Source organism: Aliiroseovarius sp. Z3 (assembly GCF_029105185.1).
Taxonomy (GTDB): domain Bacteria; phylum Pseudomonadota; class Alphaproteobacteria; order Rhodobacterales; family Rhodobacteraceae; genus Aliiroseovarius.
On record NZ_JAFMZK010000001.1, the window covers coordinates 114,258 to 339,448 of the forward strand.

At 58.7% G+C, this 225,191-nt stretch carries 233 protein-coding genes and 4 tRNA genes (2 of these 237 cut by a window edge); 97 read left to right on the forward strand and 140 right to left on the reverse strand.

Features of this window, described 5'->3' with window-relative positions:
- The 3 genes from ligA to J3R80_RS00555 form a co-directional block, all read left to right on the forward strand.
- Window positions 1–1,454, forward strand: the 3' portion of a protein-coding gene (gene ligA / locus J3R80_RS00545; RefSeq protein ID WP_275391803.1) for an NAD-dependent DNA ligase LigA. It extends 676 nt beyond the left edge of the window; the window shows 1,454 of its 2,130 coding nt (coding positions 677–2,130); the start codon falls outside the window, past its left edge; its stop codon occupies window positions 1,452–1,454.
- 3 nt (window positions 1,455–1,457) lie between these two features.
- Complete coding sequence (recG, locus tag J3R80_RS00550) at window positions 1,458–3,548, forward strand: ATP-dependent DNA helicase RecG (RefSeq protein WP_275391804.1); 2,091 nt, start codon at window positions 1,458–1,460, stop codon at window positions 3,546–3,548.
- A 134-nt stretch (window positions 3,549–3,682) separates the two neighbouring features.
- Window positions 3,683–3,805 carry a hypothetical protein gene (locus J3R80_RS00555; protein WP_275391805.1) on the forward strand — a complete coding sequence of 41 codons (123 nt, stop codon included), beginning with the start codon at window positions 3,683–3,685 and terminating at the stop codon, window positions 3,803–3,805.
- A gap of 186 nt (window positions 3,806–3,991) precedes the next feature.
- Here J3R80_RS00555 and J3R80_RS00560 read toward each other — a convergent pair whose 3' ends face one another.
- Window positions 3,992–4,423 (reverse strand): iron-sulfur cluster assembly scaffold protein, encoded by a 432-nt coding sequence (locus tag J3R80_RS00560; RefSeq protein WP_275391806.1) that lies wholly within the window; start codon window positions 4,421–4,423, stop codon window positions 3,992–3,994.
- 71 nt (window positions 4,424–4,494) lie between these two features.
- Here J3R80_RS00560 and hisI point away from each other — a divergent pair, with 71 nt between their 5' ends.
- Window positions 4,495–4,854, forward strand: a complete 360-nt coding sequence (gene hisI / locus J3R80_RS00565; protein WP_275391807.1) for a phosphoribosyl-AMP cyclohydrolase — start codon at window positions 4,495–4,497, stop codon at window positions 4,852–4,854.
- A 67-nt stretch (window positions 4,855–4,921) separates the two neighbouring features.
- Here the strand turns inward: hisI and gluQRS are convergent, their stop codons facing one another.
- The 4 genes from gluQRS to gyrA are packed head-to-tail and all read right to left on the reverse strand — an operon-like array spanning window position 4,922 to window position 10,313.
- Window positions 4,922–5,764, reverse strand: coding sequence for a tRNA glutamyl-Q(34) synthetase GluQRS (gene gluQRS, locus J3R80_RS00570; RefSeq protein ID WP_275391808.1), 843 nt, complete (start codon window positions 5,762–5,764; stop codon window positions 4,922–4,924).
- Between the two features lie 14 nt (window positions 5,765–5,778).
- A complete protein-coding gene (gene trmFO, locus J3R80_RS00575) occupies window positions 5,779–7,125 on the reverse strand; it encodes a methylenetetrahydrofolate--tRNA-(uracil(54)-C(5))-methyltransferase (FADH(2)-oxidizing) TrmFO (RefSeq protein WP_275391809.1) in 1,347 nt (448 codons plus the stop codon).
- A gap of 43 nt (window positions 7,126–7,168) precedes the next feature.
- Window positions 7,169–7,612 carry a VOC family protein gene (locus J3R80_RS00580; RefSeq protein WP_275391810.1) on the reverse strand — a complete coding sequence of 148 codons (444 nt, stop codon included), beginning with the start codon at window positions 7,610–7,612 and terminating at the stop codon, window positions 7,169–7,171.
- Window positions 7,563–10,313 carry a DNA gyrase subunit A gene (gene gyrA / locus J3R80_RS00585; protein ID WP_275391811.1) on the reverse strand — a complete coding sequence of 917 codons (2,751 nt, stop codon included), beginning with the start codon at window positions 10,311–10,313 and terminating at the stop codon, window positions 7,563–7,565. Before gyrA ends, J3R80_RS00580 begins: the two co-directional genes overlap by 50 nt.
- A 196-nt stretch (window positions 10,314–10,509) precedes the next feature.
- On the opposite strand from gyrA, the gene ctaA reads away from it, so the two are divergent.
- Both ctaA and J3R80_RS00595 read left to right on the forward strand, forming a co-directional pair.
- Complete coding sequence (ctaA, locus tag J3R80_RS00590; RefSeq protein WP_275391812.1) at window positions 10,510–11,658, forward strand: heme A synthase; 1,149 nt, start codon at window positions 10,510–10,512, stop codon at window positions 11,656–11,658.
- A 12-nt stretch (window positions 11,659–11,670) separates the two neighbouring features.
- A complete protein-coding gene (locus J3R80_RS00595) occupies window positions 11,671–13,149 on the forward strand; it encodes a carboxypeptidase M32 (RefSeq protein WP_275391813.1) in 1,479 nt (492 codons plus the stop codon).
- Window positions 13,150–13,293: 144 nt separating this feature from the next.
- Here the strand turns inward: J3R80_RS00595 and J3R80_RS00600 are convergent, their stop codons facing one another.
- Complete coding sequence (locus J3R80_RS00600) at window positions 13,294–14,418, reverse strand: P1 family peptidase (RefSeq protein ID WP_275391814.1); 1,125 nt, start codon at window positions 14,416–14,418, stop codon at window positions 13,294–13,296.
- Window positions 14,419–14,650: 232 nt separating this feature from the next.
- Here J3R80_RS00600 and J3R80_RS00605 point away from each other — a divergent pair, with 232 nt between their 5' ends.
- Entirely contained in the window at window positions 14,651–15,067 is a 417-nt protein-coding gene (locus J3R80_RS00605; protein WP_275391815.1) for a VOC family protein, read from the forward strand.
- Between the two features lie 6 nt (window positions 15,068–15,073).
- Here the strand turns inward: J3R80_RS00605 and J3R80_RS00610 are convergent, their stop codons facing one another.
- Both J3R80_RS00610 and J3R80_RS00615 read right to left on the reverse strand, forming a co-directional pair.
- Window positions 15,074–15,289, reverse strand: a complete 216-nt coding sequence (locus tag J3R80_RS00610) for a hypothetical protein (RefSeq protein ID WP_275391816.1) — start codon at window positions 15,287–15,289, stop codon at window positions 15,074–15,076.
- A gap of 11 nt (window positions 15,290–15,300) precedes the next feature.
- Window positions 15,301–15,954 carry an alpha/beta hydrolase gene (locus tag J3R80_RS00615; protein ID WP_091430111.1) on the reverse strand — a complete coding sequence of 218 codons (654 nt, stop codon included), beginning with the start codon at window positions 15,952–15,954 and terminating at the stop codon, window positions 15,301–15,303.
- 188 nt (window positions 15,955–16,142) lie between these two features.
- On the opposite strand from J3R80_RS00615, the gene J3R80_RS00620 reads away from it, so the two are divergent.
- From J3R80_RS00620 to J3R80_RS00670, 11 genes are all read left to right on the forward strand, one after another.
- A complete protein-coding gene (locus J3R80_RS00620; protein WP_275391817.1) occupies window positions 16,143–16,604 on the forward strand; it encodes an Rrf2 family transcriptional regulator in 462 nt (153 codons plus the stop codon).
- 69 nt (window positions 16,605–16,673) lie between these two features.
- Window positions 16,674–17,717, forward strand: coding sequence for a cysteine desulfurase family protein (locus tag J3R80_RS00625; RefSeq protein WP_275391818.1), 1,044 nt, complete (start codon window positions 16,674–16,676; stop codon window positions 17,715–17,717).
- Between the two features lie 26 nt (window positions 17,718–17,743).
- On the forward strand, window positions 17,744–19,267 hold the full coding sequence (gene sufB / locus J3R80_RS00630) for a Fe-S cluster assembly protein SufB (protein WP_275391819.1): 1,524 nt from the start codon (window positions 17,744–17,746) through the stop codon (window positions 19,265–19,267).
- Between the two features lie 30 nt (window positions 19,268–19,297).
- Window positions 19,298–19,510: a hypothetical protein gene (locus J3R80_RS00635; protein WP_275391820.1), complete on the forward strand. Its 213-nt coding sequence runs from the start codon at window positions 19,298–19,300 to the stop codon at window positions 19,508–19,510.
- Between the two features lie 2 nt (window positions 19,511–19,512).
- Window positions 19,513–19,779 carry a hypothetical protein gene (locus J3R80_RS00640; protein ID WP_275391821.1) on the forward strand — a complete coding sequence of 89 codons (267 nt, stop codon included), beginning with the start codon at window positions 19,513–19,515 and terminating at the stop codon, window positions 19,777–19,779.
- The gene (locus J3R80_RS00645) at window positions 19,776–20,087 is read left to right on the forward strand and encodes a heavy metal-binding domain-containing protein (RefSeq protein WP_275391822.1); all 312 of its coding nucleotides are present in this window, start codon (window positions 19,776–19,778) and stop codon (window positions 20,085–20,087) included. Before J3R80_RS00640 ends, J3R80_RS00645 begins: the two co-directional genes overlap by 4 nt.
- 12 nt (window positions 20,088–20,099) lie before the next feature.
- Window positions 20,100–20,864 (forward strand): Fe-S cluster assembly ATPase SufC, encoded by a 765-nt coding sequence (gene sufC, locus J3R80_RS00650; protein ID WP_275391823.1) that lies wholly within the window; start codon window positions 20,100–20,102, stop codon window positions 20,862–20,864.
- Window positions 20,865–20,890: 26 nt separating this feature from the next.
- A complete protein-coding gene (locus J3R80_RS00655) occupies window positions 20,891–22,150 on the forward strand; it encodes a SufD family Fe-S cluster assembly protein (RefSeq protein ID WP_275392244.1) in 1,260 nt (419 codons plus the stop codon).
- A gap of 15 nt (window positions 22,151–22,165) precedes the next feature.
- A complete protein-coding gene (locus J3R80_RS00660; RefSeq protein WP_275391824.1) occupies window positions 22,166–22,654 on the forward strand; it encodes a YIP1 family protein in 489 nt (162 codons plus the stop codon).
- Window positions 22,655–22,657: 3 nt separating this feature from the next.
- Complete coding sequence (locus J3R80_RS00665) at window positions 22,658–23,257, forward strand: Yip1 family protein (protein WP_275391825.1); 600 nt, start codon at window positions 22,658–22,660, stop codon at window positions 23,255–23,257.
- Between the two features lie 21 nt (window positions 23,258–23,278).
- Window positions 23,279–24,499 (forward strand): cysteine desulfurase, encoded by a 1,221-nt coding sequence (locus J3R80_RS00670; RefSeq protein ID WP_275391826.1) that lies wholly within the window; start codon window positions 23,279–23,281, stop codon window positions 24,497–24,499.
- Window positions 24,500–24,515: 16 nt separating this feature from the next.
- Here J3R80_RS00670 and J3R80_RS00675 read toward each other — a convergent pair whose 3' ends face one another.
- From J3R80_RS00675 to guaA, 9 genes are all read right to left on the reverse strand, one after another.
- On the reverse strand, window positions 24,516–25,133 hold the full coding sequence (locus tag J3R80_RS00675; protein ID WP_275391827.1) for a TetR/AcrR family transcriptional regulator: 618 nt from the start codon (window positions 25,131–25,133) through the stop codon (window positions 24,516–24,518).
- Window positions 25,126–25,995 (reverse strand): polyphosphate kinase 2, encoded by an 870-nt coding sequence (gene ppk2, locus J3R80_RS00680; RefSeq protein ID WP_275391828.1) that lies wholly within the window; start codon window positions 25,993–25,995, stop codon window positions 25,126–25,128. The genes J3R80_RS00675 and ppk2 overlap by 8 nt, the downstream gene beginning before the upstream one ends.
- A 72-nt stretch (window positions 25,996–26,067) precedes the next feature.
- A complete protein-coding gene (gene metA / locus J3R80_RS00685; RefSeq protein ID WP_275391829.1) occupies window positions 26,068–27,006 on the reverse strand; it encodes a homoserine O-succinyltransferase in 939 nt (312 codons plus the stop codon).
- 47 nt (window positions 27,007–27,053) lie between these two features.
- Window positions 27,054–27,914: an ATPase gene (locus tag J3R80_RS00690; protein ID WP_275391830.1), complete on the reverse strand. Its 861-nt coding sequence runs from the start codon at window positions 27,912–27,914 to the stop codon at window positions 27,054–27,056.
- A 143-nt stretch (window positions 27,915–28,057) separates the two neighbouring features.
- Window positions 28,058–29,116 (reverse strand): hypothetical protein, encoded by a 1,059-nt coding sequence (locus tag J3R80_RS00695; protein WP_275391831.1) that lies wholly within the window; start codon window positions 29,114–29,116, stop codon window positions 28,058–28,060.
- 203 nt (window positions 29,117–29,319) lie between these two features.
- Window positions 29,320–30,189: a DMT family transporter gene (locus tag J3R80_RS00700; RefSeq protein ID WP_275391832.1), complete on the reverse strand. Its 870-nt coding sequence runs from the start codon at window positions 30,187–30,189 to the stop codon at window positions 29,320–29,322.
- A complete protein-coding gene (locus J3R80_RS00705; protein ID WP_275391833.1) occupies window positions 30,186–30,479 on the reverse strand; it encodes an antibiotic biosynthesis monooxygenase in 294 nt (97 codons plus the stop codon). Before J3R80_RS00705 ends, J3R80_RS00700 begins: the two co-directional genes overlap by 4 nt.
- A gap of 100 nt (window positions 30,480–30,579) precedes the next feature.
- Window positions 30,580–31,446, reverse strand: a complete 867-nt coding sequence (locus tag J3R80_RS00710; protein ID WP_275391834.1) for a sulfotransferase — start codon at window positions 31,444–31,446, stop codon at window positions 30,580–30,582.
- 39 nt (window positions 31,447–31,485) lie between these two features.
- Window positions 31,486–33,045 carry a glutamine-hydrolyzing GMP synthase gene (gene guaA, locus J3R80_RS00715; RefSeq protein ID WP_275391835.1) on the reverse strand — a complete coding sequence of 520 codons (1,560 nt, stop codon included), beginning with the start codon at window positions 33,043–33,045 and terminating at the stop codon, window positions 31,486–31,488.
- 185 nt (window positions 33,046–33,230) lie between these two features.
- On the opposite strand from guaA, the gene J3R80_RS00720 reads away from it, so the two are divergent.
- Entirely contained in the window at window positions 33,231–34,775 is a 1,545-nt protein-coding gene (locus tag J3R80_RS00720; protein WP_275391836.1) for a trimethylamine methyltransferase family protein, read from the forward strand.
- A gap of 90 nt (window positions 34,776–34,865) precedes the next feature.
- Here the strand turns inward: J3R80_RS00720 and J3R80_RS00725 are convergent, their stop codons facing one another.
- On the reverse strand, window positions 34,866–35,162 hold the full coding sequence (locus tag J3R80_RS00725; protein WP_275391837.1) for a DUF6477 family protein: 297 nt from the start codon (window positions 35,160–35,162) through the stop codon (window positions 34,866–34,868).
- Between the two features lie 244 nt (window positions 35,163–35,406).
- Here J3R80_RS00725 and J3R80_RS00730 point away from each other — a divergent pair, with 244 nt between their 5' ends.
- A complete protein-coding gene (locus J3R80_RS00730; protein ID WP_275391838.1) occupies window positions 35,407–36,501 on the forward strand; it encodes a DUF6456 domain-containing protein in 1,095 nt (364 codons plus the stop codon).
- On the opposite strand, the gene J3R80_RS00735 is transcribed toward J3R80_RS00730, so the two are convergent.
- Complete coding sequence (locus J3R80_RS00735) at window positions 36,495–36,881, reverse strand: hypothetical protein (RefSeq protein ID WP_275391839.1); 387 nt, start codon at window positions 36,879–36,881, stop codon at window positions 36,495–36,497. The two genes, J3R80_RS00730 and J3R80_RS00735, sit on opposite strands and share 7 nt — an antisense overlap.
- A gap of 227 nt (window positions 36,882–37,108) precedes the next feature.
- Between J3R80_RS00735 and J3R80_RS00740 the strand changes: the two genes are divergently transcribed.
- The 8 genes from J3R80_RS00740 to J3R80_RS00775 all read left to right on the forward strand — a co-directional run bounded on the left by J3R80_RS00740 (window position 37,109) and on the right by J3R80_RS00775 (window position 45,759).
- On the forward strand, window positions 37,109–38,146 hold the full coding sequence (locus J3R80_RS00740; RefSeq protein ID WP_275391840.1) for an ATP-binding protein: 1,038 nt from the start codon (window positions 37,109–37,111) through the stop codon (window positions 38,144–38,146).
- Window positions 38,147–38,292: 146 nt separating this feature from the next.
- On the forward strand, window positions 38,293–39,327 hold the full coding sequence (locus tag J3R80_RS00745) for a substrate-binding domain-containing protein (RefSeq protein WP_275391841.1): 1,035 nt from the start codon (window positions 38,293–38,295) through the stop codon (window positions 39,325–39,327).
- A 96-nt stretch (window positions 39,328–39,423) separates the two neighbouring features.
- Window positions 39,424–40,896, forward strand: coding sequence for a phosphate ABC transporter permease subunit PstC (gene pstC, locus J3R80_RS00750; protein WP_275391842.1), 1,473 nt, complete (start codon window positions 39,424–39,426; stop codon window positions 40,894–40,896).
- On the forward strand, window positions 40,893–42,257 hold the full coding sequence (gene pstA, locus J3R80_RS00755) for a phosphate ABC transporter permease PstA (protein ID WP_275391843.1): 1,365 nt from the start codon (window positions 40,893–40,895) through the stop codon (window positions 42,255–42,257). The genes pstC and pstA overlap by 4 nt, the downstream gene beginning before the upstream one ends.
- Window positions 42,258–42,271: 14 nt before the next feature.
- Complete coding sequence (gene pstB, locus J3R80_RS00760) at window positions 42,272–43,069, forward strand: phosphate ABC transporter ATP-binding protein PstB (protein WP_275391844.1); 798 nt, start codon at window positions 42,272–42,274, stop codon at window positions 43,067–43,069.
- Window positions 43,070–43,104: 35 nt separating this feature from the next.
- On the forward strand, window positions 43,105–43,836 hold the full coding sequence (gene phoU, locus J3R80_RS00765) for a phosphate signaling complex protein PhoU (RefSeq protein WP_275391845.1): 732 nt from the start codon (window positions 43,105–43,107) through the stop codon (window positions 43,834–43,836).
- Window positions 43,833–44,522, forward strand: a complete 690-nt coding sequence (gene phoB, locus J3R80_RS00770; protein WP_275391846.1) for a phosphate regulon transcriptional regulator PhoB — start codon at window positions 43,833–43,835, stop codon at window positions 44,520–44,522. Before phoU ends, phoB begins: the two co-directional genes overlap by 4 nt.
- A gap of 502 nt (window positions 44,523–45,024) precedes the next feature.
- The gene (locus J3R80_RS00775; RefSeq protein WP_275392245.1) at window positions 45,025–45,759 is read left to right on the forward strand and encodes a LuxR family transcriptional regulator; all 735 of its coding nucleotides are present in this window, start codon (window positions 45,025–45,027) and stop codon (window positions 45,757–45,759) included.
- A gap of 453 nt (window positions 45,760–46,212) precedes the next feature.
- Here the strand turns inward: J3R80_RS00775 and tsf are convergent, their stop codons facing one another.
- Entirely contained in the window at window positions 46,213–47,088 is an 876-nt protein-coding gene (tsf, locus tag J3R80_RS00780) for a translation elongation factor Ts (RefSeq protein WP_275391847.1), read from the reverse strand.
- Between the two features lie 127 nt (window positions 47,089–47,215).
- Entirely contained in the window at window positions 47,216–47,998 is a 783-nt protein-coding gene (gene rpsB / locus J3R80_RS00785; protein ID WP_275391848.1) for a 30S ribosomal protein S2, read from the reverse strand.
- A gap of 306 nt (window positions 47,999–48,304) precedes the next feature.
- Between rpsB and J3R80_RS00790 the strand changes: the two genes are divergently transcribed.
- Both J3R80_RS00790 and J3R80_RS00795 read left to right on the forward strand, forming a co-directional pair.
- Entirely contained in the window at window positions 48,305–49,201 is an 897-nt protein-coding gene (locus J3R80_RS00790; protein ID WP_275391849.1) for a PfkB family carbohydrate kinase, read from the forward strand.
- Window positions 49,198–50,106: a pseudouridine-5'-phosphate glycosidase gene (locus tag J3R80_RS00795; RefSeq protein WP_275391850.1), complete on the forward strand. Its 909-nt coding sequence runs from the start codon at window positions 49,198–49,200 to the stop codon at window positions 50,104–50,106. Before J3R80_RS00790 ends, J3R80_RS00795 begins: the two co-directional genes overlap by 4 nt.
- A gap of 70 nt (window positions 50,107–50,176) precedes the next feature.
- Here the strand turns inward: J3R80_RS00795 and J3R80_RS00800 are convergent, their stop codons facing one another.
- Window positions 50,177–50,890 (reverse strand): response regulator transcription factor, encoded by a 714-nt coding sequence (locus J3R80_RS00800; RefSeq protein WP_275391851.1) that lies wholly within the window; start codon window positions 50,888–50,890, stop codon window positions 50,177–50,179.
- 99 nt (window positions 50,891–50,989) lie between these two features.
- Window positions 50,990–51,268 (reverse strand): DUF1153 domain-containing protein, encoded by a 279-nt coding sequence (locus J3R80_RS00805; RefSeq protein ID WP_275391852.1) that lies wholly within the window; start codon window positions 51,266–51,268, stop codon window positions 50,990–50,992.
- A 125-nt stretch (window positions 51,269–51,393) separates the two neighbouring features.
- On the opposite strand from J3R80_RS00805, the gene mnmA reads away from it, so the two are divergent.
- On the forward strand, window positions 51,394–52,548 hold the full coding sequence (gene mnmA / locus J3R80_RS00810; protein ID WP_275391853.1) for a tRNA 2-thiouridine(34) synthase MnmA: 1,155 nt from the start codon (window positions 51,394–51,396) through the stop codon (window positions 52,546–52,548).
- Window positions 52,549–52,654: 106 nt separating this feature from the next.
- A complete protein-coding gene (locus J3R80_RS00815; protein ID WP_275391854.1) occupies window positions 52,655–53,143 on the forward strand; it encodes a DUF2059 domain-containing protein in 489 nt (162 codons plus the stop codon).
- A 25-nt stretch (window positions 53,144–53,168) separates the two neighbouring features.
- Here the strand turns inward: J3R80_RS00815 and lpxB are convergent, their stop codons facing one another.
- The 13 genes from lpxB to pyrH form a co-directional block, all read right to left on the reverse strand.
- Window positions 53,169–54,344, reverse strand: coding sequence for a lipid-A-disaccharide synthase (lpxB, locus tag J3R80_RS00820; RefSeq protein WP_275391855.1), 1,176 nt, complete (start codon window positions 54,342–54,344; stop codon window positions 53,169–53,171).
- Window positions 54,341–55,156 (reverse strand): UDP-2,3-diacylglucosamine diphosphatase LpxI, encoded by an 816-nt coding sequence (lpxI, locus tag J3R80_RS00825; protein WP_275391856.1) that lies wholly within the window; start codon window positions 55,154–55,156, stop codon window positions 54,341–54,343. The genes lpxB and lpxI overlap by 4 nt, the downstream gene beginning before the upstream one ends.
- A gap of 9 nt (window positions 55,157–55,165) precedes the next feature.
- Window positions 55,166–55,975 (reverse strand): acyl-ACP--UDP-N-acetylglucosamine O-acyltransferase, encoded by an 810-nt coding sequence (gene lpxA, locus J3R80_RS00830; RefSeq protein ID WP_275391857.1) that lies wholly within the window; start codon window positions 55,973–55,975, stop codon window positions 55,166–55,168.
- 3 nt (window positions 55,976–55,978) lie between these two features.
- The gene (gene fabZ / locus J3R80_RS00835; protein WP_275391858.1) at window positions 55,979–56,446 is read right to left on the reverse strand and encodes a 3-hydroxyacyl-ACP dehydratase FabZ; all 468 of its coding nucleotides are present in this window, start codon (window positions 56,444–56,446) and stop codon (window positions 55,979–55,981) included.
- Between the two features lie 80 nt (window positions 56,447–56,526).
- On the reverse strand, window positions 56,527–57,288 hold the full coding sequence (locus J3R80_RS00840) for an OmpH family outer membrane protein (protein ID WP_275391859.1): 762 nt from the start codon (window positions 57,286–57,288) through the stop codon (window positions 56,527–56,529).
- Complete coding sequence (gene bamA / locus J3R80_RS00845) at window positions 57,242–59,530, reverse strand: outer membrane protein assembly factor BamA (protein WP_275391860.1); 2,289 nt, start codon at window positions 59,528–59,530, stop codon at window positions 57,242–57,244. The genes J3R80_RS00840 and bamA overlap by 47 nt, the downstream gene beginning before the upstream one ends.
- A gap of 324 nt (window positions 59,531–59,854) precedes the next feature.
- Entirely contained in the window at window positions 59,855–59,983 is a 129-nt protein-coding gene (locus J3R80_RS00850) for a hypothetical protein (protein ID WP_275391861.1), read from the reverse strand.
- Between the two features lie 118 nt (window positions 59,984–60,101).
- Window positions 60,102–61,442 (reverse strand): RIP metalloprotease RseP, encoded by a 1,341-nt coding sequence (rseP, locus tag J3R80_RS00855; protein ID WP_275391862.1) that lies wholly within the window; start codon window positions 61,440–61,442, stop codon window positions 60,102–60,104.
- A 33-nt stretch (window positions 61,443–61,475) separates the two neighbouring features.
- Window positions 61,476–62,666 carry a 1-deoxy-D-xylulose-5-phosphate reductoisomerase gene (gene dxr / locus J3R80_RS00860; protein ID WP_275391863.1) on the reverse strand — a complete coding sequence of 397 codons (1,191 nt, stop codon included), beginning with the start codon at window positions 62,664–62,666 and terminating at the stop codon, window positions 61,476–61,478.
- Between the two features lie 13 nt (window positions 62,667–62,679).
- Window positions 62,680–63,498, reverse strand: coding sequence for a phosphatidate cytidylyltransferase (locus tag J3R80_RS00865; protein ID WP_275391864.1), 819 nt, complete (start codon window positions 63,496–63,498; stop codon window positions 62,680–62,682).
- 123 nt (window positions 63,499–63,621) lie between these two features.
- The gene (locus J3R80_RS00870) at window positions 63,622–64,377 is read right to left on the reverse strand and encodes an isoprenyl transferase (protein ID WP_275391865.1); all 756 of its coding nucleotides are present in this window, start codon (window positions 64,375–64,377) and stop codon (window positions 63,622–63,624) included.
- Between the two features lie 42 nt (window positions 64,378–64,419).
- On the reverse strand, window positions 64,420–64,986 hold the full coding sequence (frr, locus tag J3R80_RS00875; protein ID WP_275391866.1) for a ribosome recycling factor: 567 nt from the start codon (window positions 64,984–64,986) through the stop codon (window positions 64,420–64,422).
- Between the two features lie 153 nt (window positions 64,987–65,139).
- On the reverse strand, window positions 65,140–65,829 hold the full coding sequence (pyrH, locus tag J3R80_RS00880) for a UMP kinase (protein WP_275392246.1): 690 nt from the start codon (window positions 65,827–65,829) through the stop codon (window positions 65,140–65,142).
- A gap of 201 nt (window positions 65,830–66,030) precedes the next feature.
- Here pyrH and miaA point away from each other — a divergent pair, with 201 nt between their 5' ends.
- The 4 genes from miaA (at window position 66,031) to J3R80_RS00900 (ending at window position 69,159) form a co-directional block, all read left to right on the forward strand.
- Complete coding sequence (gene miaA / locus J3R80_RS00885; protein ID WP_275391867.1) at window positions 66,031–66,930, forward strand: tRNA (adenosine(37)-N6)-dimethylallyltransferase MiaA; 900 nt, start codon at window positions 66,031–66,033, stop codon at window positions 66,928–66,930.
- Between the two features lie 202 nt (window positions 66,931–67,132).
- Window positions 67,133–67,939: an AraC family transcriptional regulator gene (locus J3R80_RS00890; protein ID WP_275391868.1), complete on the forward strand. Its 807-nt coding sequence runs from the start codon at window positions 67,133–67,135 to the stop codon at window positions 67,937–67,939.
- 276 nt (window positions 67,940–68,215) lie between these two features.
- Window positions 68,216–68,761 (forward strand): VOC family protein, encoded by a 546-nt coding sequence (locus J3R80_RS00895; protein ID WP_275391869.1) that lies wholly within the window; start codon window positions 68,216–68,218, stop codon window positions 68,759–68,761.
- A gap of 50 nt (window positions 68,762–68,811) precedes the next feature.
- On the forward strand, window positions 68,812–69,159 hold the full coding sequence (locus J3R80_RS00900) for an antibiotic biosynthesis monooxygenase (RefSeq protein ID WP_275391870.1): 348 nt from the start codon (window positions 68,812–68,814) through the stop codon (window positions 69,157–69,159).
- On the opposite strand, the gene J3R80_RS00905 is transcribed toward J3R80_RS00900, so the two are convergent.
- Complete coding sequence (locus J3R80_RS00905) at window positions 69,156–69,698, reverse strand: lytic transglycosylase domain-containing protein (protein ID WP_343075810.1); 543 nt, start codon at window positions 69,696–69,698, stop codon at window positions 69,156–69,158. The two genes, J3R80_RS00900 and J3R80_RS00905, sit on opposite strands and share 4 nt — an antisense overlap.
- 279 nt (window positions 69,699–69,977) lie before the next feature.
- On the opposite strand from J3R80_RS00905, the gene ssb reads away from it, so the two are divergent.
- Window positions 69,978–70,451 (forward strand): single-stranded DNA-binding protein, encoded by a 474-nt coding sequence (gene ssb / locus J3R80_RS00910; protein WP_275391872.1) that lies wholly within the window; start codon window positions 69,978–69,980, stop codon window positions 70,449–70,451.
- A 51-nt stretch (window positions 70,452–70,502) separates the two neighbouring features.
- Here ssb and aroB read toward each other — a convergent pair whose 3' ends face one another.
- Window positions 70,503–71,612, reverse strand: coding sequence for a 3-dehydroquinate synthase (aroB, locus tag J3R80_RS00915; RefSeq protein WP_275391873.1), 1,110 nt, complete (start codon window positions 71,610–71,612; stop codon window positions 70,503–70,505).
- Between the two features lies 1 nt (window position 71,613).
- On the reverse strand, window positions 71,614–72,159 hold the full coding sequence (locus tag J3R80_RS00920; protein ID WP_275391874.1) for a shikimate kinase: 546 nt from the start codon (window positions 72,157–72,159) through the stop codon (window positions 71,614–71,616).
- A gap of 44 nt (window positions 72,160–72,203) precedes the next feature.
- Between J3R80_RS00920 and J3R80_RS00925 the strand changes: the two genes are divergently transcribed.
- From J3R80_RS00925 to J3R80_RS00945, 5 genes are all read left to right on the forward strand, one after another.
- On the forward strand, window positions 72,204–72,413 hold the full coding sequence (locus tag J3R80_RS00925) for a hypothetical protein (RefSeq protein ID WP_275391875.1): 210 nt from the start codon (window positions 72,204–72,206) through the stop codon (window positions 72,411–72,413).
- Window positions 72,403–74,016, forward strand: a complete 1,614-nt coding sequence (locus J3R80_RS00930; RefSeq protein ID WP_275391876.1) for a hypothetical protein — start codon at window positions 72,403–72,405, stop codon at window positions 74,014–74,016. The genes J3R80_RS00925 and J3R80_RS00930 overlap by 11 nt, the downstream gene beginning before the upstream one ends.
- Window positions 74,013–74,951: a site-specific tyrosine recombinase XerD gene (locus J3R80_RS00935; RefSeq protein WP_275391877.1), complete on the forward strand. Its 939-nt coding sequence runs from the start codon at window positions 74,013–74,015 to the stop codon at window positions 74,949–74,951. The genes J3R80_RS00930 and J3R80_RS00935 overlap by 4 nt, the downstream gene beginning before the upstream one ends.
- A 122-nt stretch (window positions 74,952–75,073) precedes the next feature.
- The gene (locus J3R80_RS00940; protein ID WP_275391878.1) at window positions 75,074–77,023 is read left to right on the forward strand and encodes a DEAD/DEAH box helicase; all 1,950 of its coding nucleotides are present in this window, start codon (window positions 75,074–75,076) and stop codon (window positions 77,021–77,023) included.
- A gap of 93 nt (window positions 77,024–77,116) precedes the next feature.
- Window positions 77,117–77,479, forward strand: a complete 363-nt coding sequence (locus J3R80_RS00945) for a DUF1304 domain-containing protein (RefSeq protein ID WP_275391879.1) — start codon at window positions 77,117–77,119, stop codon at window positions 77,477–77,479.
- Here J3R80_RS00945 and J3R80_RS00950 read toward each other — a convergent pair whose 3' ends face one another.
- Window positions 77,480–77,935 carry a type II toxin-antitoxin system RatA family toxin gene (locus tag J3R80_RS00950; RefSeq protein ID WP_275391880.1) on the reverse strand — a complete coding sequence of 152 codons (456 nt, stop codon included), beginning with the start codon at window positions 77,933–77,935 and terminating at the stop codon, window positions 77,480–77,482. It lies immediately after the preceding gene.
- Window positions 77,936–78,004: 69 nt separating this feature from the next.
- On the opposite strand from J3R80_RS00950, the gene hpt reads away from it, so the two are divergent.
- Together hpt and J3R80_RS00960 are read left to right on the forward strand one after the other, a co-directional pair.
- Entirely contained in the window at window positions 78,005–78,550 is a 546-nt protein-coding gene (gene hpt, locus J3R80_RS00955) for a hypoxanthine phosphoribosyltransferase (RefSeq protein ID WP_275391881.1), read from the forward strand.
- A 3-nt stretch (window positions 78,551–78,553) separates the two neighbouring features.
- Window positions 78,554–78,727: a hypothetical protein gene (locus J3R80_RS00960; protein ID WP_275391882.1), complete on the forward strand. Its 174-nt coding sequence runs from the start codon at window positions 78,554–78,556 to the stop codon at window positions 78,725–78,727.
- 11 nt (window positions 78,728–78,738) lie between these two features.
- Here the strand turns inward: J3R80_RS00960 and lipA are convergent, their stop codons facing one another.
- The gene (gene lipA / locus J3R80_RS00965) at window positions 78,739–79,689 is read right to left on the reverse strand and encodes a lipoyl synthase (RefSeq protein ID WP_275391883.1); all 951 of its coding nucleotides are present in this window, start codon (window positions 79,687–79,689) and stop codon (window positions 78,739–78,741) included.
- A 218-nt stretch (window positions 79,690–79,907) separates the two neighbouring features.
- Between lipA and J3R80_RS00970 the strand changes: the two genes are divergently transcribed.
- Complete coding sequence (locus J3R80_RS00970; protein WP_275391884.1) at window positions 79,908–80,453, forward strand: peroxiredoxin; 546 nt, start codon at window positions 79,908–79,910, stop codon at window positions 80,451–80,453.
- Between the two features lie 89 nt (window positions 80,454–80,542).
- On the opposite strand, the gene J3R80_RS00975 is transcribed toward J3R80_RS00970, so the two are convergent.
- From J3R80_RS00975 to J3R80_RS00990, 4 genes are read right to left on the reverse strand one after another with little or no spacing between them, the layout of a single operon-like run.
- Window positions 80,543–80,977, reverse strand: a complete 435-nt coding sequence (locus tag J3R80_RS00975) for a hypothetical protein (RefSeq protein WP_275391885.1) — start codon at window positions 80,975–80,977, stop codon at window positions 80,543–80,545.
- 35 nt (window positions 80,978–81,012) lie between these two features.
- Entirely contained in the window at window positions 81,013–81,537 is a 525-nt protein-coding gene (locus tag J3R80_RS00980) for a gamma carbonic anhydrase family protein (protein ID WP_275391886.1), read from the reverse strand.
- Window positions 81,534–82,178: a guanylate kinase gene (gene gmk / locus J3R80_RS00985; protein WP_275391887.1), complete on the reverse strand. Its 645-nt coding sequence runs from the start codon at window positions 82,176–82,178 to the stop codon at window positions 81,534–81,536. Before gmk ends, J3R80_RS00980 begins: the two co-directional genes overlap by 4 nt.
- 4 nt (window positions 82,179–82,182) lie before the next feature.
- On the reverse strand, window positions 82,183–83,076 hold the full coding sequence (locus J3R80_RS00990; protein WP_275391888.1) for a YicC/YloC family endoribonuclease: 894 nt from the start codon (window positions 83,074–83,076) through the stop codon (window positions 82,183–82,185).
- A gap of 169 nt (window positions 83,077–83,245) precedes the next feature.
- Between J3R80_RS00990 and J3R80_RS00995 the strand changes: the two genes are divergently transcribed.
- Complete coding sequence (locus J3R80_RS00995; protein WP_275391889.1) at window positions 83,246–84,121, forward strand: PAS domain-containing protein; 876 nt, start codon at window positions 83,246–83,248, stop codon at window positions 84,119–84,121.
- 88 nt (window positions 84,122–84,209) lie between these two features.
- Here J3R80_RS00995 and J3R80_RS01000 read toward each other — a convergent pair whose 3' ends face one another.
- Entirely contained in the window at window positions 84,210–85,583 is a 1,374-nt protein-coding gene (locus J3R80_RS01000) for a 3-deoxy-7-phosphoheptulonate synthase class II (protein WP_275391890.1), read from the reverse strand.
- A 237-nt stretch (window positions 85,584–85,820) separates the two neighbouring features.
- Here J3R80_RS01000 and J3R80_RS01005 point away from each other — a divergent pair, with 237 nt between their 5' ends.
- The 8 genes from J3R80_RS01005 (at window position 85,821) to J3R80_RS01040 (ending at window position 93,154) form a co-directional block, all read left to right on the forward strand.
- Window positions 85,821–86,810 carry a GlxA family transcriptional regulator gene (locus tag J3R80_RS01005; RefSeq protein WP_275391891.1) on the forward strand — a complete coding sequence of 330 codons (990 nt, stop codon included), beginning with the start codon at window positions 85,821–85,823 and terminating at the stop codon, window positions 86,808–86,810.
- A gap of 152 nt (window positions 86,811–86,962) precedes the next feature.
- The gene (locus tag J3R80_RS01010; RefSeq protein WP_275391892.1) at window positions 86,963–88,147 is read left to right on the forward strand and encodes an ABC transporter substrate-binding protein; all 1,185 of its coding nucleotides are present in this window, start codon (window positions 86,963–86,965) and stop codon (window positions 88,145–88,147) included.
- Window positions 88,148–88,240: 93 nt separating this feature from the next.
- Window positions 88,241–89,023, forward strand: a complete 783-nt coding sequence (locus J3R80_RS01015) for an ABC transporter ATP-binding protein (RefSeq protein ID WP_275391893.1) — start codon at window positions 88,241–88,243, stop codon at window positions 89,021–89,023.
- Window positions 89,020–89,847: an ABC transporter ATP-binding protein gene (locus J3R80_RS01020; RefSeq protein ID WP_275391894.1), complete on the forward strand. Its 828-nt coding sequence runs from the start codon at window positions 89,020–89,022 to the stop codon at window positions 89,845–89,847. The genes J3R80_RS01015 and J3R80_RS01020 overlap by 4 nt, the downstream gene beginning before the upstream one ends.
- A 2-nt stretch (window positions 89,848–89,849) precedes the next feature.
- The gene (locus tag J3R80_RS01025) at window positions 89,850–90,191 is read left to right on the forward strand and encodes a hypothetical protein (protein WP_275391895.1); all 342 of its coding nucleotides are present in this window, start codon (window positions 89,850–89,852) and stop codon (window positions 90,189–90,191) included.
- Complete coding sequence (locus J3R80_RS01030) at window positions 90,191–91,201, forward strand: branched-chain amino acid ABC transporter permease (protein ID WP_275391896.1); 1,011 nt, start codon at window positions 90,191–90,193, stop codon at window positions 91,199–91,201. The genes J3R80_RS01025 and J3R80_RS01030 overlap by 1 nt, the downstream gene beginning before the upstream one ends.
- A complete protein-coding gene (locus J3R80_RS01035) occupies window positions 91,198–92,553 on the forward strand; it encodes a branched-chain amino acid ABC transporter permease (protein ID WP_275391897.1) in 1,356 nt (451 codons plus the stop codon). The genes J3R80_RS01030 and J3R80_RS01035 overlap by 4 nt, the downstream gene beginning before the upstream one ends.
- A gap of 7 nt (window positions 92,554–92,560) precedes the next feature.
- Window positions 92,561–93,154 carry a nucleotidyltransferase family protein gene (locus J3R80_RS01040; RefSeq protein WP_275391898.1) on the forward strand — a complete coding sequence of 198 codons (594 nt, stop codon included), beginning with the start codon at window positions 92,561–92,563 and terminating at the stop codon, window positions 93,152–93,154.
- A 14-nt stretch (window positions 93,155–93,168) separates the two neighbouring features.
- Here J3R80_RS01040 and J3R80_RS01045 read toward each other — a convergent pair whose 3' ends face one another.
- The 14 genes from J3R80_RS01045 to J3R80_RS01110 form a co-directional block, all read right to left on the reverse strand.
- Complete coding sequence (locus J3R80_RS01045; RefSeq protein WP_275391899.1) at window positions 93,169–93,840, reverse strand: Hint domain-containing protein; 672 nt, start codon at window positions 93,838–93,840, stop codon at window positions 93,169–93,171.
- Window positions 93,841–94,081: 241 nt separating this feature from the next.
- The gene (locus tag J3R80_RS01050) at window positions 94,082–95,209 is read right to left on the reverse strand and encodes a cystathionine gamma-lyase (protein WP_275391900.1); all 1,128 of its coding nucleotides are present in this window, start codon (window positions 95,207–95,209) and stop codon (window positions 94,082–94,084) included.
- Window positions 95,210–95,488: 279 nt separating this feature from the next.
- Window positions 95,489–97,726, reverse strand: a complete 2,238-nt coding sequence (locus J3R80_RS01055) for a glycosyltransferase family 61 protein (protein ID WP_275391901.1) — start codon at window positions 97,724–97,726, stop codon at window positions 95,489–95,491.
- A 24-nt stretch (window positions 97,727–97,750) separates the two neighbouring features.
- Window positions 97,751–98,677 carry a ketoacyl-ACP synthase III gene (locus J3R80_RS01060; RefSeq protein WP_275391902.1) on the reverse strand — a complete coding sequence of 309 codons (927 nt, stop codon included), beginning with the start codon at window positions 98,675–98,677 and terminating at the stop codon, window positions 97,751–97,753.
- A complete protein-coding gene (locus J3R80_RS01065; protein WP_275391903.1) occupies window positions 98,674–99,297 on the reverse strand; it encodes a hypothetical protein in 624 nt (207 codons plus the stop codon). Before J3R80_RS01065 ends, J3R80_RS01060 begins: the two co-directional genes overlap by 4 nt.
- Window positions 99,285–100,199, reverse strand: coding sequence for a hypothetical protein (locus J3R80_RS01070; RefSeq protein WP_275391904.1), 915 nt, complete (start codon window positions 100,197–100,199; stop codon window positions 99,285–99,287). Before J3R80_RS01070 ends, J3R80_RS01065 begins: the two co-directional genes overlap by 13 nt.
- Window positions 100,200–100,202: 3 nt before the next feature.
- Window positions 100,203–100,436, reverse strand: a complete 234-nt coding sequence (locus tag J3R80_RS01075; RefSeq protein ID WP_275391905.1) for an acyl carrier protein — start codon at window positions 100,434–100,436, stop codon at window positions 100,203–100,205.
- Window positions 100,437–100,617: 181 nt separating this feature from the next.
- Window positions 100,618–101,718 (reverse strand): DegT/DnrJ/EryC1/StrS family aminotransferase, encoded by a 1,101-nt coding sequence (locus J3R80_RS01080; RefSeq protein ID WP_275391906.1) that lies wholly within the window; start codon window positions 101,716–101,718, stop codon window positions 100,618–100,620.
- Window positions 101,719–101,720: 2 nt separating this feature from the next.
- Window positions 101,721–102,134 (reverse strand): FdtA/QdtA family cupin domain-containing protein, encoded by a 414-nt coding sequence (locus J3R80_RS01085; protein ID WP_275391907.1) that lies wholly within the window; start codon window positions 102,132–102,134, stop codon window positions 101,721–101,723.
- 414 nt (window positions 102,135–102,548) lie between these two features.
- A tRNA-Leu gene (locus J3R80_RS01090) sits at window positions 102,549–102,634 on the reverse strand.
- A gap of 74 nt (window positions 102,635–102,708) precedes the next feature.
- Window positions 102,709–104,061 (reverse strand): TRAP transporter large permease, encoded by a 1,353-nt coding sequence (locus tag J3R80_RS01095; protein WP_275391908.1) that lies wholly within the window; start codon window positions 104,059–104,061, stop codon window positions 102,709–102,711.
- Window positions 104,058–104,642 (reverse strand): TRAP transporter small permease, encoded by a 585-nt coding sequence (locus J3R80_RS01100; RefSeq protein ID WP_275391909.1) that lies wholly within the window; start codon window positions 104,640–104,642, stop codon window positions 104,058–104,060. The genes J3R80_RS01095 and J3R80_RS01100 overlap by 4 nt, the downstream gene beginning before the upstream one ends.
- A gap of 99 nt (window positions 104,643–104,741) precedes the next feature.
- Window positions 104,742–105,779: a TRAP transporter substrate-binding protein gene (locus tag J3R80_RS01105; protein WP_275391910.1), complete on the reverse strand. Its 1,038-nt coding sequence runs from the start codon at window positions 105,777–105,779 to the stop codon at window positions 104,742–104,744.
- A gap of 292 nt (window positions 105,780–106,071) precedes the next feature.
- Window positions 106,072–106,911 (reverse strand): neutral zinc metallopeptidase, encoded by an 840-nt coding sequence (locus J3R80_RS01110; protein WP_275391911.1) that lies wholly within the window; start codon window positions 106,909–106,911, stop codon window positions 106,072–106,074.
- 166 nt (window positions 106,912–107,077) lie between these two features.
- Between J3R80_RS01110 and J3R80_RS01115 the strand changes: the two genes are divergently transcribed.
- Both J3R80_RS01115 and J3R80_RS01120 read left to right on the forward strand, forming a co-directional pair.
- Complete coding sequence (locus J3R80_RS01115; RefSeq protein ID WP_275391912.1) at window positions 107,078–107,656, forward strand: YqaA family protein; 579 nt, start codon at window positions 107,078–107,080, stop codon at window positions 107,654–107,656.
- On the forward strand, window positions 107,653–108,129 hold the full coding sequence (locus tag J3R80_RS01120) for a disulfide bond formation protein B (protein WP_275391913.1): 477 nt from the start codon (window positions 107,653–107,655) through the stop codon (window positions 108,127–108,129). Before J3R80_RS01115 ends, J3R80_RS01120 begins: the two co-directional genes overlap by 4 nt.
- Here J3R80_RS01120 and J3R80_RS01125 read toward each other — a convergent pair whose 3' ends face one another.
- Window positions 108,130–108,957, reverse strand: a complete 828-nt coding sequence (locus tag J3R80_RS01125; RefSeq protein ID WP_275391914.1) for an RNA methyltransferase — start codon at window positions 108,955–108,957, stop codon at window positions 108,130–108,132.
- Between J3R80_RS01125 and J3R80_RS01130 the strand changes: the two genes are divergently transcribed.
- Together J3R80_RS01130 and J3R80_RS01135 are read left to right on the forward strand one after the other, a co-directional pair.
- Entirely contained in the window at window positions 108,956–109,285 is a 330-nt protein-coding gene (locus J3R80_RS01130) for a TfoX/Sxy family protein (RefSeq protein WP_275391915.1), read from the forward strand. The two genes, J3R80_RS01125 and J3R80_RS01130, sit on opposite strands and share 2 nt — an antisense overlap.
- Window positions 109,286–109,366: 81 nt before the next feature.
- A complete protein-coding gene (locus J3R80_RS01135; protein WP_275391916.1) occupies window positions 109,367–109,996 on the forward strand; it encodes a thiamine phosphate synthase in 630 nt (209 codons plus the stop codon).
- Here J3R80_RS01135 and J3R80_RS01140 read toward each other — a convergent pair.
- From J3R80_RS01140 to J3R80_RS01150, 3 genes are all read right to left on the reverse strand, one after another.
- Complete coding sequence (locus J3R80_RS01140; RefSeq protein ID WP_275391917.1) at window positions 109,993–110,829, reverse strand: lysophospholipid acyltransferase family protein; 837 nt, start codon at window positions 110,827–110,829, stop codon at window positions 109,993–109,995. The genes J3R80_RS01135 and J3R80_RS01140 overlap by 4 nt on opposite strands.
- A complete protein-coding gene (locus tag J3R80_RS01145) occupies window positions 110,826–111,608 on the reverse strand; it encodes a GNAT family N-acyltransferase (RefSeq protein WP_275391918.1) in 783 nt (260 codons plus the stop codon). The genes J3R80_RS01140 and J3R80_RS01145 overlap by 4 nt, the downstream gene beginning before the upstream one ends.
- A 99-nt stretch (window positions 111,609–111,707) precedes the next feature.
- On the reverse strand, window positions 111,708–111,899 hold the full coding sequence (locus J3R80_RS01150) for a DUF3553 domain-containing protein (RefSeq protein WP_275391919.1): 192 nt from the start codon (window positions 111,897–111,899) through the stop codon (window positions 111,708–111,710).
- Window positions 111,900–111,925: 26 nt separating this feature from the next.
- Between J3R80_RS01150 and J3R80_RS01155 the strand changes: the two genes are divergently transcribed.
- Window positions 111,926–112,525 carry a histidine phosphotransferase family protein gene (locus J3R80_RS01155; RefSeq protein WP_275391920.1) on the forward strand — a complete coding sequence of 200 codons (600 nt, stop codon included), beginning with the start codon at window positions 111,926–111,928 and terminating at the stop codon, window positions 112,523–112,525.
- Between the two features lie 5 nt (window positions 112,526–112,530).
- Here J3R80_RS01155 and J3R80_RS01160 read toward each other — a convergent pair whose 3' ends face one another.
- The 8 genes from J3R80_RS01160 to J3R80_RS01195 all read right to left on the reverse strand — a co-directional run bounded on the left by J3R80_RS01160 (window position 112,531) and on the right by J3R80_RS01195 (window position 118,695).
- Entirely contained in the window at window positions 112,531–113,778 is a 1,248-nt protein-coding gene (locus J3R80_RS01160) for a glutamate-5-semialdehyde dehydrogenase (RefSeq protein WP_275391921.1), read from the reverse strand.
- A gap of 31 nt (window positions 113,779–113,809) precedes the next feature.
- Complete coding sequence (gene proB / locus J3R80_RS01165; protein ID WP_275391922.1) at window positions 113,810–114,916, reverse strand: glutamate 5-kinase; 1,107 nt, start codon at window positions 114,914–114,916, stop codon at window positions 113,810–113,812.
- The gene (gene obgE, locus J3R80_RS01170) at window positions 114,904–115,935 is read right to left on the reverse strand and encodes a GTPase ObgE (protein ID WP_275391923.1); all 1,032 of its coding nucleotides are present in this window, start codon (window positions 115,933–115,935) and stop codon (window positions 114,904–114,906) included. The genes proB and obgE overlap by 13 nt, the downstream gene beginning before the upstream one ends.
- Before the next feature lie 90 nt (window positions 115,936–116,025).
- Entirely contained in the window at window positions 116,026–116,538 is a 513-nt protein-coding gene (locus tag J3R80_RS01175) for a GNAT family N-acetyltransferase (protein WP_275391924.1), read from the reverse strand.
- Complete coding sequence (locus J3R80_RS01180; protein WP_275391925.1) at window positions 116,538–117,056, reverse strand: GNAT family N-acetyltransferase; 519 nt, start codon at window positions 117,054–117,056, stop codon at window positions 116,538–116,540. The genes J3R80_RS01175 and J3R80_RS01180 overlap by 1 nt, the downstream gene beginning before the upstream one ends.
- A 9-nt stretch (window positions 117,057–117,065) precedes the next feature.
- On the reverse strand, window positions 117,066–117,605 hold the full coding sequence (locus J3R80_RS01185) for a GNAT family N-acetyltransferase (RefSeq protein ID WP_275391926.1): 540 nt from the start codon (window positions 117,603–117,605) through the stop codon (window positions 117,066–117,068).
- A 196-nt stretch (window positions 117,606–117,801) separates the two neighbouring features.
- Window positions 117,802–118,071, reverse strand: a complete 270-nt coding sequence (gene rpmA, locus J3R80_RS01190) for a 50S ribosomal protein L27 (RefSeq protein WP_275391927.1) — start codon at window positions 118,069–118,071, stop codon at window positions 117,802–117,804.
- Window positions 118,072–118,092: 21 nt separating this feature from the next.
- Window positions 118,093–118,695, reverse strand: coding sequence for a 50S ribosomal protein L21 (locus J3R80_RS01195; protein ID WP_275391928.1), 603 nt, complete (start codon window positions 118,693–118,695; stop codon window positions 118,093–118,095).
- 340 nt (window positions 118,696–119,035) lie between these two features.
- Here J3R80_RS01195 and J3R80_RS01200 point away from each other — a divergent pair, with 340 nt between their 5' ends.
- Entirely contained in the window at window positions 119,036–121,204 is a 2,169-nt protein-coding gene (locus J3R80_RS01200) for a tetratricopeptide repeat-containing sulfotransferase family protein (protein WP_275391929.1), read from the forward strand.
- Between the two features lie 39 nt (window positions 121,205–121,243).
- Here J3R80_RS01200 and J3R80_RS01205 read toward each other — a convergent pair whose 3' ends face one another.
- Window positions 121,244–122,125 (reverse strand): hypothetical protein, encoded by an 882-nt coding sequence (locus J3R80_RS01205; protein WP_275391930.1) that lies wholly within the window; start codon window positions 122,123–122,125, stop codon window positions 121,244–121,246.
- Complete coding sequence (locus tag J3R80_RS01210; protein ID WP_275391931.1) at window positions 122,125–122,955, reverse strand: DUF2059 domain-containing protein; 831 nt, start codon at window positions 122,953–122,955, stop codon at window positions 122,125–122,127. Before J3R80_RS01210 ends, J3R80_RS01205 begins: the two co-directional genes overlap by 1 nt.
- Before the next feature lie 164 nt (window positions 122,956–123,119).
- Between J3R80_RS01210 and J3R80_RS01215 the strand changes: the two genes are divergently transcribed.
- From J3R80_RS01215 to J3R80_RS01225, 3 genes are all read left to right on the forward strand, one after another.
- Window positions 123,120–123,209 (forward strand) — tRNA-Ser (locus tag J3R80_RS01215).
- Window positions 123,210–123,416: 207 nt separating this feature from the next.
- Entirely contained in the window at window positions 123,417–125,576 is a 2,160-nt protein-coding gene (locus J3R80_RS01220) for a bifunctional glycosyltransferase family 2 protein/CDP-glycerol:glycerophosphate glycerophosphotransferase (RefSeq protein ID WP_275391932.1), read from the forward strand.
- Window positions 125,576–126,199 (forward strand): sulfotransferase family 2 domain-containing protein, encoded by a 624-nt coding sequence (locus J3R80_RS01225; RefSeq protein WP_275391933.1) that lies wholly within the window; start codon window positions 125,576–125,578, stop codon window positions 126,197–126,199. The genes J3R80_RS01220 and J3R80_RS01225 overlap by 1 nt, the downstream gene beginning before the upstream one ends.
- Before the next feature lie 81 nt (window positions 126,200–126,280).
- Here J3R80_RS01225 and J3R80_RS01230 read toward each other — a convergent pair whose 3' ends face one another.
- The 7 genes from J3R80_RS01230 to J3R80_RS01260 all read right to left on the reverse strand — a co-directional run bounded on the left by J3R80_RS01230 (window position 126,281) and on the right by J3R80_RS01260 (window position 133,784).
- A complete protein-coding gene (locus J3R80_RS01230; RefSeq protein ID WP_275391934.1) occupies window positions 126,281–127,747 on the reverse strand; it encodes a mannitol dehydrogenase family protein in 1,467 nt (488 codons plus the stop codon).
- 1 nt (window position 127,748) lies between these two features.
- Entirely contained in the window at window positions 127,749–128,513 is a 765-nt protein-coding gene (locus tag J3R80_RS01235; protein ID WP_275391935.1) for an L-iditol 2-dehydrogenase, read from the reverse strand.
- Window positions 128,510–129,514, reverse strand: a complete 1,005-nt coding sequence (locus J3R80_RS01240) for an ABC transporter ATP-binding protein (protein ID WP_275391936.1) — start codon at window positions 129,512–129,514, stop codon at window positions 128,510–128,512. Before J3R80_RS01240 ends, J3R80_RS01235 begins: the two co-directional genes overlap by 4 nt.
- An 11-nt stretch (window positions 129,515–129,525) precedes the next feature.
- Complete coding sequence (locus J3R80_RS01245) at window positions 129,526–130,356, reverse strand: carbohydrate ABC transporter permease (protein ID WP_275391937.1); 831 nt, start codon at window positions 130,354–130,356, stop codon at window positions 129,526–129,528.
- A 12-nt stretch (window positions 130,357–130,368) separates the two neighbouring features.
- Window positions 130,369–131,235 carry a sugar ABC transporter permease gene (locus J3R80_RS01250; RefSeq protein ID WP_275391938.1) on the reverse strand — a complete coding sequence of 289 codons (867 nt, stop codon included), beginning with the start codon at window positions 131,233–131,235 and terminating at the stop codon, window positions 130,369–130,371.
- Window positions 131,236–131,351: 116 nt separating this feature from the next.
- Window positions 131,352–132,653 carry a sugar ABC transporter substrate-binding protein gene (locus J3R80_RS01255; RefSeq protein WP_275391939.1) on the reverse strand — a complete coding sequence of 434 codons (1,302 nt, stop codon included), beginning with the start codon at window positions 132,651–132,653 and terminating at the stop codon, window positions 131,352–131,354.
- A gap of 99 nt (window positions 132,654–132,752) precedes the next feature.
- Window positions 132,753–133,784 carry a LacI family DNA-binding transcriptional regulator gene (locus J3R80_RS01260; RefSeq protein ID WP_275391940.1) on the reverse strand — a complete coding sequence of 344 codons (1,032 nt, stop codon included), beginning with the start codon at window positions 133,782–133,784 and terminating at the stop codon, window positions 132,753–132,755.
- 232 nt (window positions 133,785–134,016) lie between these two features.
- Here J3R80_RS01260 and J3R80_RS01265 point away from each other — a divergent pair, with 232 nt between their 5' ends.
- Both J3R80_RS01265 and J3R80_RS01270 read left to right on the forward strand, forming a co-directional pair.
- On the forward strand, window positions 134,017–134,301 hold the full coding sequence (locus tag J3R80_RS01265) for a hypothetical protein (protein ID WP_275391941.1): 285 nt from the start codon (window positions 134,017–134,019) through the stop codon (window positions 134,299–134,301).
- On the forward strand, window positions 134,298–136,166 hold the full coding sequence (locus J3R80_RS01270; protein WP_275391942.1) for a hypothetical protein: 1,869 nt from the start codon (window positions 134,298–134,300) through the stop codon (window positions 136,164–136,166). The genes J3R80_RS01265 and J3R80_RS01270 overlap by 4 nt, the downstream gene beginning before the upstream one ends.
- 13 nt (window positions 136,167–136,179) lie before the next feature.
- On the opposite strand, the gene betB is transcribed toward J3R80_RS01270, so the two are convergent.
- The 3 genes from betB to J3R80_RS01285 all read right to left on the reverse strand — a co-directional run bounded on the left by betB (window position 136,180) and on the right by J3R80_RS01285 (window position 139,644).
- A complete protein-coding gene (gene betB, locus J3R80_RS01275; RefSeq protein WP_275391943.1) occupies window positions 136,180–137,634 on the reverse strand; it encodes a betaine-aldehyde dehydrogenase in 1,455 nt (484 codons plus the stop codon).
- 166 nt (window positions 137,635–137,800) lie between these two features.
- The gene (locus J3R80_RS01280) at window positions 137,801–138,532 is read right to left on the reverse strand and encodes an RlmE family RNA methyltransferase (RefSeq protein ID WP_275391944.1); all 732 of its coding nucleotides are present in this window, start codon (window positions 138,530–138,532) and stop codon (window positions 137,801–137,803) included.
- Window positions 138,532–139,644 (reverse strand): Ppx/GppA phosphatase family protein, encoded by a 1,113-nt coding sequence (locus tag J3R80_RS01285; protein ID WP_275391945.1) that lies wholly within the window; start codon window positions 139,642–139,644, stop codon window positions 138,532–138,534. Before J3R80_RS01285 ends, J3R80_RS01280 begins: the two co-directional genes overlap by 1 nt.
- A 278-nt stretch (window positions 139,645–139,922) precedes the next feature.
- On the opposite strand from J3R80_RS01285, the gene J3R80_RS01290 reads away from it, so the two are divergent.
- The 7 genes from J3R80_RS01290 to J3R80_RS01320 all read left to right on the forward strand — a co-directional run bounded on the left by J3R80_RS01290 (window position 139,923) and on the right by J3R80_RS01320 (window position 146,453).
- Window positions 139,923–140,219, forward strand: coding sequence for a virulence factor (locus tag J3R80_RS01290; RefSeq protein ID WP_275391946.1), 297 nt, complete (start codon window positions 139,923–139,925; stop codon window positions 140,217–140,219).
- A 26-nt stretch (window positions 140,220–140,245) separates the two neighbouring features.
- Window positions 140,246–141,184 carry a methylenetetrahydrofolate reductase gene (locus J3R80_RS01295; protein ID WP_275391947.1) on the forward strand — a complete coding sequence of 313 codons (939 nt, stop codon included), beginning with the start codon at window positions 140,246–140,248 and terminating at the stop codon, window positions 141,182–141,184.
- Window positions 141,185–141,187: 3 nt separating this feature from the next.
- A complete protein-coding gene (locus tag J3R80_RS01300) occupies window positions 141,188–142,261 on the forward strand; it encodes a methyltetrahydrofolate cobalamin methyltransferase (RefSeq protein ID WP_275391948.1) in 1,074 nt (357 codons plus the stop codon).
- Between the two features lie 155 nt (window positions 142,262–142,416).
- Window positions 142,417–143,592 carry a CoA transferase gene (locus tag J3R80_RS01305; RefSeq protein WP_275391949.1) on the forward strand — a complete coding sequence of 392 codons (1,176 nt, stop codon included), beginning with the start codon at window positions 142,417–142,419 and terminating at the stop codon, window positions 143,590–143,592.
- Window positions 143,593–143,731: 139 nt separating this feature from the next.
- Complete coding sequence (locus J3R80_RS01310; protein ID WP_275391950.1) at window positions 143,732–145,774, forward strand: ASKHA domain-containing protein; 2,043 nt, start codon at window positions 143,732–143,734, stop codon at window positions 145,772–145,774.
- A 55-nt stretch (window positions 145,775–145,829) separates the two neighbouring features.
- A tRNA-Gly gene (locus J3R80_RS01315) sits at window positions 145,830–145,903 on the forward strand.
- Between the two features lie 19 nt (window positions 145,904–145,922).
- Window positions 145,923–146,453 carry an acyl-CoA thioesterase gene (locus J3R80_RS01320; RefSeq protein ID WP_275391951.1) on the forward strand — a complete coding sequence of 177 codons (531 nt, stop codon included), beginning with the start codon at window positions 145,923–145,925 and terminating at the stop codon, window positions 146,451–146,453.
- Between the two features lie 3 nt (window positions 146,454–146,456).
- On the opposite strand, the gene J3R80_RS01325 is transcribed toward J3R80_RS01320, so the two are convergent.
- The 21 genes from J3R80_RS01325 to J3R80_RS01425 all read right to left on the reverse strand — a co-directional run bounded on the left by J3R80_RS01325 (window position 146,457) and on the right by J3R80_RS01425 (window position 164,960).
- Window positions 146,457–147,281, reverse strand: coding sequence for a sulfite exporter TauE/SafE family protein (locus J3R80_RS01325; protein WP_275391952.1), 825 nt, complete (start codon window positions 147,279–147,281; stop codon window positions 146,457–146,459).
- 8 nt (window positions 147,282–147,289) lie between these two features.
- The gene (gene dusA / locus J3R80_RS01330; RefSeq protein WP_275391953.1) at window positions 147,290–148,297 is read right to left on the reverse strand and encodes a tRNA dihydrouridine(20/20a) synthase DusA; all 1,008 of its coding nucleotides are present in this window, start codon (window positions 148,295–148,297) and stop codon (window positions 147,290–147,292) included.
- A 60-nt stretch (window positions 148,298–148,357) separates the two neighbouring features.
- Window positions 148,358–149,077 carry an FkbM family methyltransferase gene (locus J3R80_RS01335; protein WP_275391954.1) on the reverse strand — a complete coding sequence of 240 codons (720 nt, stop codon included), beginning with the start codon at window positions 149,075–149,077 and terminating at the stop codon, window positions 148,358–148,360.
- Between the two features lie 134 nt (window positions 149,078–149,211).
- Complete coding sequence (locus tag J3R80_RS01340) at window positions 149,212–149,979, reverse strand: SDR family NAD(P)-dependent oxidoreductase (RefSeq protein ID WP_275391955.1); 768 nt, start codon at window positions 149,977–149,979, stop codon at window positions 149,212–149,214.
- An 80-nt stretch (window positions 149,980–150,059) separates the two neighbouring features.
- The gene (gene sulP, locus J3R80_RS01345; RefSeq protein WP_275391956.1) at window positions 150,060–151,862 is read right to left on the reverse strand and encodes a sulfate permease; all 1,803 of its coding nucleotides are present in this window, start codon (window positions 151,860–151,862) and stop codon (window positions 150,060–150,062) included.
- Between the two features lie 42 nt (window positions 151,863–151,904).
- Window positions 151,905–152,234, reverse strand: a complete 330-nt coding sequence (locus J3R80_RS01350) for a TIGR01244 family sulfur transferase (RefSeq protein WP_275391957.1) — start codon at window positions 152,232–152,234, stop codon at window positions 151,905–151,907.
- 30 nt (window positions 152,235–152,264) lie between these two features.
- Window positions 152,265–153,152 (reverse strand): MBL fold metallo-hydrolase, encoded by an 888-nt coding sequence (locus tag J3R80_RS01355; RefSeq protein WP_275391958.1) that lies wholly within the window; start codon window positions 153,150–153,152, stop codon window positions 152,265–152,267.
- A gap of 45 nt (window positions 153,153–153,197) precedes the next feature.
- The gene (locus J3R80_RS01360; protein ID WP_275391959.1) at window positions 153,198–153,641 is read right to left on the reverse strand and encodes a YeeE/YedE family protein; all 444 of its coding nucleotides are present in this window, start codon (window positions 153,639–153,641) and stop codon (window positions 153,198–153,200) included.
- Between the two features lie 10 nt (window positions 153,642–153,651).
- Window positions 153,652–154,086 (reverse strand): YeeE/YedE family protein, encoded by a 435-nt coding sequence (locus tag J3R80_RS01365; RefSeq protein ID WP_275391960.1) that lies wholly within the window; start codon window positions 154,084–154,086, stop codon window positions 153,652–153,654.
- Between the two features lie 172 nt (window positions 154,087–154,258).
- Window positions 154,259–154,645, reverse strand: coding sequence for a DUF302 domain-containing protein (locus J3R80_RS01370; protein WP_275392247.1), 387 nt, complete (start codon window positions 154,643–154,645; stop codon window positions 154,259–154,261).
- 195 nt (window positions 154,646–154,840) lie between these two features.
- A complete protein-coding gene (locus J3R80_RS01375) occupies window positions 154,841–156,115 on the reverse strand; it encodes an NAD(P)/FAD-dependent oxidoreductase (RefSeq protein ID WP_275391961.1) in 1,275 nt (424 codons plus the stop codon).
- A 78-nt stretch (window positions 156,116–156,193) separates the two neighbouring features.
- Window positions 156,194–156,904: a c-type cytochrome gene (locus J3R80_RS01380; protein WP_275391962.1), complete on the reverse strand. Its 711-nt coding sequence runs from the start codon at window positions 156,902–156,904 to the stop codon at window positions 156,194–156,196.
- A 77-nt stretch (window positions 156,905–156,981) separates the two neighbouring features.
- Complete coding sequence (locus J3R80_RS01385; protein ID WP_275391963.1) at window positions 156,982–157,569, reverse strand: thioredoxin family protein; 588 nt, start codon at window positions 157,567–157,569, stop codon at window positions 156,982–156,984.
- Window positions 157,570–157,684: 115 nt separating this feature from the next.
- Entirely contained in the window at window positions 157,685–158,731 is a 1,047-nt protein-coding gene (locus tag J3R80_RS01390) for a c-type cytochrome (RefSeq protein WP_275391964.1), read from the reverse strand.
- Entirely contained in the window at window positions 158,715–159,995 is a 1,281-nt protein-coding gene (gene soxC, locus J3R80_RS01395) for a sulfite dehydrogenase (protein ID WP_275391965.1), read from the reverse strand. The genes J3R80_RS01390 and soxC overlap by 17 nt, the downstream gene beginning before the upstream one ends.
- Before the next feature lie 93 nt (window positions 159,996–160,088).
- The gene (gene soxB / locus J3R80_RS01400; RefSeq protein ID WP_275391966.1) at window positions 160,089–161,786 is read right to left on the reverse strand and encodes a thiosulfohydrolase SoxB; all 1,698 of its coding nucleotides are present in this window, start codon (window positions 161,784–161,786) and stop codon (window positions 160,089–160,091) included.
- Between the two features lie 110 nt (window positions 161,787–161,896).
- Entirely contained in the window at window positions 161,897–162,748 is an 852-nt protein-coding gene (gene soxA, locus J3R80_RS01405) for a sulfur oxidation c-type cytochrome SoxA (RefSeq protein WP_275391967.1), read from the reverse strand.
- Between the two features lie 27 nt (window positions 162,749–162,775).
- A complete protein-coding gene (gene soxZ / locus J3R80_RS01410; RefSeq protein ID WP_275391968.1) occupies window positions 162,776–163,105 on the reverse strand; it encodes a thiosulfate oxidation carrier complex protein SoxZ in 330 nt (109 codons plus the stop codon).
- An 18-nt stretch (window positions 163,106–163,123) separates the two neighbouring features.
- Window positions 163,124–163,540, reverse strand: coding sequence for a thiosulfate oxidation carrier protein SoxY (gene soxY / locus J3R80_RS01415; protein ID WP_275391969.1), 417 nt, complete (start codon window positions 163,538–163,540; stop codon window positions 163,124–163,126).
- 37 nt (window positions 163,541–163,577) lie between these two features.
- A complete protein-coding gene (gene soxX, locus J3R80_RS01420) occupies window positions 163,578–164,048 on the reverse strand; it encodes a sulfur oxidation c-type cytochrome SoxX (protein ID WP_275391970.1) in 471 nt (156 codons plus the stop codon).
- Between the two features lie 174 nt (window positions 164,049–164,222).
- Entirely contained in the window at window positions 164,223–164,960 is a 738-nt protein-coding gene (locus tag J3R80_RS01425) for a cytochrome c biogenesis protein CcdA (RefSeq protein WP_275391971.1), read from the reverse strand.
- A gap of 84 nt (window positions 164,961–165,044) precedes the next feature.
- Here J3R80_RS01425 and J3R80_RS01430 point away from each other — a divergent pair, with 84 nt between their 5' ends.
- The 4 genes from J3R80_RS01430 (at window position 165,045) to J3R80_RS01445 (ending at window position 167,788) form a co-directional block, all read left to right on the forward strand.
- The gene (locus J3R80_RS01430) at window positions 165,045–165,464 is read left to right on the forward strand and encodes a hypothetical protein (protein WP_275391972.1); all 420 of its coding nucleotides are present in this window, start codon (window positions 165,045–165,047) and stop codon (window positions 165,462–165,464) included.
- Window positions 165,465–165,598: 134 nt separating this feature from the next.
- Window positions 165,599–165,964: a metalloregulator ArsR/SmtB family transcription factor gene (locus J3R80_RS01435; RefSeq protein WP_275392248.1), complete on the forward strand. Its 366-nt coding sequence runs from the start codon at window positions 165,599–165,601 to the stop codon at window positions 165,962–165,964.
- Window positions 165,965–166,088: 124 nt separating this feature from the next.
- Complete coding sequence (locus tag J3R80_RS01440) at window positions 166,089–167,147, forward strand: YeeE/YedE family protein (protein WP_275391973.1); 1,059 nt, start codon at window positions 166,089–166,091, stop codon at window positions 167,145–167,147.
- 146 nt (window positions 167,148–167,293) lie between these two features.
- Entirely contained in the window at window positions 167,294–167,788 is a 495-nt protein-coding gene (locus tag J3R80_RS01445; protein ID WP_275391974.1) for a flavin reductase family protein, read from the forward strand.
- An 18-nt stretch (window positions 167,789–167,806) separates the two neighbouring features.
- Here the strand turns inward: J3R80_RS01445 and J3R80_RS01450 are convergent, their stop codons facing one another.
- Window positions 167,807–168,220, reverse strand: a complete 414-nt coding sequence (locus tag J3R80_RS01450) for a hypothetical protein (RefSeq protein WP_275391975.1) — start codon at window positions 168,218–168,220, stop codon at window positions 167,807–167,809.
- Window positions 168,221–168,387: 167 nt separating this feature from the next.
- Between J3R80_RS01450 and J3R80_RS01455 the strand changes: the two genes are divergently transcribed.
- Window positions 168,388–169,401 (forward strand): hypothetical protein, encoded by a 1,014-nt coding sequence (locus tag J3R80_RS01455; RefSeq protein ID WP_275391976.1) that lies wholly within the window; start codon window positions 168,388–168,390, stop codon window positions 169,399–169,401.
- Between the two features lie 96 nt (window positions 169,402–169,497).
- Here J3R80_RS01455 and J3R80_RS01460 read toward each other — a convergent pair whose 3' ends face one another.
- Both J3R80_RS01460 and J3R80_RS01465 read right to left on the reverse strand, forming a co-directional pair.
- A complete protein-coding gene (locus J3R80_RS01460; protein ID WP_275391977.1) occupies window positions 169,498–169,704 on the reverse strand; it encodes a cold-shock protein in 207 nt (68 codons plus the stop codon).
- A 219-nt stretch (window positions 169,705–169,923) separates the two neighbouring features.
- A complete protein-coding gene (locus tag J3R80_RS01465) occupies window positions 169,924–170,337 on the reverse strand; it encodes a VOC family protein (protein ID WP_275391978.1) in 414 nt (137 codons plus the stop codon).
- A gap of 180 nt (window positions 170,338–170,517) precedes the next feature.
- Between J3R80_RS01465 and J3R80_RS01470 the strand changes: the two genes are divergently transcribed.
- Window positions 170,518–171,810, forward strand: a complete 1,293-nt coding sequence (locus tag J3R80_RS01470; protein ID WP_275391979.1) for an O-acetylhomoserine aminocarboxypropyltransferase/cysteine synthase family protein — start codon at window positions 170,518–170,520, stop codon at window positions 171,808–171,810.
- A 69-nt stretch (window positions 171,811–171,879) separates the two neighbouring features.
- Here J3R80_RS01470 and J3R80_RS01475 read toward each other — a convergent pair whose 3' ends face one another.
- Window positions 171,880–172,578 (reverse strand): SIMPL domain-containing protein, encoded by a 699-nt coding sequence (locus J3R80_RS01475; RefSeq protein WP_275391980.1) that lies wholly within the window; start codon window positions 172,576–172,578, stop codon window positions 171,880–171,882.
- A 189-nt stretch (window positions 172,579–172,767) separates the two neighbouring features.
- Between J3R80_RS01475 and J3R80_RS01480 the strand changes: the two genes are divergently transcribed.
- On the forward strand, window positions 172,768–175,707 hold the full coding sequence (locus tag J3R80_RS01480; protein ID WP_275391981.1) for a hypothetical protein: 2,940 nt from the start codon (window positions 172,768–172,770) through the stop codon (window positions 175,705–175,707).
- A gap of 73 nt (window positions 175,708–175,780) precedes the next feature.
- Here J3R80_RS01480 and hppD read toward each other — a convergent pair whose 3' ends face one another.
- On the reverse strand, window positions 175,781–176,878 hold the full coding sequence (gene hppD, locus J3R80_RS01485) for a 4-hydroxyphenylpyruvate dioxygenase (protein WP_275391982.1): 1,098 nt from the start codon (window positions 176,876–176,878) through the stop codon (window positions 175,781–175,783).
- Between the two features lie 140 nt (window positions 176,879–177,018).
- Here hppD and J3R80_RS01490 point away from each other — a divergent pair, with 140 nt between their 5' ends.
- Window positions 177,019–177,480, forward strand: a complete 462-nt coding sequence (locus J3R80_RS01490; RefSeq protein WP_275391983.1) for an Lrp/AsnC family transcriptional regulator — start codon at window positions 177,019–177,021, stop codon at window positions 177,478–177,480.
- A 3-nt stretch (window positions 177,481–177,483) separates the two neighbouring features.
- On the opposite strand, the gene cobT is transcribed toward J3R80_RS01490, so the two are convergent.
- Window positions 177,484–178,503: a nicotinate-nucleotide--dimethylbenzimidazole phosphoribosyltransferase gene (gene cobT, locus J3R80_RS01495; protein ID WP_275391984.1), complete on the reverse strand. Its 1,020-nt coding sequence runs from the start codon at window positions 178,501–178,503 to the stop codon at window positions 177,484–177,486.
- An 80-nt stretch (window positions 178,504–178,583) separates the two neighbouring features.
- On the opposite strand from cobT, the gene cobS reads away from it, so the two are divergent.
- The gene (gene cobS / locus J3R80_RS01500) at window positions 178,584–179,372 is read left to right on the forward strand and encodes an adenosylcobinamide-GDP ribazoletransferase (protein ID WP_275391985.1); all 789 of its coding nucleotides are present in this window, start codon (window positions 178,584–178,586) and stop codon (window positions 179,370–179,372) included.
- A 61-nt stretch (window positions 179,373–179,433) separates the two neighbouring features.
- On the opposite strand, the gene J3R80_RS01505 is transcribed toward cobS, so the two are convergent.
- The 5 genes from J3R80_RS01505 to J3R80_RS01525 all read right to left on the reverse strand — a co-directional run bounded on the left by J3R80_RS01505 (window position 179,434) and on the right by J3R80_RS01525 (window position 184,537).
- Entirely contained in the window at window positions 179,434–179,943 is a 510-nt protein-coding gene (locus J3R80_RS01505; RefSeq protein WP_275391986.1) for a CarD family transcriptional regulator, read from the reverse strand.
- 298 nt (window positions 179,944–180,241) lie between these two features.
- Window positions 180,242–180,577, reverse strand: coding sequence for a ferredoxin FdxA (gene fdxA / locus J3R80_RS01510; protein ID WP_275391987.1), 336 nt, complete (start codon window positions 180,575–180,577; stop codon window positions 180,242–180,244).
- 49 nt (window positions 180,578–180,626) lie between these two features.
- Window positions 180,627–181,001: an RNA-binding S4 domain-containing protein gene (locus J3R80_RS01515; protein WP_275392249.1), complete on the reverse strand. Its 375-nt coding sequence runs from the start codon at window positions 180,999–181,001 to the stop codon at window positions 180,627–180,629.
- A 75-nt stretch (window positions 181,002–181,076) separates the two neighbouring features.
- Window positions 181,077–183,953 (reverse strand): helicase-related protein, encoded by a 2,877-nt coding sequence (locus J3R80_RS01520; RefSeq protein WP_275391988.1) that lies wholly within the window; start codon window positions 183,951–183,953, stop codon window positions 181,077–181,079.
- 47 nt (window positions 183,954–184,000) lie between these two features.
- Entirely contained in the window at window positions 184,001–184,537 is a 537-nt protein-coding gene (locus J3R80_RS01525; RefSeq protein WP_275391989.1) for a tetratricopeptide repeat protein, read from the reverse strand.
- A 241-nt stretch (window positions 184,538–184,778) separates the two neighbouring features.
- Here J3R80_RS01525 and J3R80_RS01530 point away from each other — a divergent pair, with 241 nt between their 5' ends.
- Complete coding sequence (locus J3R80_RS01530; RefSeq protein ID WP_275391990.1) at window positions 184,779–185,069, forward strand: SCP2 sterol-binding domain-containing protein; 291 nt, start codon at window positions 184,779–184,781, stop codon at window positions 185,067–185,069.
- 20 nt (window positions 185,070–185,089) lie between these two features.
- Complete coding sequence (locus tag J3R80_RS01535) at window positions 185,090–186,049, forward strand: alpha/beta hydrolase (protein WP_275391991.1); 960 nt, start codon at window positions 185,090–185,092, stop codon at window positions 186,047–186,049.
- 39 nt (window positions 186,050–186,088) lie between these two features.
- On the opposite strand, the gene pgi is transcribed toward J3R80_RS01535, so the two are convergent.
- The 9 genes from pgi to J3R80_RS01580 form a co-directional block, all read right to left on the reverse strand.
- Entirely contained in the window at window positions 186,089–187,720 is a 1,632-nt protein-coding gene (pgi, locus tag J3R80_RS01540; protein ID WP_275391992.1) for a glucose-6-phosphate isomerase, read from the reverse strand.
- Window positions 187,721–187,749: 29 nt separating this feature from the next.
- Complete coding sequence (gene pgl / locus J3R80_RS01545; protein WP_275391993.1) at window positions 187,750–188,424, reverse strand: 6-phosphogluconolactonase; 675 nt, start codon at window positions 188,422–188,424, stop codon at window positions 187,750–187,752.
- Window positions 188,421–189,875, reverse strand: a complete 1,455-nt coding sequence (gene zwf, locus J3R80_RS01550; protein WP_275391994.1) for a glucose-6-phosphate dehydrogenase — start codon at window positions 189,873–189,875, stop codon at window positions 188,421–188,423. Before zwf ends, pgl begins: the two co-directional genes overlap by 4 nt.
- A 116-nt stretch (window positions 189,876–189,991) precedes the next feature.
- Window positions 189,992–190,942: an agmatinase gene (gene speB, locus J3R80_RS01555; RefSeq protein WP_275391995.1), complete on the reverse strand. Its 951-nt coding sequence runs from the start codon at window positions 190,940–190,942 to the stop codon at window positions 189,992–189,994.
- Window positions 190,943–190,994: 52 nt separating this feature from the next.
- On the reverse strand, window positions 190,995–191,579 hold the full coding sequence (locus tag J3R80_RS01560) for an HNH endonuclease (protein WP_275392250.1): 585 nt from the start codon (window positions 191,577–191,579) through the stop codon (window positions 190,995–190,997).
- Window positions 191,580–191,748: 169 nt separating this feature from the next.
- Window positions 191,749–192,429: an alpha/beta fold hydrolase gene (locus J3R80_RS01565; protein WP_275391996.1), complete on the reverse strand. Its 681-nt coding sequence runs from the start codon at window positions 192,427–192,429 to the stop codon at window positions 191,749–191,751.
- The gene (locus J3R80_RS01570; RefSeq protein WP_275391997.1) at window positions 192,429–193,067 is read right to left on the reverse strand and encodes a DNA-3-methyladenine glycosylase 2 family protein; all 639 of its coding nucleotides are present in this window, start codon (window positions 193,065–193,067) and stop codon (window positions 192,429–192,431) included. Before J3R80_RS01570 ends, J3R80_RS01565 begins: the two co-directional genes overlap by 1 nt.
- On the reverse strand, window positions 193,043–193,774 hold the full coding sequence (locus tag J3R80_RS01575) for a precorrin-6A/cobalt-precorrin-6A reductase (RefSeq protein WP_275391998.1): 732 nt from the start codon (window positions 193,772–193,774) through the stop codon (window positions 193,043–193,045). The genes J3R80_RS01570 and J3R80_RS01575 overlap by 25 nt, the downstream gene beginning before the upstream one ends.
- Window positions 193,771–194,823 (reverse strand): cobalt-precorrin-5B (C(1))-methyltransferase, encoded by a 1,053-nt coding sequence (locus J3R80_RS01580; RefSeq protein WP_275391999.1) that lies wholly within the window; start codon window positions 194,821–194,823, stop codon window positions 193,771–193,773. Before J3R80_RS01580 ends, J3R80_RS01575 begins: the two co-directional genes overlap by 4 nt.
- A gap of 97 nt (window positions 194,824–194,920) precedes the next feature.
- On the opposite strand from J3R80_RS01580, the gene cobA reads away from it, so the two are divergent.
- From cobA to J3R80_RS01595, 3 genes are all read left to right on the forward strand, one after another.
- A complete protein-coding gene (gene cobA, locus J3R80_RS01585) occupies window positions 194,921–195,790 on the forward strand; it encodes a uroporphyrinogen-III C-methyltransferase (RefSeq protein WP_275392000.1) in 870 nt (289 codons plus the stop codon).
- Window positions 195,790–197,073 (forward strand): cobyrinate a,c-diamide synthase, encoded by a 1,284-nt coding sequence (locus tag J3R80_RS01590; RefSeq protein WP_275392001.1) that lies wholly within the window; start codon window positions 195,790–195,792, stop codon window positions 197,071–197,073. The genes cobA and J3R80_RS01590 overlap by 1 nt, the downstream gene beginning before the upstream one ends.
- A gap of 78 nt (window positions 197,074–197,151) precedes the next feature.
- Window positions 197,152–198,378 carry an MFS transporter gene (locus tag J3R80_RS01595; protein WP_275392002.1) on the forward strand — a complete coding sequence of 409 codons (1,227 nt, stop codon included), beginning with the start codon at window positions 197,152–197,154 and terminating at the stop codon, window positions 198,376–198,378.
- A gap of 167 nt (window positions 198,379–198,545) precedes the next feature.
- Here the strand turns inward: J3R80_RS01595 and J3R80_RS01600 are convergent, their stop codons facing one another.
- The 3 genes from J3R80_RS01600 to J3R80_RS01610 all read right to left on the reverse strand — a co-directional run bounded on the left by J3R80_RS01600 (window position 198,546) and on the right by J3R80_RS01610 (window position 203,784).
- Complete coding sequence (locus tag J3R80_RS01600) at window positions 198,546–200,447, reverse strand: PhoX family phosphatase (protein ID WP_275392003.1); 1,902 nt, start codon at window positions 200,445–200,447, stop codon at window positions 198,546–198,548.
- A gap of 234 nt (window positions 200,448–200,681) precedes the next feature.
- Complete coding sequence (locus tag J3R80_RS01605) at window positions 200,682–200,954, reverse strand: hypothetical protein (protein WP_275392004.1); 273 nt, start codon at window positions 200,952–200,954, stop codon at window positions 200,682–200,684.
- 28 nt (window positions 200,955–200,982) lie between these two features.
- Window positions 200,983–203,784, reverse strand: a complete 2,802-nt coding sequence (locus J3R80_RS01610; protein ID WP_275392005.1) for a glutamine-synthetase adenylyltransferase — start codon at window positions 203,782–203,784, stop codon at window positions 200,983–200,985.
- A gap of 132 nt (window positions 203,785–203,916) precedes the next feature.
- On the opposite strand from J3R80_RS01610, the gene J3R80_RS01615 reads away from it, so the two are divergent.
- The 7 genes from J3R80_RS01615 to ilvN all read left to right on the forward strand — a co-directional run bounded on the left by J3R80_RS01615 (window position 203,917) and on the right by ilvN (window position 209,988).
- Complete coding sequence (locus J3R80_RS01615; RefSeq protein WP_275392006.1) at window positions 203,917–204,396, forward strand: YbaK/EbsC family protein; 480 nt, start codon at window positions 203,917–203,919, stop codon at window positions 204,394–204,396.
- A 111-nt stretch (window positions 204,397–204,507) separates the two neighbouring features.
- Window positions 204,508–205,038: a cytochrome b/b6 domain-containing protein gene (locus tag J3R80_RS01620; protein WP_275392007.1), complete on the forward strand. Its 531-nt coding sequence runs from the start codon at window positions 204,508–204,510 to the stop codon at window positions 205,036–205,038.
- A gap of 179 nt (window positions 205,039–205,217) precedes the next feature.
- Window positions 205,218–205,745: a DUF2852 domain-containing protein gene (locus J3R80_RS01625; RefSeq protein ID WP_275392008.1), complete on the forward strand. Its 528-nt coding sequence runs from the start codon at window positions 205,218–205,220 to the stop codon at window positions 205,743–205,745.
- A 95-nt stretch (window positions 205,746–205,840) separates the two neighbouring features.
- Window positions 205,841–206,329: an RDD family protein gene (locus tag J3R80_RS01630; RefSeq protein ID WP_275392009.1), complete on the forward strand. Its 489-nt coding sequence runs from the start codon at window positions 205,841–205,843 to the stop codon at window positions 206,327–206,329.
- A 120-nt stretch (window positions 206,330–206,449) separates the two neighbouring features.
- Window positions 206,450–207,301 carry an arginyltransferase gene (locus J3R80_RS01635; protein WP_275392010.1) on the forward strand — a complete coding sequence of 284 codons (852 nt, stop codon included), beginning with the start codon at window positions 206,450–206,452 and terminating at the stop codon, window positions 207,299–207,301.
- Window positions 207,302–207,653: 352 nt separating this feature from the next.
- Complete coding sequence (locus tag J3R80_RS01640; RefSeq protein ID WP_275392011.1) at window positions 207,654–209,408, forward strand: acetolactate synthase 3 large subunit; 1,755 nt, start codon at window positions 207,654–207,656, stop codon at window positions 209,406–209,408.
- Between the two features lie 13 nt (window positions 209,409–209,421).
- Window positions 209,422–209,988, forward strand: a complete 567-nt coding sequence (gene ilvN / locus J3R80_RS01645; protein ID WP_275392012.1) for an acetolactate synthase small subunit — start codon at window positions 209,422–209,424, stop codon at window positions 209,986–209,988.
- A gap of 96 nt (window positions 209,989–210,084) precedes the next feature.
- Here the strand turns inward: ilvN and J3R80_RS01650 are convergent, their stop codons facing one another.
- The 6 genes from J3R80_RS01650 to pdxH all read right to left on the reverse strand — a co-directional run bounded on the left by J3R80_RS01650 (window position 210,085) and on the right by pdxH (window position 217,251).
- Window positions 210,085–210,387: a hypothetical protein gene (locus J3R80_RS01650; protein ID WP_275392013.1), complete on the reverse strand. Its 303-nt coding sequence runs from the start codon at window positions 210,385–210,387 to the stop codon at window positions 210,085–210,087.
- Between the two features lie 433 nt (window positions 210,388–210,820).
- Window positions 210,821–214,528, reverse strand: coding sequence for a vitamin B12-dependent ribonucleotide reductase (locus tag J3R80_RS01655; protein ID WP_275392014.1), 3,708 nt, complete (start codon window positions 214,526–214,528; stop codon window positions 210,821–210,823).
- An 805-nt stretch (window positions 214,529–215,333) separates the two neighbouring features.
- Window positions 215,334–215,410: transfer RNA gene (locus tag J3R80_RS01660), tRNA-Pro, on the reverse strand.
- 80 nt (window positions 215,411–215,490) lie between these two features.
- Entirely contained in the window at window positions 215,491–215,946 is a 456-nt protein-coding gene (locus J3R80_RS01665) for a DUF192 domain-containing protein (protein WP_275392015.1), read from the reverse strand.
- A 46-nt stretch (window positions 215,947–215,992) separates the two neighbouring features.
- Window positions 215,993–216,532 carry a cold shock domain-containing protein gene (locus J3R80_RS01670; protein WP_275392016.1) on the reverse strand — a complete coding sequence of 180 codons (540 nt, stop codon included), beginning with the start codon at window positions 216,530–216,532 and terminating at the stop codon, window positions 215,993–215,995.
- A 113-nt stretch (window positions 216,533–216,645) separates the two neighbouring features.
- Window positions 216,646–217,251, reverse strand: coding sequence for a pyridoxamine 5'-phosphate oxidase (gene pdxH / locus J3R80_RS01675; RefSeq protein ID WP_275392017.1), 606 nt, complete (start codon window positions 217,249–217,251; stop codon window positions 216,646–216,648).
- Between the two features lie 156 nt (window positions 217,252–217,407).
- Here pdxH and fabI point away from each other — a divergent pair, with 156 nt between their 5' ends.
- Both fabI and gpt read left to right on the forward strand, forming a co-directional pair.
- The gene (gene fabI / locus J3R80_RS01680; protein WP_275392018.1) at window positions 217,408–218,226 is read left to right on the forward strand and encodes an enoyl-ACP reductase FabI; all 819 of its coding nucleotides are present in this window, start codon (window positions 217,408–217,410) and stop codon (window positions 218,224–218,226) included.
- A 12-nt stretch (window positions 218,227–218,238) separates the two neighbouring features.
- Window positions 218,239–218,742, forward strand: a complete 504-nt coding sequence (gpt, locus tag J3R80_RS01685; RefSeq protein ID WP_275392019.1) for a xanthine phosphoribosyltransferase — start codon at window positions 218,239–218,241, stop codon at window positions 218,740–218,742.
- A 132-nt stretch (window positions 218,743–218,874) separates the two neighbouring features.
- Here gpt and J3R80_RS01690 read toward each other — a convergent pair whose 3' ends face one another.
- From J3R80_RS01690 to prfA, 3 genes are all read right to left on the reverse strand, one after another.
- A complete protein-coding gene (locus tag J3R80_RS01690; RefSeq protein ID WP_275392020.1) occupies window positions 218,875–219,441 on the reverse strand; it encodes a DUF4167 domain-containing protein in 567 nt (188 codons plus the stop codon).
- Window positions 219,442–219,671: 230 nt separating this feature from the next.
- A complete protein-coding gene (gene prmC, locus J3R80_RS01695) occupies window positions 219,672–220,553 on the reverse strand; it encodes a peptide chain release factor N(5)-glutamine methyltransferase (RefSeq protein ID WP_275392021.1) in 882 nt (293 codons plus the stop codon).
- Window positions 220,550–221,605, reverse strand: a complete 1,056-nt coding sequence (gene prfA, locus J3R80_RS01700) for a peptide chain release factor 1 (protein WP_275392022.1) — start codon at window positions 221,603–221,605, stop codon at window positions 220,550–220,552. Before prfA ends, prmC begins: the two co-directional genes overlap by 4 nt.
- Window positions 221,606–221,666: 61 nt before the next feature.
- On the opposite strand from prfA, the gene J3R80_RS01705 reads away from it, so the two are divergent.
- On the forward strand, window positions 221,667–221,969 hold the full coding sequence (locus tag J3R80_RS01705; RefSeq protein ID WP_275392023.1) for a hypothetical protein: 303 nt from the start codon (window positions 221,667–221,669) through the stop codon (window positions 221,967–221,969).
- Here J3R80_RS01705 and J3R80_RS01710 read toward each other — a convergent pair whose 3' ends face one another.
- The 3 genes from J3R80_RS01710 to J3R80_RS01720 all read right to left on the reverse strand — a co-directional run bounded on the left by J3R80_RS01710 (window position 221,970) and on the right by J3R80_RS01720 (window position 224,824).
- On the reverse strand, window positions 221,970–222,419 hold the full coding sequence (locus J3R80_RS01710) for a DUF1499 domain-containing protein (RefSeq protein ID WP_275392024.1): 450 nt from the start codon (window positions 222,417–222,419) through the stop codon (window positions 221,970–221,972).
- A gap of 196 nt (window positions 222,420–222,615) precedes the next feature.
- The gene (gene speB / locus J3R80_RS01715; RefSeq protein ID WP_275392025.1) at window positions 222,616–223,578 is read right to left on the reverse strand and encodes an agmatinase; all 963 of its coding nucleotides are present in this window, start codon (window positions 223,576–223,578) and stop codon (window positions 222,616–222,618) included.
- Window positions 223,579–223,660: 82 nt separating this feature from the next.
- Window positions 223,661–224,824, reverse strand: a complete 1,164-nt coding sequence (locus J3R80_RS01720) for a M20 aminoacylase family protein (RefSeq protein ID WP_275392026.1) — start codon at window positions 224,822–224,824, stop codon at window positions 223,661–223,663.
- 54 nt (window positions 224,825–224,878) lie between these two features.
- On the opposite strand from J3R80_RS01720, the gene mazG reads away from it, so the two are divergent.
- Window positions 224,879–225,191: the start of a nucleoside triphosphate pyrophosphohydrolase gene (mazG, locus tag J3R80_RS01725; protein WP_275392027.1), read on the forward strand. It continues 533 nt past the right edge of the window; the window shows 313 of its 846 coding nt (coding positions 1–313); it begins with the start codon at window positions 224,879–224,881; its stop codon lies beyond the right edge, outside the window.

Sequence of the window (225,191 nt, forward strand, 5' to 3'; positions counted from 1 at the left end):
AGATCACCGCAGACCGCCCGCTGCGCTTCTTCGCCTATGCTTGGGGCGCGCTAAGTGCTCCCTTGTCGGATACGCAATTGGGCGCGGTGGAGCGTCTGGCGGAACTAGGCTTTCAAACCAATCCGTTGACCCAACGCTTCACCGATCTGGAAGCGATGGTGGCGCATTACCACGCCATTGAAACCCAACGCGCTACATTGGGCTATGACATTGATGGGGTTGTCTACAAGGTCGATGATCTCGGGTTGCAAGCGCGTCTGGGCTTCCGTTCGACCACACCGCGTTGGGCGATTGCCCACAAGTTTCCGGCCGAACGCGCCTGGACCCGTCTGGAAGCGATCGACATTCAGGTGGGTCGCACCGGGGCGCTTAGCCCCGTGGCGCGTCTGACCCCGGTGACGGTGGGGGGCGTGGTCGTATCGAACGCCACCCTGCATAACGAGGATTACATCGCCGGTCGTGACAACAAGGGCGAGGTCATACGGGATGGGAAAGACATTCGCGTGGGGGATTGGGTCGAGGTTTATCGCGCCGGCGATGTGATCCCCAAGATCTCGGACGTGGACCTGTCGAAGCGGGCTAAGGATGCGCAGCCTTACGAATTTCCACAGACCTGCCCGGAATGCGGATCAGATGCCATCCGCGAAGAAGGCGACGCGGTGCGCCGCTGCTCGGGCGGGATCATCTGCCCCGCGCAAGCCGTTGAGAAGTTGAAACATTTCGTCAGTCGCGGGGCGTTTGACATCGAAGGTCTGGGCGCCAAACAGGTCGAGATGTTTTACCACGATGATACGCTGACCATCCGGGAACCCGCGGATATTTTCACCCTAGCGGCGCGGGATAAAAACAGCATTGCCCGCTTGAAGAACCGCGACGGCTGGGGCGACAAAAGCGCCGACAACCTGTTTGCCGCAATTGAAGATCGTCGCGCAATTCCTTTGAATAAAGTGATTTTCGCCCTTGGTATCCGCCATGTGGGCGAAAGTGCTGCAAACCTGCTGGCCCGCCATTACGGCACGTGGGACGCGTTCGAAACTGCCGTGACAGCAGCCGAACCCGACACGCCCGAATGGGATGATCTGGTTTCGATCGACGGTGTTGGGACGGTGATGGCCGGGTCGCTGGTCGCTGCGTTCTCGCAAAAGGCTGAGCGTGCTTCGATCGACAGGTTGGTGGCAGAGCTGGATGTGCAACCTGTCGCCGCCCCCAAGACAGATGGTAGCCCCGTGGCGGGCAAGGTCGTGGTGTTCACCGGAACGCTTGAAAAGATGACCCGCGCCGAAGCCAAGGCACGGGCCGAGGCGTTGGGGGCGAAGGTCTCTGGCTCGGTCTCAAGCAAAACCGACCTGTTGGTGGCCGGGCCGGGCGCTGGTTCGAAGGCCAAGAAGGCCGCCGATCTGGGGGTGGAAACCATCGACGAAGACGGCTGGCTGACCCTGATCGGGGACGCGTGATCCATGGCAACCCGGCCCGAAATCCTGTTTCCGCTGTTTGCCGATCTGGAAACCCTGGGCGGTATCGGAGGAAAGACCGCCAAGGCTTTGGGAACGCTGGGAATTGAGCTGCCGCGTGATTTGCTTTTTTGGCTGCCCCATGCGGGCATCGACCGCAAATTCCGCGCCTCGATCACCGAGGTGCAGCCGGGCGATATGGCGACGGTGGAAATTGACGTGGTGCAGCATCGACCCGGCCGCACGAAATCGGCGCCTTATCGGGTCGAGGTGCGCGACGCGCTGACGGCGTTCGAACTGGTGTTTTTCCATGCCAACGCGGCTTGGTTGGGTAAGCAACTTCCCGAAGGGGAAAAACGCGTGATTTCCGGCAAAGTCGAAAGTTTCGATGGCAAGCTGCAAATCGTCCATCCCGATTATATCGTGACGCCGAAAGATGCGGCCAGCATCCCGGATTTCGAACCGGTCTATCGCCTGACCGCCGGTGTGACCGGGCGCACGATCGCCAAGGGTGTGGGCGAGGTTCTGACCCGTCTTCCGACCCTGAAGGAGTGGATCGATCCGGAGTGGAAAAAACGCGAACACTGGCCTGACTGGCACAAGGCTCTGATGGCGGCCCATACGCCCGAAGGGGCCGATGACCTGTCGCCGCAATCGCCGACGCGCAGACGGCTGGCCTATGACGAGTTTTTCGCCCACCAACTGACGCTGGCGCTGGCCCGCGCCAAGGTGCGGCGCGGAAAGGGGCGGGTCAGCGTAGGCACGGGGGAGTTGCAGGCCAAGGTGCTGGCAGCCCTGCCTTACAAACCAACCAGTGCCCAGACCCGCGCGGTCGAGGAGATCGGTGCCGATCTGGCCTCGGGCAAGCGGATGAACCGTTTGTTGCAGGGGGATGTCGGGTCGGGCAAGACGCTGGTGGCGCTTCTGTCGCTGCTGATTGCGGTCGAGGCAGGCGGGCAGGGCGTGATGATGGCGCCCACGGAAATTCTGGCCCGCCAGCATCTGGAAGGTCTGCGGCCCTTGGCCGAGGCAGCCGGTGTCGTCGTTGAAATCCTGACCGGGCGCGACAAGGGGGGCGAGCGGCGCGCAAAGCTGGAGGCTTTGGCTAAGGGCGATATCCACATCCTTGTCGGCACCCATGCGGTGTTTCAGAAAGATGTCGAATTTCATGACCTTCGCCTGGCCATCGTCGATGAACAGCACCGCTTTGGCGTGGCGCAAAGGATGGAGTTGGGGGCGAAGGGGCAGGCCGCAGATGTGCTGGTGATGACCGCAACGCCCATCCCGCGCAGTCTTGCTCTGGCGCAATATGGCGACATGGATGTCTCGGTGCTGGATGAAAAGCCGCCGGGGCGCAAACCGATCAAGACGGTGTTGGTGTCCTCGGGCCGGATCGACGAGGTGGTCGAGCGGCTGCGTCGCGCGATGGCCGATGGGGCGCAGGCCTATTGGGTCTGCCCACTGGTCGACGAAAGCGAGGTCATGGACCTGACCGCCGCCGAAGAACGGTTCAAACACCTGCGCGCCGCCTTGGGTGAAGGCGTGGTGGGGATGGTGCACGGCCAGATGCCACCGGCCGAGAAAGATGCCGCGATGGCAGATTTCGTCGCGGGCAAGACCAAGCTGCTTGTGGCGACCACGGTGATCGAGGTCGGGGTGGATGTGCCCAATGCCTCGATCATGGTGATCGAACGGGCCGAGCATTTCGGACTGGCGCAGTTGCACCAGTTGCGCGGGCGGGTCGGGCGCGGGCAGGCGGCGTCGACCTGTCTGCTGATGTATCAACCGCCCCTGACCGAAGGTGGCGAAAAGCGCCTGGCGGTGATGCGCGACACCGAGGACGGGTTCGTGATCTCGGAGGCCGACCTTGCGATGCGCGGCGCGGGCGATGTGCTGGGCACCGCGCAGTCGGGCCTGCCACGGTTCTGGGTGGGTGACTTGGAACATCAGGCCGGGCTGATGGCGGTGGCCCAGAAAGACGCGCGGCTTTTGTTGCAACAAGACCCGGACCTGACCAGCCCGCGCGGCCACGCCGCCCGTGTTCTGCTCTGGTTGATGAGACAGGACGAGGCGATCCGTTTGATTTCAGTGGGTTAGCGCATCCGTTCTCAAAAGTTCACAAATGTTCTTAAAAAGTTCTTTACAAGACGCCTGAGAATATGCGAACAAAAGGGCAACAAAACGGATGGCAACCCCAAGATGCCACCAGACGAGAGAGCAGGAGATACACCATGTTGCATGACGTAAAAGCCGTATTGACCCGATCATCCGCCACCATCTGGCAGGATGCGATCGGGGGGATGTCCTTGCTTGTCGTGCTGTTTGGCGCGCTGCATCTGCCGGGGATGATCTGACCCCAAACCCAGTTTCTGCCAGCTCAGGGTCCGGACACTGCATCATGTCCCAATGTCGATGCGTCCAGACGGTTCACTGCCCGTCGCCTGTCCCACGTTCCGGTGTTTTGCCTCATTCCTGCACCGGACCCGGAAATCCCGAGCCGCAACTGCCGCCGCCTCCCTGCCAGGAGCGCGGCGGTTTTTTTATGTGGCGTCGATGGCGTTGAGCGTGGCGTCGAAAGGCAAAAGGATCGAGGCATGGCGATTCTTGAAATCCCTGGCCGGCAGCAGAACTTCGTACCCTTCAAAAGGCGCCGAGGGGACGGGGCCGTCCTTTGTCAGCATTGCATGCAGGGCGTCGCGGCCTTGTTGCAATGTCTCGCGATCCAGTCCGATCACGACTTTTCCCAGAATGGCGGCCGATGCCTGACCCAGCGCACAGGCCTTCACATTCTGCGCAAACTGGGAAACCGCACCATCAGTCAGAGCAACCCCGACAGTCACGGTCGAGCCACAGAGGGGTGAGCGCGCCTTGGCCTCTCCCTGCGGGTCCTGGAGAGAGCCAAGATGGGGAATGGCCGCGGCCAGGGCAAGGATATGTTTCGAATAAAGTTTGATTAGGTCGCTGTCGCTCATGCGTCCTGCCTTTTCCGTCGCGGTATCCCGGTCTACATAGGGTGTGGGCAGGCAATTGGAAAGGACGCGCCATGAAATTCGACGCCGGCAGTTTGCGATATGATGACAAGGGGTTGATCCCCGCCATCGCACAGGATGCACAGACAGGGGATGTGTTGATGATGGCTTGGATGAATGCCGAATCCGTCGAGCGCACGCTGGCGACGGGGCGCGTCACCTATTGGTCGCGGTCTCGTCAATCGTTCTGGGTCAAGGGTGAGACATCGGGGCACGTGCAGGAGCTGGTCGATTTTCGTGTCGATTGCGACCGTGATTGCCTGTTGGTGACGGTGCACCAAACTGGCCCGGCCTGTCATACCAACAGGCGCAGCTGTTTCTATACGTCTGTTCAGGACGGTGAAGAAGTAGAAATCATGGCGCCGATGGTCTGAGCCCTGCACCGGGGGTTTTGCACCCCCGGACCCCCGCAGGATATTTTTGGCCAGAAGAAACCGGGGATCAGAGGCCAACCATCTGGCGTATCTGATCAGGCGTTTTGCCTTCGTCGCGATAGGTCGAGATGGCGCGGGCATCATCCCGCTTGGCCAGACGTTTTCCGTTTTCATCGCGGATCAGCCGATGGTGATGATACGTGGGAACGGGCAGGTTCAGGAGGGTCAGCAGGATCACCTGAATGGCGGTGAAATCAAAGAGGTCTTCACCGCGGATCACATGGGTGATGCCTTGCGTGGCATCGTCGATGGCCGAGGCAAGGAAATAGGCGATGATGTCTTCCCCCTTGCGTGACAAGACCACGTCGCCAATCTGCTGTGCTGCCTGTTCGGGGTCGATATTATGGGCACCCTTGTGTGTTTTGCCTGTTTCCTGAAATCTCGGCAGGTCATCCGCCAGCAGAGCCAGGGCACGGTCAAGGTGAAGACGCAGCGCGTCGCCCTTATTGCGGTCAGACATTGCGCGCGATTTGCAGGTGCCGGGATAGACATCGTGCGGTTGACCTTCTTGCGGCGCGGACAGGGCGGCGCGAATATCGGCGCGGCTACACGAGCAGGGGTAGAGTAGATCGAGCGCCGCGAGTTGAGTGAGATAGCCGTCATAGGAGGTAAGTTGCGCAGATTGGCGCAGGACCGGTCCATCCCAGTACAGACCGAGCCAAGCCAGATCCTTGCGAATAAGCGCATCCCATTCAGGCTTGCTGCGCTGAAGGTCCGTATCCTCCATCCTCAGAAGAAACTGACCGCCTGCTGTGCGTGCCATATCGTGGCACAGCATGGCAGAATAGGCGTGGCCAAGATGCAGGGGGCCTGTTGGGCTTGGAGCGAAACGCGTTATGAAATCAGCCATATACGCGCGCACCTTCAAGCGGTCTGCGCCAGCCAGTTGACCCACGCGTCCTTGGCGCGATCCGTATAGGCCTTGTAGCGGTCTTTGCGTCCGCGTCGCCCGCCCTTTAGCCCGTCAACCGGGCGAAACAGACCGAAATTGACATTCATCGGTTGAAAGGACTTCGCCTCGGCCCCGCCGGTGATGTGGTGAATCAGCGCGCCCATGGCGGTATCCTGTGGCACCTCTGGCAGGGCTTTCCCATGGATCTCGGCGGCCGCAAGTCGCCCGGCCAGCAAACCCATCGCCGCGCTTTCCACATAGCCCTCGACGCCCGTGACCTGACCTGCAAACCTGAGATTGGGGCGCGATTTCAGGCGCATTTGGTGGTCCAGCAGTGTCGGCGAGTTCATGAACGTGTTCCGGTGTATTCCGCCCAGACGCGCGAAGGATGCGTTTTCCAGACCGGGGATCATCCTGAACACGTCGGTCTGTGCGCCGTATTTCATCTTTGTTTGAAAGCCGACGATATTATACAATGTTCCCAAGGTGTTATCGCGACGAAGTTGTACCACCGCAAAGGGTTTGTCATCCGGCTTATGGGCGTTGGTCAAACCGACCGGTTTCATCGGGCCGAACCTAAGCGTGTCACGCCCGCGTTCGGCCATCACCTCGATCGGCAGGCAGCCGTCGAAATAGGTGGCGGTTTCGCCCTCGTGAAACTCGGTTTTGTCGGCGGCGAGAAGCGCGTCGATGAAGGCTTCGTATTGGTCCTTGGTCATGGGGCAGTTCAGGTAAGCCTTCTGCTCTTCCTCGGTCTCCCCCTTATCATAGCGCGACTGCGCCCAAGCCACATCCATGTCGATGCTGTCGGCGTACACGATGGGCGCGATGGCGTCGAAAAAGGCCAGCCGATCCGTTCCGGTTTCGCGCGCGATCGCTTCGCCCAAGGCGGGGGACGTCAGGGGGCCGGTGGCGAATATCCAATGCCCGTCTGTGGGCAGTTCACTCACCTCATCATATTCGACACGGACATTTGGCAATGCGCGCAGCTTTTCCGTGACGTATTGCGCGAAGGCATCGCGGTCCACCGCCAATGCGCCGCCAGCGGGCAGGCGGTTCTGGTCGGCGCTGGACATGATCAGCCCATCAGCCTGACGCATTTCCCAATGCAGAAGACCCACCGCGTTTTGTTCATCGTCATCGGACCGAAACGAGTTCGAACACACCATTTCGGCAAAATCGCCAGTTTGATGTGCAAAGGTTTCGACCTTGGGGCGCATTTCGTGGATCACCACGTCCACGCCCATATGTGCGGCTTGCCATGCGGCCTCGGACCCGGCCATGCCGCCGCCCACGATGTGTAGTGTTTTGTCAGTCATGGGGTGCAGATAGGCGATCATCGTGCCGAAGGGAAGGGTGGGATTACGGCTTTGGCTGCATTAGATCCCATGGATTGCCGTGCAGGTCTTCAAACACCACAACCTTGCCATAGGGTTCATCACGCGGGGCTTCGCGGAAGGTGACACCCTGAGCCTTCATATGCGCAGCCATCGCGTCAAAATCATCGGTGAACAGGAAGTGGCCAACGCGACCTCCAGCCTGTTTACCGATGGTTTCAGCTTGCGCGCCCGTGGCTTTGGCGATCAGAAACGCTGTGTCTGCATCCGGCGTCGGGGCCATGCGCACCCAACGTTTGCCGCCGCCCATGTCGGTGTCTTCCAAAAGCTCGAACCGCAGCACATCGCAGAACCAGGCAATTGCACGATCATAATCATCGGTCAGGAAGGCAACCAGAGCCAGACGATTTGCCACGGGATCAGCTTTCGCTGCCCGTGACGTCGTTTGTCCCGCCTTCGCGGTCTTCATCCTCGGATTTTTCGGCAATCCGCGCGACCGACACGACCTCTTCCCCTTTGCCGGTGTTGAACACCTTGACCCCGCCGGCCCCGCGCGAGCGGAAGCTGATGCCGTTGACCGGGCAACGGATCGACTGGCCTTTCGAGGTGGCCAGCATGATCTGATCGTCGATCTCGATCGGGAAGCAAGCGACGATTTCGCCGCCTTTCATGGCCGCGACCCCTTGACCGCCACGTCCGCTGACGCGGTAGTCGTGACTGGAGTTCAGGTTGCCGATGCCGCCCTTGTTGATCGTAACAAGCAGATCGTTGGCCGCCAGCATCTCCTGATACCGCTCTTCCGACAGATCGCCCGAAACCTCGCCGTTTTCGTCGTCGGCAGTATCACTGCCCAATTCCGAGCGGAAACGCCTGATGAAAGCCGTGCGCTCTTCCGGGGTGGCCTCGAAATGGCGGATGACCGAGGCCGAGACGACCTCGTCCCCGTCATTTACCAGCTTGATGCCGCGCACACCGGTCGAAGACCGCGAATTGAAGACCCGCGCATCCGTCACGGGGAAGCGGATTGCCCGCCCGGCAGACGTGACCAGCATCACGTCATCGTTTTCATCGCAAATCCGGGCGTTGATCAGGCGGGTGCCTTCGTCTTCGCCTTCGAACTTCATCGCAATCTTGCCGTTGCGCATGACGTTGGTGAAATCCGACAGGCGGTTGCGTCGCACCGAACCCTTGGACGTCGCGAAAACGATTTGCAGATCGTCCCAGTCTTTTTCATCGCGATCCACCGGCAGGATGGCCGCGATCGAAACACCCGTCGGAATTGGCAGGATGTTCACCAGCGGCTTGCCCTTCGCGGTGCGGCCCCCTTGGGGCAGGCGCCAGGTTTTCAACTTGTAGGCCATACCGTCATCGGTGAAGAACAGTAGCTGAGTATGCGTATTGGCGACGAAAAGCGTGGTGATCGCATCCTCGTCCTTGGTTTGCATTCCCGACAGACCCTTGCCACCGCGTTTCTGCGCGCGGAAATCGGCCAGCGGCGTGCGCTTGGCCCATCCGCTTGCGGTTATGGTAACAACCATATCTTCGCGCTCGATCAGGTCTTCGTCGTCCATGTCGCCGGACCAATCGACGATTTCGGTGCGACGGGGGACGGTGTAAGCCTCTTTCACCTCGGTCAGTTCGTCCGAAATGATCGCCATGATCCGTTCGCGAGACCGAAGGATATCCAAGTAATCTCTGATCTTTGCAGCAAGTTCTTGAAGTTCGTCCGTCACCTCTTTCACGCCCATGGCGGTCAGGCGTTGCAGACGCAGCTCAAGGATCGCACGGGCCTGGGTCTCGGACAGGTTATATGTCCCGTCCTCGTTCATTTTGTGGGTCGGATCGTCGATCAGCTGGATGTATTCGGCGATATCCCGTGCGGGCCAACGACGCTCCATCAGCTTGGCGCGGGCGTCGGCCGGATCGTGCGAGGCACGGATGGTCGCGACCACTTCATCGACATTGGTAACGGCCACGGCCAGACCACACAAAACATGGCTGCGTTCACGCGCCTTGCGTAGTTCAAAAGCTGTTCGGCGTGTGACAACTTCTTCCCGGAAGCTCACGAAATAGCTCAGGAAATCACGAAGCGTCAGTTGCTCGGGCCGCCCGCCGTTCAGGGCCAGCATGTTGCAGCCGAACGAAGTTTGCATTGGCGTGTAGCGGAACAACTGGTTCAGCACGACCTCGGGCGTCGCATCGCGTTTCAGTTCGACTACCACGCGGACACCGATCCGGTCGCTTTCATCCTGAACTGACGAAATGCCTTCGATCCGCTTGTCCCGCACAAGTTCGGCGATCTTTTCGATCATCGAAGCCTTGTTCACCTGATAGGGGATTTCATCCAGCACGATAGCATAGCGGTCTTTGCGAATTTCCTCGATCCGCGTCTTGGCGCGCATGATGACGCTGCCACGGCCTTCCAGATACGCCTTTCGTGCGCCTGACCGGCCCAGCATGATGCCGCCGGTTGGGAAATCGGGGCCGGGGATGTAGTCCATCAACCCTTCCGAGGTCAGGTCGGGGTTCTCGATCAGCGCCAGCGTGCCGTCGATGACTTCGCCCAGATTGTGGGGCGGGATGTTGGTGGCCATACCGACAGCGATGCCACCCGCACCATTGACCAGCATGTTCGGGAAGCGGGCGGGCAGGACGGTCGGCTCAAGATCCTTGCCGTCGTAATTGTCCTGAAAATCGACCGTGTCTTTTTCGATGTCGGCCAGCAACGAGGCGGCCGGCTTGTCCATCCGCACTTCGGTATATCGCATGGCCGCAGCATTGTCGCCGTCCATTGATCCGAAGTTTCCCTGACCATCCAGAAGCGGCAGCGACATGGAAAACGGCTGCGCCATGCGCACCAACGCGTCATAGATCGCACTGTCACCATGCGGGTGGTATTTACCCATCGTGTCGCCCACCGGACGGGCAGACTTGCGGTACGGTTTGTCATGCGAATTCCCGGTCTCGTACATCGCATAGAGGATGCGGCGGTGCACCGGCTTCAAACCGTCGCGCAGATCAGGGATCGCCCGGCTCACGATCACGCTCATCGCGTAATCGAGATACGAGGCTTTCATCTCTTCTTCGATGGTGATCTGAGGACCGTCGTAATGGGGACGTTCAGGCTGCATTTCGTCTGTCTGCTCAGGGGGTTCTGGGGTGTCTGTCACGTTGTCCGCCGTTTTGGTGTGTTTCACACTATATGTTGTTCGGGTGACTATATCATCGGGCCAATAGCAGGGGCAACCAAAAGGACCGGAATTGACCGGGAAACAGGCCGAATTTCATGGATTTTCTTGGGGCTTGCCCCCTTGGCAATCTGGCCCAAGTAAACGAGTATCGCGCCAAAGCCTATGGGAGAGCCGTATGTCCAAACCCCGCAGCATTTTTGAAGAAGTCAGCGACGACAGCACCGCGTCGCGCACCGCCCCGAAAGCGGGGATGATCGAGCGGGGGGCAGGCGGCGGGGCTGCGCGCAGAGCCGTTCGGCTGTGGCTGATGCTTCTGTTCGTGTTGGTTGCGTTGATGGTTGTGGTCGGCGGTCTGACGCGACTGACGGATTCGGGTCTGTCGATCACCGAATGGGCCCCGTTCACCGGGGCGATGCCGCCGATGAACGATGCCGATTGGGCGGCGGAATTTGAGAAATATCAGCAGATACCCGAGTTCAAGTTGCAAAACTCGGGTATGGAGGTGGCCGATTTCAAATCCATCTACTGGTGGGAATGGGGCCATCGCCAATTGGGCCGTTTCATCGGTCTGGTTTGGGCCATTGGCTTCTTTGGCTTTCTGGCTGCGCGTAAGATTCCCAATGGTTGGACCGGCCGGTTGTTGCTTCTTGGGGCGCTTGGGGGGGCGCAGGGGGCGATTGGCTGGTGGATGGTCTCCTCCGGCCTGTCTGGGGACCGGGTCGATGTGGCATCATATCGACTGGCGATCCACTTGGGTCTGGCCTTCGTCATACTGGGCCTGATCGCATGGTACGTGCTGATGTTGGGCCGGAAAGAGGCCAGCCTCATGGCCGCAAGGCGCGGGCGCGAGAGCAAATTGTTCGGCATGGGAACCGGCCTGATGCATTTGGCGCTGTTGCAGATCCTTTTGGGCGCACTTGTTGCCGGGATTGATGCCGGTCGCAGCTTTGTCGACTGGCCGTGGATGGCGGGTCAGTTTTTCCCGCCGGATGCGTTCGACCTGAGCCCGGTCTGGCGCAACTTCTTTGAAAACGCGGGACTTGTGCAGTTCATGCATCGGATAACGGGCTATTTGCTGGTTATCTATGTGATTGTCGTTTGGCGCGTCTCGCGCCGATCGGGCAACCAGATGGTGCGGTCGGGTTTCACGCTTGCCGCGCTGATGGTACTGGGGCAGGTGGTGCTGGGCATCACCACGGTGTTGCAGGCATCCCCTTTGCATGTGGCGATCACCCATCAAGTAGGCGCCATCCTGACCTGGGTTCTGATCCTGAACGCCCGGTTCCTGGCGGGCTACCCCGCTGAGCAATCCATTCGAAAGTGAGGGGACTACTACATGACCGCATTTGACGAGTTGATGGGCTTTCAGCGCGACACACAGGCGCTGGCTGAAATCGCTGGCCGCCTTGGCTGGGATCAGGAAACCGTGATGCCAGAAGGGGCAGCGCCCCAGCGCGCAGAAGAAATGGCCGCGATGGAGAACATCCTGCACGCGCGGCGGATTGATCCAAGGATTGCCGATTGGCTAAGCGCCATCGACAAAAGCGACCTGTCACCCGTCGATGCCGCCCAGATACGCGAGATCAAGCGGGCACGGAGCCGGGCGCTGAAAGTGCCGGTGGATTTGTCGATGGCAATCGCGCGCGCGACGTCGGCCGCTCAGCGCAAGTGGGCCGACGCGCGTGCCAAGGATGATTTCAAGGCCTTCCAACCCGTATTGGAAGAGATTGTGTCGCTGCGTCGGGAAGAAGCCGCAGCGCTCGCGGATGGCGGCGATCTGTACGATGCGCTTCTGGACGATTACGAACCGGGCGCGTCGGGTCAGGACATACAAACCATGTTCGATGCGATGCGCCCCCGGTTGGTAAAATTGCGTGATGCCGCCCTTGGATCGGACCACCAGCCCGAAAAGGTGATCGGCACATATCCCGCCGGAAAACAGATGAAACTGTCTGCCAAGCTGGCACGCAGTTTTGGCTATGACCTGACCCATGGACGGATCGACAAGGCGGTGCATCCGTTCAGCTCCGGGTCGGGTCTGGACGTGCGCATCACAACGCGCACCAACGAAGCCGATCCGTTCAACTGCATCTACTCGACCATTCACGAGGTCGGTCACGCCTGCTATGAACAAAACGTCGATCGCGCCTTCTTACTGACGCCGATTGGATGCGGTGCGTCCATGGGGGTGCATGAAAGCCAGTCGCGGATTTACGAGAACCAGCTTGGCCGCTCGCGCGCTTTTGCGTCCTGGCTTTTTGACCGGATGGAGCATCGCTTTGGCTATGCTCCGGCCAGCAATGCGGATGCGTTTTTCGGCACGGTCAACCAGCTTGAGAAGGGCTATATCCGCACGGAATCGGATGAGGTGCAGTATAACCTGCATGTTATGCTGCGCTTCGACCTGGAGCGCCGCCTGATCGCAGGGCAACTGGACGTGGCGGATCTGGAAGAGGCGTGGAACACGCGCTTTGCCGCCGATTTCGGATACGAGGTCGATAAAGCCTCTAACGGCGTGTTGCAGGATGTGCATTGGGCGGTGGGGCTGTTTGGCTATTTCCCAACCTACAGCCTTGGCAATGTTTACGCTGGTTGCTTGCACGAAGGATTGCGCAAGGATTGCCCCGATCTGGATGCCCAACTGGCACAGGGCAAGGCCAGCTATGCGACCGACTGGCTGCGCGACAAGGTCCAAAAGCACGGCGCGCTTTATGCGCCGAACGAGGTGATCGAACGGGCAACCGGCAAACCCGTATCGGTCGAGCCGTTGCTGTCGTATCTCGAAGCCAAGTTTGGCGAGATTTATCGGATTTGATGGTAGAATCTTGATTGATTTAGCGCTGAGCAATTCGGGGCTTGGCGACTACGAGACTATGGCGGCTATGCGGACGAAGTGTGCATTCGACACTGTTGATCTAAGGTCGGCTTTGTGGCTGGTCGGGAGGCTATCCCCTTGGATCTACGATCCTACGCGCAAGAGTTCTCCATGTGGAATTGCCGGCACAAAGTTGTCGTCGCGACCGGTCATGTCCGAATTTGCGATCATACTGTTCAGTATCGCCTCTTCAGTGGATTGGACGACCGCCTCGAAGAACCTGTCAAGATGTTCATCCGGTACCATCTCAAGGCGAAGCAACCGTTCGGAAGCGCGAAAATCCGGAACCTTGTTCGCCGTCGAAAATGCCAAGAAGATGTCTCCGGACCCATGTCGGGCAATGCCACCCGTTTTGCCGACCCCAAGCGTCGCCCTGCGCGCCAAGCGTTTCAGTTGATGCGGCAGCATTGGCGCGTCAGTCGCGACAACGACGATGATCGAACTTAGATCAGGGTCATGAGTATTCCTGACCATAGCGGGTTCTTTCATCTCTTTGCCCAGAGGATAGCCCAGTACGGTCAGGTCTGTCCGGCCGCCAAAGTTGGCCTGAACAAATGTGCCGACCGTATAAGTGCAGCCATCAAACTGCACCAACCGCGAGGAAGTCCCTGATCCAGCCTTGAAACCAAAGCACTTCATCCCCGTGCCGCCACCAACACTGCCCTCTTGTATCTGACCAGTCGTGGCATGTTCGATTGCGGAAATTACATGTGCGTCTGCAACGTGAAACCCGTTGATGTCATTCAGAAATCCATCATAGGTTTCGGCGGCGACCGGAAGCGCAAAACCTTCGGCATAGACGTCAGGGAACCTTGCGGCAGCCCATTTGATGACCGCATCACGTGCAAGACCGCAGGAATGCGTATTTGTAATAGCTATCGGCAAGGAGAGCTTTCCAGCTTCCTCAATATAGTGCGACCCGGTAAGCTCTCCGTTTCCGTTCAAACTGAATATGCCTGCCATTACTGGATCGCAAAGCTGATCTGTCGGTCTGGGCAAGATGGCTGTCACCCCGGTTCGTACTGGCCCAGAACCGACTTCGAGTGCGCCGTTGCCACTGATCAGCGTCGTGTACCCAACTGAAACACCTTCGACATCTGTAATCGAATTCCACTGCCCTGTGCTACCGTCGATCTTCAGACCGAGTGATCTGGCCCGCAGCGTTTTGGGCCTTTCAGACCGGCCAAGGTCACTTGTCTCAGTTTTCACACTGTTTTGCTACCTGATGAATTGATCTCGTCAGCCTAGATCAGAAATCATCTGCATTTCAAACGCTCAATTTCGATGAGCGCGCGTTAAGACCGAATTGACGATTTGCTTGAAGTTACTTGGCTAGACCTGACGTTCGACGAGTCCGCAGCATTTGGGAGGTTTGGGCTCAAAGCAGACACTCAACAAACAGTTGTCTGTGGTATCATCTCGATGATCAGGAGGATTCCACATGGCAAAGGTAACCGGCATCGGAGGCGTGTTCATAAAGTCAGCAGGCGATGGCGCATCGCTGGCGAATTGGTACCGGGATCATTTGGGGATCGAACTGTCCGATTTTGGTGGCTCTGTTCTGAAATGGAACGACGACAACGCCAATGACGGCGGTCTGACGGTCTGGGCAACGGCCGACAGGGACAGCACTTGGTTCGCGCCAAGCACTACTGGTTTCATGATCAATTACCGGGTGGATGATCTGGACGGTTTGCTTGCCCATCTGAACGCAGCAGACGTGCAGATCGTCGCCGGACCCGAGCGTCATGAGAATGGCGATTTCGCATGGATCATGGACCCCGACGGCAACAAGATAGAGCTCTGGCAACCGTGTGAATGGGATGATGCCCGGGTGAAACCTTCAGATCCGTCCTGATCCTGATCAGGTCAGCTTCTTCAACAGCTGCTTCAGATGCGCCCGCCCGCGCGCTTCGGCGCGTCGGATGCGAACGGCGGTCATGAACGCCTCTTCCAGCGTAGTCGAAGAGGATCCGATGGTTTTCTTGATCTCGTCAACCAGGTCTTCATTGCCCGTCAGATCAACCGCTTCCAGCACGTCCCTGGCCATGGCGTCTGCGACTTGTTCAAGAAGATCCATCGGTGCCCCGTTCAGCGAGTCGTTTCTGTCAGACGGCGACGGACATATTCATCCACATGGGTGATCATCGTGTCCATATGGTCGTTTTCAAAGAAGTGACCGGAGCGTTCGATCTCGGTATGGGTGATGGTGATGCCCTTTTGTTCATGCAGTTTGTTCACCAGCGCATGGGTGTCTGCCGGAGGGGCGACCCGGTCAGCCGTGCCGTTGATGATCAGGCCGGAGCTCGGGCAGGGCGCAAGGAAGCTAAAATCATACATGTTCGCCGGTGGGCTGACCGAGATGAAGCCGGTGATCTCCGGGCGTCGCATCAAAAGCTGCATGCCGATCCACGCACCGAAGCTAAAGCCAGCAACCCAGCAATGCTTGGCGTTCTGGTTCATGGATTGCAGGTAATCCAGTGCCGAGGCTGCGTCGGACAGCTCGCCCACGCCCTGATCGTATTCACCCTGGCTGCGCCCAACGCCACGGAAATTGAACCGGAGCACGTTGAATCCCATATTATGGAACGCATAGTGCAGGTTATAGACAACCTTGTTGTTCATCGTCCCACCAAACTGCGGATGCGGATGCAGGATGATGGCGATGGGGGCGTCTTTTTCTTTCTGTGCGTGGTAGCGGCCTTCAAGACGGCCTTCGGGGCCGGGGAAAATCACTTCGGGCATTCGGTCGTAGCCTCTTCTTTTCGTCAGATCCTGCGTCGTGCTGCCACTGCCAGCTTTCTTGACGCTTCCGGACCCGCACCATAATACAGGGGTGGCGATTTGGCGGGTGCAGAACCCGCCTTTGCCAGTCCTAAGTGACCTAGTGGTGATAGTCCAAAAGGTCAATGTTTTTGCGGGGAGGTTACGCGATGAAGCTGTCAACCAAGGGGCGTTATGCGATGGTCGCGCTGGCTGATCTGGCGTTGCAGGACAACGGCAGCCTGCTTTCGCTGACCGATCTTGCCAAGCGGCAGGATATTTCCTTGCCTTATCTTGAGCAACTCTTCGTCAAGCTGCGTCGCGCCGGTCTGGTCGACAGCGTGCGCGGACCGGGTGGCGGTTACAGACTGGCGCGCGCTGCGTCAGATATTCGCGTGTCAGAGGTGCTTGAGGCCGTGGACGAAACCGTGTCCGCCATGCACAAGGGAGCAGGGGCGTCAGGCGCAAGTTCAGGCTCGAAGGCGCAATCGATGACCAATCGGTTATGGGAAGGCCTGTCGGCTCATGTCTATGTGTTCCTGCATCAGACGCGCCTGTCTGACGTGGTGAAGAACGAACTGACCCCATGCCCCGCCGTGCCGACGCTGTTTGCGGTGGTGGACGAGGACTAAGCTGCTGCGCGGCGATTCAAAGCCTTCGGCGAGGATATTTGTAACAAGAAAACGCGAAGGAGTGCGCCGGTGAGCCGTGTGTATCTTGACTGGAACGCCACGACGCCCCTGCGCCCCGAGGCACGCGACGCGATGATTGCGGCGATGGATGTGGTGGGCAACCCGTCTTCGGTCCATGCGGAGGGACGCGCGGCGAAAGGGTTGATCGAACGGGCGCGCAAGGATCTGGCGGCGGCCTTGGGGGCCGAGGGCGCGGATATCATCTTTACCTCGTCAGCGACCGAGGCGGCGGCGCTGGCCTTGCAAGGCCGTGGTATCGTCTGCGCTGGGATCGAACATGACGCGGTGCGCAGTTGGTGCGACGAAAGCCTGACCGCCAGTATCGACGGCGCGGTGTCGGTGCCCGACCCGGCCCGTAGCGCGTTGCAGCTTGCAAACTCGGAAACCGGGGTGATCCAGACCCTGCCGGACGGGCTGTTTCTGACCGATGCGACGCAGGCGTTTGGGAAGATTCCGTTTGCGTTCAACTGGTGCGGGGCGCAGATGGCGATTGTCTCGGCACACAAGCTGGGCGGGCCGAAAGGTGTAGGCGCTTTGGTGGTTAAGCGCGGCACGGATATCGAGGCGCGTATAAAGGGCGGCGGGCAGGAAATGGGCCGCCGCTCGGGCACGGAAAACGTGGTGGGCATTGCCGGGTTTGCAGCCGCAGCAAAGGCCGCACAGGCGGATTTGGAGCGGGGCACCTGGGACTGCGTGGCAAAATTTAGAAAGATTCTAGAAAACACCATTGCGGAATCGGCAAAAGAGACTATTTTTGTCGGGAAAGACGCGAACAGGCTTCCCAATACTTCGTGCTTCATCACTCCGGGCTGGAAGGGTGAAACGCAGGTGATGGTGATGGACCTTGCCGGGTTTGCGGTTTCCGCAGGCTCGGCATGTTCATCGGGGAAGGTGAAATCCAGCGCCGCCTTGGTGGCAATGGGCTTTGACCGGGAACAGGCGGGATGCGCTTTGCGTGTCTCGCTTGGCCCTGTGACACATGAGGATGAGGTGCATGCCTTTGCCGAGGCATGGATCAGGGAATACGAGAAATTCCGGGCGCGGGGGCGTTAAGCCGCCGAACCGGATGAAAGGACAACATGGCCGGTGCAGATGAACTGAACGTCAAGGAAGGCGTAGAAGAAGAAACCGTCGCGGCGGTGAAATCGCTGGCCGGGCAATACAAGTACGGCTGGGAAACCGAGATCGAGATGGAGTATGCCCCGAAGGGCGTCAATCCCGATATCGTGCGACTGATTTCCGAGAAGAACGAAGAGCCTGAATGGATGACCGAATGGCGTCTGGGGGCCTTTGCGCGCTGGGAAAAGATGGTCGAACCGGAATGGGCGATGCTGAACTATCCCGAGATCGACTTTCAGGATCAGTATTACTATGCCCGCCCGAAGTCGATGGAGGTCAAGCCCAAGTCGCTGGACGAGGTCGACCCCAAGCTGCTGGCCACCTATGAAAAACTGGGCATTCCGTTGAAGGAACAGATGATCCTGGCCGGTGTCGAAGGTGCCGAAGACGTGCCCGCCGAAGGCCGCAAGGTGGCCGTGGACGCGGTGTTTGACTCGGTGTCTGTGGGGACCACGTTTCAGGCCGAACTGAAAAAGGCCGGTGTCATCTTCTGTTCGATTTCGGAAGCGATCAAGGAACACTCGGAGCTGGTCAAGAAATACCTGGGTTCGGTCGTGCCGGTCAGCGACAATTACTATGCGACGCTGAACTCCGCCGTGTTCTCGGACGGGTCTTTCGTCTACATCCCGCCCAACACCCGCTGCCCGATGGAGCTGTCGACCTATTTCCGTATCAACGCGGAGAACACTGGCCAGTTTGAGCGCACGCTGATCATCGCCGATAAAGGCAGCTATGTCAGCTACTTGGAGGGCTGTACCGCGCCGCAACGCGACACCGCACAGTTGCACGCCGCCGTGGTGGAAATCATTGTCGAAGAAGATGCCGAGGTGAAATATTCGACCGTCCAGAACTGGTTCCCCGGCGACGAGGACGGCAAGGGCGGCATCTATAACTTCGTGACCAAACGCGCCGATTGCCGGGGTGATCGGTCGAAGGTGATGTGGACGCAGGTGGAAACCGGGTCCGCGGTGACGTGGAAATACCCGTCCTGCCTGCTTCGTGGCAATGAAAGCCAGGGCGAGTTCTATTCCATCGCGATCACCAACAACCACCAGCAGGCCGACACCGGCACCAAGATGGTGCATCTGGGGCGGGATACGAAGTCACGGATCGTGTCCAAGGGGATTTCGGCAGGCGTGGCGCAGAACACCTATCGCGGTCTTGTGTCGATGCACCCGAAGGCCAAGAACTCACGAAACTACACGCAGTGCGACAGCCTTCTGATCGGCGACAAATGCGGGGCGCACACGGTGCCTTATATCGAGGTGAAGAACAATTCCTCGCGGGTCGAGCACGAGGCGACAACCTCGAAGGTAGATGAAGAACAGATGTTCTATTGCCGCCAGCGGGGCATGGATGAAGAAGAGGCCGTGGCCCTGATCGTCAACGGGTTCGCCAAGGAAGTGCTGCAAGCCCTGCCGATGGAGTTTGCCATGGAGGCGCAGCAGTTGGTTGCGATTTCGCTGGAAGGCTCCGTGGGCTAGCTCCCACCCCGATTGATCCGAGGATTGGCCATGGAACAACACAACAAAGGTCAGGCATTCTGGGCCAGCGTTGAATCGGCGCTTCCCTATGTGCTGCCGGCCATCGGCGGGGCGCTGGCGGTGATCTACATCAACACCCACAAGATGGACCAGCTGAACCCGATGATCTGGATCCCGCTTGGCATCTTTCTGGGCTGGGCGGCGTCGCGCGGCGTTATGAAACTGTTGGATATGTGGCGCTGACGATGAGAAAAGGTAACGATATCAGGATTTTTTCGCCAGAAGTTCGAGTGCACATGATGATCGGTGCGATGTTTCCAATTGCGTTTACTGTTCCGGTATTGGTTTGCATTGCTCTTTGGCCAGCGCCTGGCGAGAGCAACCTGTGGAAAGTCACAGCAATTCTGGCTGCAGCGAGCAGTTTTGTCGCGATGAAAGCTATCTTTATGTATTTTTCAACGCGAGAAGCTCAGCTTAGTGCCGCTGTCCGGTATGGAGAGGATAATCAATGATCATCACCACGACCCCATCCGTCGAGGGCCATCCCATCGTCACCTATCACGGTATCGTCACCGGTGAAGCCATTCTGGGTGCCAACATTTTTCGCGACATCTTTGCACAGGTGCGCGACATCGTGGGCGGCCGCTCGGGCGCGTATGAAGAGGAACTGGGCCGGGCGCGCAAGACCGCGCTGGTCGAAATGGAAGAACATGCGGTGTCCCTGGGCGCCAACGCGGTCGTGGGCGTGGACCTCGACTATGAAGTGATCAACAACATGCTGATGGTGTCGGCCTCGGGCACGGCTGTCACTGTTTCGTAAGGACGGAAGAAAATGCTGAAAATCAACAACCTGCACGTCAAACTTGAAGAAGAAGACAAGCGCATCCTGAAAGGCGTCGATCTTGAGGTGCCCGCCGGGTCGGTCCACGCGATCATGGGCCCGAACGGTTCGGGCAAATCGACCCTGTCCTATGTGTTGTCGGGCCGGGATGGCTATGACGTTACGGAAGGCGGTGCCACGCTGGATGGCGAAGACCTGCTGGACATGGAGCCGGAAGAGCGCGCCGCGGCGGGCCTGTTCCTGGCGTTCCAATACCCGGTCGAAATTCCCGGCGTGGGCAACATGACCTTCCTGCGGACCGCTGTGAACGCGCAGCGCAAGGCGCGCGGGGAAGAGGAAATGTCGGCTGCCGATTTCCTGAAATTCATCCGCGCCAAGGCGAAAGAGCTGAAAATCGACGCTGAAATGCTGAAACGCCCGGTTAATGTGGGCTTTTCGGGCGGTGAGAAGAAGCGTAACGAGATCCTGCAGATGGCGATGCTGGAACCCAAGATGTGCATTCTGGACGAAACGGATTCTGGTCTGGACGTGGATGCGATGAAGCTGGTGTCGGAGGGCGTGAACGCGCTGCGCGACGAAGGTCGCGCGTTTCTTGTGATCACCCACTATCAGCGCCTGCTGGACCACATCAAACCAGACGTGGTGCACATCATGGCCGGCGGGCGCATCGTCAAATCGGGTGGCCCGGAACTGGCGCTGGAAGTGGAAAACAACGGCTATGCCGACATCCTTGCCGAGATGGAGGTCGAGGCATGAACACCGCCACCAAACAAGCCACAGCCATGATCAGCGCCGATGCGCGCCCGGTCTCAGGCGCCTGGGCACAGGAGGCGCGGGCTGACGCCGCGGCGCGGCTGGCCGATATGGGACTGCCGACGCGCCGAGATGAATACTGGAAATGGACCCGTCCAGACAGCCTGATCGCCGCGACACCGTCACCGGCTGCGGTCTTTGACTACGAGGGCGAACCGCCGGTTTTTCATGAGATCGACCGGTTGAAAATCGTCTTTGTCGACGGGGTGTTCGACGCTGACACCTCGGACGATCTGTCCGGCGAAGGGATCGAGATTGAGCGTCTGGCGGATGCCGCCGCCGCCGATATCCATTGGGCCAAAGACCTTTACGGTGTGCTTGAGGCGCGTGGCCAATCCCCCGTGGTGCGCCCCTTGGCCGCTCACAACACTGCGATGGCGACCGATGGCGTGGTGATCCGTGTCACCGGGCAGGTCAATCGCCCCGTCAGCCTGTTTTATTGCCATGAAGATGACAGCTCGGATGCCGTGCTGCACCATGTGATCCGTGTCGAGGAAGGCGCGAAACTGACGCTGTTGGAAAATGGTCCCGCCGCGGCACGTTTTTCGAAAGTGTGCGAGGTGGACGTGGCCGACAGGGCCGAGTTCCACCACATTCGCGCGCAGGGTCGCGATCACGAACGGCAGGCGATCACCCACATGTTTGCACGTCTTGGTGCGGAATCGGTGTTCAAGAGTTTCACCATGACGGTGAATGGTCGCCTGACCCGCAATGAATGCGTGATCGAGCTTTTGGGTGACGACGCAACGGCCCATGTGGCCGGGGCAGCCTTGGGTGATGGGGCAGATGGCGATTTCCACCACGATGACACTGTCTTCATCACCCATGATGCCGTGGCCTGCGAGAGCCGCCAGGTGTTCAAGAAAGTGCTGAAAAACGGCGCGAAAGGCGTGTTTCAGGGCAAGATTCTGGTCAAACCGGATGCACAGAAGACGGATGGCTATCAAAAGTCGCAATCGCTTCTTCTGGACGACGATGCCAGTTTCCAAGCCAAACCCGAGCTTGAGATCTATGCCGACGACGTGATCTGTTCGCATGGGTCGACCTCGGGCGCGATTGATGAAGAGGCTTTGTTCTATCTCCGCTCGCGCGGTGTGCCGGCGCATATTGCCACCGATCTTCTGGTATTGGCCTTTCTGGCCGACGCGATTGACGAGATCGAAGACGATGCCATCGCCGCCGAGATCAACGACCGTCTGGATGCGTGGCTTGCCCGCCATCGCGGCTGACCAAGGCCCGGTGCGATGTCTGTGATTGATGATGTGATCCGAAGCTATCGCGCTCCTCGCGCGGTGTTTCGGCGCAGGCTTGATCTGGGCACGCGCGAGGATAAGGCGCTGGCTGTCCTGATGGGGGGCTGCCTTCTGGTGTTTGCCGCACAGCTTCCCCGGCTGGCCCGTGTTGCACATGAAACCGATCAGGATCTGAATATCCTGATGGGAGCGACGATGCTGGCGTGGATCTTCATCATGCCGCTGGCGTTCTATGTCATTGGTACGATCAGCCATTTTCTGATGCGCCTTCTGGGCGGGCAGGGCACCGCTTTTGGTGCGCGGTTTGCCCTGTTCTGGGCATTGCTGTGTGCCACGCCGCTTTGGCTTCTCTGGGGACTGGTTGCCGGGTTCATCGGCGAAGGGATACAGATGACGCTGATCGGCGCGCTTGCGCTGTTGGCTTTCTTGCTGTTCTGGTCCATCAACCTGCGTGAAGCTGAGCGTAAGGTGGAAGGATGATCCATGCGGTTTGATCCCGGTTATCTGTTTGGTATGGCGCTGCAGACGGTTCCCGAACCGCGCAAAGTAGCCCGCGACCTGTTCGACCTGAACCTGCCGCGTGAAGTCCTGTGGACCGCGCTTGCGCTGGTCGTGGTGGTGAACGCCGCGCTGGGTGTGCTGGCCGGGCTTCTGTATCCGCTGGATCCGGCCCAGATGGGCACCATCCTGTCCAGCCCGGTCCTGCTGGGTGTGATCGAGGCCGTGTTCATGTTCGGCATGGCGTGGGGCATCTACGCGATTGGCCGAATGTTCGGCGGCCAGGGCGATTTGTCCGAGGCGATCATCACCGTCGTCTGGATGGAGTTCATCTTCCTGATGCTTCAGGCACTGACACTGGTGCTGACGTATTTCGCGCCCGGTTTGGCGGCGATACTGATGCTCGCGTCTGTGGCATTGTTTTTCTGGGTGCTGAGCCATTTCACCGCAGAAAGCCACGGCTTTGGGTCAACCGGGCTGGTTTTTGCATCAATTCTTGGGTTCATGATCCTGGCGGTCATCGCCCTGTCGTTCATATTGGTCGTCCTGGGTGTTGAACCCGTGCCAATGACCCTTCCCAACTGATAGCTGATCGGAGCCCGCGTCATGTTCGATATCAACAAGGTTCGCGCCGATTTTCCGATCTTGTCCCGGCAGGTAAACGGTCAGCCGTTGACCTATCTGGACAATGGCGCATCGGCACAGAAACCGCAGGTGGTGATCGACGCTGTGACCCGCGCCTATGCCGAGGAATATTCCAACGTCCATCGGGGTCTGCATTTCCTGTCCAACCTCGCCACCGAGAAATACGAGGCGGTGCGCGGCACGGTGGCGCGCTTCCTGAATGCGGGATCTGAAACCGAGATCATTTTCAACTCCGGCACCACCGAGGGCATCAACCTTGTGTCCTATGCCTGGGCAGCCCCGCGCATGCAGGCAGGGGACGAGATCGTGTTGTCCACGCTGGAACATCACGCCAATATTGTTCCCTGGCATTTCCTGCGCGAACGTCAGGGGGTGGTTCTGAAATGGGTCGACCCGGAACCCGACGGATCGCTTGACCCGCGGAAGGTGCTGGGTGCGATCACGGATCGCACCCGGCTAATTGCCGTCACCCAGTGTTCCAACGTCTTCGGCACCGTGGTGGACGTCAAAACCATCTGCGCCGAGGCGCGAAACCGGGGGGTGCCGGTTCTGGTGGATGGATCACAAGCTGCGGTGCATATGCCGGTCGATGTGCAGGATATCGGCTGCGACTTCTATGCAATCACCGGGCACAAACTCTATGGTCCGTCCGGCTCTGGCGCGATCTATATTCGTGCGGATCGTCAGGCCGAGATGCAGCCCTTTTTTGGTGGTGGCGATATGATCAACGAGGTGACGAAGGACAACGTCACCTATGCTGCGCCTCCGTTGAAATTCGAGGCGGGCACGCCCGGTATCGTGCAAACCATTGGTATGGGAGCGGCGCTGGAATATTTGATGGATCTGGGGATGGAAAACGTCGCCAACCACGAAGCGACGCTCGCCGCCTATGCATCAGACCGTCTGGCCGGGCTGAACTGGGTCAATGTGCAAGGCACGGCGCAGGGCAAAGCGGCAATATTCTCGTTGACCATGGAAGGTGCTGCGCATGCGCACGACATCTCGACCATTCTTGACAAGAAGGGGATTGCGGTCAGGGCAGGGCATCATTGCGCCAAACCGCTGATGGCACATCTGGGCGTGTCGGCAACGGCGCGCGCGTCGTTCGGGCTTTACAACACCAAAGACGAGGTTGATCGGTTGATCGAAGGGCTGGAGCTCTGCCACCGGCTTTTGGTCTAGCCCTATCCAAACGGTATCAGTCGTCAGGCCGGATCAATCCAAGCCCGCGCAGATAAATCCCGATCCCGCTTTCCAACAGTTCTTCTGGCGGAAAGGGGCTTTTCTGACCCGGGCTGCCGCGCCCGAACAGCTCGACGACCCCGTGGCTCATGGCCCAAATATGCGCACTGACCATCCGCGAGGGGGGGCGCTTATCCTCGGGTATATTTTCCGCAAGCCGTTCAGCCGCCTTTTCCAGAACCCCCATCGCGCGCCCAGCCACCCGGGCCAGATCGGACGAATGATTGGTCGAAATCCCGCTTTCGAACATCGAGATATAGTGGCCGGGATATTTCCGCGCGAAGGCCAGATAGGCGCGGCCCGTTGCCTCGAAACTGGCCAATGCCGAAGGCTGTCCCTTGTCATAGGCATAAACCATCAGATCGGCGAAAATCTCGTACCCCTGACGTGCGGCTTCCGCGATCAGGTCTTCGCGCCCGGCAAAATGGCGATAGACCGCGGCAGGGGTGACACCGGCCTGTTTGGCGGCCTCAGACAAGGTGAAGCCGGTCGGGCCTTTCGCTTCGATCAACTCAAGCGCCGCGTCGACCAGTGCCTGTCGCAGATTGCCGTGGTGATAGCCGCGCTTAGCCATCCCAGACCTCGGGCCCGCCGCAGATCTTGCTGTCCGGCGCATGGGCGATGTTCGGGTCTTTTCCTGCGTAATCAATATCTTGCAAGACGGCCCTAAGGGCCGCAAGCCGGGCGCGTTTCTTGTCATCGGATCGCACGATGGTCCATGGCGCACGTGGGCGGTGGGTCCGCTCGAAGGTTTCTTGGATCGTCTGAGTGTAGGCATCCCAGCGGTTCAGCCCCTCGACATCAATCCAGCTGAGTTTCCACTGTTTCAGCGGGTCTTTTTCCCGGGCCAGAAAGCGGCGCAACTGTTCCGCGCGTCCCACATTCAGCCAGAGCTTCACGAAATGGATGCCTTCATCGACCAGCATATCCTCGAACTCGGGCAATTGGCGGAAGAACGATGCACGTTCTGCATCGGTGCAGAAGTCGAACACCTTTTCAACCACCGCCCGGTTATACCACGAGCGGTCGAACAAAACGATCTCACCTTCGGTCGGCAAGTGCTTGACATAACGCTGAAAATACCACTCACCCGCTTCGCGATCCGATGGTTTGGACAGCGCCACGACCCGCGCCACACGTGGGTTCAGGTTTTCGCGAAACCGCTTGATCGTGCCGCCTTTTCCCGCCGCGTCGCGACCTTCGAACACGACGACAACACGCTTTCCGGTCGCCTTCACATCCGCTTGCAGCTTCACCAGTTCAAGCTGAAGCGCTTCGATCTCGGCCTCATAGGTGTCTTTGTCCATCTGCGCGTCATAGGGATAGCTGTCCGACAGGATATCCTTCTTGCGGGCATCCTTGATCACCTTGCGCACCGCATCCGGCGCGGTCTTCTGATAGAATTTCGAAATGGCACCATCGAACGGCAAAGACATACGCAAACTCCTGATTTCACGCCATTATGGGGCGAAGGTGGCGGGTTGGCAATCGGTGCAGGGCCGACGGTATCAGTTGCGCCGATCCTGCCTGCTTTCCCCGATCTGGTCGATGTCAAAGGGTGTCGTCAGATACATCTCGTTGATCCAGTTGGCATAAAGCAGATGGGCGTGACTGCGCCACCGGTTCTCGGGCCGCTTGGATGGATCATTGCCAGGATAGTAGTTCATCGGCACGTTGATCGGGGCACCCTTGGCCACATCGCGGTCGTATTCGCCTTTCAAGGTGGCCGTATCATATTCGAAATGATTGAACACATAGAGCGCCCGATGCGCCGTATCCTCGACCAGACAGGGGCCGACCTCGTCCGATCCCAAGAGGATGGTCAATCCGTCCGCGGCGTCAATCTCGTCCTGCCGCATCTCGGTCCAGCGGCTGACGGGTACCACGCAAGTATCGGAAAATCCGCGCAGATATGGCGATGCCGGGTCAAGATTCTTTTGCGGGAAACACCCAAAGGCCTTGGCACCCAGAATGTGCTTCTTCACCTTGTGGAAGTGATAGATCATCGCCATGCCGCCCCAGCACACGCCGAAGGTGGAATGCACATTGGTTTGCGTCCAGTCAAAGATCTGGCTGATCTCGTCCCAATAGGTGACGTCTTCGAACGGCATATGTTCGATCGGGGCGCCGGTGATGATCAACCCGTCAAACTTCTGATCGCGCACCTCGTCCCACGGCTGATAGAACGCACCGATATGCGCCTGGCTGGTGGTTTTCGACTTGTGCTCGGACGGGCGCAGCAGGGTCAGCTCGATCTGCAACGGATGGGCGCCGATGAGGCGGGCAAACTGCGTCTCGGTTTCGATCTTCTTGGGCATCAGGTTCAACAGCGCGATCCTCATCGGGCGGATATCCTGCTTGTCGGCCTGATCCTCGGACATGACCATCACACCCTCGTCCTTCAGCACATTTGCTGCGGGCAGGGAGGAGGGTATCTTGATCGGCATGTCGCATGTCCTTGAGTTGTATGTGTAGAGTGTCAGATAGGGGCAGATCAGGCGGCGTCAATCGCCGTGGCAATCATTGCTTCGAAATCATCCGGGGACTTGATCGCGGCGACTTCATGCGCACAGAGCGAGATACCGTAACGCGCCATGTGTTCATAGAGCGGCTGGCGATGCGCCAACGCCTGGGCATAGGTCCAGCGAATGAAGTCATCCGGTTCAACATCATCGGCTTTAATGCTGTTTTTCAACAAATATTCTTCCCAAACACGCGCCAGGAACTCGGGTTGATACGCCATCGGCTTCGGCGCGCGGTCAAATCGTTCAACCAAACGCTGGGTATGGGCTTCATCCCCCCTGAGCCAGACCAAAAGACAATGCCGGCTTAGCTCGGCAATCAGAGGGTCGTTTTCACACAGGGCCGGGTCGATCCATTCGCAGATGGATCCACCAGTGTCACAAATAAAATGCGGATAGCCATAGATGTTCTCGGCCCGCTCGATGAAGTGAACCGTATCCATCAGGGCCGCGATTTCGGCCGTGCGAAATTGCTGTTGCCGACGGTTATACTCCTCGATCGGCACGCCGCCTTTGTCAGGCGCGCCCGGTTTGCCCAGATAGGTCGCAAGCGGTGTCAGGTGATCAAATCTGATCTTCGGTGCGATACGAATTGAATCCGACATCAGAAGATCGCGCAGCAGCGGCACCTTCATCGCTTCTGTTTTCAGATTATCGGTGATGTATTCGTCCATGTACCGGGTGCCGATCCGGTAGTCGATGGAATAATGAAACCAATCGCCCTGTTCGCGCAGCATGTTGGAAAGATAGGTCTTGCCCAGTCCGGACATCCCAAAGAACAGCACCCGCTTATGCGGGGCCTCCAGCCATTCCTGCGCGTTTTGATACAGCATCTTGCATCCCACCATTTTGCACCTTGGTAAGGGCGGAAGGCGGGCGGGTCAAATGGTTCGCATCGGGTTGGGAAGAAAGGGGAAATGAAAAACGCCCCGCGCGGTTGGCGCGGGGCGTTTCGTGTTTCTTTGGCTGGGCTGGCTTAGAAGCGCAGGCCCATTTTCACGCCGATGGCGACGGCGCTGCCGCCATCATATACGACGGGCAGACCACCCGAAGTGACGGTCTTGCTATCAAACTTGGTGTACTGAACGCCTGCCGAGATATCATAGTTGCCTTGGGTGTATTTTGCACCAACGGCGATAGATTTCGATGCACCGGCAGGGGCAAGGAATGTGGTGCCGGTATCCGACCCGCCTTCATACCCCAGCGACAGCGAAACCGACCAGTTGTCGTTCAGGCGGCGCCCGATGCCCAGCTCATACGAGGTAACATCCTCGACAAAGTTCACCCAGTTGGCGGGTCCAAAGGCGGGGCCAGTTGTGTCAAGCGAGATACCATCCCATTTCGCGTGGCGGATCGAGCCGAACACCAGCGTGTTTTCGGCGATACCCGTCTGGAAGTCCAGATTAAAGGCTTCCGGCATGGTCACTGACCCGGTCACCGCGTCCACTCCGAACGGCGTGGCACGAACCCCCGTCAGCGCATGGTCAACGGATGTAAAGTAGGTCAGGGCGACACGCAGCGCGATTTCCGGCTTTTCGTAAGCCACACCAACCAAGCCACCCCATTCGGTGCCGCTTTCGGCACTCATGGCGCCCAGGCTTGAAATGATCTCGCCCGAGACTTTCTGGGCACGCACACCGCCGTGAACCGAGAACCCGTTACCGAATTCATAGCGCAGGATACCGGTCAAAGCAGAGCTTTTGACTTCGGCCATACCCGGGGCAAGGGGGGCGTCGATATATTCAATGCTCGCGCCATAAGGTTGGTCCCAGATCAGGGCAAGGCTCAGATTGTCGTTCAACTGGGTCTTGTAGCCCAGCGAAAACATCGAGAAATCCGTGGCCGACTGGCTGATCGGAAAAACGCCGGCACCGACACCTTCGATTGTAGGGCTGACATTGGCGAATGAGAAGGACAGGTAGTTGCCTTCTTCAAACAGGATCGAGATGTCTTGATCCGACCTGTCAATGCCTGCCTGCGCGGTGGTCGCTGCCGCAGTGAAAAGCGCAGCGGTTGTAAGTGTTAATTTGTTCATCATTCCTCCCGTGAACCACAAACTGTCCGATAGTGATGGGTTACATTAAGACAAGGCTATTTGTCGCACTTGATATTGGTCAATCGTTACCTTGGGTCAGATCGTTCAGCGCGTCGTATATGCCGCCAAACGATGTGCAAAGGACACGGTTTCATACGAAATTTCGGCTGCGATAAGCTATAGTATAGGTTGTGTAAGGCGGGTTAACGGGGTCTGGCTGCGGCTTCGGCACGGATGTTAACAAGGTTGGCGATGACAATCATGCTCCCGCCTAGCACGAGCGCCCATCCGATAGGCTCGTCATAGAAAACGGCGCCGATCAAGGCGATCAGGGGAAGGCGGGTGAAGTCGATCGGAATCACGACCGAGGCCGGCGCCAGCGACAAGGCAATGGTCATGCAGGTATGCGCCAGCAATCCGGCGCAGCCGATCAACACCAGCCACGGTGCAGTCGTCAGGCTGGGCAAGGCGATGTCGCCATCAAAGCCCGCCGTCAACAAACCGAAGACCAGTTGTGTTGCGGTCAGCCAGAACAGAATCGCCAGTGTCGTTTCCGACCGGGTCAGTCGGCGGGTGAACATCGCGGTGAAGGCGAAGCAGACCGCCGATAACGCCGCTGCACCGAGACCCGCGGAGATCCCGGTGCCCGAGAAGGGTTGCGCTATGAACAGGATCCCGACGAAGCCCACCGCCGCGCTGATCGCGCGTGTCATTGTCAGCCGCTCGCCCAGCACCAGCGGCGACAGCGCAGCCACCCAAAGCGGAGAGGTGAACTCTAACGCGAAGACCTGGGCAAGCGGAATGGCTGTCAGCGCGAAGAACCACAGATTCTGCCCCGCGAAATGGGCCAGATTTCGCACCAAGTGCAGCGGCGCACGAAGTATCGTAATCTCATCCTGTCCTTTGCGTGCGATGAGTATCGTCACGACGATCACAAACCCCACGCAGGAGCGATAGAGCATCAGCTCGAACGTATCCAATTGATGACTGACCGCACGTCCCGCGATGGCCATCGCCGAAAAAGAGGCGATCGCACCCGTCATCCAGAATGCGGCCCGCAAAGTGGGTGTCACACCGAAATCTCTTCAATGGAGTAATGACGTGGAATGCCCGCCGTGATCTTTGCCCACGGGCTGTCAGCCGCCCGTGCCTGATGGGCGTCAAAATCCGCCTGCGAAACAAAAAGTTCAGAGACAAGAAAGCGCCCCGGACAGGCCGTGTCTTCCGTGACATCGAACCGAAGGCATCCCGGCTCTGCCCGTGTCAGAGCGATATGTTCGGGAAGGGCAGCCGCGATGGCAGCGCGACGATCCGCAGGAACGTCGATATACCCTGTGAGCGAGATTTGAGTGTTTCGTGTCATTCGGAATGGCTAGCAACTTACACAAGGAATGGCGAGCCCAGATCGACCAGTCCGTCGAACCCATGGTCCACGCGCTGCAACTCTGGCCGGTCCGATTGGACTAAGCCACTTTCCACAGCGATTTGGTCAATGGAAACCTTTTGCCGCAGAAGTCATAAACCTCGGCGTAATGTTCATGTAACATCGCTTTGAACTCAGACGGCAAATCCAGGGGCGCAGAGGCATTCACCCGTTTCCTGAAATCGACATCCACGATGTCGCGGTCAAGAAAACCCGCGATCTTTCCCAATGATTGATGATTGAACAAATTTTCATAAAGCTCGTAATGCAGCTCTGAGCCGTCGAAAACGTGCTCCAGCGCGGTTATCGTCTTGTCGTACCGTGTCCGTTTGATCTGCTCTGGACTCTTAGCGAATTCTTCGAACTCTCGTATCAGCTGCGTTTCGTCAATCTTGATCCCAAGCCTTTCTTGGTTGCGCCTTTTCATGCGTGAACTCGACCAAAGGCGATCGACGGGGTCACGCATAAGAAATATGACTTTGACCTCAAACCCCGCGTCCTCGATTGCTGATCGTATCACCTTGAACTCGCTGGCGCCGAGTATCGAATAGCTTGGTGTAATATCACCGGTCATATTGGTGGTCTCGGTGATCAGACTTCGAAAATACGCCCCATAGGCACCATCTTCTGTCTGCATCGACCGCCTGAGGGCCTGTTTGCTCTCGCGCGCTTTTGTTGGGGGGGCCACAAAGTTCTTGCAAAGATCACTGAACTTGGCGTCCCAAACGTGATACTCTTTCATACAGCCAAAATCGCTGTATGCCTGAGATTGCAACACCCGATGCAGCCAGGTCGTTCCTGATTTTTGCGCACCAACCCCTAATACGAAAACGGGTTTGGCGCTGCGTTTGAACAGCCTTTTCAAATCAATACCGGTGCGTTGTCGATAAGACTTAGGTCTTTGCAATGACTTCACCTTTTCAGTGACGGGCCTGGATGCCGCGCGTCACTCCCACTCGATCGTGCCCGGCGGTTTCGAGGTCACGTCATATGTGACGCGGTTGATGCCTTTGACCTCGTTGATGATCCGGGTGGCGGTTTCGCCCAGGAATTCATGGCTGAACGGATAGTAGTCCGCGGTCATGCCATCCACAGACGTCACGGCGCGCAACGCACAGGCATAATCATAGGTGCGACCATCGCCCATGACCCCCACAGTGCGGACGGGCAGAATGGCGACGAAGGCCTGCCAGATTTCGTCATAGAGACCATGCTTGCGGATCTGGTCGATATAGACCGCATCCGCCTCGCGCAGGATGTCCAGCTTTTCGCGGGTGATTTCGCCGGGGCAGCGGATCGCAAGGCCGGGGCCGGGGAAGGGGTGACGCCCGATGAAATGGTCGGGCAGGCCAAGCTCCCGGCCCAGGGCGCGGACCTCGTCCTTGAACAGCTCGCGCAGGGGTTCGACCAGCTTCAGGCCCATCTTCTCAGGCAGGCCTCCCACATTGTGGTGTGATTTGATCGTCACCGAGGGGCCGCCCGAGAACGACACAGATTCGATCACGTCAGGATAGAGCGTGCCTTGCGCCAGAAACTCGGCACCCTCGATGGTGTCCGCGTGTTTCTGGAACACGTCGATGAACAGCTTGCCAATGATCTTGCGCTTGGTTTCGGGGTCGGACTGACCGTCCAGCTCGCCCAGGAACAGCTCCTGCTCATCAGCATGGATCAGCTGCATGTTGTAATGATCGCGGAACATGGTGACGACCTCTTCGGCCTCACCTTTGCGCAGAAGGCCATGGTCCACAAAGACGCAGGTCAGTTGATCACCAATGGCCTCGTGGATCAGAACCGCTGCGACCGAGCTGTCGACGCCACCGGACAGGCCACAGATGACCTTCTTGTCGCCAACCTGTTCGCGGATGACGCGGATGGCTTCCTCGCGATAGGCGCCCATGGTCCAGTCGCCCGAGAACCCGGCCAGTTTAACGAAATTCTCATAAAGCTTCGCCCCCTTCGGGGTGTGGTGCACCTCGGGGTGGAATTGCACCGCGTAGAAATGGCGCGACGGGTCGGCAGTGATCGCAAAGGGCGCGTTGGGCGAGGTCCCGAAAACCTGAAAACCCGGAGCAATTTCAGAGACATGGTCGCCATGGCTCATCCAGACCTGTTCGACCCCATGTTCGAACCATCCGTCCAGCAGGTCCAGCTTGGCTTCGGGCGTCACATAGGCGCGGCCGAACTCGGCCGTGCCGTGGCCGCTGACCACCTTGCCGCCCAGTTGCGTCATCATCGTCTGCTGCCCATAGCAGATGCCCAAGATAGGCACGCCGAAGTCGAAAACCTCTTGCGGGGCGCGCGGGCTTCCCTCGCGCGTCACGCTGTCGGGCCCGCCAGACAGAATAATGGCTTTCGGGTCCATTTCGCGCACGAAATCCATCGTGACGTTCTGATAAGGGTGGATTTCGCAATAGACATTCAGCTCGCGCAGACGCCGCGCGATAAGCTGCGTCACCTGGCTGCCGAAGTCGATGATAAGAAGGCGGTCGTGGCTCTGATCTGTCATGGAAACCGATTAGGGCAGGGGCCGAGGCAACGCAAGTCCTGCGTCAGGGTCTTCGGGGTCCGTCTAGCATTTTTTTCACCTTTTCTGTCCAGATGTCGCTTTTGCCCCTTGAAGGACGCTTGCGAGCGGATTTGCCTGAGGCGGCAGGATATTCACAAAACAACAGGATAATTTGGAGGACATCCATGACCGAGGCATCCACCCGTCGTCGTGGTCGCGGAGGCGGCGGCGCAGCTCGTCGCGCGGAACGCACCGCCGTGCGCATCGAATGCGCCAAAACGATTTCGCGCAACATTCCCAACCTCGAAATTCTCAATGACGAGGCGCTGGAGATCATCGAGTATAATGCTGAAACGGTTCTGGAAGAGGTTGGTGTCAACTTCGTGGAAAACCCGGCCGCCCTTGAGCGTTGGAAAGCCGCAGGCGCTGATGTCAGCGGCGAGCGGGTGCGTATCCCGCGCGGACTGGCGCGCGAATTGTGCAAAACGGCGCCCAGCAGCTTCGTCCAACATGCGCGCAATCCCGAACGCAATGTCGAAATTGGCGGCAACAATCTGGTGCTGGCCCCGGTCTATGGCCCGCCTTTCGTCCGCGACGCCGCAGGAGGTCGCCGCTACGCCACGATGGACGATTTCCGCAAGTTCGTGAAGCTCGCTTATATGTCCAAATGGATGCACCATTCCGGCGGCACGGTCTGTGAACCGACCGATGTGCCGGTGAACAAGCGCCATCTGGACATGCTGCTGGCCCATATGACCCTGTCCGACAAACCCTATATGGGGTCGGTGACGGCGCCGGAACGGGCACAGGACAGCGTCGAGATGTCCGGGATCCTGTTCGGTAAGGACTTCGTGCAGCAAAACACGGTGATGACCTCGCTGATCAACATCAACTCGCCCATGCAATATGACGATGTGATGATGGGCGCGATGGAGGTGTTTGCCGAGAACAACCAGGCCTCGATCATTTCGCCCTTTATCGTGGGTGGGGCCATGGCGCCTGTGTCGGTGGCGGGCACCCTGACGCAGGTTCTGGCCGAGGTGCTGGCCGGTGTCGCCTATAGCCAGCTGGTCCGCAAAGGTGCGCCGGTGGTGGCAGGGACGTTCGTATCCTCGATCGACATGAACTCGGGCGCGCCCACATTCGGAACGCCAGAAGCCGCGCATGTGACCTATGGGGCCGGGCAGTTGTTCCGCCGCCTTGGGCTGCCTTATCGCTCGGCCGGGTCGTTCAACGGATCGAAACTGCCGGATGCGCAGGCGGCTTATGAAACTGCAAACAGCCTGAATATGGGGCTTTTGTCAGGTGTGAACTTCATGTTGCACGCTGCCGGCTGGCTGGAAGGCGGGTTGGTTGCAAGCTTCGAAAAGTTCGTGATGGACGCCGATCAGTTGGGCACATTGCATCATCTGGCCAAGGGCATTTCCGTGGACGAGAATGCGCAGGCCATGGATGCAATCCGCGAGGTCGGACCGGGCGGGCATTATCTGGGATGTGCACATACTCAGGCAAACTTCAAAACCGCGTTCTGGCGATCAGAGCTTTTGGATTACAAGCCCTTTGAGACGTGGGAAGAAGAAGGCGCCCAAGACACCGAAACTCTTGCGACGGCACGTGTGGAAAAATTGCTGAACGATTATCAGCAACCCGGCATGGATCCCGGCATTGCCGAAGGATTGCGTGACTATGTCGAGACCAAGAAAGCGTCGATGCCTGATGCGTTCGGCTAAGATGGAATCGTTCGCGATCCGTTCTGGTCGGTTAATGACAGAGTAAGGGGGCTTAACAGCCCCCTTAACTTTTGTGGTGAGATTTCGGTGTTATTGGACCTCACGAGGCCCCTGAGGCAGCAGGCGCAGTTCAGACATCAACGCGATCAAGACCTCTACGTGATGGGCAATGGAATAGGATGCATCGCCTGATGTGCGTGTATCCTCCAATCGCGCTTCTTCTTGGATAAGCTCGTCCAAAGCTTTCGCAGGGCTGGGCGTGGATGTGGTTTTCATAAGCTTTTTCAAGTCTCTATCCCGATTATAGTCGACCAAGCCAAATCGGGCAGCACGCACCAGAATGCGCGGACGGCGTAAGGTTTTGATACAGGTGAAGGGGTCGGTCATGGGGTATCCTTTCGATGATTCTCCATGATCGTGACACAACCCCAGCGGGTGTTGCGTCAGCCCGCGTGCACCGTGCGGAGCCTTTAATAAATCTTACCGGTTCAGCAACAATCCTTTCTACACACAAGGTAGGTTAACGAACCGCTAACCAATCGAATGATAGGTCTAACCGGCTAAAATTCAACCTGCGGTTGCGCGGTGGGATATCGCGAAACCCACGGAACGCCAATTGGAAGGGGCTTGAATGCAAAACGCGACGCCATCTGGGATCGAACACAACACTGTACTGCGCTGGTTGCCGGACGAAGTTCATCTGTATCTAAAACACACAGAAAAGGGTACGTCGATCCGTGCGCTTGCACGCGACATGGGTGTCCATGCATCGACCGTGATGCGGCAGGTCCGGAAAACTGAAGCGCGCAGGGATGATCCGTTGGTCGACGCGCTGCTGACCCGTTTGGGGGCAGGGGTGCGCGATGGTCAGGCCGATCTTGGCCATATCGAATATAATCCGAACGGACAGGAAGAAGATCCGGTGTCACCACATATGCTTCGCCTGCTGCGGGCGATGCTAAAAGACCGCGCGGTGATGGTGGTCAGCCAAGGGGTTGATACGGCAGTTGTCTTGGCCGCGCGTGACGATGGCGACCCGATCACACTGGCCAAAGGGCCAACCGAGGTTGTCGAGCTGATGGCGTTTCGCGGGTGGATCGAAGGCAGCACCAAGGGGCGGGTATGCCGCTATCACATGACGCCAGATGGCCGTGTCGCCCTGAATCGCATGCTGGCGCAAATGGAAAGCCGCGCCACCGGCTTTGCCGAGGCTCAGACGACCTTTATGGGGGCGCCCCAACACTCCGTTGGTACTGCCCACAAGCGTATTGCAAACAGGACGAAACGCCCCATTGGCGCTGACAGCCCGGTGCGCGTGCTTGGACGCGCAAAGGGTCAACAGAAGCCGTATCTTGGCCCGGATCTGGTCAGAGCAGCCGAGCGGTTGCACCGCGATTTCGCATTGGGTCAATGCGCAATGTCCGGAATAAACTCGTGGGATCGCGTTCAAGCCGAAATTCAGCCCACAACCGGCCCGACAACGGGGCATCCGTCGGACCGAAAACTAGATGCGCGCAAGAGGTTTGGAGAGGCGATCACAGCCCTTGGGCCAGAGCTTGCGCAGGTCGCTATGGCCGTTTGCTGTCACGAACGGGGCATGGAACGGATCGAAGCCGATATGGCGATGCCGGCCCGGTCAGGAAAATACCTTCTGCGGGTCGCGCTCAGCTATCTTGCACGCCACTATGACAAGGTGACAGGCGACGACCACGACCTGATCTATTGAGCAGGGGACGGGCGCGGATTGTTCAGAAATTTCATCAGACCGTCCGGGGTCACAATCAGACAGTCCAGGTCGGGATAAAGCTGCTGAAGCTCGCGTTTGATAACCTTCGGATTCGGCAATGTGTCGGTGCGGATCAGATAGGTGCCTTGAAACCCGATCGCGCTCAGATGCTGACCGATCTCGATACAGTCTGTTTGTGTGCAGAACAGGGCTGACACAACGAACTGAATGTTGTTCTCGTCGAATTCTGCACGCGTCAGACCAAAAAAAGTGTCGCATGACATATTGGTCAAGCGACACGACTGCGCCAGCCGATCATCAGCAATCGCCTCGCCGCCCAATAGCAGCAGCATCGGCGTTTCAGTGTGGCAGTCCGTCATCACCCAAATACCCGTCCGCAAACGATTGCGGCCTCAACTACGATATGCACGGCGACGCAGATTCGTGTTTTTGCCCATCGTTCGCCGTTACGGATCACACATATAAGGCGAACCTGCGGTTGGCAATTCTCCCTTTGCGAAGAAATTCGTGATTTTGGTATTTGACGCGGCAGCATTATGACGCCATCCCTGTGGCTGTGCCTGCTGATCCAAGGGTTTTATGAGTGATGCCGTCCAACGAAGTGTTACAAGCCTTGCCCGTGCCCGTTCTTGTTGTTGGTCGTGATCAACGCATCACCGCTCAGAACGATGGCGCCGCTGGCATATTTGAGATCGATCTGGTAGGGCGTCATGTGGCCACCGCCATTCGCCAGCCCGCATTGCTTGAGGCCATCGAAGCGGTATTGTCCGGCGCCGCGCAGGCGGATGCCCGGTTGGTTGTTTCAAAGCATGGTCGGGAAGTGCTCTACGACGTGCATCTGGCAAAACTTGCGTCTGATCACAGTGTTCTGCTGACCTTTCTTGATGTGTCGCCACATGAAGAAGCGGGACAGATGAGGTCGGATTTCGTCGCGAATGTCAGCCACGAGCTGCGCACGCCCTTGACCGCGCTGTCCGGGTTCATCGAAACCCTGCGCGGCCCGGCACGTAACGACCCTGACGCGCGCGCGCGATTCCTGGATATCATGGAGAGAGAAGCAGGCCGAATGAACCGGTTGGTCACAGATCTGTTGTCGCTGAGCCGGGTTGAAGACATGGGACGGATGCGCCCCACCGATCTGGTCGAGCTGGATCAGGTGATTCTGATGATTGTCAACGCGCTCAGCCCCGCAGCAAAGGAGCGTAACGTAGAGGTCCGATTCCATTCCGACGCAGGTCAGCCGACCATCGTGGTGGGGGACCGCGATCAGCTAACACAGGTCTTTACCAATCTGACCGAAAACGCGATCAAATATGGCCGCAAGGGGGGAACCGTTCAGATCACGATGAAGATCGAACCAATGGTTCCGGTCTTCAAGGGGCCGGGGCTGGTCGTCACGGTGCAGGATGAGGGCGAAGGCATCGACCCCAAGCATTTGGGGCGTTTGACCGAGCGGTTTTACCGGGTCGACAACCATCGCTCGCGCGAGTTGGGCGGGACCGGACTTGGCCTTGCAATCGTTAAGCACATCGTGAATCGCCACAGGGGGCGATTGCGCATTGAAAGCACGCCCGGCAGTGGCAGTTGCTTTACCGTTCTTCTGCCTATGCCGGACTCCGCCTGACTGTTTTTCGATCTTTTTCTGAAAATCATCTGTTTGGCGCTGATTGTCACATTACTTTTACAAAACTTACACAAAAGCTTTGTTCAAGACCCATAGGACGGCGCCATGTCGTCCGAGGGGGCGATGCAACCAAACAGGAGTTATCCATGTCCTTTGTGAAACTGACCGCCTCTGCCATGGCGATCGCTGCCGTTTCTGCAACCGCTGCCACCGCCCGTGACCAGGTTCAGGTTGCCGGGTCCTCGACCGTGCTGCCTTACGCCTCCATCGTCGCTGAAGCGTTCGGTGAAAACTTTGACTTCCCGACCCCCGTTGTTGAATCGGGCGGTTCGTCTGCCGGTCTGAAGCGCTTCTGCCAGGGTGTCGGCGAAGAGCATACCGACATTGCCAACGCTTCGCGCGCCATCCGCGAAAAGGAAATCAAGGCCTGTGCCGAAAACGGCGTGACCGACATCATCGAAGTGCGCATCGGCTATGACGGCATCGTGTTTGCCTCGCAGATCGACGGCCCGGCCTATACCGCATTCACCCAGTCTGACATCTTCAACGCGCTGGCCCCGAAGGTCATGGTTGACGGTGCGCTGGTCGACAACCCCTATAAGCAGTGGGCCGACTTCAACCCGGATCTGCCTGCCGAAGACATCCTGGCCTTCATTCCCGGCACCAAGCACGGCACCCGTGAAGTGTTCGAAGAAAAAGTTGTCGCAGCCGGCTGTGAAGCCACCGGCGCGCTGGAAGCCATGATCGCCGGCGGCATGTCGGAAGACGACGCCGAAGACGCGTGCCTGGCCGTGATGGCCGACGGTCGTGCCGTGGACATCGACGGTGACTATACCGAAACGCTGGCGTCGATCGACGCAAACGCCCACGCGATCGGCGTGTTCGGTCTGGCTTTCTATGAAAACAACACCGACAAGCTGAAAGTGGCCACGATGGCTGGTGTCGCGCCGTCGACCGAAACCATCTCGACCGGTGAATATCCGGTGTCGCGCCCGCTGTTCTTCTATGTGAAGAAAGCCCATATCGGCGTGATCCCCGGCCTGAAGGAATATGCCGAGTTCTTCATCTCGGACGAGATTGCCGGCCCTGACGGCCCGCTGGCCGAATACGGCCTGGTCTCCGATCCCGAACTGGGGGCCACGCAGGCCGCTGTTTCGGCTGAAGACGCCATGATGAACTAAGACCATGATGGCGCGGGGCATCGGTCCCGCGCCATTTTTCTGCCTTTCCCGGATCGGGCCAAAGATCTGCACCGCCTTTGCTGCACGGGCTTTCACATGTCTGCTTTCTGGCTTCTTATCATCCTACTGGCGTTTGCTGCTGTCGGTTTTGTCCTTGGACGCGGCCGCGCGCTGGCCTCGGTCAACGGGGAACGGCGCAGGCTACATTCCCTGCCGAACTACTATGGTTCTAACGTCGCGATGCTGGCTTTCGTGCCGGCTGTTCTTGTCCTTGCGGTCTGGGTGGTAGTCCAACCGTTTGTCATCAATTCATCGGTATCGAACCACATTCCCGCTGAGCTTTACCAAACCGGCGGTGAATTGAACCTGATCATGAGCGATGTGCGCCGCGTGGCCGATGGTCTGGACCTTGCCGTCAAGGGTGGCATGCTGACCACAGACGAAGCATCCAATATCGACAACGACGCGACCGATCTGCGTGCGCTTCTGGGCGAGGTCGGCATTGCCCTTGGGTCAGAGATACATCCCTCGGTCTTGTCTGCGGCACAGGTGATGCGCACTCAGATCGCCACTGGCAACCTCTATCGCAGTATCGTGCTTCTGGTGATCGCGGCGGCGGGGTTCTTTGTCGCCATCCGCATGACCTCGGGCGAGTTTCGGGCACGCAACATGGTCGAGCGGGGCATCCGTGGCCTGTTGATCGCTGCAGCGTCGATTGCGATCCTGACGACCATCGGCATCGTGTTGTCGCTGATCTTCAACACGCTCGAGTTTTTCCGCCTGTATCCGGCCAAGGATTTTTTCACACTGCTTGAATGGGCGCCCAGCTTCTCGGGGCGCGGGGGCGCTTCGAGCCTTGGCCTTTTGCCGCTGCTTTGGGGCACGCTCTATATCTCGGTCGTCGCGTTGCTGGTCGCGGTTCCGATCGGGTTGTTCTCGGCCATCTATCTGGCTGAATATGCCGGACCCAAGACCCGCAGCATTGCCAAGCCCATGCTTGAGGTTCTGGCGGGCATTCCGACCATCGTTTACGGCCTGTTTGCCCTGCTGACCATCGGCCCCATGCTTCTGAGCGTCTTCGGCGACAACGGGTTTGGATGGATGCAGGGCCAGCGGTCGGTGATGACGGCGGGGCTTGTGATGGGCATCATGCTGATCCCCTTCGTCAGCTCACTGTCCGACGACATCATCAACGCGGTGCCGCAAGCCATGCGCGACGGGTCATATGGGCTGGGTGCCACCCAGTCCGAAACCGTCCGCCAGGTGGTGTTGCCCGCAGCCCTTCCGGGCATTGTCGGGGCCGTCCTGCTGGCCACCAGCCGCGCCCTTGGCGAAACCATGATCGTGGTGATGGGGGCAGGGGCCGCCGCCCGGCTGGACCTGAACCCATTCGAGGCCATGACCACCGTTACTGCTAAGATCGTCAGTCAGTTGACCGGCGACAGCGACTTTGCCAGCCCCGAGGCGCTTGTCGCCTTTGCCCTTGGCATGACGCTGTTCATCCTGACCCTTGGCCTGAACGTCCTCGCGCTTTACATCGTGCGCAAATACCGGGAGCAATACGAATGACCGACGCAGCTTTCCCAGACGGGGCCGAAGGGGCCGCGCCGCGCACCACCTCGTCGCTTCTGACCCAAGACACACGCACCAAGAAACGAAACGCCGCCGAGGCCCGGTTCCGCGCCTATGGCATTGCGGCCATCGCCGTCGGTCTTGTCTTTCTTGCCGTGCTGGTCAGTTCGATCATCTTCAAGGGTGTGGGCGCGTTCCAGCAGACCTTCATCACCCTGAACGTGGAACTTCTGGAAGAGAAACTGGACAAGTCCGGCACCCGCGACATCGAGGCGATCAAGAAGGTCACGACCTTCGGCTATAACCCACTGATCGACGCGGCGCTGGCACAGGCGATTGCCGATACGGGGATCGAGAACCCGTTTTCGAAAGGCAAGGACCTGCGCAAGATGATCAGTTCGGGTGCGGCGGCGGACCTGCGCGATCACGTCATCGAGAACCCCGATGAGATTGGCAAGACGGTCTCGTTTCGCCTGCTCGCCTCGTCCCGTGTCGATGGCTATCTGAAGGGGCGTGTCACCCGCGAAAGCCTGGCGCGCGACAAGAACCTGACACCCGAGCATCTGGACATCGTCGATGCGTTGGCCGGGGCAGGGGTCGTGACAAAGGCCTTCAATACCGATTTCATCACCGGCGCGGATGCATCCGAAAGCCGCCCGGAACAAGCCGGGATTGGTGTTTCGATGCTGGGCAGCTTCTATATGATGCTGGTTGTGCTGGCTTGTGCGCTGCCCATCGGTGTTGCGGCGTCTATTTATCTTGAGGAGTTTGCCCCGCAGAACTGGTTTACAGACCTGATCGAGGTGAACATCTCGAACCTTGCGGCTGTGCCGTCCATTGTGTTCGGTATCCTCGGTCTGGCGGTGTTCATCCAATTCGCCCACCTGCCGCAATCCGCACCCTTGGTTGGTGGTCTGGTGCTGACCCTGATGACGCTGCCGACGATCATCATCTCGACCCGCGCATCGTTGAAATCGGTGCCACCGTCGATCCGCGAAGCGGCCTTGGGGATTGGGGCATCGAAAATGCAAACGGTGTTCCACCACGTCTTGCCACTGGCCATGCCCGGCATCCTGACCGGGACCATCATCGGGCTGGCGCAGGCGCTTGGCGAAACCGCACCGCTGCTTCTGATCGGGATGGTGGGCTATATCGCCTCGAACTATCCCGATGGGGTGATCGAAGGCTTCATGTCGCCGAACTCGGCCATGCCCGCACAGATCTACGAATGGGCAAAACGCGCTGACCCGGCCTATTATGAACGCGCCTGGGGCGGCATCATCATCCTTCTGGTGTTCCTGATGACCATGAACATCATTGCCATCATTCTGCGCCGCCGATTTGAGCGCCGCTGGTAGGAAAGACCGCAGACATGAATGATATGACGAAAATCGAAGGGGCTATTGAGATGAACGATATGAAAATCTCGGCCAAGGGCGTGCAGGTCTATTACGGCGATACGCACGCGATCAAAGATGTCTCGGTTGAAATCGAAGACAAGACCGTCACCGCCTTCATCGGCCCGTCGGGCTGCGGCAAGTCGACCTTCCTGCGCTGCCTGAACCGCATGAATGACACGATCGACATTTGTCGCGTCGAAGGTGACATCTTGCTGGATGGCGAAGACATCTATGACAAGCGCGTCGACCCGGTGCAGCTGCGTGCCAAGGTGGGGATGGTGTTTCAGAAACCCAACCCGTTCCCCAAGTCGATCTATGACAACATCGCCTATGGCCCGCGCATTCACGGTCTGGCCAAGAACAAGGCCGATCTGGACGATATCGTCGAGAAATCGCTGCGTCGCGGCGCCATCTGGGACGAGGTGAAAGACCGTCTTCATGCGCCGGGCACCGGCCTGTCCGGTGGTCAGCAGCAGCGTCTGTGCATTGCCCGCGCCGTGGCGACCGAACCGGAAGTTCTGTTGATGGACGAGCCATGCTCGGCCCTTGACCCGATTGCCACCGCGCAAGTCGAAGAATTGATTGATGAACTGCGCCAAAGCTATTCGGTGGTGATCGTCACACACTCGATGCAGCAGGCCGCACGTGTCAGCCAGAAAACTGCCTTCTTCCACCTTGGAAACCTGGTGGAGTACGACGACACAACCAAGATCTTCACCAACCCCGAAGACCCGCGCACTGAAAGTTACATCACCGGCCGTATCGGCTGACGACGGATCGCCCAACACAGGGGCAGGAGACTTACATGACCGACCAACATATCGCATCCGCCTTCGACCGCGACCTTGAAGAGGTTCAGGCCCATCTGATGAAGATGGGTGGCATGGTTGAAGATGCCATCCGCGCAAGCGCCAAATCCCTGAAACGCCGTGACGAGGAACTTGCCGAACTGGTGCGCAAGAACGACAAGAAGATCGACGCGCTGGATCTGCAAATCCAGGAAGAATGCGCCCGCATCATCGCCTTGCGTCAGCCGATTGCCTCGGACCTGCGCACGGTTCTGACGGTGATGAAAGTGGCGGCCAATCTGGAACGGATCGGCGACTATGCCAAGAACATGGCCAAACGCACCAGCGTGCTTGTGCACATGCAACCCATCGACGGTGCCTCGGGCGCCATCAAGCGCATGGCCACCGAAGCCCAGCGGATGCTGTCCGACGCGCTTGATGCCTTCATCCGCCGCGACGCCGATCTGGCGCAGGATGTGCGTCACCGCGATCTTGAGATCGACCAGATGTATAACGCGCTGTTTCGCGAGTTCCTGACCTTCATGATGGAAGACCCACGCAACATTTCGTCCTGTATGCACTTGCATTTCATCGCCAAGAACATCGAACGGATGGGCGATCACGTCACCTCGATCGCGGATCAGGTGATTTATTTGGTGAAGGGCGAATTGCCGGACGAAGCGCGCCCCAAGGGGAACGCGCCCAACTATGAAATCCCCATCGTAGATGATGCGGAGGCGAAGGCATGAGCGCCGGAACACCCTGTGTTCTGTTGGTCGAGGACGAGCCGGCACAGCGGGAAATCCTGCGCTATAACCTCAGTTCTGAAGGCTATGATGTCACGATGGCCGAGAATGGCGATGACGCATTGATCCTGATCGACGAGGTTACGCCTGATCTTGTGCTGCTGGACTGGATGTTGCCCGGCGTGTCCGGCATCGAAATCTGTCGCCGCCTGAAAACCCGCAAGGAAACGCGCACGATCCCGGTGATCATGCTATCGGCCCGATCAGAAGAGGTCGATCGCGTGCGGGGGCTTGAAACCGGCGCGGATGACTATGTCGTCAAGCCGTTTTCGGTCAGTGAACTGATGGCGCGGATACGAACCCAACTGCGCCGCACGCGTCCGGCTGCCGTGGGCCAGAGGTTGGAGTATCAGGACATACTGCTGGACGGCGAAAGCCACCGTGTAACGCGGGCAGGCGCCGACGTTAAACTTGGACCGACTGAATTTCGGCTGCTGTCCACGTTGATGGAAAAACCCGGTCGTGTCTGGAGCCGCGAGCAGCTGCTGGACCGCGTCTGGGGTCGCGATGTCTATGTCGATACACGCACGGTCGACGTTCATGTCGGACGGCTGCGCAAGGCACTCTGTCGACAGGGCGGAGACGATCCGCTGCGCACAGTGCGCGGCACAGGTTACGCATTGGGTTAGCGTGCTCCGCTCAGTTGCGTGTAAACGGCTTCCATTCCATGATCTCCTATTAAGTAGCTCATTGTTTTCTAGTAGGAGTCGCACTCCAGTTTAGAATGTGCCTCGGTGTGAGCGCATCGGCGCATAATCGGTATTATGTTATTATGTTATATATAATTGTGCAGTCTGCATATTTGCGAGCCGTCACCTGTAACTTGTTCATATCATGTAGAAACGAGCTGTGCGTCACCAGTGCAACCTCGCCCTTGACCCGTTGGCGGTCTAAAGTGCCGCGGAACAACACAAGTGCATCACTATCCTCAGGTTTTTCTCGACAATTGTTGCGATTGCAGCAAAGAATGCGGTCGGCAAAAGGATTTGATTGATGATTTCGTTTCACGTTCCGTGCGCGCCGCGCCTTGTAGTGTTGGCAATAAGCAACTGCGCGATCATCTCGCCTGAACCACATGACGCCGCCGTTATTGGATTTGGTGCAGTCTGAATGGATCCCATGCTCGACTACATGGCGCGGATATGCCAATGCAGCTCGGTCACCGAACTGTGGGATGTTCATTGTGAGGCTATGAACGAATTCGGGTTCGACCGGCTGGTTTATGGCTGCACCCATTTTACAACACCAACTTCACTTGGCCCTCGTGAAGATACATTGATCCTGTCGTCTCATCCGCGCGAATATGTTGAGCGTCTATGTACTGAAGACGAACTTTATCGGCATTCGCCGATGATCGAATGGGCCTCGCAAAACAGCGGTGCATGCAGTTGGTCCTGGGTGCATGAGAATATCGACAAACTCTCGGAGAAAGGGCTTCAGGTTCGTGACATCAATCGCGAAATGAATGTGACAGCGGGCTATACGATCTCGTTTCCCGAATCTGCCAAACGCGCCCGAGCCGTGATGGCATTGACGGCCAGAAGCGGATTAACCCAGGACCAGGTAGATCAGATTTGGGACGAGCACGGGAAAACGATCGAGACGTTGAATCATGTGGTGCATCTGAAAATCTTGTCCCTGCCCCAACAAACGGACCGGGCGAAACTGTCAGCCCGTCAACGCGAAGTGCTGGAATGGGTTGGCACCGGAAAAACCAATCAGGACATCGCGACGATCATGGGCGTGTCAGCCGCTACGGTCGAGAAACATCTGCGAATCGCCCGGTCGAAATTGGGCGTCGATACGACTGCGCAGGCCATTCTCAAGATATCGTACCTGAATCAGATTCGTTCCCCACATGGTTGATTTGGTCGAGCTGTGGGAATTTATTCAAAACAAAACACCATCATTGTCGACCGCCAGAGAACAAAATATCATATCTTGTTGATTTTACGGTAGGGAAACCCTGACTTCCAATTTGCTTCTCTTTGAGGCATAATGATCGTGTTCCGTGAGTGGTGGCTTTGAAGCCGTTGGAACTTGAAGGGGTGGACGTACTGCGATTTCAGACAACGTCTCATTCTTCCGGGAAACCGGGAGCTGGTGTCAGAGGAATATTGTTACCCGAGACACCAGCAACCTAAATTCCTGGAAATCGACATAGAAACACACATGTCCCGTGTGGATCTAAGCGGCGTCAACCTTCCCGTTGGCGCCGCTATTCATTTTGGGATCTGATCAAGCAGATACGCGACCGCTCACTGCGACGAAAAAGGGCCGGTTGCCCGGCCCTTTCCACATTCAAATGTGAACGCCTGATCAGCCTTGAACGGCGGCAGCCACTTCGGCGGCGAAATCGGCTTCTTCTTTCTCGATCCCTTCGCCCACTTCCATGCGGACATAGCCGACGATCTCGGCACCGGCTTCTTTGGCGGCAGCCTCAACAGTCAGGTCGGGATTGATCACGAAGTCCTGACCCAACAGAGTCACTTCGGCCAGGAATTTCTTCATGCGGCCTTTGATCATGTTCTCGATGATGTTTTCGGGCTTACCGCTTTCGCGGGCTTGCTCGGTCAGGATCGAGCGCTCTTTCTCAACGACGGCAGCGTCCAGCTCGGCTTCGTTCAACGCCTGCGGGTTGGCGGCTGCAATGTGCATTGCGACCTGACGCCCGAAATCTTCCGAACCGCCCTTCATGGCCACCAGAACACCGATCTTGCCCATGCCATCTGCGGCAGCGTTGTGCACATAGGTCACAACGCTTTCACCTTCAACCGATGCCATACGGCGCAGCGACATGTTTTCGCCGATGGTGGCGATCTTGTTGGTGATCGTGTCGGCAACCGATTTGCCACCCAGATCGGCTGCGTTCAGCGTATCCAGATCGCTGGCGTTCAGGGCAGCGTTTGCGATCCCCGAAACCATCTGCTGGAATTCAGCATTTTTCGCAACGAAGTCGGTTTCCGAGTTCACTTCAACGGCAACGCCCTTGCCACCGGACACGGCGACGGCCACCAGACCTTCAGCAGCCGTGCGGCCTGCTTTCTTGGCGGCCTTTGCCAGACCCTTGGTGCGCAGCCAGTCAACGGCGGCGTCCATGTCGCCATCAGTTTCGACCAGCGCTTTTTTCGCGTCCATCATGCCAACGCCGGTGGATTCGCGCAGTTCTTTGACGAGTGCAGCAGTGATTGCCATATCTCAGCTCCTTGGTGTGTCGGGGGTTGCAGGCGCGGTCAAGTTCCGCCCCGGTATCCATGCGCCCCGTATCAATTCTGTGACAGATGCGCGAGGCAAGTCACCCTGCCCCGCGTTTGTGCGGTCGTTATTCGACCGGAGCAGCTTCTTCCGCAGCTTCAGCAACAGCTTCTTCTGCAGGGGCTTCTTCCATTGCGCCAAGATCAACGCCAGCAGCGCCGAGCTGTGCCGACATACCGTCCAGAGCCGAACGCGACACCAGATCGCAGTAAAGAGCGATCGCGCGCGCTGCGTCGTCATTGCCCGGAATGATGTAATCCACACCTTCCGGCGGGCAGTTGGTGTCAACCACAGCCACAACCGGGATGCCCAGCTTGTTGGCTTCAGCAATGGCCAGCGCTTCTTTTTTCACGTCGATGACGAACAGAAGATCGGGCACACCGCCCATTTCACGGATGCCGCCCAGCGAGGCTTGCAGTTTCGCCTGCTCGCGCTCCATGCCCAGACGCTCTTTCTTGGTCAGGCCTTCTGCGCCGTTCGCCAGCTTCTCGTCAAATTCCTTCAGACGTTGGATCGACTTGGACACGGTCTGCCAGTTGGTCAGCGTGCCGCCCAGCCAACGGTGGTTCATGTAATACTGCGCCGATTTCTCAGCGGCTTCGGCGATGGCGCCAGCAGCTTGACGCTTGGTGCCGACGAACAGAACGCGGCCACCCTTGGCGACGGTTTCGCGCACAGCGTTCAGCGCAGCGTCCAGCATCGGCAGGGTTTGCGTCAGGTCGAAAATGTGGATCCCATTGCGTTCACCATAGATGAACGGAGCCATACGGGGGTTCCAGCGTTGGGTCTGGTGACCAAAGTGAACGCCAGCTTCCAAAAGCTGACGCAGCGAAAAATCAGGCAGCGCCATGTTCTTTTCCTTTCCGGTTTCTACCTTGACGGGGCCAAACGAGCGGTTCATGTCCTTGTAATCATTCCGTTTTCACGGACCTAATTATTTGGTCATTCCCCGGCTCAACCGGCGGACGTCCGAGGATTTCTCCCTCTTCAGCCCAACCCCGCCTGTGGATTGATGGGGGGCGTATAGACCCCTGCCCGGCTACTGACAAGCCCAAAAAACAGGGAATTCGCTTTATTTTGTTGGCTCCTACGGCAAGGACACGTTGTCAGCAGATCGTCTCTTGTGTCATCTCACAATCCTCGGCAAAGAGGGGGCATGACAATGACGCATGATATTCTGTGCATAGGCTCGGTGCTGTGGGACGTGATTGGGCGTACGCAACACCCGATGCGTGTCGGCTCGGATGAACCCGGGCGGATCACCCGACTACCGGGGGGCGTGGCGATGAACATCGCGATGACGGCGCAGCGGTTTGACCTGCGCCCCGCCCTTCTGACCGCCATCGGGCGCGACGCCGAAGGCGAAGAATTGCTGGCCGAATGCGGCGCGCGCGGGATGGTGACGACCTTCGTGCATCGTCCCTCTGGATTGCCGACCGATGTCTATATGGCCATCGAAGGTCCGCAGGGATTGGTCGCTGCATTGGCGGACGCACATTCTTTGGAGGCGGCTGGCGATGCTATTCTTGCACCCCTTGAAGACGGCACACTTGGATCCGCGAAAAAACCTTACACCGGCGTGATCGCTTTGGATGGAAACCTGACTTTGGCCCTGTTGACCGACATCGCCAAACGCCCCAGCTTTGCTGCTGCCGATTTGCGCGTTGCCCCGGCCAGCCCCGGCAAGGCACGCCGACTGACCCCTCTGATGGAGCATCCGGGTGCAACCCTTTATGTCAACCGCGAAGAGGCGGGGTACCTGGCAAATCAGCGTTTTGACAACGCGCTTGAGGCTGCCGAGGGTCTGCTGGCCGCTGGAGCCAACCGCGTGTTGGTCACCGATGGTGGCAGCTTCGCCGCAGACGGCAGCAAGCAGCACGGGGTGATCCAAACCCCCTGCCCTGCGGTGCGTGTGCGACGTATCACGGGCGCTGGTGATACATTCATGGCCGCGCATATCGCTGCTGAAATGGCGGGCAAGGCTCCGGTTGAAGCACTGGCACATGCCCAGGAAACCGCCGCTCACTACGTATCCGGAGAAGACGATACATGACCCTGCCCCTCTGTTTCTCGCCCGAAGCCGCCAACGCCCGTGAAGCGGGCCAGCCCATCGTTGCGCTGGAAAGCACGATTATCACCCATGGCATGCCTTGGCCGCAGAATGTCGAAACCGCACGCGAGGTCGAGGCCGTCATCCGCGAAAACGGGGCCGTGCCGGCCACCATCGCGGTTCTTGAGGGTCAGATGCATATCGGCCTCACGGATGCTGAACTGGAAGCTTTGGGTCAGGCGCAGAACGTGGCCAAGCTGTCGCGCGCGGATCTGGCCGCCTGCATCGCGACCGGTGGAACAGGTGCGACCACAGTGGCGGCGACGATGATCGCGGCGCATCTGGCTGGGATCGAGGTATTCGCGACGGGAGGGATCGGCGGCGTGCATCGTGGCGCGGAAGACAGTTTCGACATTTCCGCCGATTTGCAGGAACTTTCCAAGACGCCTGTGACCGTTGTCGGCGCGGGCGCAAAAGCCATCCTTGACCTGCCGAAGACGCTTGAAGTGCTGGAAACGCTGGGCGTTCCGGTCATCGCCTACGGGCAGACAGATTTTCCGGCTTTCTGGTCACGCAGTTCGGGCCTGCCCGCCCCATTGACGATGGATGATCCTGCTCAGATTGCGCGGGCAATGAAGGTGCGACGGAGCATGGGCCTGTCCGGCGGGCATTTCGTCGCCAATCCGATCCCAGAAGTGGATGAGATTCCGACCGAGGTGATCACGCCGGTCATTGAAGAGGCGCTGACCGCAGCAGCTGCGGAAGGGATCGCAGCCAAATCTGTGACACCCTATCTGTTGGATCGCATTTTTCACGCCACCGATGGCGCGTCTCTGGTGGCAAACATTGCGCTGGTCAAGAACAATGCGCGCCTTGCGGCCCGCATTGCCAGCGAACTGAAACTCTGACCCGAGGTCTGCTTGGATAGGCTGCCGATCCAACACGCATGGCGGATCGGCGGCAGCTCAGGCAGTCGCCTTAAGCCCCCATCGCGATCTTTGCATCCAGCTCGGCAGGTTCAGGATCGCGCAGAACATAACCACGGCCCCATACGGTTTCGATATGGCTGTCGCCCCCGGTCGCCGTCGACAGTTTCTTGCGCAACTTACAGATAAACACGTCGATGATTTTCAGTTCCGGTTCGTCCATCCCGCCATAAAGGTGGTTCAAGAACATCTCTTTCGTCAGGGTTGTGCCCTTGCGCAGCGAAAGAAGTTCCAGCATCTGGTATTCCTTGCCCGTCAGGTGCACCGTGCGCCCATCCACGTCGACTGTCTTGGCATCCAGGTTCACGGCGATTGGGCCGGTCTTGATCACCGATTGCGAATGCCCTTTTGACCGGCGAATGATTGCATGAATGCGGGCAATCAGCTCTTCCCGGTGGAAGGGTTTGGTCATGTAATCATCTGCCCCGAACCCAAAGCCTTTGATCTTGTTCTCCGTGTCGTCGGCACCAGACAGGATCAGGATTGGCGTTTCAACCCGCGCCAGGCGCAACTGGCGCAACACTTCATGCCCGTTCATATCCGGCAGGTTCAGATCAAGAAGGATCAGATCATAGTCATAGAGTTTCGCCAGATCGATCCCTTCTTCACCCAAATCGGTGGCGTAGACATTCAGATTGGCGTGAGTCAGCATCAGCTCGATGCTGCGCGATGTGGTCGGGTCGTCTTCCACCAAAAGGATACGCATGTTTCGGGTTCTCCGCTTAAAAGTCCTAATGTTCACAATCAGCATCTCGTGAAATGGTTAACCACACGTTACCCATGCAGAACTTTTAGCGAAAACAATCTAAGGTTGTCTATATCTTTGTAACGATGTCGCCTTCAAGGCCGCTTCACCATGATCCGACACAGCCCTGACCCATTCGGCCAATTCCTCCTCGGACAAGGCATACATGTCTTGCGCGTCTTTCTCGGAAATCAGGCCGGACATCACGCCCCGCACCACTGCCGCTTTGCGGCTGGCAACCCAACGTCGCGTGGTTTTCGGGGGCAGATCAGCGCGTGTCATGATCGACCCATCCGGCAGGGTCACAGCGCGTGGCCCCTCTACTTTCTTCAGATACATTTCCAGCCCTCACATCTTGGTCTGTGACGATTTTCCGCACTTACACTTAAAGAGAGGTGAAGCTGCCCCTTGTTGTTCATTCGAATTTTCATATATTCCGACCTTCTTCTGGAAAGGAACTGGTCATGTCCACGACCGTGAAAATGCAAGACGCCCCGGCGCTGAATTCACTGGGCTTCGCCAAACCGCCCGCCGAGACCCGTGTCGTGGTGGCGATGTCGGGCGGCGTGGACAGCTCGGTCGTGGCCGCGATGCTGGCCGAGGAAGGCTATGACGTGATCGGCGTGACCTTGCAGCTTTACGATCACGGTGCAGCCCTGGCAAAAAAAGGTGCCTGCTGCGCCGGAATTGACATTCACGACGCCCGCCATGTCGCTGAATCCATGGGATTTCCGCATTATGTGCTGGACTATGAAAACATCTTTCAGGACGCCGTGATCGAAGAATTTGCCGATAGCTATTTGGGCGGGGCCACGCCTGTGCCCTGCATCCGCTGCAACGAGCGGGTGAAGTTCAAAGACCTGTTGGAAACCGCGCGTGATCTGGGCGCCGATTGTATGGCGACAGGACATTATATCCAACGCGCCGACGGTGCGGTCGGGCCGGAACTGCACCGCGCCGCCGACCCTGCCCGCGACCAAAGCTATTTCCTGTTCTCGACCACGTCAGAGCAGCTGGACTATCTGCGGTTCCCCTTGGGTCACCTGAAAACCAAGGATGAAACCCGCGCACTTGCCCGCAAATACGGGCTTGAGGTTGCCGACAAACCCGACAGTCAGGACATCTGCTTCGTGCCGGACGGAAACTATGCGGGTGTGATTGAAAAACTGCGGCCCGGTGCCGCCGAACCCGGTGACATCGTGCATGCCGACGGGCGTGTGCTGGCGCGTCACGACGGCGTCATCCATTACACAATCGGGCAACGTCGTGGCCTGGGGATTGGAGGACTGTCCGAGCCGCTTTACGTGGTCAAACTGGACGTGGACGCAAAACAAGTGGTCGTTGGACCAAAGGAAATGCTGGCCACCCGCACCGTTCCGGTGCGCGAGATCAACTGGCTGGGCGACGAGCCGTTCACCGCACGCAAGGAATGGCATATGGGCGTCAAAATCCGCTCAACCCGCCCCCCGCGCGAGGCGATCATCCGTCCGATTTCGGACACCGAGGCCGAGGTTGAACTCCTGACCCCAGAAGAAGGCGTCAGCCCCGGTCAAGCCTGTGTGTTCTATGCACCTGACGGGTCGCGGGTCTTTGGTGGTGGCTGGATCTGGCGCGGCTAGGTCCGGTATAGCCCCGACATTTCGCCCCACACTTAACCAATGTGATTGCAGCACATGTGGGATCGGACGAGTATGCTTGGAAAATGACACCTGAAAAGGATTTCCAATGCGCAAACTGCTTCCCGCCTTCGCCATCGCCGCCCTTCTGGGCTCGCCGCTCTTGGCGGAAGAGAGCTATGAACAACGTCTGGCGATTGCCACCGGATATATCGAAGCCACGCTGGAAGATATCGACATGGAAGCGATGGTGAAAACCATGTGGCAGCCACTTGTGGCCGATGTGACCGCCAAGGGTATTCCGCTGAACGATGATCAGATTGCCCGGATTGACCAGCTTTATCAGGATGAAATGACCGGTCCGATGTATGACATCATGCGTGATCAGGCCGCGGTGATGGCAGAGCTGTTCACGTTTGACGAGATCAAAGCCATTCGCGATTTTTATGCGACCGATCTGGGCCGCTCGGCGATGAGCAAACTGCCGCAAGTGACCGAGCGCCAAACCCCGATGGTGTTGAAGATGGTGCAGGAGAAAATGCCCGAGATCATTCCGAAAGTTCAGGCGATCCTGAGTGAAGGCAACGAAGCTCAATAAAATCTGATCCGCCACGGGTGGCGCGTCAGGCGGTTTGTCCCCGTGCCACCACTTCCAGAACGGAACGCGCCGCCCGAAGACCCGGTGCCTCGCCCCCTTTGCCAAGGCGGTCCATGGTCAACGCCATCGCGTCTTTCTGGGCCGACGGGTCGGCCAGTGTCGACAAAAGCGCCGGGGCAATCTGCTCGGGCGTGCAGTCGCGGCCCAGAAACTCGGGCACCACCCGCGTGTCGGACACCAGATTGACCAATGTGACGGTATCCACCTTCAACAGACGTCCGATCAACAACCGGCTGAGCCAGTTCATGTCATAGGCTATCACCATAGGCGTGCCGGCAGCGGCCAGTTCCAAGGACACGGTGCCCGACGCTGCAAGCGCCACGTCCGCCGCCCGAAACGCTGCCCGTTTTTGATCCGCCTGTTCCGCAGGGATCAGGATCGGCCGCACCGGCCAGTTGGCCGTCATGTCGCGCACCAACTCGTCCACGCCTTGCGCCACCGGAAGCGCAACCTTCAGATTGGGGTGGTCGCGTTGAACACGGCCCAAGGTTTCACCAAATCGCCCTGACAGGCGCGTGACCTCGCCTTTGCGCGATCCGGGCAGCGCCAAAATCAAGGGGCCATCGTCAATGCCATTCTGGTCGCGAAACGCCTGTGCCTCGGTATCCGAGGCCGTGGGCTCGGCCACAACTGGATGACCGACGAAATCGCAGCTCATCCCTGCGGCTTCCATATAGGGCGGTTCAAACGGCAGAAGCGCCAGGACATGGTCGATCCATTGCGCCATTTTCTCGGCGCGTTTCGGACGCCACGCCCAGACCGAAGGGGCGACGTAATGGACGGTCGGAATATCATGGCCAAAGGTCAGGCCTTCAACTTCGTCTTCTTTCACGATCCGAGCCACACGCAGGCAGAAATCCGGGCTGTCGATTGTGATCAACACATCGGGGTTCGCGGCGATGACCGCCTCGGCGGTTTCGCGGATGCGGCGTTTCAAATGGAAATACTTGGGCGCAACCTCGGCAATGCCCATAATGGACAACTCGGACATGGGAAAGCGTGATTGCAGACCTTCCGCCGTCATCGCGCTGCCGCCGATGCCAAGGAACTCGACCTCGTCCACCAGCGTCTTCAGCCCGGCCATCAACGCGGCCCCCAAACGGTCACCCGAGGGTTCGCCAGCGATCAGAAAGACTTTCATGTCGCCGCCCCGCGCACGTCCAGAAACAGGTCATGCGCCTTGATCAGCCGCGTAACCTCGTCCTGATCCATGACGATCACGTCGCCCGCAGGGATGACGATGCCCCCCAGACCGGCCTTGGCCACCGCTTCAACGGTCGCCGGACCGATGGTCGGGATATCCATCCGTTCGTCCTGTCCGGGCTTCGAGCGTTTAACGAACACGCCGCGCGCACCTTGCTTCAGATGCTCGGGGGTCTGCCCCACGAATTCCAGCAAAGCGTCGGTGCCCTGAATGGTTTCAATGCCCAAACACTGGCCGCCAGCCACCACAGCGCCTTGCGCCAGGTCTTCGGCAACCAGCGTGGTCAGGATGGACCAAGCACGATCTGCATCGCGGCGATCCTGATCGCTGGGCGTGCGGCCGATAATGGTCGCATCCAGACTTAACCCCTGCGCGACATCCGTTGCCGCCACGACCTGAAAGCCCTGTTCCTCGAACACTTCAGCCACGAGGCGAAGAAGGGCATCATCGCCCTTGCCCAAAACGGCTTTGACCCGCGGAAACAGGCCCAGCGTCACGCGATCCATCCGAAGCGGGTTCAGCTTGGGCCGGTCGACCTTGCCCGCAAAAACCACACGCACGACCCCTGCCCCGCGCATTGCCTTGAACAAGGCGCCCAGCTTTTCATAGCTCGCCTCGACCAGTTCATGCCTGCCCGGGGGGACCACCTCGACCCCCTTGATTGTGACGAACAACGCGTCCGGATTGCTGGCGGCAATGCGCTGCGGCAAGTCCCCGGTTCCAGCGATGATGGCAAGGCGGTCGGTCATGGGTTTCGGCTATTTCGGCGTCAGGAAGCCGCGATCGCTGTCGCCGGTGACAAAGGCGACCAGCTCGCGGACATAGTCGCTGTCGGCCCCGTCTGCCAGCCCGGCAGCCCGGTCGCGAAACGAACCCTCGCCTGTTTTCAATACCTGCAAGGCCGAACGCAAAGCCGAGATATCGGCCCGCGCCACCCCGCGCCGCTTTAAACCGACAAGATTTAACCCATCCAGTTCCGCGCGCGGTCCCTGCACCAGACCATAGGGCAACACATCTGCCGTCACCATTGACAAGGCGCCAATGATGGCGCCGCGCCCAATGCGGATCCATTGATGCAGACCCGACAAGCCACCGACGATCACATCGTCTTCGATGACCACATGGCCAGCCACGGCGACATTGTTCACCAGAATGACGTTGTTGCCGATCTGCGCATCATGAGCCACGTGACAGCCCGCCATGAACAGCCCGTCATCCCCGATGCGGGTGACATAACCACCACCGGCAGTGCCGGTGTTCATCGTGACATGTTCACGGATGCGGTTGCGCTTGCCGATCACAAGGCGGGTGTCCTCGCCAGCGAATTTCAGGTCCTGCGGGATTTCTCCGATCACCGAAAAGGAAAAGATCACGGTCTCGTCACCGATCTCGGTATCGCCCGTGATCACCACATGCGACTTCACCTCGACCCCGGCGCCAAGCCGAACCTTAGGCCCGACAACGCAGAACGGACCGATCCGGCAATCAGGACCGATCACAGCACCGTTTTCTATGATTGCACTGGCATGAACCTGAGCAGTGGGATCAATACCCCCGTTGGCAGTCATCGGTCAGCCTTTCCCGCCCGTCACGTCGATCATTGCCATGAAAGTCGCCTCGCAGGCCAGTTCATCACCCACCATCGCACGACCGTCAAACTTCCAGACTTTTGCGCCGCCGCGAATGGTTGTGATATGCAGTTCAAGCACGTCGCCCGGCACCACCTTGCGACGGAACTTGGCCGTGTCGATCCCCATGAAATAGACAACCGCCCCCGACCCGACAAGGCCCAAGGACAGCGACACCATCACCGCCGACGTTTGCGCCATCGCCTCGATGATCGTGACACCCGGCATGATCGGCAGGCCGGGGAAATGCCCCTGAAAATGCGGCTCGTTCATCGTGACCATCTTGATGCCCTTGGCAAATTCCTTGGCGCGAATATCCTCGACCCGATCCACCAGCAAAAACGGATAACGGTGGGGAATACATTGTTGGATCAACTGAATATCGGCGGTGCTGGGCACGTCTGATGTCATGGTCACGTCCTTTTAATAAGGGGCTCTTGCTGGCCCAGTCCTATCTGACTACCAGTCTGGAACGGCTGAAACAATTGCAATCAGTTCTCGGTCGATGTGCCGTCCGGGGTCGCGTCGCCCAATGGAAAGGCGGGCATTTCAGGCGCAGGCTGATCGGGACTCGCAGCCTCTCCCGCAGGGGTTGAGGGCGTGCTGTCTTGCAGATCGCTTCCGTCACCCAGCACCTGATCGATGCGTTCCACGGCAAGCTTGGTGATATCAATGTTGCGTGTGGTCAGCAAAATGGCGCGTCGATCAAGGATCACAACGGCACCCAATTCGCGCACCAGTTGACCCAGAATCGGGCCGATGCGGTCAAAGAATGCGGCCTGTTCGCGCTCCAGCGTACGAACAAATTCTTGTTCTCGCTCGGTTCCTTCGGTGCGCAGTGCCTGAACCTTCTTATCAAAAGCCTCGGCGAGCTTGCGAAATTCTTCGGGGGACATGGTGTCCCGTTTGTCCGTCAGATCGCGTTCTTCCTTGACCAAGGCCTCTTCGACCTTGCGCGTTTCGCTGGCCAGCCGCACCCGTTCGGCTTCGACGGTTTCGACCACCCGACGTCCGTACTGCGTGTCCGAAAACAGGCTTTGCCGATCAATGGTTACGATCTGAGATACCGCACTGCCCGTTTGCTGGGCAATTACCGGCGCGGGAGCGGATCCAAAGATCGCACCCGCGGCCAACGCACCCAACATCCGGCTGCCATAGTGCAGCAATCCGCGACGAGCGTATCGCAACGCCATCCGGATCACCGGATCAGAACTCGGCCGAGATCGTAAGCTCGAAATTGTTCTCTTCGTCATACTCTTCCTTGGCCAACACGTGCGAGAAGTTGAAACGAAGCGGACCAATCGGCGTGTCCCAGAAAATTGACGCCCCAATCGCGGATCGCAGATGGGCGCTGTCATCAATCGTGCCGCCCAACGTGTCGTCCAATCCCCACAACGTGCCTGCGTCAAGGAACAAACCGCCTGAGATGCCGTATTCTTCGGGCAATCCGATAGGGAATTGCGCTTCAAGACGGGCCGCCGCGAACTTATTGCCGCCCAGCGTATCCTGATTGATCGCCGTCAAATCCCGTGGGCCGATCCCGTTGGTCGCAAAACCGCGCAGCTTGGACGGGCCAAGGCGGAAACGGTCGGTCACCCGCGACGCGCCGCCATCCAAGCCGTGGATAATCCCGCCCTCGATCGTTGCCGTCAGCGTCACCTGATCATTCCAGACCTTGGTCCGTGCCTGCGCCAGCGCAGTTGCGCGCGCATACTGATAATCTGCGCCAAACCCGCCAAGATCGCCGTCGAACTGCAGAAGATATCCACGGTTCGGATCCAGCCCGGTGCGGCGTGTGTCATAGCTCCAGGTCAACCCGACACCAGCACCCACCTGTCGCCCGCGTGCGCCTTCGTTTTTCAGAATCTGCGAGCTGTCGGCATCGACATCCGTGATTTCTGCGCCGTCGCCATAGACACGCAACCCAAGCCGCGAATACTCGCTGATCGGAAACGAGATCGATGGCCGCAACGCCAGTGACCGCGTATTATAGAAAGAGGATGCGAAAGCCGTTTCCTGATAATAGGCTTCGAACCCCAACTCCAGATCCCGATCCAGGAAGTTCGGTTCCGCAAACTTGAACGAGAAGCTCGAGTTATCTTCGCCACTTGAATAGCTGGCGCTGATGAACTGGCCACGACCAAGGAAATTGCGTTCGCGGAATGCGATGTTCAGACCGAATCCGTTTTCAAGGCTATAGACACCACCGAAGCTGAGCGATCCGGTCGGGGCTTCTTCAACATCGACGTCGATCACCACTTGATCCGGAGCCGATCCTTCACGCGCCTCGACGTTTGAATTCGAGAAATAGCCAAGCGCGCGGACGCGTTCCGCCGCTTCGCGAATTTCGCGCGGGTTGAACGGGTCACCTTCAACCACGCGGAACTGGTTGCGCACCACCCGGTCAAGCGTAGTCGCGTTGCCTTCAATGTCGATCCGTTCGACGATGATGCGTGGCCCGCGAACAAGAACAAGATCAATGTCCAGGGTGCGGGCGCGTTCGTTACGTGTCACGCGCGGTTCAACGCGCACAAAATCCTGACCATTGCGGATGGCCAGACGTTCCATGCGCGCAATCGCGTTGTCCATCAGAGCAGGGCTATAGACGACACCCGAACGCAGCTTATGCACCGCCTGATAGTCAGCCGCATCGACACCGTTCACTTCGGACGAGGTGGTGATGTTGCCAAACCGGAACTGTTGCCCTTCCTGTACCGAGAAGGTGATGAAAAACGCGTCGCGTTCGCGGGAAAATTCGCTTGTGACACCCGTGGTCTTGAAATCCACATAACCGCGGGACAGATAGAAATCGCGCAACACCTGCTTGTCGAACTCGATCCGTTCAGGGGCATAGGTATCGGCCCGGATCAGAGCACGCAGGATACCGGCTTGCTTTGTTTCAAGAACCCGCCGCAGACGGCTGTCGGAAAACTGGCGGTTGCCAACGAAAGACAGACGTTCGACTTCGACATTCCTGCCTTCCACGACTTCGAACACAAGATCGACGCGGTTGTTTGACCGACGGATGATTTTCGGCGTGACCTGTGCAGCCAACCTGCCCTGCGCCTGATACAGTTCGGTGATTGTTTGAACGTCCAGCTCGGCGTTGGACGGGTTGTACACCTGACGCGGTTGGGATTTGAGCAACGGGGTAAAGACGTCGTCTTTGACCTTCCGGTTCCCTTCGACCGACACGACATTGATCGTGGGGTATTCGCGGACCTTTACGACCAGCGTATTGCCGCGGGGCAGGATTTGGACATCTTCAAAAAGGCCTGATCCGACAAGGCGTTGATATCCGTCATTCAACCGCGCCGCCGACACCGCTTCGCCTTGAGCGATTCCCAGATACGAAAGGATGGTGGCAGCCTCGATCCGCTGCGTGCCTTCAATCTCGATCCGCTGGAACGCATATGTCTGCGCAACTGCGACCTGCGGCACCGTGACCGTAACCCCGGAAATTGCTAGAAAAAATGCCAGTCCGCCGCTGGTCAAAAAACCTTTTGCGCCGCGCCCAGTTGTCTTGAAACGGTTGCTGCTCAACCCCTTATCAAATGTCATCGTGTTTACTTTCCCCAGACATCCCAGTGCCAATGTGGATAAGGGGTTGTGACGATCTTGTCAAAGCGCGAAAGCAGACTTTCGGAGGGGGGCGGCAGAGCGCCAATTTGACCCGTGCGGAACACCCGACGATGAATAGGTTGGGGATATCTCTTTCAAAACCTGAAAGGCCCCGGACAAGACAAAACCCGCGCACAGGTAAGCTGCGGCGGGTCACTGTACCGGAGGTGCCCGATTGGGCATCCGTCCTGACGTGATCTACATGAAGCTATGCAACGCCGCACTCAGCCCAAGGGCGGCGGTAATCGCGCCCGCGAAGAAAAAGCGGTCCCAGTTGAGATCAACCAAAACAGCCAATGCGGTCGATCCTCGATCCATTCTGTCCATAATCAAATCCTTTCAACGAGTCGCACCGGGTGGCTTGCTAAAAGGATAAGAAAGGATTGCGGCGTCACCGCTTCAGAATTATGGCAAGAATATGGCGAATACCCTGTTCGGGAGGGCTTTATGGACAAAACAGATCGTTTGTGACCCCAAACACCATCAACGACAGCACCAGAGACAGACCAATCGCCAGCAAGACATTCAAAACCCTGTCAGACGGCGCATTGCCAGTCACGGCCTCCCACGCATAGAAAACCAGATGTCCACCATCCAGAACCGGGATTGGGAAGAGATTCAAAAGACCGATGGCGGTGGACAGCATCGCGATGAAACTGATGAAACTGGTCGCCCCCAAAGACGCCGCCTGCCCCGAGACCTGAGCGATCCCAATCGGGCCGGACAGGTTACAACTTGAGATCGCGCCAGTGATCATATGCCAAAGCCCCGACAAGCTGGCGTTGATGATATAGATTACCCGGTCAGCACCCGAAACAAGGCTTTCCCAAACGCCGGGCGTGCGGGTTGCCGGCTCAAACACCATGCCCGACGTGATTCCGATCAGCCAACGGGTTTCAAACCCACCATCGGCGCTGGGGATATCCTGCCGCCGCGGGGTGAGTGTCACCTCAAGCGGCGCACCGTCGCGCACGATACCCAGCGTGAGCGGAGCACCATCGCCATTCACCACGACCTCGCGCAGCGTGTTGAAGGTGGGCACGGGGGTGCCATCAACCGTCGCGATAAAGTCGCCTTCCTTCAACCCGGCATCAATTGCTGCTGATTGTGGGCTGACCGAACCAACAAGGGCTGGAAACGGATGGGTGGCCGTCAGGCTGATCACCTGCCCATCGCGCCGGACCTGATAGTCGATCAGGGCGGTGTCGGGCAGTTCTTCGACCAAGGCGGCAAATTCGGCCAACGGTGGTGTTTCAATCCCGGCAATCGACAGGATTTCATCACCGGGGCGCAAGCCGTCCTCCATCCCCGGCACGTTCAGCGGTGTGGCAACCGACAAAGGGTCACGCGCCACGCCTGTGGCCAGGGCAAGTCCGGCAAAAACGATGATGGACAGGATAAAGTTGAACACCGGCCCCGCCGCCACGGTCGCCGCCCGCGCCCACAGCGGGGCACCGTGCATGGTGTGGCGGCGTTCTTCATCACTCATGGCCGCCATCGCGCTTTCGTCTGCGCTGCCCGACGCGACATTTGCGTCCCCGCGAAACTTCACATACCCGCCAATCGGGAACGCCGCGATCTGCCAGCTGGTCCCGTGTCTGTCCTTTTTCGAGGCCAATACAGGCCCCATCCCAATGGAAAACACATCCGCTTTGATCCCGGACCAGCGTCCCACGATGTAGTGGCCGTATTCGTGCACCGCCACAATCACGGTCAACGCCGCCAGAAACGCCAAGATCGTAAAGGCGAGGTTTCCGAAATCGGGAAGCAACCCGGTCAGTTCCATGGGGGGTTCTCCTGCTCTTGTTCTATTGGCCGTTTACACGGCGGGGCGGGTGTCGATCACCTGTTGCGCGGTTCTGCGTCCCATTTGGTCGGCAGCGCGGACATTATCAAGGGTCATTGCGCCCTGCATCAGGGACACATCTGCGTCAAGGCGTGTCAAAACCTCTTCAACCACCGTGGCCATATCCATGAAGCCAATGCGACCAGCGATGAATTCGTCCAGCGAAACCTCTTTCGCGGCGTTGAAGATCGCACCGCATAGCCCGCCCGTTTTCATCACGCCGCGGGCCAAACGCAAAGCAGGGTATCGCTCTTCATCCGGGGCGCGAAATTCCAGCGTCGCAATCCTGGCCAGATCCAGACGATCCACAGGCAAATCGCGACGATCCGGCCAATGCAGCGCATATCCGATGGCATGGCGCATATCCGGTGCACCCAGATGCGCCATCAACGCGCCGTCATTGAATCCGACCAGGGCATGAACAAGGCTCTGCGGATGCACGACCACTTCGATCTGATCCGGATGAAAGTTAAAAAACTCTTTTGTTTCGATGACTTCCAGAGCCTTGTTGAACATGGATGAGCTGTCGATCGTGATGCGCTGCCCCATGTCCCAATTGGGATGTGAACTGGCTTCGGCCAGCGTCGCATGGGCAAGCTTGCCCAGCGGCCAGTCGCGAAACGCCCCGCCCGAGGCGGTGATGATCACCCGCTCTACCGCCGCCATGTCTTCACCCACCAGCCCCTGGAACACCGCCGAATGCTCGCTATCTACGGGAAGAATGCGGGCGTGATGGGCCTTGGCGGTTGCCATGATCAATGGACCGGCGGTGACCAAGCTTTCCTTGTTTGCCAGCGCCAGCGTGGCACGCGCCTCAAGCGCACGCAGTCCGGGCAGAAGCCCTGCGGCCCCCACAATCGCAGACATTACCCAATCGGCTGGTCGTGTGGCCGCTTCTTCAATCGCCGCCTCGCCCGCTGCCACCTCGATCCCCGATCCGGACAAGGCCTCGCGCAGGGCGGGCAGGTTTTCTTCATGCGCTGTGACCGCGATATCGGCGCGCAGCCGGATCGCATCCTGTGCCAACTGCGCCACGTTCTGCCCACCCGTCAGTGCAACAACATCATAGGCATCGGGATCGCGGGCGATCAGGTCAATCGTGGATTGCCCAATGGATCCGGTCGCCCCAAAGATCGAGACCTTGCGCTGCCCTGTCAGTGTCATACGCCCTGCCCTGTCATCCAGCCGAGGTCATAAGGGATGCAACCCCCATGAGCAGCACCAGCACCGCCGCGGCACCGATCATCGCATCAAACCGATCCAGCACGCCCCCGTGGCCGGGAATAAGGTTCGAGCTATCCTTGATGCCCATCTTACGTTTGATGGCGCTTTCAGCAATGTCACCCATTTGTCCGGCAAAGGCGATCAATGGGGCAAACATGGCTTCCGCCAACGTAAACACGCCGAAACCTGCTGCGATCAGTCCGATCAGCAGTGCCCCGACCCAACCCGCGATCGTTCCCGACCATGTTTTCTTGGGGCTGACCCGTGGCCAGAACTTCGGCCCACCAACCATCCGCCCGATGAAATAACCGGCAACGTCGGACATGATGATGATCAGCAGGAACCAGATCAGGATCTCTTCCGGTCCCATGACGACAAAGCCCAGCCCCGCCAGCATGATCAGGCTGCAATAGCCAAAAAACAGCAACTTGTGCTGCTTTATTAAACCGGCACCCAACAGCGGCGGAAGCAGCAGAAGCAGGGTCGTAGGGGCAATCAGGCTGGCTGAAGAGGTTGTCATATCAAACCTTTGCCCTGCCAGAAACATCGCGATAGCTGCCAAGCCCCCCAATAGAACGAATATGCGCGGCGGCACGGGGTGCAGTATTCTTCCGAATTCTCCGACACATAATCCGATCACCACGCTGATCATGATCAGGAAAACCGGGTTGCCAAGGGCAACCGCCGCGATGGCAATCCCCGCCATAACAACGGCTGAAAGCACACGCGGTGCAAGGTCGGACCATTTCGAGGAAGGATTGGCGCTTGTCATGCGGGGTTTATGACACTCACGCGCCCAGCCCTCAAGCGGTTGATCGCGCGGGCGTTGGGCAGAAGAACGGCGTGGCGCAAATGTCGCGCCTTGGACCGACTGCTCAGCAGCAGAATAGTGATGTCACTCGGCCGCTGTCTCGACCGCACCAAAGCGACGCTCGCGCCCAGCAAACCGGTCGACCACCTCTTCAAACACATCGGCGGAAAAATCAGGCCAGAGCGTATCAATGAACTCGTATTCCGCATATGCGGATTGCCACAGAAGGAAGTTCGAAATCCGTGCCTCGCCAGATGTTCTGATCACGAGGTCCGGGTCAGGCAAAACACATGTATCCAAATAGCTTGTGAGCGTTTGTTCATTCACGCTTTCCGGGTCAAGCTTGCCCGCCGCCACGTCCAGCGCCATACGGCGCGTCGCGCGCGCAACTTCGTCCCGGCCCCCATAGTTCAGGGCGATGGTCAGATGAACGCGGTCATTGTCTTGGGTCAGGGCCTCAAGCTCGTGCATCAGCGCGATCAGCTTTTTGTCCAGCCGGTCACGATCCCCGATAAAGCGCACGCGCACACCCTCGGCCAAAAGGGCGCGCGCCTCTTTCTGGATATAGCGGCGAAACAGGCTCATCAAACCGGCAACCTCGGTCTGCGTCCGTTTCCAGTTCTCGGTCGAGAACGCGAAGATGGTAAGATACTTCACATCCAGATCCGGGCAGGCCTCGACGATCTCGCGCACACGTTTGGCCCCTGCGTGATGCCCGAAAAGCCGGGGTTTTCCCCGGCTCTGCGCCCAGCGGCCATTGCCATCCATGATGATGGCAACGTGGTCAGGCGACTTTTGCGCCTTCTCTACCTTGTCCGCGGCTTTTCTGCCCATCGACATGCCCAACTCTGTTTTTCAAGATCACATTCGCCCGATATCGGGTCAAACCTGCATGATCTCTTCTTGTTTTACCTCAAGAGCCTTGTCGACGTTACCAACAAATTTGTCTGTCAGGCCCTGCACTTCATCATGCCAGAATTTGTGATCATCTTCACTCATTCCGTCATTTTTCGCCTTTTTAAGCTGTTCCATGCCATCGCGACGCACGTTGCGAATGGAAACGCGCGCGTGTTCGGCATATTGCGCGGCGACACGAGTCAGTTCGCGACGACGCTCTTCGTTCAATTCGGGGATCGGCAGCATGATGATCGTGCCATTCAGCTGCGGATTGATGCCCAACCCGCTTTCGCGGATCGCCTTTTCAACCGCGTTGACCAGCCCCTTGTCCCAGACATTGATGGTGACCATACGTGGTTCCGGCACGTTAACCGTGCCAACCTGGTTGATCGGCGTGCGCTGCCCATAGGCTTCGACCATGATCGGCTCCAGCATCGAAGCTGATGCGCGGCCCGTCCGCAACGATGCGAACTCTGTTCTGAGCGACGTAATCGCGCCGTCCATGCGGCGCTCAAGGTCGTCCATATCCAGTTCAAATTCTTCGTTTGCCATCTTGTGGCTTCCCCTTGTCTTCTTCTCGCACAAACGTCCGAGCGTCGTTGGCCCGGTATAACTCTACCGCCCATGGAATGTATAGGTCCGGTTCGCCGGACCCTGCACGGTGTTTCAATGGTTGGCGAAAAATCGCCCCACTGTCATCGCTGATCAGCTGCCCACACGCGTATAAGTGCCCATACCTGACAGAATGCCCCGGAACCCACCCGGTTCATCCAGTGAGAATACGATGATCGGCAGATTGTTGTCACGTGCCAGGGCGATGGCCGAGGCATCCATGACCCCAAGCCGCTTGGCCAGAACATCGTCATAGGACACATTGTCATAACGCACCGCATCCGCGTTCTTGACCGGGTCTTTATCATAGACGCCATCGACCTTCGTCCCCTTGAAGATCGCCTCGCAAGCCATTTCATTTGCACGCAAAGTTGCCGCCGTATCGGTGGTGAAATAGGGATTGCCTGTGCCCGCGGCGAAGATGCAGACACGGCCTTTTTCAAGGTGGCGAACGGCGCGACGACGAATATACGGCTCGCAGACCTGATCCATCGGAATGGCTGAAATCACGCGGGTGAAGACCCCCAACCCTTCCAGTGCTGACTGCATCGCCAGCGCATTCATGACGGTTGCCAACATACCCATGTAATCTGCCGTGGTGCGTTCCATCCCCTGGGCGGACCCCTGCAGGCCCCGGAAAATGTTGCCGCCACCAATCACCATGCAAATCTCGACGCCCATGTCGTGGACCGATTTGACCTCTTGCGCGATGCGTTCAACGGTGGGCGGGTTCAGGCCAAATCCTTGGTCCCCCATCAACGCTTCGCCGGAAATTTTCAGCATGACACGGTTATAGGTCGGTTGCTGGGTGTCTGCGTCGCTGTCTGACGCGTCCGAGCCCGGAACCCCTGAGGCTTTATCACTCATCGGTTGCCACTTTCTGGTTGTCGTGATTGTTTTGACGCAAAATGACCGATCAACGCACATTATTCAATGCGCGATCCGCGTCCCAATTAAAAAAGCCCCAGCGGGGCACGAGGCCACATGTCGCAAACCCGAATTGACATACCGACCATAGCCAGAAACGTCCCCAGGGACCGACCCGTGTTGATTGCGGGTCCAACCGCATCTGGAAAATCAGCCTTGGCGATGGCCATCGCCGAAGCCTCGGGCGGGGTGATCGTCAATGCCGACGCGCTTCAGATCTTCGACAACTGGCGCATCTTGACAGCCCGTCCGTCGCCCGAAGACGAAGCCCGCGTCCCGCATAAGCTTTATGGATATGTGCCGCGCAACTATCCCTTCTCTGCCGGGCACTGGCTGCGGGATGTTGCCCCGATCCTGAAAGGTCCGCTGCGTCCGATCATTGTCGGGGGAACCGGGCTGAACCTGAGCGCGCTGACCGAGGGGTTGGCGGACATTCCCCAGACCCCGCCCGAGATCCGAGTCGAGGGCGCCCGGCAGATGGCCGAAGGGGGATTGCCCGCCCTTCTGGCAGATCTGGACACCGAGACCCTTGACCGGATCGACCAGCAAAACCCGGCCCGCGTGGCCCGCGCGTGGGAGGTGCAGCGCACCACCGGACGCGGCTTGGCCAGTTGGCAAGACAGCACACCGCCACCGTTACTGCCGCTCGCGGAGACCTGCCCGTTCGTGTTTCACACCGACCGGGATTGGTTGCGTGACCGCATCGCACACCGCTTTGACCTGATGTTGGAACAGGGGGCGTTGGATGAGGCCCGCGCCAACCTTCCCAACTGGAACCCCAAAGACCCCAGCGCCAAAGCCATAGGTGCCGCCGAACTGATCGCCTATCTGAAAGGCGACGTGACACTTGAGGAGGCGCGCAATCGCGCAATCGTTGCCTCGCAACAATATGCCAAACGGCAACGCACATGGTTTCGGAAGCGGATGGGCAACTGGCAGGTGATTCCCCTGCCCTGACAACGGACCCGATCCCGCCCGCGGGCTATCCGTTATCATTTCTGCATCAATCCGCCGAAAACCCGCCGTTTGTCGCCCAAACCCTGTGGACAAGCTGTGGATAAGACGATTGCATAAAAAACCTCAGGACAGCGGCGTGTTTTTGGGATACCCATGATGCGTTGCATGTTATTGCCCGCATTTTACGTCTGACGCTGAACTCATGACCACATCCGATACCTTTTCGTCGCCCTTCCGTGTCTTGCCGCTTGCCCGGCTGGGAAGCGGTGGCCGGTGGCGAACCGAAGCGATGCGGTCTTACGGGGCACCGGTTCTGTTATGGTTTACCCGCGGTCAGGGCCGGATCACCGTCAATGGCGTGACCGCAGGCTATGGCCCGCATAACTGTCTGTTTTTACCCGCAGGCACCATGCACGGGTTCGAAATGTCCAATCAGGTCAACGGCACTATCGTCGTTTTCCCGCAAGGCAGCGAAGATGAGCTGGCGTTGCCGGACGAGGCCGTTCATATGCGCCTGCGCGAAGCAGACAAGCAGATGGTTCTGAACGGGCTGGTCGACGATTTGCAGCGCGAGATGGAAAATGGCACTGACACTGCGCGCCGTGCCATGATGTGCCATGCCGGCCTGTTGTCGGTGTGGTTAGAGCGGCAGTTGAGCGACACCAGAGTCGAACAATCCGAGATTGGAGCGTCAGGACGGCTGGTCAACGCCTTTACCGCATTGGTAGAGCAAGAATTCCACACCGACAAAACGGTGCGCGATTATGCGGCCGAACTGGGTGTCACCCCGACCCATCTGAGCCGTGTGTGCAACAAGACCTGTGGTCGACCGGCATCGGCGATCCTGCAAGACCGCATTCATTACGAAGCACGTCGCCTGCTGACCGAAACGCATATTCCCATCAAGGACATTGCGTCGTCGCTTGGCTTTGCGTCGGCGGCCTATTTTACCCGCGCGTTCCAGAAGCAGACCGGCACGACGCCATCCGCCTTTCGTAAAGGCGGCTAGGTTAAAGCGGCTGACAAGTCGGCATCGCGGGGGTAGTGTCGTCTGAAACACCTGTCAAAACGCCGCCCTGACGCCGGAAACCGAATGCCTCTTTCATGAAATATCGACGCGCCTCGGTGATTGAGCTGATCCTGAGCGCCTTTATCATCGTGACCTACGCCTACGCCCTGTCCCTTGCCCCGGCCTAGGCCGAAGCCCTTTTGTTTTCCGTGTTCATTCTATTCGTTGCGTTTGCAACGAGTTTATGGTAGTTAACAGCGAAACAGGAGGACACCGATGAAAATTGAACAGATCCACCATGTTGCCTATCGCTGCAAGGATGCGAAGGAAACTGTTGAATGGTATGGGAAAATGCTGAACATGGACTTTGTTTTGGCGATTGCCGAAAACCATGTACCATCGACCCATGAACCCGACCCTTACATGCACATCTTCCTTGATGCCGGAAACGGCAATGTGCTGGCGTTTTTCGAACTTCCGACCAAGCCTGAAATGGGCCGCGATCCGAACACGCCGATCTGGGTGCAACATATTGCCTTCAAGGTGAAGGACCGCGACGAACTGATTGAGTTCAAAGAACATCTTGAGAAAGAGGGTGTCGAGGTTCTGGGCGTCACCGACCATTCGATCTTCCATTCGATCTATTTCTTCGACCCCAACGGGCACCGTGTCGAACTGGCCTGCCCCGACCCGGAGGAAGAGGCCATGTTGGCCCGTATGGACGAGGTCAAATGGGACATGCTGAACGAATGGTCCCAGACCAAACGCGCGCCCAAACACGCCGAATGGCTGCATAAGAAAGAGCTGTCCGGGGTAGAATAGCACAGACCACCACTCTAATCTGGGCGCGACCATCAAAAGGACGCGCCCAGATGAGCCAAACCCGCTTCGCCCCCCTGCCAACACCCCCGTATTATGCCGTGATTTTCACCAATCAACTGGCCGATACCGCGCCCGGATACGAGGCGATGGCGAACAAGATCTTCCAACTTGCACAGGTTCAACCCGGTTATTTGGGTGCCGAAACCACGCGCGATGCATCTGGGCTTGGAATCACCGTATCCTATTGGGCGGATGAAGATGCCATTCTGGCGTGGAAGAAGGTGTCAGATCACCTGATTGCACAGAAAATGGGGATTGAACGCTGGTACGCGCGCTACAACTTGCGGGTCGCCAAGGTAGAACGTGCTTATTCCGGGCCCGAGGGACGTACGGTTTAACTGCCCAGAATGGCCCGGACATAGCCGCGGGTTTCTTTGTAGGGCGGCACGCCCGAGTATCTCTGCACCGCTTCCGGCCCGGCATTATAGGCCGCCAGCGCAAGCCGCCACGACCGGAACCGATCATATTGCTGACGCAGATAACGCGCCCCACCCTCAAGGTTCTGCGCAGGGTTATGGGGGTCAACACCCAGCTTGCGCGCGGTGAACGGCATCAACTGTGCCAGTCCAATGGCGCCGGCATGGCTGCGCGCGCGGGGGTTCCAGCCGCTTTCCTGCTGCACCAGACGCAGGAACAGGTCTTGCGGTATGCCGTGACGCTGCGCCGCGGCCTTGGCCAGTGCAAGATATTCGCCTTTGTATTTTCCGGTGAAGGACGGAATGCCATAGGTCGGCGTGGCGTCTTTGTTCGGCGTCAATCGCGTGCTGGCCGCATATTGCTGGGCTGCGCGCGTATCCAACACACGGGTTTGCGCCGCAAAGGCGGCCCGCCCGCCCGAGCTTGAGAACAGATTTTCCGCCATCGCAGCTTCGCCCATCGGCACGATGCCCGCTGCAAGACCCAAAATAGCCCCATATGTCTTCGAAAAAATCTTGCGCGACATGCCTGTCCCCTGAAAATCCTCGGGCGCAATATACGCAGTTTCGACTTTTTGGGAAAGAGGGTGCGGCATTTTGCAAAGTCACCCCCTTCATGGGCAGGAAAACCCGCCCTTCCGGGCCTGTTGATCTGTTGGCCTCATGGGGATTTCCGTTTTCCACTGCGCCATCACATGGTGTAACCATGAGGTCGAAATACAGAATCGAAAGGACGACGGATGGCGGGTTCGCTTAACAAGGTCATGCTCATCGGCAATCTGGGCGCTGACCCGGAAGTGCGCACATTCCAGAACGGTGGCAAGGTGTGCAACCTGCGCATTGCCACGTCAGAAACCTGGAAAGATCGCAACACCGGCGAGCGCCGCGAAAGAACCGAATGGCATTCGGTTGCCATCTTTTCCGAAGGGCTTGTGCGCGTGTGCGAACAATATCTGCGCAAAGGGTCGAAGGTCTTCGTCGAAGGCAAGCTGCAAACCCGTAAGTGGCAGGACCAGTCCGGCAATGACCGTTATTCGACCGAGGTTGTGCTGCAAGGATTTGATGGCACCCTAACCATGCTGGACGGGCGCGGCGAAGGTGGCGGTGGCGGTCAAAGCGGCGGCTATGGCGGTGGCAATCAGGGTGGTTATGGTGGTGGCGATTCCGGTCCTGCGCCCGCAGGCGGCGGTTTCGACGACGAAATCCCGTTCTGATCCCATCGAAAAGATCGACTTGCAGCCGCCCCTTGGGGCGGCTGTTTTTCGTTAACGTCCCGCCAAAGCGTCAGCCAGTACGGACCGCACCACGCCCATGTCCACATCGTCGGCCACGAAGGCGTCGCCAATGGCGCGTGCCAGAATGAAGCGCAGCTTGCCCTGTTCGACCTTCTTGTCCTGCCCCATCAGCGTGATCAGACCGGCGGTATCGGGCAGATCGCCCGGAATGTCCGACAGGTCCTTTTTCATACCCATCGCGGCCAGATGGGCGCGGAACCGTGAAGGGCTTTCCTGGCTGATCAGTCCCAACCGCGCCGAAGTCTCGAACGCCAACGCACAGCCGATGGCCACCCCTTCGCCATGCAACAGCCGGTCGGAATACCCCGTCGCAGCCTCCAGCGCATGGCCGAATGTGTGGCCAAGGTTCAGAAGCGCGCGGTCGCCCTGTTCGGTTTCGTCGCGCACGACGATGTCGGCTTTCATCTGGACCGAGCGGCGCACAGCCTCTTCCCGCAATGCCATATCGCCTGCGGCCAGTGCCGGGCCGTTCACCTCGAGCCATTCGAAGAATACACCGTCCCCCAGCCCGCCATATTTCACCACCTCGCCATACCCGGCCAGAAAATCGCGTTGGGTCAGCGTGCCCAGAACCTCGATATCCGCCAGCACCAGCGAGGGTTGGTGAAACGCGCCGATCAGGTTCTTGCCCTGCGGCGCGTTGATGCCGGTCTTACCCCCAACCGAACTGTCAACCTGCGCCAACAGCGAGGTGGGCACCTGCACAAAGCGCACACCACGGCGCAGAATCGCAGCCGCAAACCCCACCAGATCGCCGATCACGCCGCCGCCAAAGGCGATGACCATATCGTTCCGCTCGACCCGCTCATCCAACAGCCATTCCACCGTTTGCATAAGGAAAGGCCAGCTTTTCGTTCCCTCGCCGGGTGGCAGGATCAGTGCTTCAGAGGAAATCCCCTCGACCGAAAGACCATCTTGCAATGATGCCAGATGCAGTTCTGCGACGGTCTGTTCGGTCACGATCCAGACCCTCGGCCGTTTCAGCAGATGTGCAATCTCGGCACCCGCGCGCGACAGCAACCCCGGTCCGATCCGCACGTCATAGGCGCGATCATCAAGTGGCACATGAACCGTGGTCATGTCAGGTCTCCTCAAGCACATCGGGCCGGGTCAGCAACGCCGTCACCACCGCATTCGCCATATCCGAAATCGAAAAATTGCGCTGGGCCTCGACCGACAGGTCGGCCTTTGCATAGACGGGCACGCGGGTGTCATAGATCTGGGTCAACGTTGCCTTGGGATCAGGGGTGCGCAGCAAGGGACGCGTATCCTTGTGCCTGACCCGCGCCCAGAGCAAATCAAGATCGGCGTTCAGCCAAACCGCGACCCCGCGGTCCGAGATCATTTTCCGGTTCGGCTCGGACATGAACGCCCCGCCCCCGGTCGAGAGCACCGCGCGCTCAGTATCCAGCAAACGGCCGATCACTTCGGATTCGCGCTTGCGGAAAAACGCTTCCCCATCCCGTTCGAAAATCTCGGCAATGGACATGTTGGCGGCGCGCACAATCTCTTCGTCGCTGTCCAGAAACGGCACATGAAGACGGTTGGCCACGGCCTGTCCGACCGCGGTCTTGCCCGCCCCCATCATGCCCACCATGACGATGGATTTCTTCAACTTGAATGCCAAAACGGCGCCCACTTGCCCAAATATGAATTTCTTTCCTGAATGGCGTGATCTTACAGGAAATGCCATATATAAATTCAGACAAAACACCACTTGAGGCAGAAAATGGGTGGAACGACATGCTGATCCGTTTGATCAAGCTTATATTCTTTTTGGCAATCGTTGGCTTTATCGGCCTGACCGGTTTCGCGTTCTTTGGCGACATGGCACCAAGGTCCGCACCGCAAAGCAGTACTGTGACGTTGAATGGCGGCTGAACGGCGAAGGGACGGACAATCAGGACGCGCCGCTTTTCTGAGCGGCGCGCTGTTGTGTGTTCTGGGCGGTTTGGCAACCCCTGTGGCGGCACAGACCCAGCAAGGCACTGGTCCCTTGTCGGCCATCGACTGGTTGTCGGACAGCATCGCGCTGCCCCCTCCGTCATCGGATAACGCCATTCTGCCCCCGGCACTGGATGAACCGGCCACAAGCACCGGGGCATCGGTCGCCGAGGTGACGATGGCACTGTTGGAAACGCCCGTTCTGGATGCGGTCGGACTGTTGCCCGGCGTGGTGACGGGGCTTCCGCGTGATCTGTGGGGTATGTCACGCCCTGACGACCTTGCGCGCCGCATATCGACACTTGATCTGGACCTGCAACCGGCGATGCAGGATCTGCTACACAAGCTGATGCTGGCAGAGCTTGATCCGCCTAAAGGCGCCAGCGCCGGCGAGGATCGCTTGTTCCTGGCGCGGGTCGACCGGCTGTTGTCTTTGGGCGCGTTGGATCAGGCCGAGGCCTTGCTCGCGCGCTCCGGCTCGGTGAATCCACGGGTCTTTCGACGGGCCTTTGACACGGCGCTGTTGCTGGGCAACGAAGACCTCCAATGCACAACCCTGCGCGCCACGCCTGAACTGAGCCCCACCTATCCAGCACGGGTGTTCTGTCTGGCCCGTAGCGGCGATTGGGATGCCGCGGTGCTGACCTTGGAAACCGGGCGGGCGCTGGGGTACATCAGCGATGAAGAAGATGCGCTGCTGGCACGGTTTCTGGATCCGGACCTGTTTGAAGGTGAACCAGACCTGCCCCGGCCTGATCATCCGTCGCCCCTGACCTTCCGGATGTTCGAAGCCATCGGGTTGCATATCAACACGGTCTCGCTCCCACTGGCATTTGCGCAGTCCGACCTGCGCGCCAATATCGGCTGGAAGGCCCGGGCCGAAGCCGGCGAGCGATTGGCCCGTGTGGGGGCCGTGACCGAGAACCAGCTTCTCGGCCTCTATTCCGAACGCAAGCCGGCGGCCTCGGGCGGTATTTGGGACCGGATGAGCGCAGTAAATCGCGTTGAAACGGCCTTGGCGACAGGTAACGACGAACAAACTGCCCATGCGGTTCTGAACCTGTGGACCCATTTGGAAGAAAGCGGGCTTGAGGTGCCATTCGCGCAAATCTTCGGTCCCGAGATCGCCGCACGCAACCTGCCCGGCAAAGCGGGCGACATCGCGCTGCGGCTTGGGCTTCTGTCTGCAGATTACGAAAAGGTTGCCGAAGCGGCGCAACCTGCTGCGACTGACACGCTTGCGCCGATCCTTTTGGACATTGCACGTGGACAAACCGCGGATTTGACCGCGATCGATGATCGCACCCGCGCGGTGTTGGAAGGGTTTGCCGCCACCAACCTTCCGGTCCGCCTACGCTCGCTGGTCGAGCAGGACCGGCTGGGCGAGGCCATCCTGCGCGCGATTGATCTGTTCACGTCGGGAAGCAATGGCGACTTGGATGAGTTGACCGATGCGCTGGCCTTCTTCCGTCAGATCGGTCTGGAACAGGTGGCCCGACAGGCCGCGCTCGAATTTCTGATCCTTGAGAGGCGCGGATGAACGCCGACCATGCCCGCTGGATTTCGACCTTTCTGGAAGCCCAGGCGGCCGAGCTTGATGCGTCCGAAAACACACTGTTGGCCTATGGGCGCGACCTGAAAGGGTTTGCTGAGTTTGCGGATGAGAAAAGGATCGGGTTTGCTGACATAACCCGCGCCGACATCGAAGCCTTCATGGTTGATTGCGACACGATGGGGCTGGCGCAATCAACCCGCGCGCGCCGCCTGTCTGCCATCAAGCAGCTTTACCGCTTCGCTTATGAAGAAGGGTGGCGCACAGACAATCCGGCGATCAAGATCAAGGGGCCGGGGCGGGCGAAATCCTTGCCAAAAATCCTGAGCGAAGATCAGGTTGAGGCGTTGTTGACCACCGCCCGCAATCACGGCCGCAACCGTGACGACCACCTGCGCAACACCTGTCTGATGGAATTGCTTTATGCCACCGGGATGCGGGTCAGTGAACTGGTCACCCTGCCCGTCGCCGCCGCACGGGGCGAACCGCATATGCTGCTGGTCAAGGGCAAGGGCGGCAAGGAACGTATGGTCCCCCTGTCCGCCCCGGCCCGCGATGCATTGGCCGCATGGCTTGCCGCCCGTGACGGGGCCGAGGATGACGCACGCATAAAGACAGGCGCGAAACCATCGCCTTTTTTGTTTCCATCGGGTGGCAAAACCGGTCATCTGACCCGCCATCGTTTCTATGGCTTGATCAAAGAGATCGCCGTGGCCGCAGGCGTTTCGCCCGCAGCGGTGACGCCCCACCGTTTGCGCCATGCCTTCGCCACCCATCTTCTGGCGCATGGCGCGGACCTGCGATCCATCCAGACCCTTCTGGGGCATGCCGACATCTCGACCACCGAGATTTACACACATGTGCTTGAGGAACGCCTGAAAGACCTTGTCCTGACCCACCATCCCCTTGCGGACACGGATTAGAACGTTATTGCGCTATACAATCGCGCGCGGACAGGCTATCAGCCCGCTTTCGCCCCTGCATCGCAGACCCACCGTGACGGATCACCCGTCCCTCCCCACCGAGACAACAGAATTGATCGCCCGTGAAACAGCTTATCTCTGACGCGCTTGCCGAGCGCGGATATGACACCCTGACCCCCGTCCAGACCGCCGTGTCCGACCCGGCATTGCAAGGCGTGGACCTTTTGGTGTCGGCGCAGACCGGATCGGGCAAGACAGTCGGTTTCGGCCTTGCCATTGCCCCCGTATTGTTGGGCGACGACAATCAGTTCGGCGCCGCCGCCAGCCCGCTGGGTCTGGTCATCGCCCCCACACGTGAACTGGCGATGCAGGTGAAACGCGAACTGCATTGGCTGTTTGCCAAGACCGGCGCAGTGGTTGCGTCCTGTGTGGGCGGCATGGACATGCGCGATGAACGCCGCGCTTTGGCTCGTGGTGCCCATATCGTGGTTGCCACACCGGGACGTCTTCGCGATCACGTCATGCGCGGTTCGATTGATCTGACAGCCTTGCGCAGTGTCGTTCTGGACGAGGCTGACGAAATGCTGGACCTCGGTTTCCGCGAGGATCTTGAGTTCATTCTGGACGAAACCCCCGACGATCGACAAACGCTGCTGTTCTCGGCGACGGTGCCGAAAAGCATCGCCTCGCTTGCCGCGCGGTATCAAAAAGACGCACAACGCGTGACCACTGTGGCCGAGAAAAGCCAGCACAGCGACATCGAATATCGCGCCATGGCGGTGGCCCCGCGCGACGGCGAAAACGCGATCATCAACGTGTTGCGGTATTTTGAAGCGCCCAACGCCATCATTTTCTGCAACACCCGCGCGATGGTCAGCCGATTGGCGACCCGCCTGTCGAACCGGGGCTTTTCGGTCGTGGCACTGTCGGGCGAGTTGACCCAGAACGAACGCTCCAACGCGCTGCAATCCATGCGTGACGGGCGGGCGCGAATCTGTGTGGCAACGGATGTGGCCGCGCGCGGGATCGACCTGCCGAAACTTGATCTGGTGATCCATGCCGAACTGCCAAACAACCATGAAACCCTGCTGCACCGGTCTGGACGGACCGGGCGCGCGGGCCGCAAGGGTGTCAGCACACTGATCGTGCCGCCCGCCGCCCGCAAGAAAGCCGAGCGTCTGTTGCGGTTCGCGAAGCTGACGGCGGAATGGGGCCCCGCCCCATCGGCACAAGAGGTTCACGCGGAAGATCAGAAACGCATACTGGCTGACGAGGTCTGGCAACAGGAACCGACAGCAAACGAAGCCGCCTTGGCCGAAGAACTGGTTGCGCAATTCACCCCCGCGCAACTGGCCACCGCGTATCTTCAGCTTTACCACACGGCCCACGCGGCGCCCGAAGAGCTGTCCGATGTCAAAACGAAACCGGAAGAGCGCAAGCCGTTTGGGCCAAGCGTTTGGTTCACCCTTGCCAAGGGCCGCAATCAAGGGGCCGACCCGCGCCACCTTCTGCCAATGCTGTGCAAGGCGGGTAATATCACCCGCAACGACATCGGTGCCATTCGCATTCAGGACGACAAATCTTATTTCGAGGTGAAAGAATCTCAAGTCGACGGGTTCCTGTCCACCCTCGGTGCGGGCATGACAATCGAGGCGTTCGCCGTCGAACGTTTGGACACGGCTCCCGACCTTGGACGCCCCGGCAAACCTGCGCCACGTGGTAAACCGCGCAAGTTTGAGAAGGCGGATCCCAAGCCCCACCGCAAGGGGCCGGGCAAAGCTGGCGCGCCGTCCGAACGTAGGCCCAACCCCAAGCACAAGTGGAAGGACGACAAGGACGCCGACCGCCCGGTCAAGGCCTACGCCAAATCGAAAGACGAGAATCGGAAACCCCGCACGGCGTCCAAATCCGATGGCGACAAGCCCAAGGGAAAACGTCCGGCCGACCGCAAAAAAGGACCGCCGCCGCCCAAAGGCAAGCCGAACAGCAAGAAGAACCGGGCGCGTGCCGCCGCCAAGGCAATCGCGAAAGCCAAAGGGGGTGACAGTGCCCCGAAACGGCGCAAGACCTAGAAGGTTCCGGTGCGGGTTGACGAATACGCATTGCACGCACCGGCCTCAGGCCGCTAGGGTCGATCAAGACGAACGAGCCAAACAAGGGACATTATGAGCCTTCTCGCCATCCTGTTGATCCTGTGTATCGCCGCGCTGCACGCCTTCATCCTGTATTTCGAGATGTTTGCTTGGGAAACCCGCGGCCCGCGCGTATTTCGCCAGTTCGATCGCGACATGTTCCCGAAAACCAAGGTGATGGCGGCCAACCAGGGGCTTTACAACGGGTTTCTGGCCGCCGGGCTGATCTGGTCCTGCCTGATCGGCGATCCCATATGGGCGCAGAATGTGGCCCTGTTCTTCCTGGGCTGCGTTCTGGTCGCCGGCATCTATGGCGCCGCCACCGCCTCCAAACGCATCCTTTACGTTCAGGCCCTGCCCGCCGCCGCGGCAATACTTGTTCTGATGGTCAGCTAGTCAGCCTGTCGGTCCGTAAAGCGTGGCGGCACGTTTTTCGAACGCGGCGACGATACGGTGCATCGCCTCGTTGAAGACTATCCCGATCACCTTTTGCAAGATCGCGCTCTTAAACTCGAAATCCACGAAAAACTCGACTTCACACCCATCCGGGTGCGGGTGGAATATCCAGTGTGATTTCAGGTATTTGAAGGGGCCGTCCAGATATTCGGTGTCGATCCGCTGGTCTTCCTTGTCCAACCACACACGGCTGGCGAAGCGTTCGCGAAACACCTTGAAACTGATCACCAGATCGGCGTCCATCAGGTCGCGCCCGTCGGGCTGTGGTGTCACACGACGCACACGTGCGGCAGAGTTCCACGGCAGAAACTCGGGATAGCGCCCCACATCCGCCACCAGATCATACATCTGTTCCGACGTGTATGGCAGGACGCGTTTTTCCCCATGTGTCGGCATGGTCAGGTTTCCCCTTCTCACTTCGCTGCGTATGTCTTAGGAATACGACCGGAAATCAAGGGGGAAGACATGGCACAGCGACCTTATGTCATCGACACGATGATCTCGGCCAAGCAAATCGCGGCGCGGGTGGAAGAGTTGTCGCAAGAAATCCATGACGAGTTCAAAGGCACCGACAAGCTGGTCGTTGTTGGACTGCTGCGCGGTTCTTTCGTGTTCATCGCCGATGTCGTCCGCGAGCTGGACCTGCCGGTCGAAGTCGATTTTCTGGAGGCGTCTTCCTATGGCAATTCGACCGAAAGCAGCCGCGAGGTGCGCATTCTGAAGGACTTGCGTGGCGAGATTTCGGGGCGCGACGTCTTGGTGGTCGAAGACATCGTGGACACCGGGTTCACCCTTAGACATGTGGTCGGGCTGCTGAAAGCAAAGTCACCCCGCAAACTGAAGACCATCGCACTGCTCGACAAACCATCCCGACGCGAGGTTGACATCCGTGCCGACTGGATCGGGTTTGAAATCCCGGACGAATTCGTTGTGGGCTATGGCATCGACTTCGCGCAGCGTGACCGCAACCTGCCACATATCGGCAAGGTGCGGTTCTTGGACGAAGACTAGGCGATGAACCCACGTTGGTTCATGCGCATGTCCAAATGGGCGCGCAATCCGCCCTCGGCCAAGCGGGTGAAGCTGGTGTTTGCCGTGGTGGCGATCTGTATCGCGGTTGTGGTGATCGAAAAGCTGTTCGGAATGCCCGACTGGATGCAGATTGAGCGTGTCCGGTTCAGGCCATAAATCTTTTAAGATCAACCCCTGGCAAGCTGTTCTTCACGTGCTGCGCGCAGGCGGACGAAATCATCGCCCGCGTGATAGGACGACCGCGTCAGCGGTGTGGCAGACACCATCAGGAACCCTTTGCCATAGGCGGCGGTCTCATAATCCTTGAACTCGTCGGGGTGCACGAACCGTTCCACCGCATGGTGTTTCGGCGTCGGTTGCAGATATTGCCCGATGGTCAGAAAATCGATCCCCGCTGCGCGCATGTCATCCATGACCTGCAAGACCCCCTGACGATCCTCGCCCAGCCCGACCATAATGCCGGATTTGGTGAACATTGACGGGTCCATTTCCTTCACGCGCTGCAACAAGCGCAGCGAATGGAAATATCGCGCACCGGGGCGCACCTGTGGATACAGGCCCGGCACGGTTTCCAGATTGTGGTTGAACACGTCAGGCCGTGCCTCAACCACGGTTTCCAGAACCGACGGATCGCATTTCAGGAAATCCGGGGTCAGAATTTCGATGGTGGTGTCGGGCGACTGATGGCGAATGGCGCGGATGGTCTGGGCGAAATGATCCGCCCCGCCGTCTTTCAGATCGTCGCGATCGACCGAGGTGATCACAACGTGGTTCAGCCCCAGTTTCTTCACCGCATGGGCCACCCGGCCCGGTTCGAATGCGTCCAGATCGTCGGGACGCCCGGTGGCGACGTTGCAGAAGGTACAACCGCGCGTACAAATCTCGCCCATGATCATCATGGTGGCGTGGCCCTGGCTCCAGCATTCGCCGGCATTGGGGCACGCGGCTTCTTCGCACACGGTGGACAGCTTGTTTTCACGCATGATCCTGTGGGTTTCCGCATAGCCCTTGCCGCCGGGCGCTTTCACACGAATCCAGCTGGGTTTCTTCGGCTGGGCATTGTCCGGGCGATGCGCCTTTTCAGGGTGGCGGCTTTCCGGGATTTTCAGGTTACGCATGGCATTCCTCCGCGCCAAAATCGGCTTTGTGACATATAACGTTATCGCGCCGCCAAGTCACCTTGAAAGCCGCATGGCTGTTATGAGCCTGACGCATGGCCTGCTGGCACGATGCTGCACCTGCAAAATCCTCGTTGAGCCACATCTGGGATCGTTCTAACAACATGGCTGACCAGCCCGCGCGATTCCCCGCGCGCTGAAAAGAAAAGGAAATCACCATGCAAGCAGGCGTTCGCGTTCCAAACATCACCTTCCGCACCCGTGTTCGCGATGACAGCATCGACGGCCCCAACCCGTTCCGCTGGCAGGACATGACCTCGGACGACTATTTCAAAGGCAAGCGCGTTGTTCTGTTCTCGCTGCCCGGCGCGTTCACGCCCACCTGCTCGACCTATCAGCTGCCCGGTTATGAAAACGGCGCTGACGACTTCCGCGCCCAAGGCATCGACGAAATCTATTGCATGTCGGTCAATGACAGCTTCGTCATGAACGCCTGGGCCCGCAACCAGGAGCTTGAGAACGTCAAAGTGATCCCCGATGGCTCGGGCGAGTTCACCCGCCTGATGGGCATGCTGGTTCAGAAAGACAACTTGGGCTTCGGCGCCCGCTCGTGGCGCTATGCCGCCATCATCAACGACGGCGTGGTCGAGGCATGGTTCGAAGAGCCGGGCCGCTGCGACAACCACGGCGAAGACCCCTATGGCGAAAGCGCGCCGGAAACCGTTCTGGCATGGCTGAAAGAGGCCAACGAAGCCGTCGCATAAGCGACCCGCGATAGAATGACGAAGGGCCGCCCGATTGGGTGGCCCTTTTTGTTGGCGACACATGCAATTGTGAAAGTAAGTCAAGGCATTCAGAGCACGTGGATATCGTTCAAAACAAGAGCGTATTTATCATCTCTGAGATAGATCTCAAATATCGCTGTAAGGTCTGACCAAGTACCGTTCAAGGGCAGTTCAGCTGACACCTCACCCACTCTGCCATCTGTACCGGGCTGCTCAAACCATTCCACTTCCCAGCGTGGCTTAGGCCCGCCCTGTGCTTCATCAACGCTGGTAACTTCGTATTTTTGCAGACTATTTTCGTCAGGCAGGCCGTAGCTTTCAATAACCTTCCTGATTAAGTCAGGGGTCCACGAATGGTAGCTGTCATGCCCAGTCAGTTCGAATGCAGCTTGATAGTGCTTATTGGCTAGTAGTTCGATCCAAGTGTGAACCAGATCAAGCACGATTTCGTTGTTTGCGGGCTGGTTAAGCCATTTGACGGTTCTAAGAATGGTAATGGTCAATGTGACCCTCCTAAGGACAGATAAGACTGTCTTGTTTACCCCTGCACAGCCTTCAACCCCGTCAGGAACCGCGCCGCGTTCTGCTGATAATGCACGGCAGACGCATAAAGCCTCTTGATCGTCACCGCATCCAGCTCCCGCACCACTTTGCCGGGCGCGCCCAGCACCATGGAGCCATCGGGGATCACCTTGCCTTCTGTGACCAGCGCCCCTGCCCCGATCAGGCAGTTCTTCCCGATCTTGGCACCGTTCAAGACGGTCGCCCCCATACCTATCAGACTGCCATCACCCACCGTACAGCCATGCAGCATGGCCTTGTGGCCAACGGTCACGTTTTCACCAATCGTCAGCGGATAACCCAGATCCGTATGAAACACGCTGTTTTCCTGAACATTGGTGCCGGCCCCGATTTCGATCTGCTCGTTGTCACCGCGGATCGCACACCCGAACCAGACGGACGCTTTCGCACCGATGCGGACCCGGCCAATGATATTTGCATCGGGCGCAACAAACACGTCGTCTGCAATTTCGGGGCTGACCCCATCCAGCTCATATATCATTGGCTTCCCTCTTCAAATTCCGCTTGTAACTTACGGACATGGTTCAACAATCCGGGTTGCTGATTGCGTCGCTGACGCGTGGCTTCAACAATCGTGATCAGCTTTTGCGCCGTTTCTTCCAGGTCATCGTTGATCAGCACGTAATCATAGCTGCCCCAGTGGCTGATCTCGTCCCAGCTTTTCTGCATCCGTTTGGCGATGGTGGCCGCATCATCCTGCCCGCGCCCTTCAAGCCGGGCGCGCAGCTCTTTGATGGACGGCGGCAGGATGAAGATCGACAAAGAATGTGACGCCATGGCGGAGTTGCGGATCTGGACTTCCCCCTGCCAATCCACGTCGAACAAGACATCACGGCCGCTTTCAATCGAGTTCCGCACCGGACCTTCCGGCGATCCATAGAAATTGCCGAAGACGTGGGCATGCTCCAGCATTTCACCCCCGGTCACCATTTCACGAAACCGGCTTTCATCAACGAAGTGGTAGTGCTGCCCGTCGACCTCGCCTTTGCGCGGCGCGCGCGTGGTGGCCGAGACCGAGAAGCTGAGCGTCGGATCCCAGTCCATCAGCCGCCGCGCCAAGGTCGATTTTCCCGCGCCCGAGGGCGAAGACAGGATGATAAGAAGGCCACGCCTGTCGGACATATCGTTACTCCACGTTCTGAACCTGCTCGCGCATCTGATCTATGACATGCTTCAGGTCAAGGCCAATGGCAGTCAGATCCTTGAATTGTGCCTTGGAACACAATGTATTGGCCTCTCGGTTGAACTCCTGCATCAGGAAATCAAGTTTTCGACCGACGGGTTGATCAGACACCAAATATCCCCGCGCCGCGTCGATATGGGCTTTTAGCCGGTCGATTTCCTCGCGAACATCGGTTTTCACGGCCAGCATGGCAAGTTCTTGCGCAACGCGATCGGGGTCTGCACCATCGGTGTTGTCCATCACGCGTGACAGGGCGTCCCGCAACCCGGTGATCTGGGCCTCCTGCCGGGCGTCCATGACCGCTTCGGCGGCGGTGACAAGCCGGGACACCTCGTCAATCTGATCCGACAAAACGCGGACCAACGCCGCGCCTTCTTGCGCCCGCGAGGTCAGAAACTGATCCACCAATTCGGGGATGTCATTCATCAATCGGTCCAGCAAGGGCGCGATATCGCCATCGGTCATCGCGCGCTGCTCCAACACGCCGCGCATGCCAGCGATTTCAGTAGGTTGCACCGGTGCGACGGGCAGTCCCCGCGCCTCGGCCTCGGCGGCGATTGCGGTCAGTTGGGTCAGCACCCGCGCCAATTCGTCCGGGTTGATGGATTGCGATCCCACATCATCCTGGCGCGTGATTTTCAAACTGACCGACACACTTCCGCGCGCCACCTTGGCCTTCAGGCTTTTGCGCATCGCCTCTTCCAGACCGCTCAGCCAATCGGGCACCCGAATTTTAATGTCCAACCCGCGTGCATTCACGGATTTCAGGTCCCAGACCCAGTTGTAACCGGCGTCTTCGGACGCGGTGCTGGCAAAGCCCGTCATGGATTGTGGCATGTAAAGTTAACCATTTGCTAAGTTTTTATGCCAATTTCGAAAGGAATGTGACATATTAAGACATCGGTAAGGATTATCCTTCCAATCGTTAACAAACGGCCACAATTTGAACAAGCTCGCTGGTTATCACCAAATTTATTAAATTCGTTTCAAACCTTGGGACGCGAAGATGAAGATTGAGTATCTTAAAGATGGTAATGTTGTCACGCTGGCCTCGGCTCGGCGGACGATCAAATTTCCTGCCATCGCACAGATTGAAGCTTATTGGCATGCGCTGCGAAATGGCCGTCTGATGCCCACACGCGGCGATGTTGACCCCCGTGGCATCGGCGAAAACCTGACTTATGCGATGATCCTTGAACGTATCGCGCCCGGCCATGCCCGCATCCGGCTGGCGGGTCAGCACATCAGCGACGTTCTGTCCATGGAAGTACGCGGCATGCCCCTGAGCGCATTGTTTACGCCTGACGCCCGTGACGAGATACAAGAGGCGCTGGAAAGCGTCTTTACCACGCCTGCCGAAGTCAGCCTGACCCTGCGCAGTGAAAGCAATCTGTTTCACAACAAGCTGGACGCTCAATTGATCTTGCTGCCCCTGAAAGACATCCACGGCAATGTCACGCGCGTTCTTGGTGGGTTCCAGGTCGATGGCAAACTGGGTCGTGGACCACAGCGATTTGCCATCTGCAATATGGAAACACGTCCGCTTACGGTGGAACATACCGCCGGCCAGAACAGCAGCGATGCAGCACGTCGGCGAAAACGGGACATCGCCCGTCCCGGCTACTGGGACATCCGTGGCGCGCCGCCCCCCCGATCAACCGACGCGAATAAGCCAGACGTCACCCGTGTGGATATCCGCCCCTCGCAAACCGGTCAAAACCGTAAGAGCGAAGGCCACATCATGCGTCCGTCGGATGCCAGCGGCGTTGCAGTGCCGGGCATGGCCGAGCTTGCGGCAAGTTTCCATGGCGCCTCGCGCCCGATGAGCATAAGCCCCACGGCGCGTCCCGGCGGGCATCTGCGGCTTGTCAAACAAGACTGATCACCCGCGCCGCCATCTTGCGACCATCACTGAAATAAAAAACCCCGGCCGTTGGGCCGGGGTTTTTCTGTAATTACATGAACGGCGGTCAGCTGGCTTTGACCGCCGCCGCGTCTTCGGCACGCATTGACGACAGCTCTTCCGCCACCAGAAACGCCAGTTCCAACGATTGGCTGGCATTCAGACGTGGATCGCAAGCGGTGTGATAGCGGTCCGACAGATCTTCGTCGGTAACCGCGCGCACGCCGCCGGTGCATTCCGTCACGTCGGCGCCCGTCATCTCGAAATGCACACCACCGGGGATGGTGCCTTCGGACTTGTGGACGGCAAAGAAGTCCTGCACTTCTTTCAGCACGGCATCGAATGGGCGCGTTTTGTAGCCGGTGGCCGATTTGATCGTGTTGCCATGCATCGGATCGCAGGACCAGACGACCTTCGCGCCCTCTTCCTTTACCGCCTGAATGAGGCGCGGCAGATGTTCGGACACCTTCCCTGCCCCGAACCGCGCGATCAGCGTCAGGCGACCGGCATCGTTGTTCGGGTTCAACTTGCCCATCAGAACCTTCAGGTCTTCCGCCGTTGTGGTCGGGCCGCATTTCAGACCGATCGGGTTCGCCACACCGCGGCAGAACTCCACATGTGCACCGTCAGGCTGACGGGTGCGGTCGCCGATCCACAACATGTGGCCCGAGCCTGCAACGGTTTTGCCCGTGGTGGCATCCAGACGGGTCAGCGCCTCTTCATACTCCAGCAAAAGCCCCTCGTGCGAGGTGTAGAAGTCCACCGTCTGCAATGTATGGGCCCTGTCACTGTCAACACCAGCAGCGCGCATGAAATCCAGCGTGTCCTGAATACGTTCGGCCATTTCCCGGTATTTCTCGGCCTCATCGCTTTCGGTGAAGCCAAGTGTCCAGCTGTGCACCTTGTGCACATCCGCCAGACCACCGGTTGAAAAGGCCCGCAACAGGTTCAGCGTCGCCGCAGCTTGCGTATAGGCCTGCAACATCTTCTGCGGATCGGGCACGCGCGAGGCTTCGGTAAAGTCCAGCTCGTTGATGATATCACCGCGATAGCTTGGAAGCTCTACGCCATCGACTGTCTCGGTTGGGGCCGAACGCGGCTTGGCGAACTGGCCGGCCATGCGTCCGACCTTGATCACTGGCACCTTGGCGCCATAGGTCAGCACCATCGCCATCTGCAACATCACCTTGAACGTGTCACGGATTCCGTCTGCCGAGAAGTCCGAGAAGCTTTCGGCGCAATCGCCACCCTGCAACAAAAAGGCTTCCCCGCGCGAGGCGCGACCAAGTTGTTCACGAAGCCGCATCGCTTCGCCTGCAAAGACCAGCGGGGGATATTTCGCAAGTTGTGCCTCGACCTCGGCCAACTTGGCCGCGTCGGTATAGTCAGGCATCTGCACCCGTGGCTTTGCGCGCCAGGTCGACTTGTCCCACTCCGTCATGTCTTTGCTCCGTCTTAGGTCGTTATCCCGCGCCTGCGGGTTCAAGGCCCTTCTTCTAGCGCGGTCAGCGCTAACGTGCAATTACCGTTATGGATTGGGGATATGTCGCGTTAATATCCCGAAATGCCGGTCTTGACCGGTTGTACAAATGCCGGTGGTTTCTCTCTTGCCGCTTCCGTTCAAACCTGATGTGGTCCCCGACAACGCAAAGAAACCGATCCGCAGAAGGTGACTCGGATGACTGAAAAACCCGTATCGACACACTCCGCCCCACGACGGTTTGTTTTCGTGCTTGTCGAAGGGTTTACGTTGCTCAGCTTCGCAGGTGCCGTGGATGCCTTGCGCATTGCCAACCGAGCAGCAGGGCGCACCCTTTATGAATGGGTGATCATGGGCGACGGCGGTCAGACCATCACCTCATCTGCCGGCCCAGCCTTCAATCTGGACAGCGATCTGGGCGAGCTTCGGCGCGATGATACGATGATTATCTGCTCGGGCGTGGACGTGCAGACCCACTGTTCCACGAAGCTTTTGAACTGGTTGCGGCGCGAGGCACGCCGGGGCGTGAAGGTGGCAGGCCTGTGCACCGCTGCACATGTGATCGCAAAAGCAGGGCTATTGAATGATAAGCGTGCGACCATTCACTGGGAAAACCACGACAGCTTCGCCGAAGCCTTTGACGAGGTGGACCTGACCAAACGTGTCTTCGTGATTGATGGCAACGTCATGACCGCCGCGGGCGGCACATCGTCGATTGACCTGATGCTGAAGCTGATTGCGGATGAGCACGGTGAAGACATCGCCAATGTCGTCGCTGACCAACAGATCTATACCTCGATCCGAACGGACCGCGACACTCAGCGCTTGTCGGTGCCGACCCGGATCGGCGTGCGCCACCCCAAGCTCAGCGATGTGATCCAGAAGATGGAAGCCAATATCGAAGAGCCGATTTCGCCGTCAATTCTGGCTGCTGATGTGGGCATGTCGACGCGGCAGCTCGAACGGTTGTTCCGACGCTATCTGAACCGTTCGCCCAAACGCTATTATATGGAGCTGCGTTTGCAAAAAGCACGCAACCTGTTGATGCAAACAGATATGAGCGTGATCAACGTGGCGTTGGCCTGCGGATTTTCCAGCCCGTCCCATTTTTCCAAATGTTACCGGGCACATTACGATACCACGCCTTATCGCGAACGCGGCAGTCATGCCGCCAAGGTGACGCTTTAACGCGCACCGCCAACGCGTAACCTTGAACATCTTTCCAGCCATAACCTGCCGATCCTACGACCTTTTTCATGTCTGGCACCGCTTGGCCCTTTTCTTTTCCCAAACGCTTGCCTAGGCTCTGCTTCGGATATTTTCCAACTGGGAGAGAAAGTATGAAAAAGATTCTTATGGCGACCGCCGCCAGCGCACTGATGAGCGGCACAGCCTTTGCAGAAGACGTGAAGGTGGGTGTCCTTCTTGGCTTCACCGGCCCGCTTGAATCGCTGGCGCCCCACATCGCGGGCGGCGCGGAACTGGCCATTGCCGAGGTCAACGAATCGGGCCTGTTCATGGGCGGGTCCACGGTGACGTCTGTTCGTGGCGATTCAACCTGCGTCGACGCAGCCGCTGCCACAGCCGCCGCCGAACGACTGGTCACGGGTGAAGGCGTTGCCGGCATCGTGGGTGCAATGTGCTCGGGCGCAACCGGCGCTGTCTTGACCAGCGTGGCGCTGCCCAACGGTGTTGTGCAAATCTCGCCATCGGCAACCTCGCCGGGTCTGTCGACCATCGAAGACAATGGCCTGTTCTTCCGCATGGCCCCGTCGGATGCGCGTCAGGGCGAAATCATGGCCGATATCATCACCAGCCGTGGCATCAACGAAGTCGCCGTGACCTATACCAACAACGACTATGGCAAAGGTCTGGCCGACAGCTTTGCGGCAGCCTTCGAAGCCGCGGGCGGCACCGTGACCATCAACGCTGCCCACGAAGAAGGCAAAGCCGACTATTCGGCCGAAGTCGGCGCGCTGGCTTCTGCTGGTGGTCAGGCGCTTGTCGTGGCCGGTTATTCGGACCAGGGCGGTTCGGGCATTATCCAGGGTTCGCTTGACACCGGTGCATTTGACACATTCGTCCTTCCGGACGGCATGGTGTCGGACATCCTGACCGAGAAATTCGGCAGCGACATCGACGGCAGCTTCGGCCAACACCCCAGCTCGGCCAATGATGGTGCGGGCAAGTTGGAAGAGATGCTGGCAGCAGCCGAAATCGACGGCACCTCGCCCTATGCCAAGGAAGGCTATGACAGCGCCGCTGTTCTGCTTCTGGCAATGCAAGCCGCAGGCTCGACCGATGGTGCTGCGGTCAGCGCAGCCGTGACCGAAGTGGCCAACGCCCCCGGCGAACCCATCGGTCCAGGTGAACTGGCCAAAGGTCTTGAGATCCTCGCGGCTGGCGGCGACATCGACTATGTCGGCGGTTCAGACGTTGAACTGATCGGCCCCGGTGAAAGCGGTGGAAGCTATCGCGAGATCGAAATCAAAGATGGCGCCATCGAGGCTGTTAAGTTCCACTAAACAACCTTATAAACCTAATGAAACAGCCCGGATGTTTTCCGGGCTGTTTTGGTAAGACGTGCGGCCAACTTCCGGTTGCGAGAGGGGACACATATGATCGTCATCGAAGACGTTCACAAGCATTTTGGCGGCTTTCACGCGGTGGACGGCGCAACAATGCGGATCGAGGAACGCTCGATCACCGGGTTGATCGGACCCAACGGGGCGGGCAAGACCACCTTGTTCAACGTAATTGCAGGCGTGTTGCCCCCGACCTCGGGCCGCATCACCATGGCGGGTGAAGACATCACCGGCCTGCCCCCGCATGAATTGTTCCACAAGGGACTTCTGCGCACGTTCCAGATTGCCCATGAATTCGGGTCGATGACCTGTCGGGAAAACCTGATGATGGTGCCGGGGGCCCAGTCGGGCGAGCAGCTTTGGAACACGTGGTTTGGCCGCAAGCGCATAGCGGACGAAGAACGCGCCCTGCGCGCCAAGGCCGATGAAGTTCTTGAATTTCTGACCATTTCTCACATCGCAGACCTTCGGGCGGGCGAAATCTCGGGCGGTCAGAAAAAGCTGCTGGAACTGGGCCGCACGATGATGGTCGATGCCAAAATCGTCTTTCTGGACGAGGTTGGCGCGGGTGTGAACCGCACCCTGCTTTATACCATCGCCGACGCCATCAAGCGCCTGAACGAAGAACGCGGATACACATTCGTCGTGATTGAGCACGACATGGATTTCATCGAACGTCTGTGTGACCCGGTGATCTGTATGGCAGAAGGCAAAGTCTTGGCCGAAGGCACGCTGGCCGAAATCAAGGCCAACGAACACGTGATCGAGGCCTATCTGGGCACCGGTTTGAAGAATAAGGACAAGGTGGGCGCATGAGCGGGAACCCCTATCAGGATGATCGCGGCAACAAGGATGCCTCGATCGTCAATCCCAAGGGTCAGGGCACCCTCACGCCGGCGGCGGGCACCGGACACCAGATGCACACGGGCGATGCCTTTCTGATCGGCGACAGCATGACCGGCGGTTATGGCAAATCCGGCCCGGATATTCTGCATGACTGCACCATCGCCGTCGACAAAGGCGAGATCGCGGTGATCGTCGGCCCCAATGGCGCGGGCAAGTCCACCGGTATGAAAGCCGTGTTCGGAATGCTGAACCTGCGCCAGGGATCGGTCCGGCTGGATGGTGAGGATATCACCGACCTGTCGCCGCAGGCACGTGTCCACAAGGGCATGGGGTTTGTTCCGCAGACGCAGAATATTTTCACCTCGATGACGGTTAAGGAAAACCTCGAAATGGGGGCGTTTATCCGCGAGGATGACATTTCACAGACCATGGCACAGGTGTTTGAGCTGTTCCCGATCCTGCACGAGAAACGCAATCAGGCGGCGGGTGAGTTGTCGGGTGGGCAGCGCCAGCAGGTCGCCGTGGGCCGTGCGCTGATGACCAAGCCCAAAGTGCTGATGCTGGATGAACCCACGGCAGGTGTCAGCCCCATCGTGATGGACGAGCTGTTTGACCGGATCATCGAGGTGGCGCGCACTGGCATCTCGATCCTGATGGTTGAGCAGAATGCACGCCAAGCCCTTGAGATCGCTGACAAAGGCTATGTTCTGGTGCAGGGCGCGAACGCACATACCGGATCTGGCAAAGACCTTTTGGCCGACCCGGAAGTGCGCCGGTCGTTTCTGGGGGGATGAGGATGTTGAAGTATATCTGTGCAGCAGCCGCGAGCAGCCTGATCGCCCTGCCCGCCTTCGCCCAAACCTGCACGTTCACCATGGAATGCTACGAGACCGAAGCCTGTCAGGACACAGCCTTTTCGCTGACAGCGGAACTGGACGACTCCAAGCTCGTCACAGATTTTGGTGACCTGACCATTGTGGGCGTCAAAAGCGACGCGCCTCTGATCACCGTTTTTGCCACCGGCCAAGGCGCGGAATACCTGTTGTCGCGCACTGGCGACACAGCACGCTTCACCGCCCATTCCAATGAAGGGCCCACGTCGATCACCTATCTGGGCACATGCGAGGGAGAGTTCTGATGGATATCCTGAACGCGCTTGTCGCGCTTCTCAACTTCGTCGTGATCCCTGCGATGGCCTATGGCAGCCAATTGGCGCTGGGGGCGCTGGGTGTCACGCTGATTTACGGCATCCTGCGGTTTTCGAACTTCGCCCATGGTGACAGCATGGCCTTCGGGGCGATGGTGACGATCCTTGTGACATGGTGGTTTCAATCCATGGGCGTGTCGATTGATCCGCTTCCCACGGCATTGCTGGCCCTGCCCTTTGGCATCGTTGGCACCGCGCTGATGCTTTTGGCCACCGACCGCGTTGTGTATCGCTTTTATCGCCGCGTCAAAGCCAAGCCGATCGTCTTTGTCATGGCCTCGATGGGCGTGATGTTCATCATGAATGGCGTTGTCCGCTTTGTTATCGGCCCGGACGATCAACGCTTTGCCGATGGCGCACGGTTCATCATCAGTGCACGTGATTTCAAATCCATGACCGGCTTGGACGAGGGGCTGGCTTTCAAAACCAGCCAAGGATTGACCATCGTCACCGCTGTCATCGTCGTCGCGGCCCTGTTCTGGTTTCTGAACAAGACGCGCACCGGGAAATCCATGCGCGCGTTTTCCGATAACGAGGATCTGGCGCTTTTGTCCGGCATCAACCCCGAGCGTGTCGTGATGATCACCTGGATCATCGTGGCCGGACTGATCACCATCGCGGGTGTGCTCTACGGTCTGGACAAGACGTTCAAACCGTTCACTTATTTCCAGCTTCTGCTACCTATCTTCGCCTCGGCGATTGTCGGCGGATTGGGCAGCCCGCTGGGCGCCATCGCGGGTGGTTTCGTCATCGCCTTCTCCGAGGTCACGGTGACCTATGCGTGGAAGAAGGTTGTGACCTATCTACTGCCCGAAAGCCTTGAGCCATCTGGCCTGGTGCAGCTGATGTCCACAGATTACAAATTCGCGGTCAGTTTCGTCATCCTGATCATTGTCTTGCTGTTCAAACCCACGGGTCTTTTCAAGGGGCAATCGGTATGAGCCAATCCCTTCGCACACCGTTTCTGTTTGCGCTGGTGGCGCTTCTGTTCATCCTCGAAGGCTCGTCCCAGTTCTGGATCTTTTCAGGCAGCTGGAACTCCTCTATCACCATCCTGAACATGGCGCTTATCTCTGCCGTGATGGCATTGGGCGTGAACCTGCAATGGGGCTATGCGGGCCTGTTCAATGTCGGGATCATGGGCTTTGTCGCGTTGGGTGGTCTGGCAACCGTGCTGATTTCCATGCCCCCCACGCCGGGAGCATGGAGCGGCGGCGGCTTCAGGATCGTCGCCGGCCTGATCATGGGCGCGGCCACGATCGCATTGATGATCTGGCAACATAAATCCATGGCGCAGGGGCGGCTGCGTGCACTGGTCATGTTTGCCACGCTCGCGGTCGGTTTCTTCGTGTTCCGCTGGATCTTTGATGCAGGTGTCGCGGGGGTCGAGGCGATCAACCCGGCGCAAACCGGGTATCTCGGCGGTCTGAACCCCGGTGGGCAAGACAACTATCGCGCCCATGGGTACATGACGCTGCTGGCTTGGCCGGTGGGCGCTTTGCTTGCGGCGGGGGCCGCTTGGTTGGTCGGCAAAACGGCACTTGGCCTGCGGTCCGATTATCTGGCGATTGCGACGCTGGGCATCGCCGAAATCATTCTGGCCGTCGTCAAGAATGAAGACTGGCTTGGGCGCGGCGTAAAAAATGTGATCGGTTTGCCCCGCCCCGTGCCGTACGAGGTCGACCTTCAACAAAGCACCAGTTTCATCGAGAAGGCAGATTCCATCGGTATGAATGTCACCACGGCCTCGACGCTTGCGGTGAAACTGTCTTATTCGCTGCTGTTCACCGCGGTGTTGTTGGTGCTTGTGATCCTTGCACAATTGTCCCTGAAATCACCTTGGGGCCGGATGATGCGCGCCATTCGCGATAACGAGGTCGCGGCGCAGGCGATGGGCAAGGACGTCACACGACGCCATTTACAGATCTTCGTGCTTGGTTCCGCCCTATGTGGTCTGGCAGGGGCAATGATGACCACGCTGGATGGACAATTGACGCCCGGCACATACCAGCCCTTGCGCTATACATTCCTGATCTGGGTGATGGTGATCGTAGGTGGGTCGGGCAATAATCTTGGCGCGGTGCTGGGGGCCTTCGTGATCTGGTTCTTCTGGATTCAGGTTGAACCGATTGGCAATTCGGTGATGTCATTCGTCACCTCTGGCATGTCGGACGGATCAGCTCTGAAATCCCACCTTTTGGACTCTGCCGCCCATATGCGGCTCTTCTCGATGGGGATCATCCTTCTGTTGGTATTGCGGTTCAGTCCGCAAGGTCTGATCCCCGAGAAATAGCGCCATCATGTCCCGCCCCCCATCCCTTGCCGTGTTGATCATGGCCGCGGGCCAATCGCAGCGGATGGGGCGGGACAAGCTGTTGCTCTGCGGGTCGGATGGAATCACCTTGCTGGCCCATCGGATCGACACCGCGATCCAAACAGGGCACCGCGTGTTTGTCGCCCTGCCACCGGGCGATACGCGACGGCTTGATGTAGTTTCGAGGACTGAAGCAACACCAATCCCCTGCCCCAATGCCCATCTTGGAATGGGCCACAGCCTGTCTGATGCGATAAAGATGTTACCGAGCTGCGACGGCGTGTTGATCCTGCTGGCTGACATGCCCGCACTGACATCCGATGATTTGCGCAACGTCAGCGCCGGGTATGATCCCGACTGGGTCATACGCGGTGGGGCACAGGATCTTGCCCCCGGACATCCAGTATTGATCCCCGCACGATTTCTGGATCGGCTGGAAACGCTTGAAGGCGATCAGGGAGCACGAAACCTGCTAAAGAGCCTGCCGACCCGGATCGTTCCCTTGCCGCAGGATCATGCTTCTTTCGACATCGACACCCAAGAAGACTGGCAATCATGGCTGGACCGATCCACGCCCTGAACCCGCCCGACAGTTTACGACCCGAACAGCAGGGCAACCTCACGCTCATCCAGAACAGGGCGTGTGCGCACATAGGCCGCACGCCCCTGATGGCTGACCAGTTTAGGCAGATGCAACAGGATTTCCTGTGCAGTTTCGGCGTCTTCGGAACGGATCTGATCCATATTCGGGCGCAGGCTTTCCACCCAGTCGTCACCGCATTTCACAAGCTCATATGTGTCAAACAACAGGTGCACGATCGTCGGGTTCACCGTCGGGTCGGGTGTGAACACACCCGCAGCCGCCAGATGCATGGCAGGGCACAGAACTTCGCTGGTGCCAAACAGGGCATCGTTTTGCGCGTGTGAAACAAGGACCAGTTGATCTGAGGTCACGAGCGTGCTGATTTCGCGGCCATCAAAGGATGTCCGCCGCATCGGCAGGCCCGCATCTTCGGCTAAGCGGGACGTGCCAATCCAGCGCAGTGCCGAAAACCCGCCACCATAGGTTTTCACCTGATCGCCGATTTGCAGCTCACGCGCAGCCACCGGGCCGCGCAACGTCTCAACCCGTGTATTGGCGGACAGGCCAGACGACGCTATGCCCCTGCGGGAGTGGCGCCCCCGCATCGGATCGTCAACCGTTGATGTCGATGAAAATCCCGTCCAATGGATCGGGATGGTTTCCTGCACTCGGATGTCACGCAAGCTCAACTCATTTACCCCTAAAAAACACGCCGGATACCCCGTTCGGCACTACCTGCATACTAGCAATTTGCGCCTAAACTATGAAGAAATCCTTGGAAAATAGGTGCATTTTCAATTCTTGCGAGAGTTTTTCGACTAACAACGCCATGTCCTCGCCACAATTTGCATCCTATGATTGAATTGGCCAGAGTAGCGCGATTTTTAGGCTGCATTCACTGAAGTGAATATGATTCTCGCAACCCTATCCGTCCAGACCTGGCGTCTGCTGATCCAAAGACCGCAGCAGATCGGTCAGAAGTTCATCGACCGGCTCGCACCCGATGGACAATCGCACGAAGCCATCCGGCACATCGTCGCCCCAACGCGCGCGCCGTTCGGCTGAACTGTGCACCCCGCCAAAGGACGTGGCTGGCCGAAAATACCGACAACCGTTTATGAACGCCTCGGCACTGTCTTTTGTGTCCAGCACTATCCCGATCAGAAACCCAAACCGCAACATCTGCAGTTTGGCCAATTCATGCGACGGATCACATGTCAGACCCGGATAGCGGATGGTGGACACAGCCGGATGATCAATCAGCGCCTCAGCGATGATTTGTGCCGACTGGCACATGCGATCAAATCGCACCTCAAGCGTTTCAAGTCCGCGATGCAGCAACCAGGCCGCATGGGGTGACGGGATAGAGCCCGACATTTTTCGCCAATCCAGAACCGCTTCCTGCAGGGCGACACTGCGCGTGGCAACATGGCCCATCAAAACGTCAGAATGCCCACCCGGCGCTTTCGTATCTGCCGCGACAACCACATCTGCGCCCAGATCCAAAGGACGTTGGCCAAACGGGGTCATCGTTGTGTTGTCGACGATGCTCACGCCGCCTGTACTGCGCACCGCCGTCGCAATTGCCCGAATGTCGCACAGATCAAGCCCAGGGTTAGACGGGCTTTCCATGAACACAACGTCTATACCCTCAAAACCGCCATCGGAAAAACCGAGCGTGGGCCGTTCAACCACGCGTATCCCAAGCGGCGACAGGAACCGGTCGGCCAGCAATCGCGTAACGTAATATCCATCCGATGGAACAAGCAGGGTTTGCCCCGCTTTCAACGTTGCAAACAGTGCCGCCGAGATTGCCGCCATGCCGGACGGAAATGCGATACAAGGCGCGGCTTCCAGCACAGAGAGGCTGTGTTCCAAAGCCTCCCATGTTGGATTATCAATGCGCCCATAAGCGGCGGCACCATCGGGGTCGCCCGGCAGGTGAAACATCGAACTGGACACCAGCGGCAGCGCCACCGGGTCGCCCTTTGACAGCCCCTGCCCGCGCAGGTGCAACAGATCAGCGGCACGTTTCCGAGTGTCTTCGTCCATACGTTCATCCCCCACTTCGCATCACGCAAAGATACGCGACATGACGTCGGTTCTATCTGACATCAGAGTGGTGCCCAAGGAGAGACTCGAAACCCGGCTTCACTCGACGTCACACTGTTCCACAATATTTGACCGTTAACTTGTGTCACTGACGACTTAGCCGAAGTTCCCTACCAGCCTGATCTACAGCTCGCCTCCTCATGTCGAAGCGATGCACTCCAAGTCATTTGCATCAGTCGATCTAGCTGGGCGTGTGCGCCGATAAGAGATTGCCGTCACCTAGTCACTGCAGATCTGGTCTAAAGCGCGTTCGAAATCCTGAATTTCAACTTGATATGGGAGCACAGGAAAACGTTCCGATGCGATCAACCCATCAACAAAACGCCCGAGGATCCAGTGATGTTCATGCCCCCGGTATCCGGAAAGCACCTGGAAGTAGTTCAAACAAGCCTCTCTGGCTGACATAACTCCGACTTTGATAGGTTCGCAGGCAAAAAGCACATTCGTCAAAGCCGCCCCTGTTGGCCCGATAATTGCCCGTGCTTCGGCCATCATTTTTACCTGATCAAGCAGTGACAAGCTCGCTGGATCCAGAATTTCGAAACCGCGTTTTTCCGCCAGTTCCAAGAGTTCGGACTCGTTTAGCAATGGCCTTCGCTCGGAATCGATCTCGCGTCGCGAGAAGTAGATGTTACGACTGCGCTTCCGAGTGCCTACCAACTGCTGAATTCGCTCGCGTAATGGCTCGAAATATTGCGGCTCCAGCATTTCCGTCATGCGCGGTGGGTCGGGAAGAATTGCATCTCGAAAACGATAACGCACACCTGCCTCGACTTTGAATAGTTGCTCGTCTTTGAACCCCATCAGCTCGAGAAACGTCAGTCCCCAGCCAGGCGTGTCGGAATCAATTGCGATTTTTCGCCCGTCCAATGCTCCGATCTTTGCAAGATACGGCAACCGGCCGAAATTCTGAGCGACCGCATGGAAGAAGTTATCGTAGTGCGCTGGCGAACCGCCCAGCAACACAACCGGAGCATCGACGTTTACGCTCTCACAATCATCCACAATCAACGCATGTGAGCCGGCGGCGGCAAGAATATGGTCAGTCTTCCGCAAAAAATGACTGGGATCTTCGGGTCCAAACAACTTGTCATCTTGCCAAATGTAGCGACGATCAAACACGCACAAGTCATTGACCTGTCGGCAGTTCATCGCACGAAGATTCAGACTTTCGGTCAACTCAAGCCGTTGGTTTTCCGCATATGCGTTAAACCGGAAGTCCAATGTCGATTTTGAATGCTTGTCCGCTTGCCCATCCAGTTTGGCGATGAAGTCTTGCTGATGACCAAAGGGAACTACCCGTCCCTTACCTGAAAGTCCTTTCCACCGGTTTTCAAACATATCCAGCGCATCTTGTTCTGACCCCGCCATGAGTGCGGCATCCAATGCAGCATCTTTCAGCCGTTTGTTTCCTTTTGGTGTTTCGTCAACTTCCGCTGAAAAGCGACAAATCTTGGCGTAGAAATCCAGATCAATCTCGATGCCATAGCAAGTATGTTTGTACAACAATATCTTCGACAACAGCGCATTTGCGTCTGCGTGCGTGGGCGCATGTCCGAGAGCTTCCGCACACACAATGTGGGCGGTGTCGAGTACGGTCCAAAAGTTAGCCAGATAGCTTTCTTTTTCCAATGCTCCAAACCGTGCCAGGCTTTTGGTTTGGCGACTTTCCGATCGAACAACAAATGGCAACGCCACGCATGGTTGGAAGAGTTGAGCTGCAATTGCAGCTTGTTGGCTGGCATGAGTGTCTGAATCTGCCGATGAAGCATTTCGCGCAATCTCGGTGGTAGCCGGAAGGATATGCGAGAGCCAATGCGCTTGACTGCCAAACGCCTCTTCAACCTTGGCGTTTGAAAACTCGGTTTCTATGATGCGGTTGACCGCCTGTCTTACCTTCGCCGAATCTCCATGTTTGTAGGAGTTGGACACCATTCGAAACGCCGCAGTGTTACGTACCTTGGCCTGTAACTGTTGATCACTGCTTATATCCTCGAAAAGCTCGATAGCGCGTTCTCGGTCGCCTGATCGCAAATAAGCATCAGCCGCCTTGAATCGCCCCTTATAGGGCAATGAACTCTTCATATCACCTGCCTCAAAAGCCCTGATGTAGGATTCTTCGCTTCGGGTATGGAAAGCCAGGAGTACGAGCAGTTTGCTACTATTTTCTTCGCTGCCTTCTGCCCGGACAAACTCCGAGAGCTTCTCGATCGGAGGTGCGTCTTTGTTTTCAAGTATGCCAAGCGCTATGGCCTTTTGGGTTTTCGATGGGACAGACGCGTTCTTTCTGAACATGTCAGACAGCCCCGCGATCAACGCATCACCCTTTGCCTCGCGGGCCAAATCGACATATTTTCTGAATTCGTCACCATCCTGGTAGCCTGCGCGATAACGTAAAGTACGCCTTCTCAAAGCACTTAGAAGTTTACGCGCTACGAGTGTTGTATCAGAGCCCAATTCTGTCTCTCCCAATCGTCGAGGTCAGCGCGCGCGCGACAGCAAACAGCCAGCCCACGATAATCCGACTCCAAAGCCGGCCAGCAAAAGCCGTTCTGCGCTAGCAAAGCGTTCATCACAAAGCATAAGGGGGATTGAGGATGACACAGTATTCCCCGTCTCAGCAGCCATGAACGGAGCTTTTTCCGAAGAAACGCCCAAACTACTGCCGATCGTCTCGACGATGTAGCGGCTTCCTTGGTGGAGCAAATAGTAATCGACATCTTGGACATCGAGACTTTGCTCGCCCAACAGATCTTTTATCATTTGGGGCACCACCTGTGCAGAGAAGACAAAGACGCCCCTGCCATTCATGGTCAATTCTCTTTGATCGTTGGTCGTGATCGCGCGCCCCTTGCTTCCATCACTTCCAAACACGAAGCGTCCAAGCGACCATTGCGGCGTATCACTCAGCAGTGTGGCCGTGGCGGCATCACCGAACAACAAGGCAGTGTTCTTGTCTTCTTCGTTCAAAATCTTGGAGTACGGATCGGCCGTCACAAACAACCCGCGGGTCATGCCATTGCTTTCCATGAATGACTTTACCACTGACAAGCCCATGACAAACCCTGAACACCCAAGACTGACATCAAACGTTGCGCAGGACACGGGCAGTGACATTTTCCCATGCACTATCGCGCTGGTGTGGGGAATGCCATGACCATCTGGATTTTGCGTACACACAACAAGGCATTCGATTTCAGCCAAATCCAGACCTGTTTTTGCAACCAGATCATTAATTGCCGCGACGCACAGATCAGAGGTTTCATCGTTTTCGTCTTTCCGGCGCGCATGCAAGAACCCCGTTTTATCGCGTAGAAAACTCTCATCGACGGAAAAACTTTCCATAAGATCGCCTTCCGTGCGCCCCCCAGACGGCACATAGCTTCCGATGGCCTCTATCCCGATCATTTTTTCGCTTCCATGAAGTAGATCTCCCCGGCCTCGATACCATCAAAGCTGACGGTGCTCTTGTAGATACGCGCCGGTGCATCCGTTTGTGACGTGATCTCGATGTTCTGTGGCGTTTCAGGCCAGAACTTGAAATCGGCACGAACAAACAACCAATTTGTTGGCAACTGGGTTTCAGTGTGCAGGCACATTCTGAGATGTTTGTTGAGTGGTACAACCTGTTCGATGAGAGAAAAATCAGCCAAGACACCGCTGGAAACCCTGCGCCCTGAAACCTCACATTGGGATACGATCTTCTCCTCGTCATATGGCTTTCGCAAACCTGCCTCCTGCCCGTTACCTGCAGGTCGTGCGGCTATATACACAGAGCTTTCATCGGCGCTGAGAAGGCTCATCTTGACGACCCATGTGGCGCTGTCAGTGACGATAGGTGCCTCCGAAACCGCAATCTCGATTTCAGAGCCTTCGATCATGTTGTTCACTGCGAAGGTGACGCGCCCGCTTGAAGCCGGGGCATACCCATGCTCTTGGCCAATGGCGCGCATTTCGTCAAACAAATCCGTCCCATGCAAATAGGTACGAGTTCCCTTGAAGGCGATCTTCTTCTTTATGATGTCCATTCCGCAAACTTTCTCAGCGTTCTCTTGTGATCCATCGCGAAGGGTGACGATACGCAGCCGCCCTCGGGAACGGATCGGGCGACAACCGCACCGATCTCAATTCTTGCACCATTGCCAACGCTAATCAGATTGCGCACGACTGCCGATGGACCAATCCACACATCATCGCCGATTTTCGAGTAGCCAGCGATCTGCACTGACCCCGTAATGGTTGTTCGGCTGCCAACCTCGACGCCATGACCAAGATGGGCTGCGACACTGATAATGCTGTCTTCACCAACGCTGGTGAAAGCCGGATGGAGCGCCTTTTGAACAATCGCCCCGGAAAGAACCTGCGCGCCCTTGTCCAAAAATACACCACCAGCGTGCAGAACTCTCAGAAGTTTGCCGTCGAACCGCTTGTAGAAGTGGCCATCCGCACCAATGATCGCCCCAGCTCCGACCAGAACGCCCTCGGACAATACACTGCCGGATCGCACAATCGCCCCTGCTTCGACGCACGCGCCGTCTGCGATTGAAACATTCTCTTCGATGATCGCTTTTGGGTGTATGTCGGCCTTGGAACTGATACCGGGCACCAGATCGGGACGCATTCCACTTGCAGCCATATGGTTGTGCAGCAAGTAGAATGTTCTTGTCGGATCATCCGCGACCACGGCACCGCAAGACCCGGTTAAATGCCCAGCCAAATCCGGGGTGGTCACGACTGCCGAAACATTTGAGTTTTCAAGCGCCTCTCGCAGGAAGCGTTGTGTTGCAGCCAACACAAGAGACTTTGGAAACCGGGCAGAGGCGAAATCCGTTCGCCCAACATGTGCCTGCCCTTTCACATGCGCGCCGGGAACGACCGTGGCCAGCTCAGCAAGAGCCCATTGTGCGACCTGCGATGACGTGCCGACCATAGCCTATTGCGACACAACAAGTTCGACGATGTTTCTGGGTGTATTCAACTCGTCATAAAGCTCGTCTGAGATGGTAACACCCGCCACCTCTTCCACCTTCATGACCAGCGTCGCCTTGTCCAGCGAGTCAATTCCAACATCTTCCAAAGACGCCTCTTCAGAAAGCTCAGACCAGTCGCGATCCGGAAACTGCTCTTGAAGTATCGAAAGGAAGGTGGCGTGTGTAAACTGGGACATGGAAACTCCTCACGAAATATTGCGATCTCTGGCGTGCGTTGGCCTACTGGGCGCTTAAAAGCTTTATCGACCTTTGCCCCAGAGCACCAGAGACAAACGGCACCTAAACGTTCCAGTCAACCACCCTAGATTGCAGCGATCAGAAAGCGGCACGAACCTGCGCGTTCAGCACCCTGCATCGCTACAACTTCGGAACCACATCACGCATGGCCCCGATCACGTCGTCGACCTCGTCATCGCTCATATGCGGTCCGATCGGCAAACTGAGGCACTGGGCACATATCTTCTCGGTTACCGGAAAGGATGTTCCAGCGAAATCACTGACATATGCGCCGGCCTTGTGATTTGGGATCGGATAATGCTTCAACGTTGGGATGCCGCGTTCGCGCAATTTCACTTCCAGCAGATCGCGCTTTGAGTGACGCACAACAAACAAATGCCATACGGGCACCGATTGAGCGGCAACGGTGGGAAGGGTCAAGGACTTCAACTCCGCGAATGCCTCAAGGTAACGCGATGCTATTTGTCGGCGCCGTCCATTCCATTCACCGAGCACTTTCAACTTTACCGAAAGAACTTCTGATTGCAGCGGATCCAATCGCGAGTTTTGGCCCTGAACATCGTGGACATATTTTTCAACAGAGCCGTAGTTGCCCAATACGCGACACGCCGATGCCAAATCCCCGTCGTTCGTTGTGATGGCACCGCCATCCCCAAAGGCGCCAAGGTTTTTACCGGGATAGAAACTAAAAGCCGCAGCATCACACATCGAACCGACATGCGCAGAACCAACGCACGCACCATGGGCTTGCGCTGCATCCTCGATCAGTTTGATCTGATTGTTTTCACACAGGTTTTTCAACGGTGAAACATCGGCAGGATTGCCATAAAGATGGACTACAATGATTGCACGCGTTCGGGACGTGACAGCGGCCTCGACCAATGTCAGGTCCATGTTCATGTCAGCCCAATCCGCATCAACCGGGACAGGCTTAGCCCCGACGAAGGACACTGCAAGCCAGGTTGCAATGAATGTGTGCGCAGGCACGATGACCTCGTCGCCCGGCCCGATGCCCATGGCGCGCAAAATCAATACCAGTGCATCCAAGCCGTTGCCTGCCCCAACCGCGTGCGCAGCCTGACAATACGCCGCGAACTCTCTCTCAAACCGATCCACGCTCGGGCCACCAATAAAGTAGCCCTTGGCCATTACATCGGACATCGCCAGATCAATTTCGTCTTTAAGCGCTGTGTATGTGGAGCCAACATCCAAGAACTGCATCGTTACCCTTTCCGCGCGCCGACCCAGGCGACGTACTCTTCATACTCATAGATGTAGTCATTCGTGTCATAGACATCGGACGCAAACACGCCGACAACCGTTTCGGGAACGAAGTCGTCAATGTTCCGCCATAAGCCGGGCGGCACATAAAGAATCTGATCGGGACGTGCTAGTTCAAAGCGTCTGTTGCGCTCACCATCATCCAGAGTCACTGTGACGGACCCACTGAAGCAGACCATCAACTGATGCAGTGTTTTGTGAGCATGCTCCCCCCGGCGCATGCCAACCTGTGCATTAAAAAGGCAATAAAACCGCTTCATATCAAACGGAAGATCTTCTTTTTCTAAAACAAAGAGCCCTCCCCGTTTGTCGTGAAACGTCGGTGCCGAAAAAAGTCTGACTCTATCAAGCGACATGACTACTCCAATATTGAATAACGGCTAGGCCGCTTGGACTGCCGCGAGTGATAGTTGCTATTCTACGCAATGCAAGCCGTAACATCAGGCGACTGTGGCGGAGTTTCAACAAGTCTCCGTATCCGCCAAGCGTCGGAACGGCCTTCCACCCTGAATATATCTGTCGTAGTTCGTTTTCTAACCATGCAAGAAAGCACGATGCAATGCTGCTTACCTCGGAACAGAATGCGACGCAAACTGGCCCGCCTTAATCTGATGGTTCAGTTCTGATGTTGGTGAAGGCTCGGTCTGGTTGGGCTCTGAGTTGGGTTCCGATCCCTGACGCAATCGCTCAACCGACACTGTGGTCATTTGAACCTGCGCTTTGAACGAATAGTCACACGCCCCCCAGGGTCAAAAATTAGAGGGATGCGGTGGTGCCCAAGGAGAGACTCGAACTCTCACGCCCGTGAAGGCGGGGGATTTTGAATCCCCTGCGTCTACCATTCCGCCACTTGGGCACTGCGATGGGATTACCCAAGCGCCGGGGCAAGGTCAACGAGGTTTTGCCCTGCGCCTCGCGTTTTTCTTGCGGCTAGAACATCACCCCGACCAGCCAAAGCGTGATGCCCGGAAAGGCAACCAAAATCACAACGCGGATCAGGTCGGACAAAACGAAGGGCGCGACCCCGCGATAAGTCGCGGACATCGGAATGTCACGCGCCATCGAATTGATAATGAACAGGTTCATCCCGACCGGAGGCGTGATCAATCCGACCTCGACCACGATCAGCGCGAGGATGCCGAACCAGATGCCGGCCTCTTCCGGGGTCAGGCCGAAATCCAAGACCTCGATGATCGGATAGAAGATCGGGATGGTCAGAAGGATCATCGACAGGCTGTCCATCACGCAGCCGAAGATCAGATAGGCAATCAGCATCATGGCCAGCACAACCAGCGGCGCAAAGCCCTGTGCGGACACCCAATCGGCCAGCATCTGCGGCGCTTGTGTGAAGGCAAGGAACGAATTGAAAATCTGCGCGCCCAGCACGATGAAAAAGATCATTGCGGTGGATTGGGCTGTGGCAAGGATGCTTTCCAACAGCCCCTTCCATGTCAGCCCACCGGTCATCGCACCGTAAAGCCCCGTCGCAACGGCCCCGACAGCGGCACCTTCTGTCGGCGTGAACAGGGCCTGCACCCCAGGTTTCACCCAGTTCCAGTCCGCGGCGATCCCGCCCATCACCAGACCGAATATCACCACCACCGGCCAGATCGACAGCAACGTCCGAAACCGATGTGCATAGGGCATACGTTCGGCGGTCGTGGCACTGTCTGGGTTGATACGCACCATAACGGCCACAGTCAGCATGTAACCAAGCGCCGCGAGGATACCGGGCACAAGGGCGGCAATGAACATTTTTACAATATTCTGCTCGGTCAGGATCGCATAGATCACCAGGATGACCGATGGCGGGATCAGGATGCCCAAGGTTCCGCCTGCGGCCAGCACACCTGTTGACAAGGCGTCGGAATAGCCCCGCTTGCGCATCTCGGGCAAGGCCACCTGCCCCATCGTGGACGCCGTCGCCAGCGACGAGCCACACACCGCGCCAAAGCCCGCACAAGCGCCGACCGCCGCCATTGCGACACCACCTTTACGGTGCCCAAGCCAATCGCTTGCCGCTTCGAACAGCGCGCCGGACATGCCGGACTTGGTGGCAAACTGCCCCATCAGCAAGAACAGCGGCACGATGGACAGCGAATAGCTGGAAAACGTGTCGTAAGACAGCGTCTTCAGCTGGCTGAGCGTTACGGAAGGATGCCCCATCATGTACCAGATGCCGAAAAACCCTGTCAGCCCCATCGCAAGACCGATGGGCAGGCGCAGGAAGATGGCCAGCAGCATCAGGGCAAAGGCGACAATCGCCAGTTCAATTCCGGTCATACCCGTTCCTCCTTGCCATCAAGCACCCAGTTGAAGGACCGCCAGACCGAATATGCTGCAACGATCAGAAAAAAGGCCGCGCCGATCAGGCACAAGCCAAAGGGGATCCAAAGCGGGATCTCAAGCTCATAGGTGCTTTCTGGAAAGAAGGGTTTGTCGCCCATACCAAGCGCAGTGCGCAGCCCTTCCGAGCCGAAGGGAAACTTCTCGCCAAACCCCAGCCACAACCGCCACAGAATGATAAACGCCGCGCCAGTCAGGAACAGATCGCCAATCAGACCGAGGATCGCCTGTATCCTGTCCGGCAGCTTGGAAATGAATATGTCAACGGTCACATGACCGCGTTTGAGCTGACACCATGGCATGAAGGCGAATACCGCGACGGCACATCCCATTTCAACAATCTCATAATCGCCTTTGACAGGGTCAAGGCCAAAGCCCGAAAGCGTCCGACCGATGATCGAGACCACCGTTGTCAGTGCGATCGCGACCAGAATGGCACCCCCGGAATATGCCATCCAGCGGCTGGCAAATTCCATCATGCGACCCACCCGCACCTGTGCTGTCTTTGCGATTGCCACGACTGCCCCCTTCATCCGGTGATGCACAGTTGAACATAGCCTGCGCACATAAAAAGGCTTCGGGCACGCCTTGTTGCCCGAAGCCACATCCCTCAACGATCAGTTGTCGGAATATTTCGCGACCAGCTCCTTGGCCAAGGCTACCATGCCTTCACCATCCAGGCCCTTCGATGTCATGTCCGCGGCCCAGGCTTCTGTTTGCTGGTCGCCCAAAGCACGGATTTCGGCAACGACAGCAGGATCGAGTTGGTGAATGTTGTTGCCCGAACCCGCCACGATCTCGCGCCCGATCACGTCACCTTTGTCGAAGGACGCGCCGGCCCAGCCCGACGTCTCAAGGCCCGAGTTGGCGTCGATCACGGCTTTCAGGTCATCCGGCAGGTTTGCATAGGTGTCCTTGTTCATCGCCCAGATGAAGAACGTGTTGTAAAGTGAGCGGTCACCCGGGAATTCAGTGTGGCTGTCAGCCAATTCATGCAGCTTCAGCGGCGGCACGATTTCCCATGGGGTCACACCCCCGTCGACCACGCCTTTCGACAAGGATTCGGGGAAGGTCGGCATGGGCATCCCGACGGGGGATGCGCCAAGGGCCTCGAGCAGCGCATTGGCCTGACGCGACGGGCCACGCAGCTTCAAGCCCTGAAAATCGTCCAGCGCCATGACAGGCTCGCCTTTCTTGTGGACAATACCGGGGCCATGAACATGGGTTGCCAACAGTTTGACGTCTCCCATCCGCTCCATCAGATATTTTTCCGAAAACTCCCACGCGGCTTTCGACGATGCCTCGGCGTCACGGCTGGTCATGAACGGCAGTTCGAATGCCTCGGCTTCGGGGAAGCGACCCGGTGTATAGGCGGGCAGCGCCCAGCCACAGTCGATCACCCCATCGCGGATCTGATCATAAAGCGCCTGGGGCTTACCGCCCAGTTGCATGGCTGGGTACAGCTCAACCTTGATCCGACCACCGGATTCCTTCTCCACCTTCTCGGCCCAGGGCGTCATGAAGTAGAGCGGCGTTGACCCTTTCGGCGGCAAGAAGTGCTGACAGCGCAACGTGACCTCTTGCGCGAAGCTGGCACCTGCGGTCAAACTCAGGGCAACAGCACCGGCAAAAGCAGTTTTCATGGTGAATTTCATATCGCTTCCTCCCAAACGCGAACTATGTCCGGTCCGCCACGGTGGCTCCTCCACCCCGCAGACAGACCGATAAAAACAGGCTCGTCCCCGTCACGCAAGTATTATCGACTGATTGGTCGGGTTTGTTTGTGATCCTGTCGCTGAAATATTCGTAACCAAAACTCGTTGCATGCGCAACAACCATATAAACATGGTGCTTTTTCTGATGTTTAACGCATGAAATAAAGGCGATGGCGCAGCCGGTCGCTTGCCGGCCGGTTCAAATTTCGAACCGTTCAAAAAGAATCACTGCTTACAGCCGTTCCGCAGAAAACGTGTCACAGCTCCGCATATCGCCGCTTTCGAACCCACGCACAAACCAGCTTTGGCGCTGTTCAGAGGTGCCGTGGGTGAAAGTGTGCGGCATGGGCACACGACCAGAGTTGCGCTGCAACGTATCGTCGCCAATCTGGCGGGCCGCATTCATTGCTTCGGCAATATCGCCACGCTCCAGCGTGCCGAAGCGGGCCTGCGCCTCGCGTGCCCAGATGCCCGAATAGCAATCGGCCTGAAGCTCGATCCTGACCGAGATCGCGTTCGCCTCGGCAGTGCTGACCTGCGCGCGGATTGAATTTGCCTGCCCCAGAATACCCAGCTCGTTCTGCACGTGGTGGGCCACTTCATGCGCCACCACATAGGCCGCTGCAAAATCGCCTTTTGCCCCCAACTGGCGCGACAGCGTGGTGAAAAACGCGGTATCCAGATAGACTTTGCGATCACCGGGGCAATAGAACGGCCCGGTGGCCCCCGATGCGCCACCGCACGGGCTTTGGGTGACACCTTTGAACAATACCAGCGTCACCGGATTATAGGGTTGCCCGACCTGAGTGCGAAACAGTTCGTCCCACACCTCTTCCGTATCCGCCAGGGTGACCGAGACAAACTCGCCTTCCTGCCGGTCGGCCTCGGTAATCTCGCCGCCGCCGCTACTGCTCAGCGTGCCGCCGCCCTGAAGGAAGGGTGTCACATCCACGCCAAGGAAATACCCGATGGCCAGCACCGCCAACAAACCAAGCCCGCCAACCTGCGCCGCGCCACCGGCACGCCTGCGATCCTCTATGTTCCGACTTCCGCGCCGACCTTGCCATTTCATCTTGATATTCCTTTTACCCACCCGAGAACCGAAGTATCGGACCAATACGCAATCGTTTCACAACCAGTTTACCGGCCAAACCACTTCTATCAAGACATGATAACCCGCCTGTCCCTTGACCTTGCGCACGGGGCATGGTTCGTGAACAAAAACACGAGGCACGCAGATGATCAGGCGTCTTTATGATTGGACGATGGGTTTGGCAGACACCCGCCACGCGCTATGGGCGCTGGCGGTGGTGTCATTTCTGGAAAGCTCGGTCTTTCCGATCCCACCCGATGTCCTGATGATCCCGATGATCATCGCCCGCCCCTCGCGCGCCTTTGTGATCGCCACCGTGGCCTTGGTGTCCTCGGTCATTGGTGGGGCGTTTGGCTATTTCATCGGCTGGGGGCTTTATGAAAGCGTCGGCCAGCCGGTGCTGGAGTTTTATGGCAAAACTGCCGAATTTGGCCATTTCGCCGAGACCTATAACCAATGGGGCGCCTGGGCGGTGCTGATCGCCGGCGTCACCCCGTTCCCCTATAAGGTCATCACGATCCTGTCGGGATCGACCGGGCTGAATTTCGGCATCTTCATGGTGGCCAGCGTGATCGCGCGCGGTCTGCGTTTCTTCATCGTTGCCGCATTGTTGTGGAAATTCGGCGCACCCATTCGTGATTTCATCGAACGTCGATTGGGCTTGATGTTCATCCTGTTCGTGGTGATCCTGCTTGGCGGCTTCTATCTGGTGAAATACCTATGAGATTTCTCGACCGTTTCTCGACCTCGCAGCTTATTGCCTTTGCCGCCGTCTCGTCTGCGCTGATCCTTGGCGGTGCCTTCGTCTTTCAGGCCTTGGGCTTTGCGCCCTGCAAGCTGTGCCTGTGGCAAAGATGGCCCCATGCCGCCGCCATCGTGATCGGTGGTCTGGCCCTGTCCACCAAACAGAAAGCTCTTGCCTGGATCGGTGCGTTGGCAGCCGCGACCACCTCGGCACTTGGGTTTTACCATTCAGGCGTCGAGCGTAAGCTGTGGGAAGGCCCCTCGGCTTGCACCGGCGGCGGGGTGGCCGATCTGTCGGTCGATGACCTGTTGTCGAAGATCAACGAGGCCCCCCTGATCCGCTGCGACGAGATTCCGTGGGAGATGTTTGGCATCACCATGGCAAACCTGAACGCGGTGGGATCGCTGGTTTTGGCTATCATCTGGGTTGTGGCCGCGACGCGGAAGACCTGATCAGTCCTGCTTGCCCCTAAGCAACTGGCGCAGAATCCCGTGAAAAATCTGCACGTCGGCGCGGGTCATCGGCATCCGGCTCCACATATTCCTGAGCGTGGTCTTCATCACCGGCGCCTTGGTCGGCGGATAAAAGAACCCAGCCTCGTCCAGACGGGTTTCATAATGCTCGGCCAGTTTCTCGATCTCGATGGCTTGCGCGCGTTCGGACCCCGCCCATTCCATCACGTCGTGGCTCACCTCGGCGGTCTGGCGGCGCCATTCATACGCGGTCAGAAGCACGCATTGCGCCAGGTTCAGGGACGCAAATTCCGGGTTCACCGGGACCGAGATGATGGCGTTGGCGCGCGCCACCTCGTCATTCTCCAATCCAGTCCGCTCTGGCCCGAACAGGATGGCAACCTTCTTGCCCGCAGCCCGCATCGCGCGGGCTTCGGCCATCGCGCGTTCGGGGCTGAGGATCGGTTTTGCCAAATCGCGCGAACGTGCTGTCGTGGCATAGACATAATCGCAATCGCCGATCCCGTCAGCAAGGGTTTCATAGACCCCTGCCCCATCCAGCACCCGACCGGCCCCTGATGCCATGGCAACCGCGGACGGGTTCGGCCAGCCGTCACGTGGGGCGATGATCCGCATCCGCTCAAGCCCGAAATTCAGCATCGCCCGCGCCGCCGCACCGATATTTTCACCCATTTGTGGGCGCACCAGCACGATTTCTGGCTGCGGCCCAAGAATACCCGTCTTTTGATCCGCCACCGCCGACCCTTCCTTTTGATTGGGCGCGTGATACGCTGAGTGCAGGATCAGGGCAAGCACGAGGTCTATCATGGCGTATGACGAAGGGCTCTACGAACTTCTCAAGGACGATCTGGCCGAGCGTCAGGGGCTGGTCGAGAAACGAATGTTCGGCGGCATTGCCTTCATGCTGAATGGAAATATGCTGTGTGGGGTGCATAAGGACGGGGCGATGTATCGCGTCGGCAAGGACAATGAAGCCGCTGCGCTGGCCGTGCCGGGGGCAAAACCGATGGCGTTCACGGGGCGGCGCATGGGGGGCTTCATTGAAGCGGGATCCGAGGCGATGGCGGCAGACGATGCTCGCGCTGCGTTGCTGCGCATGGCGCTGGAATATGTCACCGCGTTGCCTCCTAAGTGACGCGCAACCTCTTGTCAGGCTTGCAAAGACGCTCTAGCCGTCTATGAAGCTGCAAACACCCCACGAAGAGGATCGCGCGCGATGGCCGAGACAGACATTGAACTTCCCCAGCTCTATCTTGTGACCCCGCCCGAGTTTGAACTGTCGCGCTTTCCCGAACAGTTGGCCCATGTGCTGGACAGTCACGACACGGCCTGCCTTCGTCTGTCGCTGGCCACATCGGACGAGGACCGCATCATGCGCGCCGCCGACGCCTGCCGCGAGGTTGCCCATGCCCGCGACGTGCCCATCGTGATCGCGGAACACGCGCTGATGGTCGAACGTCTTGGGCTGGATGGCGTGCATCTGGGCGACGGCGCGCGCCGGGTGCGCAAGACCCGCGACGATCTGGGGGCTGATGCCATTGTCGGTGCGTTTTGCACCGCCTCGCGCCATGACGGCATGACAGCAGGGGAAGTCGGTGCGGATTACGTGAGCTTTGGGCCTGCAGGCGCAAGCGGGCTTGGCGATGGCACCCGCGCAGAAGCCGACCTGTTTGACTGGTGGTCAAAGATGATCGAAGTGCCTGTGGTGGCCGAGGGCGCGTTGGACGAAGACACCATTCGCACCCTGACCCCCTTCACCGATTTCTTTGCCATTGGCGAAGAAATCTGGCGCACGGATGATCCGTCGTCGGCGTTGGCCCGCCTGATGGCCGCAATGGAAGGCTAGGCCGGTTCGACGTTCAACCTGCCCAAACCGTCCCGGACAGCGGCTTCGCAATGGGCCGCAAGATCTTTCCGACTGGCAAATTCAGACACTTTAACCGGCGTGTGATACTTCACCTCGACGCGGCCTTGCCTGCGGGCCGCGAGCGTTTGCACCAGATGTGGCGCGAACCCCATGTCACCCCACCAGCCATAAAATCGCGGATCGGCGCCTTCAGGCGCGACATAGCGCACCGTCACCGGCTGCACCCACATGAAATCGCGCAACTCAGGCGCAAAGAACGCCGCGAAAAGCGTTGACTTAAATGGCAGGACACGGCGCGAGTCGCTGGATGTGCCTTCCGGGAAGAACAGCAGCTTGTGCCCGGCCTGAAGGCGCTGGCGGAAGATTTCGATCTGTTGTGTGGCCTCGCGCCGGTCGCGGTTGATAAACACGGTGCCCGTCGCACGCGCCAGCCAGCCAATGCCGGGCCAGTCTGCGACCTCGGATTTCGACACGAAGTAAACGCGCTTCTTGGCATTGAGCGAGAAGATATCAAGCCACCCCGCATGGTTCGCCACCACCGCCCCTTTTTGTCGCATTGGCGTTCCGATCGTCTTGAACGGGATACCAAGGATCAAGAAGGCCATACGACAGACAAACTGCGTGATATGTGGCGTAAAGGGGCGCTTGATCCCGAAAAATGGCCGCTCGATCAGGCGGATCAACAGCAGAACACCCAAACCGCCGAACACCAGCACCGCCAGTGGAAACCCGCGCGCAATAATTCGCAGCCAATCCGCGCCGGACGGATGGAAGGCATGCGGCTCTGGTTCGCCCTGCCAGAGGGCCGTCATACGCGCGCCTTTCCAGCGTATATTGCTTTGTGTTTCGCGCTCATCTGCTTGGTATCCATGATCAGACACACATCGGTCGTGTTGAAATCATGATCAATATAGGCACCATCGCCCACAAAGCCACCCAATCGCAGATAGGCCTTGATCAACGAAGGCACAGCCCGCATCGCCGCAGGCCGGTCGATCTGGGCCTGGTCCATCAGGTTCATCGATTGGTAATGTGCAGCTTGCGCCTTGACCCGCAATGCCTCGGGGGCCAGATGGCGATGGTGTAGCAATGACAACGGGGCAGCCAACGCATCAATATCGGTGCCGTGAAACGAGGCGACACCGAACAGCAGATCAATCTCGTGCTGCGTCACGTAATCCGCCAGTCCGGTCCACAGAACCATCATGGCATGTCCCCCACGGTAATCCGGATGAAGGCAGGAACGGCCCAGTTCCAACAGCTTTCGACCGGACGTCCGCAAGGGTGTCAGGTCGTATTCATCCTCGGAATAGAACCGCGACACGGCATGTTCGGACGTCGACAGGTTGTCCCCGTTCAGCAGACGGTAAACACCCACCGCGGGACACCCTTCCCGCGCCTGATCGAACAGGATCAGATGATCAAAATAGGGGTCAAACGCATCGCGTTCCAATCGGGCGTCGTGATCGACCAGATCACCTGTGCCGCCCAATTCGTCGACAAAAACATCATATCGCAACCGCTGGGCCGCGATCAGGTCAGCCTCATCCCGGGCCAGACGCAGGACAAAATCGGGTTCAGTCATCGTCATTAACGTTTTGCTAACTTTGCTGGGCTTTTATGGCGATGGGTTCGGGTTTGCAACAGAGCGGGCAATCCCCTAGGTTGTTTGACAGCATATCAACTTACTTTAGGTTGACTTCGGAGGTTCGAAAACAGGGATGAGGTCAATGCGCTCAGAAACAATCACCTGCTTCCCGGCATGTTCGAAATTCACGGTGATCTTGCCGCCGATGTTGGACTGCACTTGTCCAAGGCCCCAATCGGACTTCTGGGGATGACGCACCAGCATACCCGGTTCCAGCAGCGATCCCATATTCATCCCTATCCCTTTCCAAGGCATCTTCCATGACACAACAAGACCGCGACCTGACTGCGCTTATCGGCTCTCGTATCTGCCATGATCTTATCAGCCCTCTGGGGGCAATCGGCAATGGGGTTGAATTGTTGCAGCTTTCCGGGATGGCGGATAGCCCGGAAATGGCGTTGATTGCTGAAAGCGTCACCAACGCCAACCTGCGCATTCGTTATTTTCGGGTGGCGTTCGGCGCAGCCGACGACGATCAACTGATTGCGGAAAATGAAATTCGCGCTGTTCTGGCGCCCGGTGTGGATGGCCGCAAGATCGAAGTGGATTGGCGCCCAAATGGCAGCCAACCGCGAAGTGCTGTCAAGCTGGCATTTCTGGTCCTCCAATGCTTTGAGACCGCGATGCCCTGGGGCGGGCATGTCGATGTGCGGTTTGATGGCGAGCATTGGAGAATTCGTGGACAGGCCGACAAGATCAAACTGGACCATGAATTGTGGGCCATGCTGACCACCCAGCAGGGCACCACCGACGTGCCCCCCGCGCAGGTGCATTTCGCCCTGATCGCGCCGGAACTGGCACGCCAGAAGCGCAGCATGGGTGTCACACTGTCCGAACATTCGATCAGTGTGGAATTCTAGCGGGATCAGGCGCGGATCGTCCCGTCGCCTTCGACCAGATACTTGAACGACGTAAGCTGTGCGGCCCCCACCGGCCCGCGCGCATGCATTTTACCGGTGGCGATGCCGATCTCGGCGCCCATGCCAAACTCGCCCCCATCGGCAAACTGAGTCGAGGCATTGCGCATCAGGATCGCGCTGTCGAGCCGGGTGAAGAACCGTTCAGCAGTCACGTCATTTTCCGTCAGGATCGCATCGGTGTGCGAGGACGAGTATCGGTTGATATGGTCAATCGCCGCATCCACATCGTCCACGATCCTGGCGGCGATGATGCTGTCCAGAAACTCCTTACCCCAGTCGTCATCGGTGGCAGCGACCGTGCCGGTCAGGCCCGCACCCGCATGGACCTCGACCCCCGCATCCATCAGATCGTTTAGGATTTTTTGCCCGAGGGCCACCGTGTCGCGGTGCACTAAAAGACACTCCGCTGCACCGCAGATCCCTGTTCGCCGTGTCTTGGCATTCATCACCACACGCGCGGCCTTGTCCGGGTCCGCATCCTTGTCGAGATAGATATGCACGATGCCTTCCAGATGGGCAAAGACCGGCACACGGGCTTCGCGCTGCACCAGCCCGACCAGCCCCTTGCCACCGCGCGGCACAATCACGTCGATATAGTCCGTCATGGTCAGCATCTCACTGACCGCCGCGCGGTCACGGGTCGGCACGCGCTGGATCGCATCTTCGGGCAGACCGGCAGCACGCAACCCGTCTTGCAGACAGGCATGGATCAACCCGGCGGAGTGAAAGCTCTCGGACCCGCCGCGCAGGATCACAGCGTTGCCCGCCTTCAGACAAAGCGCACCGGCATCCGCCGTGACGTTCGGGCGGCTTTCATAGATCACGCCGATCACGCCCAAAGGCGTGCGCACGCGTTTGATGTGCAGGCCCGTGGGCTGATCCCACTCCGCCAGCACCTCGCCCACCGGGTCAGCCTGGCGGGCCACCGCGCGCAGCCCGTCGCACATGCCCTTGATACGATCCTCGTCCAGCATCAGCCGGTCCAGCATCGCGGGCGACAGGCCCTTGTCGCGCCCGAACGCCATATCCTTTTCGTTGGCCGCAACGATCTCGGCCCGCCGGTCCCAACAGGCATCGGCGGCAGCCAGCAGCGCCTTTTCCTTGGCCTCGGCTGGGGCGAAGGCAAGATCCTTGGCCGCGGCCCGCGCGCGGCGGCCAATCTCGGTCATCATGGCGGTGATGTCTTCGCTCATATCTGGTCTCCGTCTGCTTGGTCGTCCGCCCTTAAAGGGCCATGTCGTCACGATGGATCAGGGCGGCGCGGCCCGGATAACCCAGGATCGCCTCGATCCGGTCGGACCGTTGGCCTTTGATGGCCCGCGCCTCGTCCGCGGTGTAACGGCTCAGCCCTGCGCCCAGATGGGTGCCATCGGGGCCATGTATCTCGATCGGGTCGCCGCGCTGGAAATCGCCGCGCACATCCGCAACACCGGCGGGCAGAAGCGACTTGCCCGAGCGCAAAGCCCGCTCGGCCCCCTGATCGACCGTCACCGCACCGCGCGCTTTCATCGAGGCGATCCAGTGTTTGCGCGCCGCCTTGGGGTCGGTGCGTGCCGTGAACAGCGTGGCCGCCTCCCCCGCCTCAAGCGCAGACAGCGGACTGGTGCGCGACCCAAGCGTGATGGTCATGTCACAGCCCGCGCCGGTTGCGGTTTTCGCGGCCATCAACTTGGTCTTCATGCCGCCTTTCGACAGCCCGGTGCCCGCGTCGCCCGCCATCGCCTCGATCTCAGGCGTGATGGTGTCGATCACGTCATAGCGCGTGGCGGCGGGATCGTCCTTGGGGTTGCCGGAATAAAACCCGTCCACATCAGACAAAAGCACCAGATGATCTGCGCCAACCGTAACAGCGACCTGTGCAGCCAGACGATCATTGTCACCAAAGCGGATTTCATCGGTGGCGACCGTGTCATTTTCATTCACAATTGGCACAACACCCAGTGACAGAAGGGTTTCCAACGTCGCGCGGGTGTTCAGATAGCGCCTGCGGTCGGCGCTGTCCTCCAACGTGACAAGAACTTGCGCGGTGGTCGCACCCAGCGGCGCTAATGCTTCTTCGTAAGCCCGTGCCAGCCGGATTTGTCCAACCGCAGCCGCGGCTTGTGATTGTTCCAACGACAAGGTGCCTGCAGGCAGCCCCAACACGCCGCGCCCCAGTGCGATAGACCCCGAAGACACCAACACAACATCCGCGCCCCGCGCCTTCAACGCGGCCACATCAGCGGCCAGCGATTGCAACCAGTCAGACTTCAATGCCCCGGACGCGACATCGACCAGAAGCGCCGAGCCGATCTTGACAACAATCCGATTGGCATCGGTCAGGGTTGCCACGTCTGTTTCTCCTCTTGGGGTTTCTGGCGGATGCGGTCGTCCGAGATCTGTTTGCGCAGGGCCCGCAGCACGTCGGTCGTGCCTTCATGGGCAACACCAGACATCATCATCACAGGGCCTGCCGCCGCCTCAAGCGCCTTGCGCTTTTCGGCACGTTCCTCGTCATCCAATGCGTCGATTTTGTTCAGAACCGTGACACGGGGCTTGCCACCCAGAATGTCCCCATAGGCTTCGATTTCGGTGATAATGGTCTGCCAATCCTCCACCACGTCTTCGGCGGTGCCATCGACCAGGTGCAACAGAACCGAGCACCGCTCGACATGGCCAAGGAACAGATCACCAAGACCGCGCCCTTCGGACGCCCCCTCGATCAGGCCGGGAATGTCGGCCACAACAAACTCTTCCCCATCCACGCCGACCACGCCCAGATTGGGGTGCAGGGTGGTGAACGGGTAATCCGCGATCTTGGGGCGCGCATTCGACGTGGCGGCAAGAAAGGTCGATTTGCCCGCATTGGGCAGACCCAGCAGGCCAACATCCGCGATCAGCTTAAGGCGCAGCCAGATCGTGCGCTCGACCCCCTCTTGCCCAGGATTGGCGCGACGTGGGGCGCGGTTGGTCGAGCTGGTGAAATGCAGGTTGCCAAAGCCGCCATTGCCGCCCTTGGCCAGCACGAAACGCTGCCCGACCTCGGTCATGTCGGCGATCACAGTGTCCTGATCTTCATCCAGAATTTCGGTCCCGACGGGCACCCGCAGGACGATGTCATCACCGTCCGGGCCGGTGCGCTGCTGCCCCATGCCGGGGCGCCCGTTGCCTGCGAAAAAATGCTGTTGATAACGAAAGTCGATCAGAGTGTTCAGCCCATCGACCACCTCGACCACCACGTCACCGCCGCGCCCGCCATCGCCCCCATCGGGGCCGCCATATTCTATGAATTTTTCGCGCCGAAATGACACGCAGCCCCCGCCGCCGGACCCGGAACGGATATAGACCTTTGCGAGATCGAGGAATTTCATGGGGCATACGCCTTTTCTGGTTACGGTATTGGCGATAGAGGGAAATGAGCCGAGGCTCAAGAGTTCAAGGCGGTTTGCGGTGCAAACAGCTTATGGATGTGATGGTCGTGGCAAGCTGAAACTGCGCAGGGGAAAATCGCCATTGCGCGCCGTGCACCTGCCCGTTGTCGGTTCGATTTCCACAAACCCCAGCTTGGACAACACCCGCACCGAAGCCGGATTGTCTTCAAACACCGTCGCACCAATCGCATCCCAATCGTATCGCGACCAAACATGCGCGATCAGTTTCTTCCCCATCTCGGAAGCGAACCCTTTGCCCCAATGATCCGGCGCGAACATGTAACCGAGTTCCGGACCGCCTTCGTCGCGACACATGACACCCATGGCTCCGACAAGTTCCCGGTTGTGAAACACCGGACCAGCCATGCCCACCGCCGGGTCGCAGGGGATGCAACGCGATTTCGTGAACGCGGGATCTGCGGGCCACGGCCAGCTTGCGGTCATGCGCACCACGTCGAAATGCGACACCAGCGCGTGGAAGGCATCTGCATCCGCGGGTTGTGCGCGGCGCATCATCAAACGCTCGGTGATCAAACGGGTCATCATTCGCGCAACGCCCAATCCGACTGACTTAGCTCGACTTTTATCAGTTCAACATCAATGCCTTGAGAAGCACAGTTGACGTGTTCAACCACGCCCGTGTGGCGAAATCCAAGGGATTGCAACACGGCGCGCGACGCGTGATTGCCGGCGAAGTAGCCCGATCCGATCTGGTCGATCTCAAGATTTGTAAACGCCCAGTCGACCAATGCTCTTGCCGCCTCGGTCATCACACCGCGCCCCTGATGCGCGCGTCCCAACCAATAACCAAGCGTCGGATCAAGCCCGACCACCCCCAAGACCTGCCCGTGTTCTTCAATCGCCAGTCCGCCCAGCGGCGATGTGTCGGCCAGATGGGCCAGAAACCCGTTGAAATCTGCAAGCGTATAGGGATGCGGCACGACGGTCAGCCAGCGCGCAACCTCGTAGTCGTTAAGCAGGCTGACCACCTGATCGCCATCCCCGACCGTCAGCGGACGAAGCGTCAACCGCCCCGCCCTGATGCCAAAATCATGTTTCATGGCAGGCTGTTACAGCATCTTCCTGATATAGGTCCAGGTTGGCACATTGGCGTTACGCGCAACGCAATGGCTTTCCGCATCCCCGATATATTCGAACCCCGCATGGGTCAGCACACGGGCCGAGGCCGCGTTGTCCTGAAACACCTCGGCAAAGATCGATGTGTTTTCCTGTGGGTTCGCAGCGACGATTGCCTGCACGGCTTCCGACGCGATCCCGGTGTTCCAGAACCCCGGCGCGACCCAATATCCAAGTTGGGATTGTGCCCGATCCAGATGGGTCAGGCTGATCACACCCAGAACCTCGCGCCCATCGGCGCGGGCGGCGTCCATCACCCAGACATCTTCCCGGCGCCCATCCTGCAACGATCGTTCGATGAACGCCTCGGTCGTGCCGGGCGGCAGAGGGTGCGGGATCGACCGCGTGCCGGAAGCCACACGCTCGTCCGCCGTGTACATGGACAGCATCCCCACATCCGAACGGCGGACAGGGCGGAGCACAAAGCGGTCCGCCTCAATCAGCGGCTGGCGTGTGATCTCAACATGCTTCATGGCTTTCCCTCCTCTGAAAAGCGCAGAACACACCGGGTTGGTCAGTTCTTCCTCGTGGACATATCGCAGGATATGGGGGGCAATAAGACCAAAATGTGATTTCCCAGTGAATGGCAGATAGGTATTTGAAACAAAAAGAAAAGGGGCCGGCTATCACAGCCGGCCCCTGGTTTTTCACAACCTTGTCAGGTTCGGCTTACTCAGCGGCCTCCGCCACCGGGAGAACCGAAATAAAGGTGCGGCCTTTCAGGCCCTTATGGAATTGGACGTGACCTTCAACGGTCGCGAAGATCGTGTGATCCTTGCCCATGCCCACATTGGCGCCCGGCCACATTTTCGTGCCGCGCTGACGCACGATGATATTGCCCGGAATCACGACTTCACCGCCGTATTTCTTGACGCCAAGGCGACGACCGGCTGAGTCGCGGCCGTTACGGGATGAACCGCCTGCTTTTTTATGTGCCATGCTATCTCTCCTTAGCTCAGATTAGGCCAGCGTTTTGGCCTGCTCAACCCACTCGGGCTTGATTTTGACAGCGTCAAAGCTGTCAGCGTCAACGGCCGCAAGCTGGGCGAAGGTGGTGATGCCGGCTTCGGCCAGCTTCTTGGCGGCGGCGGGGCCGACACCGGTGATTGCTGTCAGGTCATCCGATGCAGCGGCTGCCGGAGCTTCCGCTTTCTCGGGCGCAGCCTTTTTCGCAGCAGCTTTCTTGGCCGGAGCAGCAGCAACGCCACCCGAAACCGAACCTGCGCCGATGGCGGCTTTCACACCCGACTTGTCCGCACCTTTTTCAAGGATGTCGGTCACACGCAGGAGCGTCAGTTGTTGACGGTGACCCTTGGTACGCTTCGAGCTGTGCTTACGGCGACGCTTCACGAAGTGAATGACTTTCTCGCCTTTGATCTGGTCGATAACCTCGGCCTGCACGCCAGCACCAGACACGGTGGGGGTGCCGACGGTTGCACCAACCATCAGAATCTCGTTGAACTGGACTTTTTCGCCCGCTGCAGCTGCCAGCTTTTCGACGCGCAGAACGTCGCCAGCCTGGACTTTATACTGCTTGCCGCCGGTTTTCAGAACCGCAAACATTTGATCTTCCTTCATATTCCGCGTTCTGTGGCCCCGGATAACCGGCGTTTGACGAAGGGAGGATCCCTTCACTTACCTCGAACAGCGCGCCCCGATGGGCAAAGTTAAACACGCCCACTCGGGAATTTCCCGGTAGGAGTGGCGGCTTATCGGGTGAAATCGCCTGCAAGTCAAGCCGGTTTCCAAGGAAATTCACCCCGGCGCACCGCCATACCGCAGCCATGTCTGCGAGCGGAACAACCCTTGCGACCCTTGGCATGACATATTAGGCCATGGATGGAAACATCCCGCACGTGCGCCCTTTGCACATGCCCCCCGATCCGAGCGCAAGGAGCCCGTGATGCTGCCGCTGAATTCCAACCAGATCCCGGCCATGTTCAACCGCGCCATGGGGCTCGCGCGCAGCGGCAAACCGCGCGAAGCGCTGGATGTGCTGGCGCAACTGGCAAAAATCGCTCCGAAACGTGCCGAGATCCCTTTTCACATGGGGCAAATCCACATGCAGGCCGGGCGTCCCAAGGATGCGTGCCACTTTCTGGCCCGGGCCGCCAGTTTGGCCCCGGGTGAGGTAAAGGTCTGGCAGGCTTATGCCGCCGCCATCGCAACCCATGGCGACGATGCCGCCCGGGCGGATGCAAAAGCGCAGTTGAAAGCCGCCAATCTGGGACAGCGGGATCGCAAGGCCATCGCCCGAGCGATGGATGCCATGCCATCCAGCACCGCCCGGATGACGACCAAAGTGTCGACCGCCGAGATCAACAAGCTGGTCGCGCAGATCAATGCCGGCCAGATCGCCGAGGCCGAAGCCCAGGCGCGCCAGTTGATCGCGACCCGTGGTGGCAGCGAAGTCCTGTCGACCATTCACGGCGCCGCCCTAGCCAGCCTGGGCCGCAGCGACGAGGCCGAAGCCGCTTTTCGCGCCGCCCTTGCCATCGACCCGGATTACGGCGAGGCAGCGGCGCAACTGGGTCAGTTGCTTCTGGCGGCGGGGCGTCATCAGGATGCCAAGCCCTTGCTGCTTCACGCAAGGCGATTGATCCCGCACAACCCCATTGTTCTGGGCAATCTCGGCAAGCTTTATCAGGATCTTGGCTCTCCGACCGAGGCGGTGGACTGTCTTGACCGGCTTCTGAAACAGGACCCGGACAACCGTTTGGCCCTGATGACGCGGGCGCAGGCCCATATCACGCTGGAAGACGCGGCCGCCGCGATGTCCGATCTGGACCATCTTGAGCGGCTTGCCCCCCCCACCGGCGAAACACTGGCGCTTGGGGCAGTGGCCCGAAAACTGGCAGGCGACGTGGATGGGGCCCGCGACCGGATCGACGCGGCCCTGAAGGCGGACCCGGGCAGCCTGCGGGTTGTCACCATCGCGGCCAATATCCTGCAACAGTCAGGGGCGATGGACGACGCCGACACCGTTCTGCGCGACGCCCTTGCCCGCGATGTGCGCTCTGGCGCCATTTACCGGATGATTGCACATGGCAAGAAGCTTGCCGCCGATGATCCGGTGGTCACCGAGATGAAAGAGCTTTGGTTGTGTGATGACCTGCCGGACGAGGGTCGCATGGATTTGGGCTATGGCCTTCTGAAAGTGATGGAAGACCTCGGCGACTATGATCAGGCCTGGCACTATCTGGCACGTGCGAACGAGATCATGGCGACGCGCCATCCCTATGATCGGGCCAAGGCGCAGCGGGACTTTGACAAGCTCCGTGCATTTCTTGAAGGCTTTGACAGAAACCGGATCGGAACGGTCGGCTATCAGGACAACCAGACCATATTCGTGACCGGCCTGCCCCGCTCGGGCACAACGCTGGTCGAACAGATTCTGGCCAGCCATTCGACCATCACCGGTGGTGACGAGCTTGGTATCCTTCACCCGCTGGCGTTTCAGGCCGTGGCCCAGACCGACCGTGACGGCGACACCATCGCCGATATGACCGCCGCCCGGTTCGAGCAGATCGGTCGTGACTATCAGGCCGCGATCGACATACGCGTGCCGGGTGCAGACCGGATCACCGACAAGACGATCTCGACCTATCAGATTGCGCCGCTGGCGTGGCTGTCACTGCCCAATGCCAAGATTGTCGTCCTGCGCCGCGATCCGCGCGACAACCTGTGGTCGATCTTCAAGAACCGGTTTGTGACCGGGTTGCATCTGTATTCCTACAACCAGTCCGACCTTGTCGAAACCTACCGCCTGTTCACGGAATACCTTGCCCTGTGGCGGGACATGGCGCCCGAACGCATCTATGAGCTTCAATATGAAGCCCTTGTCGCCAACCCCGAGGAAGAGGTGCGCAAGCTTCTGGAGTTCTGCGAATTGGAGTGGGAGGACGCCTGTCTGAACTTCCACAAGACCGACCGTGACGTCAAAACCCTGTCTTTGGCGCAGGTGCGACAACCGCTTTACAACTCGTCCATCGGAAAATGGCGCCGCTACGAACAGCAGTTGAGCGAGATGATCAACGGGTTGAAAGGTCTGGACGGGGTGCCAGAAGACTGATCACGGACGCCCCTGCCCCGTGCCCATCCGACGCAGGAGTTACAAGTCCTGCTGCGCCCCGAACTCGCCCACCGCGCGACCAAGGTCGGCGGACAATCTGATGTATATTTGATCCAGTGCCTCGAACATCGCGTGGTTCAGGGCATGCCCGGCCTCGGTTTCGGAAAACGCCACATAGTCATCCAGCACCTGCTGCGAAACCGGACCGTAAGCGGTCGACAGGAAGGCATACAGCCACTCCGATGTATCGCGCCGGATCTCGACCTCCTGCGACCAGACCTCGAACAGGATTTCCTGTTCGGTCAGCTTTTCGGCGGGCACCGGATGGGCATCGGTCATGGCACGCAGAAACGCATAGTTGGAATTCAGCGCGCCCATCACATTGCGCTCCACAAGATCGTTGACTTCAACAAACCGCAAAATGGCGTCTTCATGCGGGGTCAGCGCGCGACCGCTTGACCATGCGCTACGAGCACGCTCTTCGACATCGGCATCCAGAAAGGCGCGGCGCGCAGTGATTTCCAGATCGACAACGCTTTGGATGTCGTCTGATTCATAGAAATCACAAAGCGCATCAAGATGACCTGCATCCAGCGCGGCTTCCATCGCCACTTCCGCGTCGCTCTTCAGCCGGCCGAAATCATATATTGCGTGCACCCGTTTGCGCCATGGCTCGCCACCGGGATGGCCCAGCAGATCGACATCAGCCTCCAGCGCCATATTGGCACCTTCCTCGTGCATGATCTCAAGCAGGTCATTTAACCGAAGAAGCGACCACAGCCTGTCGTAATCGTTTGACTCGCTTTGCGTCACCGACCTTGTGTCAGACGACCCCGCCCAACCAACGGTTGTTGCGCCAAACACCGCCAGCACGAACAGCACCACTGCGACGCCAAGTGTCTGTCGCAGCCCGGCGCGCATCACAATTCCTGCTCGGGGCGCAGATCGACCAACCGGCTGGCCAATGTTTCATATCGCTCGGCCATGATCTGATACTGAACCGCGTTCAAAATTTCATAGACCTGACCCATCTTCGGATTCTGGAGTGCCGCCAGATAGTCGATCAGCTCTTCATCGGACAGCGCACGATACGCATAAGCATTGGCGACAACGCTGTTCACCTCGATATTCTTGCGCATTTCACCGGCTTGCTCCATCAACATCAGGCGCAAATCCTCTTCCGAGACATCAAAGTCGCTGACCCCTGCCGCAACGGCCGCCATTAGATACCGAACCTGGATTTCCACGATCGACTTAACCGCTGTTTCCGTTGATCCAATCGCCACGCCCATCTCGCGAAACAAATCAATGCGAATGCTGTTTTGCTCCAGCAACTCACCCGTCAATCGTTCGCCTTCCTCGTATTTCTCGGTGTCATCAGCCATATGGCTTTCATTCTCCACCTCGACCAGGCGCTGGCCCAACGGGCTGCTATAGAAGGCCGCGCCGTGATCTAGAAGCTCGTCGGGCATCACCGCGCTCAGCATCTCAACCGCTTCGGTGATCATCTCATCCGGGTCAAAGACCTCTTCCGCCAGCCTGACCCATTGACGGCCGAATACATCCGGATCCTCGCCGGTCAACGCCGGCCCCGCCATCGCGCCCTGCTGGATCGAGGCGATCGCCACATCAAACCCCGTGACCTTGAGGAAGTCGCGAATGTCCTGTTCTTCCGCCGCATTCGCCGCAGACGCCGCCCCCAGCATAAAGAACACGATGGCAAATAACGGTGCCAATCTGTTGAGTTTCATCGGAACATGTGCCTTTTCGACTGGATTGTTTACCGCAGCCTAGCCCCGCTCAGTTCGAGTGCCAAGCGCTGCCCGATCACGAAACCGCAGGTCGGCAACGAATTGTTCAAAAAATGGCTTGCACATGCCGCGCGAGGCAATTATGCCCCCCGCAAGACCCCCGCGGAGAGGTGCCGGAGTGGTCGAACGGGGCGGTCTCGAAAACCGTTGTGGGTGCAAGCCCACCCAGGGTTCGAATCCCTGTCTCTCCGCCACTTTCAGGTGTTGTCATTGGGTAAGACGGCTGTCTGCCACAAGCTCTCCACCATCCCTCCATCACCTTTTGTAAGTCTCGATATGACGCCGAGATAGGTCAGAAGGTTCTTCGCCGAGGCAATCAAAAAGGCGGATACGGGCTTTACCTGTATGATCTGTTGTGAAACTAAGCCAACCAATCCGAGTTGTGCCAAAGCGGTGTTTACATGTCTTCGAAGCGTATTTCTGTCATCATTGCAGCCTATAACGTCGAAAACTTCATTCAAGAAGCCATCCAGTCGGCTGTTGATCAGACTCCGCCTTTTCACGAGATCATTGTTGTAAACGATTGCTCATCGGATGACACACCGCGACTGATTGACGAGGTTTCAGCGGGTCAGCCGAATGTCAAAGTGATCCACTGCGACGAAAATTGCGGCCTTGGATCGGTGCGGAACCTCGGCACCGCAAACGCAACAGGAGATTACATCGCCTACCTGGACGGTGACGATTACTTTACCCCCGATGCTCATACGTTGATGCAACAGGCGATTGCCACGGACCCCGACTTGGCGATCCTTAACCACAGCCGGTTTCATCCCGATGGGCAGATCGTTCCCAATGTGATGACAGACTTGTTGTCGGCAGCTGTTCACAGCACGGCCGATGCGAAGAAGGCATTGTTCGACAATCTGAACGTTGCCTGGAACAAGGTTTATAAACGAAAGTTTCTGGATCGGACCGGGCTGACGTTTCCGGTCGGCAAATACGAGGACATAGCGTGGAATTATCTTGCATTGATCCATGCAGATACAATCGCCACCTCGCCCGAAGTAATCGTCATGTATCGCCAACGCGAAGGCTCAATCCTGCGCAGCCAGAATGATACACATTTCGAGCTTTTCACCCGATGGAGCGAGCTCTGGGAAGCGGTATCGGGTGACCCTGCACTGATGGATGAATTTGGCGAGACCTTGCGGCTTCGAATATTTCGCAGCTTGGTTCATGTGTTGGATTCAAACCGGTTGCCCAAAAGCAGCAAGGCAAGATTTGCAGAACAGATCCGCCAATATTGCAAACCTGCAGAACGGTTCAATCGTTCCCAGATGGGGCGATCGGATATGCTGCTCGGATATCGCGGCGGGTATTATCTGCGTCAAATTCTTCGGGCCGAACCCCTTTCACGACTGCGACTCGGTGCCCGGGTCGTCCCGCGGATCGCGCGCATGGCCATCGAGAAAATCAATCTGATTATCTACAAGCTGCTGTTGTCGCGACTGCCTCTTGATCACAACCTGGTCGTTTATGAATCGTATTGGGGGAAAAAGATCGCCTGCAATCCCTACGCCATCTACCTGACCCTGTTGGACCGGGCACCGGGGAAATACAAGCACGTCTGGGTCGTGCAGGGCAACAAGGACCATCGGGGCACGAACGGCGGTGCAACCCATGTGAGACAAAACAGCTTGCTGTATTTCTATTATCTCGCGCGCGCGGGATATTTGATCAACAACGCCAATTTTCCTGACTTTCTGAAGAAACGAGCGGGATCGACACATGTGCAGACCAAGCACGGTACGCCCCTGAAGTATATGGGTTTGGATATCTTGAAGAAGGATCCGGATGCATTTGCTGATCCTGCCCTGTTTGCAAAACGGTGTTTGCGTTGGGACTATGTTATTTCGTCTAACCCCTACTCGTCCCGGATCTGGCGCCGAGGCTTTCCTTACAACTACAAGGTCATCGAAACTGGATATCCACGCAATGATCGGCTGATAAAAAGTTCCTCTGATGAACGTGCTGCGTTACGCGAGAAGTTAGGCTTGCCGAAAGACAAGAAGATCGTGCTTTATGCTCCGACTTTCAGGCCAGAATATTCGCGCGTTGATGCTGCGGGGCAACCGCAAAAGGAACAGATCGTCAGCGCGATCATGAAAGGGCTTGGAGCGGATAGCGTTCTTGCCATCCGAGATCACTATTTTCTCGGCGCAGACAGTGGCTGGTCGAATGATCCACGGGTCGTTGACCTAAGTTCGCATGCCAGCACCACCGACGTGTTGCTGGTTACTGACCTGTTGATAACCGATTACTCTTCGATCATGTTCGACTACGCGGTTCAGAAACGGCCGATCATAGTTTTGGGCTACGACATGGCGCTTTATGAACAGACCCGCGGCATGTATTTCGACATCAAAACAGAGAACCCCGGTATCTTCTGTGATGACCTGCAACAACTGACCATTGCGCTAAACAACAAATCATATGAATCCGAAGATGCTCTGGATCGCCTGAACGCCTTCCACGACAAGTTTTGTCCGTGGGAAGATGGCAATGCGGCGGATCGCGTTTACGATCTGGTCTTCGACACTACGAAACAGGGTTTCTGATGCCACTCATTCGCCACGATGGAAATCTGGTCTTTTTTGTCCACGTTCCGAAGACTGGAGGTACCTCGATCGAGAAAGCCCTGAAAGATGCAGGTGCGTCGGTTGCGTTGCTCTATGGCTCGCGCTTTGAAGGGTTTTGCAAAACAACGTTTCAGCACTTGAACGCCGATATCTATGAGAAGGTTATTCCCCCCGCATTCTACGACTACAGCTTTGCAGTTGTGCGGCATCCCTTCACCAGATTGGTCAGCGAATACTACTACCGGCGCAAACGCGGCTTCGCGAAACGAACCTTTGACGACTGGCTGAACAGGGCGATGAAAGACTATCGGCAGAACCCTTACATCATGGACAACCATTTTCGACCTCAGGTCGATTTCATTCGCCCCGGTGTCGAGGTGTTCAAGCTGGAAGACGGGCTTGAACATCCTCTCGCGGCTGCGTCCCATCATTTGGGCCTGACGATGCCTGCCCCGTCGTCGCATGTTAACAAGAGCCAGTCCAAAGAACCTGTGGTTTGGTCCAGACGAACCCGTGCACGCATCACGAAGTTTTACAAAGCGGACTTTGATCGTTTTGGTTACGACCCCAACGAAGAATTCAGCGAACTTCGCCTCTGGTGACGGCGCGATTGCGCATCGAAGCGATACGGGATCGCCCGCCATCCCATTGGAAAATGAGGTCCGACCCGACAGTTTCTCGGGTCAGCTCTTCAGGTAAGCCGCAAGGGCTGCTTCGGTGCCATTCGACCAAATCAGTCTGAACCAGCGGATGAAACTTTCGCCAAGACGCGTGTTGTCTGCAAGATCGCCATAGAGGTTGCGTTGTTGCAGCCATGACAGAGGATCATTCCTGGCGGCGTTTGCAGCCGCTACAAGGTCGCCCCAAATCGGATCATTGGGTGCGATCTCGGTTCCATCCTCTCGGGTGCCCGCACACATTCTGGCCCACAACGCCTGAGACAGCGCAAGCCCCTCCATAGGCCCATCCTTTGCAAGGGCGTCGCGCAATGTCGGCAGGATGAACCCGGTTTGGCGTGAGGATCCATCAAAGGCGACGCGGCGGACCGTATCGACGATCTCGGGATTGGAAAACCGGCGATCAATCAATTTGACATACTCATCGGGTGTCATGCCTGGGACGGCGTCCACGCAAGGTGCAATCTCGGTCCCCGCCACCTTGCGAAAAAAAGGCCCGATCAGCGGATGTTCCATACATTCTGATATCAACCCGACTGACAAAACCTCGCCGGGGTTCGAAATCAGCTGATGTCCCCCGTTGAGAATGCGAATCTTCATCATCTCGTAACTGTGCACGTCATCGGTGAAGATGGCTCCGGCCCTGTCCCAATCCGGGCGGCCAGCACAGAAATCATCCTGGATGATCCATTGGCGGAAAACCTCGTGTGTGACGGGCGCAGCATCGTCAATGCCAAAGCCCTTGACCAGTTCCAGTTCTTTCGGCCCGGTGGCAGGGACGATGCAATCAACCATCGAGTTTGGAAAACTGCAATTGTCGTCGATCCAGTCGGCCAGTGTGCTGTCACTTAGCCGCGCCAGCGATACGACCGCTTGGCGCAAGATGTCGCCATTTCCCTGCAAATTATCACAGCTTTGGCCCGTGAACGGCCCGACACCCTGTGCCCGTCGGCGTTTCAACGCGGCAACCATCGCCCCGAAGGCGGTACGCGGCGTTTCCGGGTTCGCTGCGTCATGTTGAATATCTGGATGGCCGTGATCGAACCGCTTTGTCACCGGGTCGATGTAATATCCGCCTTCGGTAACGGTCAGCGAGACAATGCGGATCTCTGGATCTGCTATGCGGGCGATCAGCGCGGCGTTGTCATGTTCGACCGGGATGAACCCGATCATTGATCCGACCACCTCGGCCGACTGAACTGCTGGGTCAAGCTCGATCAGGGTGTACAAATAATCCTGCGCCGCCAACCGCTCTCGTTGGCGTTCATCCGCATCACGGACACCCGCGCCAAGGATGCCCCAATCCAGTGCCTCGCCCTGCTGCATCAAGCGATGCAGATACCATGCCTGATGGGCGCGATGAAAATTGCCAAGACCGATATGTACAATGCCGGGCGTGACCGAGGACCGGTCATAGGTCGGTCGTCCAATATCGACAGGCAGTTGCGCCAAGTTGGTGTTACACAGTCTCACGTCAACTCATCCAGTTGCCGCCATCGACGTTCAACGTCTGCGCGGTGATGTATCGGGCGTCATCCGAGGCCAGAAAGACGCATGGATCGGCCACGTCACGCGGGTCGCCCATCCGCCCCAGCGGCACCGCGTCGCCTACTTCGCGCTTCTTCTGTCCGATGGGCTTGTTTTCGTATTCGGCAAATAGCGCGTCGACGGCCTCCCACATCGGCGTGTCGATAACGCCGGGCGCGATCGCGTTCACGCGGATGTTGTCGTCCGCCAGTTCAAGGGCCAGGCTTTGGGTGATCGAAATCACCGCCGCCTTGGTCGAGCAATAGAGCACGATGTTCGGCTCACCTCGCCGCCCGGCTTGCGACGAGAAGTTGATGATTGCCCCGCCTGCGCGCTTTTTCATCGACGGAACAACGGCTTGAATGGCAAAGATGGTGCCGCCAACATTCACGTCATATTGGCGGCGATAATCCTCGACCGTTACTTTGTCGATGGACGCCATGTTGAAGATCGCGGCGTTGTTGACCAGTATATCGATCCCACCCCACACCTTTTCGACCGCAGCGACACCCGCCGCGATCGACGTCGGATCGGTCACATTCATCGGCACGGCCAGCCCGCCAATCGCGCTGGCGGTCGATCTTGCATCGTCTTCCAGCAGGTCGGCAACGGCCACCTTTGCGCCCTGTGCCGCGAAGGCTTCACAAACGGCGCGCCCGATGCCGCGCGCCCCGCCCGTGACAAGCGCGACCTTTCCGTCGAGTCGTTTCATGCGACACGCAATCCTGCTTCATCGAACTTGTGAAGGTGGTTCATGTCCGGCGTGAGATAGACCCGGTCGCCATGCTTTACGGTAAATTCTCCACTCGCCCGAACCGTCATCGGATCACAACCCGGAACACCATGAATATGAATATAGGTATCTGATCCAAGATGTTCAGCGACGCCGACAGTGCCTTGCCACAGCCCTTCGGTCGTCGAGACCGTAATGTGCTCTGGGCGGCAACCGATACAGTGGGCACCATGCGCGGCAGCTTCGGCGCCTTCGATGAAGTTCATCTTTGGCGACCCGATAAACCCAGCAACGAACTTGTTGCAGGGTGCGTTGTACAGATCAAGTGGGCTACCGACTTGTTCAATCACACCCGCCTGAAGCACCACGATCTTGTCAGCCATCGTCATCGCTTCGACTTGGTCATGCGTCACATAGATCATTGTGGTTTTCAGCCGCTCGTGCATTTCGCTGATTTCCAACCGCATCCCAACGCGTAAGGCGGCATCGAGATTTGACAGGGGTTCATCAAACAAGAAGGCAGACGGTTCGCGCACAATCGCACGGCCAATGGCCACACGCTGGCGTTGCCCCCCCGACAGCTGGCCGGGGCGGCGGTCAAGGTAATCGGTCAGGTTCAGTGCGCTGGCAGCGGCTTCGATCCGGCGATCCTGCTCGGCCTTGTCCATCTTTGCCATTCGCATCGGGAACGCGATATTCTTGCGCACCGACATATGCGGGTAAAGCGCATAGGATTGGAATACCATCGCCAAACCCCGTTTGGCAGGCGGCGTATCGGTCGCATCCTCGCCATCAATCGAGATCTGGCCCGACGTCAGATCCTCCAGCCCTGCGATCATCCGCAGCAGGGTGGATTTACCGCAACCCGACGGGCCGACGAAAACTGTGAACTCGCCGTCTTCGATGGTCAGATCCAGTGGCGGAATAACCTGAACGTTGCCGAAGCTTTTGGTCACTTGGTTCAGTTGAATTTGTCCCATTGGTCAGTTCCTTATTTCACAGCGCCGAAGGTCAGGCCGCTGACAAGTTGCTTTTGGCTGAACCAGCCAAGGATGAGGATGGGCGCAATCGCCATTGTCGATGCCGCGCTGAGTTTGGCATAGAACAACCCTTCCGGGCTGGAGTAACTCGCGATGAACGCGGTCAGCCGGGCGGCTTTTGCGGCGGTAAGGTTCAGGGTCCAGAACGCCTCGTTCCAGGCAAGAATGACGTTCAGAAGGATCGTGGACGCGATGCCGGGAATGGCCATGGGTGTCAGCACGTAAAGAACTTCTTCGCGCAAACTCGCGCCATCCATCCGGGCAGCTTCCAGAATTTCACCGGGGATTTCCTTGAAATACGTGTAAAGCATCCAGACGATGATCGGCAGGTTGATCAGCATCAGCACGACAACCAACGCGATTTTCGTGTCCAGCAAGCCCATTTTGATGAAGATCAGATAGATGGGATACAACACGCCAACCGCTGGCAGCATTTTGGTCGACAGCATCCACAGCAGGATGTCTTTGGTGCGCTTTGACGGCACAAAAGCCATGGACCAGGCCGCAGGAACGGCAATGATCGTTCCCAGAAGCGTCGAACCACCCGCGATGATTACCGAATTCCATAGAAACCGCATGTAATTCGAGCGTTCCATCACCACGCCATAATTTTCAAGCGTCCAGTCGAACCCAAGGAAGATGGGTGGATCAGCGATGGCCTGCGCTTCGGTTTTGAAGCTGGTCAGGATTGTCCAGAGGATCGGGAAGAAGATCAGAAGACCTATAGCCCATGCCGCTGCGGTGTTTATGATTTTGCGTCGTTGGGTAACTGAGCGTGCCATTTTAGATATACCTCACGCGTCCAGATTTTTGCCGACCATGCGCATCAGGAAGATGGCAACGATGTTGGCAAGAATGATTGCATAGACACCACCAGCGGACCCAAGCCCGACATTCTGGCTTTCCAGCACACGCTGGTAAATCAGATAGGTGAGTGTTTTGGTGCCGAACGCACCTTGGGTGGTTACGAAAATCTCGGCGAAAATCGACAGAAGAAAGATCGTCTGGATCAGCACCACAACGGTGATCGCACGCCCAAGGTGGGGCAGAACAATAAAGGCAAAGCGGGCCAGAGGCGGGGCGCCGTCCATTTCCGAGGCTTCAAGCTGTTCGCCGTCCAGCGATTGGATCGCGGTCAGCAGGATAAGCGTGGCGAAAGGCAGCCACTGCCAGGACACGATCACGATGATCGAGGACATCGGCACCTGTGTCAGCCACTCGACCGGCGTTGCTCCGAAGAACTTCCAAAGGTGGGCAAACAAACCGTTCACCGGGTCCATGAACATGTTCTTCCAGACCAGCGCGGACACGGTCGGCATCACGAAGAACGGCGCGATGACAAGAATGCGAACCACCCCCTGCCCCCACATAGGTTGATTCAACAGGATCGCCAACAAGACACCCAGAACGACCGTGATGACCAAGACCCCGCCCACGATAACCAGGGTGGTCAGCACCGATGGCCAGAATGAACTGGAGGTGACGAAGCGGACATAGTTTTCGAAACCGACCCATCCAAGATCTCCGCCGCGCAGTGGCAGGTATTTCTTGAACGAGAAGAAAAGGGTCATGATCAGCGGCACGAGCATCCAGCCAAGAAGCAGGATAACTGCCGGGGCAAGCATGATACGTGCTGCGGATCGGGAATGTTGGGTCGCCATGACACATCTCCATTGCTGACGGACACGACGCCGCCGAAACAAGTGATAGTACTGCTGGAACTTATTATCGACCGGAAGGCGGCGGATCACCGCCTTCCGGTCAGTATTGCACGTCTTTAGTAGCCTGCGGCTTCCATCTCATCCGCAGTCAGTGCCTGCGCTTTGGCAAGCGCCTCTTCGGCGGTCTGCTGACCGGCCAGCGCGGACGAGAATTCCTGCCCGACCTGGTTGGCAATACCCGCAAATTCCGGGATCGCTGCAAACTGCACGCCGACATAAGGAACCGGATCAACGGTCGGGTTGTTCGGATCAGCCGACAGGATGCTGTCCAGCGTCATTTGCGCGAACGGAACCTCTTTGTAGTTCTCGTTCTCGTAAAGCGAGGTCCGCGCGCCCGGAGGCACGTTGGCCCAGCCTTCGTTTTCCGCAACCAGCTCGATGTATTCCTTCGACGTTGCCCACTGGATGAATTCCTTGGCGGCGGCCTCTTTCTGGGTGCCTGCCGGAATGGCCAGGGCCCAGGCCCACAGCCAGTTGCTGCGCTTGCCCAGCCCGGTGTCGGGGGCCAGTGCGAAACCGACCTTGTCCGCAACCGTCGATTCGTTCGGGTTGGTCACGAAGGAGGCCGCCACGGTGGCGTCGATCCACATGCCGCATTTACCCTGCTGGAACAGCGACAGGTTTTCATTGAACCCGTTGTTCGACGCTCCGGGAGGGCCTGCTTCGTTCATCAAGTCGATGTAGAAGTTCAGTGTCGTGGCCCATGCGTCGCTGTCGAACTGTGGCTTCCAGTCTTCGTCAAACCAACGAGCACCGAACGCGTTCGAAGTGGCTGTCAGGAAGGCCATGTTTTCACCCCAGCCGGCCTTGCCGCGCAAGCAGATGCCATAGACCTCATTGTCCTTGTCGGTCATGGCACGCGCAGCATCGGCGACGAAATCCCATGTCGGCGCGTCGGGCATTTCCATGCCGGCGGCTTCCATCAGGTCAGTGCGATACATGATCATCGAGCTTTCGCCATAGAAGGGCGCTGCATACAGCGTGCCTTCATAAGACAGGCCGCCACGCATAGCAGGCAGAATATCATCGACGTCGTATTCTGCGGGAAGATCGTCCAGCGATACCAGCCAGCCGTTCTTGGCCCAAATCGGCGTTTCATACATACCGATCGTCATGATGTCGAACGAGCCACCCTTGGCCGAGATATCGGTGGTAACACGTTGACGCAGGACATTTTCTTCCAGCGTCACCCATTCGACCTCGTGACCAGTCTTGGCGGTAAAATCATCGGTCAGACCCTGCATGCGGATCATGTCGCCGTTGTTCACAGTCGCGATTGTGATGGTCTCGGCAATGGCGGCAGTTGTGCCCATGACCGTCAAAGCGGTCGCTGCACAGAGTGCGGTCTTCAGAGACATCCTTATCCTCCCATAATTGGATGTTATGATCTCCAACCATAGTCACAGCGCTGCCTCGGCGTCAATTAAATTTTTACGCGCGCAAAGAATTTACTTTTCTCATGCTGAATCTCGCATAATCAGCTTGCCCTCAAACAGCACCGTCTCACCCGAGCCACTTTGCGTCCCGGATTCCACCGCATCAAACAGGATCTGAACAGCGCGCCGTGACACCGATTCATAGTCCTGTGCGATGGTCGTCAACGGGGGGCAGGTGAACCTTGAAAACGGATGATCGTCCTGCCCCGCAACGCGCAAATCGCAGCTGCTGTCCCGACCAACCTTGATCCCCATCTGGTAACACGCTGATAAGAACCCGATCGCCAATCGGTCGTTGCTGCACAGAATGGTGTTGGTGGAAAACCGGCCAGATTTAATGGCCTCGATCCCGCCGTCACGGCCGATCTCCTCGAAGGCCCAGCCTTCACCATCAACGCTGATGATAACAGGCTCCTGCCCCATTTTTTTCATCGCATCAATATATCCCACACGCCGTTTGTTCGCATTTGGGTTGGCGGGATTCTTCATCTCGAAAAAGCAGGGCGGCTCGCCTGTCCTGCCCAGATATTCCACAATCAAATGCGAAAACTGCGGGTTGTCAGACCCGACGAATGCCAGCCCCGCGCCTTCGATAAAGCTGTCAAACAGCACGGTCGGAACGTCGGAACAGAATGCCTCGACGGCCCGACGGTCCGACACGCGCCCCAAGGGGGCCAGCAACACGCCAGCGGGCTTCAACGCCCGAAGACTGTCCAAAATCTCGACCTCTAAATCAGGGTCACCGTGTGAACTGAACAAGGTCGGGCTGTATCCCGCATCAATGCACCGCTCTTCGATGTTTCGCGCAATCTCGGCGAAGAAGGGATCGGCCAGATAGGGCACCACGATCCCGACATTCTTGGTCAGTTTGCGGTTCTGGTTCATCGCAAAGACGTTCGGACGATAGTCATGCTGCTCCAACGCCGCTTCGATCCGTTGCCGAGTGCTGGCGCGGACGCTGTTCGGATCGTGGAAGTACTTGGATACGGTGGGTCGCGAGACGCCGCTGATCTCGGCGAATTCTTCCATGTTCCTGATCTTGCGCCCGCTCATGACACTCTCCTGCCGACCATCTGCACCTATACGCACAGTGTTATCGAAATCACCGTGTGCCTTCGATTTCTTTACGCGCGCAATATAATATATTTACAATAGAGCTTTGCGAAAATACTTGGTCAAGTTTTATTTCCGCCTCGGTGCGCAGGGTAGCTCTCATAAACTCTTGGTTGTTTGAACCCGGACTTTATCGTATTTTGAGGCAACGGATCGACTGTATCCAACACCGATGAAAGACCAGCAAGCAAAAGAAGAAGACAGCGCGAAGAAGCCCGAAGAAAAGTCGTTCTGGAAGACAGTACCCGGCATTCTGACCGGCATCGCCGCCGTCGTGACGGCCGTGGCAACACTGCTTGCAGCGGCCGACAAGGCAGGACTGTTCGCCACGGATACGTCTTCGCCACCGTCACAGGAGAACGGAACAGATACGGGTGGGGATGTGTCCACAAGCGGGGACAACAGCCCGGTCATTCAGGATACAGGTGGCGACGTTACCATTACGGGAAGCCAATGATTGGGCGGGCGGCACGGATCGCGGCGCTGGCCGCCCTGCCCTTCGCCGCCAATGGGCAGGACGTGACAACCTATGGCAATTGTAGTCCGATCATTCAGGATGTCGGCGGCGATGTAACCGTTGTCTGCTACCGGGATCGGGAAAAGAAACCCCGGTTTCGTGTGGTCTATTACCGGCTTGGCGGCATCGGGCAGAGCTTTCTGATCAACGGCAAACTGTCACCTGAGTGGGAGAAGTATCTGGGTGGGCAGCAGGCCATCGTCGACAACGCCATTCACCACGAAATCCGCAACCTGACAGACAAGTTCGGGCAACAGATCGGCGGCAGCTATTTGTCTGGCAATGTCGGTTTTGAGGGCGGCGATTTCAGCACGGGCCTTGCCGACTATGCGCAGGAGGTCAACGCAGATATCAAGGTATTTGAAACCGACGCGGGCGCAATGCCGGATCTGAAGGCAAATGACGGCTGGCGCGTCTTTGGCCCCGGCGAGCTGTTCGTTCCCGACCTTAAGGCCGCCCAATCCCTGTTTCAGAAACACACGATCCCCGCGGGTTATTATGCCTATTGGGGCACGTCATCGGGGCCGTCCGACTGGGTCGAGCCCGGATCGAAAATGACCGCCCCCACATTGTGGCGATCCCTGACGATGGCGGATCTGGAAGATTACGAAGCCCGCTATGATGCCTATCTGGGACGTGCGCTCGATTTATCCGATGATGCGCGCAGCGCCAGCGAACTTCGTCAGCGGTCCGAACGCGGCTTGTTTGCCAATACGGGGGCGGGATATTTCGAAGGTCGCCGCATTGATCACCGCCCGCTTGATGCACTGCGCTACCTTGCGCGGAACGGTTTGCCCCAGAACTATGCCATCGTGATGGGAGTGCCGGGCGTACATTATGGTTGGGCGTTCACCGCCAATACGCGCAGCGCCGATCTGCTGGTTGCCGTGCTGGAAAATGTCGGCGACACGCCGATGGATGTGGGCGCATTCAGCATTGCCGAAACCAACGAGATGACATTGCGGCGCCACGAAGATACGCAGGCCCTTCTGGCGGCGGCACGTCCTGTTGAAAAGCGGCTTTGGCCACCGGGCATGCTGGCGCCGAGGGAAAAACTGGTCATTCCCATTCGCATCGAAATGCCGCTTCTTCCCGAATTTTTTGACTGGATTATGTCGGGCTATCGCGACAATTACGCGGCGAGCGAGATGATCCGGGATCAAGCCGCGGCCTCTGAGGCAAAGTCGATTGCCTTCGTGCATCCATCGGAACGGACAAACCTGCTGTTTGCCCTGCCCCCGACGGGCATGCCCAAGGGACGCATCCCAGAGCTTATCGAGCGGTTCGAATACGGTCCCGCATGGGCCATTCAGGCGGTCGAGGTCGATGGCACCTCCTACGACTTCCGCCAGCATGATCCCAACAATTTCATCCTGTTCGCCGGGGGCGGCATCGGCAGTTGCCCTTATCTTTATACTTATCAGGAAGATGGCGACATCTGGATCGAGGAAAACCACTTCCTGCTTGGCGCAACCTCGCCCGACAAGAAACGCACAGATCGTTTAAAGCTTTCCCATTTCGACGGGCGGCTGGAAATTCGCGAGAAGGAACACGAACTGGCCCATATCGACCAGATCACCTTGATCCTGCAAGATGACGACGGGGACGAGGAAACATACTCCGCCGTATGGCCAGTGGAATTGACCAACGAGGACGGCCAAAACCTGATCCTGGGCTACGGTGAACGCACCGAGGTGCGGTTCGACCTGCCCGATGACGCCTGGCAAGGAAAGACCGTGTTCATTTCGGCAACAGGATACTATCTGCCGCTGTCCGATCCGTCGCTCTTTGCCAGCCGCAACTGACGCGGCCACCCGATCAGAACGGTGCTTCCAGATCGCTCAACCGCACATAGACGGTTTTCAGCTCGGAATAATGCTCGATTGCCGCTTTCGAGTTCTCGCGCCCCACGCCCGAGGCTTTGGTGCCACCAAACGGGGCCTCGACCGGCGCGTCGTTGTAGGTGTTGATGTAACAGGTGCCTGCCTCGAACCCTGCCACGACGCGGTGGGCGCGGGTCAGGTCGTTGGTAAAGACCCCGGCGGCCAATCCGAATTCGGTGTCGTTGGCGCGGGTCATCACCTCGTCTTCGGTTTCGAAATCCAACACCGCCATCACCGGGCCGAAAATTTCTTCCCGTGCAATGGTCATGTCGTCTGTGACATCCGCAAAAACCGTCGGTTTCAGATAGAAGCCCTCGCCCGGAATACGTTCGCCACCATAGACCAGCCGCGCGCCTTCCTCTTCGCCTTTGGCGATATAGTTCGTGACGATGTTCAACTGCCCTTCGCTGACCATCGGGCCGAAATTGGTTTCCGGGTTGAGCGGATCACCAATGATGGCCCCGTCCAGACGTTCGGCCAGACGCTTCAAGAACGCCTCTTTGATGCCTTTCTGCACAAAGACCCGCGTGCCGTTCGAACAGACCTGCCCCGAGGAATAGAAGTTGCCCAGAATAGCGCCCGACACCGCGTTGTCCACATCGGCGTCGTCAAAAACGATCAACGGGGATTTGCCGCCAAGTTCCATGGTGACGTGTTTCATTTCGGCAGCAGCGGCGGCATAGACCTTCTTGCCCGTGGGCACGGACCCGGTCAGCGACACCTTGGCCACGCGCGGATCGGTGACAAGGGTCGCGCCGACCTCGCCATAGCCCTGAACGACGTTGAACACACCTGCCGGGGCGCCGGCTTCCATCAGGATTTCGGCGACTTTCAGCGCCGAAAGTGGCGTGGTTTCCGATGGCTTGAAAACACATGTGTTTCCACAAGCCAGCGCGGGCGCAGCTTTCCAACACGCAATCTGGGTGGGATAATTCCATGCCCCGATCCCGACGCAGACGCCCAGGGCTTCGCGGCGGGTATAGACAAAATCACCGTTGGCCAACTGGATGTGTTCGCCGGTCAAACTGCCCGCGATCCCGCCGAAATATTCCAGAGCATCCGCGCCCGAGGTCGCATCGGCGACGCTGGTTTCCTGATAAGGTTTGCCGGTGTCGAGTGTCTCAAGCACTGACAAATCATGGTTGCGTTCGCGCATGATGTCGGCGGCGCGGCGCAGAATACGGCCCCGCTCAGTGCCCGTCATCGCCGCCCAGTCGGCTTGCGCCGCTTTCGCCGCAGCCAAGGCCCGATCGACAAGTGCGGGTGTTGCGGAATGAAGCTGCGCGATCACCTCGCCTGTGGCAGGAAAGATCACGTCAATCGCAGCACCTTCGGAATCTTCGACATACTCGCCGCCGATGAAGTGGCTGGCTTTGGGTTGCGCTCTCATATCGTTGCCTCTCTGCGATGTGCGATGGCCGGTGGGATCTGCCACGGGATTCGCGTCGGTTTGTAGATTTGTTCAATTTTTGCAGGACAGACCGCGAAGCACCATCCAAAAGGCGACGGGCCGGGGTTCGCATTCGACGCCCCGCGCGATCCATCCCCGTGGTTCCTCAGCCCTTGAAGCCCATGGCAACCACGAATTTCTCGGAACTGTCTGACCGGCTGGACGGCGGTTTGACATTCATGACCTTCTCAAACTTCAGTTTGAGCAGCTTTTGCAGCTCGCCCTCGGCACCACCTGCCAGAACCTTTGCCACAAAGGTGCCGCCCTCGTCCAACACGTCAAAGGCGAAATAGGCCGCGGCCTCACACAGGGCAATGATCCGCAAATGGTCGGTCTGCTTGTGACCCGAACTGGACGCCGCCATGTCGGACATGACCACATCGGCCTTACCGCCCAACAGCTCTTTCACCTTCACATCCGCATCGTCTTCCATGAAGTCGAGCTGATGGAACGTGGCACCCGCCAGCGGCTCGACCTCTTGCAAGTCAATGCCCAGGAACGTACCGACCTTCTTGCCGCTTTTCTCGCCCAGTGCATTGATGCGTGGCACGGCGACCTGCGCCCAGCCCCCGGGCGCACAGCCCAGATCAACCACGCGGGCGCCATTCACCAGAAACCGGAACTTGTCGTCCAGTTCCATGATCTTGAAGGCGGCGCGCCCGCGATAGCCTTCTGCCTTGGCGCGCTGCACATATGGGTCGTTCAACTGTCGCTGCAACCACCGGGTCGAGCTGTTGCGCCGACCGCGTGCGGTTTTCACCTTCACGGTCAAATCCCGCTGCCCGCGGCCCGAGCTTTTGCGCACCCGACCGCCTTTTTTGCCACCTGTGCCTGTCATCAGAATGGTCCGCCTTCCAAAACGCCGTCCGCAGACATCTGCGAATACAAGATGCCCTCGCGCAGGCCGCGGTCCGCGACACTCAGCCGATCCGTGGGCCAGACCCGCAATAACGCCTGAAGGATCGCAGCGCCAGACATGATCAGGGATTGCCGGTCACGACCAATATGCGAATTCATCCGCCGCCCCTGCGGACCCAGCGCCAGATAGCCCTGGATCACGCGCTCGATCTGGTCCGAGGTCATGCGCAACCCATCGACCTTGGTGCGGTCATAGCGGCGCAGACCCAGATGGGTTGCGGCCACGGTGGTCACGGTGCCGGATGTGCCGATGATCTGGAACCCTTCGCGGGGTGGTTCGTGGTGAAACGGGCTGAAACCCGCAAGTTGTTCTTCGAAATGCACCGACATCAGCGCATAGCGGCCCGCGTCATCTTCCACGTCGTCAAACATCTCGCGCAAGGTGGCGACGCCCAAAGGCACGGAAATCCAATCCACAACGCTGGCGGCGGGAAAATCACTGACACCGCCAACGAAGCCACGACCCATGCGCATGATCGCGCGCGGGCGTTCCAATGAGGGCACTTTCGACAGGTCGATCCAGACCAGCTCGGTCGAGCCGCCACCGATATCAACAACCAGCAACTGTTCGGTTTTCGTGGACACGAGCGGCGCGCAGGAGACGACGGCAAGGCGCGCCTCTTCCTCGGGCTTGATGATCTCAAGCTCCAGCCCGGTTTCACGCCGGATATAGTTCATAAAGCTCTTGCCGTTCGATGCCCGGCGACAGGCTTCGGTCGCCACAAGGCGCATCCGTTTCACGTCATGCTTGATCAGCTTCTTGCGACAGATCCGCAGCGCCTGAACGGTGCGCGACATCGACGACCGGCTTAACCTGCCCGACGCCTCCAGCCCGTTGCCAAGCTGCACGGATTTCGAGAAGCTGTCCACGACATGAAACTGGCTTCCCTTCGGTTGGGCAACCAGCATTCGACAACTGTTTGTTCCAAGGTCCAAAGCCGCATACAGGCTGGCCGGATCCACGGGTGACGGCGCGGGGGTATCGACCGCTTTCGGGAACGCGCCCGCACCTTTGGGACGCTTGGGCGCCATAGCTCACGCCCTCCATTTCAAGTTACCCTCAAGATAGGGCTGCGCTGGGGTTCTGACAATCCCTTCCCTGCATGTTGGGCGCACAAATTCGTCGGCACACATAATCATCTTGAGAATATTTCAGTCCTACCCCCATGGCAGCACCGCCCCATCTGACGTATCCCACTTGGGCCAATCCGGGTCATACAGGTCGCTTGTGGTCTGCGTGATGTCGAAAAACGACGCAGGAAACGCCCTGCCCACGCGTAGGTAAAGGACAGCGGAGGAGGAAGATTCGCATGCCAGACGTAACCATCGTATTTTGGAGGGACATTCCCGCCCAGGTGATCGTCGGCAAAGGGCGCCGTGGGGCCAAGGCCCCGCTGCCCGAGCGGTTCGAACAGGCCATTGACCGGGCCGCCATGAAGATCGGCGCTGAGGACAGCGATGCGTATCTGGCGGAGTGGCGCAAGGCTGCCCCCTACACCGTGGACGGAGACCCGCACGAGATCGCGGCGGCCGAAGCTGCAAAGATCGACGCGGATTATGACAAAGAGCGGCTGATCGCTCTGATTGGCAACGACGGATGGGCGTAAGCCTGTCTCGCATAAAGGAGGCAGCCATGGCGCTGTTGAACTTCCGCAAGAAGCCGACCGAAGGTCAGGCCACGCCCGCATCCCCCGCCCTTCAGGCGTTCCTGAAAGGCTATTCGATCGAGGTGATGCCCCGGACCGCCGAGAAGGTCGAGGATTTCCGCGACCTGCTGCCCGAAGGCACACGCGTCTATATCGCGCATATCGACGGCACACCGATCGAGGACATGGTCGCCACCGCCAAGCGCATCAACGCCGAAGGCTTCGAGGTCATGCCGCACTTTCCCGCGCGCATTATCAAGGACGAAGCCACACTGGCCGACTGGATTGCCCGCTATCAGGGTGAAGCCAATGTGAAGCAGGCACTTCTGCTGGCCGGTGGTGTTGAAAAGCCCCATGGCGATTTCCACTGCTCGATGCAACTTCTGGAAACCGGACTGTTCGACAAGGCCGGGTTCACCCAGCTGAACGTTGCTGGCCACCCGGAAGGCAACAAGGATATCGACCCGGATGGGTCGCGCAAGAACGTCATGGAAGCCCTTCTGTGGAAACAGAAATTCTCGGAACGCACCGACGCGAAGATGGCGCTTGCCACGCAGTTCGCGTTTGAAGCTGCCCCGATCATCAAATGGGCAGACGGCTTGAAAGAAGCTGGCGTTGACCTGCCCATCCATATCGGCATCGCCGGCCCCGCCAAGCTGCAGACGCTGATCAAGTTCGCCATCGCCTGCGGCGTCGGCCCGTCGCTGAAAGTGCTGCAAAAACGCGCGATGGACGTGACAAAGCTGCTTCTGCCTTATGAACCAACCGAGGTTCTGAACGAATTGGCCAACCACAAGATGGCCAATCCCGACTTCAACATCACTCAGGTGCATTTCTTCCCGCTGGGCGGGATCAAGACCAATGCCAACTGGGCCATCGAAAACGGCGGCGAAAACACCGCCCCAGTCAACATGACCAAAGGATAAAGAATGACCCGTACCATCGTTGAATCGCAAACAAAAACTGCAATCATTGGCTTTGACCAACCGTTCTGCGTGATCGGCGAACGCATCAACCCAACCGGGCGCAAGGTGCTGAACGCCGAACTGGAAGCGGGCGATTTCAGCCGTGTCGAAAGCGATGCGGTGGCACAGGTTGCAGCAGGGGCAACGGTGCTGGACATCAACTCGGGTGCTGTGTTTTCCAACAAGATGGCCGAGGACCCGCGCTATGCGGACAACAACTTCGTTGAACCGGACCTGATGCGCCAATTGGTGGAAACGGTGCAGGCCGTCACCGACTGCCCGCTCTGCATCGACTCCTCTGTTCCCGGCGCGCTTGAGGCTGGCCTGAAAGCTGCCAATGGCCGCCCGCTTCTGAACTCGGTCACCGGAGAAGAAGAACGGTTGGAAATGGTTCTGCCGCTGGTCAAGAAATACAACGTGCCGGTGGTGGCGATTTCAAACGATGATACCGGCATCTCGGAAGACCCCGATGTGCGTTTCGCAGTTGCCAAGAAAATCGTCGAGCGTGCTGCCGATTTCGGCATCCCCGCCCACGATATCGTGGTTGACCCGCTGGTCATGCCAATCGGTGCGATGGGCACGGCGGGCCTTCAGGTCTTCACCCTGGTGCGTCGTCTGCGCGAGGAGCTGGGCGTCAACACGACCTGCGGCGCGTCCAACATCTCGTTCGGTCTGCCCAACCGTCACGGTATCAACAACGCGTTCCTGCCGATGGCAATGGGCGCTGGTATGACGTCCGCGATCATGAACCCGGTCGCCCTGCCCGTTGGCCCGACCAAACTGGCGGAAAAAAAGGCCGAGGTAGAGGCCAAAGGCATCGTGATCCCGGCCGACATGGATGACGAGACGTTCTGCCAGTTGTTTGGGCTTGGATCGACCAAACCCAGGGCCGGTAAGGAAATGGAAGCCATCCGCGCCGCCAACTTCCTGACCAACAACGACGATGGCGGGGCTGAATGGATCAAGTTCAACTCGGTCAATTCGGGTGCTGCCGGGGCCGCAGGCGGACGCCGCGGCGGACGCCGCCGCCGCGCCTGACGACGACAACGGGTAATTGACAGACGGGTCCGCGCGGTGCGGGCCCGTTTTTTATGCTTGACGTCAGGACTGGTTCGATCGCCATTGATCTGCCTCAAGGTCGCGATGGCCCGTGATCGCTAACTGAGTTTAGCGAAACCGGAAAGGAAATACCGATGAGCGCCCCTTTGGAAGACATCACCATTCTTGATCTGACTCATGTTCTGGCGGGGCCGTATTGTTCGATGATCCTGTCGGACCTTGGGGCCAAGGTGATCAAGGTCGAACAGCCCGGCACCGGCGATGATACGCGCCATTTCCCGCCGTTTCGCGATGGTTTCAGCGCCTATTTCGCCACCATCAACCGCAACAAACAATCCATCGCTCTTGACCTTAAGGATGACGCGGACCGGATTGTTTTTGAACGGCTTCTTGGTCAAGTTGACGTGGTAATGGAAAACTATCGCCCCGGTGTGATGGAACGTCTGGGCTATGGCTGGGACAGCCTGTCGGCCAAACACCCCCACCTGATATATGGCGCGGTTTCCGGGTTCGGGCATACCGGGCCGGACGCCGAACGCCCGGCCTATGACATGGTGGTGCAGGCGCGCGGCGGCGTGATGTCGATCACCGGTGAAAAAAACCGCGAACCGGTCCGCGTCGGCGCCTCGGTTGGGGATATTGTCGCCGGGATGTTTCTGGGTCACGGGCTGCTGGCCGCACTCTACCAACGTCTGAAAACCGGCAAAGGGCAGAAGGTCGACATTGCCATGCTGGACAGTCAATTGGCCATTCTGGAACATGCGGTCGCCATCACCGGCGAAACCGGCATTCCGCCGGGGCCGTCAGGTGCGCGCCATCCCTCGATCGCGCCGTTCGAAACCTATCACACCAAGGACGGGCTGATGGTCATCGCCTGCGGCAATGACACCCTGTTCAAACGATTCTGTGAGATCATTGGCAAACCGAAATGGGCGAAATGGGATGAATTTTCCACCAATCTGGCGCGGTGCGAGAACGTAATGTTGCTCAGACGCAAGATCGAGGCCATCACACTTGCCCATCCCCGCGCCTATTGGTTCGAGCTGTTCACCGCGTCAGGTATCCCCTGCGCGCCCATTCAGAACGTGGCCGAAGCGATGCAGGATCCACAAATCCTAGCGCGCAACATGGTCGTGGACATGCCTGCCCCAAATGATGATCGGTCCTTCAAAGCCGCCGGCAATCCGATCAAGATGTCGGGCCTGCCCGACATGACCGTGGCCGGGGCGGCCCCCATGCTGGATGGCGACCGTGCTGACATTCTGGCGTGGCTTGACCAACGGGAAACAGCCATGCGCCCTGCCGAGTGATCCATCGCAGCCGATAACCGTCTGATTCCAGCCACCTCTGGCGAAAAAGACGTTTCCAAACCAAAGATGCCGCTGGCAGGCATTGCACCTGCCAGCGCCTTCCGTAGATTGGGCGAAACTCATCAGGGAAGATGCGCGCATGTCACAGGATCCTTTGGTTGTTTTCACGCCCTCCGGCAAACGGGGCCGGTTCGCCGTGGGCACGCCCATTCTGACCGCCGCCCGCCAGCTTGGCGTCGATCTGGACAGTGTGTGCGGGGGGCGTGGCATCTGTTCGAAATGCCAGATCACGCCCAGCTATGGCGAATTTCCCAAGCACGGTGTCACGGTGCGCGAAGACGCCTTGTCCGATTGGAACAAGGTCGAACAACGCTATGACGATATTCGCGGCCTGCCCAAGGGGCGTCGGCTGGGCTGTCAGGCCACCGTTCAGGGCGATGTGGTCATCGACGTGCCGCCGGAAAGCCAGGTGCACAAACAGGTCGTGCGCAAACGGGCCGAGGCACGGGACATCACGCTCGACCCGCTGGTGAAGCTGTTTTATGTCGCGGTGGAAGAGCCCGACATGCACGAACCGTCCGGCGATCTGGAACGTCTGGTCGTTGCCCTGCGCGAGCAGTGGGAGCTTGAGGACGTGAAGGCCGATCTGCATATCCTGCAAGGTCTGCAACCGGTTCTGCGCAAGGGCGAATGGAAGGTTACGGTGGCCGTCCATTTGGGCGACGAGGAAAACCCACCCCGCATCATGCACCTGTGGCCCGGATATTATGAAGGTGCCGTTTACGGCGTGGCCATCGACCTTGGATCAACCACCATCGCGGCCCATCTGTGCGATCTGGCAACGGGCGATGTCGTTGCCTCTTCGGGCTTGATGAACCCACAAATCCGGTTTGGCGAAGACCTGATGAGCCGGGTCAGCTATTCCATGATGAACCCCACGGGCGCGCAGGAAATGACCGACGCTGTGCGTGAAGGGCTGAACGCGCTGTTCACCCAAATCGCATCCGAGGCCGAGATTGATAAATCGCTGATCATGGATGTGGTCGTGGTGTGCAATCCGGTGATGCATCACTTGCTTCTGGGCATTGATCCGTTCGAGCTGGGACAGGCCCCGTTTGCGCTGGCAACCTCGAATGCGCTTCGCCTGCGCGCGGATGATCTGATTCTGTCGGTTCACCATTCGGCGCGGGTCTATCTGTTGCCCTGCATCGCGGGCCATGTGGGCGCCGATGCAGCGGCGGTGGCTCTGTCCGAAGCCCCCGACAAGTCCGACGATCTTGTGCTGGTGGTCGATGTGGGCACCAATGCCGAGATTTTGCTGGGCGACAAGACGGGCGTGATGGCCTGTTCTTCGCCCACTGGCCCCGCCTTCGAAGGCGCACAGATCAGCGCAGGCCAGCGCGCGGCCCCCGGCGCAATCGAACGGGTCGAAATCGACCCCACCACCAAAGAGCCGCGCTTCAAAGTGATCGGATCGGACCTTTGGTCCACCGATGAAGGCTTTGACGTGGCGATTGCCACCACAGGTGTGACCGGCATCTGCGGCTCGGGGATCATCGAGGTGATTGCCGAGATGCGGATGGCTGGGTTGGTCGATGCTGGTGGTCTGATCGGGTCGCCGGAACAGACTGGCACCGCCCGTTGCTTTGCCGATGGGCGCACCTATTCCTATCGCTTGTGGGATGGCGACGACGATAGTGGCCCGATTGCTGTCACCAACGCCGATATCCGCGCCATCCAGATGGCCAAGGCGGCGCTTTATTCCGGTGCGCGCCTGTTGATGGACAAGCGCGGCGTCGATCACGTGGATCGCGTGGTCTTGGCCGGGGCCTTTGGCGCGCATATTTCGGCCAAGCATGCGATGGTTTTGGGCATGATCCCGGATTGCCTATTGGACAAGGTGACGTCAGCGGGCAATGCTGCGGGCACTGGTGCACGTATCGCGCTGTTGAACCGGGCCGCCCGGGCTGAAATCGAAGACACCGTGCGTAAAATCCAGAAAATTGAAACCGCGGTCGAGCCACGCTTTCAAGAGCATTTCGTCAATGCCTCGGCCATGCCCAACGCGGTCGAACCGTTCCCCATCCTGCGCAGCATCGTCGCCCTTCCCGACCTTAGCTTCAATGCCGGCGGTGGTGAAGGCGAAGACAGCGGACGGCGGCGCAGACGGCGGCGGGGCTGACGCACGCATACATCCACTTGACGCTCCATCGCGAGTGGCATAACCAAAACCCATCGCGGGTGTAGCTCAATGGTAGAGCAGCAGCTTCCCAAGCTGACGACGAGGGTTCGATTCCCTTCACCCGCTCCAGTTTCCCAACCATCGCCGGATGCCGACACCAGCGCAGCTGGCGAAACGCCAAGGTGTCTCGATGTCCGATCCGTTTGCCCATATTCCACTGGTCACGCCCCTGAATGCCACGCAACTGCAAAGCGTCGGTGTGCCCAAGGGCTGGAACTACGGGCTGGCAGACCGCGTGCGGTTTCACGAGTTGGACGCGTTGAACCACGTCAACAACGTCGCCTATTTCCGGTGGTTTGAATCCATCCGCATTCCCTATTTCGCCCATGTTCACGTCACAAGCTATCAGGACGACGATCCCCAAGTGGTGCTGGCGACGAATTACGCGCGATACTTCAAGCCCCTGCATCTGGGCGACAATTATGTCATCACCGCCCGTACGAAGAGCTTTCGCAACAGTTCCTTCGTGATGGAGTACGGTGCTTATGTGGATGGCGAACTGATGTGCGGATCGGAAAGCGTGATCGTGACGCTGGAACAGGACGGGGTGACAAAGCGCCCTCTGCGCACTGAAACCATCCAAGTCTTCCTGTCCGAGGGTGCCGAGGGCCCTGCCTGACGCCTACCCCACCAACGCCTTGCGCAGCATGTTCAGGGCCACCAATGTCAGGAACACTGCGAACACGCGCTTTAAGGGCTTAGGGTCCATCGCATGGGCGATTTTAACCCCGTAAGGCGTGGTGATCATCGTCATGGCCACCACCAGCGCGAAGGCAGGCAGGTTGACCGCACCAATTGTGAAGGGCGGTCGCGCCGCTGGTTCAATAGACACCAGCAGGAAACCAAGCACCGACGGCACGGCGATCAGAACGCCGAACCCTGCCGCCGTGGCCACCGCGTTGTGGATTGGACGGCCATGCAATGTCATCAGGGGCACGCCGAAGCTGCCGCCGCCGATGCCCATCAGGACCGACAGAAACCCAAGGATCGGTGAGAGCACCGCGCGGCGCAACCCGGTCGGCATCGCCTCCGCCAGCCGCCAATTGGCACGACCAAGCCCCAGATAGGCGCCGATCACCAGCCCCAGGCCCCCAAAGATCGCCTGCAACACGGTTGAACGCAGGCCCGAGGCTACCAGCACTCCAATCACCGCCCCCACCGCAATACCGGGCGCCCATGTCTTCAGGATATCCCATTCCACCGCGCCCTTGCGATTGTGCGCGTGCACCGACCGAAGCGAGGTCACGATGATCGTGGCAAGCGATGTGGCCAGACAGATTTGCATCAATTGGTCAGAGGCATATCCCAGCGCCGTAAAAGCATAGAAAAACGCAGGCACCAGCACGATACCACCGCCGACGCCCAACAACCCGGCCAGGACACCCGCGAACGCGCCGATCGCCAACAAAAGGGCGGCCATTGGCAGAAGAACTGAAATATCTGGCATGCGTGTTCTCAGCTTGCAGGGACGTGTTCGGGTACACGTGATAGCGCCCCGGCCACCAACGCAACCCCTGCCCCATCCCGCGTCGCCCCTTCCGACAGGATACGCCGCCATTTCCGCGCACCGGGTCGCCCCGTGAAAGTGCCCAGCATATGACGCGTGATTGAGTGCAGGCGTACGCCCTTGGCCAATTGCGCCTCGATATAAGGATACATCGCCTCGACGACCTCATGCGCACTGCGCGGGCGTGCGATGTCACCGAAAATCGCCTGATCCACCCCCAACAGCACCGAAGCCGGATCGTGATAGGCGGCACGACCGATCATCACCCCGTCCATCACATCCAGATGTGCCTGCGCCTCGTCCAACGTGGTGATCCCGCCATTGATCGACAGATGCAGAGTTGGAAAAGCTGCTTTTATCCGATGCACCAAGGGATAATCCAGCGGTGGAATGTCCCGGTTTTCTTTCGGGCTTAGCCCTTGAAGCCACGCCTTTCGCGCATGGATCGTGAAACGCGAGACACCTGCAGCAGCGACCGTTTCAAGAAAGAACGGCAGCACTTCATCGGGGCTTTGTTCGTCCACCCCAATTCTGCATTTAACAGTGACATCAATGCCTTGCGCGGCATCATTCATCGCAGACATACAGGCCGCCACCAGTGGTGCATCGCGCATCAAAACCGCCCCGAACGTGCCCGACTGCACCCGGTCCGAGGGGCAACCAACATTCAGGTTCACCTCGTCATAGCCACGCTCGACACACATCTTCGTGGCCGCCGCAAGCTCTTTTGGGTCCGAGCCGCCCAGTTGCACCGCGACCGGATGTTCCTCGGAATTGTAGTCCAACAGATGTACGGCGCCACCCCGCACCAATGCGGGCGCTGTGACCATCTCGGTGTAAAGCAGCGTGTGTCGCGTCATCAGCCGGTGGAAATACCGGCAATGACGATCCGACCAATCCATCATAGGGGCGACAGACAGGCGGGCGGCACGGGTTATGTCTTTGTTGGTGTTCATCGCGCGCTACATAATGGAACGGCGTGACGAATGCCAGATGTCACCATTTGGTGAGAGACATCATTGAGGGGGGCGTTCAAACGCGAAAACACCGCCCCGCGAAAGCTGGGGATTTTCAACAAATCCTTGTGCCGCCAATCCATCGCGAATTTCGCGCATGCCGGGCCGGTGATAGATATGCCGATGCAGCTCGACAATCATGGTATGTATTCCGGACAGATCCGCATGGCGAAAGAAGCCAAGCTCTGCCCCTTCTATGTCCATCACCAGAACCGTCGGCTGACATTCGGCCTTAATGTCGGCCCAGGCGGCAACGGGCACCTGCACCTTCTCGGCGGTCGCCTGCCCCTTTGTAATGGTCATACCTGACCCAAGAAAGTTTCCGCGAATGAAGAATTCCACCGTTTCAGGGGGCGTGGGTTCAGAAATAACGATCTGATACCGCAAAGAGATCAGGTTCGCCAATCCGTTATGGTCATAGAGCGCGCGGGCGTGATCAATCAGTTTGTGATTTGCCTCGAACGACGTGATCGCTTCTGGCTGGCAGTTCTTCGCGATCACAGCACCAACGACGCCGGTACCTGCACCCATTTCGACCACCCGATCTCTGGATTTGATCAGCGCAAGGGCCGCTTCAACTTCGCGCCGTTCGTAGCGTCCAGCCTTCATGTTGGCGATCATCGTCGGACCAAGATGAGGTGCATCCGGCACCTCGACCCCGTGATATGTCGCGACGATCTCTGGCGCATCCGGAGTGGTGTATTCGCGGCGCTGTGTCACGAGCAGATGCCCCTTTTCCTCTGATGCACAACCATTAGGTCGACCGTGGTGATCCGGGCCAACCTGCCCTACTGGTCAGCCAAGATCAATCCTGCACGACGGGGCCATGTGCAGGATCCAAACACGTCGAAACCCTAGCGCGGGGCCATACGGATTGCGCCGTCCAGTCGGATGACCTCTCCGTTCAGCATGCTGTTTTCCACGATATGGCATACCATCGCGGCATATTCCGCAGGATCGCCAAGACGTGACGGGAACGGGACTTGTGCGCCAAGACTGTCCTGCACCTCTTGCGGCAGTCCTGCGACCATCGGTGTCTTGAAGATGCCCGGCGCGATGGACATCACGCGGATGCCGTCGCGCATCAGGTCGCGGGCCATTGGAAGCGTCATACCCACAACGCCCCCCTTGGACGCGGCATAGGCCAGCTGCCCGATCTGCCCGTCAAAGGCTGCGATAGATGCGGTGTTGACGATCACGCCCCGTTCACCATCCTCGGTCAGCGGATCGGTTTGCGACATGCCCGCTGCCGCTTGGCTGGCGCAGTTGAAAGTTCCAATCAGGTTCACACCGATGGTTTTGGCGAAGATGCCGGGATCGTGCGGTTCACCCTTCGACTGCGTTTTCGATGCGGGTGCGATGCCCGCGCAATTGACCAGGATATGTTCCTGCCCATGGGCCGCACGCAGGGTTTTGAACCCCTCTGCGACCGAGGCAGGGTCTGAGACATCCACCCTGGCGAAGCTGCCGCCAACCTTTTGGGCCATCGCTTGTCCGGCTTCGTCGTTCAGATCGAAAATGCCAACTTTTGCACCGGCGTCAGCCAGCGCCTGCACCACGGCGCCGCCCAATCCAGACGCGCCTCCGGTGACGATGGCAACGGTGTTTTCGGTGATCTGCATGACAAGCCCTCCGCTTTTGATCTGGGGCCACATAGCAAGAATTGTACAAGCGTTCAATAAATCCCTGAGCGCCTGAAAAGTTACGCAGCGTCGCCCTGCCCCGTCTTTTCCTGCTCCGTACCGTTGCAAACCGGCGCGGCGCCATCAACCGGTCCCAAGGCCTGCATCGCGGCAAATTGCGTCAGATATACACAACCCGTCAGGCTCTCGACAAAATGCGTGCGCATCAGACGGTCCATCACCGGGCCCTTAACCTCGGACAAGCTCAGCGTGATGCCCGCGTCGCCCAACTGGCGGTTCAATTCCTCAAGCGTCTCCAGCGCAGACAGGTCGATCTCGTTCACCGCCGAACACATAAGAACGACATGCTTGATGCCACCTTTCGCAACACGGGCAAGAAGGTAGTCCTCGATAAACCGCGCATTGGCGAAGTAGAGGTTTTCATCCAGTCGCAGCGTTACCAGTTCGGGATGGGTTAGCACCTTGTGGCGATTGATGTTTCGGAAATGCTGGGTGCCGGGGATCAGACCAACCTCGGCAATATGAGGTCGCGACGTTTTGTAGAGATAGAGCACGATGGACAAAACCACGCCAGCAGACACCCCGATCTCGACCCCGAAACCAAGGGTCAGCAGAATTGTGGCCAGAACGGCGGTGAAATCGGCGCGGTGATAGGCCCAGGTGGCTTTCAGGATATGGAAATCCACAAGGCTCAACACCGCGACGATGATGGTTGCGGCCAGCGTCGCTTTGGGCAGAAAGAAAAGAAGTGGCGTCAAGAACAGCGCGGCGCCGGCAATGCCAATGGCGGTGAATGCGCCTGCTGCGGGCGTTTCGGCACCTGCATCGAAATTGACGACGGACCGCGCAAACCCGCCCGTCACGGGATATCCGCCGGACATGGCCGCCGCGATGTTGGACGCGCCCAGTCCGACGAGTTCCTGATCTGGCACGATGCGCTGACGCTTCTTGGCGGCCAGCGTTTGCGCGACCGAGATGCTTTCGACAAACCCGATGATCGAGATCAGCAAAGCCGAGCCGAACAGGCTGGTCCATAGGTCGGTATCAAAACTAGGGAAGGTCAATGGCGGCAGACCCTGCGGCACGTCGCCCACGATCGCCACGCCCTTCGATTGCAGGTCGAACCCCCAGCTGATCAGCGTCGTCACCGCAACCGCCCCCACCGGTCCGGCCTTTGCCAGTATATCAGCCATGCGCGGACCAAGCCCCCATGACAGAAGCAGCGGTTTCAACCCTTTCCGCACCCAAAACAGGAAGGCGACCGACCCCGCCCCGATCACCAGCGTGATCAGGTTGGTTTGGGTGATGTGGGACAGCAGCGAACCAACGAGGTCAAACAGCGAATGCCCGTGCGCTTCGATGCCAAGGATGTGTTTCAACTGGCTTGTCGCAATCAAAAGGCCGGATGCGGTGATGAACCCGGCAATCACCGGGTGGCTCAGAAAATTCGCCAAAAAGCCCAGCCGGAACACGCCCATGACAAGCAGGATAAGCCCCGATAGAAAGGCCAGCGTGATCGCTGCCAGCACATAATCCGCAGGGTTATCCAGCCCAAGATTGCCGATGGCCGCCGCGGTCATCAAGCTGACCACCGCGACAGGCCCGACCGCCAAAGCGCGAGAGGTGCCAAAGATGGCATAGGCCACCAGCGGCAGGATCGAGGCATAAAGCCCCATCTCGGCTGGTAGCCCCGCCAAAAGCGCATAGGCCAGCGATTGCGGGATCAGCATGATCGTTACGATCACCGCCGCCACCATGTCCGAGGTCAGCGCGGTACTGTCATAGGACCGACCCCAGTCAAGAATGGGCACAAAGCGTCTTAGGGCAGCGCCACGCGCCACCGGATCATGCTCTACGTTCATGAGCGTTCTTCCAATCAATACGGGGGCTTACCCCCTAAACATTCAAGCGTTGGCTTGCGCAGTCATCCACAGGATTTCGCAACGTGCACCGGACCGGCAATAGGCAAAGACCGGTCCCGGCGCGGCCTCGACCACGCGCTTGAACTCGTCCATCACCGCGAACGCATCTTCCCGGTTCGACATCGGCAGGAATGACGTGGCCAGCCCCGCCGCCTCGGCCGCCGCGCTGATTTCCGACCATGTGGGTTGCCCCGGTTCTTCACCATCCGGCCGGTTGCACATGACCACGGTGAACCCCGCCGCCTTGATGTCCGGTATGTCAGCGGCGGTGATCTGTGGAGCAACCGTCACCTTATCGTCGAGTTTCTTCATCTGCATCAAACTGCCTTTCCAAGCGTCATCTTAAAGCGTGTTCACGGGTACTTTCAGGAAGGTCTTGCCATCCTCGTCCGCGGGCGGCATGTCGCCTGCGCGCATGTTGACCTGAAGCGACGGGATAATCAGCCGCGGCATGGCCAGTTGCGCATCACGCTCGGTGCGGAACTTCACGAATTCCTCTTTCGTTTTGCCACCACCCACGTGGATGTTGTGGGCTTTTTCTTCTGCCACCGTTGTTTCCCACTGAATATCGCGCCCGTTCGGCCCGTAATCATGGCACATGAATAGACGCGTTTCATCGGGCAGTGCCAGCACCTTCTGGATACTGTCGAAAAGCTCGCCCGCGTCGCCACCAGGGAAATCGGCCCGCGCCGAGCCGCCATCGGGCATGAACAGCGTGTCACCAACGAAGGCCGCGTCGCCGATCACATGGACCATACAGGCCGGGGTGTGGCCGGGCGTGTGCATGACAAACGCGTCCATGCCGCCGATTTTGTAGGTATCGCCATCCTCGAACAACTGGTCGAACTGGCTGCCATCGCGCTGGAATTCGGTGCCCTCGTTGAAGACCTTGCCAAACACCTCTTGCACCACGGTGATATTCGACCCGATGCCAATCTTGCCGCCCAGCTTGTTCTGAATATAGGGCGCGGCAGACAGGTGGTCGGCATGTACATGGGTTTCGATCAACCATTCCAATTCCAACCCTTCGGCCTGAATGTAAGCGATGATCTCGTCCGCATGGTCATGGGTGATGCGCCCGGCGGCATAGTCGATGTCCATCACGCTGTCGATCACGGCACAGGCCGTCGACGCGGGGTCTTTGACCACATAGGAAATCGTGTTCGAATCTTCCTCGAAAAAGGCTTTCACCTCGGGTTTGAGGGACGTGTTGACGGGATAGTCTTTCATATCATGTCCTTTCCTGTCTGCGCGGGTGCGATTGGCACCCATGTATCAGTTGGCCTGAGCGGCGTCCTGCCGGCGGGCCGTGGTTGCAATCAGCCAACGGGCAAGCAACATGCCCGTGATCAGTGACGCGGTGAAAATCAGAACCGAAGGGTTCCCGGTCGAGATCACCGGCAGTGCCGCACCTGGGCAGAACCCCGCCAGACCCCAGCCAAGACCAAAGGTGAAGGATCCCAACACCAGCTTTCGGTCGATCAGCTTTGTTCCGGGCAGTTTGAAACTTTCGGCAAAGGCGGGTTTTGGTCGCTTGAACACCAGCATATATCCCGGTGCCGTGACCAAAAGGGCTGCGCCCATCACGAAGGCAAGGCTTGGATCCCACGTCCCGAAGACATCAAAGAAGTTCAACACCTTGGCCGGATTTGCCATGCCCGAGATCGCGATCCCAAGCCCAAACACGACACCTGCCAGATAGGTCAATAGAAGTTTCATTGCGTCCTCCTTACAGACCGATGACGTGACGGGTCAGAAAGACCACCACCGCCGTGCCTGCCATGAAGGTTAGGGTGGCAACGATGGAGCGTGGCGAAAACCGCGCCATGCCGCACACACCGTGCCCGGACGTACAGCCCGAGCCATAGGTGACACCAACACCAACAATCAGCCCGCCGATGATCATCGACAGGGTGGACACCGGCACTTCGATCGCGGGGAAACCGCCTGTTGCCGCCAGAAAGATCAGCGGACCGGTCAACATCCCCGCCAGAATGGCCGCGCGCCACGACCAGTCGGTCGAGCTGCTGGGTTGCAGAAACCCTGCCAGAATGCCGGTGGCGCCAAACACATTGCCGCGCACCCACATCAGAAACACCGAGGCCAGGCCGATCAGCGCGCCCCCGAATGCAGATGCCCAAGGTGTAAATTCGGTTTCGATCATGTCTGCCTCACCAGATATCCTGTTTGCATGTTAAGTTAGGTGCACGTATCACGGGGAACAAGAGTTACATTCTATTTTTTGAATATTTTTTTCTGATCCGTCCCGACGTCATGCAAGCCCCACCTGCTATTCGGGCATGTGGGGTCTGATTTTTCAAGGGATTTGACGCCGTTCAGTCGGCCACGGCCTCTTTCGTGATCTCGTCCAACAGGGCCTGAACCTTCTGCATGTCGCCCTCGGGGTACTTGCGATACCCGACGCGAACATCACCATCCGTATCGGTGACAAAGATGCCATAGGGGCAGAACGCGATATTCATCGGATCAGGTTCCATCACTTCGCGGCTGATTTGCGCCGAGCAAAAAAGGAAGATGTCGGCCGCATCATAGATTTTGACGTCAGAGCCAACATCGCCCTTCGTGCGTTCAAGCATGGCACCGGTGTGGCTGACATAGTCGATCACCAACCCTTTGCCGACAATCGCCGTTTCCACCGCGAAAGTGGCGTCGTCGAAGTCACCATCAAACGCATATGTGATCGCCTGATCTGTTTCCTGCATGGCGTGGTCATCGGCCAGTGCGGGCGCTGCAAAAAGACTGGCAGACAGGGTGAGAGTCAGTAGCTTTTTCATAAGGGACACTCCTTGTCGATCAGCGGACAAGGCCCTGGCCTGTCCCCTGACATCGCCGGGGCAGAACACCTGCCCCGGTCATTGCCGAAAACATATTCTTTCCTGCGAATACAATCAACAGGGTCAGCCGAACATGTCAGACGTGATCCCGGCGTACCAACCGATGCTTTCTTCATAGGTTGTTTTGCGCAGCTCGGCATCCTCTCCGGTTTGGCTGATGAAACCGTCCACCTTGGCGATCTTTTCATCCGTGGCCTCATAGCTCGCGCCGACCTTCACCCCGTCGTCACTGTCGATCAGCGACCAGCAGGTGTTGGTAAACTTGGCCGGGAACAGCTTCGACCCCGTGAGCGCGGATCGCACCGCCATCGCGGCCACCTTGGCCTGACTGTTGGCGGCAAAGCCCGACTTGGGCATGTCGCCTTGTTGGCTGGCGTCACCCAAAACATGGATGTTTTCGTCCATACGGGATTGCATTGTATGCGGGTTAACCGGCGCCCAATTGCCATCCGTGATTCCCGCAATCTCGCAAATGCGTCCGGCTTTCATGGCAGGGATCACATTGCAGACATCGACCTTGGTTTCTTCCCCATCAATGGTCAGCGTCATCGCATCCGGGTTGACCGAAACATCACCGCCCCCGAAATCGGGCCCGATCCAGTCGATCATACCGTCATAGTGCAGCCCCCAACCTTCCTGAAACAGCGCCATTTTCGAAAACTTATCTTTCGGATCGGCGACAATAATTTTCGCGGTCGGGTTTTTCGCTTTTAGGACATGCGCCACCATCGAAATCCGCTCGTACGGCCCGGGCGGGCAGCGGAACGGATTGGGCGGGGCGACCATCGCGAAGGTGCCGCCTTCGGGCATCGCTTCGATCTGCGCCTTCAAAAGTTCGGATTGCGATCCGGCCTTGTATGCGTGCGGCATGGCATTCTGGTGGGACACATCCCAACCATCCACGGCACCTTCGACAAAATCAATGCCGGGCGACAGGATCAGCCGGTCATAGGACAGTGTCGCCCCCCCGGCCAGTGTCACGGTGCGCGCCGCACGGTCGATCCCCACGGCCCAATCATGGACGACGTTCACACCATATTCAGATGCCAGTGTACCATAGCTGTGCGCGATCGAATTCAGTTCGCGAAATCCGCCGATGTAAAGGTTCGAGAAAAAGCAGGTGTAGTAGCTGCGCGTCGGCTCGATCAGCGTGACATCAATCTCGCCTTTGCTGTCCTTGGCGACATAGCGTGCTGCGGTCGCCCCGCCTGCACCACCTCCGATCACGACCACTTTCGGCTTGCCCTGGTTCGAAGCGTGCGCCGCCGGCGTTGCCAACGTTGCCGCCGCAGCCCCAGCTGCAACGCCGCCCATGAATAAACGTCTGTTCAGTTTCATACGAATTCCTCCCTGTTTGGTGCGGAGTCGCGCGCACCGTTCGCGTAGGGCGGACCCGTCCCTGTCCGGCCCGTTAAACTATGGCCCAGCAACCTCGAAATACGCGGCAAGGGCAGCAATTTCTTCATTGGACAACCGACCTGCCATCATTTGCATCACCGGATGCGGGCGAAACTTGTCCTTATAGGCGTGCATGGCGACCACGAAATCCTCAGCCGGCCAGCCGATGATGCCCGGAATACCGTCGTTGTCACCGCTCAGCTGGTGGCAAGACGTGCATTCGGACGACAGGTATTCGCCGTATTCCGGGTCGCCTTGAATGGCAAGAATGGCGGCATCAACCGAATGATCTGTTCCCGCCATTGTGGGGGCCGCTTCCGGGATATTGCCGGGATCATCCGAATACCGGCGCAAATATGCCAGTAAATCAGCACGTTGCCCCGCATCCTTCAACCCTTTGTAGGCCATACGCGTATCAGAGGCGAACGCCTTTGGGTTCTCGACATAGCGATCCAGCAGATCAAAATCCCAGACCAAACCGTCCTTGCCCATCCGTGTCAGGCCATTGGAGTACCTGAAGCCGTCAAGGCCTGCCGCGCGGCGTCCGAAAATACCGTTCAGATGTGGCCCGACGCGGTTCTTTGCCCCTTGCCCGACCGAGTGACAACTTGAGCATTCTTTAAACACCGCCGCGCCCTTGTCCGCATCCCCGATCTCGTTCGAGAGGGATGGAGACGCCGTGGCAAACAAGGCAACCAGGCTAAGCGTGATGTGGCGATTCCAGCCCATGCAAAAAGCGTAACGAGTTAATCTTATTCACTCAATAATTTTTATATCATGTTTTGTGCATTTGGTTGCGCCACCCATCACCACACATCAGGTGTTTCGCCCTTCTCTTCCATTTGCTGGAACACATCCTGAAGGTAACGCTGGAACACTTGCGATTGATAGGCGTCCGAGGTCACGTATTCCAACGACTTCAAGAAATGGAACGGCTTGAAATATCCCGGCATCCGAAACGCTTCGGCCGCCCGGGCGCTGCTGGTGTCCGAGGCATCCGAGGGGAAAATCACCACGGTCGGTGTGAAATTCACACCCCATTTCACGGTCAGGTCACGTTCCTCCAACGCCTCTCCGTCGAAATCAACCACCTCACGTGCACCGAACATATTCAACTGCACGACCATGAAGTTTTCCTGCAGGTAATCCACAATCTGCTGACGCGCAAAATTGACCTCGTGCAATTCGCGGCAATAGGGACAACCCTGTTGTTCAATCAGGATCAGAAGGTCTTTTCCCTCCGCCCCGGCTTCGGCCAGATCATCGGCCATTTCAAGGAAGCTGTCGGTAAACCACGGCTGTTTATGCAAGCCGTCATCTCCCAGTTCAGCCGCGGCGACAGGCAATCCGGCCACATAGGCAAGAATGCCAAGACATAAAGCGAGAACGCGCATTGAACCCTCCTTTGTTGCGGCGGAATCTAGCACAGACGTGGTCATTCCCCAAACCTGAGTTGAAAAAAAGGGCGTCATTCTCATCCAACGACGCCCGAGTCGGGGTATGAATGGTTTACTGGCTGTGTGACTTCAGAAATTCGAGGACCGCCTCGATATCCGCCTCTTTTTTCAAGCCCGCGAAGGTCATCTTGTTGCCCTTCAGATAGTTGCGCGGGTTGGCCAGATAGCCCGACAGGCTTTCCGTGTCCCACACCAACCCGCCTTCGCCAGCGGCCATCATCGGCTTGGAGTATTTGAAGCCGTCAACAGCACCAGCGGTTCGTTCCCAGACGCCATTCAGCACGGGGCCAACGCCATTCTGCGCGCCCTCTCCCACCTTGTGGCAAGCCTTGCATTTCTTGAAGACCTTCTCACCTTTCTCGGCCAGATCTGCATCGAACGCGACCGCCTTGGGGGCTTCGTCACCGGCTGGGGCGGCTGCCTCGTCCGTGGTTGCGGGCGCTGTGGTCTGCACCTCATCCGCATCGGCTCCCGCGTTCGGATCGCCTTTGAACACGACGTTGCGGGTGATCTCAACCGGACCGGGTTTGCAATCGCTCATGCAGCGGTTGGTAAAGGAGCCGTATTCGGTCTCGGCGCGGTCATCGACGATGAACCCGTCCGCGTTCGGCATCTCGACCTCCAGAAAGGTGTCTTTCGACAGGGTGAAATCTTCGTCCACCAGATAGTTGGAGTAAAGAATATAGGCCACGATGGCATAAACATCGTCATCGGACAGCGTCTGTGCCGATCCGAAGGGCATCGAGCGGCGCACATAGTCAAACGTGGTCGACAGATAAGGCCAGTAAGACCCCACCGTCTTCAGCGGATCTTCGTCCGCCAGGCTGCCGTCGCCGCCTGCCAGTTTCGGCCAGTTATCCACACCTTCGGCAAACTCGCCATGGCACGATGCGCAATTTTCGGAAAAGACGGTTTCCCCGGTCAAAACATCGCCCGAGCCTTCGGGCAGGTTCGATCCGTCAGGAAACACATCAAGATTCCACGCCGCCACTTCGCCATCCGTGGCCGCACGGCCCAGACCCAGCTTTTCGGCGATGGCAGGTGCCGCAGTCAGGGTGGCAACCGCAGTTGCCATCAGGAACTTAGGAAACTTCGACATTGTTTGCCTCCCCGTTTGCGTTGACATGCCAGGTCTGGATACCGTTGTTGTGATAGATCGAGTTCAACCCGCGCACGTCGCGCAGCTGCGCCTTGGTGGGCTGCACATAGCCCGAGGCATCCATCGCGCGCGACTGCAGGAACATTTCCGACCCGTCCCAATCAATATCCAGATAGAACCGGCTCAGCGCCATCGGCTTTCCGGGTTCGGCCAACCGTGCCTCTTGCCAGGTCACGCCGCCATCCAGCGACACATCGACGGCCGTGATCGCACCGTTGCCTGACCACGCAAGCCCGGTGATGACCAAGGGCCCCTTGCCGTGAGTGATTGGCATTTGGGGGCTGGGGCTGGTGATGATCGACTTGGCATCCATCGTCCACGTCCATTTGCGCGAGGTGCCATCGGCCAGCGTGTCGGTGTATTTCGAGGTCTCTTCCCGGCTTTCAACCGGCTTATCCATCACCTCGATCCGGCGCAGCCACTTGACCCACATGTTGCCTTCCCAGCCGGGAACAACCAGACGGACCGGATAGCCATGTTCCATACGCAGGGCCTCGCCGTTTGCCTTGAAGGCCACCATGCAGTCATCCAGCGCCTTTTCGATCGGGATCGAGCGGCCGTTCGAAGACGCATCCGCGCCTTCGACATAGACCCACTTGCCCGCAAGGTCGCCAGCGGCCGTCAACCCAGCTTCCTCAAGCAAAGTGCGCAAGGTCACGCCGGTATATTCCATGTTGTGGATCATGCCGTGAGTGTATTGCGCGCCATTCAGCTGCGCGCCCGCCCATTCCATACCGGTGTTCGCGGCGCATTCCAGAAAGAAGGTGCGCGTGACACGCGGGAAGCGCTCAAGGTCTTGGTAAGAGAACACGAGCGGCGTATCGACCAGCCCGTTGATCATCAGGCGATAGTCTTCCTTGCGCAGGCTGATCGCCCCCGAATGGTGGCGTTCAAACGCGCAACCCTGCGGCGTAATCGTGCCGTCCAGCGCGTGGATGGGCGTGAAGTTGATTGAACTGATCGTGTCCGCGGTCAGCCATTCGACGGTGCGGCGCACCACGTCGTCTTCGTATTCAATCGGCAGGCCATAGGGTGTCGCATCCACCCCGTCGCCAAAACCGCTGGCCCAATCCTGAACCTCGGTGATCAGTGGATCATCTTCGGCACGTGCGGCCCCAGCGGCCCCAAGGGCGGCCCCGGTTGCCGCGGCCCCTTTCAGGAACGCGCGCCGGGATGCGCCGGTTTTCGTAGAGCTGTCACTCATTTGGCATCTCTCCTCTTGCATCTCAATATTCGCCTATGTGCATGGATAGGCTTTGAAAAATGGCCCGAAGCATGTGCCCCGAGCCGTGTTTGATCAGGCGCCGACCACCGTGACCGAATTGTTCGGATCCAGTGTTATGGTGCCTTGCTTCTTGATATGGCTTTCAACCACATCCCAGATTTGCGGACCTTCGGTGCCCTCGTTCACTGATGCCCAGCCCGCGACCACATAGGTCTTGGCCGGGTCAATCGCCTCGCCGGTTTTCAGAAGTGTCATTTCGGTGATCCGGTAGCCCTGCGGCTTGGTGATGTCGATGCGGTAGCCCATGCCACCGATGCGCACCATGTCCCCGCCCTGCTGGTAATAGGGATCGGGGTTGAACAGGTTGTCGGCCACGTCCTCAAGGATCGTGTGGATGAACTCGCCCGTCATTTCGGTACGATAAGCCTGCCCATAGGACATCGAGGTCACGTTCCAGATATCTTCGCGCGTGATCTCCTGCCCCGGCAGGATCGACGGCCCCCAGCGCACGCCGGGCGACATGGCGATATCCGCCTCGCGCTCGTTGATCAGCGCGTCACAGATCAGGTCATCCCACGAGCCGTTGAAATTGCCGCGGCGATAAAGCAGCGTATCGGTTGTTCCGATCACCTCCTCCAACTCGGCCTGATAGGGCGCGCGTTGCTCGTCAATCAGTTGTGTGATCGTGGCATCCGGCGCGATCACGTCGGCGAAGATCGGGATCAGCTTGTGGCGGATGCCCATCATCTTGCCGTCGCGCACGTCCAGATCGACGCGGCTGACAAATTTCGAATTCGAGCCAGAGGCAATGATGAACGTCTGTTCGACCTGCACCGGTTCAGGCAGCGCATCATGGGTGTGGCCCGACAGGATCACGTCGATCCCCGTCACCTTGCCCGCCATCTTCTTGTCCACGTCAAAACCATTGTGGCTGAGCACGACGACAAGCTCGGCGCCTGCTGCGCGCACCTCGTCCACCATGGCTTGCATGTTTTCGTCACGTATACCGAATGAGTATTCGGGGAACATCCAGCCCGGATTGGCAATCGGCATATAGGGGAAGGCCTGCCCGATCACCGCCACCTTCACGCCACCGCGTTCAAAGAACTTGTAGGGTTTGAACAACTCGGCCGGCTCGTCCCATTCGGCGTCAAAGATGTTCTGGCCAAGCGCGGCGAAGGGCAGCCCCTCGACAATTTCGTTCACCCGGTCCGACCCCAGCGTGAACTCCCAATGGAAGGTCATCGCATCGGGCTTCAGCGCGTTCATGACGTTGACCACGTCTTGGCCTTGCGTGTGATGGCAGGTGTAAGACCCGTGCCACGTGTCGCCGCCATCCAGAAGCAGCGCATCGGGTCGCTCGGCCCGGATGGCGTTCACCACGGTGGCCACGCGGTCCATCCCGCCGACCCGGCCATAGCTCTGCGCCAATGCCGAGAAATCGTTATAGGTCAGCGCATAAGCATTGGGTGATCCATCCTCGATCCCGTAAGCCCGCCGGAAATCCGCACCGGTCACATGCGGCATCTGTCCCTTTGCCGCGCCGACACCCAGGTTGATCTCGGGCTCGCGGAAATAGATCGGCTTCAGCTGCGCATGAATGTCGGTGATGTGGATCAGGCTGACATTGCCAAAGGTGTCGAACTTCAGAAGATCATCCTGCGTCAACGCCTGCTGCGCGGCAAGCTTGGCCCAGTTGCCAAAGCCCGACGCACCATAAAGGGCCGAGGCTGCCATTGAGACCTGAAGAAAATCACGGCGAGAGATCATAAGCGGTTTCCCTTGGCTTTCAAACCGTTGCTGGCCACAACCCATGCGAAGGCTTGAATGTGTTTAGAAAAAGATACCCCGCCCGAACGACATTCAGGCGGGGCAGATGTTTAGTTGCGGACCGACGGCCCTTCGATCGACAGGCCGTTGCCGCGCGAGGCGACATAAAGTTCAAGCGCCACGAACTCGGGCGATCCGGCGTTGAACGTCTCGGCACGGGTGTCGCGAATGCAGCCCTTGAAGCGCGAATGCGCCCCGTTCAGTTTGGTGTTTTTCAGGCGATAGGTCGGGAACCCATTGATCTGACCCTGACTCAGGTGGTCGGCCCGGATCATGTTGCCATAGTTGTTTTCATGGCAATTCGCGCAGCTCAGCTCAAGCTGACCATAGCGGGTATAGTAGATTTCCTTGCCCTGTTCCCAGGTGGACTGCGCCGGGCCGTCAATGGCGACATTAACCGGCATCCCGCGCGAGACCGAGGCCAAAAGCGCCTCGACATCAACTGCGGCGCTGCTGTCATAGCCCCAAGGTTCAGCCCCCATACGGTTTTCGCGACAATCATTCACCTGCATCTGAAGCGTGCGCACCTCGCCCGCCTCTTCGTTCCACTTCGGATAAACGGCCTTCACACCGGCCATCTCTTCCGGCTCACCATGACAATCCGCACAGGATTTGCCTTCGGATCCGTCGGCCGTGGCCCAGATGTCAGCCCCGTTTTCAGCCCCCAGCATGCCAGGGTTGTCAAAGTCATCCATCTGCATGGACTGCGTTTGATCCGACCGGAATCGCCAGCCCGACAACACCTCGTCGAACGCATCCGACAGATGTTCCGGCGCTGCGGTCTTGGTGACGATTTCAATATCGCCATTGGTGATAAGTTCAGCGTTTTCATCGGCTGTGGCAATCGCCGCCCCGGTGAACGAGGCAGCGACCAAAGCTGCTATGCCGTGAAGTTTTTTCATTATTGTTTCTCCTCCCTTGCGCCGCGCTTAGCTGACTGCGATCGGCTTGGTTTCTTCGTAAACCGAGCCATCATCGTCGTACCAAGTGAACTTGAAATCGCCAGCCTCTTCGACGGTGGCGTCAAATTCAAGATAAGGGTTGGTTGAAATCGCGGGCTCCAGCGTCACGTCGATGACCATCTTGCCGTTCAGCTCGCAGGTGAACCGGTTGATGATCGAGCGCGGGATCAGGTTGCCGTCGCCATCTTTGCGCTGGCCCGATTCCATCTTGTGGCTGATCAGGGTTTTCAGGGTCACCACCTCACCGGCACTTGCCGATTTCGGGACTTTCACGCGGGGTTTTACACCTTTTGCCATGTCTTCAAGCTCCTCTGATTAGCCGCCGCAGCCGCCGATTGTGACTTTCACGGTCGACGACGCTTTCACAAAGCTGCCATCGGACATCTTGGCGATCGCGATCACGTCTTGCGTGCCCGCCAGACGCATCCGGGTGGATGCAGCTTGGCTGCCCGCCGCTTCGCCGAAGTTGAATTGCGCCACGCCGGGGGTCGGGTTGCCAGCGGCCAGCAGAATGATCGATTCTGCGCCGGGAGCATCCACCGAAACCGGAACTGTGTTGCCATTTTCGGCAATTTCGGGCGCGGTCAGGGTGATCCCACCTTCGCCCATTTCGGCACCGCCGGTAAAGGCAGCAATCGCGTCATCCGCAGCGGCGGCGGCGCGCATCGGCAACATCGCCACGGCGGTCGCGCCGAGACCAAGTGCCAGAGCTTCACGTCGTGTGAATTTCATCTGTGTCTCCTGTATATTGGGTTGCCGATCCGCGCGCTTATTGCAGCGTCATCAGATAGGCGACAACGTCTTCGATCTGCTGCGCAGTCAGCAGCGGTTCAACTTCGCCTTCATGGGCCTTGCCGGTATAGGCGTTGCCCAGACGCGTAAATCCATCCGTCTTATAGAAAGACGGCATCATCGAGTCTTCGAACATCATCTTGGCATTGGCCACGATGCCGCGCAGTTCCGCCTCGCTCCACCGGTCGCCAGCGCCGTCAAGCAGCGGGCCAACTTCGCCATGGAACGGCACGTCGGCCAGATCTGTGATTTCGTGACAGGCAACACAGTTGCCCAGTGATTTTGTCGATACGACTTTGGCGCCTTCCGCCGGGTTGCCCGCGACCCCTGTCAAAGACTGGGCGACGGCCCCTTCTTCATAGGTTACGTCCGCTGGCGCCACCGTTTCGGCGTTTGCCATTCCAAGCCCCGCAAGCAGAGCGACAAGCGTGATCGTTGTCCGCTTCATGATACCTCCCATGTCGGTTGTGTGCACAACTGTGTGCAACGTAACACGCTAAGTAATTTCCGCAACATCAAATTCTAATTTTTGAATTTTTCGCAGGTGCAGCGACGGGCGGCAGCGCCGGGGTGGCGCCCGCACTTGAGTTACCCCATTGTATCAGAGCCATAATTTCAACGGTCAGCCAATATTGCTGAACCACGGCATCCACTCCAGCATGAATTGCCCGATTGCATTCACGCTGTTTGTGGCGATCAATGCTGCAAAGACGATCAACATCACGCCCATTGTCCGCTCGACCCATGGCAAATACTTCCGATTGCGACCGGCCCAGGCCAGAAATGGCCGCGCAAACAGCGCCGCAATGACGAAAGGCATCGTCATCGCCAGCCCATAGACCGCCAACAGCAACGCCCCGCGCCACAGATCTCCCATCCCCGACGCGATCATCAGAATCGATGCCAGCGCCGGACCCACGCAAGGCGTCCAGCCAAAGCCGAAGGCCAGCCCCATCACATACGCCCCGATCAGGGTGCTGGGGGCCGCCGTGCTTTCCAACCGCGCCTCGCGATACAAGAATGGGATTTTGACGATGCCCAGGAAATGCAGGCCGAACGCCAACAGGATTGCCGCCCCGACATAGCTAAGCGGCTCTTTATAGCGCGCGAACGCGGACCCCAGCGCCGTCGCCCCCAGCCCCAACAGGATGAAGATCGTCGTCACGCCCAATGCAAATGCGATCGCAGACACCACCAGTCGCCGTTGTGCGCCCTGGCTGATCCTGCCCTCGCCCGTCAGCTCGTTCATCGAGATGCCCGCCATATAGCACAGGTAAAACGGCACCATCGGCAGGATGCAGGGCGTAAAGAAAGACAGTAGCCCGGCAAGGGCTGCACCAGCAAATGAAATGTCGAGCATGACCATTCCTTGAAATCAGGACATATTCAAATTAGGTGTTGTATTGAAACAAGGTCAACCTTTTCCCGACACAGGATCAAATTTATGTCGCGTATTCGTGCTGTTCTGACCGCCCTGCTTTTGAACGTGATCGCGATCCCAGCCTTTGCGGCAGATTTGGTGATGGTCGAAGAGCCCGGATGCCCTTGGTGTGCGAAATGGGAACGCGAACTGGGCGCGATCTATCCCAAGACCCCCGAAGGCCAGTTTGCACCGTTGCGCAAGGTGCAGCTGCATGATCTGCGCAAAAAGAATGGGCCGGACAGTCTAGGCATGACGCTCGATCGGCCCGTGATGTTCACCCCGACCTTTCTACTGATCGAAGACGGGGTCGAGCTGGCCCGGATACAGGGCTATCCGGGCGAAGATTTTTTCTGGGGCTTGCTTGAACAGATACTGATCGAAAACACAAGCTACTCCGCCCCGGTGGACACCAAGGTCGCGCCTGAGCAGATCACCAACTGATCTGCCGCGCGACTTGTGGCGACTTCATGTGCCTGCTGAAACACGGTCAGGCGGTGGAATGGCCAGCCAGATTGCAATAACCGTGATACGTCTATATGACAACGGGAAGCGGTATCAACAAGAAGGACACCACTATGGCATTGCCGGTCATCCGCGAGGATATGACAAGCGACGAGCTGGACAAAATGATGACCAGCGCCTGCGACGCCTCGACCCTTCTTAAGGCGATCAGCCATGAAGGTCGGCTGATGATCCTGTGCCATCTGGTCACCGGCGAAAAATCCGTGACAGAGCTGGAGCACCTTTTGCACGCCAGACAAGCTGCCGTTTCGCAACAACTGGCACGCTTGCGTCTTGAGGGGCTTGTTACCCCGCGCCGCGAGGGCAAGACGATCTATTATTCCTTAACGGACGAGCGTCCCCGCCGCATTCTGGAAGTGATCTACGAATTGTTTTGTTCGGTCGGCGACACGAACGACGTCAAGAAGGCGGCTGAATAAGGGGCTTTCTTTCCTCGCCCTCTGCAGAGAAGCCGCGTGAAAAGACAAAGTTACAAACGGTTTTCGCGGCTGACCGAAATACAGTCGGCATAACTCCCGATCCGGGATACAGGAGCATTCACCCATGTTCGACTGGATCAGTGACACCAATCTTGCAGCACTCATCGGCCTTGTTGGTGGTGTGATGCTGGGTCTGTCGGCCCGGTTGGGGCGCTTCTGCACGTTGGGCGCCATCGAAGATGCGCTATATGCCGGATCGTCGCTTCGTATGCGTATGTGGGGCATTGCGATCGGCGTGGCCATGATTGGTTCCCACCTGCTGATCGGCGCGGGGATCGTTCAGCCGGAAGAGGCTATCTATCTGCGACTGGGCTGGAACCCACTGGCATCCGTCATCGGCGGTCTGCTGTTCGGCTATGGCATGGCCCTGTCCGGCAATTGCGGCTTCGGTGCCTTGGCACGGCTTGGTGGCGGTGATTTGCGCGCCTTCGTGATCGTCGTGGTGATGGGCTTGTCCGCCTATGTTGCGATCTCGGGACCGCTGGCGCATCTGCGGGTGCTGGTTTTTCCTGAAACCCCTGCGGATCCTGCCGCCTTGCCGTCAATTTCGGTCAAACTCGAGGCGCTTTTGGGGTTATCCACCTCAACCATCGGCACCGCGATTGGCGCCATTCTCATCCTGATCATGTTCACCAGCAAAGAATTGCGGCAGGCCCCCCAAACCGCGTTCTGGGCAGTGGTCGCTGGGCTGGCGGTGGTGATCGGCTGGGGTGGCACAGCGTGGATCTTTGCCAACGGCTTCGACCCGATCCCGGTGGAAAGTCACACCTTCTCGGCCCCGCTGGGCGACACCATGATCTATCTGATGACCTCGTCCGGGTCGGCGCTGAATTTCGGCGTCGGCAGCGTGGCTGGCGTTCTGGTCGGCGCCTTTATCGGCAGTCTCTTCAAGGGGCATTTCCGATGGGAGGCCTGTGAAGACCCGCGCGAGTTGAAGCGGCAAATGGGTGGTGCGGCGATCATGGGACTGGGGGCGGTCATCGCCTTTGGATGTTCCATCGGGCAAGGCTTGTCCGCCTTCGCGATCCTGTATTACGGCGCACCCGTGACATTTCTGGCGATCATTGCCGGGGCCGCCTTCGGGCTGCGGCAACTGATTTCCGGTTTCGCCGTCGCCGAGTAAGGCCCAAGGGCTGAAAAACGCATGCGGTTCATTGGCCAGAGCCGCTTTCGCTCTTTCCACGCAACTTTCCGCAAGTTAGGGTCCGCCCCTGAAACGACCCGGTTGCCCGCAATCGGACGCAAAGGAAGACAGGGAACCACAGGGTCATGACCAACTTCACGCCCAGCCCGGATCACGCCGCCGCGTTTCGCGCGGCCCTTGGCCTGTTCACCACGGGCGTGACCATCGTGACCGCCAAGTCCCTGCGGGGGCCGCTGGCGATGACGGTCAACAGCTTTACCTCGGTCTCACTGGACCCGCCGCTGATCCTGTGGTGCCCGGCCAAAGTGTCGGCCCGCCACGACGCTTTTGTCGCCGCCGAACATTTCGCCGTTCATTTGCTGTGTGACGATCAAACCGATATCGCCCGCCGTTTTGCGCGTCAGGGCGAGGATTTTTCCAACCTGAACTGCCGTGAGGATTTCCATGGCGTGCCCGTGATCGAGCCATGCCTTGCCCGTTTCGACTGCACAACCGAACAGGTTGTCGATGCCGGAGATCATTCGATCGTGTTGGGGCGGGTGCATCGGGTCACGGCACATGAAGGCCGTCCGCTGACCTTTCATGCCGGTCGGTTCGGTGGGTTTGATGACACGCCGTGACGCACGCGCACGGCCCTGTCAGTTTGTCATGATCTGGGCACGTTCATAGCTTGTCATGGCTTCACTGCCATCATCATAGACAAGCCGGACCGAAACCAGATCAATCGACTTCAGATCAAACTCCAGATACGGCAGTTTGTCTTCCACCTTGATCGCATTTGGCTGGGGTTCGTCTTCATAACACGGCTCCGCATCAAACTGCCGCTCTTGCTGACCATTCAGAGAGTAATGGATCTGCTCCAGCCCACACCGCCACGCCAGAAGATGCGTAAAATACAACAGATCCTTGCCGTCATACTCTCTTACTGCGACCCAACTTCCCTTGGTGGCGTCAAGTATTGGCCGCACCTCGTCCGCTGTTGTAAAGTTTTGCGCCACCGAAGGTGCTGCAAAACCTGCCAGAACGACCGCTGCGATCACCGTTTTCAACATACTCAACTCCTTCAAGATCAACACAATAGACCAATATTTACAACATGATGCGCCGGGATATTGAACCCTCGGCGAACTCTCTGGACGCACGCCCCGTTTGAAACGCTTTCAGACTCGCCCCCATCCTGCATATACTGCCCGAAATAAAAAGCGCAGGCAAAGCACAGATGACAAAGCCCCCCCGCAAATCGGCGAAATCACGCCCTGATTTCAATATCGTGATTGTCGCCCAATCGGGCAGATTGTCCTATGAAGCGCTTTTGTTTGCGGCATCCTTGCGCCAATCGGACCCGGATTTCAGTGGCAAACTGTATATCGCTGAACCACAACCGTCGGACCGCTGGCCAAACGATCCGCGCATCAAGCCGCATATCCGCGAGGCGTTGGACGCCCTTGGCGCCGAAATCGTCCCGTTTGAAAACCGCCATTTCGGCCATGATTACCCCAATGGCAACAAAATCGAGGCCCTTCTGTCATTGCCCGAAGGCCAACCATTCGTCTTCTTTGATACCGACACCGTGATCACCGGGAACCTGTCCGAAGTGCCGTTTGACTTCAATCGCCCCGCGGCGTCAATGAAGCGTGAAAACACATGGCCCAAGGTCGAACTGTATGGGCCGGGATATGGCGCGACGTGGCAATCGCTCTATGACAAGTTCGGCCTGGACTACGCGGCATCGCTGGATCTGAGCCACCCGGACGAATACTGGCAACGCTACATGTATTTCAACGCAGGCTGGTTTTTTGGCGCGTGCCCGCGCGCCTTCGGGCAGCGATTTCTGGAGTATGCACTGACGATCCGCGATGACCGGCCCAAGGCGCTTGTCTGCCAGGAGCTTTTTCCATGGCTGGACCAGATCGCCCTGCCCTTGGTGATCTCGAGCTTTGGCGGCGGTCGACCGGGGCCGGAACTTGCCGGTCTGGACGGGGACGTCTCGTGCCACTGGCGCATCCTGCCGTTGGCCTATGCGCGTGAAAGCGACCGTGTGATTGATGTGATCGAAAGCGCGTCCGCGCCCAACAAGATCAAGAAGATCCTGAAAGAATATGATCCGATGAAGCGGATGATCTATCAGGGGCGCGGCCAAAAGGTGCGCGACATGTTTGACCGCGACGCCCTGCCCCGGCGCGAACAAAAAATACGAAATCAGATCAAACGCGAAGGATTCTGGATGCGGTGACGGCGCGCGCGCGCGGGGACATTCCATAAGAAAAGGCGCATCGCTTACGATGCGCCTTCTGTGTCTGAAAGGATGAGGCCGCGAACGGCCCGGTCCTTATGCCAGAGCGATATTAGTCGCGCTTTCACGGCCGTCACGGCCGGGCTCGATATCGAAAGTCACTTTCTGGTCGTCTGCCAGACCGGTCAGGCCAGCACGCTCAACAGCCGAGATGTGCACAAACACGTCTTTGCCGCCGCTTTCGGGTGCAATAAAGCCAAAACCTTTAGTTGCGTTAAACCATTTGACGGTTCCAGTAGCCATCGTTTTTCTCCTATTTGGTCTGCCCACGTTATGCGGCAGGTTGGCAAAGTCAGTACAAGATCGAGAGACTGAGCCTTCAGGAGCAGTGTAGTCGATAGTGGTAACGTCGCAGAGCCTACATGGGGCCGTTGCACCGGAAATACAAGCTCTATTCACAAACTGCGGATTTTAGGAGGGAACCTGCGTATCCCGCGTCATCGCCATCCGGCGCTGCGCCGGTCAGGTCGCAAAGACCTTTGTCATGTCCCGAAATCCCTTCACCTCGATCGGGTTGCCGGACGGGTCGCGAAAGAACATGGTCCATTGCTCACCCGCCTCGCCTTCGAACCGGACTGTCGGCGGGATCACCCATTCGGTGCCAGCCGCTTCCAGCCGGTCGGCCAGCGCGCGCCAGTCGTCAAGCGCAAGCACCACGCCAAAATGCGGCATCGCCACCATATGGGCGCCGACCTTGCCGGTCTCGGCCGTTTCAAACGGTGTGCCCAGATGAAGGCTGAGCTGATGACCAAAAAAGTCGTAATCCACCCAACTGTCGGTCGACCGCCCTTCGCGGCACCCCAGAAGATCGCCGTAGAACGCCCGCGTTTCATTCAGATCGGTCACGTTGACGGCAAGGTGGAACGGCGTGGGCATGGTGTGCTCCGGAACAAGGTTTTGAAAACCATAGCAGGGTGCGAAAAAAGGACCAGTTCAAAGCATTGGGCTGAACGCAGTTCCAATCTGGTTCCCTGCGGGTGCGGCGGCGTGCAAGACCCGTTGAAGCGTCGCGCCCTTTCGCCTAGCCTGCGCGCAACGAAAACGAGGGAGACATCCATGTCCGACGACCACCAACTGGGCTTTGACACGCTGCAAATCCACGCAGGGACCGAGCCTGACCCCGCCACAGGTGCCCGTCAGGTGCCGATCTATCAAACCACCGCTTACGTGTTCAAAGACGCTGAACACGCTGCACGGCTCTTTAATCTGGAAGAGGTCGGCTATATCTATTCCCGCCTGACCAACCCCACGGTTGCCGCCCTGCAAAACCGCATCGCGGCATTGGAAGGTGGCGCGGGTGCTGTTTGCTGTTCTTCGGGGCACGCAGCCCAGATCATGGCGCTGTTCCCGCTGATGGGTCCGGGCAAGAATGTCGTGGCCTCGACCCGTCTTTATGGCGGATCGGTCACGCAACTGAGCCAAACCATCAAACGCTTCGGCTGGGAAACCAAATTCGTCGATTTCGATGACGAAGCCGCCGTGGCCGCCGCCATCGACGACGACACCCGTGCGGTGTTCTGTGAGTCCATCGCCAATCCCGGCGGATACATCACCGACATCCCCGCCATTGCCGCGATTGCCGACAAGGCCGGCGTGCCGCTGATCGTCGACAACACTTCGGCCACGCCTTACCTGTGCAACCCGATTGCGCTGGGGGCCACGCTGGTCGTGCATTCGACCACCAAATACCTGACCGGCAACGGCACGGTAATGGGCGGCTGCGTGGTGGATTCGGGCAAGTTCGACTGGATGGCGTCCGACAAGTTCCCGTCGCTCAGCCAGCCCGAGCCCGCCTATCACGGCTTGGTCTTCGCCGAGGCACTTGGCCCGATGGCCTTCACCTTCCACGGCATCGCCATTGGCCTGCGCGATCTGGGCATGACGATGAACCCGCAAGCGGCGCATTACACGCTGATGGGCATCGAAACCCTGTCGCTTCGGATGCAGAAACACGTTGCCAACGCCGAAAAGGTCGCCAAATGGCTGGAGGCCGACGACCGGATCGACGCCGTGACCTATGCGGGGCTGGACAGCTCGCCCTATAAATCCCGCGTCGCGACCGTCTGCCCGAAGGGTGCGGGTGCGCTGTTTACGGTGGCGGTCAAGGGCGGTTACGACGCTTGCGTCAAGCTGGTCGACAGTCTGGAGTTGTTCAGCCACGTCGCCAACCTTGGCGATACCCGCTCGCTGATCATCCACTCTGCCTCGACCACGCACCGGCAATTGTCGCCCGAACAACAGGAAGCCGCAGGGGCTGCGCCCAATGTTGTGCGGATTTCCATCGGCATCGAAGACCCCGACGACATCATCGCCGATCTGGATCAGGCGCTGGCGAAGGCCACGGCCTAGGCAGCGTTTTAGACGCGAAAAGGCCGCCTCGTCTGGCGGCCTTTTTATTTCCAATCAAATACTTGCTCGTCAATTTTGATCCAGTTTGAACACCATCGTCACGCTGGCTCCGATCTCAAGCTCGCCCGCCGCAATTGGCATGTCAGACTTCGCGGCCTCCATCGCCATGCGGCCATAGACGGGTGCGGGCGCGCGCGATCCGCCTTCGTGGATCGAAACGATCGAGCCCAGCGTAACACCAGCCGCGTCCGCAAGCACCTTCGCCCGCGCCATCGCATCGGCTACAGCATTTGTCCGCGCCGTATCTTCCGCCGGGCCACGATCTTGAAGATCGAACTGCAACCCATTGAGTTGATTGGCTCCATCCGCAGTGACAGCCGTCATGATCGCCCCCAACCGGTCCAGATCGCGCACCCGCACCGACACCATGGTGTTGGCGGTGAACCCAACCAGTTTCGGCGGACCGTCCGAGTTGCGGTTGTAGTCATATTTCGGCGACAGGTTGATCTGAGAGCTTTGCATATCGCGCGGCTCGATCCCCTGTTGGGACAGGCGATCAAAGATATCCTGCGCGACTTTCGCCACCTGATCCAGCGCATCTCCCGCCTCGGTCGCTTCTTTCGTCACACCAAGACTGATCCGTGCCATATCAGGGACAACCTCGGCGATGCCCTGCCCGGTGACCGTCAGCCGCGCGTCATCGTCGTTTGCCCAGACCGGCGAGGCCATGGCCATCATCACCCCAAAAATCGCTATCGTTTTCCGCATCTTGCTCTCCTGTTTTGCGCCACTTTGCGCCGATATCTGCCGGGCGCAAGGTCGGATGACCTCCTGCTCTTTCCATAAGCGAAAACCTGCTATAGTTTCAAAGAGGTGCGCCCAGCCAGTGGGCTTTTTTCGCACGTTCGGGGGTTCCGGAATTTCTCCGGGAAGGGTCATAGCAGGACGACAATCAGTATGAAGCCCAATTTTGCGCTTGATCTCAGCCATGACGGTATCGGACTTGTCCATCGCGGCAAGGGTGGCTGGGTGTTGGTGGGCGAAGTGTCGCTGGATCATCCCGACCTGTCCAGCGGGCTGGATCTGTTGCGCCGCAAGGCCGCCGACCTGGAGAGTGGCGGGTTCAGCTGCAAGCTGATCATCCCACCATCGCAGCTTTTGTTCACCAGCATGACGGCACCCGGCCCCGACGACGCAAGCCGCGCGGCCCGGATCCGCGAAGGGCTTGAGGGTCTGACCCCTTACGACGTTGACGATCTGGTCTTTGACTGGCGTGCCGACCCGCAGGAAGACGGGATGGTTCATGTCGCTGTTGTGGCACGCGAAACATTGGATGAGGCCGAAGCCTTTGCCAATGAACACAACCTGAACCCACTTTGCCTGGTGGCCCGCCCGTCCGGCAGTTTCCTGGACGAAGCGTTCTTTGGCCCGGCGAAAAGTGGTGCCGTCGCTGCCGGTGTGACGGTTGAACCTGACCATGCTCCCGTGCCCGAGCTGCTCGGGGCCATTGGCAACAGCGCGCGAGCCGGGTCTGGCTCGGGCGAGGCGAATGCAGCCGCCAAGACCTCGGCGCAACAGAAGGTGGATAAGGATCAATCCGGCACGTCTGCCCTGCCCGAACTTGCGCCTTTCCCGCCAACGCCCGACGAACAAACACCCACAACGCCGCCGCCTGCCAAGGCCCGAGACACATCATCCGAGCGCCCACCAGAACCGATGCCCGACGCCGCGGTCATCGCGAAATCTGACGCAGAGATCACCCCCCCGGCCAAGACGGATGGGATTGAAAAGCCAGCAGATGCACCGGCTTCGACCGTTCCACCAAGCTCTCCGGTGGTCGAGGGCGGCAAAGCCTCCGCCGACGCTCCCCCTGCATCCGACAAAAAAGTGTCGGGGATCGTGCCGCCGCCACCGCCTTTCACCTTGCCCGAAGCGCCCGAAACCGTGCCCGACCCCGAGCCTGAGGCACCCACCTTCTCGTCCCGACGCGTCGAGGATCCGGCCTCCAGCAAACCCGACACCGCGCCGGTCAACGTGGACGTTAAACCACGTCTGTCGCTGGGTGTTGACCGTGAAACCCCGGACGACAAAGCGCCGCCGGTTGGGAAACCCTCCGACCCGCCCGAGCCACCTGTACAGAAACCCGTCCATGTGCCCGTGACTTCGCCCGTGGTTTTCGGGGATGATCCCGCCCTTGGCGAACCCCGCATTGGCCCGAAGGAACGCGCGAAAGCCGTCGGTGGCAGAGGTTCCGAAAAACTGTCTGCCGCTGCCCGAAAAGGCGCGGCAGGCCTGGCCAGTGCGGCGGATGCTGCTGGCAAGCTCGGGCGCAAGACCGCCCAGAAGATCGAAGAGCGGCGTCGCGACAGAACCGAGCAACCCAAAACTGCCCGCCCCAAGGTGGCCATTCCGTCGCTTCGCAAACAGCCCGCTGCATCGTCCGCAGACCCATCCGAAACCGCCATAGCCCCGCCCCCTTCTCAGGCCGGTGGCAAGGGCGGCAAGGAACGTTCGATGCGGGTAGCGAAGCCGCCACGCGTTCCGTCGCCGCGCGCGCGCGAGGCGGAAACGATGACGGTTTTCGGCGCAAGACAAGCCCAGTACGTCGGTGGAAAACCTAAATATCTGGGCCTGTTTCTGGTGCTGGGCCTTCTTTTGCTGATGGTCGTTGTGGCCGTCTGGTCGATGTTTTTCCTGAATGACAGCACAGCTTGGCTGTTTCCCGAGCGTGAAGATCCGTTTGAAGCGGCAATTTCAACCGATCCCGATGCGTTTGCACAGGAAAGCCGGGAAGACGAAGCCAACGCCGCGCTTGAAGAAATTGACGAAGATCAGGCGCGGGTCGCAACGGGTGCGCGCGACCCTCTGACACCCGAAGCCGCACAAGCGCGTTACGCCGCAACCGGTATCTGGCAACGCGCGCCGGACCCCCTGACCAGCCCGGAAACCACCGATCTGGATGACCTATATGTCGCGTCGATTGACCCGAAAACGGCCGTGCAAGACGCCGTGGCGCTGCCCGTGACAGGGTTGTCCAGCGGTGCGGCCACCGCGGTCAACACAGCCCCGCCCCCACCGCTTGGCACCACATTCGCGCTCGACAGTGACGGTTTGGTTGTTGCCACACCCCAAGGCGCATTGTCGCCCGACGGCGTGATGGTTTTTGCGGGAAGACCCGCTCTCGTCCCTGCCCCGCGACCGGGCAGCGACGTGGTTGTTCCGACGGTGGAAGAGACAGTTGACGCCGCCCCTACCTTGCCCCGCATCCGTCCACGTGCACGCCCCGAAGGCTTGATCGAGGGCAACGAGCGTTTGCAACTGGGCGGTCGAACGCGAACCGAGCTTGCCGGGCTGCGCCCGCGCGCGCGCCCGACCACCCCCCGCGCCGCTGCACAGGCCGCCGCGATCACCGCCGCGTTGCAGGCCGCCGACGATCCATCTGCAAATGACGACGCTGGCAACCCATCGACTGCCGGGATCATTGCACCAACCAAACAGGCCATCGTGAGCTCGCGTGAACCACGCCATCGTCCGTCCGGATTTAACAAGATTGTCGAGCGCAGCAATGCAGCACGTGATGATGCTTCCGATGGCTCGGTCGCGGTCGCAGCGGCATCGCCACAACAAAGCGTGACGCCCAGCATCCCGACGCGCGCTTCGGTCGCCCAGCAAGCCACGATCCGGAACGCTATCAACCTGCGCAAGATTAGCCTGATCGGGATTTATGGATCATCGTCGTCGCGGCGCGCATTGGTGCGCCTGCCCTCGGGACGGTATCAGAAGGTGGGTGTCGGCAGCCGTCTGGATGGCGGCAAGGTCGTGTCGATATCGTCAACCGCACTTGTCTACAAAAAAGGGTCGCGATCCGTCACCTTGGAAGTGCTGCCGTTCAGCTAGGAAAAAACGCCCGATGGTCAAACCACCGGGCGTTCTTGTTCACGGCCGAGACTTCGCTCCGGCTTTCTCTGTGTCAGGCCACGTCGCCCAGCTCACCGTTTTCGATCTGCTCGCGTTCGATGGATTCGAACAGGGCTTTGAAGTTCCCTTCGCCAAACCCGTCATCGCCCTTGCGCTGGATGAACTCGAAGAAGATCGGGCCAATCACGGTTTTCGAAAAAATCTGCAGCAGGATGCGCGTTTCACCACCGCCAAGAACCCCTTCGCCGTCGATCAGAATGCCATGTTTCATCATCTTGTCCTTCGGCTCTTCGTGATCTTTCACGCGGTCATAGGACATATCGTAATAGGTCTCGTTCGGGCCGGGCATGAATTTCAAGCCACGTCCTGCGATCTCATCTACAGACGCATAGATATCTTCCGTACCCACCGCGATATGCTGAATGCCTTCGCCTTTGTATTTTTCAAGATACGCAACGATTTGGCCTTTTTCGCCACGGTCTTCATTGATCGGGATGCGGATCTTGCCACAGGGCGAGGTCAGCGCACGGCTGTAAAGCCCGCTATGTTTGCCCTGAATGTCGAAAAACCGGATTTCGCGGAAATTGAACAAATCGCCGTAGAACTTGAACCACACATCCATGTTCCCCTTGAACACGTTATGGGTCAGGTGATCGAGGTAGTAGAACCCCACGCCCTTGGGATGAGCGTTCGAAATCCAGTCGAACTCATCATTATAGGCGCTGGTGTCGAAATACTGGTCGATGAAATAGATCAGCGAGTCACCGATGCCGTAAATCGCCGGCACGTCCATCGCTTTGCCGTCACCCTCATAGGGTTTGGCGCCCATCTTCACCGCATGATCAAACGCGTGCTGCGCATTGACCACCCGCCAGCCCATCGACGGCGCGCAGGGACCATGTTCGGCGATGAATTTCGCCGCATGACTGCCCGGTTCGATATTGATCAGATAGCTGACATCACCCTGCTGCCACAGTTCGATCTTGCGGGTCTTGTGGTTGGCCGTGTGCTCAAAACCCATCTTGGTGAACAGATCGCGCAATTCCTGCGGGTCTGGATGGGCGAACTCGACAAACTCGAACCCGTCGGTTCCAGCGGGGTTCTTGTCGTTGATTTCTGCGCGCGGGGCGTCGTGTGGAAACGGTCCCATAGGCTCACTCCTGTTCGTTAACACGTTATAGAGTGAATATCCTGCATATGGCTTGATATTTTCGCGCATTCTTTGCACAGTTTACTTATAGTTTTGCGCGTTATGCGCACATACTGAAGAAAAGCGCAGGATTCACGCATATGGATGAAACAGACCGAAAACTGCTGAAAGCACTGCAGCGCAACGCCCAGATGACGGCGCAGGATTTGGGCGAGCATTTGAACCTGTCGCCCAGCCAGGCCGGGCGCAGACGTGCGCGGCTGGAAGAACAAGGCTATATCCGTGCCTATTCGGCGCGGCTTGATCCGGCACGGCTGGGTTTGCAGGTGCAAGCCTTCGTGCAGGTGCAGATGGAAAGCCAGTCGCCGGAAGCGGCGCGCGCCTTTCTGCGGCTGGTCAATCTGCGCAGCGAGGTCACATCCGTTTGGACCCTGACCGGCAACTCCGACTATCTCATGCGGGTTTATTGCAGCGACCTTGCGGCCCTGAACGTGTTGATCCACGAAGTTCTGTTGCCACACCCATCTGTCGCGCGGGTGCAAAGCCAGATCGTGCTGGACCACGTCAAGCAGGACACACCCCTGCCGACCGATCACGGGTAAGGATCAGCCGTCTGCCACACCCGCCTCGGCAAAGGTTGCCATACCGGAATGGCACGCCACGGCGCCTTGCAGGATGCCGATGGCCAATGCTGCCCCCGACCCTTCGCCCAGACGCATTCCCAGCGACAGAAGCGGCTCTTTCCCCAGCGCGGACAGAACGCGCCCATGTGCGGCCTCGGCAGACGCGTGACCTGCGACGGTGTGATCAAGGGCCGTATCTGACATGTGATGCAGACAGGCCGCAGCCGCAGAGCAGATGAAACCGTCGATGATCACCGGGATATGATCCACCCGCGCCCGCGCGATGGCGCCGGCCATTGCGGCCACCTCACGTCCACCAAGACAGCGCAGCGCCTCGGCCCCGTCGCCCTTGGCTGCGGGATTTTGCGCCAGACCGTCAGCCACCACACGCGCCTTCAGTGCGACGCCCGTATCGTCCACGCCAGTGCCACGCCCGACCCAATCCGCAGCCTCGCCTCCAAACAGCGCATGTGCGATTGCAGCCGCCGAAGTCGTATTTCCAATCCCCATCTCGCCCGTGACCAGAAGGTCAGTGTCTGCATCTACTGCGGTCCAACCCGCCAGCAATGCTTCGACCAATTCCTCCTCGCTCATTGCTGGTCCTTGGGTGAAATCCGCCGTGGGCCGATCCAGAGACAGCGCGTGCACATCCATCTTCGCCCCGAACGTCTTGGACAATTGGTTGATCGCCGCACCGCCATGCTGGAAGTTCAGCACCATCTGTTCGGTCACCTCGGCCGGAAAGGCAGATACACCCTGCGCCGTAACGCCATGATTGCCCGCGAAAACAATGACCTGAGGGGCCTTGATCTCGGGGCGCCCGGAGCCGCGCCAACTGCCATACCAGATGGCCAGTTCTTCCAGCCGCCCCAGCGCACCGGGGGGTTTGGTCAGTTGGCCGTTGCGCTCCTCGGCCGCCGCGCGGGCTGCGGTATCGGGGCCTGACGCCTCTGCAAGCAGGGCTTTGAACGCGGCAAGGGTGGCGAAGGGCGTGCTGGTCATGGCGTGGTTCCCGATTGATTCCCGATGCCTCTCTCTTTACCCATGACGTCGGACCACAACCAGACCGCAAAAGACCTAATATGACCAAAGACGACAGCCGCCCACTTGACGACGATCCTTTGGCAACGCAGGCGGACATCCCGGCGGCGGTCGGGCTTCTGACGCGGTTGCCGATCAGGGTGGACACGGACGCCGCCGTGAAGCGCGGCGCGCGGTCGGCCTGGGCATGGCCCCTTGTCGGCGTAATTCCGGCTGGACTGGGCGCGCTGGTCGGGTTTGCCGCCCTTGGCCTTGGCCTGCCCGCCTTATGGGCTGCGGTGGCCGTGCTGGTCGCGCAGGTGATGATCACCGGCGCGATGCATGAAGACGGGCTGGCCGATACCGCAGACGGGCTTTGGGGTGGCATCACCCAGACACGTCGATTGGAGATCATGAAGGACAGCCGCATCGGTGCCTATGGCGTGATTGCGCTGGCTTTGTCGCTTGGGCTGCGCGCCTCGGCCCTGGCGGTGATCCTGCCATCTGAGGGCGCGTTCTGGGCGCTGCTTGTGGTCGGGATCGTCAGTCGGATGCCCATGGTGGCGTTGATGTTTGCCTTGCCAAATGCCCGCGACACCGGCCTGTCACAATCCGTCGGACGGGTGCCGCAGAACACGTTGACGCTTGCCATGGGATGCACCTTGTTGGCGGCCTTGATCCTGACCCCCTACGCCCTTGTCGCCCTGTTCATCTGGGTCGGGCTGAGCATGGTGATCCTTGCCATCATTGCCCGGCAGAAAATCGGCGGCCAGACCGGGGACATTCTTGGGGCCAGTCAGCAGGTTGCTGAAATCTCGGCATTGGCGGTGTTCGCAACCTTACTGACATAATCGCAAACGAAAACCACCGCCTGACAGATACAGGCGGCGGTCAACATTCCTAACGGATCGCTTACGCAGCAGCGCGGGATTGCAACACGTCGCCAATCTTTTTCTGCGCGGCCAGTTCATCGCCACCGTCAACAGCCGAAACCTCGCGGGTCAAGCGTTCCAACGCGGCTTCATAGAGCTGACGTTCGGAATAGCTTTGTTCACGCTGATCATCGGTCCGGTGGAGGTCGCGCACGACCTCGGCGATTGCAATCAGATCGCCAGAGTTGATCTTTTGCTCGTATTCCTGCGCGCGGCGTGACCACATGGCGCGTTTGACGCGCGCCTTGCCTTTCAGGGTTTTCATGGCATCGGACACTTCGTCCGGGCTGGCAAGATTGCGCATCCCGACTTCGGTGGCCTTGTGGGTCGGAACCCGCAGGGTCATCTTGTCTTTTTCGAACGAAATGACAAACAGCTCCAGCGAGATCCCAGCGACTTCCTGCTCTTCAATCGAGATGATCTGGCCGACCCCGTGGGCCGGATAGACGACATACTCGTTCGGGCGGAAATCCAACTTTTTCTTACTCATACGACGCATCCTTTGCGTAATTGACGTTGTTTTCTGCTGGGCGGGCATTTCTGGACCGAGCGACAAAAAAACCGCAGGGCACCAAGATACCCGTCGGTTAGTGATCATTTTCGGTACGTATCACCAGTGTTTGATGTTGCTTGCCCCAACAAAATCTTGGTCATCATACCACAAAATTCGGCAAGACGAAAGCGCCGCAGTGCGGCGGGGCTGATTTTTGCTTTTACCCTCGTGATTTAACAGACTGACCGGCGGTCAAATATCGAACAAACTGGCGCGATTTCGCAGCAGTGACGAATCACTGTTCAGCAGGCGCTTCCGAGAAGTATTTCTGCAGCTTGCCGTCCTCACCGTCCCGCTCTTCCGCGTCCGGCAATGGATCTTTGCGCTCGATGATCACGGGCCAAAGCTCGGAGTATTTGCGATTGAACTCGACCCAGCTTTCAGTGCCCGGCTCGGTGTCGGCACGGATTGCATCAGCGGGGCACTCCGGTTCGCACACGCCACAATCGATGCATTCATCGGGGTGAATCACCAGCATGTTCTCGCCCTCATAGAAGCAATCCACGGGGCAGACTTCCACACAATCCGTGTATTTGCAGGCGATACAATTGTCTAAGACGACATAGGTCATGATGACACCTCACTTTGGCATACAGCACCCAATATGGCAGGCGACGCGATCATTCAAGGTATCGCTTGCGCGAAAGGTCCAAGCTGCGACGATCTTTCTTTGTCGGACGCCCTTTGCGGTCAGACTGGGTTCCGGGCCGGGCTGGATCCGGGACGGTGTTCTTGCGCATATCCGGCGGGTCGAGGTCATCATAGAGACTTTGTGCCTCGGGCGCCGGACCACGCCGCGTTGACAGGGCAAGGATTCGGATCACCCGCACCTGACGTCCTTGCGGAAAGGTCAGAACGTCCCCCGCCCCCACACCGAAGGACGGCTTCGAAACCTTGTCGCTGTTGACCCGCAAATGCCCGGCTGCAATCAGTTTCGTGGCCAATCCGCGCGTCTTGAAGAACCGCGCGTGCCACAGCCATTTGTCGGCCCGCATTCTGGGACCATGCCCACCCGGAGCGGGGGCAGACGCACCGCCCCCGGACCCGGTGGACTGTTCCTTATCCGGCAATCAGTTCTTTTCCTTCAACGCCAGCAGGGCGGCGAAGGGATTATCCGGGTCGATGGCTTTTTCTTTCCGCGGACCGGACTGATAGCTTTTGGGCTTGTTGTCACGTGGCCCTTTGCGCGGACCGCCGCGCCCAGGCTTACCACCTTGTTTTCCGCCCGGTTTGCCCGATTGTTTGCCCCTCGGCCGGTCACCCTGTGCACGGTCGCCGCGTGGCTTGCCACCACGAGCGCGGCCAAATCCACCCCATGTGAACGTATAATACACTTCGGTTTCCGGGGCTTCCGCGTCATCCGCAGAGGTTTCTGCCGACGCCTCTGCGGGCGGCTCAGACGGTGTTCCTCCGGGTTGCTCAACCGGCACTTCGACCGGTGGCTCGGCCGGAACCTCGGTCGGGTTTTCGGCGGGAGTTTCCGCAGGCGCCTGCCCCGGCACTTCGTCGGGCGTTCCACCATCGGCCTTCACCTCAGCTTCGGCCACCGGTGCTTTTACCTTCACCCGTTCGCCCTTGTCGGCCTTATAGCCAAGCCCCTGCATCAGGTCGGCGAACTGTTCCAGCGTCATGCCGGTGATCGACAGCATGTCGGCCTTGGCTTCGAACCCGCCACGGCTGTCTTCAGCACGCAGCTGGTCGGCCAGACGCTCCAGCATATCGATCCGGATCGCGCGTGCACCTGCGGGGCGATACCCCGCCAACATATAGGCCGAGTGATCCGCGCCATCGACCACGGGAATGGTCACAAGACCGGGCGGGGGCGATTCAGGAAACTCGGACAAGTCTTTGAACAAGCTATCCAAGACCAGACGCAAACGAGTGGGCGCAGGTTTCAGAAGCAGCGGCATGAAAATGGTGAACTGACCGAAACGAACGCCGTGCTTGCGCAGGGCAGATCGGGCATCCTGATCCAGATCCTTGACGTCCTGTGCCACCTTATCGCGTGGGATGATACCAAGCGCCTCGATCATGCGAAAACCAAAGCCACGGGCCAGGCCTGTCAGCGACTCGTCCTTTTCAATGCTGGTCAGCGGTTCAAACAGCGCCTGCACTTTACGGTCGATGAAATGCTGCAAACGGCGCGCGACCTTCTCGGCGACATCGGTGCCGGCCTCTTCATCAACAAAGGCCTGAACACGCGGTTTCAGAAGCTCGTCACCCTTGACCAGCTTGCCGACGGCGAGTTCGCCCCACATCAGCCCACCCTGTTCGGTGAAATCCAGTTCGGTGTCAGGGGCGTTATAGAACCGGTCCGCACGCAAGTGAAACTCGGGCGCAAGCGCCTTCAGGCTGGCCGCCCGCAGGGTTTTCGCCTCTTCCGGGCTTTGGGCACTGTCCTGATTGAACTGAAATCCGTTCAACCGGCCAACGAATTGCCCTTCAACCGTCACTTCACCTTTGTCATTCACGTCAGCCACGAGGCTCTCCTTCTGTTTCAACCGCCGCAGCAACACGGACGTGCGGCGATCTACAAATCTTTTGGTCAGGGCGCTGTGTAACGCATCCGACAGGCGATCTTCTACAGCACGAGTCTCGCCGCGCCAATGGGCAACATCATCCAACCAGTCGCGGCGCTGTGCCACATATGTCCAAGTGCGAATATAGGCCAACCGCTTGGAAAGGGTATCAATCTCGCCGTCGGGGCGGTCGATCCGCTTGACCTGTCGGGCAAACCAGTCTTCCCGCACCCGCCCATATTCGTGGATGTCACGAAACAGTCCGGTGATCAGGGCGGCGTGCTCTGCATGGCTGATCCCGCGAAAATCCGGCAACCGGCAGATGTCCCACAACAACCCGACGGACCGCCCGTCGCTGGCGCGCGCCACGACCTCGGCATCTTCGGACAACATCTTCAGGGCGACAAGGTCGTCGGCATCGCGGGCGCGGGTCAGGCGGTCTTTTGTCGTCGGCATCTCCAATGAGCGGATAAGCGCCGGGACGCTGCCAAAGGCCAGATCGGCGTTGCGCCAGCACAGTTTGCGCACCGGCGTGAAGGAATGCGACGTGATCGCCTCGGCCACCTCGTCGGGCAGCGGAGCAGCCTCGCCCGTCACCCCGAATGAGCCGTGTTTCATATAGCGCCCTGCCCGCCCGGCAATCTGGGCCAGTTCATTCGGGGCAAGCTGGCGCATCCTGTGCCCGTCGAATTTCGACAGGGCCGAGAACGCCACATGGTCGATATCAAGGTTCAGCCCCATGCCGATGGCATCGGTGGCGATCAGGTAATCGACCTCACCGCTCTGGTACATTTCGACCTGCGCATTGCGGGTGCGGGGCGACAGCGCGCCCATGACCACGGCCACCCCGCCCTTCTGGCGGCGCATCAGTTCGGCGATGGCATAGAGGTTATCAACCGAGAAGCCGACAATCGCCGACCGTCCCGGCATCCGGCTAAGCTTTTTCGATCCGGCATGGACCAGTTCAGAGAACCGCTCACGATACAGAAACTGAACCTCGGGCACCAAACCCGCGATGGCGCTGCGCATTGTGTCGGACCCCATGAACAGGGTTTCCTGCGTGCCGCGCATGTGCAGAAGCCGGTCGGTAAACACGTGGCCGCGTTCCGGGTCCGCGCAAAGCTGTATTTCGTCGATGGCAACGAAATCGGCGCCCGTTCCCAGCGGCATCGCCTCGACCGTGGCCACCCAGTATTGCGCGCGCTCCGGCACGATCCGTTCTTCGCCCGTGACCAGCGCCACCACATTGGGTCCACGCAGCGCGACCAGCTTGTCATAAACCTCGCGCGCCAAAAGGCGCAGAGGCAGGCCGATGATGCCAGTGCGATAACCCAGCATCCGATCCAGAGCATAGTGAGTTTTGCCGGTGTTGGTCGGGCCAAGCACGGCAGTGATCCGCGCGCCACCCCGCGCGCTGTCCGAGACCATGTTCTGCCCTTCCGTCCGTATCGGTGGGCGCAGCGCGCCCGTTCCGTTCAGATATCCCGCCCGGCCCCCATTTCAAGCCGTTTCACCGCTTCTTTTATGCGGGGATTTTGGGGATGTATAGCAAGGGAATGGCGATAGGCTTCCAACGCGCCCCGATCGTCGCCCAGTTCCTCAAGAATGATCCCCAAACCCGACAGGGCGCCGAAATGGCGCGGCTCAAGCACAAGCACACGCGCAATATCATCCAGCGACAACCCCAACCGTCCGGACAGATAGAACGCCGTGGCGCGGGCGTTCCAACCTTCGGCGAAATCCGGGGCGTGATCGGTCAGCGCGCTCAGGTGTTCGATTGCAACATCGAAATCGCCGTCATCCATCGCCTTGCGGCCACGCTCCAGCAGCAGGTCGAATGCATCTGATCCGGACTGCGACCAAAGCTCCCAGATCTCATCCTCAAGCGCCTTCCAATTGCTGTCATCGGCATCCGCAAGCAATGCGAAAAGACGCTCTAGCGGATCAGTTTCGGGCTGGGTGGTGCCAGGCGCGCTTAGCGACGGTTCAGGGGATTGGGCTGCTCCGGACATCGGAAGACCAGCGAACAGCGCAAGAATCGACGCAACAATGAGACGTGAGCGAACCATACCGAAACTCTAGCAGAACCGCGCTTGTTCGACAGACACATTCCCGTGCAACCGGCCAATTTTCGCGCCAGGGGCAACATTCCCGAGCGTCACTTCACCGAAAAGCGATTTACGCCAGCGTCAACACTGCGTTAGCATCCCTGCGATGCTGACGCCCAAACGGGCAGAAAACGGAGGATACCACGTGAGTGACGTGATCAATGCGGCAGTGGCCGCCCTGAATGAAAAAATGGATGGCGGCTTTGACGGCGGCACGGCGAAATTCGTACTGAACGGCGCCGGGTCGATCATCGTCGACGGCAATGGCGCGCGGGCGGGCGACGAAGACGCCGATGTCACCCTGACCGCCGACACCGACGTGTTTCAGGAGATGCTGTCGGGCGAGATGAACCCGACAACGGCCTTTATGACCGGCAAACTGTCGGTGGACGGCGATATGGGTATGGCGATGCAGCTGGGCGCGGCTCTGGGCTGATCCCACACCAAGGACAAGACATGTCAGACGCACCGCTGTTCAACGATGTTGCCAAAGGTCCGCCCGGAGGCCGCGCCTTTTGGCGCGAAGCGTCGGACGATGTGCGCGTGCGTCTGGCACATTGGCCACGGAAGGACGGATCGCCCACACGCGGGACGGTTCTGTTGTTCCCCGGCCGCACGGAATACATCGAGAAATATGGGCTGACCGCCGCCGAACTGGCGGAACGCGGTTTCGACACTTTGACCATCGACTGGCGTGGTCAAGGGCTGGCCGACCGGCCCGATGACGAACGCGCGCTGGGTCACGTGGGCCATTTCGACGAATACCAGCTTGATCTTGCACAGATGATGGCGCTGGCAGAAGAGCTTGATCTGCCGCGCCCTTTCACCATGTTGGCCCATTCCATGGGCGGCTGCATCGGGCTGCGCGCATTGCACAACGGTCTGGATGTGACCGGTGCCTGTTTCAGCGCACCGATGTGGGGCATCATCATGTCCAAACCCGTTCGCCCGCTGGCCTGGGGCCTTTCCTGGGCTTTACACCGAAGCCCGTGGAAGCTGGCCCTGTCCCCCGGCACCGTACGCCAGACCTATGTGCTGGCCGAGGCGTTCGAAGGCAACATGCTGACCACCGATCGTCAGATGTGGGACATGATGCGCCACCAGGCCAATACCCATCCCGAGTTGACGCTGGGTGGCCCGACCGCTGGCTGGTTGTTTGCCGCGCTGTCGGAAATGCGCGCCCTTGCCCGCATGCCGGCTCCGAACGTGCTTGCGGTGACATGGTTGGGCACGAACGAACGCATTGTCGAACCCGCTCCGATACAGGCGCTGATGGCGCGCTGGCCAAACGGGCGGCTTGAAATCCTGCAGGGGCTTGAGCACGAGGTGATCATGGAAGCCCCGGATGTGCGTGGAAAGGTTTACGACGCGATCGAAGACCTGGCCAAAGGGCGAAGCACCAGCACGGCAGCTTGACCTCGCCCCTCCTCGCATTCGTCGGTGATCCGCGGCGGTCTAGGTCACCGTCCGGCTTTTCTTCATCGCGTGCAGATGTGCCACCAAAGCGCGGGTTGATCCGTCAAGTTCGGCCCCATCCGCAGCACCGGACACCACCGGCTCCAACGCGACGGCAAGCTCCTTCCCAAGCTCAACGCCCCATTGGTCAAACGAGTTGAGGCCAAGGATCACCCCCTCGACAAACACACGGTGTTCGTAAAGCGCGATGATCTGGCCCAACACCTCGGGCGTCAGCTTGGGATACAAGAGCGTGGTCGATGGCCGATTGCCCGGAAACACCCGGTGGCGGGCTTGCCTTTCCAACTCGTCGCCCTCGAAATCCTGCGCCTTCATCATTTCGCGCGCGACCTCAAGCGACCGGCCCTGCATCAAGGCCTGAGACTGCGCCAGACAATTGGCCATCAACAGCCGGTGCTGGTGGTCCAGTTCCGGCTCGTGCCCGGACGCCCCAACCATGAATTCACACGGGATGATGTCAGTGCCCTGATGGATCAGCTGATAGAAGGCATGCTGCCCGTTGGTGCCGGGTTCACCCCAAACCACGGGGCCGGACACCTCGTCCAGCGGACTGCCGTCCAGCGCGACACGCTTGCCGTTGCTTTCCATCTCCAACTGCTGAAGATAGGCAGGCAACCGCGCCAGCCGTTGCTCGTAAGGCAGAACCGCACGGGTGGGATAACCGCAGACCTGCCGGTGCCAGATCCCCACCAGGGCCAGCATCAGGGGCATGTTGTCGCGACCCTGTGCCTGGCAGAAATGCTCGTCCATCAAGCGGGCACCTTCAAGCATCTGGTCAAACCGGTCCGGGCCGATGGCGATCATCAGCGACAGACCAATCGGCCCCCACATCGAATAACGGCCGCCCACCCAGTCTTCGAACCCGAAGACACGTTCATCCGCGATGCCCCATTCGGCGGTCTTGTTCAAATTTGACGACAACGCCGCAAAATGCAGGCCCACAGCCGCCTGGCCGACCTCGCGCGCCAGCCAGTTGCGGGCCGTGGCGGCGTTGGTCATTGTTTCTATCGTGGTAAACGTCTTGGATGCCACGATCACCAGAGTTTCAGCCGGGTTCAAACCGTCAAGCACATCCGCGATCTGCGCCCCGTCGACGTTCGAGACAAAATGCACACGCGGCCCATCGTGATAGGGCGACAAGGCCAGCGTGGCCATCGCGGGGCCGAGATCCGACCCGCCGATCCCGATATTCACCACATCGCGAAACCGCCCGCCCCCCGGCGCACGGATCTGGCCCGACCGCAGGCGCGAGGCAAAGTCCCTCATCCGCGCCAATGTCTCGTGCACTTCGGGGATGACATCGGTGCCGTCCACCTCGATCCGGGTATCGCCGCCTGCGCGCAGCGCCACGTGCAAGACCGCGCGATCCTCGGTCAGGTTGATCTTCTCACCCGAAAACATGGCCGACCGCCGCGTGGCCACCTGCGCTTCGTCGGCCAGCGCCAGAAGCAGGTTCACACCGTCATCATCAAGGGCGGTCTTGGACCAGTCAAACACCAGCCCCAACGCCTGTGTCGAGAAGGATTGAGCCCGCGTGGCATCGGCAAACAGGTCAGAGATACCACGCTCGTCATTGGCTGCACGATAGGCTTTCAACTCGTTGAAACTCATGATCTTCCCCCAAAAAAATCTGGCCGGTGTCAGGCGGCCCAGTGAACCGTCATATCTGTCAAAACCGCCTTGATGGGGGCATCGAACGCGTCATCCGCGTCGATGGCAGCGGCCAGCGCATTGCGCTTGCCGTCGCCCATGATCAGCAAATGTTTCGACATGGCACCATTCAAAACCGGCGCGGTCAATGTCATGCGCGGCTCCTCCGCCCCCGGCGCGCGCATCGGGAGCAACGCGGGAGCCTTGGCCGACAGCGCGTCAGACAGACGATCAGCCCCCGGAAACAGGCTGGCCGTGTGCATATCCTCGCCCATGCCCAAGAGCACCACGGAAAGCGGCATTGCATCCTGAACGCCCTTGGTCAGGGTCGTCAGGCAGTCTTCAGGTGCGGCCGAGCCACCGAAGAGCGGAATAAGACGGGCTTCGGCTGCCTTGTCCACAAGCAAGCGGGATTTTAACAGCGCGGTGTTTGATCGTGGGTGATCTTCAGGCACCCAACGCTCGTCGGTCAGCATCACATCCACCCGCGCCCAGTCCAGATCGACGCCTGATAGCGCATCAAAGACGGGTCCGGGTGTTGTCCCACCGGGCACGGCCAGTGCAGCGCGATCCTGATGGTCCAACGCCCGCGACAATTCGGACGCGATCTTGTCGGCCAGATCCAGCATCATCATGTCGCGATCGGCGTATTCGACCAGTTTCATTCGCGGATCTCCCTCCAGCGGCGACCATCCTTGTGCAGCAGCATAAGCGCCTCTTCCGGTCCCGTCGAGAACGGGTCGTAACGCTTGGGCTTGTCGCCCCGATCTTCCCACCCGGCAATGATCGGGTCGGTCCAGGCCCAGGCGGCCTCGACCTCGTCCCCACGCATGAACAGAGTCTGGTTGCCCCGGATCACGTCCATGATCAGCCGCTCATAAGCGTCGGGCGCATCGGCGGCTTCTTCGCCCAATGCCTCGGCAAAGGTCATGTCCAGCGGCACGTCGATCAGGCGCATGCCCCCCGGCCCCGGTTCCTTGATCGTGACCTTCAGGTCCATGCCTTCATTCGGTTGCAGGCGGATCGACAGCTCGTTGGCGGACTGGCCGGTATCTTCTTCGAAGATCGAATGCGGCGGTTCCTTGAAGCGCACGACGATCTCGGACATCCGCCCGCGCATCCGCTTACCGGTGCGCAGATAGAACGGCGTGCCGTTCCACCGCCAGTTCGAGATATGCAGCTTCATCGCCACGAAACTTTCCGTGGTGCTGGCATCGGTTTCCGCATCTTCAAGATAGGAGGCCACATCGTCATTGCCGCGATACTGCCCGCGCACGATGTCATCGGTGGCGACCGGATCAAGCGCGCGAATGATCTTCAGCTTTTCATCCCGCACCGCGTTCGGCTCGAATTTCGATGGCGGCTCCATCGCGGTCAGACACAGAAGCTGCATCAGGTGGTTCTGCACCATGTCGCGCATCGCGCCAGATTTGTCATAATAGCTGCCACGCCCTTCGACACCCACCGTTTCGGCCACGGTGATCTGGATGTGATCCACGTATTGCGCATTCCACAGCGGTTCAAACAGCATGTTGCCGAACCGCAGGGCCATGAGGTTCTGGACCGTTTCCTTGCCCAGGTAATGGTCGATCCGGTAAATCTGATGTTCGTCGAAATGCTGCGCCAAAGTGTTGTTCAGCGCCCGTGCCGTTGCTTCGTCGTGGCCAAAGGGTTTTTCGACCACGATGCGCGCCTCGGGCCCGGCGATCCCGTGGATGTGCAGCCGTTCGGCGATGGCGCCAAACAGGCTTGGCCCAACCGAGAAATAGAACGCCTGCACCGCGTCATGCCGCACAGCAGCCTTCAGATCGGACCACCCCTGTTCACCCATCGCGTCAAGCTGAACGAAATCCAGCCGTTCCAGAAACGCCTTCAGCACCTTGGGGTCGCATTTTTTCTTGGACACGAACTCGCGCACAGCGCTTTCGACGAACACGCGATAGCCGTCCGTGTCCATATCCCCGCGCGCGGCCCCGATAATCCGGGCGTCATCCGGCATCTGGCCGTCCAGATGGCGCCGGTACAGACCGGGCAGGATCTTCCGGCGGGCAAGGTCGCCGGTGCCCCCGAAAATCACAAGATCAAAGGGGTCGACGGGAATGACGCGCGAGACCATGGGTTTCTCCAACTTCTGTTAGCGCTAACGGGTTCTGTGACGGCTTCTACCCGCCTCGCGCCGCAAAGTCTAGCATTCATCGCCCCCATCTCAAGCAAAAGTGGGGCGATCAAGCGTTAGGCGGTCATCACGCACAGAAGTTCAAACATGATTGACGCGCCCAGATAGGCGGTCGCACCCGAGGCGTCGAAAGGTGGCGATACCTCGACCAGATCGGCACCAGCGATCTTGACGCCTTTCAACTCGCGCACCACGTCGATGGCCTGAAACGAGTTTGGGCCGCCGACCTCGGGTGTGCCAGTTCCGGGCGCAAAGGCGGGGTCAACAAAGTCGATGTCATAGCTGACATAGGTGTCGCCCTGCCCCGCGATGTCGCGCGCCTCCGCCATCACATCGGCCACCCCACGCTTGTGAAACTCCTCGATCGGGATCACCCGGATGCCGACGCTTTCGGCAAAATCCCGGTCTTCATTGTCATAGGCCGTGCCGCGGATCCCGATCATGACCACGCGCAGCGGGTCCAGAAGCCCCTCCTCCACCGCGCGGCGGAAGGGCGTCCCATGGGTGAACATCGTACCATCGAAATAGGAATGATACAGATCCGTGTGGCTGTCGAAATGGATCATACCCAAAGGCGCTTCCTTGGCCAGCGCCCGAAGAATCGGCAAAGTGCACAGATGGTCGCCCCCGGCGGTCAGCGGGCGGACACCCGCCGCCTTCACCCGGCCATAGAAGTTTTCCATCCGTTGCAAGCTGTCCATCAAATCGGCGGGGTTTGGAGCCACATCACCAAGATCGGCGCAATTCGCGGCCTCGAACGGGCGCACGCCGGTCGCACCGTTTTGCGCGCGGATCATGGTGGACATGTCCCGCAACTGGCGTGGGCCATGACGCGGGCCGGGGCGGTTTGTTGTGCCCCCGTCCCAGGGCGCGCCGATCAACCCGATCTGCACCTCGGAAAATCTGGGATGGTCGAAATCGACATATGGCAGGCGCATGAAGGTCGGCACGCCCGCGAACCTCGGCAAATCGAATCCGGAAATAGGCGTGAAGAACGGATCAGACATGGCGAAGCCTCCCTTTTATAGGATCGCAGGCTAACGCCTTGTGCGAAATCCGTCACGCATCGAGTTCGGCATCCCAATACAGGAAGTCCATCCAGCTTTCATGCAGATGGCCCGGCGGGAATTTGCGCCCGATATTGCGCAGCTCCTCCGCTGCGGGTTGGCGCGGAGGTTTGCGCAAATTCAGCCCGGAAAGCCGCAACGGTTTGGACCCTTTGCGCAGATTGCACTTCTGACAGGCCGCAACGACATTTTCCCAGCTGGTGACCCCACCCGCAGCGCGCGGCACAACGTGATCGAAGGTCAGATCGCCCTTGGCCCCGCAATACTGGCAACAAAACTCGTCCCTCAAAAAAAGATTAAAGCGCGTGAAGGCCACGCGCTTTTGAGGTTTGACATAGTCTTTCAGGACAACAACGGAGGGTATTCGTATCTCAAGCGACGGGCTTCGGACCACCTCGTCATATTCGGCCAATATATCGACCCGGTCCAGCACAGCGGCTTTCACCGCCTCCTGCCACGGCCACAGGGATAGGGGATAATAGGACAAGGGCCTGTAATCGGCATTGAGCACAAGGGCCGCATTGGTCTTGACCCCGCCGCCCTCGCGCACAAACTCTGTTCTGAAATCGCCATCCATCACGCGTCAATCCTCGCCGGTATAGGCCTTTGATCAGGCCATCGGGGCGGGGACGCCCGCCCCATGCTCTTAGGTTGACTATATATAGGATGATCAACCTGACAAGCCCCATCATGTTGGGGTAACGCAGGTATGAAGGCGGTCTGTGTCAGTGATATGACAGGAGCGTCTAATTCTGTTCAGCGGGTGCAATCCCCAGCTTGTCCTGAATGAAGCTCAGCGCGACAGACAATCCGTCCATCGCAATCCCGTGCCCGGTGCCCTTCATGATGAAGCCATAGGTCTCAAACCCGTTGGCCTGAAGGATTTCCCCGCTTTCCGAGAAATGGCCCGGCGGCACCATGTCGTCCTGATCGCCATGCACCAACAGCACGGGCGGCTTGGACTTGATGTGGTCGGCATATTGGTCGGGCTCCAGCATCCTTCCCGAAAACGCGACGATGCCGGCAATCGGCTCATCCCGACGCGGGATCACACGCAACGCCATCATCGTGCCTTGCGAAAACCCGAAAACAATGAGCTGATCTGGGTTTATCCCCTCGTCTTCAAGCACTTGATCCAGAAAGGCGTCAATATCCCGCGCGGCCTGATTTGCGCCGTTCATGCTGTCTTCTTCCGACGACCCGTCAAGCCACGGGATGGGAAACCACTGGAACCCGAACGGGTTGCCCGCGCATTTCTCGGGCGCGTCCGGCGCGATGAAAACCGTGTCTGGCAGATGTTCCGACAACGGATCCGCCAACCCAAGAAGGTCCGCCCCATCCGCGCCATAGCCGTGCAAAAAAACCACAACCGATTTGGTGTTGCCCGAGGCCGCGGGGCGGCGTTTCACATCCAGTATTCGGTTCATCAGCGGATCCCTTCGCGTTGCTTTTCAAGACGGTAATAGGCCCAGAGCAGTCGGGCCGCAACGCCTCTCCACGGTGTCCATGCAAGGGCACGCGATCGCATCTCTTTTTCCTTCGGGCGTTCCGGCAGGTCAAACAACAGTTTTGCCGCTTCCTGCAAGGCCAGATCCCCCGCCGGAAAGACATCCGCGCGCGCCAGCGCGAAAAGCGCATAGATCTCGGCCGTCCACATCCCGATCCCGGGCACCGAGGTCAGCGTGGTGACAACCAGATCCGTGGGCATAACCCGCAAGGCCGTATAGTCGATCCCTGCCCCAGCCAAAGCGTGGGCATAGCGGATCTTGGGCCGGGACAGTCCCAATGCAGCCAGTTCTTCGTGGCTGGCGGCGGCGACCACCTCGGGCCGTACCATTCCCGCCTGCTCGACCCGTGACCAGATTGCAGCAGCAGAGGCCGTCGAAACCTGCTGGCCGACAATGGCAAACATCAGCGCCCCGAACCCGTCATCGCGCAGGCGCAACGGAATGTCGTCAATGCGATCACACACGTGCCGGAAGGCTGGTTCCGCCGCGCACAACCAATCCGCCCCTTCGCGCAGACAGTCCGACCCGTGGATCAGGCGTCCTGCTTGGTCAGCCACGCCAGCGCCTCATCCGGGGTTTCCACATGGTCACAATCCAACATCGGCGGGCGTTCAAGCAGGGCCACAGGGCGCCCTAAAGCACGCGCTGCATCAAGTTTCGCACGGGTTGGACCACCTGAATTACGTGCCACAACCCAATCAATTGCATAGGTTTTCATCAACCGCATCTCATAGGCCAATACGAAGGGCGGCTGTCCGATGATCCAACTGCCCTCATAGGGAAAGGGATCATTGGTGCGGTCCACGCGCCTGCAAAACAGCGTTCTGCCTTTGGCCAATTCGGACCATTCATCAATGGATTGCGCCCCTGTCGCCAGAAAAACGCGCGCGCCTTTGGGAACCCGTTTTTCGACATCTTCCCGCGTCGTGACATTGTACCAGATATCGCCGTCCTGCGCCTGCCAGGCGGGACGCAACACACGCAGATATCGCAGCCCAAGCCGGCGGGCAATGGCTAGGGTTCTGCTGGAGATCCGGGTCGCAAAAGGGTGCGTTGCATCGATCACGGTATCGAATTTGCCGGTTATCATAAAACGCTCTTGCGCGTCTTCACCGCCAAAGCCGCCCCTGCGGGTCTGGATTGGGTACAATCTCGGCTCGTCGGTGACACCAGCCATTGAGGCGAGCGCATCAATGCCGTCTGCAGCCAGACGGTCAGCGACTGCACGCGCCTCGCTCGTGCCTGCCATCAGAAGGATTTTCACGACGCCCGTCCGATCACCGCGCCTTGTCGGTCAATCATCACTACATCAAGGGTCACATCGGCATTCCGCAACATTTTCACCCCCTCGTCTCGCGCCTTCGGGGTGATCATATCAACCATCTTTTGCCCATGCTTTTCATATACTTCCAGGGCAGTATTCATATCTTTGATGGTCGGATCGTTCAACCAACTGGCGAGCATCTCAAAATCCACCTGACTGCGACCGGAATGCAGATCGCGTGCGCCTTGGGCCAGTTTCGTCAATTTTCCAATACCTCCGCCAATGGTCGCGCGCTGGATCGGGTGCCGCGCAAGGTATTTCAACAATCCTCCAACAAAATCCCCCATATCAAGCATGGCACCATCCGGTAGGCCATAAAGCGCCTGCACAACCCGTTCTGACGTCGCCCCCGTGCAGCCTGCCACATGGGTCAGGCCTTCGGCACGGGCCACGTCAATGCCCCGATGGATCGAGGCGATCCATGCCGCACAGGAAAACGGCCGCACGATCCCCGTGGTGCCGAGGATCGACAGCCCGCCCTTGATGCCCAACCGGGGATTCCACGTCTTTTCAGCAAGTTCCGCGCCGTTCCTCACGGAAATCGTGACATCCAGATCGGGGCTTTGACCAAACGCATCGGCCGCTTCGTGGATGATCCATTTCATCATCTGGCGCGGCACGGGATTGATGGCGGGTTCTCCGGGTGGAATGGGCAGGCCGGGCTTTGTGACAATGCCCACACCCTCGCCCGCCAGAAAGCGGATGCCCTGCCCGGTCTTGCCCATCTCGACCCGCGCGCGGATCAGGGCGCCGTGGGTCACGTCCGGGTCATCCCCCGCATCCTTGATGATCGCGGCCTCGGCCCAACCCTCACCTTGCGCGGCTTCTTCGATCGTGAATGTCGGGGTTTCGCCTTTCGGCAGGGTGATCGTCACCCGATCGGGCAAACCATTCCCCCACAGCCCCTGCAACGCTGCCTTGACGGCTGCGGTGGCGCAGGCGCCCGTGGTCCAGCCGCGGCGCAGTTTCGGGGGCAAATCGCTGTTCATCGCGCCGACTATAAGCCGCGCTCTGCGCGCCGCCAATCCACCGATTGAGGTCGCATCGACGCTTTTCGTCCCCTGCGGTCCGGTGCATAAGAAGCGCATGACCGACTCGCAGACATATACCGCGCCCAGATTGCCGGGCACCGACTGGCCGCAGATGCAGCCGGGATGGGTCTGGCTGGTGGGCGCCGGCCCCGGTGATCCGGGCCTGCTGACCATCCACGCCGTCAACGCCTTGTCTCAGGCCGATGTGATCGTCCATGACGCGCTGGTGGCCCCGGAAATCCTGTCCTGGGCACGTCCTGAGGCCGAGGTGATCTATGCTGGCAAACGGGGCGGCAAGCCGTCTGCCAAACAACGCGACATCTCGTTGCAACTTGTCGATCTGGCGCGTGCGGGCAAGAAGGTGCTGCGCCTGAAAGGCGGCGATCCCTTCGTCTTTGGGCGCGGCGGTGAAGAGGGCCAGACACTTGTGCAACACGGCGTACCGATCCGCATCATTCCCGGCATCTCGGCGGGGATCGGCGGGCTGGCCTATGCGGGCATCCCCGTCACCCATCGCGATGTAAACCAGTCGGTGACCTTTGTGACCGGGCATGATCAGTCGGGCGATACGCCCGGATCGCTGGACTGGGCCGCGATCGCGCGCGGGTCGCAGGTGATCGTGATCTACATGGGCATGAAACATCTGGACCGGATACGCTCTGCCCTGATCGGCGCCGGTCGCCCGGCTGAGGAACCCGTCGCGATCACCTCGAACGCCACGACACCCGACCAGCGCGTTCTGGAAACCACCCTTGGCACCTGCGTCGAGGACGCCGCGCGCGACGGGATCGAGGCCCCGGCCATCATCTGCGTCGGTCGGGCTGTTCTGATGCGTCAGGTGTTGGACTGGCAGGCCCTCGCGGCAGGGATGCAGCCGCGCAATACCGACCCGCTGGGTCGTGGCCGCCCGGCCGAGGATCGCTGATGGCCCGCTTGGGTCAGAGGGGTCTGATCCTCTCCGCGCCGTCCTCAGGCAGCGGGAAGACCACGCTGACGCTCGGCCTTCTGCGCGCCTTGTCGCGACGTGGCGTGGATGTCAGCGGCGCAAAATCCGGCCCCGACTATATCGACCCACGCTTCCACGCCGCGGCCTGCGGGCGGGAGTGTCCCAATCTGGACGCCTGGGCCATGTCGCCTGCGCGCATCCATGCTTTGGCCGGGGACGCCGCCGAGCTTTTGCTGATCGAAGGCGCGATGGGGTTGTTCGACGGTGCGCCACCGCAGGGGCGCGGCGCGACTGCCGACCTTGCCCGCCAACTTGGTCTGCCCGTTGTGATGGTCGTCGATTGTGCGCGGCTGGCCCATTCCGTTGCACCGCTGGTCGCAGGCTTTGCCGGGCACGATCCCGATGTGACCGTGGCCGGGGTGATCCTGAACAATGTGGGCAGTCCACGCCACGAGACGATGCTGCGCAGCGCCTTGCGCGACAGCCGGATCGCCATTTTGGGCGCGGTTCACCGTCAAGCCGGAATGGAACATCCCTCGCGCCATCTGGGATTGGTGCAGGCAGGCGAACACCCGGACTTGCAGGCTTATCTGGATCGCGTCGCGGATGCGGTAGCCGAAACGGTGGACCTTGACGCCCTTGTGGCACTGAGCGGCCCGATGCCCCCTTGCCCTCCCTCCGCGCCGCGTTTACGCGCGCCCGGCACCCGCATTGCAATCGCTTCGGATCAGGCGTTTGCCTTTGCTTATCCGCATATTCTGGCCGACTGGCGGGCCGAGGGCGCGACGATCCTGCCCTTCTCGCCTCTGGCCGATGAAGCCCCGGATCCGCAGGCAGATTTCATCTTCCTGCCCGGCGGTTATCCAGAGTTACATGCTGAAACGCTGGCCGCCGCCCGGACCTTCAAGGCGGCCATGCGCGCCGCCGCCTGCCCCATTTATGGCGAATGCGGGGGGTACATGACGCTGGGCCGCGCAATCACCGACAAGGATGGCACGCGGCACGAAATGCTGGGGTTTCTGGAGTTGGAAACCAACTTTGCCCGCCGCAAGCTGCATCTGGGCTATCGGTCGCTGACCACGACACACGGCCCTTTCCCCGGCACATGGGCAGCGCATGAATTTCATTATGCGACAACCCTGCGCGCCAACGGCACCCCCCTGTTTGACGCCACCGACGCCGAGGGCACCTCCCTGCCACCCATGGGATTGATCAACGAACATGTGTCGGGCAGCTTTGCCCACCTGATTGACCGAGCCTGATCTACAGCGATCAATTGCCGCGTCCCAGGCGGTTTTTCCGTCTGGTCAAAACATCCCCCCACAGATACGCATATGCGCATGAGTGATACGACCCTGCCCCCCGCCGTCGATGCCCGCACCAAGCGGAACGTGACCATCCTTGTGCTGGCGCAAGCCATTCTGGGGTCGCAAATGCCGATGATCTTCACCATGGCCGGGCTGGCGGGGCAATCGCTGGCTTCGAACCCCTGCTGGGCGACGCTGCCGATTTCGCTGATGGTGGGCGGGTCGATGGTGTTCGCCAATCCGGTCGCCTGGGTCATGCAGACCTTCGGGCGCCGCGTGGGGTTCTGGCTGGGCACGCTGGGCGGATCGCTGGGGGCCGCGATCAGCGCCTATGCCCTGACGCAAGCGGATTTCACCATCTTCCTGATCGGATCGTTCCTGATGGGGTTGTATCAATCGGCACAGGGGTTTTACCGCTTCGCCGCCGCCGACACAGCCTCGCCCGCGTTCCGGCCCAAGGCGATTTCCTACGTGATGGCCGGGGGGCTGGCCTCGGCGATCATCGGCCCGCAGTTGTTCAATGCCACCAATGACATGCTGGTCGTGCCGTTTCTGGGCGCTTACCTGACCATAATCGCGATCAACGTCGTCGGGGCCTTCCTGTTTCTGGGGCTGGACATCCCCAAACCGCCCAAACCGCATGCCGACGATCCCAAGGGTCGCACCCGGCGCGAGCTTCTGCGCGACCCGGTAATCCTGGTCGCGATCATTTGTGGCATGGTCTCTTACGCGTTGATGAACCTTGTCATGACCTCGACCCCCTTGGCGGTGGTGGGTTGCGGGTTTGAAACCGACATGGCGGGCAATGTCGTCACCGCCCACGTGCTGGCCATGTTCGTGCCCAGCTTCTTCACCGGCCACCTGATCACCCGCTTCAGCACCCGCAAGGTGATCGCCATTGGGCTGGCCATCCTTGGTCTGGCCGGCGTTGTCGCCCTGCAAGGGGTCGAGCTGGAGAACTTCTTCATCGCGCTGGTCCTTCTGGGCGTCGGCTGGAACTTCGGCTTCATCGGCGCCACCTCGATGCTCGCCGGTGCCCACGCGCCCGAGGAACGCGGCCGCGTGCAAGGCATGAACGACATGATCGTCTTCGGCTGCGTGACCATCGCGTCATTGGCTTCGGGCGGGCTGATGAACTGCTCAGGCGGCTCGACGGTCGAGGGCTGGAACGCCGTCAACCTCGCCATGGTGCCGTTCCTTGCGCTGGCAGGTGCGTCGCTGATCTGGCTGATGCTCAGGCCGCAGGAGGATGCGGTGTGAAGACAAGACGGATGGTTGGTAAAGTTGCGCTGTGATCGACATGTCCGATAGCTGACGGCCGATACGATACCTGCACACCCCTGCCAGAGAATTACGAACACATCACGAGATGCAAATGCGCCCCCGAACACATGTTCAGGGGCGCTTTTACAGGTCAGTCCGCAAGATCAGCCAACAAGGCTGTTATCATCCCGTTTCACAGCAATCACAGACGAACGCGGCACGCCCCCGTTGCCATCAGGCCAGTCCCCGCCCGGGTGCTGGATACCGACGAACATGGTCCGACGGTCGCTGGACCAACACAAACCCGTGACTTCGGACCCTTTTGGCCCGGTCAGGAAACGTGCTATTTCGCCCGTGACGGGATCACCCACAAGCATTTGGTTGTTCCCCATGCCGACAAAGTCATCTTCGTTGCTGTCATCACCATCGGTCTGGATCCAGAGCAGGCCGCTGCTGTCAAAGGCCATCCCGTCGGGTGAGTTGAACAGGTTCCCCTGGGTTATGTTTTCCGACCCACCATAGACGTTGTTGTAAACCTCGGGATTGCCGGCCATGACATAAAGATCCCAGTCGAACGTATCTGCAGCATGATCATCATTATGCGGGCGCCAACGCACGATTTGACCATAGTGATTGGTCTCTCGCGGGTTCGGTCCGTTTACCGACGTGTCGTCCCCGCCAGCATTGGGTTTGACCCCGCGGTTCTTGTTGTTGGTCAGACAGCAATAAGCCTCGACCGCATGTGGGTTCGCTGCGATCCACTCGGGCCGGTCCATGGTCGTTGCCCCAACCGCAGAACCTGCCCGACGGGCGAAAATCAATATCTCACCCATCTCCATTCCAGTGGTTTCAGGCGTCAGCGCAAGCCATTCACCCGTGCCGTCATCCGCGAACTTCGCGACGTAAAGGGTGCCATCGTCCAACAACCCTTCAGTCGAACCGCCCGGCTGATACGTGCCGTTAGAAACGAACTTGTAAACGAATTCACCACGCTCGTCGTCGCCCATATAGACCACGACGCGCCCATCAGTCGCGAGCACAACTTCGGCATTCTCATGCTTGAAGCGGCCCAGACCGGTATGCTTGACCGGTGTGCTTTCAGGGTCTGTCGGGTCGATTTCGACGATCCAGCCCGCGCGGTGTGGTTCGTGAGGGTTCTTGGAAATATCGAAGCGTGCGTCCCACTTGTGGTAATCATAGCCCCAGCCGTCGGCGCCGATACCATAGCGATCATACCCTTCTTCAAGCTGAGCAGATTTCTGGTCCTGCGCGGTTCCGGTCGATCCGAAATAGCCGTTAAAATTCTCTTCACAGGTCAGATAAGTTCCCCAAGGCGTCTTGCCCGATCCGCAATTGTTCATCGTTCCCAGCGCTTCGACGCCCATCGGATCGGCCTCAGTCTTCATCAGGTTGTGACCTGCAGCGGGACCTGCAATCTTCATCGGCGTATTATGGGTGATGCGCCTGTTGAACGAGCTGTCTTTGACGATTTCCCAACCGTTGTTTCCCTCGGCAATCTCCATCACGGTGACACCTTGAAGGTTTTGAAGCTTGAGAACATCATCGGCGTTCTTGGGCGTGCCTTCTTGGTCAGCGGGCAGGTTGATATCGCGGTTGGTGTATTCATGGTTGATCGCGATCAATTGGCGGCCGTTGAAGGAGAAAGTCTCCATGCCGTCGGTGTTTTCACCGAAAACCAGATCCGAGTTGTCGACAACGCCGCCATTGGCTACGTCATACCCATCCACCGCCGAAAACATCGGGTCGCCCCAACGTGCCATCACCTTCCAGTTATAGCCTTCCGGCACATGGATCGTCCCATCGGTCTGTGCAGCAATCGGGGTGAACGGAAAACGAGATACTGCCGCCTGAGCCTTCGCAGAGGTGCTGCTGAAAACACCCACGCCCATAACAGCCGCGCCCGAACCGAAGGCCAATACGCTGCTCATGAATCCACGGCGCGAAATCGCACGTTCGACCACTTGGTCGAAGTCATTTTCCTCGACTCGCGGAAAGTTAAGTTCGTCCCAATCGTCCGCAGAAAGGTCTACAGGGTGCTTTCTCATGAAATTCTCCAAGCTTGATTAGCCCGTCCGATTGATTCGGACGGTCAGGTTTCTGGCCCGGACATGTTTGTTACTTTGCATAACAGCATTATGACGCTCGCCGTTCGAAGCGCATGCTTTGCGGGTGGCGCCCTGAAGGGCGCAATCACGGATGTTCTATCTTGCGACGATATCAATACGCATCAATACGCGCGATTTCTTCCGACCGGTTCGACACGCTGTGCTGCGGATGGCTCACCCCACCCGTCCTTTACGCCCGCCACGCCGCTTGGGCGCCGCCGCCTCCTCCAGCGCCAGTTTTATCACCCGCGTCATCGGGTGGTCCGGCGCGTCGGCGCCATAATGCGCCAGCAGCATCTTGATCCGCTCTGCCTGCGGCATCTGGTGCTCGTCGAACAGCGCCCAGTCCAGAAAGATGGATCGACATTCCTCGATCCGGATCCCCTCGATGCGGTAGCTTTCGCGGATCAGGCCGCGCGGGTCGATGGCTTTGATGAGGTCTGTCATGTTGCCCCTCCGGTGTGGCGATCCGGGATCAATCCGGGGGTGACGCCAGCACCTCGTCTATGGCGCGGGCGGCTGCCCTTGCCCTGGTCTCCAGTTCCTTGACCAGCGCCGCCCCACTTTCGGCACCGGTTTCACGCAAGAGCAAGTCCTGACCGCCCTTCCCCAGCGCGTCAAGGTCCAATGGGCCTTCGGACAACAGTTTCGACACCGCATGAAGCCGCCACATCAGGTCGTGACTGGCCGACATGGCCTGTCCCTGCGCGTCGGAAAACCAGCCAAGCGCCATCCCTTGCGCGATCTGCGCCGCAGGGTCACGCGCGGTATCGTGGGACAGAAGCGCGGCGGCTTGTGCAACCAGTTCCACGTCCTGCAAATAGCCTGCGCCCAGCTTGGCGTCCAATGCACCACCGCTGGTTTTCGCTTCGGCGATGCGGTTTCGCATGTCGATCACGTCGGCCACGACCTTGGCGGGGTCGCGGTCGAACGCCATGACCTCGGCGCGCGCGGCGTCATAGGCTTGGGTCACGCTTTCGGGGCCGGTTACGACGCGGGCACGGGTCAGGGCCAGATGTTCCCATGTCCACGCCTCGTCGCGTTGATAGGCGCGGAAGCTGTCGATCGAGGTTGCCACCGGCCCCTGACGGCCTGACGGGCGCAGGCGCATGTCAACCTCGTAAAGCCGCCCCTCGGCCATTGGCGCTGACAAGGCGGTCAAAAATGCTTGTGTCAGCCGCGCATAGTAGGTGCGCGTTGCCAGCGGACGGCGGCCTTCGGATGTCTCTTCACCTTCGGGGTCATAAATCATAATCAGATCAAGATCCGAGGTCGCTGTCAGGCTACGCGCGCCCAGTGACCCCATCCCGATGATCGCGGCCCCGGCCCCCGGCGGGTCGCCGTGTTTAAGCACGAAATTCTCGACCACGACGGGCCAGATCGCGCGGATCACGGCATCGGCAAGGTCACTGTATTGCGTGCCTGCCTCGCGCGCTGTGATCAACCCGCGCAACAGATGCACCCCGATACGGAAATGCCATTCCTTCATCCAGCGACGGGTGCCATCCAGCCGCGCTTCGTAATCCGGCAAAGCCTGCAGGCGGTCTTCCAATTGCGACCGAAGCACCTCGGTGCCCGGCCAATCTTCGAAGAACCCTCCGCCGATCACCGCATCCAACACCTGTGCGTTATGTCCCAGATAAGCCGCCAGCGCGGGTGCCGTCGCGGCAATATCAACGATCAAATCGACCAGGGTCGGATTGGCCTCGAACAGCGAGAACAACTGCACGCCGGCAGGCAGGCGCGACAGGAAACCATCGAAATGGATCAGGGCCTCGTGCGGGCGCGGAGCTTCGGCAAGGCGTGCCAGCAAATCGGGCTTCAGACGGTTGAAAATTTCGACGGCGCGGGCCGACCGCAGGCAGGGGTAGCTTTCCCAGCGGTGCACGATCTCGGCCTCGGTTTCGTCCAGTTCGCGCGTGTCGGCGGCAGACCCATCGGGGGCGAAGAACGTTTCGGTCACGTTGTGCACTTCGGACAGGGCGTCGTGGATCCGGGCCTTCAGCACCTCGGTATCGCCTTCCCCCATCATCCGCGCTAGCCGATCAAACCCCTCGTCGGTCGATGGCAACCTGTGTGTTTGCGCGTCGCGCATCATTTGCACCCGGTGTTCAACTGCGCGATGGAAGCGGTAATGATCGGTCAGGGTCTCGGCCACATCGCCGGGGATCCAGCCTTTGCCCGCCAGCGCCGCCAACCCATCCACGGTGCCGCGCACCCGCAGGCTTTCATCGCGCCCACCGGCGATGATCTGGCGGGTCTGAGTGAAGAACTCGATCTCGCGAATGCCACCGCGCCCCAGCTTCATGTCGTGGCTTGGCAGGGTTATGTCACCATGCAAACCCTTGTGTTCGCGAATGCGCAGTCGCATGTCATGCGCGTCCTGAATGGCGGCGAAATCCAGATGCTTGCGCCAGATGAACGGGCGCAGACGGGTCAGATAGGCCTTGCCCGCCGCGATATCCCCGCCACAGGGGCGCGCCTTGATATGGGCGGCGCGCTCCCACGTTCGGCCAAGGCTTTCGTAATAGCGTTCGGCCGCCTCCATCGAGACACAAACCGGGGTGACGGCGGGATCGGGGCGCAGGCGCAGATCGGTGCGGAACACATAGCCATCGGCGGTCAACTCGGACAGCATCGCGCTCATCTTCCGCGTGGCACGGACATGGCTGGCGCGGGCGTCATGGAAGTCGGTCCCTTCGAACTTGCTGTCATCAAACAACATGATCAGGTCGATGTCCGAGCTGTAATTCAGCTCGTGCGCCCCCATTTTTCCCATCGCCATGGCGACCATGCCGCCAGCGGTGACAATATCATCTTCGGTCATACCGGGCAGCTTGCCGCGCCGGATTTCCTGCGCGACTTGGAACTGCATGGCCGAATTGGTCGCGTGATCCGCCAGATCGGTCAGCGCAGATGTCACCTGTTCCAGTGCGTAAACACCCCCCAGATCGGCCAGCCCGGCCAACAGCGCAATCCGTTGCTTGGCAATGCGCAAACTGGCCCGCAGGGCGCTGTCACTGTCGGCCTGTGACGTGATATCCGCCAGAACCGCGGTGATCGCATCTTCCGGCGCGCCGACCAATGCCGCGCGCAGCCAATCGCTCTGCTGTTCCATCAGGCCTTTCAGATAGGGCGCACAGCCAGCCGCTCCCGCCAACACCGCGCGCAGCTCGGGCGGCAGGTCAGAAAACAGGGCGTCGATCTCGTCGGCCGGTTCGACCTCGAACGGGATTGGGCAACGGGTGATGCGGGTGGCAAAGGGCTTATGGCTCATAGGCGCAAATTGCGCTGCCGGTTCGGGCGGGTCAACTGGAAGTAAGGGTTGCGTCAATAAGGTCGCAGCGGCTTGTAGTGCGCAGGCAAACAGATAACGTGACCGGACGGCAAAACACGAAGGGGTCCGAACATGTCAAAAAGCCTGAAACGGGTGAAACAGGCCTTGGTCGACCTCGGGATCGACACCGAGGTGCGCGAGATGTCAGAGGGAACCCGCACGGCGGCCGATGCTGCCCGCGCCGTGGGATGCAACCTGGATCAAATCGCCAAGTCGATCATCTTCCGGGGCGAAGAGAGCGGACATGTCATTCTGTTTCTGACCGCAGGCGGAAATCAGGTGGATGCCGGCAAGGCATCGGCGCTGGCGGGCGAGCCTTTGGGCAAAGCTGATGCCAAGCTGATCCGTGCCGAGACCGGTTTTGCGATCGGAGGTGTTTCACCGGTTGGCCTGATCCAGAATGTGCGCGCTTTTTATGACCCGCGGCTTTTGGCTTTTGAAACGGTCTGGGCGGCAGCGGGCACACCACGCCACGTATTTCCCGCCCCGCCATCTGCTTTGATCAGGGCCGCGTCTGCGGTGGAGGGAGATTTCATCGAAGATGCGCCATAATGCGACGTACCTTCTGGTCGTTGGCTCCAATCGCTTGCATTTGCAAGTTTCAGCTTGCTGATCTTGCAAATGCAAGTAATATGCTTGGTGTATTCAAAACCGGAGACCGCCATGACCCGCTATCATCCCCTTTTGGTCGCTTTGCACTGGATTCTGGCCATTATGATCATCGTCGCCTTGATTATGGGGGGACAGGTTTTGGCCGCTTTGCCCAATGACAGCCCCGACAAAATGTTCAGCCTGCGCGCGCATATGTCAATCGGCCTGATCATCGGCACGTTGATGGTGATCCGATTGGTGACACGCCTCAGAACCGAACACCCGCCAAAGGCAGATACCGGAAGTGCCCTTCTGAACCTGAGTGGGCAGGTCGCACATTGGGCGCTTTATGGGTTGGTTTTGCTGATGGTCGCCAGCGGTATCGGCATTTCGATAGCTGCCGGACTGCCAGCTATTGTTTTCGGTGGATCAGGCGCTCCGCTGCCTGAAACCTTCCATGATCTGGCCCCCCGCGTGGCGCACGGCATTCTGTCTAAACTGCTGGCCCTGACCATTCTGGCCCATATCGCGGGTTGGGCGTACCACCAATTCAAGCTGAAAGACCGATTGTTCAGCCGCATGTGGTTCGGTCCACGCACCTAAACCGCCCCATACCTCTATAAAAGCCGCCAGATTTTGGCGGCTTTTTTCATATAAAATCAATGCCCTGAATAATAAATGTAAAAAACTTTCACATTCACCCTTGATGGCGCGACAGAAATACCCACATCCTAGTCATGTGAAAGACATTCACATTCAACGCCAACTACGGAGACATTACCATGAACACCGCCGCTCAAACCAACTTCCCCGCCGCCCCTCGCGGTTGGTTTTCGCGAAGCGAAGCATGGCTGGACGAGCGCGGCAAGGGCGCTTGGATCGCCGCCATGGTCATCAGCTTCATCTTCTTCTGGCCCATCGGGCTGGCCCTACTTGCCTATATGATCTGGAGCAAACGCATGTTCTCGAAATCCTGCAGCCACCGTCGTTCAACTGAAACCACCGCATGGAAAGACGCCCGCTATGCGCGCCGTCACGGTTTTTCAACCTCCGGCAACACCGCGTTTGACGCCTATAAAGCGGAAACTCTGCGCCGGTTGATGAGCGAACAGGAAGCATTCGAAGCGTTCCTGGAACGCCTGCGGGCCGCCAAGGACAAGTCCGAGTTCGACCAGTTCATGGAAGAACGCGCCACCGCAGCCCAAACCGCACGTAACGAAGCATATGACGATGATTATGCCGACGACGATGTAGAAGATGTCGAGGTGCTGGACGAACCCGCCCGCGACAAGAAAAAGAAAAAGTCGTAAACTGGCCGCTGTCACAAACCGTGGTGGCAGCCCCTACCCGGCCCCCAAAACGGGCCGGGTTATCCGTCGACAAGCACAAGCAAACAGGACCGATCATGTCTGATTTCCCACATGCATATCACAGCGAAGCGCACGGTCGCGCCGCATACTGGGGTTTGCCCGATCCCGACACACAGGCCGAATTTTATGAAGATGTCACGCTGAAGCGCCTGTTTGCCTGGTTTATCGACGTGGTGCTGATCGCGGCAATCTGCGTCCTGATCAGCCTTCTGACATTCGGCATCGGCTTTTTCCTGTGGGGGTTGATCTATCTGGCGGTCAGCTTTGTCTATCGCGTCACCACCCTGTCGAACGCGTCGGCTACGCTGGGAATGCGCCTGACCGCGATTGAGCTGCGCAACCACCGTGGCGAACGGTTCGATCGCACCACAGCCGCCCTGCACACTTTGGGATATTTCGTGTCGATGTCGACCTTTGTGGTGCAGTTGATCTCGATCGTGATGATGCTTACCACGCCACGCCGTCAGGGTCTGGTTGACATGATGCTTGGCACGGCTGCCGTGAACCGTGCTGCTGGTCACTAACCGCTGAAAACAATCAATGTGGCGCCCCTGCGCGCCACATTTACCTTATGACTGTCGGGGACTTGCCCGATCCGACCGTCCGGGCTAACTTTTGAACACTTGAACAATCTTGAAAGTGTCATGCGCCATACATTACCGCTTGCACCCCAGTTCTATGTGACCGCGCCGCAGGAATGTCCTTACCTGAACGGCCGGATGGAACGTAAATTGTTCACCGCCTTGCAAGGTGAACACGCAAGCACCCTGAATGACACCCTGTCCAAGCAAGGGTTTCGCCGATCCCAGAATGTGCTCTATCGTCCATCTTGTGCCGAATGTTCGGCCTGTCTGTCCGCCCGCATCCGCGTGGCGGATTTTGTACCGACAAAGGGCCAACGCCGCACGTTGAAACGCAACAGCGATCTGGAACGCCGCGCCCGCGCACCTTGGGCCAGCGAAGATCAATACGAGCTGTTCCGTCAATATCTGGATACGCGCCACGCCGACGGTGGCATGGCGGACATGGATGTTTTCGAATTTGCTGCGATGATCGAAGAAACCCCGATCAAAAGCCGCGTGGTCGAGTATTCAGAACGCGGAGCGGATCAGGAACCGGGCGACGAACCTACAGGCCCCCTGCGCGCGGTTTGCCTGACCGACGTTTTGGATGATGGGCTGTCGATGGTCTATTCCTTCTATGATCCCGAACGCACCAAGACGTCGCTTGGCACGCATATGATCCTGGACCACATCCAGATCGCCCGCGAGGCCGGCCTGCCCTATGTCTATCTTGGCTATTGGGTCCCCGGCAGCCCGAAAATGGATTACAAAGCCAAATTCTCGGCATTGGAAATCTATCGTCAGGGGGAATGGACCGCACTTCATGGCGACGAGGATTACACATCCGAGCTTCATCCGCTGTCCACCGATCCGATTGCGGAACAAGTGGCCAGCATCACCCTGCCCGACACGGTGCGCTCTGGCAGCAGCTAGGCCGCCGCAGGGATTCTGTTGCGACCGGTTTTAAGCCAGTGCGTTTTCATAAGTTGCGCCAAAACACCCCCAGATCGCCCTAAAATTTCAAAAAACCGACAACCGCGACACTTTATTCGCCCATTTCCCGGTTGACGCCCCACCGCCCCCCTCATAATGTCGCGCCACTATTGTCAAAAAGCCCCACAAACGAACCAGGTGGGCAAGGCTAAGGAAAGTGTTGCGATGCGCAGCGTCCTCGTACTTGTAAGGAAATGGCGCATGGGCCGGTAACGGAACCATATTGGATCCCCATGCGCCCCCGAATATCGGGGGCTTTTTTATGAAGAACGCACGTGGAACGGAGAGAGTGATGACACGTCAAATGACCGGAGCGAAAATGGTGGTACAAGCCCTGAAGGATCAGGGTGTCGACACAGTATTCGGCTATCCGGGGGGCGCTGTCCTACCGATCTATGACGAGATTTTTCAACAAAACGACATCCGGCACATTCTGGTGCGTCACGAACAGGGTGCGGTGCACGCCGCCGAAGGCTATGCCCGTTCGACCGGCAAGCCCGGTGTTGTTCTTGTGACCTCTGGCCCCGGCGCGACCAATGCGGTGACGGGGCTTACCGATGCGCTTTTGGATTCTATCCCAATCGTGGTTCTGACCGGACAGGTGCCGACCTTCATGATCGGCACGGATGGGTTTCAGGAAGCCGATACGGTCGGCATCACCCGCCCCTGCACCAAACACAACTGGTTGGTGAAAGAGACCGATAAACTGGCCGACGTCATTCATCAGGCGTTCCACGTGGCGACGACGGGGCGTCCCGGTCCGACACTTGTGGACATTCCCAAAGACGTGCAGTTCGCTACCGGCTCCTACACGCCGCCCGCAAAGGCGGAAACCAGTCATTACGCGCCAGAGGTGCGCGGGGATATCGAGGCAATCACCGAGCTTGTGGCCGCGATGGAAACCGCGAAACGCCCGATCTTCTATACCGGTGGCGGTGTGATCAACTCAGGCCCCGAAGCGTGCCAATTGCTGCGCGAACTGGTGGATGCCACCGGATTTCCCATCACGTCGACCCTGATGGGCTTGGGCGCCTATCCGGCCAATGGCGATCACTGGCTGGGCATGCTGGGGATGCACGGGCTTTATGAAGCCAACATGGCGATGCATGATTGCGACCTGATGATCTGTGTCGGCGCGCGGTTTGATGACCGGATCACCGGGCGGATCGACGCTTTCAGCCCGGGTTCGAAAAAGGCCCATATCGACATTGATCCCAGCTCGATCAACAAGGTCATTCATGTCGAAATCCCGATCATCGGCGATGTCGGGCATGTGCTTGAAGACATGCTGAAAATCTGGAAGGCCCGCGGCCGCAAGACAAACGGTGCTGCGCTGGAAAGCTGGGTCACCAAGATCGAGGAATGGCGTGGACGCGACTGCCTTGCCTATCAAGCCGATGACAAGGTTATCCAGCCGCAATACGCGATGGAACGCCTTGAGGCGCTGACCAAGGACAAGGATCGATACGTCGCCACCGAAGTGGGCCAGCACCAGATGTGGGCGGCACAATTCCTTGGCTTCAACGATCCCAACCGCTGGTTGACCTCGGGCGGTCTGGGCACGATGGGCTATGGCCTGCCCGCGTCACTGGGCGCGCAGATCGCACACCCGGACGCCTGTGTGATCAACGTGGCGGGCGATGCAAGCTGGCTGATGAACATGCAGGAAATGGGCACGGCCGTTCAATTCCGTGCGCCGATCAAACAATTCATCCTGAACAACGAACGTCTGGGCATGGTCCGCCAGTGGCAGGAGCTTTTGCACGGCGAACGCTATAGCCACAGCTGGTCGGAAAGCCTGCCCGATTTCGTGAAACTGGCCGAGGCATTCGGTTGCAAAGGGCGTCAGGTGTCCGATCCTGCCGAGCTGGATGACGCCATTCAGGAAATGCTGGATTATGACGGCCCGTTCATTCTGGACGTTCTGGTTGAAAAACACGCCAACTGCTTCCCGATGATCCCGTCGGGCGAGCCGCATAACAAGATGCTTCTGGGCGAAGCCGAGACGCAGGGCGTCATCGGTTCCTCGGGCGCGACGCTGGTTTAAGGAGGGTCTGTAAATGTCTGCACTCAAGATCAAAAAAGGCTCTTCGCGCAAATCGGCCTATGACCTGCGCGACCCGAATGCCGATATCATCGAACGCCATACGCTGGCGATCGTCGTCGACAACGAGGCCGGTGTTCTGGCCCGCGTGATCGGGTTGTTCTCGGGGCGTGGTTACAACATCGAAAGCCTGACCGTGGCCGAGGTGGACCATCTGGGCCACCTGTCGCGGATCACCATCGTGACCACCGGCACGCCAGCCGTGATCGAGCAGATCAAGGCGCAACTGGGCCGGATCGTCCCCGTTCACGATGTGCATGACCTGACCGTCGAAGGCCCCGCGGTGGAACGCGAATTGGCCCTGTTCAAGGTAGAAGGTTCAGGCGACAAGCGGGTCGAAGCCCTGCGCCTGGCCGACATCTTCCGCGCCAATGTGGTCGACTCGACCCTTGACAGTTTCGTGTTCGAAATCACCGGCACGACCGAGAAAATCTCGGCTTTTGCCGAATTGATGCGCCCGCTCGGCCTGATCGAAGTGGCCCGCACCGGGGTTGCCGCCCTATCGCGTGGCGCAACAGAATAATCCGACAAATTCCAGCGGCGCCCGTTAAGGAGTTAGCGGGCACCGCCAGCCGTGTGAATGCGACCCTTGGTCGGCGTTGATCTCGTCCACGACAGATTAGGCCACAACCCGCAGAACGGGTCGCGCATCTGATTTGTCGAATTCAGGCCTGTCATAGCTGCTGAGCACCTGCGCCGGATCAATCCCGCCCATAACGACACCGACCTCTTCAATGCGTCTGACCGTTCGGAAGCCATTGGCTTCGTCAAAGCCGAACCAGATCTGCGATCCGCGCCGCAATTCGCCCATACCCTCAGGTGCGACAACATCAGGGCCGATGAACGCCAGCGGCCCCTGATCTTCACACCAAACCAAGCCAACGCTCTTTTCGGCGTTGTACCATAGGATTATCCCCAACATTTTCTTCTCCACTTCTGGTGGATATTTTATCGACAGGATATGGCAGGAACAGGGCAAATATTCGCCCATGGGAAGAAATCCTTAACTTTGTTCAAAACGCTGAGTTGCTATCTGAGTCAATCGGCGCGCACAGCCCGCATTGATGCCGTTACGTCAACCATCGCAGATGGTGCTATAGAATCAGTCAGGTCGATCACGCCAGCCGCCAACTGCCCGGCCTGATGGACGTCACAAAAAGAATGGGGCGCCCAAGGGCACCCCAGTTTCGCTGATAAGGCTCGTGATTGTTACCGCCCGGTGTTTTTGCCTGCGGCCTTATCCGCGTCAGGAGGCGAGCGCACCCGCCCCGTGTCAAGATGGGAGGCGGAACTCGCGAACCCCCACCCAGTTTGCCGGGCACATCCCTTGGGACATGGACGCGCCCGGCAATCTCTTAGCTACAGCCCGTGGTCGACCCGCAAGTGTTGCATTTCATGCAGGTGCCGTTGCGCACCAGCGTATAGTTGCCGCATTCGCCGCAGGGATCACCCTCGTATCCCTGCATTTTGGCCTTGGTGCGGGCGTCGATCTTGTTGATCGTCCCGGCGGACACGGCGGTCTCGCTGACCAGCGTCTCTGTCACGGTGGTTTTCACCCCTGCGGTTTCCGGCACCAGCGTATTCAACGCGCCGACCGGATCGGTGCCGGTCAAAACCGTCCCACCCGCTTCAACACCGCCCTGCAGCACCAGCAGCTCTTGCGGCATGCGCTTGCGCAGATACCCGGTCGAGCTGATTTGTTTCAGCACTTCCAGTGACTTGGTCGCTGCTGTCTCGGACGGCTCTTGCACGTTCGAGACACCCTCTTCCTCGCCACGACCCAGATCGTCGAAGCTTGCGCCTTCGGGTTTCACATGGGCCAGATCGGTGCGGTCCAGATAGGACACGGCCAACTCGCGGAAGATATAATCCAGGATCGACGTCGCGTTCTTGATCGAGTCGTTGCCCTGCACCATCCCTGCCGGTTCGAACTTGGTAAAGGTGAAGGCATCGACGAATTCCTCAAGCGGCACCCCGTATTGCAGGCCAACCGACACGGCGATGGCGAAGTTGTTCATCATTGCCCGGAAGCCAGCGCCTTCCTTATGCATGTCGATGAAGATCTCGCCCAGATTGCCGTCTTCGTATTCGCCGGTGCGCAGATAGACCTTGTGCCCGCCGACGATGGCCTTCTGGGTATACCCCTTGCGGCGTTCCGGCAGCTTCTCGCGGCCCCGCGCCACTTCCTTGATGACCACCTTTTCGATGATCTTCTCGGCCAGCGTCACGGCTTTCTCATGCGGCGACCCGGAGGCAAGGATTTCCTCGGCCTCTTCGTCATCCTCGACCAAAGCAGCGGCCAGCGGTTGGCTGAGCTTCGAGCCGTCGCGATAGAGCGCGTTGGCCTTGATGCCCAGGCTCCACGACAGTTCATAGGCTTTCTGGCAATCCTCGATCGTGGCGTCATTCGCCATGTTGATGGTTTTCGAGATGGCGCCCGAGATGAAGCTCTGCGCTGCGGCCATCATGTAGATATGGCTGTCAACACTCAGGAAACGCTTGCCTTTCTTGCCGCACGGGTTGGCACAGTCAAAGACATTGTAGTGTTCTTCCTTCAGGTGCGGCGCCCCTTCCAGCGTCATCGTGCCGCAGACATGGTCATTTGCGGTTTCGATGTCCTTGCGGGTGAAGCCCAGATGGCTCAGCAGGCTGAAATCGGGGTTGTTCAGCTTCTCGGCCGGGATGCCCAGCACGTTGGTGCAGAACTCCTCGCCCAGCGTCCACTGGTTGAACACGAAACGGATGTCGAAGGCCGACGGCAGCGCTGCTTCGATCTTGTTGATCTCGCTTTCGCCGAACCCATGGCCGATCAGCGTCGTGTGGTTGATCCCCGGCGCATTGCCAAGGGTGCCATGACCGACCGCGTAGCTGATGATTTCCTCGATCTCGGAGGACGCATAGCCCAGCTTTTCAAGCGCAGCAGGCACCGAGCGGTTGATGATCTTGAAATATCCGCCCCCGGCCAGTTTCTTGAACTTCACCAGCGCGAAATCAGGTTCGATCCCGGTGGTATCGCAATCCATCACCAGACCAATGGTGCCGGTCGGTGCGATCACGGACACTTGCGCGTTGCGATAGCCGTGCTTTTCGCCAAGCGCCAGTGCCTCGTCCCATGCGCCCATGGCCAGATCGACCAGTTTCGCGTCGGGACAGTTGCCGTGATCCAGCGCCAGCGGCTTGATCTCAAGCCCCTCATACCCTTCGGTCGCACCATAAGCGGCGGTACGGTGGTTGCGAATGACGCGCAGCATATGGTCCTTGTTGCGCTCGTACCCTTCAAACGCGCCCAGCTCGCCTGCCATTTCAGCGGACGTGGCATAGGACACGCCGGACAGGATCGCGGTCAGCGCGCCACACAAGGCCCGACCTTCCGCCGAGTCATAGCCATAGCCCATATTCATCAGCAGACCGCCAATATTGGCGTATCCCAGCCCCAGCGTGCGGAAGACAAAGCTGCGCTCGGCAATCTCTTTCGACGGGAACTGTGCCATCATCACCGAGATTTCCAGCGTGATCGTCCACAGACGGGTGGCATGCATGTAATCCTCGGCCTGGAACACGCCGTCTTCAAGGAAGGTCAGCAGGTTCATGGAGGCCAGGTTGCAAGCCGTGTCATCCAGGAACATGTATTCCGAACAGGGGTTCGATCCGCGAATTTCGCCGTCTTCCGGGCAGGTGTGCCAGGCGTTGACGGTGTCGTGATACTGGATGCCGGGGTCGGCACAGGCCCAGGCGGCGTGGCCAATCTGGTCCCACAAATCGCGGGCCTTGATGGTCTTGGCGACCGAGCCATCGGTGCGTCGGATCAACTCCCAATCCGCATCGGCTTCAACAGCCTTCAGATAGGCATCGGTGACGCGGACCGAGTTGTTCGAGTTCTGGCCCGATACGGTCGCGTAGGCTTCGCTGTCCCAGTCGGTATCATAGGTCGGAAACTCGATCGAGCCATAGCCCTGCTTGGCATAATCCAGCACGCGCTTGACGTAAACCTCTGGGATTGCGACCTTTTTCGCGGCCCGAATGACGTCTTTCAGGGTCTCGTTGACCTTGGGATCATAGGCATCTTCTTCTGCCCCGTCCCACGAACGGATGGCGGCGAAGATGTGGTTCAGATGCTCTTCGTGCATCTTCGACCCGGCCACGAGCGAGGCGACTTTCTGTTCCTCTTTGACCTTCCAGTTGATGTATTCTTCGATATCGGGGTGGTCGCTGTCCACGATCACCATCTTGGCAGCGCGGCGCGTGGTGCCGCCCGACTTGATCGCGCCAGCAGCGCGGTCACCAATTTTCAGGAAGCCCATCAGGCCCGACGATTTACCGCCCCCCGACAACGGCTCGTTAGCGGCGCGCAGGGACGAGAAATTGGTGCCGGTGCCCGACCCGTATTTGAACAGGCGCGCCTCGCGAACCCACAGGTCCATGATGCCGCCGTCGCCCACCAGATCGTCACCGATCGACTGGATAAAGCAGGCATGCGGCTGCGGGTGTTCATAGCTCGACTTCGACTTGGTCAGCTTGCGGGTCTTGTGATCGACATAGTAGTGCCCCTGTGCCGGACCATCGATGCCATAGGCCCAATGCAGACCGGTGTTGAACCATTGCGGCGAGTTCGGCGCGGCACGCTGGCTGGCCAGCATGTGGCGCATTTCATCGAAATAGGCCTTCGCATCGGCTTCGGTGGTGAAGTAACCACCCTTCCAGCCCCAATAGGTCCACGCCCCCGCCAGACGGTCAAACACCTGCTTGGCCGAGGTTTCACCGCCGAACCGCTCGTCTTTCGGCAAATCAGCCAGCGCTTTTTCATCGGGGACTGAGCGCCACAGGAAGTCCGGAACGCCTTTTTCTTTCACCCGTTTCAGGGCGGCAGGCACACCGGCCTTGCGGAAATATTTCTGCGCGATCACGTCAGATGCAACCTGGCTCCAATCCGCCGGCACCTCGCAATTGTCCAGTTTGAACACCACTGTCCCGTCCGGGTTGCGGATCTCGGACGAGGTCGAGATGAAATCCAGATCCGAATATGCGTCTTTGCCTGCCTTGGTGAATTTGCGTTCGATTTTCATAGTGCCCCGTCGATCCTTCGTGCGCTGTGGTGTTGCGTGTCTGGGCACGCCTTCACCCTTCCAAATTTAGCTGATCGCAAGGACCGGAAAAGACACAGAAAACCCGCCCCGAAGCACGCAATACGCGGCCCCGGTCTCGTTCGACCCATCAGATCGTGTCATAATTCTTTTACTGTCCCGCTGTAACCTGCCGCCACTATATGTTGTGGTTTGTTGATCAGCACGCACAAGGTGGCGTATCCACCCCTAGTAGGTCAACAAAAACTTCTGGTCTATCCACAACTCTTTTTCGTTGACGTTGATTGGGGTTTGAGCAAGCGCGGGATTAACCATTCGATTCCTCCGCAAGGGGCGGCTGTGGATGGTTTCAGATTTTAGTATGTGATCACCGGACTTATGCCAAAAAGGGAAAGTGATACCTCAATTCCGAACTGTCAAACGCAAGAGGCACGGCACCGCAAAGGGATCGAGGGACAACGCAAACCGCAAGAATTTGGGCAAAGACGGACAAAATCGCTGTTTTGCTGGAAAGCCAGCAGTCAAACCCCTCACATGTGGCGTTTTTGCGTCAGGCAGGATGACAAAACGGCCAAACTGGATCGAGACAAAAGGAATCAATATCTTCGGCGCTCCACCCGGGATTCGGTTCCAACCTTCAGCATACCCTTGGCTCGATCGCCGCATGCACCGGACGGGGCGTGCAGGTGATATCGACCCAACGCCCGCGAGCGTATCAACACTATATCTGGTGGTCCTGCCACGCACATACCAAGCAAACCCGGTCGAGATATCCACGTTGGGAAAATGGTCGGGACGGCAAGATTCGAACTTGCGACCTACGGTACCCAAAACCGTCGCGCTACCAGGCTGCGCTACGCCCCGAACGCCCTCTCCTTAACGGGGGTTCCTGACGAAGAAAAGGGCAAATTGACCGCCTGCCCGATCTTCCTTCTTTACCTTGGCTATTCGGTCGTTGCACAGGGCCATGCAGCGATGCTCTGATCCAGCATTGGGTGGCGCATCACAGTGCCCTTCGAAATGCCAAATCGTTCTGCGATTCCGCCGTTCACCTCAAGCACGGCAAGAATATCCGATCCACCGGGAATGGGGGATATGTCATGCGGAATGGCATTCCGGTGCACCCGCGCCACCGTACCGTCAGCGGTCAAAAACAGCATATCCAACGGGATCAAGGTGTTTTTCATCCAGAAGCTGACCGATTGGGGTGTTTCGAACAGAAACAACATCCCATGCGACATCGGCATGCTTTCGCGGTGCATCAAACCCTGTGCGCGCTCGCCCGGATCATCGGCGATCTCGACCATGAATCGCGCCTTGCCCCAGTCGCCCCGCAGATCGACATGGTCCGGTTCACAGGCATCGGCCCAAACCGGCGCGGACAGCAAAAGGGCGCCCATAACGGACGCCCCCATTTTCGCAATCCTGCTCACCGCCCCGCGCATGTCAGTCTTTGCTTTCGGTGGCCGCATCCCAGGACGAAACACTGACCGCCATGCAGCCACGCTTGCCCGCGGCAGATCGCAGGCCAATCGCTTCACCGGGTTGCAAATCGGCCAGCCCCGAGCGGCGCAGAACCTCGACATGGATGAACACATCTTCCGACCGTCCAAACACATTGGCAAAACCGAACCCTTTGGCTTTGTCGAACCATTTGACCCGCGCAGGCTCCAACGGTCCGATGCTGTCAGGATCAACGACGCCTTCGGTAAATTCTTCAAGTTGATGTTCGGTATCAGCTTCGGGCGGCTCGATGGACAAGACGTTAACAGCCTGACGACCGCGTTCGGTCGATTGCACCGAGATTTCGATGATGGAACCGTCAGCAACCGAGCTTTGGCCGAAATTGCGCAGCACATTGGCATGAAGCAAAATGTCCGCCCCGCCTTCGTCGGCGATCACGAATCCAAACCCCTTGCTTGGATCAAACCATTTGACCTGGCCACGCAGCACGATTGGCTCATGCGCGTCTGTATCTTGCGCCATAACTGTCCTCAAAAAATTCGCATCCCCACGATACTATTGGGGTGTTTGAAATCCGGGTGCAAGCCTTAAACACATATACTTTTAGGCAGGTATAACACGAAAAATCCAGTTTTTTAAGGGTTTAATCGCACAACTGACCACGAGTCACTTTTTTCACTTCTGCTCCAACGAAACCGGTCATGCAGGCGGAACGCGCCATCGGCCCAGAACTCTATTTCGGTCGGCCAAATCCGGTATCCGCCCCAAAATGGCGGGCGCGCGGGGTTGGTACCGTGGGTGGCTGTCACCTTCGCTACCTCGGCCATCAGAGCGGCACGAGACGCCAGCGGCTGGCTCTGATGCGAGGCCCAGGCGCCCAGCCGGCTTTTCAGCGACCGCGACGCGTAATAGGCGTCCGCTTGCGGCCCCTCTTCGCGTTCGATCACACCACGTACCCGAATTTGGCGGCGCAGGCTTTTCCAATGCATGACAAAGGCCGCTTTACCAGCTTGATCCAGTTCTTGTGCCTTGGCAGACCCATAATTGGTGTAGAAGACGAAGGCGTCATCTTCGATGTCCTTAAGCAACACCATTCGGACGTTCGGCAACCCATCTGCATCCACCGTCGACAACGCGATGGCGTTGGGGTCGTTGGGCTCGGATTTTTCTGCCTCGGCCAGCCAATCGCGTGCGATCGCAAACGGATTTTCACCCGCAAATATCCCGCCTCGTTCAGACATTTCGGCTTCCTTCTTGTTTCTTTCCAAACATATGGTCTGCGCGGTTCCGTGCCAACTCTGTTACAAACACGTATCGGAACGTAGGTCTCAGGCTTGAAGAGACCCGGCCAATCGCCTAAACGGGCATATCGCAGTATCTCGGGACGGGGAACCAGAATGTCGACGGAATTGATGAAGGGCAAGCGCGGCCTGATTATGGGGCTGGCCAATGACAAGTCCATTGCATGGGGGATCGCGAAAGCCTGTGCCGAGGCGGGTGCCGAGCTGGCTTTTTCTTATCAGGGCGAGGCGTTGAAGAAACGCGTTGATCCACTGGCTGCACAGCTGGGATCCGACCTGGTGGTGGAATGCGATGTGTCGGACCAAGGCTCGATCGACAGTCTGTTCAGCACGTTAGAGAAAACATGGGGCAAGTTGGACTTTGTCGTTCACGCCATTGGTTTTTCGGATAAAAATGAGCTTCGGGGTCGCTATGTCGACACCAGCCCTGAAAATTTCCGCATGACGATGGATATCTCGGTCTATTCCTTCACTGCGGTGGCCCGTCGGGCAGCGGACCTGATGCCGGATGGCGGGTCGCTTCTGACACTGACTTACTACGGTGCCGAACAGGTCATGCCGCACTACAACGTGATGGGCGTGGCCAAGGCCGCGCTTGAGGCATCGGTGCGCTACATGGCCGAAGATCTGGGCAAGGACGGCATTCGTGTGAACTCGATCTCGGCCGGTCCGATCAAGACATTGGCGGCGTCAGGCATCGGTGATTTCCGTTACATTCTGAAATGGAACGAGCTGAACTCGCCCCTGCGCCGCAACGTCACCATTCAGGACGTTGGGAATTCCGCGCTTTACCTGCTGTCCGACCTTGGCTCGGGCGTAACGGGCGAAACCCATCATGTGGACAGCGGCTATCACGTCGTTGGCATGAAGGCGGTTGACGCCCCCGACATCGACGTGGCCACTGGCCGCAAATAAGGAGCGTCAGACATGAGCGACCGCCTGCCCCACGAAAAAGGCTTTCACATCAGCTGGGATCAGATCCATCGCGACAGTCGTGCGCTTGCATGGCGGCTTGATGGCCAAGGCCCCAAAGACACCGGGTGGCGCGCTGTTGTCGCAATCACGCGCGGCGGGCTGGCCCCGGCCATGATCGTCGCCCGCGAACTGGATATCCGCACCGTCGACACCGTGTCGGTCAAATCCTATCACCACCAGTCGCAAGGCGAAGCCGAGCTTCTGAAAGCGCCTGATGAGGCCATGATGGGCGATGGCGAGGGTGTTTTGATCATCGACGATCTGGTTGATACCGGCAAAACGCTGGAACTTGTGCGCAACATGTATCCCAAGGCGCATTTCGCCACGGTTTACGCCAAACCCAAGGGGCGCCCGCTGGTGGACACCTTCATTACCGAAGTCAGCCAGGACACATGGATCTTCTTCCCATGGGATATGGCCCTTCAATATGTCGAACCGTATCGCGGCACGGACTAAGCCAACGTCGCAGACGCAGACAGGAAAGCCCCGCCCACCGACGGGGCTTTTTTCATACTCAAGGGCGCAAACGAGCACAAAAAACCCGGCACTGCTTACGCAGGCCGGGTTTCACATGTCTTGTATTGCAGATTACTCGGCTGCTTCTGGCGCATCCGGCGTGCCACCGGCCGCATCCGCATCGGTGTTCTCGGACTCCGATTTGGCAGGCTTACGGGGTTTGCGGGTCCGCGCAGGTGCTTTCTTCGGCTTGCTTTCCGGTGTTTCCACCAACCCGCTTTGGTCGCTGTCATCCATGTTGTCGGACGCTGGGGCGATGTCGGGCTGATCCCCCTCGCCCGCCGCTGCCTGTGCAGATTTGCGTTCAGCACGCGCCTCACGCTCTTCTTTTTCGCGTTGCTGACGTTCGCGGTTTTGCTGTTCGGATTGCAGACGCCGGGCTTCCATTTCGCGTTGCGCTTCGCTTAGAAGACGGGTGTAATGCTCGGCGTGTTGCTGGAAGTTCTCGCCCGCAACCCGGTCATTCGACAGGAACGCATCGCGCGCCAATTGAGTATACTTGTCGATGATCTGCTGGGGCGTCCCGCGCACTTTGCCTTCGGGTCCCGAACTGTCATAGACGCGGTTGATGATGTTACCCGGATTGTTCCGGTTTCGGTTCGACTTGTTATTTCGCGAACGTGATTTCGGCGATCTCATCAGCTTGTTTTTCCAGCTTTAGCTTCCAACGCACGGTGTAATTGCCGCGCTGTGTTTTCGAACAAGACACCAATCTGTGCCACATCGTTCGAATTGTAGGGCTTACCAACAGCGGCTGTCACAAGGACTGCGACACTGCTAAAACCTGATTGTCACGTGGGCCGCTGAAACACAAGCCTTATCTGGCAAAAACTGATGGAAACGGGGAATTTTGCCGGGTTTCGGTGGGTTTAACGGCCGTTTTCCACCCCTCGGTCGGCCAAATCCGGCGCGTTCAGCAAGGTTCCCGTGACCACGCGGTCATGCCCGGACAGGTCTTTCAGCACCCGGATCGCGGTAAAATCTGTTTCCTGAAACAGCTCTTTGACCGCAGCACCCTGCCCGGCGCCGATTTCGACCATCAGATTCCCACCCGGTGTAAGATAATGTGGCGCGTCCGCAATGATCTGGCGATAAGCCGCCAGCCCGTCTCCACCGGGTGTCAGCGCCAGATGAGGTTCCCAATCCCGCACATCGGGGGTCAGAGACGCCATTTCAGCCTCTGAGATATAGGGCGGATTGGATACGATCAGGTCAAAGCGCTGATCACTGGCGACGGCACCAAACCAGGATCCCTCCTGAAAAGCCGCGCGATCCTCGACCTGTAAGGCCTGCGCATTGGATCGGCCAATCGACAAGGCTGCGGCTGACAGGTCCACCGCCACCCCCCTTGCTGTGGGCCGTTCTGCCAACAGCGTCAGCACGATACAGCCGGTTCCCGTGCCCAGATCCAGTACGGTGTCGAAGGGCACCGACAATGCCGTATCGACCAACAGCTCGGTGTCGGGGCGTGGGTCCAGCACATCACCAGAGACAATGAAGTCACGCCCGTAAAACGCGCGCGTGCCGATGATTTGGGCGACGGGTTGGCGGTTGGCACGCGCTGCGATGGCTTGCTCGAAAGCTATGGCCTGATCGTCCCCCAGCTCATCCTGCAAGACCAGCGTCAAACGGCTGCGATCAATGCCCAGCACATGGGCCAGCAGAACCCGCGCGTCGCGGGCGGGATCATCCACCCCTGCCGCGCGCAAGACCCGCGTCGCCGATACCAAAAGCGCCGCGCCGGTTGTCATCCGTCCATATCAGCCAGCTGTGCGGCCTGATCTTCGGCAATCAGCGCGTCGATCACCTCGTCCAGATCGCCCGCGATGATCTGATCCAGTTTGTAGAGCGTCAGGTTGATCCGGTGATCCGTCATGCGCCCCTGCGGGAAATTATAGGTGCGGATGCGTTCCGACCGGTCGCCCGAGCCGACCTGCGCCTTGCGATCCGCCGCACGGGCATCATCGACCCGCTGGCGTTCCAGATCGAAAAGACGCGTTTTCAGAACCTGCATCGCAATCTCGCGGTTGCGGTGCTGGCTTTTTTCCGAGCTTGTGACCATGATCCCCGTTGGCAAATGGGTGATCCGAACCGCGCTGTCGGTGGTGTTCACGTGCTGACCGCCAGATCCCGACGCCCGCATGGTGTCGATGCGGATGTCATTTGCATCAATCTGAATGTCCACGTCCTCTGCCTCGGGCAGCACAGCGACGGTGGCGGCGGATGTGTGAATGCGCCCACCGCTTTCGGTTTCCGGCACCCGCTGCACCCGATGCACACCGCTTTCATATTTCAGGCGGGCGAACACGCCCTCGCCCTTCACATGCGCGACCACTTCCTTGATGCCACCCAGCTCGGTCAGGCTTTGCTCCATGATCTCGAACTTCCAACCCCGCGTCTCGGCATAGCGTTGATACATCCGCAGAAGGTCGGCAGCGAACAACGATGCCTCATCCCCGCCGGTGCCGGGACGAATTTCGATCATCGCGGGCCGGGCATCGGCGGCATCCTTCGGCAAAAGCACCAACCGCATTGCCTGTTCGACCTCGGGCAATCGTTCCTTCAACGAGGGCAGTTCTTCCTCGGCAAGTTCGCGCATGTCCGGGTCGTCCAGCATCGCCTCGGCCTCGGCAATGTCATCCAACAGCCGGCGATAGGCTGCGATCTCCTCGACCACGGGCTTAAGCTCGGCATATTCACGCCCAACCTGTGCGATTTCTTCGCCCGACAGACCCTGGGCCATGCGGGCTTCCAGAAACTCGAACCGTTCTGTGATCGCAGAGAGTTTTTCCAAAGGAACCATGGGGGCGGTGTCCCTTATCCCAAGGGTTTGGTCAAGGGCTGCGTTTGTGCTAACCTTGGGTATGTTCAGGATATTGCCCCTTTTCTTCGTCGCGGGCGGACTGTTCGCGAACCCGGTGCTGGCTGATGTCACCACACCGGGCGGCAAGGTCATTGACTGCTATTGCACCGATACATCCGGCAGCCGGGTTGAACTGGGCGAAAGCATCTGCCTGTTCGTCGGGGGCCGGGCATTCATGGCCCGTTGCGAGATGAGCCTGAACGTCCCCATGTGGCGCGATACCGGCGAAGGCTGTGTCTCGGCTCAGGCGTTGGAAGACACGCTGCCCAACAGTGACGCGCCTGACGTGCTACCGGCGCTCTGATCAGAACTCGTCATCCATGTCATCATCAAGATGTCTGAGCTGATCAAGCCAGGCCTCAACGCGCTGTTCATTCACGCCCATATCGCTTTTGCCATACACCAGATGGGCATGAATATGCAGCGCGTCATCTGCCACCCATGCCACAGTGATGTCGGGAAATCCGATCCGGCGCGAACGGGTGACGACGGCAAACAGATCATCTTCCTGATGCCGCAAATGTGTGCGCGGGGCTTCCAGAGCGATCCAGATCAGGTGGTCCAAAGCGCCTTCCGGCAGAATGCGCAGCGGGATCACGTATTTTACCCCGCCGGGCAATTTGTGGGTGCCGGGATTGTTCGGACCCGGTCGTGCCGAAAACCTCTCGGTTGGCAAAGGCGCCAGTCGCACCCAACCAAGCGCAAGAACGGCCAAGAAAAGGACACCTAGAATTGCGGCAACAATATAGTTCACACACGCCCCCGAACCCTCCGCCCCCCAGCGGATCGCGACACATCAACTCTTGGTAGCGATAGATGAGCCGGGCTAACGCTGCAACCATAATCCTACAAGGGCTTTCGGGCGAGCGATGGACAAAGGGATGGTGCGACACGCCGGAATGCCGTTTGAAACAGAGGCATCGGGTGATCGCTGTGACACGTGGCGCCGATCAACCGCGCCGTGTCACGGCCCACAGATTCAGAATTTCCATCGCCACATGTGCCCCGGCAATGGCCGTTGCGCCGGTGGTGTCAAACGGGGGTGAGACTTCGACCACATCGCCGCCCACAAGGTTGATCCCTACCAGATCGCGCAGGATCATCGCCACCTGCGCCGAGGTCAGGCCACCCCAGACCGGCGTGCCCGTGCCGGGCGCGAAGGCCGGGTCCAGCGCGTCGATATCGAAGGTCAGATAGGTTTTGCGGTCGCCCAGGATCGACTTGATCTTGTCCACGACACCAGCGGGACCGGTTTCATGCACTTCACGTGCGTCAATGATGTTCACGCCCATCGTGTCGGCGTTATGGGTGCGGATGCCCACCTGAACCGAGCGGGTCGGGTCGATCAGCCCCTCTTTCACCGCCTTGTAGAACATCGTGCCGTGATCGACACGGGTCATGTCATCGTCGGCCCACGTGTCCGTGTGCGCATCGAACTGCAACAGGCTGAGCGGCCCGTGTTTCTTTACATGCGCGCGCAGGATTGGGAAGGTGATGTAGTGATCGCCCCCCAGTGTCAGACAGGCCGCCCCCTGATCCAGAATGCCGCTGATATGCGCCTCAAGCGCGGCGGGAAACTGGTCGATATGAGCATAGTCAAACGGCATATCGCCATAGTCGGCGATGGCAAATTCGCTCATCACGTCGAAATCCCAGCCATAGGCTTGATCGGGTGATTGCAGGCAGGAAGCCTCGCGAATGGCGCGCGGGCCAAGCCGGGTGCCGGGGCGATTGGTAACGGCCTGATCGAAGGGAATGCCGGTGACGGCAATATCCACGCCCGTCAGGTCTTTGGTATAAGATCGACGTAGAAAAGACAGGGCCCCACCAAAGGTGTTCTCAAAGGCCAGACCTTTGAACCCGTCCCGCGTGAATGCGGTATCGACCTGTGTTTTTGCGTCTTCCAATGCCATTGCGGCCTCCCCTGTTTCTGATCGGTTAGCACAGGTTGCGAGGTCTGGCCAGATAATTTGATCAAATTTTTATTGAGCGCCGTCAGACCGGGTTCAACCGCTCGACCAACCGCGCGAAGAAACTGGCCCCGTATGGCGCGGCTTCGTCGTTGAAATCATAGGCGGGGTGATGGACGCCAGCGCCGTCCTCTCCTTGCCCAAGAAACAGGTATGCACCGGGCCGTTCTTCCAGCATATATGCAAAATCCTCGGCCCCCATTTCGCGCCCTTCATCGGCAAACACCCGGTCGGCACCGCTGATCTCGCGCGCCACTTTGGCGGCTTTCTCGACCGACTCGGCGTCGTTCACGGTGGGCGGGTAACCCAGCTCATAGTCGATCTGGGCGGTGACACCGAAGCTGGCCGCCTGCCCTTCGATCACCTCGCGCAGGCGCCGCTGCACCATCTCACGCACCTCAGGCGTGAACGACCGGATCGTGGCGGCAAACCACGCGTCCTCGGGAATGATATTGTCCGCGGTCCCACCGCCGATCATCGTGACCGAGACCACCAGATTGTCCATCGGCGACAGGTTGCGGCTGACGATGGATTGCACCGCCTGCACCATCGACACCACCGCCATGATCGGATCGGCCGTATCCTGCGGATAGGCCGCATGCCCGCCGCGCCCCGTCACCTTGACCCGAAGCGTATCGACCGCGGCCATGATCGGGCCGGGCGTGGTATAGAACTTGCCCACCTCGTGCCCCGGCATGTTGTGCAGGGCATAGACCTCGGCAATATCGAAACGGTTCATCAAACCTTCGTCGCACATGTGTTTCGCGCCGCCGTCGATTTCTTCGGCGGGCTGGAAGATCAACGCAACGCGTCCTTTGAAGTTCCGGGTCTCCGCCAGATAGCGCGCCGCGCCCAGCAGCATGGTGGTGTGACCGTCGTGCCCGCAGGCATGCATACGCCCCGGCACGGTCGAGGCATAATCAAGCCCCGTCGCCTCGTCCATCGGCAGGGCGTCCATATCGGCGCGCAGCCCGATGGTCGGCCCGTCGCCCTGCCCGTTGATGATGCCGACAACACCCGAAACGCCGATCTTCTCGTGAATCTCGTCCGCACCGAAACCGCGCAAGTGGTTCACCACATAAGCCGCCGTGTCATGGCACTCCAACCCCAACTCGGGATGGGCATGGATATGCCGCCGCCACGTTTTCATGTCGTCTGCAAATTCGCCAATGCGGTTGATGATCGCCATGACTTCCTCCTATCAAGGGTGGGACGAAACAATCCTGATTTGGACCATGATGCAATGAGCAAAACCCACGATCTTTCCCCCTCTGACAGTCTGGTCCTCAACCCGCAAGGGGGGATGGATCGCCTGCGCGAAATCATGCGCCGATTGCGTGATCCGCAAAACGGGTGTCCATGGGACATCGAACAGAGCTTTGCCACAATTGCCCCCTACACGATCGAAGAAGCCTATGAAGTGGCGGATGCAATCGAACGGCAGGCGTGGGATGAGTTGAAGGGCGAACTTGGCGATCTGCTGTTCCAATCGGTCTTTCATGCCCAGATGGCGGAAGAGGCCGGGATGTTCACCTTTGACGAAGTGGCCGATACCA

Bases quoted from the DNA above. Each gene is read 5' to 3' on its own strand.
- recG (WP_275391804.1), top strand. From the start codon at position 1,458: ATGGCAACCCGGCCCGAAATCCTGTTTCCGCTGTTTGCCGATCTGGAA.
- J3R80_RS00555 (WP_275391805.1), top strand. From the start codon at position 3,683: ATGTTGCATGACGTAAAAGCCGTATTGACCCGATCATCCGCCACCATC.
- J3R80_RS00560 (WP_275391806.1), bottom strand. From the start codon at position 4,423: ATGAGCGACAGCGACCTAATCAAACTTTATTCGAAACATATCCTTGCC.
- hisI (WP_275391807.1), top strand. From the start codon at position 4,495: ATGAAATTCGACGCCGGCAGTTTGCGATATGATGACAAGGGGTTGATC.
- gluQRS (WP_275391808.1), bottom strand. From the start codon at position 5,764: ATGGCTGATTTCATAACGCGTTTCGCTCCAAGCCCAACAGGCCCCCTG.
- trmFO (WP_275391809.1), bottom strand. From the start codon at position 7,125: ATGACTGACAAAACACTACACATCGTGGGCGGCGGCATGGCCGGGTCC.
- J3R80_RS00580 (WP_275391810.1), bottom strand. From the start codon at position 7,612: ATGAAGACCGCGAAGGCGGGACAAACGACGTCACGGGCAGCGAAAGCT.
- ctaA (WP_275391812.1), top strand. From the start codon at position 10,510: ATGTCCAAACCCCGCAGCATTTTTGAAGAAGTCAGCGACGACAGCACC.
- J3R80_RS00595 (WP_275391813.1), top strand. From the start codon at position 11,671: ATGACCGCATTTGACGAGTTGATGGGCTTTCAGCGCGACACACAGGCG.
- J3R80_RS00605 (WP_275391815.1), top strand. From the start codon at position 14,651: ATGGCAAAGGTAACCGGCATCGGAGGCGTGTTCATAAAGTCAGCAGGC.
- J3R80_RS00610 (WP_275391816.1), bottom strand. From the start codon at position 15,289: ATGGATCTTCTTGAACAAGTCGCAGACGCCATGGCCAGGGACGTGCTG.
- J3R80_RS00615 (WP_091430111.1), bottom strand. From the start codon at position 15,954: ATGCCCGAAGTGATTTTCCCCGGCCCCGAAGGCCGTCTTGAAGGCCGC.
- J3R80_RS00620 (WP_275391817.1), top strand. From the start codon at position 16,143: ATGAAGCTGTCAACCAAGGGGCGTTATGCGATGGTCGCGCTGGCTGAT.
- sufB (WP_275391819.1), top strand. From the start codon at position 17,744: ATGGCCGGTGCAGATGAACTGAACGTCAAGGAAGGCGTAGAAGAAGAA.
- J3R80_RS00635 (WP_275391820.1), top strand. From the start codon at position 19,298: ATGGAACAACACAACAAAGGTCAGGCATTCTGGGCCAGCGTTGAATCG.
- J3R80_RS00640 (WP_275391821.1), top strand. From the start codon at position 19,513: ATGAGAAAAGGTAACGATATCAGGATTTTTTCGCCAGAAGTTCGAGTG.
- J3R80_RS00645 (WP_275391822.1), top strand. From the start codon at position 19,776: ATGATCATCACCACGACCCCATCCGTCGAGGGCCATCCCATCGTCACC.
- sufC (WP_275391823.1), top strand. From the start codon at position 20,100: ATGCTGAAAATCAACAACCTGCACGTCAAACTTGAAGAAGAAGACAAG.
- J3R80_RS00655 (WP_275392244.1), top strand. From the start codon at position 20,891: ATGATCAGCGCCGATGCGCGCCCGGTCTCAGGCGCCTGGGCACAGGAG.
- J3R80_RS00660 (WP_275391824.1), top strand. From the start codon at position 22,166: ATGTCTGTGATTGATGATGTGATCCGAAGCTATCGCGCTCCTCGCGCG.
- J3R80_RS00665 (WP_275391825.1), top strand. From the start codon at position 22,658: ATGCGGTTTGATCCCGGTTATCTGTTTGGTATGGCGCTGCAGACGGTT.
- J3R80_RS00670 (WP_275391826.1), top strand. From the start codon at position 23,279: ATGTTCGATATCAACAAGGTTCGCGCCGATTTTCCGATCTTGTCCCGG.
- J3R80_RS00675 (WP_275391827.1), bottom strand. From the start codon at position 25,133: ATGGCTAAGCGCGGCTATCACCACGGCAATCTGCGACAGGCACTGGTC.
- ppk2 (WP_275391828.1), bottom strand. From the start codon at position 25,995: ATGTCTTTGCCGTTCGATGGTGCCATTTCGAAATTCTATCAGAAGACC.
- metA (WP_275391829.1), bottom strand. From the start codon at position 27,006: ATGCCGATCAAGATACCCTCCTCCCTGCCCGCAGCAAATGTGCTGAAG.
- J3R80_RS00690 (WP_275391830.1), bottom strand. From the start codon at position 27,914: ATGCTGTATCAAAACGCGCAGGAATGGCTGGAGGCCCCGCATAAGCGG.
- J3R80_RS00695 (WP_275391831.1), bottom strand. From the start codon at position 29,116: ATGAACAAATTAACACTTACAACCGCTGCGCTTTTCACTGCGGCAGCG.
- J3R80_RS00705 (WP_275391833.1), bottom strand. From the start codon at position 30,479: ATGACACGAAACACTCAAATCTCGCTCACAGGGTATATCGACGTTCCT.
- guaA (WP_275391835.1), bottom strand. From the start codon at position 33,045: ATGACAGATCAGAGCCACGACCGCCTTCTTATCATCGACTTCGGCAGC.
- J3R80_RS00720 (WP_275391836.1), top strand. From the start codon at position 33,231: ATGACCGAGGCATCCACCCGTCGTCGTGGTCGCGGAGGCGGCGGCGCA.
- J3R80_RS00725 (WP_275391837.1), bottom strand. From the start codon at position 35,162: ATGACCGACCCCTTCACCTGTATCAAAACCTTACGCCGTCCGCGCATT.
- J3R80_RS00730 (WP_275391838.1), top strand. From the start codon at position 35,407: ATGCAAAACGCGACGCCATCTGGGATCGAACACAACACTGTACTGCGC.
- J3R80_RS00735 (WP_275391839.1), bottom strand. From the start codon at position 36,881: ATGACGGACTGCCACACTGAAACGCCGATGCTGCTGCTATTGGGCGGC.
- J3R80_RS00740 (WP_275391840.1), top strand. From the start codon at position 37,109: ATGCCGTCCAACGAAGTGTTACAAGCCTTGCCCGTGCCCGTTCTTGTT.
- J3R80_RS00745 (WP_275391841.1), top strand. From the start codon at position 38,293: ATGTCCTTTGTGAAACTGACCGCCTCTGCCATGGCGATCGCTGCCGTT.
- pstC (WP_275391842.1), top strand. From the start codon at position 39,424: ATGTCTGCTTTCTGGCTTCTTATCATCCTACTGGCGTTTGCTGCTGTC.
- pstA (WP_275391843.1), top strand. From the start codon at position 40,893: ATGACCGACGCAGCTTTCCCAGACGGGGCCGAAGGGGCCGCGCCGCGC.
- pstB (WP_275391844.1), top strand. From the start codon at position 42,272: ATGAATGATATGACGAAAATCGAAGGGGCTATTGAGATGAACGATATG.
- phoU (WP_275391845.1), top strand. From the start codon at position 43,105: ATGACCGACCAACATATCGCATCCGCCTTCGACCGCGACCTTGAAGAG.
- phoB (WP_275391846.1), top strand. From the start codon at position 43,833: ATGAGCGCCGGAACACCCTGTGTTCTGTTGGTCGAGGACGAGCCGGCA.
- J3R80_RS00775 (WP_275392245.1), top strand. From the start codon at position 45,025: ATGGCGCGGATATGCCAATGCAGCTCGGTCACCGAACTGTGGGATGTT.
- tsf (WP_275391847.1), bottom strand. From the start codon at position 47,088: ATGGCAATCACTGCTGCACTCGTCAAAGAACTGCGCGAATCCACCGGC.
- rpsB (WP_275391848.1), bottom strand. From the start codon at position 47,998: ATGGCGCTGCCTGATTTTTCGCTGCGTCAGCTTTTGGAAGCTGGCGTT.
- J3R80_RS00790 (WP_275391849.1), top strand. From the start codon at position 48,305: ATGACAATGACGCATGATATTCTGTGCATAGGCTCGGTGCTGTGGGAC.
- J3R80_RS00795 (WP_275391850.1), top strand. From the start codon at position 49,198: ATGACCCTGCCCCTCTGTTTCTCGCCCGAAGCCGCCAACGCCCGTGAA.
- J3R80_RS00800 (WP_275391851.1), bottom strand. From the start codon at position 50,890: ATGCGTATCCTTTTGGTGGAAGACGACCCGACCACATCGCGCAGCATC.
- J3R80_RS00805 (WP_275391852.1), bottom strand. From the start codon at position 51,268: ATGTATCTGAAGAAAGTAGAGGGGCCACGCGCTGTGACCCTGCCGGAT.
- mnmA (WP_275391853.1), top strand. From the start codon at position 51,394: ATGTCCACGACCGTGAAAATGCAAGACGCCCCGGCGCTGAATTCACTG.
- J3R80_RS00815 (WP_275391854.1), top strand. From the start codon at position 52,655: ATGCGCAAACTGCTTCCCGCCTTCGCCATCGCCGCCCTTCTGGGCTCG.
- lpxB (WP_275391855.1), bottom strand. From the start codon at position 54,344: ATGAAAGTCTTTCTGATCGCTGGCGAACCCTCGGGTGACCGTTTGGGG.
- lpxI (WP_275391856.1), bottom strand. From the start codon at position 55,156: ATGACCGACCGCCTTGCCATCATCGCTGGAACCGGGGACTTGCCGCAG.
- lpxA (WP_275391857.1), bottom strand. From the start codon at position 55,975: ATGACTGCCAACGGGGGTATTGATCCCACTGCTCAGGTTCATGCCAGT.
- fabZ (WP_275391858.1), bottom strand. From the start codon at position 56,446: ATGACATCAGACGTGCCCAGCACCGCCGATATTCAGTTGATCCAACAA.
- J3R80_RS00840 (WP_275391859.1), bottom strand. From the start codon at position 57,288: ATGACGAAGAGAACAATTTCGAGCTTACGATCTCGGCCGAGTTCTGAT.
- J3R80_RS00850 (WP_275391861.1), bottom strand. From the start codon at position 59,983: ATGGACAGAATGGATCGAGGATCGACCGCATTGGCTGTTTTGGTTGAT.
- rseP (WP_275391862.1), bottom strand. From the start codon at position 61,442: ATGGAACTGACCGGGTTGCTTCCCGATTTCGGAAACCTCGCCTTTACG.
- dxr (WP_275391863.1), bottom strand. From the start codon at position 62,666: ATGACACTGACAGGGCAGCGCAAGGTCTCGATCTTTGGGGCGACCGGA.
- J3R80_RS00865 (WP_275391864.1), bottom strand. From the start codon at position 63,498: ATGACAAGCGCCAATCCTTCCTCGAAATGGTCCGACCTTGCACCGCGT.
- J3R80_RS00870 (WP_275391865.1), bottom strand. From the start codon at position 64,377: ATGTCGATGGGCAGAAAAGCCGCGGACAAGGTAGAGAAGGCGCAAAAG.
- frr (WP_275391866.1), bottom strand. From the start codon at position 64,986: ATGGCAAACGAAGAATTTGAACTGGATATGGACGACCTTGAGCGCCGC.
- pyrH (WP_275392246.1), bottom strand. From the start codon at position 65,829: ATGCTGAAAATTTCCGGCGAAGCGTTGATGGGGGACCAAGGATTTGGC.
- miaA (WP_275391867.1), top strand. From the start codon at position 66,031: ATGTCGCAAACCCGAATTGACATACCGACCATAGCCAGAAACGTCCCC.
- J3R80_RS00890 (WP_275391868.1), top strand. From the start codon at position 67,133: ATGACCACATCCGATACCTTTTCGTCGCCCTTCCGTGTCTTGCCGCTT.
- J3R80_RS00895 (WP_275391869.1), top strand. From the start codon at position 68,216: ATGAAAATTGAACAGATCCACCATGTTGCCTATCGCTGCAAGGATGCG.
- J3R80_RS00900 (WP_275391870.1), top strand. From the start codon at position 68,812: ATGAGCCAAACCCGCTTCGCCCCCCTGCCAACACCCCCGTATTATGCC.
- J3R80_RS00905 (WP_343075810.1), bottom strand. From the start codon at position 69,698: ATGGGCGAAGCTGCGATGGCGGAAAATCTGTTCTCAAGCTCGGGCGGG.
- ssb (WP_275391872.1), top strand. From the start codon at position 69,978: ATGGCGGGTTCGCTTAACAAGGTCATGCTCATCGGCAATCTGGGCGCT.
- aroB (WP_275391873.1), bottom strand. From the start codon at position 71,612: ATGACCACGGTTCATGTGCCACTTGATGATCGCGCCTATGACGTGCGG.
- J3R80_RS00930 (WP_275391876.1), top strand. From the start codon at position 72,403: ATGGCGGCTGAACGGCGAAGGGACGGACAATCAGGACGCGCCGCTTTT.
- J3R80_RS00935 (WP_275391877.1), top strand. From the start codon at position 74,013: ATGAACGCCGACCATGCCCGCTGGATTTCGACCTTTCTGGAAGCCCAG.
- J3R80_RS00945 (WP_275391879.1), top strand. From the start codon at position 77,117: ATGAGCCTTCTCGCCATCCTGTTGATCCTGTGTATCGCCGCGCTGCAC.
- J3R80_RS00950 (WP_275391880.1), bottom strand. From the start codon at position 77,935: ATGCCGACACATGGGGAAAAACGCGTCCTGCCATACACGTCGGAACAG.
- hpt (WP_275391881.1), top strand. From the start codon at position 78,005: ATGGCACAGCGACCTTATGTCATCGACACGATGATCTCGGCCAAGCAA.
- J3R80_RS00960 (WP_275391882.1), top strand. From the start codon at position 78,554: ATGAACCCACGTTGGTTCATGCGCATGTCCAAATGGGCGCGCAATCCG.
- lipA (WP_275391883.1), bottom strand. From the start codon at position 79,689: ATGCGTAACCTGAAAATCCCGGAAAGCCGCCACCCTGAAAAGGCGCAT.
- J3R80_RS00970 (WP_275391884.1), top strand. From the start codon at position 79,908: ATGCAAGCAGGCGTTCGCGTTCCAAACATCACCTTCCGCACCCGTGTT.
- J3R80_RS00980 (WP_275391886.1), bottom strand. From the start codon at position 81,537: ATGATATATGAGCTGGATGGGGTCAGCCCCGAAATTGCAGACGACGTG.
- gmk (WP_275391887.1), bottom strand. From the start codon at position 82,178: ATGTCCGACAGGCGTGGCCTTCTTATCATCCTGTCTTCGCCCTCGGGC.
- J3R80_RS00990 (WP_275391888.1), bottom strand. From the start codon at position 83,076: ATGCCACAATCCATGACGGGCTTTGCCAGCACCGCGTCCGAAGACGCC.
- J3R80_RS00995 (WP_275391889.1), top strand. From the start codon at position 83,246: ATGAAGATTGAGTATCTTAAAGATGGTAATGTTGTCACGCTGGCCTCG.
- J3R80_RS01000 (WP_275391890.1), bottom strand. From the start codon at position 85,583: ATGACGGAGTGGGACAAGTCGACCTGGCGCGCAAAGCCACGGGTGCAG.
- J3R80_RS01005 (WP_275391891.1), top strand. From the start codon at position 85,821: ATGACTGAAAAACCCGTATCGACACACTCCGCCCCACGACGGTTTGTT.
- J3R80_RS01010 (WP_275391892.1), top strand. From the start codon at position 86,963: ATGAAAAAGATTCTTATGGCGACCGCCGCCAGCGCACTGATGAGCGGC.
- J3R80_RS01015 (WP_275391893.1), top strand. From the start codon at position 88,241: ATGATCGTCATCGAAGACGTTCACAAGCATTTTGGCGGCTTTCACGCG.
- J3R80_RS01020 (WP_275391894.1), top strand. From the start codon at position 89,020: ATGAGCGGGAACCCCTATCAGGATGATCGCGGCAACAAGGATGCCTCG.
- J3R80_RS01025 (WP_275391895.1), top strand. From the start codon at position 89,850: ATGTTGAAGTATATCTGTGCAGCAGCCGCGAGCAGCCTGATCGCCCTG.
- J3R80_RS01030 (WP_275391896.1), top strand. From the start codon at position 90,191: ATGGATATCCTGAACGCGCTTGTCGCGCTTCTCAACTTCGTCGTGATC.
- J3R80_RS01035 (WP_275391897.1), top strand. From the start codon at position 91,198: ATGAGCCAATCCCTTCGCACACCGTTTCTGTTTGCGCTGGTGGCGCTT.
- J3R80_RS01040 (WP_275391898.1), top strand. From the start codon at position 92,561: ATGTCCCGCCCCCCATCCCTTGCCGTGTTGATCATGGCCGCGGGCCAA.
- J3R80_RS01050 (WP_275391900.1), bottom strand. From the start codon at position 95,209: ATGGACGAAGACACTCGGAAACGTGCCGCTGATCTGTTGCACCTGCGC.
- J3R80_RS01060 (WP_275391902.1), bottom strand. From the start codon at position 98,677: ATGATCGGGATAGAGGCCATCGGAAGCTATGTGCCGTCTGGGGGGCGC.
- J3R80_RS01065 (WP_275391903.1), bottom strand. From the start codon at position 99,297: ATGGACATCATAAAGAAGAAGATCGCCTTCAAGGGAACTCGTACCTAT.
- J3R80_RS01070 (WP_275391904.1), bottom strand. From the start codon at position 100,199: ATGGTCGGCACGTCATCGCAGGTCGCACAATGGGCTCTTGCTGAGCTG.
- J3R80_RS01075 (WP_275391905.1), bottom strand. From the start codon at position 100,436: ATGTCCCAGTTTACACACGCCACCTTCCTTTCGATACTTCAAGAGCAG.
- J3R80_RS01080 (WP_275391906.1), bottom strand. From the start codon at position 101,718: ATGCAGTTCTTGGATGTTGGCTCCACATACACAGCGCTTAAAGACGAA.
- J3R80_RS01085 (WP_275391907.1), bottom strand. From the start codon at position 102,134: ATGTCGCTTGATAGAGTCAGACTTTTTTCGGCACCGACGTTTCACGAC.
- J3R80_RS01095 (WP_275391908.1), bottom strand. From the start codon at position 104,061: ATGACCGGAATTGAACTGGCGATTGTCGCCTTTGCCCTGATGCTGCTG.
- J3R80_RS01105 (WP_275391910.1), bottom strand. From the start codon at position 105,779: ATGAAATTCACCATGAAAACTGCTTTTGCCGGTGCTGTTGCCCTGAGT.
- J3R80_RS01110 (WP_275391911.1), bottom strand. From the start codon at position 106,911: ATGAAATGGCAAGGTCGGCGCGGAAGTCGGAACATAGAGGATCGCAGG.
- J3R80_RS01115 (WP_275391912.1), top strand. From the start codon at position 107,078: ATGATCAGGCGTCTTTATGATTGGACGATGGGTTTGGCAGACACCCGC.
- J3R80_RS01120 (WP_275391913.1), top strand. From the start codon at position 107,653: ATGAGATTTCTCGACCGTTTCTCGACCTCGCAGCTTATTGCCTTTGCC.
- J3R80_RS01130 (WP_275391915.1), top strand. From the start codon at position 108,956: ATGGCGTATGACGAAGGGCTCTACGAACTTCTCAAGGACGATCTGGCC.
- J3R80_RS01125 (WP_275391914.1), bottom strand. From the start codon at position 108,957: ATGATAGACCTCGTGCTTGCCCTGATCCTGCACTCAGCGTATCACGCG.
- J3R80_RS01135 (WP_275391916.1), top strand. From the start codon at position 109,367: ATGGCCGAGACAGACATTGAACTTCCCCAGCTCTATCTTGTGACCCCG.
- J3R80_RS01140 (WP_275391917.1), bottom strand. From the start codon at position 110,829: ATGACGGCCCTCTGGCAGGGCGAACCAGAGCCGCATGCCTTCCATCCG.
- J3R80_RS01145 (WP_275391918.1), bottom strand. From the start codon at position 111,608: ATGACGATGACTGAACCCGATTTTGTCCTGCGTCTGGCCCGGGATGAG.
- J3R80_RS01150 (WP_275391919.1), bottom strand. From the start codon at position 111,899: ATGAATATGGGATCGCTGCTGGAACCGGGTATGCTGGTGCGTCATCCC.
- J3R80_RS01155 (WP_275391920.1), top strand. From the start codon at position 111,926: ATGACACAACAAGACCGCGACCTGACTGCGCTTATCGGCTCTCGTATC.
- J3R80_RS01160 (WP_275391921.1), bottom strand. From the start codon at position 113,778: ATGAGCGAAGACATCACCGCCATGATGACCGAGATTGGCCGCCGCGCG.
- obgE (WP_275391923.1), bottom strand. From the start codon at position 115,935: ATGAAATTCCTCGATCTCGCAAAGGTCTATATCCGTTCCGGGTCCGGC.
- J3R80_RS01175 (WP_275391924.1), bottom strand. From the start codon at position 116,538: ATGACCCGTTTGATCACCGAGCGTTTGATGATGCGCCGCGCACAACCC.
- J3R80_RS01180 (WP_275391925.1), bottom strand. From the start codon at position 117,056: ATGAAACATGATTTTGGCATCAGGGCGGGGCGGTTGACGCTTCGTCCG.
- J3R80_RS01185 (WP_275391926.1), bottom strand. From the start codon at position 117,605: ATGAAGCATGTTGAGATCACACGCCAGCCGCTGATTGAGGCGGACCGC.
- rpmA (WP_275391927.1), bottom strand. From the start codon at position 118,071: ATGGCACATAAAAAAGCAGGCGGTTCATCCCGTAACGGCCGCGACTCA.
- J3R80_RS01195 (WP_275391928.1), bottom strand. From the start codon at position 118,695: ATGTTTGCGGTTCTGAAAACCGGCGGCAAGCAGTATAAAGTCCAGGCT.
- J3R80_RS01200 (WP_275391929.1), top strand. From the start codon at position 119,036: ATGCTGCCGCTGAATTCCAACCAGATCCCGGCCATGTTCAACCGCGCC.
- J3R80_RS01205 (WP_275391930.1), bottom strand. From the start codon at position 122,125: ATGCGCGCCGGGCTGCGACAGACACTTGGCGTCGCAGTGGTGCTGTTC.
- J3R80_RS01210 (WP_275391931.1), bottom strand. From the start codon at position 122,955: ATGAAACTCAACAGATTGGCACCGTTATTTGCCATCGTGTTCTTTATG.
- J3R80_RS01220 (WP_275391932.1), top strand. From the start codon at position 123,417: ATGTCTTCGAAGCGTATTTCTGTCATCATTGCAGCCTATAACGTCGAA.
- J3R80_RS01225 (WP_275391933.1), top strand. From the start codon at position 125,576: ATGCCACTCATTCGCCACGATGGAAATCTGGTCTTTTTTGTCCACGTT.
- J3R80_RS01235 (WP_275391935.1), bottom strand. From the start codon at position 128,513: ATGAAACGACTCGACGGAAAGGTCGCGCTTGTCACGGGCGGGGCGCGC.
- J3R80_RS01240 (WP_275391936.1), bottom strand. From the start codon at position 129,514: ATGGGACAAATTCAACTGAACCAAGTGACCAAAAGCTTCGGCAACGTT.
- J3R80_RS01245 (WP_275391937.1), bottom strand. From the start codon at position 130,356: ATGGCACGCTCAGTTACCCAACGACGCAAAATCATAAACACCGCAGCG.
- J3R80_RS01250 (WP_275391938.1), bottom strand. From the start codon at position 131,235: ATGGCGACCCAACATTCCCGATCCGCAGCACGTATCATGCTTGCCCCG.
- J3R80_RS01255 (WP_275391939.1), bottom strand. From the start codon at position 132,653: ATGTCTCTGAAGACCGCACTCTGTGCAGCGACCGCTTTGACGGTCATG.
- J3R80_RS01260 (WP_275391940.1), bottom strand. From the start codon at position 133,784: ATGAGCGGGCGCAAGATCAGGAACATGGAAGAATTCGCCGAGATCAGC.
- J3R80_RS01265 (WP_275391941.1), top strand. From the start codon at position 134,017: ATGAAAGACCAGCAAGCAAAAGAAGAAGACAGCGCGAAGAAGCCCGAA.
- J3R80_RS01270 (WP_275391942.1), top strand. From the start codon at position 134,298: ATGATTGGGCGGGCGGCACGGATCGCGGCGCTGGCCGCCCTGCCCTTC.
- betB (WP_275391943.1), bottom strand. From the start codon at position 137,634: ATGAGAGCGCAACCCAAAGCCAGCCACTTCATCGGCGGCGAGTATGTC.
- J3R80_RS01280 (WP_275391944.1), bottom strand. From the start codon at position 138,532: ATGACAGGCACAGGTGGCAAAAAAGGCGGTCGGGTGCGCAAAAGCTCG.
- J3R80_RS01285 (WP_275391945.1), bottom strand. From the start codon at position 139,644: ATGGCGCCCAAGCGTCCCAAAGGTGCGGGCGCGTTCCCGAAAGCGGTC.
- J3R80_RS01290 (WP_275391946.1), top strand. From the start codon at position 139,923: ATGCCAGACGTAACCATCGTATTTTGGAGGGACATTCCCGCCCAGGTG.
- J3R80_RS01295 (WP_275391947.1), top strand. From the start codon at position 140,246: ATGGCGCTGTTGAACTTCCGCAAGAAGCCGACCGAAGGTCAGGCCACG.
- J3R80_RS01300 (WP_275391948.1), top strand. From the start codon at position 141,188: ATGACCCGTACCATCGTTGAATCGCAAACAAAAACTGCAATCATTGGC.
- J3R80_RS01305 (WP_275391949.1), top strand. From the start codon at position 142,417: ATGAGCGCCCCTTTGGAAGACATCACCATTCTTGATCTGACTCATGTT.
- J3R80_RS01310 (WP_275391950.1), top strand. From the start codon at position 143,732: ATGTCACAGGATCCTTTGGTTGTTTTCACGCCCTCCGGCAAACGGGGC.
- J3R80_RS01320 (WP_275391951.1), top strand. From the start codon at position 145,923: ATGCCGACACCAGCGCAGCTGGCGAAACGCCAAGGTGTCTCGATGTCC.
- J3R80_RS01325 (WP_275391952.1), bottom strand. From the start codon at position 147,281: ATGCCAGATATTTCAGTTCTTCTGCCAATGGCCGCCCTTTTGTTGGCG.
- dusA (WP_275391953.1), bottom strand. From the start codon at position 148,297: ATGAACACCAACAAAGACATAACCCGTGCCGCCCGCCTGTCTGTCGCC.
- J3R80_RS01340 (WP_275391955.1), bottom strand. From the start codon at position 149,979: ATGCAGATCACCGAAAACACCGTTGCCATCGTCACCGGAGGCGCGTCT.
- sulP (WP_275391956.1), bottom strand. From the start codon at position 151,862: ATGAACGTAGAGCATGATCCGGTGGCGCGTGGCGCTGCCCTAAGACGC.
- J3R80_RS01350 (WP_275391957.1), bottom strand. From the start codon at position 152,234: ATGAAGAAACTCGACGATAAGGTGACGGTTGCTCCACAGATCACCGCC.
- J3R80_RS01355 (WP_275391958.1), bottom strand. From the start codon at position 153,152: ATGAAAGACTATCCCGTCAACACGTCCCTCAAACCCGAGGTGAAAGCC.
- J3R80_RS01360 (WP_275391959.1), bottom strand. From the start codon at position 153,641: ATGAAACTTCTATTGACCTATCTGGCAGGTGTCGTGTTTGGGCTTGGG.
- J3R80_RS01365 (WP_275391960.1), bottom strand. From the start codon at position 154,086: ATGATCGAAACCGAATTTACACCTTGGGCATCTGCATTCGGGGGCGCG.
- J3R80_RS01370 (WP_275392247.1), bottom strand. From the start codon at position 154,645: ATGCAGGAAACAGATCAGGCGATCACATATGCGTTTGATGGTGACTTC.
- J3R80_RS01375 (WP_275391961.1), bottom strand. From the start codon at position 156,115: ATGAAACTGAACAGACGTTTATTCATGGGCGGCGTTGCAGCTGGGGCT.
- J3R80_RS01380 (WP_275391962.1), bottom strand. From the start codon at position 156,904: ATGGGCTGGAATCGCCACATCACGCTTAGCCTGGTTGCCTTGTTTGCC.
- J3R80_RS01385 (WP_275391963.1), bottom strand. From the start codon at position 157,569: ATGCGCGTTCTCGCTTTATGTCTTGGCATTCTTGCCTATGTGGCCGGA.
- J3R80_RS01390 (WP_275391964.1), bottom strand. From the start codon at position 158,731: ATGTCGAAGTTTCCTAAGTTCCTGATGGCAACTGCGGTTGCCACCCTG.
- soxC (WP_275391965.1), bottom strand. From the start codon at position 159,995: ATGAGTGACAGCTCTACGAAAACCGGCGCATCCCGGCGCGCGTTCCTG.
- soxB (WP_275391966.1), bottom strand. From the start codon at position 161,786: ATGATCTCTCGCCGTGATTTTCTTCAGGTCTCAATGGCAGCCTCGGCC.
- soxA (WP_275391967.1), bottom strand. From the start codon at position 162,748: ATGAAAAAACTTCACGGCATAGCAGCTTTGGTCGCTGCCTCGTTCACC.
- soxZ (WP_275391968.1), bottom strand. From the start codon at position 163,105: ATGGCAAAAGGTGTAAAACCCCGCGTGAAAGTCCCGAAATCGGCAAGT.
- soxY (WP_275391969.1), bottom strand. From the start codon at position 163,540: ATGAAATTCACACGACGTGAAGCTCTGGCACTTGGTCTCGGCGCGACC.
- soxX (WP_275391970.1), bottom strand. From the start codon at position 164,048: ATGAAGCGGACAACGATCACGCTTGTCGCTCTGCTTGCGGGGCTTGGA.
- J3R80_RS01425 (WP_275391971.1), bottom strand. From the start codon at position 164,960: ATGCTCGACATTTCATTTGCTGGTGCAGCCCTTGCCGGGCTACTGTCT.
- J3R80_RS01430 (WP_275391972.1), top strand. From the start codon at position 165,045: ATGTCGCGTATTCGTGCTGTTCTGACCGCCCTGCTTTTGAACGTGATC.
- J3R80_RS01435 (WP_275392248.1), top strand. From the start codon at position 165,599: ATGGCATTGCCGGTCATCCGCGAGGATATGACAAGCGACGAGCTGGAC.
- J3R80_RS01440 (WP_275391973.1), top strand. From the start codon at position 166,089: ATGTTCGACTGGATCAGTGACACCAATCTTGCAGCACTCATCGGCCTT.
- J3R80_RS01445 (WP_275391974.1), top strand. From the start codon at position 167,294: ATGACCAACTTCACGCCCAGCCCGGATCACGCCGCCGCGTTTCGCGCG.
- J3R80_RS01450 (WP_275391975.1), bottom strand. From the start codon at position 168,220: ATGTTGAAAACGGTGATCGCAGCGGTCGTTCTGGCAGGTTTTGCAGCA.
- J3R80_RS01455 (WP_275391976.1), top strand. From the start codon at position 168,388: ATGACAAAGCCCCCCCGCAAATCGGCGAAATCACGCCCTGATTTCAAT.
- J3R80_RS01460 (WP_275391977.1), bottom strand. From the start codon at position 169,704: ATGGCTACTGGAACCGTCAAATGGTTTAACGCAACTAAAGGTTTTGGC.
- J3R80_RS01465 (WP_275391978.1), bottom strand. From the start codon at position 170,337: ATGCCCACGCCGTTCCACCTTGCCGTCAACGTGACCGATCTGAATGAA.
- J3R80_RS01470 (WP_275391979.1), top strand. From the start codon at position 170,518: ATGTCCGACGACCACCAACTGGGCTTTGACACGCTGCAAATCCACGCA.
- J3R80_RS01475 (WP_275391980.1), bottom strand. From the start codon at position 172,578: ATGCGGAAAACGATAGCGATTTTTGGGGTGATGATGGCCATGGCCTCG.
- J3R80_RS01480 (WP_275391981.1), top strand. From the start codon at position 172,768: ATGAAGCCCAATTTTGCGCTTGATCTCAGCCATGACGGTATCGGACTT.
- hppD (WP_275391982.1), bottom strand. From the start codon at position 176,878: ATGGGACCGTTTCCACACGACGCCCCGCGCGCAGAAATCAACGACAAG.
- J3R80_RS01490 (WP_275391983.1), top strand. From the start codon at position 177,019: ATGGATGAAACAGACCGAAAACTGCTGAAAGCACTGCAGCGCAACGCC.
- cobT (WP_275391984.1), bottom strand. From the start codon at position 178,503: ATGACCAGCACGCCCTTCGCCACCCTTGCCGCGTTCAAAGCCCTGCTT.
- cobS (WP_275391985.1), top strand. From the start codon at position 178,584: ATGACCAAAGACGACAGCCGCCCACTTGACGACGATCCTTTGGCAACG.
- J3R80_RS01505 (WP_275391986.1), bottom strand. From the start codon at position 179,943: ATGAGTAAGAAAAAGTTGGATTTCCGCCCGAACGAGTATGTCGTCTAT.
- fdxA (WP_275391987.1), bottom strand. From the start codon at position 180,577: ATGACCTATGTCGTCTTAGACAATTGTATCGCCTGCAAATACACGGAT.
- J3R80_RS01515 (WP_275392249.1), bottom strand. From the start codon at position 181,001: ATGCGGGCCGACAAATGGCTGTGGCACGCGCGGTTCTTCAAGACGCGC.
- J3R80_RS01520 (WP_275391988.1), bottom strand. From the start codon at position 183,953: ATGGTCTCGGACAGCGCGCGGGGTGGCGCGCGGATCACTGCCGTGCTT.
- J3R80_RS01525 (WP_275391989.1), bottom strand. From the start codon at position 184,537: ATGTCCGGAGCAGCCCAATCCCCTGAACCGTCGCTAAGCGCGCCTGGC.
- J3R80_RS01535 (WP_275391991.1), top strand. From the start codon at position 185,090: ATGTCAGACGCACCGCTGTTCAACGATGTTGCCAAAGGTCCGCCCGGA.
- pgi (WP_275391992.1), bottom strand. From the start codon at position 187,720: ATGAGTTTCAACGAGTTGAAAGCCTATCGTGCAGCCAATGACGAGCGT.
- pgl (WP_275391993.1), bottom strand. From the start codon at position 188,424: ATGAAACTGGTCGAATACGCCGATCGCGACATGATGATGCTGGATCTG.
- zwf (WP_275391994.1), bottom strand. From the start codon at position 189,875: ATGGTCTCGCGCGTCATTCCCGTCGACCCCTTTGATCTTGTGATTTTC.
- speB (WP_275391995.1), bottom strand. From the start codon at position 190,942: ATGTCTGATCCGTTCTTCACGCCTATTTCCGGATTCGATTTGCCGAGG.
- J3R80_RS01560 (WP_275392250.1), bottom strand. From the start codon at position 191,579: ATGGATGGCGATTTCAGAACAGAGTTTGTGCGCGAGGGCGGCGGGGTC.
- J3R80_RS01565 (WP_275391996.1), bottom strand. From the start codon at position 192,429: ATGAACCGAATACTGGATGTGAAACGCCGCCCCGCGGCCTCGGGCAAC.
- J3R80_RS01580 (WP_275391999.1), bottom strand. From the start codon at position 194,823: ATGAACAGCGATTTGCCCCCGAAACTGCGCCGCGGCTGGACCACGGGC.
- cobA (WP_275392000.1), top strand. From the start codon at position 194,921: ATGACCGACTCGCAGACATATACCGCGCCCAGATTGCCGGGCACCGAC.
- J3R80_RS01590 (WP_275392001.1), top strand. From the start codon at position 195,790: ATGGCCCGCTTGGGTCAGAGGGGTCTGATCCTCTCCGCGCCGTCCTCA.
- J3R80_RS01595 (WP_275392002.1), top strand. From the start codon at position 197,152: ATGAGTGATACGACCCTGCCCCCCGCCGTCGATGCCCGCACCAAGCGG.
- J3R80_RS01600 (WP_275392003.1), bottom strand. From the start codon at position 200,447: ATGAGAAAGCACCCTGTAGACCTTTCTGCGGACGATTGGGACGAACTT.
- J3R80_RS01605 (WP_275392004.1), bottom strand. From the start codon at position 200,954: ATGACAGACCTCATCAAAGCCATCGACCCGCGCGGCCTGATCCGCGAA.
- J3R80_RS01610 (WP_275392005.1), bottom strand. From the start codon at position 203,784: ATGAGCCATAAGCCCTTTGCCACCCGCATCACCCGTTGCCCAATCCCG.
- J3R80_RS01615 (WP_275392006.1), top strand. From the start codon at position 203,917: ATGTCAAAAAGCCTGAAACGGGTGAAACAGGCCTTGGTCGACCTCGGG.
- J3R80_RS01620 (WP_275392007.1), top strand. From the start codon at position 204,508: ATGACCCGCTATCATCCCCTTTTGGTCGCTTTGCACTGGATTCTGGCC.
- J3R80_RS01625 (WP_275392008.1), top strand. From the start codon at position 205,218: ATGAACACCGCCGCTCAAACCAACTTCCCCGCCGCCCCTCGCGGTTGG.
- J3R80_RS01630 (WP_275392009.1), top strand. From the start codon at position 205,841: ATGTCTGATTTCCCACATGCATATCACAGCGAAGCGCACGGTCGCGCC.
- J3R80_RS01635 (WP_275392010.1), top strand. From the start codon at position 206,450: ATGCGCCATACATTACCGCTTGCACCCCAGTTCTATGTGACCGCGCCG.
- J3R80_RS01640 (WP_275392011.1), top strand. From the start codon at position 207,654: ATGACACGTCAAATGACCGGAGCGAAAATGGTGGTACAAGCCCTGAAG.
- ilvN (WP_275392012.1), top strand. From the start codon at position 209,422: ATGTCTGCACTCAAGATCAAAAAAGGCTCTTCGCGCAAATCGGCCTAT.
- J3R80_RS01650 (WP_275392013.1), bottom strand. From the start codon at position 210,387: ATGTTGGGGATAATCCTATGGTACAACGCCGAAAAGAGCGTTGGCTTG.
- J3R80_RS01655 (WP_275392014.1), bottom strand. From the start codon at position 214,528: ATGAAAATCGAACGCAAATTCACCAAGGCAGGCAAAGACGCATATTCG.
- J3R80_RS01665 (WP_275392015.1), bottom strand. From the start codon at position 215,946: ATGGGCGCCCTTTTGCTGTCCGCGCCGGTTTGGGCCGATGCCTGTGAA.
- J3R80_RS01670 (WP_275392016.1), bottom strand. From the start codon at position 216,532: ATGGCGCAAGATACAGACGCGCATGAGCCAATCGTGCTGCGTGGCCAG.
- pdxH (WP_275392017.1), bottom strand. From the start codon at position 217,251: ATGTCTGAACGAGGCGGGATATTTGCGGGTGAAAATCCGTTTGCGATC.
- fabI (WP_275392018.1), top strand. From the start codon at position 217,408: ATGTCGACGGAATTGATGAAGGGCAAGCGCGGCCTGATTATGGGGCTG.
- gpt (WP_275392019.1), top strand. From the start codon at position 218,239: ATGAGCGACCGCCTGCCCCACGAAAAAGGCTTTCACATCAGCTGGGAT.
- J3R80_RS01690 (WP_275392020.1), bottom strand. From the start codon at position 219,441: ATGAGATCGCCGAAATCACGTTCGCGAAATAACAAGTCGAACCGAAAC.
- prmC (WP_275392021.1), bottom strand. From the start codon at position 220,553: ATGACAACCGGCGCGGCGCTTTTGGTATCGGCGACGCGGGTCTTGCGC.
- prfA (WP_275392022.1), bottom strand. From the start codon at position 221,605: ATGGTTCCTTTGGAAAAACTCTCTGCGATCACAGAACGGTTCGAGTTT.
- J3R80_RS01705 (WP_275392023.1), top strand. From the start codon at position 221,667: ATGTTCAGGATATTGCCCCTTTTCTTCGTCGCGGGCGGACTGTTCGCG.
- speB (WP_275392025.1), bottom strand. From the start codon at position 223,578: ATGGCATTGGAAGACGCAAAAACACAGGTCGATACCGCATTCACGCGG.
- J3R80_RS01720 (WP_275392026.1), bottom strand. From the start codon at position 224,824: ATGGCGATCATCAACCGCATTGGCGAATTTGCAGACGACATGAAAACG.